Below are 225,059 nucleotides of genomic sequence, written 5' to 3'. Positions count from 1 at the left end.
TGAAGCTCGGCAACTGATCCGGCATCACGCTCGGCGAGCCCTGCGCGGAGGCCGCGTCAGCCATTGCCGCGCGGGCGGCCATCAACTCGGACTCGGCGGCGAGCACCGTCATCGTCGTCTCTGGGCTTTCCGTCGTCGTGCGCTCGCTCCGACGGCTGAACAGCGACCACCCGCGGCGCGGCTTGGCGGGTTTCTTCGTCGCTTGTCTTGCTGCTTCCTTGGCGGCCTTCCTCGCCGCGATCTTGGCCGACTTCGCGGCGCGCTTGGCGTCGGTGATCGTGTCTTCGTCCGCCGCCATCATCGAAGAGCTCGGCTCGAGTGACGGCTCCTGGCCTGGCGACAGCTCGCCCGCGCGCAACTGCGCCGCGGTCGCGGGACTCAGTGCGAGTGTCACGTCCGGACGCTCGTCGTCGTCGATCATCGGCGGCGGCAGCTCGTCCTCTTCGAAGCGCATGCCCTTCGGTTCGGGGAGATCCTCGCGGGGATCGGGAACGGCTGGCGCTTCGAGGAAGGGCTCGCGGCGCGCCTCGAACGAAGGCTCGTCGAAGCGCGATGTCGACGCCTGGAAGCGTGCGTCGACGACGTCATCCGTCGGCTCCTCGTCGGGCATGCGACGCGGCGGCGCGAAGGGGTTCAGCGACTCGTCGTCGGCGGCCATCCAGCCGCTGTCGCGCGGCGCTTGATGGTGGGACGGCGGCTCCGGTGCGAAGACCGGCGCGGGCGGCGGCAAGGGAGCGGGGCGGCTCGGTGCGAAGTCGCTCGGATGAGGCGCGTAGGACGGCGCAGGCGGCGTGGGGGCGGGCGGGGACGGGCGACGCTCGATCGGCGCGGGTTCGGCCGGTGCGCTCAGCGGCGGCCAGGGCGGCGGGCTGTCGCGCTCGAGGTCGAACAACTGCTCGCGCGCGTCGAACACCTCGGCGCAACGGCCGCAGCGGACCCAGCCCTCGGAGACGCGCAGCTGGTCCTGCACCACCCGGAAGATGGTGCCGCAGGTCGTGCAGCGGGTCGCGAGATTCATGGACGCGATGATGCCACGAAGCAGGGTCAGTCCTTGCCGCGAACACCCCCAGATTGACACTCGGTCACCGGGTGGGCGAAGGCGGAGAACCGGCTGTTCATCGGGGCTGGCGGGCGGCGGGTCGGCGGTGGATGGGGCGGTGGTGAGGCGGCGGGGGCTGGGTTGTCGTCGTCAGACCGCGCGTCGCGCGGTCATCAGGATCCAGCCGTCCTCGCTGTCCGCGACCTCGAGCTGGACATGCGGCGCGTAGGCCGTCTTCAACTCATCGGCCTGGCGCTCGAGGATGCCGGCCAGCACCAGGTGCGCGCCGGGGCGCAGGTGGTTGCACAGCAGCGGCGCCAGCAGCTTCAGCGGCGTCGCCAGGATGTTGGCGAGCACGACCGGGTACTCGCCCCGGGCGGCGTCCGGCATCGCGGCGTTCAGCGTCACGCCGTTGTCCTTGGCGTTCTGCGTCGAAGCGATCAACGCGGCCGGGTCGATGTCGACGGCGTCGATGGCCTTCGCGCCGAACAGACCGGCGGCGATCGCGAGGATCCCCGAGCCGCAGCCGTAGTCGAGCACGCGATCCCAACCGGCCGCCTCGGCGCCGTGGCGCGCGATCCAGCGCAGGCACATGCGCGTCGTCGGATGCGTGCCGGTGCCGAAGGCCAGGCCCGGATCGAGCCGCATCACCTGCTTCGCCTGCGCGGGCGCTTCGTGCCAGGACGGCACGATCCAGAACTCCGGCGTGATCTCGACCGGCGCGAACTGCGACTGCGTCAGCCGGACCCAGTCCTGCTGCGCGATCGTCTGGATCGATTGGACGTGCACGTCCTCCGCCCAGTCCTGCGCGAGCAGCAGCGTCGCGGCCTCGGTCGCCTCCTCTTCGGTGGCGAACAGTGCCTTCACGACCGAACGATCCCAACCCGCGCGCGGCGCCGGCATGCCGGGTTCGCCGAACAGCGCGCGTTCGGCGGGCGTGTCGGCGTCGGCGTCCTCGACCGACACGGCCAGCGAGTCCACCTCCATCAGCGCGTCGCTGACGGTCTCGACGTCCTCTTCGCGGCAGATGAGCACGAGCTCGTGCAGCAGGGGATCGTTGGCGTGGTCTTCGCTCATGGCGGCTCCGGGACTTCGGTGGACTTCTGAAATGGAGAAGCCCTCAAGGCGGACTCGCGTCCACGCCTGAGGGCCTCGGTATTGTCGCTCAACGATCCGTGCCAGCTTCGCTTGGGTGTGGACCCGGCGGAGCCCGTGGAACTGGCTTTTCCAGGCCACCGGGCTCGCCCCTTGAGGGGCCGGCGAAGCCGGTCGGGGTGGTCAACGTTTATGCGCCGCCATCCATTGTTCGAGGTAATGGATGTCGGTGCCACCCTCGATGAACTTCGCATCGGCCATCAGCTCGCGGTGCAGCGGGATGTTGGTCTGGATGCCTTCGATGACGGTCTCCGACAGCGCGATCCGCATGCGGGCCAGGGCCTGCTCGCGGGTGTCGCCGTGGACGATGATCTTGCCGATCATCGAGTCGTAGTTCGGCGGCACGAAGTAGTTGGTGTACGCATGCGAGTCCACGCGCACGCCCGGGCCGCCCGGCGGGTGCCACATCGTGATGCGGCCCGGCGACGGGATGAACTTGACCGGATCTTCCGCGTTGATGCGGCACTCGATCGAGTGGCCGCGCATCGTGATGTTGCGCTGCGTGAAGGGGAGCTTCTCGCCGGCGGCGATGCGGATCTGCATCTGCACGATGTCGATGCCGGTCACCAGCTCCGTCACGGGGTGCTCGACCTGCACGCGGGTGTTCATCTCGATGAAGTAGAACTCGCCGTCCTCGTACAGGAACTCGAAGGTGCCCGCGCCGCGGTAGCCCATCTTCTTGCACGCGGCGGCGCAGCGGTCGCCCACGCGCTCGATCAGGCGGCGCGGGATGCCGGGCGCCGGCGCTTCCTCGATGATCTTCTGGTGGCGGCGCTGCATCGAGCAGTCGCGTTCGCCCAGCCAGACGGCGTTCTTCTGCCCGTCGGCCAGCACCTGGATCTCCACGTGGCGCGGATGCTCCAGGAACTTCTCCATGTAGACCTGCGGATTGCCGAAGGCCGCGGCCGCTTCGGCCTTGGTCATCTGCACCGCGTTGACCAGGGCGGCCTCGGTGTGGACGACGCGCATGCCGCGTCCGCCGCCGCCGCCGGCCGCCTTGATGATGACCGGATAGCCGATCGCGCGGGCGATGCGGACGATCTCCTTCGGGTCATCCGGCAGGGCGCCCTCGGAGCCGGGCACGCAGGGCACGCCGGCCTTGATCATGGCCTGCTTGGCCGAGACCTTGTCGCCCATGGTCCGGATGTTCTCCGGGGTCGGGCCGATGAAGGTGAAGCCGCTGCGTTCGACGCGTTCGGCGAAGTCGGCGTTCTCGGACAGGAAGCCGTAACCGGGGTGGATCGCCTCGGCGTCGGTGACTTCGGCCGTCGCGATGATGGCCGGCATCGACAGGTAGCTCTGCGCGGACGGCGCGGGGCCGATGCAGACGGCCTCGTCGGCCAGCTTCACGTACTTCGCGTCGCGGTCCGCTTCCGAATACACGACGACCGACTTCACGCCCAGCTCGCGACACGCGCGCTGGATGCGCAACGCAATTTCGCCTCGATTGGCGATCAGGATCTTTTTAAACATCTGCGCCTCGGCTCAACTGCGTTGCCGCGCTGCGCGCGGACTGCGCTGTGGCTTCGCCGCAAGGCCTGCGGCCTTGTCCCCGCGATTCGCGATGAGGATCTTCTTGAACATCTCGGACCGCCTTACTCGATGACGATCAGCGACTGGCCGTATTCCACCGGCTGGCCGTTCTCGGCCAGGATCTTGACGATCGTGCCGGACTTGTCGGCCTCGATCTCGTTCATGATCTTCATCGCCTCGATGATGCAGATGGCGTCGCCTTCCTTGACCTGCTGGCCGATTTCGGCGAACGGCTTGGCATTCGGGCTGGACGCGCGGTAGAAGGTGCCGACCATCGGCGACTTCACGATGTGACCGGTCTCGACGGCCGGCGCCGGAGCGGCGACGGGCGCCGCGGCGGCGGCCGGCTGGGCCGCGACCGGTTGGGCGGCCACCTGCGGCGCGGCCTGCATCACGGGCATGGCGGCCACGAGGGGCTGGCCATCGGACTTGACGATGCGCACCTTGCCATCGGCCTCGGTGATTTCAAGTTCAGAAATGTTCGACTCGGACACGAGGTCGATCAGGGTCTTGAGCTTGCGCAAATCCATAAGAACTCTCCAACGGGGATCGGTGATCGGTGGTGATCTTCGGTGATGTCTTCCGGTCCGCGACGGGGATCGACGGACCGCGGCGCTCAGGTGGACGAGGCTGGCCGGCTCAACTGCTGGATCGCGAACTGCAGCGCCAGCCGGTAACCGGTCGGGCCCAGGCCGCAGATGACGCCCTCCGCGAGCGCCGACAGGTAGCTGTGATGCCTGAACGGCTCGCGCTTGTGGATATTGGACAGGTGCACCTCGACGAACGGCAGCGCCACCGCCGCCAGCGCATCGCGGATCGCGACGCTGGTGTGGGTGTAGGCCGCCGGATTGATCAGGATGAAGCGCGTTCCATCGCGACCCGCCGCCTGAATGCGGTCTACCAGCGCACCTTCATGGTTGCTCTGATAGCTCTCCAGAGCTACGCCGGCTTCCTGCGCGATCTGGCGAAGATCTGTATCGATCTCCGCCAAAGTGGTCGCGCCATACACCCCAGGCTCGCGGGTGCCGAGCAGATTGAGGTTGGGGCCGTGTAGTACCAGGACTTGCATTCAGCGACCGGTCCCGCCAATTAGAGCGAAGACACTAGAAGCGTAAAAGGGTGGACTTTACGCGTTTTGAGACCAGATCCCGGCAGCAGCCCAAAAATAAAGAGCTTGACCGGCCCTGGGGCGGTCGCTATGGCTGCGGACCGCCGCTTCTAGGGGTTGACCCGGGGTCAGACTTTGCTGGCGCGCGCCATCGCGCGCAGTTCCTCAAGATTCGTCGCACCCAGTTTGCGCCAGATCGGTTCCCCTTGGATACCGAAGGCGACGGTAAATGGCAGACCGCCCTTGGCGTTGCCCAAGGTCTTCGAGAGATCAGTGCCAGTGAATCCCGCCAGCGCCACGGGGAACTTCAGCGGGATCTTCTCCAGGAATCCTCGCACCGGCGTCGGCGCGTCGACGGCCAGACCGAGCACCTGCCAACCCTGCGCGCTGAACTCGTCGTGGAATTGGTTGATCTCAGGCAGCTCCTTGACGCAGGGCGCGCACCACGTTGCCCAGAAATTCAGCAGCAGCGGCTTGCCGCGCAAATGCGCGGCCGGCTGATAGGTCTGCTGATCGAGGGTGTCGAAGCTGGCATTCCAGAACGCCGCAGCTTCCGCCGACAACGGGCCGGACGGCGCGCCGCCTCCCGGGCCGCCTTCCGCCGCCTGCTTTTCATGATGCAGGGCGAGATACGTGCCCGCGCCTGCCGCCACCAGGCCAGCGGCGCCCAATCCCAGAACAGCGCGTCGTTGCATTCAGTCGTCCTTCGAATTCATCAGTTGGCGCAGCGCACCGAGGTCACCGCGTTCGGTCCGGCCACGGGCATCGGGCTTGAGCCCGCCGCGCAGATCGTCATGGTCCAGGATGGTCAGGGCGATCGCGACGCGTTCGTTCAGCGCGCGACAGGGCGCGTCGAGGATCAGCTGGTCCACCGTCTCGCCCTTCGCATTGCGCGACTGGCCGACGTCGAAATCGATGCCCTGGTTCAGCAGCGCGATCTCCGCCGATTTGCTGTCATCGCAATACAGCTGCAGGTGGATGTGGGACAGCCGCGTCGCCGTGCCGCGCCAGACGGCGCCGGTCAGGTGCGGCCGGAACTCCGCCAAGCGCTCCATCCAGACGGCGGCCAGTTCTCGTAGCGCCTGCAACTCGGCGGGCTGGGTATCGGCGCAGAAGATGTCCAGATACTCGCGGACCTGGTCCTCGAGCTCATCGTTGTTGGGCAGCGCGGTCCGGGGCGGCAGCCCCAGCACCTTCAGCGCGCGGGACTTGGCGGGGCCGTATTCCAGGCCTTCCTCCACCACCAGCCGGGCGGCGGTGGCGGCAATCTCAATCGTCAGTTCGGATGTCATGGCGGTCTCCCGGCCCGGGGTGGGCGGTCCGGAGGGCGCGAACAAAAGCGCCTGAAAAGCGGTCAGGGTACCTCGACCGCGTTCATCCGGGCCTCGATGGTGCCAGCACGGCCGAGCACGTAGGGCGAACCTGGGCGTTTCTCGAACCGCTTCGGCGCCGGCAGCATCACCGCCAACCGGGCGGCCTGGTTCGGCCCGAGTCGGGACGCGTCGATGCGGTAGTAGTGACGCGCCGCCGCCTGGGCGCCGAACACGCCTTCGCCCCACTCGACGTTGTTCAGGTAGATCTCCAGGATGCGCTGCTTGCTGAGCATCGCCTCCAGCATCAGCGTCAGCAGCAGTTCCTGGCCCTTGCGCGCCAGGTTGCGCTCAGAATTCAGGAAGAGGTTCTTGGCCAGCTGCTGCGAGATCGTCGACCCGCCGATGATCTTGGGAACGGGCGGCGGCTTGGCGGGATTGATCCTGGCGAGCCGTGCGGCGCGCTTGTCGGCCTGCTCCTGCGCACGCTGGTTCTTGTCCCAGGCCTTCTCGAGCGCGTCCCAGTCGACGCCGCCGTGTTCGTTGAAGCCGGCGTCCTCGCTGGCGATCACGGCGCGCTTGAGGTTGCGGCTGATCAGGGCGTCGTCGACCCACTGCTGGGACCAGAGGATCTGATGCTTCTCGCGCAGCAGCCGCATCGCTTCTGAGCGCTGGAAGGTCGTCGACTGCGGCGACACGACCGCCATCAGCGCGATGCGCGCCGCGAAGAAGAGCTGCAGGCAGAGGACGCTGACCAGCAGCATCCCGGCGAAGCGCCAGAACTGTTTCATGCCTCGAGGCCTCAGTGGGCGACCAGCCGCTGGCGGAGGTCCGCGAGCACGGTCGCGCTGTCGGGGCGCACGCCGCGCCAGAGGAGGAAGGCTTCGGCAGCCTGCTCGACCAGCATGCCCAGGCCGTCGCGCGTCGCGCCGCCGGGGCCGGCTTGATCGGCCGCCCAATTCAGGAACGGCATCGCGGACGGGCCATACATCATGTCGACAGCCAGACCGCCGCGCGCGAGCACCAACGCCTCCGGATCGGGCAGCGGGAGGCCGGCGCCGCTGAGCGAGGCGCTGGTGCCATTGATCAGCACGTCGTGCCGGCCGTCGGGCGCGGCCTCGTCGAGGCCCCCGGCGCTCAGGCGCACGCCGTGCTCGGCGGCCCAGGCGCGATGGCTGTCGGCGAGCGCCAGAGCCTTGTCGGCGTTGCGGTTGATGATGCGGATCACCGCCGGTCGCCCGGTGATCAGACTGCCGAGCACGCCCGCCGACGCGCCGCCGGCGCCGATCAGCAGCACGCGCTGACCCTGCAGCGGACGCGCGGCATTGCGCTCGATGTCGGCGAGGAGACCGGCGCCGTCGGTGTTGTCGCCGAGCCAGCCGCCCGCCGACGCATCGTCGAAGCGGAAGGTGTTGACCGCGCCGGCCAGTTGCGCGCGCGGCGTCCTGCGTGCGGCCAACCGGAAGGCTTCGAACTTGAACGGCACGGTGACATTGCAGCCGCGACCGCCGGCGGCGACGAACGCACGGATCGACGCCTCGAAACCCTCGAGCGGGCAGAGCAGCCGCTCATAGACCAGCGACTGGCCGGTCTGCGCGGCGAAGGTGGCATGGATCTCGGGGGAACGGCTGTGCGCCACCGGATTGCCGGCGACCACGTAGCGGTCGACGCCGGCGCTCTCAGGGGAAGTCGGCTTGGAGGCCGGGCCGGAAGTCGATGCGGATGGATCAACGCTCATGACAGTTCCATGGAAACAGGACGACCGACGTGTTGACGCTCAGGACGGTCGGGAGCTGAGCGTCGTCTCCACGCTTTCATCGCGGTTGAACCGGAAGCGGAAGGTCATCACGAGGACCTCCGCGCCGCGCCGCATCTCCGACGTGAACTGCCCGAACGGCCCGCTCGCCCGCACGATGGCGACGGCGCGGCGGTCCAGCACCGCGTTGCCCGAGCCCTGGACGATCTCCGTCTCGACGACGCGGCCGCGGTAGTCGACCTGGATGTTCATCGTGAGCTCGCCGTAGAGCTTGCGGCCCTGGTAGCTGGGGAAGTCGCGCGTGCCGCGCGCCTCGATCCGACGACGCAGCTGGTCGTAATAGAGCGCATGCACGGTCTCGCGCGTGGCGGGACTCACATAGCGCTTCTTCGGCCGCGCGTTCTCGGTGTTCACGCGCTTCTCGATCTCGGCCAGCGTCTGGACAAGCTGCCGGCGGTGTTCGGCGATCTGGCGGCCCTCGGCGGTGCTCTTCTCCCGCGCGGGATCCGGCGGCGGCAGCATGGCCAGCTGCCGGCGCAGCACGGTCAGCAGCTGTTCCTGCGCCTGCTGCAACTGCTGGATCTGGCTCTTCTGGAGCTCGATGCTGTCGCCGGTCTCCTCGATCGGCGAGGGCGCCAGCGGCGAGGTCGCCCGCACGTTGGCGGACATTTCGCCGCCGCCGGCCAGGTTGGCCTGCGCGAGCGCCTGGGCCTTGGACGGCGCTTCCTGGCCGCGCGCGTTGACGAGGATCACCTCGAGCGGCTCGTCCTGGAAGATCCGGTCGAACTGCTCCGGCGCGACCAGCTTCAACGTTCCCAGGCCCAGGTGCACCCCGGCCGAGGCGATCAGCGCGTAGTGCAAAAGGCTGAGCTTGGGCATCTTGAAATGGAAGGATCAGGAAGCGGCGGGCGCGGCCGCGGACGAGGTCGGCGCCGCGCCGTCGCCGCTCTTCGCGGTGTCGGAGCCGTCGTCGTTGACGTCGATCGCCAGCGTCAGCACGCCGCTGGGTTCCTCGTCCTCGTCGGCGCCTTCGTCGGCCTGGGCCGGGGCGGCCTCGGCGTCGAGGCGTTCGACCAGGTTGGCATGCAGATCCAGCGTCAGCTCATCGAGTCCCGTGATGCGCACCTTCACGTGCGCGTTGCGCGGCAGGCTTTCGCAGCCGAGCGCGCGGAACACCAGCGGCAGTTCGTCGGCGCGGACCAGGCCGTCCTTCAGCACGGACGCGGTCAGTTCGGTGATGCCCTGCTGCTGCAGATAACGCAGCGTCCAGTAGCGCTCGATGCCGGACTGGAAACCGTTGTACGCGCTGTACGCCGCGTCGAAGCCCGAGATGACCGAGAACAGCTGCGCGTCCTTCGGCTTGAACGGTGCGGCCAGCGCGGCCGTCTTGCCGTGGCGGGCGCACGCGATGATCTGCCACTGGTTCACCAGGTCGACATAACGGCGCAGCGGCGACGTCGCCCAGGTGTACTGCGCGACGCCCATGCCGGCGTGCGGCGCGGGCTTGGTGCCCATGCGGACCTTGATGCCGGGGGCGAGGCTGGCCTGGCTGCGGTAGATGCCGGGCACGCCGCACTCGGCGAGGAAGCCGCCCCAGCTGGAGTTGGCCAGGATCATCGCCTCGGCCACGATCAGGTCCAGCGCGGTGCCGCGCTTGCGCGTCGTGATGCTGACCTGCTCGGCGCCGGCGGGTTCGATCCCCTCGTTGTCGAGACGGAAGTTGTAGTCGGGCCGGTTGAAGGTCTCGGGCTTGCCGCGCACGACCTCGCGCTTGGCCTTGAGGTCCTTGGCGAGCCGGTAGGCGAAGGCCAGTTCCGGCGCGAAGTCGTAGTCGGCCGGCGCGTCGCCGGTCAGCGTCGCGTCGGTGATGACGTCGTCGAGCTTGTCGTGGCGCAGGTTGGCCGCGATGGGCACGCGGTCGAGCCTGGTCTCACGCGCGGTGATCTCCAGCGTCGCCTCGTCCATCGTCAGGTAGATGCTGACGGCGGGGCAGTCACGGCCCTCGATCAGCGTGTAAGCCTGGACAACGTCGTCCGGCAGCATCGTCAGCTTCCAGCCCGGCATGTAGACGGTGGAGAAGCGCTCGCGGGCGACCTTGTCGACCGGCGAATCCGGCTGGATGGCAAGACCGGGCGCGGCGATGTGCACGCCGAAGATCACCGTGCCGGTGCCCAGGCCCTGGACGGACAGCGCGTCGTCGATCTCGGTCGTGGCCGAGTCGTCGATCGAGAAGGCGCGGACCGGAGCGAGCGGCAGCGTGTCCTTGATCTCGGGCGCGGACAGCGCAGGGAAGTTCGTGCCCTTCGGGAAATGCTCGAAGAGGAAGCGCTTCCAGTGGAACTGGTAGGGGCTGGCGATCGCGCCGGCGTCCTTGAGCAGGTCCAGCGGGGCCTTGTGGCTGCGCTTGGCGGCCTCGACGACGGCCTTGTACTCCGGGCCGTTCTTGTCGGGGCGGAACAGGATCTTGTAGATCTGGTCGGCGATCGGCGCCGGGCACTGGCCCTCGGCCAGTTCGGCGGCCCACTGCTCGATCTGCGCGGCGATCTGCTTCTTGCGCTCGATGCCGAGCAGGGCGGCCTTGACGGTCTCGGCCGGCGCCTTCTTGAACTGGCCCTTGCCCATGCGGCGGAAGTAGTGCGGCGCCTCGAACAGCCGGAACAGCGCGCCGGCCTGCTGGGCGAGCGTGGACTTGGCGTCGAAGTAGTCGCGGGCGAGGTCGGCGAAACCGAACTCGCCTTCCGGCGCGAACTCCCAGGCCAGATCGAGGTCGATCTCCTCGGCCAGACGCTGTCCGTCCGCGATCAGTTCGGCCGGGGAGGGCTTGTCGAACTTGAGCAGGACATGGGCGGTCTTCACTTTGACGCGCTTTCCGGATTCGAGCTCGATCTGCATCGAGGAATCGGCTTCGGACAGGATGCGGCCGGCGAGGAATTTTCCGGCGTCTTCGAACAGGGCAAACATAGAGGGCGGATTGTCGCTGATCGTGGAGGGGGTGCCGGGTGGGTGCGCGTGGGGGGCGTGTCAATTCGTTGTCAACACGCGGTCACGCCACTGACGCAGACTCGCCGCGCACTCCGCGCGCCCATGCCCCCACGCTTCCACACCCTCATCGCCGCCCAGTTCTTTTCCGCCCTGGCCGACAACGCGCTCCTGATCGTCGGCATCGCGCTGCTGCGCGAGATGGGGCAGCCGGTCTGGTGGGCGCCGCTGCTGAAGCTGTGCTTCACGCTGGCCTACGTGGGGCTGGCGCCGGTGGTCGGGCTGATCGCGGACGCCTGGCCCAAGGTCGCGCTGATGACCTGCATGAATGGCCTGAAGGCGATCGGCGTCGGCGCGATGGCGGCGGGGCTGGATCCGCTGCTCGCGTTCGGGATCGTCGGCACCGCCGCCGCCTGCTACGCGCCGGCGAAGTACGGATTGATCACCGAGATCGTGCCGCCGACGCGGCTGGTGGCGGCGAACGGTTGGATCGAGGTCTCGGTCGTGTGCTCCGTGCTGCTGGGCACGATGGTGGGCGGGCTGCTGGTCAGTCCGTGGTGGATGGCGGCGATCGGGGAACTGGGCGTCGCCCGGCCGCTGACGGCGTCGCTCTGCGCGCTTCTCGGGGTCTATGCGCTGGCCGCGGTGCTGCAGCTGCGGGTGCCGGAGAGCGGCATCGTCTATCCGAAGCCGCCACGCCGCCTGCGCGAGATCCTGCGTGATTTCCGGACCTCGAACCGGGCCTTGTGGCGCGATCGCTTGGGCGGGCGGCTGTCGCTGTCGATGACGACGCTGTTCTGGGGCGCGGGTGCGACTCTGCAGCTGGCGGTCCTCCAATGGGCGCAGGACGTGCTGGGCTTGCGGCTCAACCAGGGCGCCTACCTGCAGGCGACGGTGGCGATCGGCGTCGTCGCGGGGGCAGGTCTTGCGGGACGATGGATCGCGCTGCACCACTCGTTGCGAGTCATGCCGCTCGGTCTGATGCTGGGCGCGCTGATGCTGGCGACGCCGTGGGTGACTTCCTTGGGTTGGGCCTTGCCGGCGATGGTGATGGTCGGCGCGGTCGGGGGAGCCATGGTCGTGCCGATGAATGCACTGCTGCAGCACCGTGGCGTGCAGATCCTGAGCGCCGGCCGGTCGATCGCCGTGCAGGGGTTCAACGAGAACCTGAGCATCCTCCTGATGCTCGGCGTCTACGCACTGCTGCAGGCCATGGGCGTACCGCTGGTCTGGCTGATGAGCGGACTCGGCGTCGTCGTGTTCACGGGCGTGCTGATCTTGATGATCCGCCGTCGTGCGCGGCGTGAAACCCCGTCCGACGACGTTGTGGAAGGTGGGATCGCCGGTTGAGTCGGTGGAGCGGGACGAAGAGCGCCCGGGGCCGGCGGCGTCGTCCGCCTTGGGGCGCCAACTCGCGACGCTCACCTGCGGTTCGCTCTGCTCAAACAGACGGCGCCCAGTCAGATGGGGAAGGCGGACAACGCCGCCGGCCCCGGGCGCCCTTCGTCAGCAGCGAGCGGTTCAGTGCGCGCGGGCTTCGAGACCAGAGAGGTGGGAGCCGGCGCGCAGCGCCACGGAAGTGCCGTCGATCGCGGAGGCGTAGACCTGCTCGATGCCCTGAACGATGCCGTCCCAGTCGAGCGATTCCGCGCTGCCACGTGCCGCGAGGCTCATGGCGCGGAGCCTTGGCAGGTCGTCCAGCAGTGCCAGCGTGCGCGTCTGGAAGCTCGTGGGATCGTTGAACGGCGCAAGCCCGCCGTTGATGCCGTCGCGCACGAGCAATGCCGCCGCGGCGTACTGGTAGGCCATCACCGGCAGGCCGCTGGCCAGCGCCTCTGGCGTGACGTTGCCGTAGGTCTCGGTGATGCTGGGGAAGGCGAACAGGTCGCCGCTGGCGTAGCAGGCGGCGAGGTCCTCACCGTGTTTCATGCCGGCGAAGACGACGTTGGACGACGGCGGCAGGAGTTGCTGGAAGTCGGCTCGCGCCGGTCCGTCGCCGACCAGCACGAGCCGCGCGCGCGGATGGCGCTGACGGACTGCCGGCCAGAGATCGACGAGCAACTGGAGATTCTTCTCCGCGGCGAGCCGGCCGACGTGCAGCACCACGGGATCGCCGGGCGCTGCGCCCCAGCTGTCGCGCAGCGCGTCGCTGCGGCGCGAGGGGTGGAAGAGCTGCGTGTTGACGCCGCGCGCGATGACGCTGACGTGGCGGAAGCCTTGCGCCATCAGTTCGCCGGCGAGGGCGGCGTTGGGCACCATCGTCGAGTGGCAGCGGTTGTGGAACTTGCGCAGATAGGCGAGCAGCGGCCGGCGCAGCCAGCCGATGCCGTAGTGCTGGGCGTAGGCGTGGAAGTTGGTGCGGAACTCCGACACCACGGGCAGCTTGAGCTGCCGCGCGGCCTGGAGCGCGGACCAGCCCATCGGACCTTCGGTCGCGATGTGGACGATGTCGGGGCGCTTGCTGGCCCACAGGTTGACCAGCGTGCGCTTGGATACGACGCCCATGCGAAGGTGCGGGTAGCGCGGCACGGCCAGGCCGCGCATCAGCACCTCGTCGACGGGCGCGTCGGGCACCGGCGGCGTGCCGGCGGGCGCCTGTCGGGGGCGCAGCAGCTGCACCGCGTGGTCGCGGGCCTGGAGGCCCTGGACGACGCAGGCGATGCTGCGCGCCACGCCGTTGACCTCGGGCGGATAGGTCTCCGTCACGACCGCGACGCGGAAATACCGCTGACGCGTGGGGAGCTCGTCGACTTCGAGTTCGATCGGCGGTGTCGTCATGGCGCGGATGATGGGTCGCGAACGCAACAGTTCTGTGACGGTCCTGTCCGTCACGCGCCTGACACGGCCGATCGACACAGTCGCCACGCGTCCGTCATCGATGCATCACCGGGCCATCACGGCACTGACATCGACCGGCGTCACGCTCACCGCTCATTTCAAGGACGAGGCCCCCATGAAGGACTTTCTGGCACTTCTGAATGAACAGCGCTGGGACGACCACCGCTACTACCACCATTGCCGCATCAACCAGTCGCTGCATCTGCTGAGCGCCTGCTGCTTCGTGGTCGCCTACGGGCTGTTGCTGGTCGATCCCGCGTGGTCGGCGCTGCTGGCGTGGGGCGTGTCGATGACCAGCCGCCAGGCCGGCCATTTCTTCTTCGAGCCCAAGGGCTACGACCACGTCAACCAGGCGACGCACGAGCACAAGGAAGAGATCAAGATCGGCTACAACCTGCGCCGCAAGGTCGTGCTGATGGCGCTGTGGGCCGCCTCGCCGGTCGCGCTGTGGCTGCAGCCGGGCCTGTTCGGCCTGTTCGCGCCGGCCGCCAGCTTCACCGAGTACCTGCATCAGCTCGGCCTCGTGTGGTTCTGGCTGGGCGTCGGCGGTCTGGTGTTCCGCGTCCTGCAGCTGGCGGTGATCCGCGACCTGCGCACCGGGCTGGCCTGGGCGACGAAGATCATCACGGACCCCTTCCACGACATCCAGCTCTATCACCGGGCACCGTTGCAACTGTTGCGCGGTGAGCGGCTGGATCCGGCGTTGTGGCCGCGCGACGATGGGCACAATGCCGGGAACGGCGAACAGGCGGCCTGATCCACCAGGGATGACACGTGCCGCGATCCTCCTCGCGGGGATCGCGCACAGATGCGGGACCGGCCGGTTCGCCGGAAGAAGGAGTTCCCGCATGTCTGGAGTTGAACGGCGCCTTCGGGCGCCGATGTCGTTGGCGGTGGTCCTTGCGACCGCGGCCGCCGTGCTGGCCGGTTGCGCCAGTCCGATGCCGAACACCGGCAACCAGCGGGTCACGGGCGGTCCGATCGTCTTCACGAAGGTGGGTCACGGCGAGCCGACGGTCGTCCTGCAATCGGGTCTCGGCGATGGTCGTGATCCGTGGGCGACGGTGCTGAACGAGCTGCGTGCCGACCACAGCGTGTTCGCCTACGACCGCCCCGGCTACGGCGACAGCACGGCCACGCCGCCGGTGCCGCGCAATCCCTGCGGGATCGCGACCGAACTGCACGGACTGCTGCAGAGCGCCGGCATCAAGCCGCCGTACGTGCTGGTCGGCCATTCGATCGGCGGGCTGTACCAGTACGCGTTCTCGCGGTTGTATCCGGACGAGGTGGCGGGCATCGTGCTCGTCGATGCGACGCATCCGCTGCACTTGCGACGCATGCAGGTCGAGGTACCGGTGATGGCCAACATGCTGGACAGCATGAGCCGGCGGGTGTTCCGGGGCATGATGCAGGCGGAGTTTCTGCAGCAGCAGGACTGCATCGACACGCTGTGGCAGAAGCCGCGGCCGAACGTGCCGGTGCGGGTGTTGACGCGCACGGTCTATTCGCCGACGGAAATGGCGAGCGGGTTCGAGACGATGGTGCACAACCTGGAGCCGAACTGGCTGCCGCTGGTCGGCGGCAAGGAACTTCAGCCGGTCGAGGGATCGGGTCACTACATCCAGCGGGACAAGCCGGAGGTCGTCGTGAAGGCGATCGAGGAGGTGGTCAAGGAGGCGCGGGAGCGCGCTCGTCCTTCCCCGGAAACAGCCCTCGGATCACTCCCAGGAACGCCGCCAGCACGCTGACGGTGACGCCGGTGGTGATGGCGATGAGGACCTGGTCGGACCACATCTCGATGCCAGTCACTGTCTTGACGACGCCTTGCGCGGACAGCAGCAAAGACCACATGCAGAGACAGCCTGTCGCAAGGCCATAGGCCCGGCCCGCGTAGCGACGCCGCAGTTGCCGATTCGCCTTCATGTCGGCGGTGATCTGGGCGGGCATGCCGTCGCCGCCGTCGTCATCATCGTCGATCGAAGGGGCGGGCTCCATGTGGTCGAGATCGGACTGCTCAGACATTGAACTCTCCCGACAGGGTCGGATCGTTCCGGATCATGGCGTTCGAGATGGGGCTGCCGTCCGCTCCCCCGTGCGACCAGGCCGAACCGGGCAGATGAGTGAGATCGGACAGGGCTTGAGCGGAGCGACCGCCATACAGACCAGTGATCTGGTCGATGAAGTGGTGCGCGTCCACGTGTTTCGATGGCAGTGTCGGCGTGCACCAGTTGTCCCGATCGTTGTCTCCGGAGAGTGCCCGGATCGTTTGGGTGATCGGTCGTGTCCCATAGGCCTTCACCTGGTGCAGGATCGAAGGCAGCATCGGACCAAATCGCCCACGCGTGAAGGTGTCTTCGAACAACGGGCGTCCCCAGCGTTTGAGGTGGTGCGCTTGCGCGAAGTACATCAGCTTCTGCAGCTTCATGGATGACAGATCCGGAATGCGGCGAGCGAGCGCGCGTTCGATGAAAGCATTGGCAATCGAATAGGCGGAATACATGTGACAACTCCCAATGGCATACGCAAATGCGCATGCAAGGCGGAGCAGTCTAGGAATCGCGCGGCGCCCAGGACAACGGGGCGCTCTGACATTCGTCAATGAATGTCGAGGCGCCCCGCTTTGTGGGGAGTCATTGGGGAGTCATGGGGGATTCGCGGGGGATGCCTGCCGCCCCTGGTCGATGGCTGACTCGCCGTGATCGTCAGCTGTGCAGCCCGAGCGTCTCCATCAGCAGCCGGCGCTTGATCGCCTTGTTGGTCGGCAGCGCCGGGTTGCTCCACCAGCCGCCGCCGCGCATCGCACGGGCCGCGGCGACGATGCGGCGCTGGACTTCGTCGAAGTCCGCGTCGCTGAAGTCCAGGCTGAAGATGAGCCGGCCCGTGCCGACCCAGCTCAGTGCCAGGCCTTGCTCGCGCAGGAAGTACTGCAGCATCCAGTTGTAGCGCGACGGCTCCGTGTAATAGAGCGTCCAGATCGACGACATGTTGGCCGCGCGCAGCGGCAGCTGTTCTGCCTCGAGCGCCGCGTTCAAGCGCGCGCGCCGGCCATCCTGCTGCTCGTCCTGTTCATCGAGCTGACGCAGGCGGTCGGGGTCCTCCAGCGCGTCGAGGAACACCGACATCGCGCCCATCACGTACGGATGCGTGTTGAAGGTGCCGCGCGCGAAGCAGACATCGGCGGGACGTTCGTCGCGGAAGCGCTTCATCCAAGCCGCGCGGCCGCAGACCACGCCGACCGGCAGGCCGCCGCCCAGCGTCTTGCCGTAGGTCACCAGGTCCGCCTGCACGCCGAAGTAGGCCTGCGCGCCACCCGCGCCGAGGCGGAAGCCCATGAACACCTCGTCGAAGATGAGCGCGATGCCGCGCTCGGTGCAGACCTGCCGCAGCTCGCGCAGCCAGGCGGCATAGGCGGCCTTGTCGTAGGACGCGCGGCGGGAGCTGTCGACCAGCGAGCCGTCGCCCGGCGCCGGCTTGTTGGGATGCAGCGCCTGCAGCGGATTCACCAGCACGCAGGCGATGTCGCGCCGCGTGCGCAGCACCTGCAGGCTGCGTTCATGCATGTCGCGCAGCGTGTAGGTGCGCTCGGCGGGCAAGGGATTGCCGGGGCCCGGCTGCGCCTCGTCCCACCAGCCGTGGTACGCGCCGCAGAAGCGCACCAGGTGCGTTTTCCCCGTGTGGTACCGCGCCAGCCGCACCGCCTGCATCACCGCCTCGGTGCCGGACATGTGGAAGGAGAGCTGGTCCATCCGCGCGTGCGACAGGATGCGGCGCACGTTGTCCTCGACCAGCGGGTGATAGACGCCGAGCACCGGTCCCAGCGCGTCCACGCGCGCCGCGCCCTCGGCGATGCAGCGCTGATAGAACGCGTAGCCGAACAGGTTCACGCCGTAGCTCCCGGCCAGGTCGATGAAGCGCTCGCCGTCGAAGTCGGTCAGCCAGTGGCCGTCGCTGGCGACCATCACCGGCCCCAGCGGCAGCTCGCGCTGCACGAGCGGGCTGAACGACGGCGGTACCCGGTAGCTGCTGGTGAACTGCAGGTCGGGGAGCGACGGCTTCATCGACTGCGTCGCGGCGATGCTGCGCGCGTGGCGCGTCTTCAGCGTGTGCGACAGCGCGGCGAAGCTGGACCGCCGCGTCGCGACGATGTCGGCCGGCGCGTCGTCGGCGTTGAAGAAGTGCGCGTCGTCGAAGCGCTGCGTCGGCATCAGGCGGGCCAGCCGCACCGCCATGCGCGAGTGACCCGCCAGCGATGGATGCTTCGCGCGGGAGAGCTGCAGGCGTCGCCAGCCGGTCGGCGCGTAGTACAGCGCCAACAGTCCCGCCGCCGCCGCGGCGACGGGCAACAGGTCAAAGGTGAAGAACGTCGTCGACATGGGCATGGGCCTCCGGAGCCTCGTTCAGCTGTCACACAGCGTTGGCAAATTACCGGGGTGTATCCGACGGAATTGACATGTCAATGAAACTGGCCCGCTTTCGCGACCGTCTGACCCAGCAGGAGTCCCTCAACTTCCTCCTCACCAACCGGGTGCCCCGCCTGGCGCTGACCCGCTTCATGGGCCGGTACGCCCGGATCGACAGCCCGGCGCTGACGCGTTTCAGCGTCGCGGTCTGGCGGATGTTCACCGACCTCGACCTGAGCGAGGCCGAGCCGCCCGCCCACGGCTACCGCTCGCTGCGGGACGTGTTCACGCGCCGGCTGAAGCCGGGACGGCGGCCGGTCGACCCGGCGCCGGCCACGATCGTGAGCCCCTGTGACGCCATCGTCGGGGCGCACGGTCCGGTCACGCGCGGGATGGCGCTGCAGGCCAAGGGCATGGATTACCGCATCGCCGACCTGTTCGGCGATGCCACGCGCGCCGCGCCCTATCTCAACGGCACCTATGTGACGCTGCGGCTGACCTCGGCGATGTACCACCGCTTTCACGCGCCGGCCGACCTGCGCATCCATCGCGTCACGCACATCGCGGGCGATACCTGGAACGTCAATCCGATCGCGCTCAAGCGCGTGGAGCGGCTGTTCTGCCGCAACGTCCGTGCCGCCGTCGAATGCACGCTGCCCGACGGCACGCCGATCGCGCTGGTGCCGGTGGCGGCGATCCTGGTGGCCAGCCTGCGGCTGCATGCGCTGGACCTGACCTTGCGCCCGGACCACCCCGGTCCGCATCGCTTCGAGGTGGGCCACGATCACGCGCGCGGCGAGGAGATGGGCTGGTTCGAGCAGGGCTCGACGATCATCGTGTTCCTGCCGCCGGGCGTGAACCTGTCGGCCGGCTTGCAGACCGGGCAGCGGGTCCGCATGGGAGAGGCGATCGCGCGTCTACCATCCGCCGATGGCGATGAATGACACGACGCAGCTCCCGGGGGGATTGACCGGTCCCTATGCCGGCCCGTATGGCGGAGACGAGCACGGCCTGATCTGCGGCTTCTGGATCCATCCGGACCGGCCGACCGAGGCGCTGCCGACGCTGGCGCAGGCCCAGGCCCGGCTCTCCCAGCCGGACGGCGGCTATCTCTGGCTGCACCTGAACCTGGCGCATGCGGGCGCGCTGCCCTGGCTGCGCCGCAATGCCGCGCTGGCGGAGAGCTTCGACGAGGCGCAGCAGCAGGGCTCGCGCTCATCGCGGATCGAGCGCGTCGGCGACCACCTGTTCGCCGTGCTCAACGACGTGACCTTCGATTTCGCCTTCGACGTGGGCGATGTCTCGACGCTGTGGATGCAGGTCAGCGAGCACCTGGTACTGAGCGTGCGGCGCGCGCCGCTTCGCTCGGTGGATCGGCTGCGGATGGCGATCAAGCGAGGCGACCGGCCGCGGTCCAGCGTCGCGCTGCTCGACCACCTGCTGCGCGACCAGGCCGATGAGCTCCAGCGCATCGTGCGCCAGGCCACCGAGCGGGTCGACGACATCGAGGATGCGCTGCTCGCCGGGCGTCATGCCGGCCACGGTTCCGAGGTCGCCGCGCTGCGGCGGCTGATGGTGCGCTTGCAGCGGTTGCTGGCGCCGGAGCCGAGCGCGCTGCTGCGCATGCTGTCGAATCCGCCGGAGTGGGTCGCCGAGCGCGACAAGCAGCAGCTGCAGCAGGCCAGCGAGGAATTCGCGCTGGTGCTGCGCGATATCCAGGCGCTGCAGGAGCGGATCCGCGCGGTGCAGGACGAGACCTCCGCACGTGTCGCGCAGGAGAACAACCAGACGCTGTATGTGCTGACGATGGTCACCGTGCTGGCGCTGCCGATCAACCTGATCAGCGGCCTGTTCGGCATGAACGTCGGCGGGCTGCCGCTGCTGGCGCATCCGCACGGGTTCTGGGTCGTCGTCGGATTGATCGTGCTGCTCACCGGCCTGGTGACCTTGCTGCTCCTGAAGGCGACGGGCCGGAGGAAGTAGCGGCGACGGCATGTCCCGCCGGGACGTGTGCGCGGGCGAGACCGGCGATAGCCGCCGGGAATGACCGTCCCGCCGATTGGCATGACCGATGGTCCCGGGGCGCTCCCACAATGCGCGCGACTTCACGCCGCCGCGCCGCCATGACCTTCCCGCCGCTTCGATGCCTTGTCCACGCCGTGCTCGCGACGGCAACGGCGTTCGTTCCCGCGCTCGCCGCCGCGCAGTCGTGCGAGGCCCCCGGCGCGGCCCCCGACGTCGGCGCGCGCATCGCGTCGATCGCGATGCAGGAGTACCAGCGCTTCAACGGCCATCGCATCGATGCACGCGGACATCTGTGGAAGTTCGGCTCGGTGGAGACGGAGACCGAACCGCTGCGCGCCGCCGATGGCGATGTCGCGCCGCCCGCCGATCGCTACGCATGGCGACGTGTGTGGCACTACTGGCAGACGCTGGACCAGCATCGGCCCGGCCTCCTCGGCCAGCGCGACCTCAAGTGGGCGCCGGACCTGCTCGACGATCCGGTGTCGGCCGGCAGGAGCCGCGTCGACGCATTGGGCCCGCTGCTCGCCGCCGTGCCGGCAGACGCGCCGCAGGCGGAGCAGATGCGCGAGGCGCTCGTGCGGACCGCCATCTCCGATTCGCCATGGTCAGGCGCGTTCATCTCGTTCGTGATGCACGAGGCGGGGCTGAGCGACCAGGCCTTCCACTTCTCCGGCGCCCACGCCGTCTACATCGGCGGCGCGCTGCGCGAGACGCCGGGCTACGCCTTCCGCGCCTGCGACATCCGGCGCACCGCGCCGCGCGTCGGCGACCTGATCTGCTACTCGCGCGGCCGGCCGGTGCTCGATACCTTCGCGGATTGGCAGGCCCTGGCCGATCGCATCGACAACCGCACCAAGTCGCACTGCGATGTCGTGGTGTCGGTCGACCGCCGCGCGCTGAAGATCGAATCGATCGGCGGCAACGTGCTGCAGGCCGTGACCCGTCGCCAGCTGATGGTCAACGAGGCGGGCCTGCTGTCCCGTCGCCACTACGCGAGCGCCCCGACGAACCGGCCGCGTCCCGGCAGCCCGTGCGCCGAGGACGTCACCTGCGAGAAGTCCGATCTCAACCAGCAGCACTGGAGCGTCCTGCTGCAGCTGCGCTGAAGCACTTCCAATCGCCGGTCAGAGGCCGAGGAAGGCGGTCAGTTCGTCCAGGTAGTCGTCGAAGTCGGCCAGGCCATGGTCGCTGCCTTCGAGCAGCTTGATCCGGCAGGACGCGTAGCGCGCGTGCATCTCGCGCCAGTCGAGCACCTCGTCGCCCTTGGCGATCACCGCGAGCATCCGGTCGGGATGCGCCAGCGCGCCTGCATTCAGCGCGACGAGTTCGTCGACGAACTCGGGCCGGAAGAAGAAGCGCTCCTCCGGGTTCTGCCAGCAGGTCTGTTCGCCGATGTAGTGGGCGAGGTCCCGGGCCGGATCCACAGCCGGATTCAGCAGCACGGTCCGCGCGCCGGTGTGCTGCGCGACCCAGGTGGCATAGAACCCGCCGAGCGAACTTCCCATCACGGCCATCGTGTCGCGCGGCCAGTCGCGGATCAGCGTGTCGACGAGCGCCATCGCCTCGCGCGGCGACGGCGGCAGCTGCGGGCACACGAAGACCAGGTCCGGACGGTGTTCCGCCGTCCATCGCGCCATCCGCAAGGCCTTCGCCGAACGCGGCGACGAGCGGAACCCGTGCAGGTAGAGGAGGTGGGTGCGACGGGCGACGGCGGGCTCGGTGGGGGAGGGCTGCGCGGCCGGAGCGGAGGAGGGGGGACTCATGGCGGGGCAGTGTAGGCGGCACCCCCCGCGCCGGGTGGCCGGGTCACTTCCGGCACGGGTGGGCGGACGTCGACGTGGGCGATCATCGCCAAGCGCGCGATTCGCAGGGGCTGCGCGCTCGTTAGTGCGCATTGACGCGAGGGCCCCGGCCCCGCACATTGCCCGCTTCACCGGGGCCCATGCGGCGCAACGACCGCAACGCCCGCTTTCTCAACTCGGTCCGGCCCCTCCAGGACGGACCCACGACCACATCGATCCATGATCCACAGGGACACGATCCAGCTGACGGCCATCGCCGCCGCGGCGCTGCTGCTCACCGCCTGCGCCACGACCGGCCCGGCCGGCACCTCCACCACCGCGCCGACTGCGCAGGCGGCGCAGCCGCCGGCCAGCGCCGCCTCGGGGGCACCGGGCCAGCCGGGCGCTTCGTCGCCGATGACGGCGCCGCGTCCCGCCGCCGATCCGACCGCGCCGAAGCCCTTCGCCGAAGTCAGCCGCGACACCAAGCGCGACGACGGCCTCTTCCCGATCCTGCGCAAGGACGAGAAGGTCTGGCTCGAGATCCCGCGGGCGATGCTGAACAAGCCCTTCCTGTTCACCATCAACATCACGAGCTCGATCGGCGAGCGCGGCTTCTACGCCAGCCAGATGGGCCCGGAGATCCTGGCCGAGTGGCGCCGCGTCGGCAATTCGATCCAGCTGATCGCGCTGAACACGGCGTTCCGCGCCGAGGGCGGCGGCAAGCGCGCCGGCGAGGAGGCGTTCTCGCCCAGCCTGATCGCGGCCGGTCCGGTCGCCAGCGCGGACCACCCCGAGCGCAAGGCCTTCCTGGTCGACGCCGGCCTGCTGCTGAGCGACATCCCCGGCATGTCCACGCGCCTGGAAATGGCCTACCGGCTGCCTTACAACGTCGACCGCGGCAACTCGTACTTCGAGCACACCCGCGCCGACGCGCAGCTCACGACGCTGAACGCCAAGGTCCACTACTTCACGCCGCGCATCCCCGCGCCGCCGCTGGTGGCTCCGCCGGTCCCGATGCCGACGCCGCCGCAGGCGCTGCCGGATCCGCGCTCGATGTTCATGGGCTTCGTCTACAACTTCCGCGCGCTGCCGGAAGAGAAGATGGCCACGCGCCGCGCCGACGGCCGCCTGGGTCACTTCACCGAGTCCTTCACCGACCTGAGCGACGACGCCAAGCCCAATCCGCGCGTCCACTACATCGCGCGCTGGCGCCTGGAGAAGAAGGACCCGGCGGCGGCCTTGTCCGAGCCGGTGCAGCCCATCACCTACTGGATGGACAAGAACATCCCGCCGAAGTACCGCCCCGCGGTCGAGGCCGGCATCCTGGAATGGAACAAGGCCTTCGAGAAGATCGGCTTCAAGAACGCGGTCGTGGCCAAGCAGCAGCCCGATGACGCGGACTGGGACAACATGGACGCGTCGCACGCGTCGATCCGCTGGTTCGTCGGCTCCGACGTGGGCTTCGCGATCGGCCCGAGCCATCTGGACCCGCGCACCGGCGAGATCCTGGACGCCGACATCGGCATGAGCGACGTGTTCGCCCGCGGCGGCCGCGCCTTCATCGCGGAAGACGCGCCGCGCGGCATGGCCGGCGGTCAGGTGTCGACGCTGGCGGAAGAGGCGCAGGCGCTGGCCGCGCTGAACCAGGGCTGGCGCGAGGGTCGCAACGCGACCTACTGCACCTACGCGCACGACGCGGCGGCGGAGATGGACTTCGCGCTGGACGTGCTCGAGGCTCGCGGCGACATCGCGCCGGACAGCCCCGAAGCCGACGCCTTCATCCAGGCCCGGATCAAGGACGTGATCATGCATGAGGTGGGTCACACGCTCGGCCTGAAGCACAACTTCAAGGCCTCGACGCAGGTGACGCAGGCGCAGCTCAAGGACAAGGCCTGGACCGACGCCAACGGCCTGTCGGCCTCGGTGATGGACTACAACGCCTACAACATCCCGCTGGAGGGCGAGGCGCCGACCACCTACAACAACACGACGCTGGGCACCTACGACTACTGGGCGATCGAGTACGCCTACAAGCAGGTGCCCAAGGAGCAGGAAGAGGCGGAGCTCAAGCGCGTCGCCGCGCAGAACACGCTGCCGGGTCATGCGTACGCGGACGACACCGACGCCGGCGGCTTCGGTCCGTTCGACGGCATGGATCCGACGATCAACCGCTTCGACCTCGGCGACGACCCGATGGCCTACTTCCGCAAGCGCCTGAAGCTGACGCAGGAGCTGTGGACGCGCGTGCAGAACCGGACGCCAGAAGCGGGCGACGATCCGCTGCGCCAGCGCCGGCAACTGGCCAGCGGCTTCAACCAGCTGGCGCGCGCGTCGGACCTGGTGGGCAAGTACGTCGGCGGCATGTACACGCACCGCGACGTGCCGGGCGCGTCGGTCGCGGCGATGCGGCCGGTCGATCCGGCCAAGCAGCGCGAGGCGCTGCGCTTCCTGGCGCAGGGCATCTTCAGCGCCGACAGCTTCCGCTTCAAGCCGGAGTTCCTGACCTCGATCACGACCGACTATGTCGAGTTCATGCGCGCGGGCTTCGTGAACATCCCGGCGGCGGTGGCGCGGGTGCAGCTGGGGTCGCTGGACCGGCTGCTGCAGGCGCAGACGGCGATCCGCCTGATGGAGCTGCCGGCCTACGTGCCGGTGTCGCAGCGCAAGGGCCTGATCACGATCGGCGAGGTCTACGGCACGCTGCAGGCCTCGATCTGGAGCGAGCTCAAGACCGGCGCGGAGATCGATCCGCTGCGCCGCAACCTGCAGCGCGAGTACCTGCGTCGCATCCAGGCCAACCTGACCAAGAGCGGCGCGGCCTCAGGCCAGTTCGCCGATGCCTACGCGGTGCTGCGCCTGCACGCCGTGCAGCTGCAGAGCGACCTGCGCGCCGCGCAGGGCAAGGGCTCGATCGAGACCCGCGCGCACCTGGCGGAAAGCCTGGACTTCCTCAGCAGCGTGCTGAAGGCGACGATGACGCGGACGTGATGCCAGGCGAGCGGCCTCGCGGTCGCACGCCCAGCAACGCAAAGGCCGGCGAAAGCCGGCCTTATTCGTTGGTGCGGGCGCTGGCCGGTCAGTGGTTGTCCCCGACCGGATAGCGCCGTTCGGCCGCGACGATGTCCCAGACCGCGATGAACATCGCCGCGATCAGCGGGCCGATGACGAAGCCGTTGATGCCGAACACCGCCATCCCGCCCAGCGTCGACAGCAGCACCACGTAGTCCGGCATCTTGGTGTCCTTGCCGACCAGCAGCGGCCGCAGCAGGTTGTCCACCAGGCCGATGACCACGGTGCCGAAGACGATCAGGCCGATGCCGGAGCCGACGTGCCCGGTCGACAGCAGGTAGATCGCCACCGGCGCCCACACCAGCGCCGCGCCGACCGCGGGCAGCAGCGACAGGAAGGCCATCAGCACCGCCCACAGCACCGGCGCGTGAATGCCCAGCACCCAGAACGCGATACCGCCCAGCGCGCCCTGGATCGCCGCCACGGCGATGTTGCCCTTGACCGTCGCGCGGATCACCGTCCGGAACTTCTCGCCCAGCTGGCGCTTGTACGAGTCCTGCAGCGGCAGCGCATCGCGGATGCGCGTCGAGAGCTGCTCGCCGTCGCGCAGCAGGAAGTAGAGCAGGTAGAGCATCACGAAGAAACTCACCAGGAAATCGAAGGTGTCCTGCCCGAAACCCAGCGCCTTCGTCGCCATGAACTGGCTGCCCTGGTTCAGCGCGCTGCCCAGCTTCTCCTGCAGGTTCGCCAGGTTGTGCAGGCCCAGCCGCTCCAGCACGTCGAGCAGCCACGACGGCAGCGCCGCGTAGATCTGCGCCACATAGGTGTTGAAGTTGAACTGGCCGGACTTGACCATCTCGAAGACGACCGCCGCCTCCCGCACCAGCGCGCCCATCACGTAGGTCATCGGCAGCACGACCAGCAGCAGGATCACGAGGATCGTCAGCCCCGCCGACGGCCCGGGCCGCTTCGTCTTGCGCAGCAGCTTGCGATACAGCGGCTGGAACACGATGGCCAGCGCCACGCCCCACAGGATCGCGCTCATCATCGGCCACACGATCCAGCCGAACGCCACCGTCACCAGCGCCAGCAGGCACAGGAAGGACCGGTTCTGCAGCGCAGGCACCAGCTTGCCAGGACCACTCATCGTGAAGTCGCTCCTCGGGAATCTTGAAGGATCTTGCAGGGGGCGGGGATCGCCGGATCGGCACGCGGCGTGCCCATCCGCCGCCGATGCAAACCGGGCCGGCGGCGCAGGATCGCCGGTTTACTTCAGCGCGTCCAGCAGCTTTTCGTGGATGCCGCCGAAGCCGCCGTTGCTCATGCACAGCACATGATCGCCGGGCTTGGCCGCGCGCTTGACCATCGCCACCAGGTCGTCGACGTTCGCGCCCACCAGGCCCTGCTCGCCGAGCGGGGCCAGTGCCTCGCGTGCGTCCCAGGTCAGGCCGTCCTGGTTGCAGAAGCTCAGGTCGGCTTCCTCCAGCGCCCAGGGGAGTTGCGCCTTCATCGTGCCCAGCTTCATCGTGTTCGAACGCGGCTCGAAGACCGCCAGGATGCGTTCCTGCGGCGCGATCCGGCGGCGCAGGCCGTCGACGGTCGTGTGGATGGCCGTCGGGTGGTGCGCGAAGTCGTCGTAGACCTTGATGCCGCGCACCTCGCCGCGCAGTTCCAGCCGCCGGCGCACGTTCTTGAAGCTGTCCAGCGATGCCGCTGCCTGCCCGGCATCGACGCCGACGTGCTCCGCCGCGGCGATCGCCGCCAGCGCGTTGAGCTGGTTGTGCTCGCCAAGCAGCTCCCAGTTGACGTGGCCGACCTTCAGGCTGCCGCGCAGCACGTCGAAGGACTGAGGCTCGCCGCGCGCGCGCAGCGCGCCGGGCTCCTCCTTGCGGGCGCCGAAGCGTTGCACCTCGCTCCAGCAGCCGCGCGACAGCACGCGCTGCAGCGCTTCCTCGCGCGCGTTGACGACCAGCCGCCCCGATGCGGGCACCGTTCGCACCAAGTGGTGGAACTGGGTCTCGATCGCGGTCAGGTCCGGGAAGATGTCGGCGTGGTCGTGCTCGAGGTTGTTCAGGATCGCCGTGCGCGGGCGGTAGTGGACGAACTTGCTGCGCTTGTCGAAGAAGGCGGTGTCGTACTCGTCGGCCTCGATGACGAAGAAGCTGCCGCCGCCCAGGCGCGCCGAGACACCGAAGTTCTGCGGCACGCCGCCGATCAGGAAACCCGGCGCCAGGCCCGCCGATTCCAGGATCCAGGTCAGCATCGAGCTCGTCGAGGTCTTGCCGTGCGTGCCGGCGACCGCCAGCACGTGCCTGCCCTGGAGCACGTGCTCCGCGAGCCATTGCGGTCCGCTGGTGTAGGGCAGGCCGGCGTCGAGGATGGCCTCCATCAGCGGGAAGCGTCCCTCGGACGAGCGCGTCACCACGTTGCCGATCACGAACAGATCGGGCTTGAGGGCCAGCTGTTCCGCGCCGAAGCCCTGGATCAGCTCGATGCCGAGGGCCTCGAGCTGCGTCGACATCGGCGGATAGACGTTGGCATCGCAACCGGTCACCGTGTGGCCGGCTTCACGGGCGAGGGCCGCCAGGCCGCCCATGAAGGTGCCGCAGATGCCAAGGATGTGGATATGCATGTCTGTCTCTCAGCTGCTGTACCAATCGGTAAGCAAGCGTAATGCCTGTCGCGGTTTGAAAGGATCGCGACAGGGCTGGCTCAGTGTTTGCCGAGGCCAGGCTTTCCCGAACCGGCAACCGGGCCGCCCGCCCGGTCTGCCGACGCGCTCAGCGCAGTGCGGCGCGGGCTGCTTCCAGCGTGGCGTCGATGTCCGCATCGGTGTGCGCGGCGGACACGAAGCCGGCCTCGTAGAGCGCCGGCGCCAGGTACACGCCGGCGTCCAGCATCGCGTGGAAGAAGCGGTTGAAGCGCTCCTTGTCCGTCGTCATGACGGTCGTGTAGTTCTGCGGCAGCTCCGGCATCAGGAAGAAGCCGAACATGCCGCCTTCGCTGTCGGCGCTGAACGGCACGCCGTTCTCGGCCGCCACGGTCTTCAGGCCGTCGACCAGACGGCGCGTGCGCGCCGACAGGGCATCGAAGAATCCGGGCTTCTTGATCTCGCGCAGCGTCGCCAGGCCGCAGGCGGTCGCCACCGGGTTGCCCGACAGCGTGCCCGCCTGGTAGACACCGCCCAGCGGGGCCAGGTGGCGCATGATCTCGCGGCTCGCGCCGAAGGCCGCCAGCGGCATGCCGCCGCCGATGACCTTGCCGAACACGCTGATGTCCGGCACGAAACCGGGGATCAGGTCGGCGTACACGCCCTGCGCGCTGCGCAGGCCGACGCGGAAACCGGTCATCACCTCGTCCAGCACCAGCAGGGCGCCGTGCTCGCGGCACAGCTCGCGCATCCGGGTCATGAAGGGCACGCTGGCGCGCACGAAGTTCATGTTGCCGGCGATCGGCTCGACGATCACGCAGGCCAGTTCCGGGCCGTGCAGGGCGAAGGCCTCTTCCAGCTGGGCGACGTTGTTGTACTCCAGCACGATGGTGTGCTGCGCCGTCGCCTCTGGCACGCCGGCCGAGGTCGGGTGACCGAAGGTCGCCAGGCCCGAGCCTGCCTTCACCAGCAGCGCGTCGGTGTGGCCGTGGTAGCAGCCCTCGAACTTGATGAACTTGTTGCGCTGCGTCGCGCCGCGGGCCAGCCGGATCGCGCTCATCGTCGCCTCGGTGCCGGAGCTGACCAGGCGGACCTGCTCGCAGCTGGGGACCAGCGCCAGGATCTCCTCGGCCAGTTCGACCTCGCGCTCGGTCGGCGCGCCGAAGGAGAAGCCCTCCAGCACGGCCTTCTGGACCGCCTCGACGACCGCCGGATGGCCGTGGCCCAGGATCATCGGGCCCCAGGAGCCGATGTAGTCGATGTAGCGCTTGCCGTCGGCGTCGACGATGTAGGCGCCTTCGCCGCGCGTGATGAAGCGCGGTGTGCCGCCGACCGCGCGGAAGGCGCGCACCGGCGAATTCACGCCGCCGGGAATGACGCGCTGGGCGCGGGCGAACAGGGTCTCGTTCTGGCTCATGGGGAAATCCGGTGCTGCGTGGCGCTCGGCCAACTCAAGGCGGAAAAGGACAAGGGCGCCGCGCGGGCGCCCTCGGCGGTCTCAATGGATGCGGCGAGGGCCGCGGCTGGGCGGCTCGTCGATCGGCATCTCGTCGGTGGCCGGCGCGGTCTCGGCGCCTTCCTCCCCCTCCTCGCCGGGCGGCAGCGCCCAGAAGAAGCGGTCCGGCACGACGTTGCCCATGCCGGGGCGGAAGCCCGCCTCCAGCGACTGGTCGAGGAAGGCGAGCGCCTCGCCGACGGCGTCGTGCGGCTCCGAGCCGACCGACAGCAGCGCCGCCAGCGCCGCCGACAGCGTGTCGCCCGAGCCGACGAAGCTGGCCTCGAAACGCTCGAATTTCTCCCCGGTGATCGCGCCCTGGGAGTTGGCCAGCACGTTGTCGATGTACTGGTTGGGCAATTGGATGCCGGTCACCAGGACGTTGGCGGCGCCGTGTTGCTGCGCGGCGACGGCCAGCTCGCGCGGGGACGCCGGGCGGTCCGCGTCCCAGTCGGGCAGCAGGCAGTCGCTCAGCGTCTTCTGGTTGCCGACCAGCACCAGCGTCTGCGGCAGCACCAGCTCCCGGAACGCGTCGAGGTAGCTCTGCTGCTGTTCCTCGTCCAGCCAGGAGATGCTAGGCAGGTAGGCCACCAGCGGCACGTCGGGATAGTCGGACAGGACCTCGGCGACCGAGGAGACGCCTTCGGCGCTGCCCAGGAAGCCGACCTTCCAGGCGGCGACCGGGACGTCCTCGAGGATGGAGCGCGCCTGCTCGACGATGCAGTCGCCGTCCAGGGTCTGGTGGTCGAAGACCTCGGCGGTGTCGCGCATGACGATGGCGGTGACGACCGGCAGGGCGTGCGCGCCCATGGCGGCGATGGTGGCGACGTCGCCCGCGCTGCCGCCCGCACCGCTGGGGTCGGACGCGTTGAAGCTCATCACGCAGGCCGGGGGCGGCGAGTCCTGGTCATCGATCGCGGCGGCGTCCTGGGGATCTTGTTGGTGCGGGTCTGGGCGGCTCATGAATGGTTCGGCGATAAGCCGTGAACTGGTGCGCATAACGTGAAGAAGCACCGCAACCGACTGTTGTTTCATCGGTACTTCCGCCCCCCGGGCCTGACCGGGGGCATGGCTACAATCTTTCGATCATTGTAGTGATGCAAAGTCAACCCATCGTGAGCGAAGCAAGGACCTGGATGTGCCTGATCTGCGGCTGGATGTACGACGAGGCCGTGGGCGACCCTGAACACGGCATCGCTGCCGGCACGCGCTGGGAAGATGTCGACATGAACTGGACCTGTCCTGAATGCGGCGCCCGCAAGGAAGACTTCGAAATGGTCCAGATCTGACCCTCGCATCGAGCTTTCGGCCAGGTGCCGGTCCTCGATCATCCGGCGTTCCTTCCAGTGCTCGGCGCCTGTCGCGAGCCTGAAATCTCTTTGACAACCATTGTCTGAACAATACGGAGAAGAGCTTGGATTCCAGCGCAAGCCCCCGCACGGCGACCAAGGTGCTGGTCATCGATGACAGCAACACGATCCGCCGCAGCGCCGAGATCTTCCTGAAGCAGGGCGGCCATGAGGTCGTCCTGGCCGAAGACGGTTTCGACGCGCTGGCCAAGCTGAGCGATTACCAGCCGGACCTCGTGTTCTGCGACATCCTGATGCCGCGCCTGGATGGTTACCAGACCTGCGCCATCATCAAGCGCAACCCGCAGTTCGCGTCGGTGCCCGTGATCATGCTGTCGTCCAAGGACGGCCTGTTCGACAAGGCCCGCGGCCGGATGGTCGGCTCACAGGACTACCTGACCAAGCCCTTCACGAAGGACCAACTGCTGCAGGCGGTCCGACAGCATTGCCAGGTGGGCTGACCGGCTCGACGGACAGCCCGCTTTCAACGACCTCATCCACGACATCCAACGACGCTCACGCCTGGCTCGAACGACGAATCCACCGACGCGAATCGACACGAGCCAAGACAGAGGGAGATCCCATGCCCATCCACAAGATCCTGCTGGTCGACGATTCGAAGACCGAGCTGCACGCGCTGAGCGACCTGCTGACCAAACGCGGCTTCACCGTGCGCACCGCCGAGAACGGCGAAGAGGCGATGAAGCGCCTGGCCGAGGAAAAGCCCGACCTCATCCTGATGGACGTGGTCATGCCCGGTCAGAACGGCTTCCAACTGACCCGCGCCATCACCCGTGACGAGCGTTATGCCGACGTCCCGGTGATCATGTGCACGAGCAAGAACCAGGAAACCGACAAGGTCTGGGGCATGCGCCAGGGCGCGCGCGACTACGTCGTCAAGCCGGTCAAGGCCGACGAGCTGCTGGCCAAGATCAAGGCGCTGGGCTGACATCATGGCCAACAAGCAAGCGCTGCGCGAACTTCAACAACGGCTGGCGCAGCGCATGCAGGCGGCGCGTGAGGCGCCGCAGGCCGCGAGTTGGCTGGCGGTCGAATGCGCGGGCCTCGGCCTGCTGCTTCCGCTCAAGCAATCCGGCGAAATTTTCACGCCGGTGCCGCTTCAGGCGGTCCCGTACACGCAACCTTGGATGCTGGGCGTGGCCAACTTGCGGGGCGGTCTGCATACGGTCGTGGATCTGTCGGCCTTCCTGGGCCTGCGGGGCCCGGCCCCGCTGACATCGGCCCACCGGCTGGTGTCGATCAATCCGGAACTGGGCATCAACTGCGCGCTGCTGGTGGACCAGCTGCTGGGCTTGCGCGGCGATGAACAGCTCCAGGCCGAGCCCGATGCGGGCGGCCATCCCGATTTCGCTCCTGCCCGCATGCGCGACGGGCAGGGCCGGCGCTGGCAAGTGCTGGACCTGGATGCGCTGACGCAGCATCCGCAATTCCTGCGCATTGTTTTGAACTGATAGCCAGACGACGGTCCCGTCACAGGCGCCGATTCGACGAACGAGATCAAACGAGGGTGAGATGAGCTTCCTGGACAAGATCAAGAACAAGGGCAAGAACGAGGGCAACGACGACTTCGACGCCGGTCCGCAGACCGACGCGGGCTCGGCGCCGGAGGACACGCAAGACTTCCAGCCCTCGATCATCACCACGGCGCAGCCCACGCCGGAGTTCCAGGACACGTCCGCGGGCTATCAGCCCTCGGCGTCCGCCCCGGAATCGCCGACGCCGATGCCGGCCGTGGCCCGCCAGCCCGAGCAGCGCCGCACCGGCCTGCTGACGGCGCTGGTGGCCGCCGGTCTGATCGGCACGACGCTGACGGTGTCCTGGTCGCTGATCAGTTCGAACCGCTCCGCGGCGCAGGTGCGCGGCGCGGGTCAGGCAGCGACGCAGTCGCAGCGTCTGGCGAAGGCGGTCTCGACCGCGCTGCTGGGCAACAAGAACGCGTTCCCGGAAATGAAGGAAGCGTCGGAGATCCTGACCGGCGTGATCGGCTCGCTGCGCGACGGCAGCGGTGAGCTGGCCAAGGCGCCGGGCTCGGTCGATCCGCTGCTCGAGAAGATCGCCCCGATGGTGGCGCGCGCCGACAAGAACACCAAGGTCATGCTGGCGCAGGAAAAGGTGTTGACGCAGGTCGGCGCCGCGCTGCGCGCGATCAACCGGCAGTCGTCGGACCTGCTGGAGAGCGCCGAGGCCGTGGCCTCGCTGTCGCTGCAGAGCTCGGCGCCGACGGGCGAAGTCGCCGCGGTCGGTCAGCTGGTGATGCTGACCCAGCGGATCGGCAAGTCCGCCAACGAATTCCTGACGCAGGAAGGCGTGAGCCCGGAGGCTGTGTTCCTGCTCGGCAAGGACTTGAACGCGTTCCGCGAGATCGCCCAGGCGCTGCTGAACGGCAACCCCGAGCTGCGCCTGAACGGCGCCAAGGACGCGCAGGTGCGCGAACGTCTGAAGGTGCTGCTGTCGCAGTACGACCAGACCCGCTCGCAGGCCACTGCCATCCTGTCGAACCTGCAGGGCCTGGTGTCTGCGCGGGAAGCGCAGACGGCGATGCTCAATGACTCGGAATTGCTTCGCAAGGACCTGGACGACCTGGGCGTCGGCCTGGAATCCGCCGGCGGTCTGAATCCGGCGGTGCTGATCGCCATGCTGGCCTCGCTGGCGGTGCTGGTGATCGGTTCGGTCGGCTTCCTGCGGCTGTACGTGTCCGACCAGTCGCGTCGTGCCCAGATGGCGGAAGAACAGCGTCGTGAAGCCGAGGCGCAGGAGCAGGAAGCCAAGCGCGTCAACGACGCGAACCAGGCCGCGATTCTGCGACTGATGAACGAACTGCAGACGGTGGCGGAAGGCGACCTGACGCACCAGGCGACCGTGACCGAGGACATCACGGGCGCGATCGCCGACTCGGTGAACTACACCGTGGAAGAACTGCGCTCGCTGGTGCATCAGGTGCAGACGACGGCGGTCCGGGTGACGGACACGACCGCGCAGGTCGACCAGACCTCGACCGAACTGCTGGCCGCGTCGACCGAACAGCTGCACGAGATCCGCGCCACCGGCGAGGCCGTGCTGCAGATGGCGCACCGGATCAACCAGGTGTCCGCGCAGGCCCAGCAGACCGCCGACGTGGCCCGCCAGTCGCGGGAAGCGGCCGAGCAGGGTCTGGAGGCGATGCAGAACAACATCGGCGGTATGAACCAGATCCGCGACCACATCCAGGAGACGTCCAAGCGCATCAAGCGGCTGGGCGAGTCCTCGCAGGAAATTGGCGAGATCACCGAGCTGATCTCGGACATTACCGAGCAGACCAACGTGCTGGCGCTGAACGCGGCCATCCAGGCGGCGTCGGCCGGCGAAGCGGGTCGCGGCTTCTCGGTCGTGGCGGAAGAAGTGCAGCGTCTGGCGGAACGTTCCGCCGACGCGACGCGCCGGATCGCGGCGCTGGTCAAGACCATTCAGACGGACACGCACGATGCGGTGGCCGCCATGGAGCGCTCCACGCTGGGGGTGGTCGAGGGGACGAAGCTGTCCGACGCGGCCGGTCGCGCGCTGGAAGACATCGACTCGGTGTCGCGTCGCCTGGACGACCTGATCGGCCAGATCTCGACGGTCGCGCAGAACGAAGCGCGCGCCGCCAACGAGGTCGGCGCCAACATCCAGCACATCTTCGCGGTGACCGAGCAGACCTCCGACGGTACGCGTTCCACCGCCCAGATGGTGCATGAGCTGTCGCGGTCGGCGGAAGCGCTGAAGCAATCGGTGGCCCGGTTCAAGGTCACGTCCTGATCGGACGGGCCCCGCCACGCGGCCACACCGGTAGAACAGGGATCACCCCGCACCGCGTCGACAATTAGAAGAGAACAAGAGCGAGCATGGACCTTACGCGCGAATCCGAGTTCCCCGCCGACCTGAGCCCCTTGGCCTGGGTCCAGGAGGAGCTGCGCCGCACGCTGGAATCGGTGCACAAGGCCCTTCGCCGCGTGCTGCGCGATGCCGATGCGCGGTCGACGACGCTGGGCGGCGACGGCCAGCCCAGTCCCGCCCTGCAAGGCGCGGCCCAGCAGATGCACCAGGCCGCCGGCGTGCTGGCGGTCGTCAGCCTGCCCGCCGCGGCGCATCTGCTTCGAGCCGCCGAGGCGACGCTGTTCCGTCTGGCCGAAAACCCGGCCGCCGTGAGCATCGCCGAGGTCGAGGCGGTCGAGCGCGCGGACTTCGCGGTGCTCGCCTTCATTGCCAAGACACTGGCTGGCGGACAGCCGAGCTCGCTCGCGCTGTTCCCCGCCTACCAGACGCTGCAGGAGCTCAACGGCGCCGGTCGGATCCACCCGGCCGACCTGTGGACCGAGGAATTCCGCTGGCGCGAACTGCCGCTGGACCGTGGCGTGCGCGCGCTGACGTCCGAGCAGATGCGCACCCCGTTCGAGGCGCTGCTGCTCAAGCAGATGCGCGCGCCGGCGCCGGGACAAGGGCAGCTGCTGAGCGATCTGTGCGCCGGTCTGGCGCTGACGCAGACCCAGGCCAACGCGCGGACGCTGTGGATGCTGGCCGCGGGCCAGTTCGAAGCTCAATCGCGCGGCCTGCTGCCGGTGGACACGCTGGTCAAGCGGCTCGGTTCGCGCCTGCTCGCGCAACTGCGCGCCGGCAGCGACGCGGCGCCTTCCGAGCGCCTGGCCAAGGACCTGCTGTTCTTTGCCGCCGCCGCCAAGCATGCGCAGCCCGGCTCCGCGCCGCGCCTGAGCGCGGTGCAGCAGGCCTATGGCCTGGTCGAGGCCGACACCGTCGACTACCGTGACGACGCGCTGGGCCGCATCGATCCGAACTGGGTCGCTGCCGCGAAGCGTCGCGTGGTCGCGGCGAAGGAATCCTGGGCCTCTGCCGCCGAAGGCGAGACCCACCGGCTGGGTGGCCTGGACGAGCAGTTCGCCAACGTCGCCGAGTCGCTGCAGAAGTTGTTCCCGAGTGGTGAAGTGCTGGGCGACACGCTGCGCCGCGCCGTCGTCACGACCCTGCGTTCGGGCCGCGCGCCCGAGCCGGCGCTGGCGATGGAGATCGCCACGTCGATGCTTTATCTGGAGGCCGCGCTCGAGGACGAAGCCTTCGACCAGCCTGAACAGGGCGAGCGCGTGAAGAGCCTGGCCCGCCGCATCGAGTCGGTGGGTCACGGCGAGGCCCCGCTGGCGCTCGAGAGCTGGATGGAGGAGCTCTATCGCCGCGTCGCCGACCGGCAGACGCTGGGCTCCGTCGTCCATGAACTGCGCGCGAGCCTGTCCGAGGTCGAGCGCCAGTGCGATGAGTATTTCCGCGACCCCAGCAAGCGCGACCTGCTGATCCCGGTGCCGGGACAGCTGCAGGCGATGCGGGGCGTGTTCAGCGTGCTGGGCCTGTCGCAGGCCGCGCAAGCCACGCTGAAGATGCGCGACCAGGTCGATGAACTGGCCAACACCGAGGTCGATCCGACGCTGTCGGGGCCGCGCGCGCAATTCGACCGGCTCGCCCACAACCTGGGCGCGTTGGGTTTCCTGATCGACATGCTGAGCGTGCAGCCGCAACTGGCCAAGCGCATGTTCCGCTTCGAAGAAGACACCGGACTGCTGCAGTCGCTGGTGGGCCGCGAAAGCGAACTGCAGGCGGACGGGGAGGAACTGGCCGCTGCGGAAGCTGCGGCACAGCCCCAGCTGATCGATCAGTTGCAGGCCACGGCGCAAGCGGTTGCGCAGGGCGATCGCTCGACTGAGGATCTGGCCCGCGATCTGGAGCGGATCTCTCACGAAGCCCGCGCCGCCGACGACCTCGGCATGGCGCAGGCGGCTCAGCAGGCGCAGCAGCAGCTGTTGTCGGCCGGCGGCGACGCCGCAGGCAGCCATGCGGCCGAGTCGTTGCAGCAGTTCATCGAGGCCGCCGCCCCCGCGGCCCCGCCGGCGCAGGCGCCGAGCGCGCCGATCCCGCAGGCCGAGGAAGCCATCGACGAGGAGATGCTGGGCATCTTCCTGGAGGAGGCGGCCGAGGTCGTGACGACAGCTCGCGAGGCGATGACTGCGCTCGCCCGCAACGGCAGCGACAAGGAACAGCTGACGACCGCGCGTCGCGCCTTCCACACGCTGAAGGGCAGCTCGCGCATGGTCGGGCTGAACGAGTTCGGCGAAGCAGGCTGGGCCTGCGAGCAGCTGTACAACCAGCGCCTGTCGGAGCATCCGCAGGCCGATTCGGACCTGCTGCGCTTCAGCAACGAAGCGCTGGACGCCTTCCAGGCCTGGGCCGCCGCGATCGCCGAAGGGCGTCCGCACGGTTTCCACAGCGCGCCATTCCGCGCTTCCGCCGACGCGCTGCGCCTGGAAAACCGCTACGTGCCGCTGCAGGTGTCGGCCGAGCCGGTCGCCCCCGCAGCCGCGCCGGTCGCCGCCCTGCCTGACGCCATCGAGGTGGTGGAAGTGGTCGAGGTCGGCTCGGTCCCTGACGTGATCGAGGTCGCCGAGGTGGCTGAAGTCGTCGAGGTTCCCACCGTCGACGAAGTCCATGACATCGATCTGTCCGGTCTGCCGGAGCTGTCGCTCGCCGACGAGGTCGCGGCGCCTGCGCAGCCGGCCACGTCCGAACCTGCATCCGACGAACGGGCCGCGCTGGACCTGCTCGCCAGCCTGGACGCGGAACCGGTTCCGACGGGCTCGGTCCTGCCGTCGCTGGATCTGCCGGCATTGGATCTTCCCGGCCTGGACGTGCCGGCGCTGCCGGTGGCCGACCTGGGCATCGTCACCGCCGTCGAGCCCGCAACGCCTCACGCCGATTTCTCCCTGGACTTCCCGGGCGAGCTGCCCGAATTGACCCGGGCGGTGCCGGAACTGCGTTCCTCGATCGACCTGGACGCGCTGTCCGCGGCCGACCTGCCCGCGCTCGACACGACGATGTCGCTGCCGACCGTGGCTGACGTGATCGAGCCGTCGTCGCTGCCGACACCGTCGACAGCCGAGTCGCCACTTGCCGTCGAGCCGCCGGTCTTCCACGACGAGCCGACTCAGGCCCTGGAGCCGACGCTGACGTCCGTCGAAGAAACGGATGTGACGATGGACCTGCCGGCAGGCTGGCCGGAAGATGCGGCGATGGTCGAGATCGAGGCCACGACACCGATGCCGCTGGACGAGCTGCCGGTCGCGTCCGTGGTCGACGAGCCTGCGTTGGACCTGCTGGATCTGTCCGACCTGAATACCGAACCGGTGACCGCGATCGATGCGGCGTCTGCGCCGGATCTGTCGCTGACGCTGGACCTGGGGCAGGAGCTGGTCGACACGCCGCCGGAAGGCCTGTCGCCGCGTACCTTGTCCGATCTGGACCTGCCGGACCTCGACCTGGACACGCCGCCCGTGCCCGCGACGCACGCGCCGGCGCTGAGCCTGGTGGGCGGAACGGCGGTCACTCCGCCGGCCGCCGAGGCACCGATCGAGACGCTCGACGAGGATGTCGACGCCGAGGACAGCGACGAAGGTGTCAAGGTCATCGGCCCGCTGCGCATCAGCATCGCGCTGTTCAACATCTTCCTGAACGAAGCCGACGAGCGTTCGCGCCGTCTGCAGGTGGAATTGACCGAGTGGTCGCTGCTCCCGCAGTCCCCGCTGCCGCAGGACGCGGAAGCGCTGGCACACGGCCTGGCCGGCAGCGCGGCGACGGTCGGCTTCGACGACCTGTCGACGCTTGCCCGCTGCCTGGAACATGCCCTGGGCCGCGCCCAGGGTCATGAGGTCGGCGACCCGACGCTCTTCCAACGCGCCTCGGACGAGATCCGCCGCCTGCTGCATCAGTTCGCCGCCGGATTCCTGAAGGAAGCCGATCCGGCGCTGCTGGTCGAACTGCAGGCCTTCGAGCCGGGCTCGGTGCTGCCCGACGGTCATGCCGACAGCGACGAGGGCCTGCTGGCCATGTCGCTGGAGGAAGTGTCCACCGCCTCGCTGCCGGCCAGCCTGCTGAGCGTTCCGGTGACGCCGGTCGTTCCGGACGAGCCTGAATTCCCCACCTCGCAGGCCGCGTTCCATCGGGCCGCCGAGGCGACCGACGACGATTTCGACTTCAACCAGCCCGACCAGATCGAGCCGGAACTGATGCCGATCTTCGAGGAGGAAGCCGAAGACCTGCTGGGTGAGTTGCACGGCGCGTTGCGCGAGTGGGCGGCCCAGCCGGCGGACACCAGTCGTGCGGCGGCCTGCATGCGTGTGCTGCACACCTTCAAGGGCGGCGCCCGCTTGTCCGGCGCGATGCGTCTCGGCGAGGAAGCGCACCGCTTGGAATCGCAGATCGAGCACCTCCTGGCCGACGGCGAACCCCGCTTCGAGCAATTGCTCGCGTTGCAGGACGCCGGCGACAGCCTGGAACATACCTTCAAGACGCTCCAGCGGACCTGGCGCAATCCGACGCCGGTGGTGCCCGCACCGATGGCGCCGGCCGCGCCGATCGCCGAGCTTCCCGCGTCCGTCCAGGCCGTGGAGACCGTCGAATCGCCCGCCGAGGGTTCGGATGCGATCCCGGCCCCAGTCGGTGACGTGATTGCCGAACCGGAGATCCCGGCCGCGGAGATTGCGGAGTTGGTCGAACCGACTGTGCCGGTTGAAGAACCTGCGGCCGCACCGGGGATCGAACCCATCGCCGAACCCATTGCCGAACCCCTCGTCGAGCCTGTTGCCGCGATCGCTGAGCCGGTCGCCGAGGTGCCGACGGTCGAAGAGGCGCCGGTTCCCGCACCCGTCGTGGCGGCACCCTTGGCCGACATCGAGATCGACTGGGCTCACTTCAGCGAGGTCGCTGATCTTGGCCAGCCGCTGGAAAGCGCGCCGGTCGCTCCGGCCGCGCAAGTGCGCGTCCGTGGCGCGCTGCTGGAACGCATGGCCGCGCTCTCCGGCGAAGTGTCCATCCGTCGTGCCCGTCTGGAATCCGAGCTGGGCCAGATGCGCACGTCGTTGTCCGACCTGGACGACAACCTGGAGCGCCTGCGCACGCAGTTGCGTGAGCTGGAGTTGCAGGCCGAGGCCCGCATCGCCGCTCGACAGGAAGCCGCGCAGGCCACCGGCAAGGACTTCGACCCGCTGGAGTTCGATCGCTACACCCGCTTCCAGGAACTGACCCGGATGCTGGCCGAGTCCGTCAACGACGTGGCGACGGTCCAGCGCGGCCTGCAGCGCAACGTCGCGGCGGGCGAAGACGAACTGGCCGGACAGTCCCGTTTGACGCGCGAGCTGCAGGACGACCTGCTGCGCACGCGCATGGTGGAGTTCGACAGCAGTCTGGGCGAGCGTCTGCATCGTGTCGTCCGGCAGGCTTCCCGCGAAAGCGGCAAGCAGGCGCAACTCGAGATTCGCGGCGGCGGCGTCGAACTGGACCGCGCCGTGCTGGAGCGTCTGACGGGCGCCTTCGAGCATCTGCTGCGCAACAGCGTGGTGCACGGCATCGAGACGCCGGACGTCCGCCAGCAGGCCGGCAAGGCCCCGGTGGGCCGCATCGTGCTGAACCTGCATCAGGAAGGCAACGAGATCCAGGTTCGCTTCAGCGATGACGGCGCCGGCCTGAATCTGGCGCGGATCCGCGCCCGCGGCGAGAGCCAGGGCCTGATCCAGCCGGGCCAGGACGTCAGCGATTCGCAGTTGATGGACCTCATCTACGAGCCGGGCTTCTCCACCGCCGATGCGCTGACCGAAATGGCTGGGCGCGGCGTCGGCATGGACGTGGTCCGCTCCGAAGTGAACACGCTGGGCGGCTACGTGCTGACGCAGTCGACCGCGGGGCAGGGCGCGAGCTTCGAGCTGCGCGTGCCGCTGACGACGGCGCTGACGCAGGTCGTCGTGCTGCGTTACGGCGATCGCAAGGTCGCGGTGCCGGCGGCGCTGATGCTGTCGGTGCAGCGTCTGCCGGTCGAGACGGTGGAGCAGGCTTACGTCGACGGCTCGCTGATGGCGGCCGGCGAGCGCATGCCCTTCTATTGGCTCGGCGGCCTGATGCGCCACAGCGACCGCGGCTTCGCCCATGGCAAGACGCTGCCCGTGGCACTGGTGCACAGCGCGCAGCAGCGTCTGGCGCTGCACTGCGACGAAGTCCTGGGCAACCAGGAAGTCGTGATCAAGAACCTGGGCCCGCAGCTGATGCAGGTGCCGGGTCTGGCGGGCATCAGCCTGCTGGCGTCGGGCGACGTGGCGCTGATCTACAACCCGGTGGCGCTGGCCAACCGCTACGGCCACGCTGCGCAGCAGCGCGTGCACGACGCCGAAGCGGCGGCGCGCCAGGTCGTGGTCGAGGAAGCCAAGGTCCAGCTCGCACCGCTGGTGATGGTGGTCGACGACTCGCTGACCGTCCGCCGCGTCACGCAGCGCCTGCTGGAGCGCGAGGGCTACCGCGTGCTCCTGGCCAAGGACGGCCTGGATGCGATGGAGCGCCTGGGCGGTGACGAGTTGCCCACGGTCGTGCTGTCGGACATCGAGATGCCCCGCATGGACGGCTTCGATCTGGTCCGCAACCTGCGTGCCGACGCGCGTCTGGCGGGACTGCCCGTGATCATGATCACGTCGCGGATCGCTCAGAAACACCGCGAGTATGCACAACGGCTCGGAGTCAACGATTACCTGGGCAAGCCCTATGACGAAGAGCACCTGTTGGGCCTGATCGCCCGATACACTTCGCATCTGTCCGCCGGCCAGCCGGCGAGGGCGTAGCGTCCGGCCTCCCGGACATCGGAAAGCCGGCGCCAGGATCCTCCCTCCACGCTGCAAACACCATGTCCGGGGTAGTCGACCATCTTGCCGAACTGACGGGCTTCCGTGACCGCGATGTCATGGACGTCACGCTCGTCACCGCCCTGCGGGATCTGCTCAACGGCCCGGTGGCCGCGGTGGCGATCTACCGCTGCGTCGGCGAGCCCGGCCAGCAACGCTGGCTGACCCGAGCACGGCTGCGCTCGGGCGACTCGGTCGCAACGGCCGACTCGCTGTGGGTCGATCCCGAATCATTGCCCAGACTGGCCGAGCACGCGCGTCGCCTCGAATGCCTGACGCAGCGCAGCGTGCTGCAGCAGCGCGAGGGCGACGAGTGGGTGACGCTGTTCCCGCTCGCCACCGAGCGCGAGGTCGTCGGCGTGCTGGAACTGCACACCGCGCGCCGCCTCAAGGCCGAGGCGCAGCGCATGGTCTCCAGCGTGCTGCGGATCTATCACAACTTCCAGGGGCTGCTGGACTACAGCGAGCGCGATACCCTGACCGGCCTGCTCAACCGCAAGACCTTCGATGAGAGCTTCCTGAAGGCCGTCTCGGAACTGCCGATGCGCGCGCTGGGCGAGGCCGCCGCGCAGGATGAGACGGGCGAGGATCGCCGGCATGCCGCCGTGCATCCGCGCTACTGGCTGGGCGTCATCGACATCGACCTGTTCAAGTCGATCAATGATCGTTTCGGCCATCTGATCGGCGATGAGGTCCTGCTGTTGCTGTCGCGGCTGATGCGCAGCAGCTTCCGTTTCAACGACCTGCTCTACCGCTTCGGCGGCGAGGAGTTCGTCGTGCTGATGCGATGCGAGGACGAGCCCGACGCGGCCCATGCCTTCGAGCGATTCCGCAACAACACCGCGCAGTACGCGTTCCCGCAGGTCGGCCGCATCACGGTCAGCATCGGCTTCACGCAGATCCGCGGCGGCGATTCGCCGGCTGCGGCTTTCGAGCGCGCCGACAAGGCCGTCTATCACGCCAAGGGCGCGGGACGGAACCAGGTGCAAAGCCACGCCACGCTGGTCGCGCAAGGCGCGATGTCCGAGGCGAAGCACCTGAGCGACGTCGAACTCTTCTGACATCGTGACCAGGACGTGGCGCTGGACTGCGCTCGCCGCCTCGGCGGTCGCAGCGTTCACGGCGCTGCTCATCGGCTGCGCCTCTCCCTCGCCTGCGAGCGGGCCTGACCTGCCGGCGCAGCCCGGGGCGCAACTGGCCGACGACGGCAGCCACCACTGGCAGGACTTCGACTGGACCGATCCCGCTCGCCATCGCGCGGTCCCCGTGCGCGTCTATTGGCCCAGCGGCGCCGCCCCGGCCGGTGGCTGGCCGGTGGTGGTGTTCTCGCATGGCATGGGCGGCTCGCGCCGAGGCTACAGCTATCTTGGCAGCTACTGGGCCGCCCACGGCGTGGTCGCGATGCACGTCCAGCACATCGGCAGCGATCGCCGGCTGTGGACGGGCGGCTTCGGCTGGTCCAACTCGCTGAATCTGGTCCTGCGGCTGCAGCATGCGGCCCAGCCGGAAGAAGCTGTCGACCGCACGCAGGACGTGCGCTTCGCGCTGGACCAACTGCTCGCCGGGCCGTTGGGTCCTCAGCTCGACCCGGCACGGCTCGCGATCGCCGGGCATTCCTACGGCGCCAACACCAGCCTTCTGCTTGCCGGCGCCAAGGTGTCGGCGTCCACGGGGATGCTGGGGGGCGCCGCGTCGATGCCCGCCCTGGCCGATCCGCGCTTCAAGGCGGCGATCCTGATCTCCGCGCCACCGTTCTACGGTGAAGGCGACCCCGTGCCCATCCTGGGCGGCATCGCCATCCCCACGCTGCACATCAGCGCCACCGACGACGAGATCACCATCCCTGGCTACTACAGCGGCCCGGCGGACCGTGTGGCGCTGTTCGACGCGACCGGCGGTCCGCACAAGGCGCTGGCGATGTTCAGCGGCGGCTCGCACAGTATCTTCACCGACCGGATGAACACCGGTGGCTTCGACCTCAATCCCAAGGTCAAGGCGGCCACGCGTGAACTGAGCCTGGCCTATCTCCGTCTGGTCCTGGACGGTGAGGACGCGCCGCTGCGTGACTGGCAACGGCGCCACGGCGCGTTGCTCGCACGCTGGCAAGCCCCTTGATCCGAGCCTGAACAGGACGTGCGACCGGGTCAAGTCCTGACCCCGCGATCGAGTACGTCGTGTATTGAGCGCGGACTCCGGCGGGTCGACGTGGCTTCCGCGGAACGCGGCACGTGAGCAGGGACTTGCTTTTCCGGCGCTACCCCTCTAGCGTTAGGCCCATGTGAACGGTCTCCGCAGAGAGACGCGACACCGGCCCCGGATGCGAGGGGCCGTAGAGAGGCGCGACGACATGTCGCGAGCCACAGAAGCACTGGGGTGGATGTCGGCGCGGATGTCATCGCTGTGATGCCGTCGTCCACAGGGTTGTACCAACACGGGCGCGCAAGCCCGGACCTTTGATGCGCATGCTGACCTTTCCGGTGGCTGCGGGCCTGTTGCTGGCCGGCTGCGTTGCTTTCGTGGCCACCGCCTACGGCGAGTACCGCAGTCTTGGCGAATTGACGCGTCAGGAGAACGTGCGCGCCCACGCGTTGCGCACACAGCAGCTCATTTCCGACCTCAATGCGCTGCTGATCGATCTCGAGACCGGCACACGCGGTTTCCTGATCACCGGCGACGCCGCGTTTCTGCAGCCGTACGAGCACGCCCAACGCGACCTCGATGCCCACTATGCCGAGCTCAAGACCGCGCTCGCGCGTTCGGGCGACCGCCAGGAAGCGGCGTTCGTGCGCCTGGACCGCTTCATCGCCGAGCGCCGCCAGCAGGTCGAACGCCAGGTCGAGAGCCGCTGGAAAGAGGGCGAATCGGTGCTGAAGGACCGTCAGGCCTACGTGGCGGGGAAGCAGCTGATGGACGAGATCCGCGGCGAACTCGGCCGCTTGAAGTCCGTGCAGCAACAGCGGATCGACGGGATCGAATCGGCTGTCGCGATCCAGACGAAGGAGACGACGCTGCTGGCGCAGGTGCTGCCCTTGGCCGGCGGCGTGATGGTGGCTGCGGCGATGGCGGCGCTGTGGATGGAACGCGAGCGGCGTGACCAGGCCGAGCGCGCCTTGCGCGACAGTCACGCGCAACTGGAAGGCGCCGTGGTCGAACGCACCCGCGAATTGACCGAGGCGCTCGGCCAGATCCAGAGCTTTGCGGCGGAGCTGGATCGCAGCGTGGAGGCGGAGCGGCGCCGTCTGGCGCGAGAGGTTCACGATCAGCTGGGCCAGCTCGGCACGGCGGCCAAGATGCTGGCGCTGTCCCTGGCGCGCAAGATCGCGCCGGCCAAGGAACCGATGCATGAGGAGATGCTGACCATCGCCGACGAAGTCATCGGCGCGGCGCGGCGCATCGCCAACACGCTGCGTCCGCCGCTGCTGGACGACTTCGGCTTCGCCGCGGCCGTGCAGCACTACGTGCAGGGGCTGCAGCGGCAGAGCGATCTCATCGTCGATGTCGACCTCGCGTCCGACGAGGCGCTGACGCCCGAGCAGCACAACCAGCTGTTCCGCCTGCTCCAGGAGGCCGCGACCAATGTGCTGCGGCATGCGCAGGCGCAGCAATTGACGATCGAGTCGCGCCTCGAGGACGGCGAGTACCGATTGAGGATCGAGGACGACGGGGTGGGCCCCGGCCATGTGCGGGTGGACGCGTCAGGTTTACGGAACATGCGGGAACGCGCCGTGCTCGCAGGCGGGGACATGATGTTCGGGCCGGCGCCCCAGCGCGGCACGCGGATCGACGTCCGGGTGCCGCTGGACGCCGGCGCAGACGATGCGGGGGGCGCGGACGGCATCACCGGTGGTGCCGTCGCGAGGCGGGAGAACGAGGAGGGTTGGGATGAGATTTCTGATCGTTGACGACCATCCGATCATGCGACTCGGGGTCAAGCAGTTGATCCAGGGTTACTGGCCGCAGGCGGTGATCGACGAAGCGTCGACCATCGCCGAGGGGCTGCAACTCGGCCAGGCGAACAAGCCCGACGCGCTGGTGCTGGACCTGTCGTTGCCCGACGCGAGCGGGACCGAGGGTGCCAGCCGCATGCTGCGCGCGATCAAGGGCGTGCCCGTGCTGGTGCTGAGCCTCAATGCGGAGTCCGCCTACGCGGCGCGGCTGCTGCAGATGGGCGTCTCCGGCTACCTCCCGAAGGACAAGGCGACCGACGAGCTCGTCGTCGCCTTGCAGCGCCTGCTGCAAGGCGGGCGCTATGTCACGGCGGCGATGGCGGATCACCTGCTGGGGCTGCTGAGCGGCGCGACGCCAGGGCAACTGCCGCATGAGCAGTTGTCGGCGCAGGAGCACCGCGTGATGCTGCTGATCGCCGCCGGCAAGACGCCGGCCGAGATCGCCGACACCATGCACCTGTCGGCCAAGACGGTCGGCACCTACCGTGCGCGCATCCTCGAAAAGACGGGCTGGCGCAACAACACCGAGCTGACGAAGTACTGCGTCCAGCACGGTCTCACGGACATCCAGTGATCGGGCGCAAGACGTAGGTGATTGCCCGACAAACCCTGCGGAGGCAACCCGACACCAGCTTGGGCGCGGTGCTGCTGCTGCGGTCGCAAGGGCGCGCGCAAGATGCCGGGCAGGCGGTGACAACCAGTCGCCGCGTCGATCCGGAGCACCCCTTCATGGATATCTTTCTCGTCGAGGACTCGTCGGCCATCCGCCGGCTCCTGGCACGCCGGCTTGAAGACTTGCCCGGCGCGCGCGTCGTGGGCGAGGCGGACTCCGCGCCGCAGGCGATCGCGCTGATCGACTGGCTGCAACCGGACACGGTGCTGCTGGACATGACCCTGCTGGTGGGAACCGGGATCGACGTGCTGCGCAGGCTGCGCGGCAAGGGCTATCGCGGGCGCATCCTGATGCTCACGCATCACGCGATGGACGCCTACCGAGACATGTGCATGAAGGCCGGCGCCGATGGTTTCTACGACAAGGGGAGCGGGCTGGAGACGCTCTTCGGTGATCTCGATGAACTGCTGCAGAGCGAGCTGGTGGTCGGGCGGCAGCAGCGGCCGTCGCCGTTGCTGCGCGATGCCGCGACCGGCCTGCTCGGACAGGTCGCCTTGCTCGAGCGGCTCGACCAGGTGTTGCGCATGGTCCATGCCGAGGCCGGTAAGGTGGCCGTCTCGGTGGTCGTGCTGAAGGGGCTGGAGGCGCTGCTGCGCAGCCAGGGCGTGTCGGCGGCGGCACCGGTGCTGGTCGAGATTGGCCGGAGGATGTCGGGCTGCGCCGGCCCGGCCGACCTTCTGGCGCGGCATGCCAACGAACAGTTCGCGCTGGTCGTCTCCCGCTGCGGATCGGCGCAGGAGGCGGAAGCGTTGACAGACCGCATCCGCGAATCGCTGGCCGACCCCTTCGATCTGGGCGGCCATGAGGTCAGGCTGGACAGCCATGTCGGCCTCGCCGTCTATCCGCGCGATGCGGTCTCCGCACGCGGACTGCTCATCCTGGCGGAGGCCCGCGCCCACGGCACGCGGCTGCCCGAAAGCGGCAGCGCCGTGGTGCACTGACGGGACACCGATGCCCTCAGCATGACGCTCACATGCCCGTGACGTTCATTCCCCGGAGAACCCCCGGTCCTTGACCACGGCATAGCGCGCCATCGTCGCCATCCGTGCCGTCTCATGCCGCACGACCGGCTCCGGATAGTCGCGCCCGAGCACGACGCCGCAGGCCGCGAGTTCTGCCGGCTTCGCCAGCCACGGTGCGTGGATCAGCTTGGCCGGCAGCTTCGCGAGTTGCGGCAGGTAGCGCTTGATGAACTTGCCGTCGGGGTCGAACTTCTCGCTCTGGTTGACCGGATTGAAGATGCGGAAGTAGGGCTGCGCATCGCAGCCGCTGGATGAGGCCCATTGCCAGCCGCCGTTGTTGGCGGCGAGGTCGAAGTCGATCAGCTTTTCGGCGAAGTAGGCCTCGCCGCGGCGCCAGTCGATGCCGAGGTCCTTGATGAGGAAGCTGGCCGTGACCATGCGCAGCCGGTTGTGCATGTAGCCGGTCTCGTTGATCTGGTGCATCGCCGCGTCGACCAGCGGATAGCCGGTGCGGCCCTGGCACCAGGCCTCGAAGTCGGCATCCGCATCGGGGCCGCCGGCCCAGGCGATGCGGTCGTATTCAGGGCGGAACGCACCCCCCACGACATGCGGATGGTGATGCAGGACCTGGTGGTAGAAGTCCCGCCAGATCAGTTCGGACAGCCAGGTCTGCGCGCCCGCGCTGACGTTCTTGCCGGCCTGCGGCGCATGGCCGCGCTGCCAGGCTTCGCGTGCCAGGCGGCGGATCGAGATCGTCCCGAAACGCAGATGCGTGCTGAGATAGCTGGGACCCTTCGCGGCGGGAAAGTCGCGTGTCTCGGTGTAGCGGTCGATGCGTTCAAGGAACTCTTCGAACAGGCGCTGCGCGCCCGCGCTGCCGCCGGTCAACGCCGCGGGGAGACCGGCTGGCTCGAATCCGATGTCGCCCAGCGACGGCACGCCGCGCTGGGGCGCCTCCGCCAGATGGGACGCATAGCGCTCGACCGGATAGCTGCTCAGGAAGAACGGATTGATCTCCCGCAGCCACGCGTTCTTGTAGGGCGTGAAGACGCCGTAAGGCTTGCGTGAGCCCGTCAGGATCTCCGAGCGCTCGAAGACGACGTGGTCCTTGCAGCTCTCCACCTGCACGCCCCGTGCGAGCAGCGTGTCGCCGACATCGGCATCGCGGCGCAGCGCGTCCGGCTCGTCGTCGTGGTTGAAATAGAGCGCGCCGATGTCCAGCGCCGCCGCCAGGGCCGGGATCTGCTCCCTCGCGCTGCCGTGCCGCACGATCAGTCCGGCGCCGGGCGCCAGCGCCGCCAGATCCGCATCCAGCACGCGCAGGGCGTCGACGATGAACTCCACGCGGCGGTCCGCGCGCGGCAGCGCGTCCAGGATGTCCGTGTCCAGCACGAAGGCGCAGAACACGCGCGGGTGGCGCTTGAGGGCGTGGAACAGGGCGGCATGATCGTCCGCGCGCAAATCGCGCCGGAACCAGACAAGGGCGTTCATGGAGAGGGAGTGTCGGTGAAATAGAATCCGTCCCTATGTCCAAGGAACGCATCGACCTGACCAACCAGTTCCTGATCGCCATGCCCGGCATGGTGGACGAGACCTTTGCCGGCTCCGTCATCTACCTGTGCGAGCACAACGAGAAGGGCGCGCTGGGCCTGGTCATCAACAAGCCGATCTCGCTGACCCTGGGCAACCTGTTCGAGAAGGTCGAGCTGGAGCTGTCCGATGTGGACATGGCCGCGCGGCCGGTGTTCTTCGGCGGCCCGGTCCAGACGGAGCGCGGCTTCGTGCTGCATGAGGCGCTGGACGAGCAGGGCAACCACTACAGCGCGACGCTGGCCGTGCCCGGCGGGCTGGAGATGACCACCAGCCGTGACGTGCTCGAAGCCCTGTCCAACGGCGCCGGTCCCAAGCGCGTGCTGGTCACGCTGGGCTACAGCGGCTGGGCCGCCGGTCAGCTCGAGGAGGAACTGGGCCGCAACGGCTGGATCACCGTCGACGCCACGCCCGAGATCATCTTCGACACGCCGATCGAGGAGCGCTACGACAAGGCGCTCGCGCTGCTCGGCATCGACCCGCGCATGCTCAGCCAGGAGGCCGGGCACGCATGAACCCCGGAAGCGCCATGAGCCTCGCTTCCCCGTCCTCCTTCGTCGCTCCCCTCGCGTTTGATTTCGGTATCAAGCGTCTCGGCGTGGCCACCGGCAACCGGATGTTGGGGAGCGCGCGCGGGCTGCGGACCGTGACCGAACAGGGCGACGCCCGCTGGGCCGCGATCGCGGCGCTGATCCAGGAGTGGCAGCCCGATGCGCTGGTCATCGGCGTGCCGCGCCATCCCGATGGCGCGCCGCACGAGATGACCGCCCGCGCGCTCAAGTTCGCCGGGCAACTGCGCGGCCGCTATCGGCTGCCGGTGGTCGAAGTCGATGAACGCTATACCAGCGCGGAAGCCCAGTCGCAGGGCGCGCGCGATCTCGATGCCGCGAGCGCGGCATTGATCCTCGAACAATTCTTCCGGGAACATCCATGAGCACATTGCACCTCGATGCGGAAGCGCTCTACGCCGACCTCGTGCGCGGCGTCCAGCGCCTGCTGCAACCCGACTGCGCGCTGGTCGGCATCTGGTCGGGCGGCGCCTGGCTCGCCGAGCGCCTCCAGCAGGACCTGAAGCTCGCCGGCCAGCACGGCGTGATCTCCAGCGCGCTGCACCGCGACGACTTCGGCAGCAAGGGCATGAACGCCAGCGCCGATCACACGAAGCTGCCCTTCGAGGTCGAGGGCCGCCACATCCTGCTGATCGACGACGTCCTCTACACCGGCCGCACGACGCGCGCCGTGATCAACGAACTGTTCGACTTCGGCCGCCCCGCGAGCGTCACGCTGGCGGTGCTGGTCGACCGCGGCGGCCGCGAGCTGCCGATCGAACCGGTGTTCTCCGCCGCCCGCGTCGCGGTCGCGCCGAACCAGCGCCTGAGCCTGGTCAAGGGTGACGGCGGCCGCTTCAGCTTCGACGTGAAGGAGGACTGACCCCATGCTGAGCAAACGCAATCCGCAGCTGAACAAGCATGGCGAGCTGATCCACCTGCTGTCCACCGAAGGTCTGCCCAAGGCCGTGCTGCACCAGATCCTGGACACGGCCGGGACCTTCCTCTCGGTCAACGACCGCGAGGTGAAGAAGGTGCCGCTGCTGCGCGGCAAATCGGTGTTCAACCTGTTCTTCGAGAACAGCACCCGCACCCGCACCACCTTCGAGATCGCCGCCAAGCGCCTGTCCGCCGACGTCATCAACCTCGACATCGCGCGCTCCAGCACGGCCAAGGGCGAGACGCTGCTCGACACCGTGGCCAACCTGTCGGCGATGCACGCGGACATGTTCGTGGTGCGCCACAGCGAGTCCGGCGCACCCTACCTGATCGCGCAGCACTGCGCGCCGCATGTCCACGTGGTCAACGCCGGCGACGGCCGCCACGCGCATCCGACGCAGGGCCTGCTCGACATGTACACGATCCGGCACTACAAGAAGGACTTCTCCAACCTGACGGTGGCGATCGTCGGCGACATCGTGCACTCGCGCGTCGCGCGCAGCGACATCCACGCGCTCACGACGCTGGGCGTGCCGGAGATCCGCGCGGTCGGCCCGAAGACGCTGGTGCCGGGGGATCTCAAGGACATGGGCGTGCGCGTGTGCCACGACATGGCCGAGGGCGTCCGCGGTGCCGACGTCATCATCATGCTGCGCCTGCAGAACGAGCGCATGAGCGGCGCGATGCTGCCCAGCGCTGGCGAGTACTTCAAGAGTTTCGGCCTGACGCCCGAGAAGCTGGCGCTGGCCAAGCCCGATGCGATCGTGATGCATCCGGGCCCGATCAACCGCGGCGTGGAGATCTCGTCCACCGTCGCCGACGGCCAGCACAGCGTCATCCTGCCGCAGGTCACCTTCGGCATCGCGGTGCGCATGGCTGTCATGTCCATCCTGGCGGGGAACGAAGCATGATTGACGCCGGGCCGTCCCAAGACAATCAACCCTCCCTCGGGGAGGCGGTGCGCAGCACCTGGAGGGCACAATGAAAATCCTGATCCAGAACGGTCGCCTGCTCGATCCGGCCTCGGGCCTCGACCAGGTCGGCGACCTCGCCATCGCCTCGGGCCGCATCGTCGGCCTTGGCAGCGTCGGCGACTTCAACGCCGATCGCGTCATCGACGCGACCGGACTCGTGGTCGCGCCGGGTCTTGTCGACCTCGCCGCCCGCCTGCGCGAGCCGGGCCACGAGCACGAAGGCATGCTGGAGAGCGAACTCGCCGCGGCTGCCGCCGGCGGCGTCACCAGCCTCGTCTGCCCGCCCGACACCGATCCGACGCTCGACGAGCCCGGCCTGGTCGACATGCTCAAGTTCCGCGCCCGCAAGCTCAGCCGGTGCCGGCTGTTCCCGCTGGGCGCGCTGACGCGCGGCCTCGCCGGCGAGTCGCTCACCGAGATGGCCGAGCTGACCGAGTCCGGCTGCGTCGGTTTCTCGCAGGCCTACGTGCCCATCCGCAACACGCTGACCGTGCAGCGCGCGATGCAGTACGCGGCGAGCTTCGGCTACACGCTGTGGCTGCATGCGCAGGATCCGTGGCTGAGCGGCGGTGTCGCGGCCAGTGGCGCGGTGGCGACGCGACTGGGCCTGTCCGGCGAGCCGGTCGCGGCCGAGACCATCGCGCTGCACACGATCCTGGAACTGGTCCGCGTCACCGGCTGCCGCGTCCACCTGTGCCGAATCAGCAGCGCTGCCGGCGTGGAGCTCCTGCGCCAGGCCAATAAGGACGGACTGCCGATCACGGCGGATGTCTCGATCAACTCGCTGCATCTGACCGACGTCGACATCGGCTACTTCAACTCCTCGATGCGCCTGCAGCCGCCGCTGCGCCAGCAGCGCGACCGCGACGCGCTGCGCGCCGCGCTGGCCGACGGCACCATCGACGCGCTGGTCAGCGACCACAACCCGGTCGCCGCCGACGAGAAGACCTTGCCCTTTGCCGAAGCCACGCCCGGCGCGACCGGCCTGGAGCTGCTGCTGAGCCTCGCGCTGCGCTGGGGTCAGGACGAAGGACTGTCGCTGGCGCAGTCGCTCGACACGATCACCGCTCGTCCGGTCAAGGTGCTGGGCAGCGCGCTCGGCTCGTTGGCGGCGAGCGCGGGCCGCCTGGTCGAGGGCGGCGTCGGCGACGTCGTCGTCTTCGATGCCGAAGCCACCGGTGCCGTGACGCCGGAGCGTCTTGTCAGCCAGGGCAAGCACACGCCGTTCGCGTTCGACATCACCGGCTTCGAGCTGCCGGGCCGCGTGCGCTACACGCTGGTGGCCGGCACGGTCGCCTACGAAGCGCTGGTCACCGAAGCCGAGCGGATCGCCTGATGCGGACGCTGGTCGGCGTGTGGCGTGCGCTGCGGATGCTGGCGCACATCGTGCACGGCGTCTACATCGTGCAGGTGCGCTGGCGCGGTTTCGACACGCCGACCAAGCATCGCCATGTCGGCTGGTGGTCCGCCGAGCTGCTACGGGTGCTGGGCGTGCGACTGGAGGCGCCTGGTCCGCAGGCGCCGTCGCCGCGGCTGATCACGGCGAACCACATCTCCTGGCTGGACATTGCCGCGATGCACGCGGTGATGCCGGAGGCGCGTTTCGTCTCGAAGGCCGACATCGCGACCTGGCCGCTGGTGGGCGCGCTGGCGACGGCGGTCGGCACGCTCTACATCGAGCGCGCGAGCAAGCGCGACGCGCTGCGTGTCGTGCACAAGACGGCGGAGGCGCTGGCTGCTGGCGAGACGGTGGCTGTCTTCCCCGAGGGCACGACAGGCGCCGGCTATCCGCTGCTGCCTTTGCACGGCAATCTGCTGCAGGCCGCGATCAGCACGCACACGCCGCTGCAACCGGTGGTGCTGCGCTGGCACCAGCCGAACGTGCCGTACAGCGCCGCCGCGCAGTACATCGGTCAGATGTCCTTGATGGAGAGCCTGTGGCGCATCCTGACCGCGAAGGACCTGTCGGTCGAAGTGCGTTCCTTGCCGGCGATGCCCACGGAGGGTCTTGATCGCCGCCATCTGGCGGGGGCTCTCTCGGACCGAATCAACAACGCACTCCCCAGGCCCTGAGTCCTGGGTTGATCAGGGACGCCCCAACCACCGGGCTCATTTCGCCCAGCCCGGGTATGCCGGATGCCCTCCGGGTCCCGATTGGTGCGAGGATTCGCCGATGCTGCTTTGTTTCGAAGATGAACAGGAGTTGGCCACGCGTCTGGCGCGTGAGTTGGGCCGTCCGCTGGGCGTGATCACGCGCCACCGTTTTCCGGACGGGGAACTGCGCCTGGTCCTGCCCAAGCCGTTGCCGGTCGACATCATCGTGCTGCGTGGATTGCAGCATCAGCCGAACGATCGCCTGGTCGAGCTGCTGATCGCCGCGCCTGCCGCGCGCGGTTGGGGTGTCCGGCATCTGATGCTGGTGGCGCCGTATCTCGCCTATATGCGACAGGACATGGAGTTCACCCCCGGCGAGGCCGTGAGCCAACGGCACATCGCCGCGCTGCTGTCGACGCAATTCGACCGCGTGGTGACGGTAGACCCACATCTGCACCGCATCGCGAGCCTGGACGAAGTCATGCCCAAAGGGCGGGGCGTCGCGCTGTCGGCGGCGTCGTTGCTCGGGCGTTTCATCGCGACGCAGGTCCCCGGTGCGGTGCTGGTCGGGCCGGATGAAGAGTCCGGCCAGTGGGTCGCGGAGGCGGCGCGTGCCGCCAAGCTCGAACATGCGATTGGCCGCAAGGTGCGTTTCGGCGATACCCAGGTGCAGCTCGCGTTCCCGGATCTGGACGTGCGCGGTCGCGCGGTGGTGCTGCTCGACGACATGGCGTCGACGGGTCGCACGCTGATCGGCTCGGCGCGCGAGGCGTTGGAACGCGGCGCGGCCAGCGTCGACGTCGCGGTGACGCACGCGCTCTTCAACGGCGACGCGTTGCCGGCGTTGCGGGCGGCCGGCGTGCGCCACGTCTGGAGCAGCAACGCGGTGCCGCACGAGAGCAACGCGGTCTGCATCGCGGAACTGCTGGCGACGGCGTTGCGCCGCAAGTAGGGCGCATCCGCGCAGCGCGGCGCCTCGCGCGCCATCAACGAAAAAGCCCGGCACTGCCGGGCTTTCGTTCTTCTGCGTCAGTCCCTGTGCGCCACCGAGCGCGGCGCACGAGGACGTCGCCTGACCCTCAGGCCTTGCCCTGGTTCGCCACCGCTGCGGCAGCCTTCGCGGCGGCTTCGGCATCGCCCAGGTAATAGCTCTTGATGGGCTTCAGGTCCTTGTCCAGTTCGTAGACCAGCGGGATCCCATTGGGAATATTCACGCCAACGATGGCTTCGTCGGCGATGCCGTCCAAATACTTCACGAGGGCACGGATCGAGTTGCCGTGGGCCGCGATCAGCACGCGTTGGCCCGACAGAATCGCGGGTGCGATCTGTTCGTTCCAATAGGGCAGCACGCGGGCCACGGTGTCCTTGAGGCACTCGGTCAGCGGAACGTCCGACGGCTGCAGTCCGGCATAGCGGATGTCGCCGCGCTCGCTGCGCGGGTCCGACGCTTCCAGCGCCGGCGGCGGGGTGTCATAGCTCCGGCGCCAGACGAGCACCTGCTCGTCGCCGTACTGCTTGGCCATGTCCGCCTTGTTCAGACCCTGAAGGCCGCCGTAGTGGCGTTCGTTCAGGCGCCAGCTGTGCTTCACCGGCAGCCACTGGCGATCCATCTGATCGAGGCAATGCCACAGGGTCCAGATGGCGCGCTTGAGCACCGAAGTGTGGGCCACGTCGAAGTCGACGCCGGCTTCCTTCAGCAGACGGCCCGCCTGCTTGGCCTGCTCCACCCCGGTGGGCGTCAGATCCACGTCGGTCCAGCCGGTGAAGCGGTTCTCGAGATTCCAGGTCGATTCGCCATGGCGAATCAGCACGAGCTTGTACATGGGTCTTGGGTGGGTTCGTGAGGTTTGGCCGGGTTCCGGCAGGCCCGGCGGATTCTAGAGGCAGCCCTCCAGGGCGCCCGCCTCAAGAAGGCTTCCGCAGGGCCGACAACTGCTTTCGTGCCGGGCGAAAGGCGCACCTGCGCCCCAGTTTGGTTCGTCAAAAGAACATGCCCACGTTGGGCATTCACGCTGTACAGGAGTACTTGCAATGATGGTGGTGAAGAACTTGCGCATGACGCCGCTGGCGCTGGCGTTGGTGGTTTTCGGCGCGCAGGCGCAGGGCCAATCGGACTCGATGTTCTCGTTCTCCGGCTTCGGCACGGTCGGCCTGACCGGCACGACCAAGGATGGCGCCGAGTACGTGATCCCCGGCCAGGTCCACGGCGCGGACAAGACGGTCAGCGGTGAAGTCGACAGCAAGCTTGGTCTGCAGGGCACGGCGAAGTTCAACGCGCAGTTCTCGGCCACCGTGCAGGTGCTGACCAAGCAGACCGGCAAGGGCGACTGGACGCCGCAGGTCGAATGGGCCTTCGCCAAGTGGCAGGCCACGCCGGGTCTGGCGATCCGCGCCGGCCGCATCGGCGCGCCGTTCTTCGCGGTCTCCGATTTCCGTGACGTGGGTTATGCCAACACCTGGCTGCGTCCGCCGATCGACGTCTACGGCCAGGTGCCGGTGAGCCACTTCGACGGCGCCGACGTGAACTGGACGACGCAGGTCGCCGGCAAGAGCGTTTCGCTGCAGGCTTTCGGCGGCGAGGCCTCGTCGTACGTGCGCCAGACCAAGCTCGAGATCAAGAAGATGATTGGCGTGAACGCCACCGTCGAACTGGCCGACGGCCTGAACCTGCGCGTCGGCCATGCGCAGGGCAAGCTGACCGCGCACAGCGCCACTGTCGCCTCGCTGGTCGGCGCGTTGCGCCAGACGCCGTTCGCCTCGGTCGGCAACGAGATCGACCCGACCGACAAGGACGCGAGCTTCTCCGGCGTCGGCCTGACCTACGACGAAGGCCAGTGGGTCGTCGCCGCCGAGTACACCAAGCGCCGCAACGACTCGTTCGTGCCGGACACCACCGGCTGGTACACGACCGTCGGTTATCGCGTCGGCAAGTTCACGCCGTACGCGACGCTGTCGCAGCAGAAGACCGACAGCAGCAACGTCAACAACACGATCCCGGGCACGGTCGTCGTGGGTGGCCTGCCGCTGCGCGCCGTCGTGGACGCGGTCACCGCCGCGCAGAGCACGCCGCAGAAGACCATCGGCCTCGGCGTGCGCTGGGATGCCTGGCGCAACATCGCCGTCAAGGCCCAGTACGACAGCATCAAGACCACCGGCGCCGGCCAGTTCTACAACGTCCAGCCGGGCTTCAACAACGAGCGCGTCGGCGTCTACAGCGTCGCCGTCGACTTCGTGTTCTAAGCATCAGAAGAAGAGGCCCCCATGCAGTTCAACATGATCAAGCCCGTGATCGGCGCGGCGCTGTTCGCCGCCGCCGTGGCCGCGCAGGCGCAAGTCGCCGTCGTGGTCAATCCGAAGAGCCCCGTCGCCAGCATGACCGCCGACCAGGTCGCGAGCATCTTCCTGGGCAAGTCCAACCAGTTGCCCAACGGCAGCGCCGCGCAGGCGGTGGATCTGCCCGACAGCGCCGCGGCGCGCGAGCAGTTCTATTCGAAGGCCACCGGCAAATCGTCCGCGCAGGTGAAGGCCGCGTGGTCGCGCCTGGTGTTCTCGGGCAAGGGCACGCCGCCCAAGGAACTGGGCAGCGCGGCCGACGTGAAGAAGTTCGTCGCCGCGAATGCCGATGCCATCGGCTACATCGAGAAGTCGGCGGTCGACGGCTCGGTGAAGGTGGTGCTCAGCGTCGATTGACGCCGCCACCGGAGCGGCGCTTGCCGCTCCCGCATCGGCCGAGGAGTCCGCGCAGACGGACCGGCGGCTGGTGCCGGGGTGCCTCGCAGGATGCGGGCGCCTTCGACCTCGGGGAGGTCGTTGGGACAAAAGATGGACTGGAGTCAGGCATGAACTTGAAGACCCGTATCGCGATGCTGCCGGTGCTGGCGGCGATCGTTTTCGCGGTGGGCATCGCGGTGGTGCTGTTCTTTTCGTCGCGGACCTCGGGCGCGATCCACGCGCTGGGCGAGGCGGACTATCCGTACCTCGTGGCCACCAACCAGGTGGCCGCGCAGCTTGAGGCGTTGGGCGGGACGATCCAGTCCGCCGTCGCCGAGGGCGAGAAGAAGCGCCTGGACGAGGCCGCCGAGCGCGCGACCGCGATGCGCAAGGTGATCGCGTCGATCAAGGCGATCCCGGGTCGCGCCGATGCCGGTGCGAAGCTGGAGAGCGGCTTCGAGGCCTACTACGCCGCCTCGGTCGAGACGGCGCAGCTGTTCCTCGGCATCAAGCAGGGCGATCAGGCGGGCTCGATCCCGAAGATGCAGGCGGCGCAGAAGGCGCTGGAGCAGACGCTCGGCGACGCGCGCGCCGACGCGAAGACCACCTTCGACGCGACGCTGTCGAGCGCCGAGAAGGGCGTCGGCGCCGGCCTGTGGGCGACGGTGCTGAGCGGGTTGATCGTCGTCGTGTGCCTGGGCGCCGGCTCGTGGCTGCTGATCACCAGCGTGTGGCGCCAACTGGGCGGCGAGCCGGAGTACGCCCGCGACGTGATGCGGCAGATGGCCGAGGGCGACCTCTCGCAGGCCATCCGCGTCGCGCCGGGCGCCGAGGCGAGCCTGCTGGCGGCGGTGCGCGACATGTCGCAGGGCCTGTCGGCCATCGTCGGCAATGTGCGCAGCGGCACCGACTCGATGACGGTGGCCTCGCGCGAGATCGCCGCGGGCAACCAGGACCTGTCGGTGCGGACCGAGAAGCAGGCGGGTTCGCTGGAGCAGACGGCGTCCAACATGCAGCAGCTGACCGAGACCGTGCGCCAGAGCGCCGACGCGGCCAGCCAGGCGAACCAGTTGGCCGGCAGCGCGGCGACCGTCGCGAAGAAGGGCGGCGAGGTCGTGGGGCAGGTCGTCTCGACGATGGACGAGATCAGCGCGAGCTCGCGTCGGATCGGCGACATCATCGGCACCATCGACGGCATCGCGTTCCAGACCAACATCCTGGCGCTGAATGCGGCGGTCGAAGCGGCCCGCGCGGGCGAGCAGGGCCGCGGTTTCGCCGTGGTCGCGAGCGAGGTCCGTTCGCTGGCCCAGCGCAGCGCCGAAGCGGCCAAGGAGATCAAGACGCTGATCGGCGCGAGCGTGACGCGCGTCGAAGCCGGTTCGCGCCTGGTGCAGGACGCGGGCGCGACGATGGAGGAGATCGTGGCCAGCGTGCAGCGTGTCTCCGACATCATCAGCGAGATCACCGCGGCGTCCGCCGAACAGAGCCAGGGCATCGGCCATGTCAACGAGTCGGTGGTGCAGCTCGACCAGATGACGCAGCAGAACGCCGCGCTGGTCGAGGAGGCCGCCGCTGCCGCCAACAGCCTCGAGCAGCAGGCCCGCGCGTTGCAGTCCGCAGTCTCCACCTTCAAGCTCAGCTGACGCGGGCATGGACCGAAGTGCTCGGTCCGAGCTGGCGCAAGCCGGGGCGGGGTCGACGATTTGTGGAGCCTGCGAGACGTATGAGGAGACCCCGCCCCGGCTTGAGCCGGCGAGCGGTGTCCGCGGACCCAAGCCGGCTTCCTATAATCCTCGGCTTTTGCATCCAACCGAACGGGCCCCGCCTTGAAGTTCCTGATTGAAAACTGGTATCTCGTGCTGTCGGCCCTGGTGTCGGGCGGTCTGCTGCTGTGGACGTCGATGCGCGGCAAGGCGGGCGGCGTGCCGACGGCCGAGGCGGTGCGCCTGGTCAACCGCGAGAAGGGTGTTCTGGTCGACGTGAGCGAGCCGGAGGAGTTTGCCGCCGCCCACGCGAAGGGCGCCCGCAGCGTGCCGCTGTCGACGTTGACTGGCACGGACCTTCCGGTCAAGCAACTGCCCAGCAACAAGGCCCTGCCGGTGGTGCTGATGTGCAAGACCGGCGCACGCGCGCAGCGCGCTGCTGGCATCCTGCAGAAACAGGGCTACGCGAACGCGGTCGCTGTCCAGGGCGGTCTGACCGCCTGGCGCGAGGCGAGTTTGCCTGTCGAGACGTCCGCGGCCTGACCGCCCTGGCGACCGAGCCGGCACCTCGATTGCCGGAAGAGGACGCTCGACACGATTCTTGGAGAACTGGCGATGGCCGCCGTGAAGATGTATACGACCCTGGTCTGCCCGTACTGTGTGCGGGCGAAGCACCTGCTCAACCAGCGGGGTGTCAGCCAGATCGAGGAGGTCCGCGTGGACCTGGATCCGTCGCAACGCGACGCGATGATCCAGCAGACCGGTCGCCGCACCGTGCCGCAGATCTTCATCGGCGAGACCCATGTCGGCGGTTGCGACGACCTCATCGCGCTGGACCAGCGCGGCGGTCTGCAACCGTTGTTGCAGGCCTGACACCGCGGCGCCCGAAGTCCTCGCCATTCTCCGGAAACCCCTCACCGGACTGTCGCGAACGCTCGGTCATAATGCCCGCCACGGCTCGCCGCTGGCGGGCTTTTTCATTTGGATGACCCCATGGCCGACGACAACAACGCTCCCGTGTTCCAGATCCAGCGCATGTACCTGAAGGACCTGTCGCTGGAGCAGCCCAACGCCCCGGCGATCCTGCTGGAGCAGGCCCAGCCGCAGGTCGACATCAAGCTCTCGCTGGCCGCCGAACCGGTCGCCGAGGGTCTGTTCGAAGTCAGCGTCACCGCCACCGTCACGACGACGGTGCAGGACAAGACCCTGTTCCTGATCGAAGCCAAGCAGGCCGGCATCTTCGAGATCCGCAACCTGCCGCAGGATCAGCTCGAAGGCATCCTGGCGATCGTCTGCCCGCAGATGATCTACCCGTACCTGCGCGCGATCGTCTCCGACGTCTGCACGCGCGCCGGCTTCCCGCCGGTGATGCTGACGGAAGTGAACTTCCAGGCGATGTTCGAAGCCCAGCAGGCGCAACTGGCCGCCAACGGCCAGGGCAACGGCGAAGCCATCCCGAACTGAGCTTCGGCCCCATGAGCGCGCCGGCCTCGCGGACCTGTCCGCTGGCCGGCGTGTTTCATTGCGAGATTCATTTCACCGATCCTCCGAACAGACCATGACTGCTCCGCGCATGAAGATCAGCGTGCTCGGCGCCGGTGCCTGGGGCACGGCGCTGGCGATCGCCGCGAGCGCGCGCCATGAGGTGACGCTGTGGGCGCGCGACGCCGGCGCGATCGCCGCGATGCGCGCCGACCGTTGCAACGTCCGCTACCTGCCTGATTCGCCGCTGCCGGCCGCCCTGGCCTTGACCGACGACCTCGAGGGCGCGCTCGCGCACGGCCGCGACGGGCTGATCGTCATCGCGACGCCGATGTCGGGCCTGCGCGGCATGCTCGCCCGTTTGCCGGCGGGCGCACGGGCGCAGTGGCTGTGCAAGGGCTTCGAGGCCGGCACCGGTCTGCTGGGCCATGAGATCGCCCGCGAGGTCGCGCCGCAACTGGCCACCGGCATCCTGTCGGGCCCGAGCTTCGCGCAGGAAGTGGCCGCCGGCCAGCCGACCGCGCTCGTGTCCGCGTCCGGCGACGCGGCGCTCGCGCAACTGGGCGTGTCGGCCTTCCACAGCGAGCGTCTGCGCGTGTATTCGTCGGCCGATCCGGTCGGGGTCGAAGTCGGCGGCGCGGTGAAGAACGTGATGGCGATCGCCGTCGGCATCGCCGACGGCTTGCGGCTCGTCGCCGAGGCGAAGGGCGTGAAAGGCCCCGGCCTCAACGCCCGCGCCGCGTTGATCACGCGCGGACTGGCGGAGATGCAGCGGCTCGCGCTCGCGCTCGGCGCGCAGCAGGAGACGCTGCTCGGGCTCGCGGGCCTGGGTGACCTGGTGCTCACCGCCACCGGCGACCTGTCGCGCAACCGCCGCGTCGGCCTGCTGCTCGCCGAGGGCCTGGACCTGCCGGGCATCCTCGTGAAGCTGGGCCACGTCGCCGAAGGCGTCTACAGCGCGCCGACGGTGCTGGCGCGCGCGCAGCGTGCCGGCGTCGACATGCCGATCACCGCCGCGGTCGTCGAGGTCCTGGAGGGACGCATGACCACGCACGAAGCCCTGGATGCGCTGATGGGGCGCCAGGCCAAGTCCGAGTGGTGAAGCGCCGCGCGCTGATCGCCGCGACCGCGCTCGGCGCGCTGCCGCTGTCCGGTCGCGCGGCAACGCCGTGGCCATCGCGGCCGATCCGCCTCGTCGTGCCGTTCCCCGGCGGCAGTTCTCCGGACCTGATCGCGCGTGATCTCGCCGAGCCGCTCGCGCAAGCACTCGGCCAGCCGATCGTCATTGACAACAAGCCCGGCGCCGGCGGCAACATCGGTACCGGCGCGGTCGCGAAAGCCGCGTCGGACGGACACACGCTGCTGTTCACGATCCAGGGACCGCTGATCACCGCGCCGCTGCTGGCGAAGGCCTTGCCCTACGACCCGCAGCGCGAGCTGCGCGCGGTCAGCTTCATCGCGAGCTCACCGAACGTGCTCGTCGTGCCACCGTCGCTCGGTGTGGACACGCTCGCGCAGTTCGTCGCGCTGGCGAAGCAGCGCACGGGAGCGCTGAACTACGGCAGCATCGGCAATGGCAGTGCCGCGCATCTGGCGATGGAATCCTTCATCGCGCGCGCCGGGTTGAAGCTGGTCCACGTGCCGTATGCCGGCTTCCCGCAGGTCGTGAACGCGATGCTGGCCGGACAGATCCACGCCGGCTTCATGGTGCCGGCGATCGCGATGCCGCAGGTCAAGGCCGGCAAGTTGAAGGCGCTGGCCGTGACCAGCGCCGGACGCTTCGGCGCGCTCGCGGAACTGCCGACCGTGGCGGAATCCGGCTATCCCGGCTTCGAGGCCACGTCGTGGCAGGCGCTGCTGGCGCCGGCCGGCACGCCGGAAGTGATCGTGCGTCGCCTGGCCGACGAGGTCATCCGCATCGTCCGCGGCGACGCCTTCCGGCGCCAGCTGCTGCCGCTGTACTTCAGCGCGGCAGGCACCTCGCCCGAAGGGCTGGACAGCCTCATGAGCGACGAACGCAAGCGCTGGGGCGCGCTGATCCGGCAGCTCAAGCTGGAACGCGAATAGGCGGCCTTTGACGGCCAGCAGCGGTGGAAGTGCCGTCGTGGGGCGTCGGCGATCAGACGCCGTCGGCGTAGCCGTTCTGCCGCCACGCTTCGAAGACCGCCACGGCCACCGCATTGCTGAGGTTCAAGCTGCGCTGCCCGTCTCGCATCGGCAGCCGCACGCGCTGCTCGAGCGGGAAGCTGTCGCGCAAGTCCGTCGGCAGTCCCGCCGTCTCACAACCGAAGACCAGCCAGTCGCCGGGCTTGAGCGCGACCGACGGCAGCAGCCGGCTGCCGCGCGTGGTGAACGCGAACATCCGCGTCGCATCCGGCTGCTCCGCGGCGATGAAGCGTTCCCAGTCCGCGTGCCTCAGCACCGGCGCGTACTCGTGATAGTCGAGGCCGGCGCGCTGCAGCAGCTTGTCCTCCATCGAGAACCCCAGCGGTTCGATCAGGTGCAGCCGGCAGCCGGTGTTGGCCGCCAGCCGGATCACATTGCCGGTGTTGGGCGGAATCTCCGGATGGACCAGCACGATGTTGAACATGGGGCGAAGCTCTTTCGACAAGGATCAAGGCGTGCGCGCGGCCACCCAGGCCTGCACGTCGCGGGCGCCCGCGCGGCGCAAGGCCAGCGCGGCCTCGTGCAACGTGGCGCCGCTGGTCATGACGTCGTCGACGATCGCGACACTCAAGCCGTGCACCGGCTTCACGACGGCGAACGCTCCGCGCAGATTGCCGCGGCGCTCGTCGAGCGGCAACTGCGCCTGCTGGTCGGTGTTCCGCAAGCGCATCAGCGTCAGCGCGCAAAGCCGGGATTGTCGCTCGGCCTCCGGCGGCAGCACGAGGCGGCGCGCGATCTCGTGCGCCTGGTTGTAGCCGCGCTCGCGCAGGCGCTGCGCCGACAGCGGAATCGGCACGATGAGGTCGGGCGGCTCGACCTCCGCGAGCGTCAGCGCGCGCGACAACCGCGCCGCGAGCAGCGGCGCATGTTCGAGCCGCTCGCCGAACTTCAGGCCCAGCAACAGTCGGTCCCACGGGAACAGGTAATCCATCGCCGCGATGCATCGCGACAACGGCATCGGATGCGACGCGCATCGTCCGCAGCGCATCGCGTCCGTGGCGCGCTCGCCCGTCGGCAGTCGAAGGGCGCAGAGCGCGCAGCGCGGCCCCGCGTCGACCGGATGCCCGGCCTCGCAGTCCGCGCACAGCGGTCCCTGGCACCAGCATCGGCAGAACGCGCACTGCCCTGGCCAGAACCGCGCGAGGCCGCTTGCCATCGAGGATCGCGCCAATGACCGGCGCCGGAACAGGTCAAGCATGGCCGCCTACAATCCCGCCCCATGACTGGAGATGAGGCCTTGCCGCCAAGCACACAGCAGATCGATGCGGGCGCGGCGCGGCGGCAGCGCCGTCGCCTGGCCGCGTCGGACCAGGCCCCGTGGCTGCATCAGGAAGTGGCCACGCGCATGCTGGACCGACTGCCGGTGATCCGGCTGCAGCCGACGGCCGTGCTGCAGAGCCGCCCGTCGATCGGCGGCGGCGACGAAGGCCTGCGCCAGCACTACCCGCAAGCGACCCAGCTGTGGCTCGAACCCGACGCCGATGTTCGCGCGCTGCTCGCGCAACGCCTCAAGCGCGGCTTCATGCAATCGATGGTGGACAAGCTGCGTGGCAGCGCGCCGACCGAGCTCGTCACCGAGCCGCCGGCCGGCGCCGCGCAACTGGCGTGGTCCAACATGGAACTGCACGCCGAGGCCGACAAGCCCGAACTCGTGAAGCGCTGGCACGCGGGCCTCGCGGTCGAAGGCTGCCTGATGTTCTCGTGCCTCGGGCCGGACAGCTTCATCGAACTGCGCCCGATCTTCGCCCGCGAGGGCTGGGGCCCGCCGGCGCCGGACTGGGTCGACATGCACGACCTCGGCGACCTGCTCGTGCACGCGGGCTTCGCCGACCCGGTGATGGACCAGGAACATCTGCGCCTCACCTGGAGCTCGCCGCAGGACCTGCTGCGCGATCTGCGCGCACTCGGCGGCAACCTTGCGCCGGCGCGTCTGCGCGGTCTGCGCACGAAAGCCTGGCGCGAGCGGCTCATGCACGCGCTCGAGTCCTTGCGCGGCGCGGACGGCCGCCTGTCGCTGAGCATCGAACTGGTCTACGGCCATGCGTTCAAGCCTCAACCGAAGGTGAAGGTGGCGGCCACGACCGAGGTCTCGCTGGATCAGATGCGGGCGATGGTGCGCGGCGCGGGCAAACACTGACCCCCGTCGTTCGCGGGCTCGGCTAGCCCCGCGTTTCCAGAGGGCGAGAGCGCACCATTCTGCGGGTAATCCTGGGCGGTTTGGCGCGCTGCGCCCAGTCATAGTGCGTCAGGGGGGTGGGCTAGAATCCGCCCCCGACTGGAGTACGTCTGCTGGCCCCGTAGGTTTCCGCCATCGCTTGGCGCCGGAGCCCGCGCTACGAGCGGGCTCGAGCACCGAAGCCGCCTGGAAGAGACCTGGGTGACAAGAGCTTGAGAAAGACTGGATAAAGAGACGACCATGACGATTGAACACAGTTGTGTGCAACTGGGGCGCCGCTGCAGCCAGCTCGCGTTCGGCCTGTCGGCCGCGCTGGCCAGCCAGGTCGCCTTGGCGGTCAATGACCTCCCCGGAGGTCCGGCCGTCAACCAGCTGAATCTGCACCCGCCGGTCACCAAGATCGCGCATGAGCAGATGTGGCTGCACAACATGATGCTGATCCTCTGCCTGGCGATCTTCATCGCCGTGTTCGGAGTCATGTTCTATTCGATCTTCAAGCACCGGAAGTCCAAGGGCGCGGTGCCGGCGAACTTCCACGAGAGCGTGAAGGTCGAGATCGCGTGGACCATCGTGCCCTTCATCATCGTCATCCTGATGGCGCTGCCCGCGACCAAGGTCGTCGTGGCGATGAAGGACACCACCAACTCCGACATCACGATCAAGGCCACCGGCTACCAGTGGAAGTGGGGCTACGACTACCTGAAGGGCGAGGGCGAGGGCATCGGCTTCGTCTCGACGCTGGACGCCTCGCACCGCGCGCTGTCGGACTCCGGCCACCCCGGCCAGGTCGACAACTACCTGCTCAAGGTCGACAACCCGCTGGTGGTGCCGGTCGACAAGAAGATCCGCATCATCACGACCGCCGACGACGTCATCCACGCCTGGATGGTGCCGGCCTTCGGCGTCAAGCAGGACGCGATCCCGGGCTACGTGCGCGACACCTGGTTCAAGGCCGAGCAGGTCGGCGACTTCTACGGCCAGTGCGCCGAGCTCTGCGGCAAGGAGCACGCCTACATGCCGATCCACGTCAAGGTGCTCAGCGCCAAGGACTACAGCGCCTGGGTCGGCGAGGAACAGAAGAAGATCGCCGCCAAGGCGGACGATCCGAGCAAGGTCTGGACGATGGACGAGCTGCAGGCCCGCGGCCAGAAGCTGTTCGACGCCAACTGCGCGGTCTGCCACAAGGCCGACGGCAAGGGCACGGGCCAGTTCCCGGCGCTGGACGGCTCGGCGATCGTGAAGGCCGACGACCACACCCAGCAGCTCCACCTGGTGCTCAACGGCAAGGGCCAGATGCCGGCCTGGAAGACGGTGCTCAAGGACAGCGAGATCGCCGCCATCGTGACGTACACGAAGAACGCCTGGTCCAACAAGACCGGCCAGATCGTGCAGCCGTCGGAAGTCGTGGCGGAGCGCGCCAAGTGACCCCGGTCACGCGCGCATGACCTGACCCCCGACCCGCTCCCGCTTCGACTGAACGATTGAACGCCAGATCGCCACGGCGACTAGCCACCGAGGATTTGACATGAGTGCAGTGCTCGACCACCCGACCGGTCATGCCCATGGCCATGACGATCACCACGACCACCACGCCCCGACGGGCTGGCGGCGCTGGGTCTTCGCGACGAACCACAAGGACATCGGCACGATGTACCTGCTGTTCAGCTTCACGATGCTGATGGTCGGCGGCATCCTGGCGCTGTGCATCCGTGCCGAGCTGTTCCATCCGGGCCTGCAGTTCTTCAATCCTGAGCTGTTCAACCAGTTCACGACGATGCACGGCCTGATCATGGTGTTCGGCGCGATCATGCCGGCCTTCGTCGGCTTCGCGAACTGGATGATCCCGCTGCAGATCGGCGCGGGGGACATGGCCTTCGCGCGGATGAACAACTTCAGCTTCTGGCTGATGATCCCGGCGGCGCTGATGCTGGTGGGTTCGTTCTTCATGCCCGGCGGCGCGCCGGCGGCCGGCTGGACGCTCTATGCGCCGCTGACGCTGCAGATGGGCCCGTCGATGGACGCCGGCATCTTCGCGATGCACATCCTGGGCGCGTCCTCGATCATGGGCTCGATCAACATCATCGTGACCATCCTCAACATGCGCGCGCCCGGCATGACGCTGATGAAGATGCCGATGTTCGCGTGGACCTGGCTGATCACCGCCTACCTGCTGATCGCGGTGATGCCGGTGCTGGCCGGCGCGATCACGATGACGCTGACGGACCGCCACTTCGGCACCAGCTTCTTCACGCCCTCGGGCGGCGGCGACCCGGTGATGTACCAGCACATCTTCTGGTTCTTCGGCCACCCCGAGGTCTACATCATGATCCTGCCGGCGTTCGGCATCGTGAGCCAGATCGTCCCGGCCTTCGCCCGCAAGCGCCTGTTCGGCTACGCCTCGATGGTGTACGCGACGGCCTCGATCGCGATCCTGTCCTTCATTGTGTGGGCGCACCACATGTTCGCCACCGGCATGCCGGTCACGGGCCAGCTGTTCTTCATGTACGCGACGATGCTGATCGCGGTGCCCACCGGCGTGAAGATCTTCAACTGGCTGGCGACGATGTGGCGCGGCTCGATGACCTTCGAGACCCCGATGCTGTGGGCCGTCGGCTTCATCTTCGTGTTCACGATGGGCGGCTTCACGGGCCTCATCCTGGCGGTCGCACCGGTCGACATCCAGCTCCAGGACACCTACTACGTGGTGGCCCACTTCCACTACGTGCTGGTGGCCGGCTCGCTGTACGCGCTGTTTGCCGGCGTTTACTACTGGGGTCCGAAGTGGAGCGGCGTCATGTACTCGGAGACGCGCGGAAAGATCCACTTCTGGGGCTCGCTGATCTTCTTCAACCTGACCTTCTTCCCGATGCACTTCCTCGGCCTGGCCGGCATGCCGCGACGCTACGCCGACTACCCGATGCAGTTCGCCGACTTCAACGCGGTGGCCTCGATCGGCGCCTTCGGCTTCGGTCTGATGCAGGTCTACTTCTTCCTCGCCGTGGCCATCCCGATGATGCGCGGCAAGGGCGAGAAGGCCCCGCAGAAGCCGTGGGAAGCCGCCGAAGGCCTGGAATGGGAAGTGCCGTCGCCGGCGCCGTTCCACACCTTCGAGACGCCGCCCAAGCTGGACGTGACGGCCACGAAGATCATCGCCTGACCGAAATCGCCACCGCAGCGGAACCCGAGGACCGATCGATGTCGCCGACACCCGAGCAACGCAAGAGCAACCTGCGCCTGGCCCTCATCCTGGCCAGCGTGGCGGCGATCTTCGGGATCGGCTTCGTGGTCAAGATCGCGTTCCTCGGGGCGTCATGACCGAACCCACCAAGCGCGCCACCTGGATCCGCCGGGAGAACCTGCGGATGACCGGCAAGCTGCTGGTCGTGGTGGCGGTGATGTCGTGCTTCGGCTACGCGCTGGTGCCGATGTACCGCGCGATCTGCACGGCGCTGGGCATCAACGTGCTGTCGCTGTCGGAGCGCCAGCACGCGGTGCGCGCCGAGGACGTGAAGAACACGCAGATCGACTACAGCCGGACGATCTCGATCGAGTTCGACGCCAACGCCCGCGGCCCATGGGACTTCAAGCCGGCCAAGCGCCACCTGACGGTCCATCCGGGCGAGCTGACGACGGTGATGTACACCTTCCAGAACATCCAGACGCGGACCATGTCCGCGCAGGCGATCCCGAGTTACGCGCCCAAGCAGGCGACGCCGTATTTCAACAAGCTCGAGTGCTTCTGCTTCAACGAGTACACGCTGAAGCCGGGCGAGCAGAAGGAGTGGCCGGTGGTGTTCGTCATCGACCCGAAGATCCCGAAGGACGTGCGCACGATCACGCTGTCGTACACCTTCTTCGAGGTTGCGGGGAAGGGCAAGGCGCAGGCGAACCTGTCGGCGCCGACCACGGTGAAGACGCCCGCGGGCGAAGTGAAGATCCAGCCCGGCGCCTGAGCGCGGCGGGCTGAGCAGAACGACGATAGCGACGATGTCCGATGACCTGAAGCCGGGCGAGGATCTCAAGCAGGCGATGCAGCGCAAGGGCTCCTTCTGGGCCACGCTGCGCGCGGTGGCCTGGTCCTTCTTCGGCGTGCGCAAGGGATCGGACTACGAGAAGGATGTATCGCAGCTCAATCCGCTGCACGTGATCGTGGCGGGCGTCATCGCCGCGGCGCTGTTCGTGGTCGGATTGATCCTGCTGGTCCGCTGGGTGGTGAGCAGCGGTGCGGCAATGAACTGAGAACCGAGTTCGAGGAGAAGAACGCATGTCGGCAACGACGACTCATGGCAACACGCCTTATTACTTCGTGCCTGGCCCTTCGCGGCATCCGGCGATGGCCGCGTTCGGCCTGTTCTGGGTGATCCTGGGCGCGGGCCAGTGGATCAACGGCCATGACTGGGGCAAGTGGTCGCTGCTGTTCGGGCTGCTGTGGTGGGCGTTCACGCTCAAGCAGTGGTTCGGCGACGCGATCCGCGAGAGCGAAAGCGGCCAGTACAGCGACCGCATCGACCTCTCGTTCCGCTGGAGCATGGGCTGGTTCATCTTCTCGGAGGTGATGTTCTTCGCGGCCTTCTTCGGCGCGCTGTTCTGGTCGCGCGGCTACAGCATCCCGACGCTGGGCAGCCTGGACAACGCGCTGCTGTGGCCCGACTTCAACGGCCTGTGGCCCAGCGTCGCGGCGGGCGCGACGGCCTCGCCGGCGGGCACCGTGGACGCGTTCGCGACGATGGGCCCGTGGCCGATCCCGACGATCAACACCGCGCTGCTGCTGACCTCGGGCATCACGCTGACCATCGCGCACCATGCGCTGATCGCCGGCCACCGCGCCAAGACGATCGCCTGGATGTGGATCACCGTGATCCTGGGCGTGACCTTCCTGGGCTTCCAGGGCTACGAGTACTTCCACGCGTACCACGAGCTCAACCTGAAGCTGAACTCGGGCATCTTCGGCTCGACCTTCTTCATGCTGACGGGCTTCCACGGCTTCCACGTGTTCGTCGGCATGCTGATGCTGCTGTTCATCACGCTGCGGCTGATGAAGGGGCACTTCACGCCCGACCGCCACTTCGGCTTCGAGGGCGCGGCCTGGTACTGGCACTTCGTGGACGTGGTGTGGCTGGGCCTCTACGTCATCGTCTACTGGATGTGACCGCGCCGCGCGGCGCGATCCCCTGAACGACAAAGCGCCGCTCGATGCGGCGCTTTTCTTTTGCGGCGGTCCGGTCGGCGACCGGAAGGGGCGGTCGGATCAGGCGATGATCGACCGCCGGTCAGGGGCTCACTTCCCGATCGGCAGGCCCGTGGGATGGATCCATCCCATCCAGGCGCTGAAGAGGATGAACAGGAACAGCGCCACCGACAGCCCGACGCGCACCGCCAGCGCGCGGGCCATGGTGGCCTTGCCCTTCTGCTTGCGCAGCATCAGGATGCCGGCCGAGAAGAGCGCGGCCAGGATGCCGATGAACGCGATGAGGACGATGACTTTCATGGCGGACGATTATTCCCACCCGGCCCCGTCGGGGCCATCGGGCCGGGCCCGAAGGCGTCACGCCGTCGTGGTGATCGCGACGATCGCCGGCGTGGCGGCGACGCTGTCGCTCGGGACCTGGCAACTCGATCGGGCCGATCAGAAAAAGACGATGCAGCGGGCGATCGACGAACGCGGTCAGGAAGCGCCGCTCGCGACGGCCACGCTGCCGCGGGCGGACCAGGCGCCGCCGCCCACGCTCGAGCACCGCCGTGCGACGCTCACCGGCCAGTGGGACACGGCGCACACGATCTACCTCGACAACCGCGTGATGGACGGCCACACCGGCTTCTACGTGGTGACGCCGCTGAAGCTCGCGGGTCGCAGCGACGCGATCCTCGTGCAGCGCGGCTGGGGTCCGCGCAATGCGGCGCAGCGCGAGGCGCTGCCGCCGGTGTCGACCCCGACGGGCGAGGTGCGGATCGAAGGCCGCCTGGCGGCCTCCGTGTCGAAGGCCTATGCGCTGGGCCGGGACGCGGAGACCGGGCCGATCCGGCAGAATGTCGACCTCGCGGCCTTGCAGGCCGAGACCGGTCTGCGGCTGCTGCCGCTGGTGCTGCTCCAGACGGAGCCGGACCGGGTGGCGCCGCCGGACCGCGCGGCCCCCGCGACGCCAGCCGCCGACGGTCTGCAACGACACTGGCCACCGCCCGCGGTCGATGTCCACAAGCATTACGGGTACGCGTTTCAATGGTTTGCGCTCGCGGCGCTGATCCTGGGTCTTTATGTCTGGTTCCAAGTCCTCGCTCCCTACCGCGCTGGCCGAGCCGCCCGTGCCACCAAGGTCTCCGATGAACAGCGTGATGCGTGACGAGCACGACCACGGCGGCGATGCCGCCCCGGCGCCCATCGACACGCCGCTGCCGCCGGACGGTCCGGTGACGATGGCCGTCCATTCGGTGCCGATGCCCGACCTCGATCCTCCGAAGCGCACGCGCTGGACGCTGTGGCTGGTGCTGCTGGTCTGCGCGGCGCCGGTGATCGCGTCGTACTTCAGCTTCTACGTGCTGGACCTGCGCGGTCGCGCCTACAGCGACCTGATCACGCCGACGCGCGATCTGCCGGCCGCGATGCCGCTGACGACGCTGCAGGGCGCGCCGGTGGCGGCCGAATCGCTCAAGGGCCAATGGCTGCTGACCTATGTGCCGGACCGCGCCTGCGACGAGGCCTGCGAGCGCATGCTCTTCATGCAGCGCCAGCTGCGCGAGATGCTCGGCAAGGACCGCGACAAGCTCGACAAGCTGGTGCTGCTGCCCGACGACGTCACGCTGACGTCCGCGCAGATCGACGCGTTGACCGGCCACGGCGCGCCGGCGACGGTGCTGCGCGCGCCGCGTGCCGCGATCGAAGGCTGGCTGATGGCTGCACCAGGGCGTCGGATGGGCGAGCACCTGTTCCTGGTCGATCCGATGGGGCGCTGGATGCTGCGCTCGCCGGCGACGCCGGAGCCCTCGCCGCTGAAGAAGGACCTCGAGCGCCTGATGCGCGCCAACGCCGGCTGGGACAAGCCGGGCCGGTGATGAAGAGGACGGCCCGCGCATGAACGGATTGGCGATCGGTTTCGATTTCGAGCCGCTGCTGGAGCTGCTGGCGATGGCTGCGCTCGTCGGCGCGGTGCCGCTGGTCTGGTGGCAGTGGCGACATCGCGGCGACGCCGCGGCGAAGCGGCTGCGCGCGCTGACGGTGCTCGCGACCTTCCTGACCTTCGACCTGATTTTGATCGGCGCGCTGACGCGGCTGACCGATTCCGGCCTCGGCTGCCCGGACTGGCCGGGCTGCTACGGCAGCGCCTCGCCGATCGGCGCGAGCGCCGAGATCCTCGCCGCGCAGACGGCGATGCCGACCGGGCCGGTGACGCATGGCAAGGCATGGATGGAGATGCTGCATCGCTACATGGCGGGTGGCGTCGGTTTCCTGCTCGTGGTGCTGGCGGTCCTGAGCTGGGGGGTGTGGCGGCGAGGCCGCCGCACCGGCGAGGCAACGCCGTCGCCGTGGTGGGCGACGCTGTCGCTCGTCTGGGTCGTGGTGCAGGGCTTCTTCGGCGCCTGGACGGTGACGATGAAGCTCTTCCCCGCGATCGTGACGACGCATCTGCTGCTGGCGCTCGGATTGCTGATGCTGCTGGCCTGGCAGGCCGAGTCCTACGCGCCGAAGCCGCTGGCCTGGTCCACCGGCCTGAGACGTGCATTCATGGCATTCACGGCGCTGGCGATCGCGCAGGTGGCGCTGGGCGGCTGGGTCAGCACGAACTACGCGGTGCTGGCCTGCCAGGACTTTCCGACCTGCCAGGGACAATGGCTGCCGCCGACCGACTTCGAACACGGCTTCACGCTGTGGCGCGAGCTGGGCCGCGGCGCCCACGGCGGCTGGTTGCCGTTCGAGGCGCTGACGGCGATCCACCTGGCGCATCGCGGTGGCGCGATGATCGTGTTCGCCGCGCTGCTGGCGCTGGCCTGGGCCTTGTGGCGCCAGGGCGGCACCGGCACCGGCGCCGGCGGTGATGGCCTCGAAGCCCGACGCTGGGCGCGCCGCCTGCTGGCGGTCGGCGCGTGGCAACTGGCCTCCGGCCTTTCCAACGTGGTGCTGGGGTGGCCGCTGGTGGCCGCGCTGGCCCATACCGGCGGCGCCGCGGCGCTGCTGCTGATGTGTGCGATCGTGCTGGCGCGGCTGCGTGCCGGCACGACCCGCAATGTGATCGAGCCGGCGCCCGTGCGCGCCGGCATCCTGACGATGGGTTCGAAATGAGTTCCGCGACGCAGGCCGCCATGCCCTCCCGCTGGTGGCAGTTCTACCAACTGACCAAGCCCAAGGTCGTGCAGCTGATCGTGTTCTGCGCGGTCATCGGCATGGCGCTGGCCATCCCCGGCCTGCCGCAGGGCGAGGAATGGGTGCGCCTGATCGCCGCCACTGGCGGCATCTGGCTGGTGGCGGGCGCGGCGGCGGCGTTCAACTGCCTGATCGAGCAGCACATCGACGCCAAGATGAAACGCACCGCGTGGCGTCCCACGGCGCGCGGCGAACTCAGCCGCAACCAGACGCTGCTGTTCTCGGGCGGGCTGTGCGCGCTGGGGTCGGCGATCCTGTACGCGCTGGTGAACCCGCTGACGATGTGGCTCACCTTCGCGACCTTCGTCGGCTACGCGATCATCTACACGGTGATCCTGAAGCCGATGACGCCGCAGAACATCGTGATCGGCGGCGCCTCCGGGGCGATGCCGCCGGTGTTGGGCTGGGCGGCGATGCGCGGCGAGCTCGGCGCCGAAGCCTGGCTGATGTGCCTGATCATCTTCCTGTGGACGCCGCCGCACTTCTGGGCGCTGGCGCTGTACCGCAGCGAGGACTACCGCAAGGCCGGGCTGCCGATGCTGCCGGTGACGCACGGCAACGAGTTCACGCGGCTGCAGATCTTCCTCTACACCTGGGTGCTGTTCGCGGCGACGCTGCTGCCCTTCCTGACGGGCATGAGCGGCTGGATCTACCTGGCCGCGGCCATCGTGCTGGGGCTGATGTTCTGCCATCACGCGTTCAAGCTGTGGAAGGCCTATTCGGAAGCGCTGGCGCGCAAGACCTTCCTGTTCTCGATCCTGCATCTGTCGCTGCTCTTCGGCGCGCTGCTGCTCGATCACTACGTCAGTCCCTGGATCAGTTGAGCCGCCTCGGCGCTCGAAACCTTCTTTCGGATCGGATGTGCTGATGATCTCGCGACGTTTTCTGGGCCTCGGCGCCTTGGGGGCCCTGGGTGCGGCGACGCTGCTGGCGGGCTGCGACAAGCTGGGCTTCTCTTCCGCGCCGAAGGCGAGCTTCCAGGGCGTGGACCTGACCGGCGCGGCGTATGCGCGCGGCTTCAGCCTGCCCGACCAGAACGGGAAGACCCGCACTCTGGAAGACTTCAAGGGCAAGGTCGTGGTCGTGTTCTTCGGCTTCACGCAGTGTCCCGACGTCTGCCCGACCACGCTGGCCGAACTGGCGCAGGTCAAGAAGGCCCTCGGGCCAGAGGGCGACAAGGTCCAGGGCGTGTTCATCACCGTGGATCCGGAACGCGACAAGCCCGAACTGCTGAAGGCCTACCTCGAAAGCTTCGACCCCGGCTTCGTCGCGCTGCGCGGCTCGCCGGAGCAGCTCAAGGAAACGGCCAAGGAGTTCAAGATCTACTACGCCAAGGTGCCTGGGAAGACACCGGACAGCTACACGATGGACCACACGGCGGCGAGCTTCCTGTTCGATCCGCAAGGGCGCGTGCGGGTGTTCTCGCGCTATGGCGCGGGAGCGTCGGCGTTGATGGGCGACATCAAGGCGCTGATCGCCGGGCAATGAACGAGCGCTCGGCCTGCGGGGCCAGGGGGTTGGCCCTCATACGTCTCGCAGGCTCCACAAATCGGGCCAACCCCCTGGCCCCGCAGGCCTCAGGGACGAGGCGTTGACATCCGAAAGACGAAGGCCCCGCAGTGCGGGGCCTTCTTCATGGGGCATCGATCAGGGGATCGAGCGGCTTTCCGATCAAGCGGCTTCCGCCACCATCGCCTTGCGCATCTTCTTCATCGCGGCGACTTCGATCTGCCGGATGCGTTCCGCAGACACGTTGTACTCGGCCGCCAGCTCGTGCAGCGTCATGCCGCCGGACCCGTCGTCGTTGACGTTCAGGTAGCGCTCCGTGACCACGCGGCGGCTGCGGTCGTCGAGCTGCTCCAGCGCCTTCTGCAGGCCGTCGGTGGCCAGCCGGTCGCGTGACTTGGACTCGATCACCCGCGTCGGTTCCTGCGTGTCGTCCGCCAGGTAGGCGATCGGCGCGAAGGTCTCGCCGTCGTCGTCGGTCTGCGGCTCCAGCGCCACGTCACCGCCGGACAGGCGCGTCTCCATCTCGACCACGTCCTCGGGCTTGACGTTGAGCTCTTCCGCCACCAGGGCGATCTCGGCTTCCGTCAGCGAGGTGCGCTGCTGGTTCGCGGCGTGTTCCTTGAGCGCGTGCTTCTTCGAGCGCAGGTTGAAGAACAGCTTGCGCTGCGCCTTGGTCGTCGCGACCTTGACCATGCGCCAGTTCTTCAGGATGTACTCGTGGATCTCGGCCTTGATCCAGTGCATCGCGTACGACACCAGTCGCACGTTCTGCTCCGGATCGAAGCGCTTGACCGCCTTCATCAGGCCGACATTGCCTTCCTGGATCAGGTCGCCCTGCGGCAGGCCGTAGCCCAGGTACTGGCGCGAGATCGACACCACCAGCCGCAGGTGCGACAGCACCAGCCGGCCCGCGGCGTCCACGTCGCCATGCGTCTTCAGACGCGTGGCGTAATCCTTCTCTTCTTCCGGCGTCAGCAGAGGAATGTGGTTGATCGCCGTGATGTACGCATCCAGGTTCCCGAGCGATGGCACCAGGGACCAGGGATCGCGGACCTTCAATGCAAGGGTGTTGGACATGTGTTCGTTGCTCCTGTATCGGGCCGGTCCTCCGGCTCGACGCTGAGAATATTAGCACTCATGGACGATGAGTGCTAAGGCTCCGGAAATCGGACGCGTCACGGGAGGGCTACCCCTGAAACCGAGTGTGTGCCTGCCGTCTTAGGATCCACTTAAGTCATTGATCTACCGAAGAAATCGGCAGCTCAAAGCTGAACGTCGCCCCCTCGCCGGCGGTGCTGGCGACCCGCAACTGGCTGCCCATCAGCGCCAGCAGCCGCTGGGTGATCACCAGCCCGATCCCCGTGCCTTCGATGCCGCCGACCTCCCGGCCCAGGCGGTTGAACGGCTGGAACAGCTGCGCCTTCTGCGCCTCGGTCAGCCCCGGCCCGGAGTCGGTGACGCTCAGTTCAACCTGCGAATCCCCGACCCGTCGCGCCCGGAGCCAGACGCGTCCGCCGTCGTGGTTGTACTTGACGGCGTTGCTGAGCAGGTTGGTCAGCACCTGCTTGAGGCGGGTCGCGTCGGCGCGCACCCGGCCGACCTCGGGGGCCAGTTCGACCTCGATGCTCACCCCGCGTCGCTGGCGCTGGGTCTCGATCATGGCGAGGCTGTCCGACGCGATCGGCGCCAGGTCCTGGTCGTCGATCTGCACGCGCAGGCCGCCGGCGTCCAGCCGCGAGAGGTCCAGGGTGTCGTTGATCATCTCCAGCAGGTGCCAGCCCGACTGCTGGATCTGCGCCAGCCAGCCGCGCTGCCGGGCGCTGAGCGTCGACCCGAGGTCCGACTCCAGCAGTTGCGAGAAGCCGAGCATCGCGTTCAGCGGCGTGCGCAGCTCGTGGCTCATCCGGGACAGGAACTCGTTCTTGGCGCGGTTGGCGGCCAATTCGGCCTCATGGATGCGCTCCAGCTCGGCCAGCCGGAGCTGTTCGCCGATGTCCTCGACGACGCCCAGCAGTCGTGACGGCCGGCCCTGCGCGTCGCGCAGCAGGCTGACGGTGGCCCGGACCGTGATCACCTGACCCTGGCCGCCGATGTAGCGCTTGATGCGGCTGTAGCGGCCGAGTTCGCCCCGGATCAGCGCCATGCCCAGCCGGCTGTCCTCGGCCCGGTCCTCGGGGTGGGTGATCGCCATGATCGAGCGCGCCTGCAACTGCTCGACGCTCATGCCCAGCAGCTGGCAGAAATAGGGGTTGATCTCCTGCGGCCGCGCGTTGAGGTCGCAGGAGACGACGCCGATCGGCGCGTGCTCGACGATGGTCCGGAAACGCTCCTCGCTGGCGCGCAGGCGCTGGGTGGCTTCCTCGACCCGGCGCGCCACCCGCGCGGTGCTGCCGGTGACCGAGAGCAGCAGCAGGCCCAGCAGCGCGGTGCCGGCCAGCCCCGCGATCGCGAAGGGCAGGGCGGCGCTGCCGTCCAGGGTCGGCAGTCCGGACGGGTTGTAGACGATCAGGCGCCAGGCCCGGCCGGCGAAATCGAAGTCTCGGGATCGGCTGGGGAGCGCGGCGGGCAGGTGCAGGCAACGCTCGTCGCCGGCCAGCAGCGGACGGCGGCTTCCGGACGTGGCGTCGATGAGGCAGTAATCGAGCCGGCCTGCGCGAGCCGGCAGCGCATCGTGCAGCAGCGCCTCCGGGCGCAGCGTCGCGAAAGCCACGCCGGTGGGTTTGCGGGCGCGGCCGGCGGCGTCGCGCGGATCGGTGGAGCCGCCCTCGTAGAGCGCGCGGTAGACCACGACGCCCATCAGCGTCACGCCGGCGTCCTGCGACAGCGGGAAGCTTTCGCTGGCCGACGGCTCGCCGGTGGCCATCGCGCGCTCCTGCGCGGCGCGGGCCTGCGGGATGTTGCGGATGTTGGCGCCCATCGCCGGCCGGTTGCGCGCGAACGGCGCGATGAGGCGGATCGGCAGCCTGTCCTCGGCCGGGTCGGGGGTCAGGTCGCCGGGCCGGCGTCGTTCGTAGACGCGATAACCGACGTAGCCGTCGGCCTGGGCCGCCCGTTCGAACGTGGGCACCTCCTGCGGACGCACGAGCGGCGCCCAGCCCACCGCGTACACGGCGCCGCCCGCGCGGGCGCGCTCGGCATGGGCGCGTTCGAAGTCTCCGCGGCTGATGTCCGGCGCGACCAGCAGCAGGCTGTGGTTGGCCTCGAGCGCGGTCAACGGCATCGACAGCTTGTCGGACAGCGAGTTCAGTGCATTCACCGCTTCGAGTTCGAAGGCATGGCGCCGGCGTCCATCCTCGTTGCGCGCGACATGCAGCGTGGCGCCGAACAGCAAGGCGCACGCGACCAGCATCGGCAGGGCGACGCTCAGTCGTCGCGGCGCCCAGTGCTTGCGCGGCAGGCCGAACAGCGCCAGCGCCACCGGCGCGCCGATCAGCACGCCGATCGCGTCGCCGACCCACCACGCGAGCCAATGCGGCAGGACCTGCGACGGCCCGATCGCACCGGTGATCCACAGCGCCGCGACGCCGAAGCTCGGTGCGACGAGGCAGGCGATGCCGGCGGTCGCGGCGAGGAAGCGCATGAGTTCGGCGGGTTCGCACAGCGGCGGGTTCGCGCCGATCCAGCGTCGCGCGAGCCACGCGCCCAGCCACGCCTGCAGCGCGCCGCCAAGGCCGACCATCAAGGGCTGCAGCGGTTGAAGATGCGCGCGCTCGACGCCGATCGCCAGGCTGACCGCCGCGCCCCCGATCGCGATGCCCGGCAGCGCGCCGGGGCCCCAACGCAAGGCAGCGGCGACGGCGAGGCCGGCGGCGGGATAGATGGGGGAGACGAAGTCGGGCGGCAGGATCAGCTTGAGCGCCAGCACGCCGAGCGCGGCGTAGGCCACCGCAAGAGCGAAGTTCAGCAGCACCAGCCGGACGGTCCCGCCCGGCGCGCCCGGTGGCGGATCCCCGCTGCCCTGATCGAGCGCGAGCGCGATGGAGGCGGACGTGGCGGGCGCAGCGCCCGCGGCGTTCGTGGCGGCCGGAGCGGGGGAGGACGCGTCGGTCATGAACGCCAGCCTACCCTTGCAACGACGCGCCCGATATGCCGGAATGCCCCCCGGATCGGGCGCTTGTCCTGGGAAACCAACGAGGCGCCCCGCCGCCGGCGTCGCGGCGGCCGAGGCCCGATCGCGCCAAGGTCGGCGGTGGCGGCCTCAGGCCGGCAGGTCCCAGCCCAGGCCCAGGCTCTTCTGCAGCGCGACGAAGTCCTTCAGCAACGCGGACTCGCCGTCCAGCGCCTTGAGTCGCGCGTCGATGTCGCGGCGCTGCGCGTCGAGCAGGTCGATCTGGCTCGCGACGCCGGCCTGGCGGCGTTGCCCTGTCAGATCGAGTGTCCGCGCCGTCGAGCCCCGCTGCGCGAGCAGATGCTGCACCGACTGACGCTGCCGGCCGAAGCGCGCCAGCGAGGTGTTGGCGTCCTGCAGCGCGCCGAGCACGGCGGACTGGTAGTTGGCGACGGCCTCGTCGCGGCCCGCCTCGGCCTCGCGCACGGCGGCGGCGGTGCGGCCGAAGTCGAGGACGTTCCAGCTCAGGTACGGCACGGCGGCGAGGGCCAGGTTGTCCGTCCGCAGCAACTTGCCGGGCTCGGTGCCGGCGACGCCGATGTTGCCCAGCAGGCTGAGCTTGGGGAAGTACTTCGCCGTCTCCTGGCCGATCTGCGCCGTGCGGCCGGCCAGGCGGCGCTCGGCCGCGCGGATGTCCGGACGGCGCTGCAGCAGCGCGGCGGGATCGCCGATGGCGACGCGGTCCGGCGCGTGCGGCAGCGCGGGCGTGGCGGCGGCCAGCGCGTCATCGAGCGTGCCCGGCGCCTGTCCCGTCAGCAGCGCGAGTCGGTCGAGCGAGGCGGCGATCTCCGCGGCCACGTCGGCCAGCGAAGCCTGCGTCGCCTCGGCCTGCTGGGCGCGTTGCTCGACATCGTCGGCGGTGGCGACGCCCTGGTCGCGCCGCTGGCGGACCAGCGTCAGCGCCTGCGCGTCGACCGCGGCCGTGTCGCGCAGCAGCGCCTGCCGGGCTTGCTGGGCGCGCAGGCCGACGTAGGTGGACGCGACTTCGGCCGTCAGCGACACCTGCGCATCGGCCAGGTCCGCCTGCACCGCCTGCGCCTGCGCCGAGGCGGACTCGACCGCGCGGCGCGTGCCGCCGAAGAGATCCACTTCCCAGGTCGCATCGAAACCGACGCTGTAGAGATGAAGCGAAGTCTCGTGGTCGGTGCCCGGGCCTTGCCAGACGCCGGCGCCGAGCGCCGACGCCGAGCCCTTCGGGCGGCCGTTGGCCTCCTGCGCGTTGAAAGCGGCACGCGCCGAACGCAGGCGTGCCTCGGCGGCCTGCAGCGTGGGGCTCTGCCTCAGCGCCTGCACGACGAGGGCGTCGAGCGTGCTGTCGTCGAGCGCACGCCACCAGCGCGACGCGACGGGCGCAGAGGCGTCGGTGGATGCGCCGGCAGACGCGCCTGCGGTCGCGCTGATGGACGCGCCGCTGGTCGCGTCATCGCGTTTGAAGCGCGTCTGCCGGAGCGCGTCGCTCGCGACGGCGGGCGCGCTTTGGTAGTCGGGACCGACCGTGGTGCAGCCGGCGAGCAGCAGCATGGCCGCGGCGGCGGCCACGGCCGACAGCGTCGTGACCGTGGTGAGCCCGACGCGGAGCGGGCTGGGCCATCGCACGCGGGGCAGGAGGGAGACGTGTGGGAAGTGGGTCATGAGGATCTCAATGGGCGTCGTTGGACGCCGGTGCCTGGCCGGGCTGCCTTGGCGTCCTGAGCGTCAGCGCGAGCGGCACGCAGAGCAGCAGCGCGGCCGCGAGCACGTAGAAGGTTTCGGAGAAGGTCATCACGCTGGCCTGCTGATGGACGGTGAGCACCAGTTCCTTCATCGCCTGCAGTTGCGCGTAGGCGAGGTCGCCCCCCTGCGCGAAGTGGCTGGCCGCGCTGCCGGCGAGCCGTTCCTGGACCAGCGTCGAATTCGCGTTGAGCGTCTCGCCCAGCCGATCGATGTGCAGGCTGTTGCGTCGGTCGATGAAGGTGCCGATGACGGCGAGTCCCACCGAGCCGCCCAGGTTGCGCGCCATGTTGTAGATGCCGGCGGCGTCGCCCGATTCCTCGCGCGTGACCGTCGCCATCGAGGCCTGGTTGAGCGGCATCATGCAGAGCATCTGCCCGACGCCGCGCAGCAGCTGCGAGCCGACGAAGTCGTGGCCGACGCTCTGGGCGGTGAGGCTGATGTCGAGCAGGCAGCTCGCGGCGAAGGCCGTGAGTCCGAGGATCACCATCACGCGCAGGTCCACGCGCGAGATCAGCCGCGGCAGGATGGGCATCATCAGGAAGGCAGGCACGCCGGCCAGCAGCATGATCGCGCCCGACTGCTGCGCGTTGTAGCCGGCGATCAACGCGAGGAACTGCGGCACCAGGTAGGAGATGCAGTACAGCCCCGCGCCGACGGTGAACACGATGACGATGACGCTGGCGTAGTGCCAGTTGCGCATCAGTTTCAAGCGCAGGATGGGCCTGGACGCGTAGCGCTGCGAGAGCGCGATCATCGCCATGCCGATCGCCGAGACCAGGCTCAGCGACACGATCAGCGAGGACTCGAACCAGCGTTCGCGCTGGCCTTCCTCGAGCACGACGGTCAGCGTCGACAGGCCGACCGCGAGGCCCACGATGCCGAGCCAGTCGGCGCGGATGAACTCCTCCAGGTGCATGCGCTGCGCGGGCAGTCCCAGCAGCAGCAGCGTCAGCAGCGCGGCGCAGACCGGCACGTTGATGAAGAAGCACCAGTGCCAGCTGGCGTTCTCGGTCAGCCAGCCGCCGAGCACCGGGCCCAGCAGCGGCCCGAGCAGCACGATCAACCCGAACAGCGTCATGCCGACGGGAAGCTGATGGCGCGGCAGCCGCGTGCGGATGATGGTCTGCGCGGTGGGGATCATCGCGCCGCCGGTGAAGCCCTGACCGATGCGGGCGAGGATCAGCATCGGCAGGCTGCCCGAGAGGCCGCACAGCACCGAGAAGAAGGTGAACAGCGCCGCGTTGCCGACCAGGAAGTTGCGCAGCCCGAAGACGCGCGTGAGCCACGCGGCCAGCGGGATCATGACGATCTCCGACATCAGATAGCCGGTGGAGATCCAGGTGCCCTCGGTGCCGGTCGCGCCGATCGCGCCCTGAATCTGCGGCAGCGCCGAGTTGGTGATGGAGATGTCCAGCGTCGCCATCAGCGCGCCGAGCGCGCCGGCCGCGACGGCGATCCAGTCGCCCGTGCCGGCGTTGGGCTCGGCGTGCGGTGTCGCGCCGGCCGCGCGCGGCGGACCTTGCGTGCTTGGTGCACCCATTGCACCCGGCGCGGCCGACGATGCGGCCTCAGCCATGGCGGGCTCCGCGGGTGTCCACGTCGGTCGTCACGGAGAGTCCGGGCAGCAGGCGGTCGCGCAGCGTCGGGTCCGCCTTCGGATCGAGCTGCACGCGGATGCGCACCGGCACGCGCTGGACGATCTTCGTGAAGTTGCCGGTGGCGTTCTCCGAGGGCAGCAGCGCGAACTGCGCGCCGGTGCCGGGCGAGAAGCTCTCGACGGTGCCGTGCAGGTCCAGGTCGGGCAGGGCGTCGACGTGCAGCGTCACCGGCTGGCCGGCGCGCATGCGGCCGATCTGCGTCTCCTTGAAGTTGGCGACGAGGTAGACGTCCTGCGTCGGCACGACGGTCATCATCCGCGTGCCCGGCTGCACGAACTGCCCGACGCGCACGGTGGTGTCGCCGATGCGGCCGTCGATGGCGGCACGCACGACGGTGTCGTCGACGTCGAGGTGGTTCTGGCGCAGCGCGGCCTCGGCGGCCTCGACCTGCGCCTTCGACTGCGCGACCTGCGCCTCGCTCGACTTCAACCGGCCATCGGCGGCCTTCACCGCGGCGTCGGCGGCGGCCAGGCTGGCGACGGCCTGGTCGCGCGTGTTGCGCAGCTCGGCCAGACGTTCGGCGGTCGTGGCGCCGGTGGCGGCCAGCGGCGTGTGGCGCGTGACCTCGTCCTGCGCATGCACCAGCGCCAGGCGCGAGGCCTCGGCCTGGGCGCGGGTCTGCGCGAGCTGGCCCTGCTGCTGGAGGATGTCCGCCTCGAAGCGGCGGATGTCCGCCTTGCGGCCGTCGATGGTCGCCTGCGACTGGTCGGCGGCGGCCTGGTACTGGCGGGCGTCCAGCTTCACGAGCGGATCGCCGCGCTTCACCGCCTGGTTGGCGACGACATAGACCTGCGTCACGTAGCCGCCGACCTTGGGCGCGGCGGTGACGCTGTCGGCCTTCAGGTAGGCGTCGTCGGTGGTCTCGATGAAGCGGCCGGTGGTCCACCAGTGCACGCCGTAGGCGCCGGCGGCGAGGAGCGCCGCGGCGGCGATCACCAGCAGCACGGGCTTGCGGCCGGAGAGGGACTTCGGCCCGTTCGGGCCGGCAGGGGTCTGGGACGACATGGGCGGGGCCGGGCAGACCGGCTCGAAGAATTATTCCGACCGATATCTTTTTCCAGTTGGAAGATTTCTGTCAACTGCTATATTTTTGACTTCAGCTTCCTTTACACATGACCGAACGCCCTGTCCGAGCTCCCCGACACCGCGCCGATGCCGCCTATGCACGCGGCGAGGAGACCCGTCGCCGCATCATCGACGTCGCGCTGCGGCTGTTCAGCGAGCGCGGTTTCGAAGGCGCGTCGACGCGGGAGATCGCCAAGGCGGCGGGGGTGAACGCGCCGGCGCTGCAGTACTACTTCGACAACAAGGAAGGCGTGTACCGGGCTTGCGCGCAGTACATCGCGGACAGCTCGGCGGCGCATTTCGGACCGGTGGTCGCGCAGACGAAGGCGGTACTCGCCGACCCGGCGGCGACGCCGGACCAGCTCTTCGAGGCCTTCGGCGTGATGCTGGACGCGCTGACCGATTTCCAGCTGCTGCCCGACGACGCCGAGTACCGCCGCCTGTTCATCGCGCACGAGCAGATCGGGCATGCGCCCGGCGTGCTGTTCGAGATCTTCGACAAGACGATCCGCCCGCAGATGGGTGAGCTGTCGGCGCGCGTGGTCGCGCGCTACTGCGGCATGCCGGAGAAGGACCCGCTGCTGGCGATGCGCGTGATGATGCTGTGCGGGCAGGTGATGGTGTTCTCGCTGGGGCGACGGACCATGCTGACCAAGCTCGGCTGGGAGCGCTTCGGGCCCGAGGAGGTCGCGACGATCAAGCGGTCCTCGCGCGAGCACAGCCGCGTGCTGATGGACAGCTGGCGCGAGGAGTCGCGCAAGAGCGCCGCCGGCCGCTGACGAAGGACGGTGTCCGCGCCTACGCTTATCGCGGCTCGCTACCGGGATCTGTCAGCAGACCCTGCTGCCACTCGCCTGCCATGCGTCTTCCTACATTGAACGGACCGGTCGCGACGGGCGTCGCCATGCAACGCGGCGCAGCGCGATCGGGCTTGTTCAACGATCCCAGGAACGACCATGGCACTGACCGTCACCACGCACCTCAACTTCCGCGCCCAGGCCCGCGAGGCACTCAACTTCTATCACCGCATCTTCGGCGGTGACCTGATGGCCGTGACCTACGGCGAGGCGCATGCCGCGCGATCCGAAGCCGATATCGCGCTGCTGCTGTTCGGGCAAGTCCTGGCACCGAGCGGTTTCCGCGTCATGGCCTACGACGTGCCGACCGAGCTGAGCTGGGACCGCGGCGACCGCTCGTTCTTCGTCTCCATCCAGAGCGGCGAGGCCGAGGAGATCTCGGGCTTCTGGCGGCAGTTGGCCGAGGGCGCCTCGATCCTGCAGGATCTCGCGCCCTCGGCCTGGTCGCCGCTCTACGGCATGCTCACCGACAAGTTCGGCGTGACCTGGGTACTCAACGTCGCCACGTCCTGACCGAAGCGCCGCTCGGCGACCCGAGGCGGGCGTCAGGCCTCCTGCCGCAGCAGTTCCACCTGGCGGCCACTCAGCAGCGGCAGGATGTGTTGCACCACCAGTTCCTTGTAGTGGGCCGAGGCGCGATGCGCCTCGATGGCGGCGTGGTCGGCGTAGCGCTCCAGCAGGAGCAGTTCGCCCGGGACGCCGACGCTCTGGAACGCCTCGTAGCCTTGGCATCCGGGCTCGGCCAGCGATTGCTCGCGCAGGCGGGCCACCAGCGCGAGGACCTCCGGTACCGTCTCCGGCGCCATGCGCCAGCGGGCGATGACCACGATCGGACCGCCGGCCCTCATGCCGCGTCCTTGTTCAAGGCGGCCACGATCTCCTTGGCCAGCGGGGCGCCGGACGCCGGGTTCTGACCCGTCATCAGGCGGCCGTCGACGACGACCTTGGGCTGCCACAAGTCGGCCTTCTCGTAGGTCGCGCCTTGCTCGACCAGCGCGCTCTCCAGCAGGAAGGGCACGTCGGCGATGGCATACCCTTCCTCTTCGGCGTTCGAGAACGCGGTGACGCGTCGACCCTTCAGGAAAGGCGTGCCGTCATCCAGTGTCGCGCCAGCGAAGGCGACCGGGCCGTGGCACACGGCGGAGACGATCTTGCCGCCGTTCCAGGCGCGGATCACCGCCTGCTTCACGTCGGGATCGGTCGCGATGTCGGCCATCGGGCCGAGGCCGCCGGGGAAGAAGATCGCGTCGTAGTCGAGCACGTCGACCTCCGACAGCTTGCGGCTGCGCGACATGCGGCGGAACGCCGCGCTCTCGCGGAAGGCGCGCTGCGCCGGGTCGCTCTCGTCATACGCGTCCGAGGGCGGCGTGCCGCCGAGCGGCGACACGAAATCGACGGCCACGCCGGCGTGGTCGAATACCTCGAACGGATGCGCCACCTCGGCGAAGAAGTAGCCGGTTGGGCGATGGTTCGGGCCGATCTGAGCGGTGTTGGTCAGAACGAAGAGGACATTCTTGACAGTCATGATGAGCTCCTTGGCGGTGCCCGCGTGGCGGGCGATTTGAGGGTCGTCGCTCCCCTGGGGGAGATGAATTTCGACGTCGCCAGGGAATGATGGGCGTTCGACTTCAATTCATGAAATTTATTCGATGGATATCAGTCATTCACAGCGGAGCATGACTCCGGGATTCGTCTGGCTCAGCGAAGCCGCGCGCGTGTTGACCTTCCGCGCGCCGCGCTGGGAGCGGCTCGACGGCGGGCCGTGGACGCTGGTCGTGCTGGTGCTGCTGTCGCTGGCGGTCGGGCTCGGCCTGCAGCGCGAGGCGATCGACGGCGCCGCCACCTTCGAGTGGCGCAGCATCTTCAAGAGCTGGAGTGCGACGGTCGTGTCGGTGTGGATCTGCTGGCTGCTGATCGCGTCGCCCAGGCGCCTCGAGCCGGGGCCCGCCAACGTCGGCACGCTGGTGTCGCTGCTCGTCGCCGTCACGGTGCTGCTGAACATCGCCGACGGTCTTGCCGCCAAGCTCGCGCCCGCGGTGTTCGGCCCGGCCGACGCCTGGCCCGATTGGGGCCGGTGGGTCGCGTGGCTGTTTCCGATGGTCTGGGAGGGCCTCGCGAGCCTGCGCCTGTGGTGGCGGCTCACGGCCTCCGGCATGGTGCGCGTGATCGCGCTGCTGCTCACGCCGCTGCCCATCGCGATCAGCGGCTGCCTCGATCCGATGTACTTCTGGTGGCCGGCCCGTTCCGCCGAAGCGCGCGAGGAGTACTCGGGCCTTTCGCTGAGCGAGGACGTCCTCGACACGCAGTCGCAGCTCATCGCCAACGCCCTGCGCGCGTTGCCGCCGTCTCAACCCGGCGTGGTGAATGTCTACGCTGCGACCTACGCGCCGTATGCGTCCGAAGACGTGTTCATGCATGAGAGCGCCGTCGTCGCGAAGACGATGAGCGAGCGCTTCGGCACGTCGGGACGCACCGTCGAGCTGGTGACGAACGCGAAGTCGCAGAACACGCTCCCGTGGGCGACGCGGCCAAACCTCCACAAGACCATCGCGCGCATCGGCGCCGTCATGGACCGCGAGAAGGACGTGCTGTTCCTGCATCTCACTTCGCACGGCGGACGCGACGGGCTGCTCGCCACCGACTCGTATCCGCTGGAGAGCGAGCCGATGACGCCCGCGCTGCTCAAGCAATGGCTCGACGAGGCGGGCGTCCGCTGGCGGGTGATCTCGATCTCGGCGTGTTTCTCCGGCAGCTGGATCGAGCCGCTGGCCGACGACGGCACCTTGGTAATGACGGCGGCCGACGCGACGCACACGTCCTATGGCTGCGGCTCGCGCTCGCCGCTGACCTTCTTCGGGCAGGCGATGTATGTCGACGCGCTGAAGGCAACGTGGTCCTTCCAGCAGGCGCATGCGCAGGCGCGCCAGCTGATCGAGGTCCGCGAGAAGGAAGCGGGGAAGACCGATGGCTATTCGAATCCGCAGATCCGCGAAGGCGCGGCGATCGGCGAGGTGCTGAAGCGGCTGGAGGCGCAGCAGAGCGCGCAGACGCGTCGTTGACGGCACCATGAAGAAGACCGCCCAAGGGCGGTCTTCCTTCTTCGCGTCGTCATGTCAGCGCAGGTAGTTGAACACCGTGATCATCACGGCCAGCATCCCGCTGCTACCGAAGACCGACGCCACGACGAAGCGCTGCAGGTCGGACATCCGTTGGATCAGGTCGCCCCGCAAGTCGGCCAGATCGGTCTTGGTGGCCATGTCCTTTGTCGCATCGCGAACTTCACTTCGCACGCCCTGTTGAATCGCCTCTGCCGCGGATCGCGCGTCGGCTTCAGACACACCGGCGCCCTTCAGCGCCTGGAAGATCGCGATTTCCATTCATCACCTCACTTTCAGCGAGTCATTGCGGAGAGAGAAATCTACGCCCGCAGGCCAGACTTGGCACTGACTGGTTCTGAGGTTTCTCGTCGCGATCCGACGCGAATGAGTAGTGGTCCTTCGCAGCAATGAGTGACTGCGGCTCGCGCTGTCGAGTGACCGCAACACCTGACCCTGAATCGGGTGCGGTCATCGCGGCGGCCCATTGCGCGGCCGCATCGATTCGCTCAAAATCACGTCCATCATGAAGACCTCCCAAGTGATCAAGGCGACTTTCGCCACCTGACGCGCCCTCCGATCGCATTCGGAAGGCGTGCGCGCCTTCCGGTCTTCCACAGAACCCCGGCAGGCCCAGCGCCCTCCGGGGTTTTCTGTTTTCCGAGTCCACCCATGCGCACCCGCACCTACGACAAGCTGATCGCGACGATTCCCGCCCGCCGGAGTCGCGTCCGCACGCGCCTGCGCCCAAGCCCACGCTTGCGCCCGCGCACCGCGCTGCACTCCGGCAGTCAGCCGCTTCTCTCTCGACGCTAGCCCCATCAGGTGAATCCGCCTGAGGGCCGCGTCTTGCCCTCAGATTTCGAAAGAAGGATTCACCATGAACCCGGTCCACAAGCCTCTGCGCAACCTCGGCGTCATCGCCCACGTCGACGCCGGCAAGACCACCACCACCGAACGCATCCTGTTCTACACGGGCGAGAGCCATCGCATCGGCGACGTCAACGACGGCACGACCCGCATGGACTTCGATCCGCAGGAGCGTCGCCGCGGCATCACGATCAACAGCGCCGCCGTGTCCGTCCAATGGAAGGGCACGCAGCTCAACCTGATCGACACGCCCGGGCACATCGACTTCAACATCGAGGTCAACCGCTCGCTGCGCGTGCTCGACGGCGCGGTCGTGGTGTTCGACGGCGTCGCCGGCGTGGAGCCGCAGACCGAGACCAACTGGCGTCTCGCGGACAAGTACCGCGTGCCGCGCATCGCCTTCATCAACAAGCTGGATCGCGTCGGCGCGGACTTCCTGCGCGTCGTGGCCATGATGGAGGACCGTCTCGGTGCGACCGTGCTGCCGCTGCAGCTGCCGATCGGCGCGGAGGGCGACTTCCGCGGCGTCGTGGACCTGATCGCGATGAAGGCGCTGGTCTGGGAACGCGACGACGCGACCGCGCCGTTCGTCGAATCGGACGTGCCCGCCGCGATGCTCGACCAGGCGCGCGCCCATCGCGCCCGCCTGATCGAGATCGTGGTCGAGCAGGACGATGCCGCGCTCGTCGCCTATCTGGACGGTCAGCCGATCGATGACGCCACGCTGCGCCGCTGCGTGCGACGCGGCGTGCTGTCGGGCGCGTTCGTGCCGGCGCTGGCGGGCTCGGCCTTCCGCAATCGTGGCGTGGAGCCCTTGCTGGACGCGGTCGTCGACTACCTGCCGGCACCGGAGGACATCCGCCGCGCCGACATCGACGACGCGGCGGGGTCGCCTTCCGATCCGGATGGCCCCTTCGCCGCGCTCGCCTTCAAGGTGGCGGCGGACGGTCACGGGACGATGGTCTTCGTGCGTGTCTATCGGGGACGTCTGCGCCGCGGCGATGCGGTGCTCGACGTCAACACCGGCCGCATGGAACGCGTCGGGCGGCTCTACGAGATCCACGCGGACGACCGCGTCGAGCGTGACGAGTTGCGCGCCGGCGACATCGCGGCGGTGATCGGCCTGAAGGAGACGCTGACTGGTCACACGCTGTGCGACCCGGCGAGTCCGCTGCATCTCGAGGAGATCAGCGTCCCCGAGCCGGTGATCGACGTGGCGATCGAGGCGAAGACGCGCGACGACGTGGCCCAGCTGTCGAAGGCGCTGCAATCGATGCTGCGCGAGGACCCGAGCCTGCGGATGCGGTTTGACGCCGAGACCGGGCAGACCATCCTCTCCGGCATGGGCGAGCTGCAGCTGGAGGTCTCGATCGAGAAGCTGCGCGCGCGTCATGGCGTCGAGGTGCAGGTCGGCCGACCGCAGGTGGCGTATCGCGAGACGCTCGGCCGGTCGGTGGACGTGCATCACGTCCACAAGAAGCAGAGCGGCGGCCCCGGGCAGTTCGCGGAGGTCGTGCTGCGCTTCGAGCCGCTGTCGCGCGGCGAGGGCGTGCGCTTCGAGAGCCGCATCGTCGGCGGCGCGATTCCCCGCGAGTTCATTCCCGCGGTGGAGGCGGGCATCCGGCGCGCGGCGCTCAGCGGCGTGATCGCGGGCTTCCCGTGCGTGGACTTCCAGGCCACGCTGCTCGACGGCGGCTTCCACGAGCGCGACTCGTCGGCGATGGCGTTCGAGCTCGCGGCGGCGAATGCGGCGCGCGAAGCCTTTGCGAAGGCCGATGCGCAGCTGCTGGAACCGGTGATGGCGGTGGAAGTCGTCACGCCGGCCGAGTCGCTCGGCGACTGCATCGGCGACCTGAATCGCCGGCGCGGTCTGGTGCGCGGCCAGGCGCTGCGTGGCACCGCGATCGTCGTCGACGCCCAGGTGCCGCTCAGCGAGATGTTCGGCTACATCGGCAGCCTGCGTGCGCTCTCGTCGGGACGCGCGTCGTTCTCGATGCAGTTCGAGCGTCACGAACTGGCGCCGCGGAAGGTCCGCGACGCCGTGGTCCAGTGATCGTCTGAAAGCGATGGTCTGACTGCCGCCTCATGAGGCGGCCCCAAGGAGCCCGCGACTGCGGGCTCCTTTTTTTCGTCAGTGCGACGTCTTGCGACGTCGCGTCGTGAACCCCAACGCGCCGAGACCCAGCGCCGCCAGCAGAGCGGAGGTCGGCTCCGGCACCGCAGACACCGCGAGATTGAGCGACGCGTTGAGCGGCTGCACATCGCTCCACAGGTAGCTGAGCCCGTGGTTCAGATTGCCCGCGTCAGTGATCAGGCTGATCTGCGCGAGACCGCCCTGCAGCGCGTCGAAGTGCAGCGTGCCGAGCAGCAGCGAACCCTGACCGCCGTTGGCGACGCCGGGGAAGCTCGATCCGCCGAAAGTGCCCGCGCCCAGCCACGGGCTGTCGTCGTCCCAGCCGGCGGCAGCGGTGAAGCTGCCGAAGGAGAGCTTCGTCGTGTCGTAGCTGAGGCGGAAGCCGAAGGACAGCAGTTCCTCATCGGAAGGCAGGCCGCCGAACGGATCGACGAGGCTGATGAGCAGGTCCACGCCTTCACCGACCTTCGCCGGACCGGCGGCGGTCAGCGAGACCGTGGCGGCATGAGCGGTCGTGGCGGCCAGCGAGGCGAGCGCCAGCGCAGCGGCGGCGAGCAGGGGCTTGAAGTTCATGAGGGTTCTCACAGGGTGCTGAAGAGCTGGTACCAGACGCGGTAGTCCGCTTGCGTGATGCACTTGTCGCCGTCCATGTCGGCCAGCGGCTCGAAGCGCGCATCGCCGGCGCAGCTGCCGATGGCGTTGCGCAGCGTGTCGCGGTCGGCGGCGGTGACGGCGCCGTCGGCGTTCACGTCGCCGTTCTTGCGGATGCGGACCGACAGGCGCGGCGCGGCTTCGCCGTAGCCGTCATTGAGGAACAGGCCGAAGAAGTAGTCCCCTTCCGGCTGACCGGCCAGTGAGAACACCTGCGATCCCGACGGGCTCGCCACGTAGTTCCACTTCAGCGAGCCGGGGCCGCCCGGCGTCATGCCGACGCGGTAGAGGCCGATCCAGTTCGTCGTGCTCGACGGCAGCCCGGTCCAGCTCAGCGACACGCCGCCGCCGATGCGCACGCGATCGACGTCGGCCTTGAACGTGGCCGTCGGCGTGCTCGGCGGCAGCACCGGCGGCGCGTTCCACGTGACCTGCGCGAGGCCGTTCAGCACCGGGTCGGTGAAGTCCAGGCCGGCGCCTTCGACGTGACCCGCCAGGCGGCGCAGGAAGGCGTTGTCGCCGTCGACGGTCACGACCAGGTCGTACCAGCCGTAGCTGGCCGTGACCGCGCGGACATGGTCGCGGCTCGAGCCGGCCGGCACATCGACCGTGACGACGGTCTTGTCACCGTAGGCGTTGTCGACGATGCGGAAGCGCATGGCCTGCGTGCTCGCGTTGCGCAGCGTCAGCGTGACGCTCGCGGTCGCGGGCTGTTCCTTCAGGCTGGTCGCGGCCAGACGGCCGATGCCGTCAAAGCTCATGCGGAACTCGCGCAGGAAGCCGTTGTCGCCGTGCACGGCGAGCTGCATCGGCGCGCTGCTCCAGTTCCAGACTTCCTGGTCGATGCGCTTGCCCGGCTCGACGGTGTAGTGCCACGGGCCGTCGGTGCGCAGCGTCGAATAGACGATGAACGCCGCCGTGACGCTGCCCTCGTTGGCGAAGCTCAGCGCGAACTGGCGCGCGTTGGTCGCGGCGATGCCGTCGACGGTCGAGCGGTACGGCAGCGGCGCCGCGCGGCGCGGGATGCCGCTGGCGGCCTTCTCCTGGCGCGGCAGGCTCTGGTTGGCCGGCGGCAGCGCGTCCTTCGTGCCCCAGCCCTTGAAGTACACGGCGTTGGCCGGCACGCTGGACGGGAACTCGGCGCCGCCGGACTTGAAGTCGAAGGCGCTGGTCATGTCGCCGCAGACCGCGCGGCGCCACGGCGAGATGCCGTTGCACTGCACGCTGCTGCGCGGGTGGCCGAGGGCCACGAGCCATTCCTCGGTGAAGCGGATCAGCGAGGTGTGGTCGAACAGCTGCGAGCAGACGCGGCCGCCCTTGCTCCACGGCGAGATCACCATCGTCGGCACGCGGGGGCCGAGGCCGATCGGCTGGCTGTTGGCGATCTCGCCCTGCGTGGCGTTGGTCATCGTCGTGCGGCCGCGGTCGGTGTTCAGCGGCGCCATCACCGACGGCATGTGGTCGAAGAAGCCGTCGTTCTCGTCATAAGTCAGGATCAGCGCGGTCCTGGACCAGACCTCGGGCGTCTGCACCAGTGCCTGCAGCAGGCGCGCGGTGAAGTTCTCACCGGCGTTGGGCGTGTCGTCGGGGTGCTCGCAGTACTCGGTCGGTGCGCAGATGTAGGACACGCGCGGCAGGTTGCCGCTGCGGACGTCGGCGGCGAACTGGTCGATCAGCCACTGGCCGGTCGTGCCCGGCGCGTTGGCCTGGGTCGATCCCGCGGCCAGCGCGCGGCCCTGGCGATACAGCGGCGAGGCGCTGGTCAGCTTCTGCCCGTTCGCGTCGGTGCGGAAATTCTTGAAGTACTGGAGGTAGTTGTCGCCGTAGTTGTCCCACTCCTGGTAGACCTTCCAGCTCACGCCGGCGGTCTCCAGGGTCTCGGCGTAGGTCAGCCACTCGTTGCCCTTGGCGGCGGCGTTGTCGTTGGCGATGTCGCCGTTGTAGGTGCCGTTGGTGACGTTGTAGAGCCGGGAATCGGAGATCCCGGTCACGACCGCGTTGCTGTGGCCGGTGAGGGCGTAGAAGCGGTTGGGATCGGTCGGTCCGAAGATCGAGCAGTGGTACGCGTCGCAGACGGTGAACGCGTCGGCGAGGGCGTAGTAGAAGGGCAAATCGCTGCGGTCGAAGTAGCCCATCGTGCGGGGCGACTTCTTCGACACCCAGACGTTCCAGTCCTTCCAGGTGGCCTCGGTGCCCTTCCAGCTGTGGTCCAGGCCGACGCGCAGCGCGTTGGTGTTGCGGATGTCGAAGTGGTAGGGCAGGACCTGCGAGCCCAGGGCGGTGCCGGGCTGCATCCACACGGGCTGGCCGGAGGGCAGGGCGATGGGGCGCGGATCGCTGTAGCCGCGCACGCCGGCCAGCGTGCCGAAGTAGTGGTCGAAGGAGCGGTTCTCCTGCATCAGGATGACCACGTGCTCCACGTCGGCGAGGGTGCCGGTGGCGTTGTTGGCCGGCGTGGCGAGCGCCTTGCGGAGGGTCTGCGCGAACGAATGGCTGCTGGCCATGCCGGCGACCGCGGCGGTCAGGAAGGACCGGCGGGATGTCGTGCTCATGAAGCTTCACCTGGGAGGTCGTGAAGCGCGTGATTTTTTTCGCGGAGGAAGTCAGCAGCGTGAAGGGATGAAGTAGCGCGTGCGATGGGGGGCGCACGTTGACGTCAGAAGCTGTGCCGCAGGCCGGCCTCGCACCCCTTCGAGTCGCCGCCCGCGGGCAGACCCGGAGGGCCGCCGGGAACCACCGCGGCCGCCCGACCCTTGTTGCTGATCCAGGACGCGGTGGTGTAGAGGGCCGTGCGCTTGGAGAGGCTGTGCACATAGCCCATGGCGAGCTGGGTCGACGCGTTGCCGTCGATGCTCGTCGCGCCGACCCGCCCGTCGAACTTCGCCCGGTTGATCGAGAACTTGAGCTCGCCGGCCACGCCCAGCGGGACGACGGCGCCCAGCAGCATGAGCAGCTGCTTGGCATCGGCGTACTTGAACACGCGCAGCGCGCCGGAGAACTTCGCCCCGGCGAGGCTGACGGTGCCGCCGATGCCTGAGTCCTTCAGCTTTCCGGCCGTCGTCAGGTCATTCTCGATCTGCGCATGCGCCACGGAGATCTCGAAGGTCGGTGCCGTGTAGCCCAGGCGGGCGCTCGTCAGCTTGTGCTGTGCATTGGCCGAGAGACCGCCTTCGCCCGCCGCCACCATGACGACGCCCTCCACGCCGCCGAGCTCGCCAGGCAACACGTATTGCACCGCGTTGCTGGATCGGACGGTGGGGGCGAGTCCGGTGCCGAACGCCGACCGCACAGGCCCCACCGCGGTGGTGTTGATGAAGTTGCCGGCGCTGGCGGCGCCCGTGTATCCGAACGGGTCGAACCGCGCCCAGTTGGTGAAGTTGGGTGTGTAGTCGCGGCCGAGGCGAACTTCACCGAGCCGCTTGTCGGCGATGGCGACAATCGCGCGGCGGTCCCAGAACTGCGACGCGGACGCCTGCGTCCCCGAATCGACGAGCACGCCGTGCTCCAGGTTGAAGGAGGCCGTGAGGCCCCCGCCCAGGTCTTCGACGCCGCGTACGCCCAGGCGGCTGGTCATGCCGCTGCCGCTCACGAGCGACTTGATCGAGCCGACGGCGTCGTTGTGGACGTAGCGCATGGCGGAGTCGAGGATCCCGTAGAGCGTGACGGTGCCCTGCGCGTGCGCCGGTGTCGCGATCAGGGGCAGCGTGGCGGCGAAGGCACCCAGGAAGGGGACCAGGGAGGACGGTGGCTTCTGCATGATGCTCTTTCTCCAATGCGCCGTGGCGCTCACGATCGTTGACGGGTTGAGGACTCGGACAACTGGGACCAGGCATGGCTCCGCCCATGGCGGAGGCATCCGCCATACGCTGGGTCGGTCAAGGGAGGGCTGGCGGAGCGCGAGTGGGACACGAGGCCCGCGGCCTCGATGACCTGGCCCAGGTCATCGATCCGGCGGTGTGGAACCGTGCCAGCCCTTCAGGCGTGGAAGTCGAGGGCTCAGCGCCGGTGGCGTCGAAGCGATCCGGGGCAGCGAGGCTTCTGCGGTCGGGCCGGAGCGGGCGTGTCAGGCGCGCCGAGGCTGATCGTGATCGCCGCGGCCAAGGCGCTGCCGGCCCAGCGTTCGATCTGAAGCTGCTGCATGTTTGTCTCCAACGTTTTCTTATCGTGGGGCGTACTCTAGGGAGCGCTGAGCTACTCGGGAATTCGAAAGATAAGATCAACCTATCTGGAATGCCGATCAATCCCGCCACTGAGCCAGCGACTCCTCACGCCGTTGACGCCATGTCCGCAGTCTCCGACCTGCTCGCCGCTTACGACGCGCAACTCCGCTCGGAGGCCGAGACGCCGAGCGCGATTGCGGTCGCGCTGTCGGGGCCGCTGCGGCTGGTGACCTTCGCGCGTGGGCGCGGCTTCGTGACCTACCGGGATCTCGGCGGCGCCGATGCGACGGAGATCCGGCGACTCGTCGGAGCCGCGCTGCGGCACTACCAGGCCGATCCGGCCATCACGCACGTCGAATGGAAGTCGCGGGGGCATGACCTGGCACCGGGGCTGCATGAGGCGCTCATCGAGCACGGTTTCGAGCCCGATCCGCCGGAGTCGATCATGGTCGGCGAGGCGCGGCTGCTGGTCGCCGACGTGCCCTTGCCCGCGGGGGTGACGATCCGCACCATCCGCGAACCGCGGGAGGTCGCGCGCATGTGCGCGATGCAGGCCGAGGTCTTCGGCGACCTCGATCCGGAGCCGATGACCCTGTCGCTGCTGGAACGGCTGACGCGCAACGACGGCATGTCCTTGTGGATCGCCGAAGCCGACGGCGAGCTCATCACCGCCGGGCGCCTGGAGCCCGTCGCGGGCACGGCCTTCGCCGGCATCTGGGGCGGCGCCACGCGCCCGGCCTGGCGCGGGCGAGGCGTCTATCGCGCGCTGACGGCCGCGCGTGCGCGCGCCGCGCTGGCGCTGGGGAAGACGCTGATCCACAGCGATTCCACCGACTTCTCGCGACCCATCCTCGAGGCCTCAGGTCTGGTGAAGGTGTCGACGACGACGCCGTACAACTGGGAGCGGTAGGCGCTGGCCGGCGTACGCCATCCGGCTTATTTCATCGAGGTGACAGTCCGTTCAACATGCGCTCCACGGCACGGCCTCGGGGTGCATGTGCCGTGCCTTGGCCTCACCCCTGGCGGAATCTCCCATGCTCATCGGGCACCTTTCCGATCCTCACGTCCGCCCGCGCGGCCAGCTCTACCAGGGCGTCGTCGATTCGAATCAGGCGTTGCGTGAGGCGATCGACCATCTGCTGCGCATGGACCGCCAGCCGGATTTGATCCTCGTCACCGGTGATCTGGTCGACGAGGGACGGCCCGACGAATACGAGGTCGCTCGTGAGCTGCTCGACACGCTCGGCCTGCCGTATCTGGTGATTCCGGGGAATCACGACCATCGCGAGCAGTTCCGCGCCGCGTTCGCCGATCTCGGCTATCTGCCCGGCGAAGGGCCGTTGCACTACTGCATGGACGACTATCCCGTCCGCATCATCGGTCTCGACTCCTGCGTCCCTGGCGCGCATCACGGCCATATCGACGAGGCAGGACTGCGGTGGTTGACGGAGACCCTCGCGAGCGATCGATCCAAGCCCACCCTCGTCATGCTGCACCACCCGCCTTTCGCCTGCGGGATTCCCTACATGGACGAGTACCGCTACCTCGACCCGGGTCCGTTGGCGTCCGTGCTGGATCGATGCGCGAATGTCGAGCTCGTCCTCTGCGGTCACGTTCATCGCCCGATGCTGCGGCGCTGGGCCGGCACCGTGGTGTGCACCTGCCCCAGCACCGTGACCGAGATCGACCTGCAACTGCATCCTGCGGCCGCGCCCAGCAGTCATGCAGGTCCGCGCGGCGTGATGCTTCACCTGTGGGAGCCGAACCTCGGCATGGTCAGCCACTTGTCGCAGATCGGCGCATTCGCCGGGCCCTATCCCTTCGCGTGACGACCGGCCGCGCCTCGATCAGACACCCGGAATTTCCCGCCGTCGCAGGATGACGTGCGACAGCGCGAGGGCGACGCCGGTGGAGGCGAGGAAGCCGGGCGTCGTCCAATCGACCGGGGACGCGTCCCCGAGTCCACAGGCGCCGAGGAGGACGCCCGCTCCGAAGAAGGAGGTCACGGAAAACAGCAGCAGTGGCCTGAGCCTCGCAATGAAGGCGACGGTGCCGCCGGCACCCAGGCGCTGGTCGATGAGGCTCGCGAGCCACGGCGACATGAACGGGGACCGCTTCGTCCAGAAGGACCCGACGCCGATGACCAGCACGGGCATCACCAGCATGAACAGCCGCATCTCCGGCGGTATCGGCATCGGCGTCGGCAACGAGCAGAACAAGCGATCTGGTCCGCTCGTGAGGCTCAGTACGTTGAGCCCGATGAAGGCGATCCAGAGGCCGATGATCAGCGCGGTCGACTTCCAGTCGGAGCCAGTGACGGCGCCAGGAGCGGTCGTCGATCCGCGCGGCACCGGCACCGGCATCGGCGCCGCCACGGGCGGCGGATCTCCCTGCAGCAGATCCCGTCGCCGGAGCGCGATGAACCGCCAGGTCACCAGGCCGCCGAAGGAGAGGACGGCCCAGATGCGAGCGAAGAAGCCGAAGCTCCGTTGCTGGAGCCGGTCGTATTCCGCCTCCGTGATCTCACGCGCCTCCCCGCGATTGATGCGTTCGAAGTAGCGGTCGCCGCTGGCGTGCCATTGACGACTGGTCACGGCACTGCCGTCCGGCGCCTGCCCCAGACCCCACCAGGGTGATGGCCCCCAGTTCGGGACCGCGACGGCGGCGGACACCAGCGCAAGGACCAGCACCCAGGGTGCAAGAAGCTCACCCAGCCGTGGCGAGACGCGCCCCGCGGGTGCGGCTCCCAGACGGCGCGCCGCCCATCCGCTCGCGCCGACCACGATCATGACCGCGATGTGGTTCCACATCAGGAACACGACCAGGTGTGCCCACTCGGGCACCGCGCTGGCAATGATCGCGATCAGGCTGACGACCAGCAGGACGGCTGACAGGCCCATCATCCGACGGGCGCGGCGCAGTTGTTTCTCGGTGGTGGGTTTCTGTTCCTGAGGGGCGGTCATGCGCTTTCAATCCTGGTCGTGGAACGGGGTCGGAGTGACATGCTCACCGCAGCGTCTGCAGCACCGCCCCCAAGACCAGCGCAGCGATCGCCGCGGCCACCGCCGGGACCAGGAGCCGCTTCTTCGGATAGTGGCTGCCATACGTCTTGATCAAGGCACGGCTCTGCTTCTGCCCCGCGATGACGTACCAGATGACGTTGACGGCACAGAGCAGGAGGCTGGCCTCGAAGACCACGAACGGTCCGTCGGCGTTCTCATGCAGCGCATAGATCCCGACGAGCGAGAGGGCGCTCAGCAGGATGAAGCTGAGCCATGCGTCGGCGCTGAGCCGTCCATCCCGGATGGCCCGGGCGTTCGCGAGCTGGATCCCCGCGCCGAATGCCGGCGTCAGCAGGAAACCGAGCAGCACGGCGCGGTCCGGACTGAACAGCGGGACCGCCAACGGGATCGTCGCAGGCGCGGCGCTCTCTTCGCCTTCGAGCTGGAACGCGCCAGCGTCGAACTCGGCAATCGCTTCCCGCGCCGCGGGGGCCTGCGAACCAGGGACCAGCACCCGGACGCCACCGACCGCGTGCGCGATCAACGAGTAGCTCTGGACCATCTGGTCGTCCGCCACATGCGGCGTGAGGCCGGCGGCCTCGAGCACACCCCTCAGCAGATGCGCTTCGGTCGGCGTGGTCCGCGTCGCGACGCAGACGAAGTCATCGGATGTCGGCTCGTTGTGTTCTGGCATGGATCCTCCCAGCCGCGAAGCTTAAATCGCTTTGCGGCCGGGGCGACCCGTCTGGATGCATGGCGATCACACAGGCACCGCCGCCCTCGGCGCGACCGCCGCCGGCGCATACCGCGTCACATACTGCTGATGCCCCGGCATCTGCGCCACGGTCTTGTCGATGCGCGCGGTGATACCGCCGAGGAAGCCGGCGAGCTCGCGATCCCCCATCAGGTCCGCCGACGGATGATGCTGCTCCGGCACCAGCCCCTGGCCGAGCATCACCTGCACCCACGAGTTCTCGGTGAACAGCTCGTTGGGCACGCGGAACACGCGCCCCGTCTCGCGGAACAGGTCCAGCCGGTGCTGCAGCGAGGCCGGCACCGGCATCTCCCGCATGGCCTGCCACATCGGTGAATCCGTCCGCTGCTGCACGTGGTAATGCAGCACGATGAAGTCGCGGATGTGCTCCAGCTCGTAGCGCATCTGCGCGTTGTACTCGTCGATGTCGGACTGGCGGATCCCGTCCTTCGGGAACATCTGCAGCAGCCGGATCGCCGTGCGCTGGATCAGGTGGATGCTGGTCGATTCCAGCGGCTCCAGGAAACCGCTCGACAAGCCCGCGCCGACGCAATTGCGCTTCCACACCACCTCGCGCTGGCCCGGCTTGAAGCGGATCACGCGATGCGGCGTCAGCACCTCGCCGGCGATGTTGCCGAGCAGCGCGGCGCGCGCCGTCTCGTCGTCGGTGTAGCGGCTGCTGAAGACCACGCCGTTGCCGACGCGATGCTGCAGCGGGATCTGCCACTGCCAGCCCCACGGATGCGCAATGGCGCGCGTGTACGGCACGGCGTCGCGCACCGACGCCGTCTGCAGCGCGATCGCGCTGTCGCAGGGCAGCCAGTGTGACCAGTCCTCGTAGCCGACCCCCAGCGCCTGGCCCAGCAGCACCGAGCGCATCCCCGTGCAGTCGACGAAGAGGTCGCCCTCGATCTCCGTCCCGTCCTGCAGCTTCAGCGAGCGGATGTCGCCGTCGGGCTGCATCAGCACCTCGGCGATCTTGCCCTCGAGGCGCTTCACGCCGTAGCCCTCGCTGAACCGGCGCAGGAACTGGCCGTACAGCGTCGCGTCCAGGTGGTACGCGTAGTTGATGCCCTCGTCGGGCAGGTGCGCGAACTTGTTCTCCTTCGCCGCGCGCAGCTCCAGGCAGTAGTCGCCGTAGTCCGACGCGAGGCCGCGCTCGCGGCCCTTCAGCCAGAAGTGCTGGAAGCCCGCCGTCCAGTGGTCGACGCCGGTGCTGCCGAACGCGTGGATGTAGCTGGCGCCCAGGTCGCGCCATCCTTCGAACTGGATGCCCAGCTTGATCGTCGCCTGCGTCGCGGCCATGAACTCGCGCTCGTCGAGCCCGAGCAGCTGGTGGAAGGTCAGCATCGTCGGGATCGTCGCCTCGCCGACGCCCACGGTGCCGATCTCGTCGGACTCGACCAGCCGGATGTCCAGCTGCTTGCCCAGGTGCTTGGAAATGCAGGCCGCCATCATCCAGCCTGCGGTGCCGCCGCCGGCGATGACGACGCGCTTCACCGGACGGCGCGGGGTGGGGGGCTCTGGCGAGGTGAAGGTCATGGCGTCTCCTCCATGGGGGTGGGGGTGTTCAGCGTTGCTTGAGCCGCTGAATCAGATGTCCGCGCAGGTGGCCGGCGCCTTCCGCCGTCAGCGGGGCGAGCGCATGCCGCGCGTGCTCGGGGATGTGGGCCGCCGTGTCGGCGTCCGCGTTGAACACGTAGTGATCGAAGATCCCGCGCCACGCCGCGCGTTGCGGCGCGGGCAGGTCGCGCATCGACAGCAGCGCCTGCATCAGCGCGAACAGCGGCGGGTCCATGTGCGCCGGCGACTGCCGCCACCAGTAGTTGATCAGGACGTTGAACGCATCGAGCGCCTCGACCTGATGCCACCACATGCTCGGGATGTAGAGCGCGTCGCCGGGACCGAGTTCGGCGACCTGCGCCTGCTCCAGCGCCTGCGCGAAGCGCGGGAATCGCTCGAAGTCCGGGTGCTTCAGATCGACCAGGCTCACCGGCTGACCGGCGGGCGTGAAGTCGATCGGCCCGACGTAGAGATTGGCCAGCTGCTCCGGCGGGAACAGCGTGAAGCGCCGATGCCCCGCCGCGACGCAGGCGATGTTGTCCGGCAGGTCGTAGTGCGGCGCGATGCGGCTGCGATTGCCGAGCCACACGCTGGCCAGCGCGTCCTGCGCCGTGCCTTCGCCGGTCGCCAGCGGTGAGAGATCCAGGTCGTTCGCGGCCCGGAAGCCCGGCAGGCAGGTGTCCACCGTCGTCGAGCCGACGTAGTAGCAGGGCGGACGTTCGACGTCGGCCAGCTTGAGCAGCTCCTCCATCAGCGCCGGCAGCGGCGCGTCGGCACGACCGAAGTTCATGCCGGTGAGGTCGTCGTTGTAGAAGATGCGGCCGTCGATCTCCGGCGGCCCCGTCATGATGGCCACCGGCGCGCCGCGCCAGCAGCCGTGCAGGTAGTCGACCGCCGCGCGGTCGGAGCGCCGCGCCTCCCGCACCATCGGCCAATGCGACACGAGGCCGCGCAGCACCACCGGCTGCGCGGCCTCGAGCAGGTTCGACGGAAGCCGACCCGGGACCAGGTCCTTGATTTCCAGGATCGGCTTCATGCGGGCAGGGGCCCTCGCGGGCTCAGAACTTGTAGCGGAGTCCCAGCATATAGCGGCGACCTGTCTGCGTGACCGAGTAGACCTCCTCCGTCGTCCGACCGTGCTGGCGCAGGATCGAATCGCCGACGTTGATCACCTCGGCCTGCAGGCTCAGCTTCTCGCTGAAGTTGTAGCCCAGGCTGATGTCCACCTGCGAGTACGGCTCCGTGAAGATCGGCGCCGAGCGGCCCAGCTGGTTGCCGTCGTTGACCGCGGCCAGGAACTTGTCGCGCCAGTTGTAGGCCACGCGCACGCTGAACCTCGCGTCCTCGTAGAAGCCCACCAGGTTGGCGGAGTCGCTCAGGCCCACCAGCGCGTACTGCTGCGCGAAGCTCGAGTTGTCGTACTTCAGTCCCGACTTGACCTTCGTGTAGTTGGCCGCGACGCCGAAGCCCGAGTTCCCGAACGCGTGCTGCACGTTCAGCTCGAAGCCCTTCAGGCTGTTGGACTGCGTGTTGGCCGGCACCGTGATCTGGAAGTTGGCGATCGGATCGCCCGGCTGCCCGACGATCGTCCCCAGCGCATGCCCGTTGCTGTCGCCGGTCTTGGTCACGCCCGGCTGGCCGTTGTAGCGGTTGAGGATGTAGTCGCGGATGCAGGTGATGTCGCTGCCGCAACCGCCGGTGGTCGACGCCTCGTTGTAGTACGCGCCGCCGATCGGCGTGTGCAGGTTGAACGGGGTCGCGTTCTCCAGCGTCGAGCCGATGTAGTTGCTGATGTTCTTGCGGAACACACCCGCCGCCACGTAGCTCGACCGGGCGTAGTAGTACTCCAGCGAGAAGTCGAAGTTCTTCGACTTCAGCGGCTTCAGCCCCGGGTTGCCCTGCGAGCCGGTACCGCCGCTCAGGCGCGCCAGGTCGTTCAGCGTCTGCCCGCCCTGGATGGCGTCCCAGCCCGGACGGCCGATGGTCGTGCCGAAGCTGGCGCGCAGCTTCAGCTTGTCGGTGAGGTCGGCCTCCCAGTCGATGTTGGGCAGCCAGTAGCTGTACTTGCCGTCCAGCGTCGTGAAGCCCGGATCGCCCTTCAGCACCGTCAGCTCGTTGTTGGAGCCCCAGGTGATGCCCGTGGCGATCGGCACGAGCGCGCTGGAGGTGACCTTGGTCTTCTCGTAGCGCATGCCGACCGTGGCGCTCATCGGCACGCCCAGTTCCCACTCGCGGGTGTACTCGGCGTAGGCGCTGCTGGACTTCTCCGTCGTGCGGCGGTCGGTCGAGAAGACGTTGGACGCGAGGTACTTCGACGGATCGCTCCAGGACTTCGCCGCCAGGTCGCGGATGGTGCCGAAGTCGAAGGTGTAGAACTGCGTGAACAGGCGCGGGTCGCCGACGCCGCCGATCTTGCCGAAGAAGTCGCGCAGGTCCTGCGGGATCCACACGTTGTCCGGATAGTTGGCCGGGCCGTTGGCCACGCCGCCCCAGTTGTCCAGCTGGACGTTGGAGTAGGCCGAGCGGTTCTTCGCCTTGGTCAGGCCGACGCCGAAGTCCAGCTTCGATTCGTCGGAGATGTTCCAGCTGCCGCGAATCTGCTGCTGGTCGACTTCCGCCTTCATGTAGCTGTTGCGGAAGGACGAGCCCGTCACCTGCTGCAGCGCCGCGTTGCGCGTCGTCGTCGGCATCATCAGGATCGGCAGGTCCTGGCTGAAGTCGACGCCGGTCTGGCCGCGGTTGAAGCTGGCCGTGCCGATCACGTTGTTGCTGCCCCAGGGGCTGTCGGCGCCCGACTTGGCGGTGGACTTGTGCGCGTCGAATTCGAAGCGCAGCTTGTCGGTCGCCTTCCAGTCGAGGTTGAAGCCCAGCGACTTGTTGTCGTTCTTGGTGGCGAAGTCCGCGCCGCCCATGGACAGGTCGGCGTCGCCGCCCGCGATCAGCTCGGTGTAGTTGAGCGGGCCGGACACCGGGCCGCCGGTCCACGAGCTCGACGACGGGCCGAAGCTGAACCACGCCGACAGGTCGTTGCGGCGCGTGTGCACCTTGTTCTGCGAGGCCGTGTAGTCCAGCGTCGTCGTCAGCGACTTGGTCGGCGCGAACTGGAAGGTCACCTGCCCGTTCGTGCGCTCACGGCGGATGCCGTTCATGTTGTAGTTGACGTTCTGCGGCAGCGAGTAGACGTCATTGGGACCGGGACGGTTGGTGATGCGCTCCGACCCCGGCGCGCCCGGCAGCGGGATCGCGCCGTTGCCCGTCTCGTCGCCCTTGAACGGCAGCCAGCCGTTGGGCACGCCGGCGCTGTTGTAGCCGGCGTCGCGCTTCTGGTAGCTGCCGGAGACGGACACGCCGAACATGCCCTCGCCGAAGGTCGTGCTGTAGATGCCCGACACCTCGGGCGTCACGCTGTCGCCCTTGATGTTGTCCGGCAGGCGCGAGTTGCCGCCGTCATGCACGGCCTTGACGCCGATGCTGGCGATGGTCTTCTTCGTGTCCAGCGGACGGGCGGTCTTGATGTTGATCGTCGCGCCGATGCCGCCGGTCGGGGCGCTGGCGCGGCTGGTCTTGTAGACCTCCAGCGCGGCGATCGATTCCGTGGCCAGGTTGGCGAAGTCGAAGGCGCGCGAGTTCGACGGACCCGTGTCCGCCAGCGTCGACGCCGGCATCTGGCGGCCGTTGAGCAGCACCAGGTTGAAGTCGGGGCCGACGCCGCGCACGGTGACCTTGGAGCCTTCGCCCATCGAGCGGTCGATCGACACGCCCGAGATGCGCTGCATCGATTCGGCCAGGTTGGTGTCGGGGAACTTGCCGATGTCCTCCGCGACGATGCCGTCGACCACGCCGCGCTGCTGGCGCTTGAGGTTCAGCGAGGTGTCCAGCGACTGCCGGATGCCGGTGACGACGACGGTGTCGATCGTCGCGTCGGCCTTGCGCTGCGCCTCGGAGGCGGCCGCCTCGGGCGCCGCCGGCGCCTGCTGCGCATGGGCCGCGGCGGCGATGAACAACAGGGCGCAGGCGGCCGCCACGGGCTGGCGCCGCGGTCCGCGGACCTGCCGCAGTCGGGTGGGGTGGACGTGCTTCATCTTGTCTCCTTGTTATCTCTCAGTCTTGACCATGACCCCCATGCGATGGCGGGCCCGATTGTCTGCAGGGCAAGCTGGATCCGTGTATTCGGCGGTAACTTTGAAAGCGCTTTCAGAATTTATCTGCTTCAGCCACGGGACCTCTACTGACTTTCCCTAGCGAGGGGTTCGCGCCACACGGGCGCGGGGGTACTGCGGGGATCGGGGCCGGCCTCCGCGCAGGGAGGCGGGCCGGGGCAGTCCCGCATCGGGACTGCCGGGAGCGTGGCGGCTCAGGCCGCGGCCGGCACCGGAACGCGCGGCTCGAGGGCCCGCGCCTCGGCGTCGAAAGCCAGTGCGTGGTCGGCGGTGGCGATCAGGCGGACGGTGTCGCCGTCATGCAGCGACGCCGCGCCCGCGGGGAGCTTGGCGGTGAGCAGGTCGGCGATGCCGTCGACGCGCAGGTGCAGGATCGAGGTGTCGCCCAGGTGCTCGGCGAGCACGACGGTCGCGGGCACGGCGCCCTCGTCGTTGCTTGTCCCCAGAAGCAGGTGCTCGGGCCGCAGCCCCAGGCGCTGCGCCGCGGGTCGCGACGCGCCGCCGAGCGAATCCCACAGGCGTCGTGCCGCGCCGGGCGCGTTGGCCGTCGGGCGTTCGATGAAGTTGATCTTCGGCGCGCCGAGGAAGCCGGCGACGAACTCGTTGGCCGGACGGCGGTAAAGGTCCATCGGCGCGCCGAGCTGCTCGATGCGGCCCTTGTTGAACACGGCGATGCGGTCGCCCATCGTCATCGCCTCGACTTGGTCGTGGGTGACGTAGATCATGGTCGTGCCGAGCTGCTGGTGCAGCCGCGTCAGCTCGATGCGCATGTCCACGCGCAGCGCGGCGTCGAGGTTGGACAAGGGCTCGTCGAACAGGAAGACCTTGGGCTTGCGCACGATCGCGCGGCCGATGGCCACGCGCTGGCGCTGGCCGCCGGACAGCTGCTTGGGCGTGCGCTGCAGCAGGTCGGTGATGCGCAGGATCTCGGCGGTGCGGCGCACCTGCTCGTCGCGCTCGGCGCGGCCGACGCCGGCCATCTTCAGCGCGAAGCCCATGTTCTCCGCGACCGTCATGTGCGGGTAGAGCGCATAGCTCTGGAACACCATCGCCGCGCCGCGGTCGGCGGGGCGCAGGTCATTGGCGCGGTTCCCGTCGATCAGCAGGTCGCCGGCGCTGATGTCTTCCAGGCCCGCGATCATGCGCAGCGTCGTGCTCTTGCCGCAGCCCGACGGGCCGACGAAGACCATGAACTCGCCGTCCCGGACGTCGAGATCGATGCCCTGGATCACCTCGTGATCACCGTAGCGCTTGCGGATGCCGCGCAGCGTGACTTGTCCCATGACGGTCTCCCGATCAGCCCTGGCGCGCGGCGCGCCGTTGCAAAACAAAATCGCGGTAGGCGAGCGCGCTGTCCTTCGGGGTGCGCTGCTGCGTCGCGTAGTCGACGTGCACGATGCCGAATCGTTTCGCGTAGCCGGACGCCCATTCGAAGTTGTCCAGCAGGCTCCACACCATGTAGCCGCCCATCGGCACGCCCTGCGCGATCGCGTCGCCGACGGCGGCGATGTGCGTGTCGAGGTAGCGGGTGCGGTCGGCGTCATGCACCTGGCCGTCGACGCCGACCGGATCGGGGAAGGCGCCGCCGTTCTCCGTCACGTACAGGCGCCGGGCGCCGGGGTAGTCGCGCTTGATCGACACCAGCAGGTCGGTCAGCCCCTGCGGATAGACCTCCCAGCCCATGTCGGTCAGCTCCAGGCCGCTGGTCTTGCTGTCGACCGGACCGGCCGCGCTGATCAGACCGCGCGAGTAGTAGTTGATGCCCACGAAGTCGATGGGCACCTGGATCTTTGCCATGTCGCCGGCCTCGATGTAAGGCGCGTCGTGGCCGAGGTGGTCCAGCACGTCCTGCGGATACCGGCCCTCGAAGAGCGGGTCCATGTACCAGCGGCGCAGCTTGCCGTCTTCCAGTCGGGCCGCGATCCGGTCCGCGTCCGACTCGGTGGCCGGGTACATCGGCGCCATGTTCAGCACGATGCCGAGCGCGGCCTTCACGTTGAGGGCTCGCATCGCGGTGACCGCGAGGCCGTGACTGAGCAGCAGGTGATGCGAGACCTGCGCGGCGATCTTGCGGTCCTTCAGGCCGGGCGCGAAGACGCCGGACTCATGGCCCAGCTGCGCGACGACCCAGGGCTCGTTGTGCGTGGCGATGGAGACGACCTTGTCGCCGAGCCGCTTCGCGATGCCGACGGCGTACTCGACGAAACGCTCGACGGTGACGCGGTTGCCCCAGCCGCCGATGTCCTGCAGCGCCTGCGGCAGGTCCCAGTGGTTGAGCGTCAGGTAGGGCTTCATGCCGCGGGCGAGCAGGCCGTCGACGAGCTTCTCGTAGAACGCGAGGCCGGCCTCGTTCCAGTCGCCTTGCCCGGTGGGCATCACGCGCGGCCAGGACACCGAGAAGCGGTAGGCATCGACGCCCAGGCGCTGGATCAGGTCCAGGTCCTCTTCCCAGCGCGTGTAGTGCTCGCAGGCGACGTCGCCGTTGCTGCCGTCGGCGATCACGCCGGGCTGGCGGCAGAAGGTGTCCCAGATCGACGGCCCCTTGCCGTCGGCGTCGTGCGCGCCCTCGATCTGGAAGGCGCTCGTGGCGACGCCCCAGACGAAGTCGGCGGGGAAGTCCTTGGCGGCGGCCGTCGGCAGCGCGGACGAGGCGGCGGTCGGCACTGCAGTCGACCCTGCGGTCGATGCGGCGGACGAGACGGGAGTGGCAGATGACATCGATGCAGGCTTTGTGATGCGTTGGAGGAGAGGCGCAGGCGTCGGGCGTCACTTCACCGCGCCGACGGTCAGGCCCGAGATGAGCTGCCGCGAGCACAGGACGAAGAGCACGATCAACGGCAGCGTCGCGATGGCGGATCCGGCCATCAGCGCGCCCCATTCGGTGTCCACCGGGCTCTGCAGCGATCGCAGCGCCAGCGGCAGCGTGTACATGTCGGGCGAGCGCATGACGACCAGCGGCCCGATGAAGTTGTTCCAGGAGGAGATGAAGGTGATCAGCCCCAGCGTGCCCAGCGCCGGCTTGAGCAGCGGCAGCACGATGCGGGCGTAGATGCCCAGCTCCCCGCAGCCGTCCATGCGCGCGGCCTCGACCAGCTCGCGCGGCACGGCGGAGCCGATGAACTGGCGCATCAGGAAGATGCCGAAGGCGCTGGCCGCGCCGGGGATGTAGAGCGCGCGCGGCTGATCGATCCAGCCGAGCAGGTCCATGATCATGAAGCTCGGGATCATGTTCATGAAGCTGGGCAGCAGCATCGTGCCCATGACCAGCCCGAAGAGCGCCTTCTTGAAGCGGAACTCGTACATCGCGAAGGCGTAGCCGCCCATCGAGCAGAACAGCAGCGTCAGGCCGGTGTTGCAGATGCCCACGTACAGGCTCAGGCCCAGGTTGCGCCAGAAGGGCAGGCGCTTGGTGAGGATGTCGACGTTGGCGAGGAAGTCGTCGCCGAACCACATCGGCGGCGGCAGGCTGAAGATCTCGGTGCGCGAGTGCGTCGCGAAGACGAACATGAAATAGAACGGCGCCAGCATGATCAGCGCGCCGGCGCCCACCAGCAGGTAGGCGGCCCAGGCGGTCATGCGCGGCGGCTGCGCGGCGTGGGGCGCGGCGGCGTCGAGGGGGGCGTGCATCGTGGTGCTCATGGCGTTTGCTCCGGTCGGCCCTCAGTCGTCCTTGCGCCGGAACGCACGGTTGGTGAGCCACGTCAGCGCCGCCACGACGAGGAACAGCAACCACGACATCGCGCTGGCGGCGCCGAAGTCGTTGAAGTCGAACGCGTTGCGGTAGAGGTAGACGGCCGCACTCATGCCGGCCTGGTCGGAGCCGCCCTTGCCGCCGGTGAGGATGAAGGGCTCCTCGAACAGCTGCAGCCCGCCGATGACGCTCAGCGTCACGCCGAAGAAGATCATCGGCCGCAGGCTGGGCAGCGTGATGTGGAAGAACTGCTGCAGGCGGCTGGCGCCGTCCATGGTCGCGGCCTCGTAGAGATCGGGCGGGATGGTCTGCAGCGCGGCCAGGTAGAGCACGACGTTGAAGCCGACGTAGCGCCAGAACACGATCATCGAGATCGCGGGCTTGAGCGCGTCGGGGTCGTTGAGCCAGTCGACGGCGGCCTGCGGCACCAGATGGCCGAGCAGCGGGACCTCGCGCAGCGTCGCGATGGCGAGGTTGATCAGGCCGTAGTCGGTCGAGAACAACGAGCTGAACAGGATCGCGATCGCGACCGACGAGGTGATGTACGGCAGGAAGTACGCGCCGACCATCGGGTTGCGCCAGCGCTTGAAGGCCAGGTGCAGGAAGGTGGCGAGCGGGATCGCGACCAGATGCTGCGGCACGCCCGAGGCGATCGCGAGCCAGCCGGTGTTGCGCAGCGACTTCCAGAACCATTCGTCCTGCAGCGCGAAGGCGAAGTTGTCGAGACCGACCCAGTGCATCGCGCCCAGGCCGCTGGTCGGTTCCCAGCTGTGGAATGCGAGGTACAGCGAGAACAGCAGCGGGAACAGCCCGAAGACCACGAACAGCAGCAGGAACGGCGCCAGCAGCGCGTAGGGCGCGTAGCGGGGCGAGAGGCGCAGGGTTTGTGGAAGGCGGAAGCTCATCGTCGTCGTTCCGGGTCAGCGGTGCGCGCGCAGTTGCAGCAGGCGCTGCGCGTCGGCCAGGGCGGTCGGGATGTCCTTGCCGCGGTCGAGCACCTTGTCGAGTTCGGTGTCGATCACTTCCTTGGCGAAGTTGTCCTGCTTGTGCACGGGGAAGGCGCGGATGTGGTCGGCGGCCTCGCGCCAGTCGCGGCGGGCCCGCTGGCCGCCGAGGAAGGGCAGCGGCAGGTCGTAGAAGGGATCGGTCTGTGCGTCGATCAGCGCGGGGAAGGCGTCCTGGGCCTTGAAGGCCGCGAGCTGCTGCGTGCGGTTCATCGTCATGAAGCGGATGAACTCGTAGGCCATCGGCTTGCGGGCCGCGTCGCCGTGGCGCGCGATGGCGAAGAAGGTGCCGCCGTAGGCCGCGAAGGCGCCCTCGGGCAGTTGCGCCGAGCGCCACTTGCCGCGGGTGCTGGGCGCGAGCCACGTGTTCAGGTGACCGGCCAGCCAGGCGCCGGACATCTGCGTGGCGATGCCGCCGCGCTTGAAGCCTTCGGACCAGTCGGAGGACCAGGCGATGACCTTGGCGTCGAGCTGCTGGCGGCGCACGGCGCGGGCGAGCTCGAAGGCGCGGACGAAGCGCGGCGTGTTCACCAGCGGGCGCGAGTCCTTGTCGAAGAACAGGCCCTCGCCGGGCTCCAGGCCGGTGCGGATCAGGATGTCCTTCATGTCGCGGGCATGGGCCATCAGGTAGGCGCCGGTCGCGGCCTTGATCTTCACGCCGGCGGCGACGTAACCTTCCCAGCTCGTGGTCAGGTCGGACTCCTTGAGCCCGGCCTTGGCCAGCAGGTCGGTGCGGTAGAGCAAGGCGCCCGGGCCGATGTCCGTGGGGACCGCGAGCACCGCGCCCTTGGGCGTCGTCGCCTGGTCGAAGGCATAGGCGACGAAGCGCGCCTTGTCGCGGTTCAGGTCGTAGGGCGGGCCGGAGAGGTCCTCGAGGCCGGTGCCCTGCGCGAAGCGGCCGAGGTAGCCGATCTCCAGCGCCATCACGTCCGGCAGACCCTTGGCGGTCGACAGCGCCGTCGTCATCGCGGTGTGGTGGTCGTTGAGCTCGCGGCTCACGATCTTCACCTCGACGTCGGGATGCAGCTCCCTCCAGGCGGGAAGCGCGCTGCGGACGATCTCGTCGATGGCGGGGAAGGCGGCGACGGTCAGCGTGGTCGTGGTCGTCGTGGACGTCGCCGTCGTCGCGGGCGCAACGGGCGAGGACGTCTGCGCGGCAACGCCTGACCCCGCCTGGGCCACGCCCAAGGTCAAAGCCAATGCCGATAGCCACCGGGCCCACTGCCGCATGCTGTCCGTCTCCGAGTTCGTTCTGTTTATGAAAGCGCTTTCATGATATCCAACGAGACAGCGTGACCGTACCAGGGTTATCGCTAGGGAGGGGCCTTGACTGCCTGGGACAGAGCGTTGGCCGCCATTGCATGGGGCCGCAGCCGGCAAGCGGCTGAACCCCAAGCAATGCCGTCCCCCATCACTGCCGTCCTTCGACCGTTTTGCCACCGAGGACTGCGGGGAGGCGGGGAAGGCTCTGGCGTCAGAGGGAGCGGGTGGACGATCGGATGATCAGCCGCGGCTCGGGGAGCTGGGCGGTGGGGTTCTTGTTGCCGAGCAGATCGAGCAGCGCCTGGGCGGCGCAGCGGCCGAGCTCAAGCCCGGCCTGGTGGATCGTGGTGAGCGGCGGGATGCAGTGCGCGGCGCCGGCCAGATCGTCGAAGCCGACGATGGAGACGTCCTCGGGCACGCGCAGGCCGCGGCGGTACAGCGCCAGCGACGCGCCGAACGCCATCTGGTCGTTGGCCGCGAAGATCGCGGTGAAGGGCTCGCGGCTGTCGATCAGGCGTTCGACCGCCATCACGCCGCTGTCTTCGTGGAAGAGACCCGGCAGCACCAGCGCCGGCTTGTATTTCACGCCGGCCGCTTCGAGCGCGGCGCGGTAGCCCTTCAGGCGTTCCTGCGCATCGGGGTGGACCGGGTCGCCGGTGATGAACGCGATCTTGCGGTGGCCCTGCGTCAGCAGGTGATGCGTGGCGAGGCGCGCGCCCTCGAAGTCGTTGAAGTTCAGGGAGTACAGGCTGGTCGCCTTCAGCGTCCGGCCGGTGACGACGACTGGAAGCTCCTTCGCGAGCTTGCGCAGCGACTCGTCGCTGAGCCGGCCGGTGAGCACGATGATCCCGTCGACGCGGCGCGCGCGCAGCGTGTCGATGCAGCGCTGCTCTTCCTTGGCGTTCCAGTGGCCGCTGGCGAAGAGGGGCACGTAGCCGGCGGCGTCGAGGACTTCCTCGATGCCCCGCAGCGCGACGCCGTAGTACGGGCTGTCGATGGCCTGCGTCACCACGCCCACGCTCAGCGAGCGTCCGCCGGCCAGCACGCGGGCGATCGGGTTCGGAACGAAGCCGAGGTCCGCGATCGCGCGGTCGACGGCGTCCTTCTTTTCCTGGCTGACGACGGCGGTGCCGTTGAGGATGCGCGAGACGGTGCTCGGCGAGACCCCGCTGACTTCGGCAACCATGCCCAGCGTCACCTTGGCGGGCGTGCGGGCGGACTTGGTGCTCTTCATGAGGGGGATCGCGTTGTCGGTGGGCGCGGGCGAGTGTAAGGGACGGTTGCAGGACGTTGGCAAGCGGGACGGTGACCGGGTGATGTCAGGGGCGAAGGCCGGTGCCTTGGTGGGGGCACGGATTGATAAGGCGGCGTGAAGACGGTAACGTCGCGCCCCGGCGCATGGCGGGAGCCCTGCGGACACGACCTCGACAACGGGGCGATGTCGAAAAACATAAGAGATTCACTGAGGGAGTGGAACCATGAAGAAGCTGGCAAGGCTGATGGCCTTCGTCATGGCAGCGGTGCTGCCGGTGCAGGTGTTCGCGGCGTTCGAGTGCGATGCGAAGGTCCAGCGACTGATCGTCTATTCCAACGGTGATGTCAATCTCTGGCACTCCGCCCGGAATCAATACACCGTGGTCTGCAACCTGAACGGGACCCACAAAGGGGTGTCGACGACGACCTGCGCGATGTGGACGGCCATGCTGCAGTCGGCGAAGAAGCGCGACGTGATGATGAACTTCTATTACGGCGAGGCGACGGGCAACTGCGCAACCCTGCCGCTCTATGGCGAGGCGCCGGTTCCGGGTTACATCGGCGAGATCCAGTAAGACGGATCGCGGTTCCGGCGGGCGGCTGCGATTCGACAACTGAAGAGCGCCCGCTGGAACGCGCTCACGAGGGAAGACACCAATGATTCGATTCAGAAGCATCGTTGTGGCATGCATGGCCGTGTTGTCGACTGGCAGCTGGGCTGTCGAGAAGGTGACGACGATCGCCGCCGGCGCGCCACTGCAGTTGCGCGCGCACTCGAGCACCCATGTCACTGTCGGCGCACGCAAGATGCAGATGCTCTATGCGCCGGGCCTGGAGAGCGGCTGCACCAGCGTCTACCTGTACGCGGACAACGATGCGGTGCTCTTCAAGACGCTGGCGGCCGCCGTGATGATGAAGAGCGCCATTACGCTCATCTATGACATCGACACCGACAAGCGTGGTCCGTGGGGCGATCCCCTGTCGTGCCCGTTGACGTCGGTGACGGTGCAGCCGTGATGTCCGTGTGCGACTTTCCACATAGAGGGGTCCTCATGCCAACGAGCTGGCTTGCGCGTGCGCGCTTGATCCTAGGCGCGGCGGTCGTCGCAATGACGCTTGCGAATCCGGCCGTTGCGGTCGAAGCGACGGTCACCGGACAGGTCGATCTCATGCGCACACACGACGCGGCGTCGATCCCGGGCTGGCCATCGCCGATCTTCTGGTTCACGCTGAAGAACGTCACGGCGGTCGAGAACTGCGGGAAGTTCTCGAACGGCCAGGTGCTCTTCGTCGGGCGTGACATCCAGATGATGGCCTTCGTGATGTCGGCGTTGGGCAAAGGGATGAACGTCACCGTCAACATCGATCCGCTGGAAACCGCCAACGGCTTCTGCGTGGCGCGGCATGTTACGTTGAGCAAACCCACCTGACGAGGGAGAACGCAATGAAAGTCATCGGACGAATGGGCCGCGCCATCGCGACGGCAATGGTGATGTCGACGTTGGCTGGTGCGTCAGCGCAGGCGGCGGACGGCTACATAGGGCCGGTGTACCTGGATTCGGTCTCCGTGCAGCAAAAGCCTGGATCGACGGGGCACTTGCCTGGGAATCTGGAGGTGAAGGTCCGAGGGGGCTTCACGCCTCCTGCCGGAGTGACATGCGAGAGCCCGTACCTCGCGACCTTGAAGGAAACGGATAGCGATCTGCGCGTGTTCGCCTTGCTGACGGCGGCGCATCTCAAAGGCAAGGCGGTACGCCCGATGCTCAGCGACGATCCGTCGCTCCGTGCGTTTCCAGGCCGCTGCAGCCTGTTGTGGGTGGAAGTGCTGTCCTGATCCATGGGAGTGAAAAGATGAAATCGAGCTGGAGTTTTGGCCGTCCCGCATTCGCTGCGAGGCTCTTGGCTCTGATGTCGCTGGCCGGAACTGCGCAAGCGGCCGAGGGTGACACCGGCCCCGTCTTCCTCGACAACGTCGGCGTGCTGGAAGTCGCCGGCGGCGGGCATCTGGCCGGCAACATGGAAATCAAGATCCGCGGCGGCTTCACGCTGCCGACGGGCATGACCTGCAGCAACGAATACATCACCACGCTCAAGTCCACGGACGCGAGCCAGCGGATGTTCACGTTGCTGACGATCGCGCACGTGAAGGGGAAGGCCGTGCGTCTGCGCATCACGGATGACCCGGCATTGCGGGCGTTCAGCGGGCGGTGCAGCTTGATGTGGGTGGGGTTGGAACCATGAGGAACAGAGGCGGAATTCAATGTCCATCAAATTGATCAAGGCTGCATCGGGAGCCACCTTGCTGGCAGTCGGCGGCCTGAGCTCGCTCGCCCACGCCGCCATGATCCAGATCACCTCCGACCCTGTCACCTGGCGCGTCGAGAACTACGAGAACGATCTGGTGGTGATCTGGTACGCCACGTCCGAGGCCGAGTGCCCGGGCCGTCAGATGGTCTTCGCGCCCAGCTTTACGAAGTCCGACATGAATCGCTTCTGGGCGACGTATTCGATGGCGCGAACAGGCGCGGCAAAGATGCTGCTGTACTACCAGACCGTCGGACAGCCGGTGCGCTGCGAGATCAAGAGCTTCGGTTTCGAAGCCGGCCGATGAAATTTTGAGGGAGCCCACGACCATGAACTTCAAACACCTCGCCGGCGCCTTGCTCGTCGCCCTGCTGCCCCTGAGCAGCCACGCCTACACCGAATGCCCGCCCGTCAAATTGACGAAGGTCTGGAGCGACATCAACGGCAACTTCTTCATTGGTACGGTCTCCGACCTCAACGGCACCATTGATGCGGTGACCAATCCGCCGTTGGCCAAGCCGGCGATCGCAGTGGCGATTGCTGCGTACACGGCCAATCGGAAAGTGGTCATCCGCTACGCACGCGACAACGTCAACTGCGCAGCGCCGAGTTGGAGCGAGTTGATCGGCTCCATCGGCATGGCCGGCGACTGACGCTCACTGGATCCTGGAACATGAAGAGCCACCTCCGACTCCTTGCCACCGGCCTGCTGGCCGCATCCACCTCCTGTGCCTTCGCCGCCGGCGGCAACCTGCCGCAGACCGTGGTGAGCGTCGGCATGCACGACACCGGCCACGCGATGGTCGAGTACGCCGCGGTCGGTCATTCCGACGGCTGCGCGACCGCCGGTCACGAGAAGCTCGTGCTCATCGAGAAGACCAACCCGAGTTTCAAGTACATGTATGCGACCGCGCTGGCCGCCGCCGCGTCGGGCAAGAAGCTCAATGGCTGGGTCGACGGCTGCGTCGATCTGTGGGGCGACGGGCGGGTCCGCATTCCCAAGGCGCTGACGCTCGGGATCATGGGGCAGTGAGGACACATGAAGGCTAAAGCCATCAAGGTGTTCGCGTCGATCGCAACGCTGGCATTCGCAGGCTTCACGATCTCCGCCCATGCAGTGAGCAACAACGGGCTCTACGACGTCCTCTCGATCAACCTCCACGACACCGGCCATGCCATCGTGAACCTGAGTGGCGCCGACAACACCGAAGGCTGCTCGACGCCGGGCAACCGGACGCAGATCCTGATCGACAAGGCCGATCCGCGATTCAAGACCATGTATGCCACGCTGCTCTTCGCGATGGGCAGCGGGAAGAAGGTGTCGACGTGGGTATCGGGCTGCCAGGACGTCTGGGGCGATGGCTCGATGAAGATTCCCTACGTCCGGACGCTCAGCGTCGAGCGCTGAGTCCTTCCGGCAGGCGCCATCCGTTCCTTCTTTCTGAAAGCTCGTCATGACTTCGATCCGCTCCGTGTTCTCGACGGCGCTCGTCGCACTCGGGCTCTTCTCCGCCGTCTCCGCGCATGCGGGCGAGTGGCTCACGCTGAGGCCGCAAGACCTGGCGCAATACGAGCTCGCGCAGGCCAACACCTTCAACAACGCGGCCGAGGGGCTCTACATCAAGCACGTCGGCGTGTTCCAGACGACCATGACCTGCGCCCGCAAGGACTTCGTCATGATCGGTGGCGATGCCCGCGTCGTGAACCGGGCGCTGGCCACCTTGATGTTCGCCATGGCCAACAACAAGACCATCCAGTTCTGGGCGACCAACTGCAGCACCGACTACATCGAGGCGAAGAACCTCATGTTGATCAACCAGTGACCCCGAGCGACCGGCGGCGGCTCTTCAAGCCGGTGTGCCCGACCTAGGGCAATCTCTAGCCTCCATCGCGCCCGCCGGAAATCCAACCGACACGCCGACACGGTAAAGTCGCGCCCTGGCCGCAAGAAGAGTCAGGCCGCGCGGCGCGCCCAGCACCGCGGATCAGGGAGGGTCACATGAAGTTTTCTGTCGTGCGCGTATCGGACGCGCAGCGGCGCGCTGCGCGTGTCGCGAAGCCGTTCGGCTAGCCCGGAACCCGTCATGCATTCGGCAGCAGTTCCGGCCGGATTCCTCCGTCCCGCCCCACCATCGATCTCGTCATGCGCCTGACCGCCATCGACTGGCGGGCGCTCACGGATCCCGCCACGCTCAAGCAACGCCTCTCCCGCGCGCCGACCGCCGTGTGGGTCGTCGTCGCGCTCGTGCCGCCGCTGATCGCTGGAGCGCTGCTCGTCGCCGCGCGCCAAGCCGAGCACCTCTCCCTCGCGCATGAGCAGGCCACCCGCACCGAACTCGCCGCGCTGCGCGGCAAGGCCGCTGCCGCGCCGGCCGCCGACGTCTCCCCGTTCGCCGCGCGCCTGCCGCTGACGCAGTCGTCCGCGCGCGCCGTCACGCACCTGCGCGAAGCGGCCGAGTCGCAGTCCGTCCTCGTCACCGCGATCTCCACCGCCCAGCAGGCGCCGACCGCCAGCACGCTCGGACGCATGAGCCTGGACGTCAACCTGCGCGGCAGCTACGCCGCGATCAAGACCGTGCTGGCCGAGCTGCTCACGCGCGATGCGCAGCAGGCCGTGCTGCAGCAGATCTCGATGCGGCGCGCGCCCGGTACCGCCCCCAATCCGGCGGGCGGCTTCGCGCCGATGAACACGATGAACGGCATGAACGCAGGGCGCCCCGCCGCCCCCGCCGGCGGCGACCTGGAAGCCCGCGTCGTTGCCACCTGGCTGAGCCGACCGCTGGCCGACCAGCCGTCCGCTGCCGCAGTCGTCTCGGCATCCACAGCGATTGCCGCCTCGTCGACCGCCGCGACCGCCGTGGCCGTTTCCGCTGCAGGCGCTGCTTCAGCCGCCACCGCCGCCACCGCCGCATCGAGCACCGCCGTCGTATCGAGCACCACCACCGCATCAAGCGCCAGCGCCGCATCGACCGTCAAGGCTGCTTCGCCGGCACGTCCCATTCCCGCTGCGAGCGCCGCTCCCACGACGGGCCGCTCGCCCGCTCCTTCCGCGTCATCGGCCTCCGCGCCGACGCCGCGTCGCTGAAAGCGCGCTGATGTTCAAGCGCACTCCCACCACCACCGCCGCGGCCGCCACCGGCGCGCCGGCCAAGGGCCTGCGTCCCGGCTTGCGCTGGGCGCTCGGCCTGAGCGCCGTGGCCAGCGCGTGGGCGATGCTCGCGCCGGCCGATCCACCGGTCGTCGCCGCCACCGCGCTCAACGAGGGCGAGACCGTGCAGCGCTGGACGCTGGTTCGCGCCGAGGCTGCCGGCGCGCGGCGCCAGGCGGTGATCCGGTCGACGTGGCCGTGAGGCCTGTGACAGAAATACTCAGGAGGACCTTGATATGAAGAAGACCTTGCTCGCTTTAGCGCTCATCGCGCATACCTTCACCGCTCACGCAAACATCGCCTGCACGGGCCAGATCAACTATCTGGGCTACGACCAGAACGGGGCTGTGGTGGTCGCCAACGGCGCCAACCTCCACACCATCTGCAGTTCCTCCGTCCAGGGGAACTTCCAGATCAATACGCTGGCGTGCAAGGGCTTCTACGCCACCTTGCTCGCGCACCGGATCGCCGGCAAGCCGGTCACGATCTTCTACAACGATCCCGCGCTGACCGCGTGCTCGCAGATCGGTGCCTGGACGAACCAGCCGAGCGCGTACTTCATCCAGATGGCGGATTGACGGAACCGAGGCCGTCGGCACGGAACCATTGGCGTTTTCGAACACAGCGCGCCGTCCGCAAGACTTCGAACGGACATCGCCCCGTGGGATGATCCTCGCCGCAGAAAAAATAGCTCCACAAGGAGTCAGGGAGGAATCAATGAACACTCGCGTCCATCGCGTCCATCGCGTCCATCGCGTCCTGGCCGGTCTGGCCGCCGCGGCCTTCGTCCTGAACCCGTTGGCCGCGCAGGCATTCGATTGTCAAGGCCCGGTGCGTCAACCTTCGGTCGAGGCCTCGACCGGCGATGTGCTCGCCCAGGGCATCGGCGACTTGCGCTGGCCACGCCTGTGCAACTTGCGCGCGACGTCGCCGCAGGGCATCACGCCCGAGACCTGCAAGGTGATCTACGCCACACTGATGACGGCGGCGCTCACCGGCAAGCATGTCCGCGTGGCGACGAAGACTGCGCCCTACGCCTCTTGCGGAGCCTATCCGGAATGGGTCTGGTTGCCGGACTTCTATTGGATGGTGCTGGTCACTGAGTGACCCGAGTCAGAAGGACTTCGACATGAAACGCTTCCTGGCCGTGATGGCCCTGGGCGCGCTCGCATTCTGCGCGAACGCACAACCGTGGGACGGCTCCGCCGTCGGCAAGGTGAGAACACTGGACGTGACGGCCTCCGAGAACTTCGGATTCCGCGTCTACCTGGAGGGGCAGGCCATGTGCACCGGCGGCCCGAGCTGGGCCTACGTGAACGGCTCCGACCCGAGCTACAAGAGCTACGTGTCCTTGCTGATGATGGCGAGAGCCATGGACAAGCCCGTACTCATCTATTCGCAGCGCACCGGGGACTACTGCAAGATCGGCTACGTGTCGATGCAGCCGTGAGCCGCGACGTTGTCTGATTGACGTTCCATCGTCGGGCGGCCTGCGCCCGACCGTGTCGATCGAGCGTTAAAAACCCCCGCTTCCCGGCAACCTGGCGGTCGGACTTCCGGGTTGTCCCGTAGCTGTAACGAAGCATTGCAAGACTCGCGGCGCCTCCCCAGCACCGGCCTCCCCAGGTCCCGCCGCATGTCTCTCAAACATCGTCTCGCCGTCGTCGCGCTCCTGTGCGGCGCCGTCTGCCTGCTGCCGACCGCGCAGCTGGGCTTCAACCTCCTCGACGCCCTGCGCACCGTCAAGGCGCAGCGCGCCGCGCTGCCCGCCAACCAGGCGTGGCAACGCGTGATCGCGGATCTCTCCGAACACCGGCTGGCCTCGGCCACCGCCTCCAGCCATCCCGAGCAGGCCGCCGCGCGCGACGCCGCCGCCACGAAGATCGAGAAGGACTTCGAGGCCGTGCTCGCCGAGCTCGACGACGTGCGGCATGGCGATGCGCTGGTCGACGAAGCGACGAAGGTCCGTGATCAGTTCAAGGCGCTCCACGCCAAGGGCGTGAGCCAGATGCTCCAGGTCCAGGCGCCGCAGTACCGGGCGCTGTTCGACGCAATCTTCGATGCCGTCGCGCAACTGAACGCGCGGTCCGGGCTGCTGATGCAACAGGACGGCGCGACCTACTTCAACGTCGTGGCCGGGCTGCAGGTCGCGCCGCAGTTGACGGACACGTTGGCCGAGCTCGGCGCGATCGGCGCCGCGGCTGCGGTGGACGACGTCGCGGCGGTCGGCAATGCCGCCGGGCGCTACCGCGCGGACCTGCGCCAGCTCAACGCGGCGCTGCGACAGGCGGCCGTCGCGGATGCGCCGCACGCGGCCGACTACGCCGAGACGCTGCAACGCGTCGCCCGGCAGCGCCAGGTGGTGCTGGATGCGCTCGATGCGTCGGCGAAGGACGTGAACTATCCGCTCGATCAACTGGTCGCCACGCTGAAGAAGGGCGCGGTGCTGCAGTCCGAGCTCTCCGCGCGCGTGATGGACACGCTGGCGCAGCGGCTCGACGACAGCGAGTCCGCCGTCGCGCGGCGTTTCCTGTTGACGACGATCGTCGTGATCGGCGGGCTCATCGCGATGGGCCTGGTGCTGTGGCGCACGCTGCTCGGCGTCTGGCGTCCGATCCATGAGGCGGAGACGCTCACCGAGCGCATCGCGCAAGGCGATCTCACCGCCGAGTCCTCGTGGCACACGAACGACGACCTGGGCCGGATGCTCGATGCGATCCGCTCGATGCGCGACCGGCTGCGCGGTCTGGTGACGCAGATGCAGGTCGCGTCGGGCGAGATCCACGGCGCCGCCGACGAGATCGCCTCCGGCAACCAGGACCTCAGCGTGCGCAGCGAACACGCGGCGGCACGCGTGCAGGAGGCGTCGAGCAACGTGCAGCGGCTGTCGGAGACGCTGGACGGCACGGCGCAGGCCTCGGTCCGCACGCGCGGGCTCGCCGATGAAGCCAGCGCGAGCGCCGCCGCCGGCGGCCGGATGGTGCAGGGCTTCGTGGAGACGATGAACTCGATCGGCGCGAGCTCCAGGCGCATGTCGGAGATCGTCTCGGTGATCGACATGATCGCGTTCCAGACCAACATCCTCGCCCTGAACGCGGCTGTGGAGGCGGCGCGGGCGGGCGAGCAGGGCCGCGGCTTCGCGGTCGTCGCCGCCGAGGTGCGCCAGCTGGCCAAGCGCAGCGCCGGTGCGGCCGGCGAGGTCAAGGTGCTGATCGGCGAATCGGTCGCGCGGGTGGAGCGCGGACAGTCCGAGGTGCAGGCGGCCGGCGCGGCCATCGCCGGCATCGAGCGCGGCATCGGCGCCGTCAGCGCCGAGATCGAGCGGATCGCCCACGAGGTGGCCGAGGAAGCCGTCAGCCTCCAGCAACTGCGCGGGACCTTCACCGATGTCGAGCGCATGGTTCAGCAGAACGCGGCGCTGGTCGAGGAAGCCGCCGCGTCGGCCGCCTCGCTCAACGATCAGGCGGAGCGGATGAACGAGCTGGCGTCGGCGTTCCGGCTGGGCTGATCGTCCGACCGATCGAGTGTCCCGCGCCGGCGACCAGCCGCGCGCGGGCTTCGTCGAGTACGTCCACGAGTTCGGACGATGCGACGTGAACCGCGAAGCTCGCTGGCGAGGTACCCCGATCGTCCGGCGCGTCGCTGCGATCGACGCGTTCGGCGTCGTGCAGCCACAGGGCGAGCCGGTAGGCGCGCTCCAGCAGCGCGGCCAGTTCGCAGCGCTCGTCGCGGGGCGGATCGATGCTCATAGCCCCCGCCACAGGTTCGCGACGCCGAGCACGATGAAGACGACGAACAGCGCGCGCTGGAACGTCGTCGCGCTGATCCTCGCCCGCACGGCGGCGCCGACGCCCAGGCCGGCGAAGGCCGCGGCGAGCGCCAGCAGCGAGGACACGGTCAACACCGATCCGCTCTCGAAGGAATGCAGCCGCGCGGCCAGCGACAGCGTCGCGACGGTGAAGGACAGGCCGAGCGCCTGGATCATCGTGTCCTTGTCCAGGCGGAGCGCCTGGAGGTAGGGCACCAGCGGCAACGCGAAGACGGCGGTCGAGGCGGTGACGAAGCCGGTCGCCAGTCCGGCGGCGAGGCCGATCCACCACGCGTGCGGCGAGACCTGCGGAACGACGGGTTTCCACAGTCCCCACAGGCCGTAGACGACGAGGATCACGCCCAGGGCGAGCCGCGCGTCGATGGGCGCAATCATGCTGAGGTCCGGTCCCCAGACGGTGGAGACGGCCATGCCCAGCCACACCGGCCACAACATCGTGACGATGCGGCGCCAGGCCGGGCCCTGGCACTGCGCGATGTTCGTGACGAGGGACGGCATCACTAGCAGCGCCGCGGCCTGCGCCGGGGCCATCCACAGGCCGAGCAGGCTCATGGCGACCGTCGGCAGTCCCATGCCGGTGACGCCCTTGACGCCGCCGGCCAGGATGAAGACGAACCCGATGCCGAGCCAGGGCGCGAGCGCCGCGAAGGAAGTGGAATCCATGCGGCGCATCTTCGAGGCGTGCCCGACGACTGTCGATCTCGATGTGCGGCGGATATCCTTCGCGTCCGCAAGAGGATTCGCGAGAGGATGGCCTTGATGACCGCAATGCGTTCCACCGCCCGCCCGATCGACTACCGCGTCGATCCCTTCGACCTGCAGCTGTTCGAGGCGGTCGTCGCGCATGGCTCGATCACGGCCGGCGCGGCGGCGATGAGCCTGTCGCTCGCGGCCGCGAGCGCGCGCCTGAAGGGGCTCGAGCACCGGGTCGGCGTGCGGCTGCTGGATCGTTCCAAGGCCGGCGTCGTCGCGACCGATGCGGGCAGGGCGCTCTCGCGCCAGGCCCGCCGGGTGCTGTCGGAGCTGGATTCGCTGCATGTCGAGATGTCGGCCTTCGGCCGCGGGCTGCGCGGCACGGTGCGCCTGCTCGGCAACACGGCCGCGGTGGTCGAGGCGCTGCCGCCCCGGCTCGGCCGCTTCCTCGCGGACCATCCGGACATCGACGTCGAACTGCAGGAGATGCCCAGCGACGCCGCGCTGCAGGCCTTGCGCGAGGGCATCGCCGACGTCGCGATCGTGACGAACCACGTCGACACGACGGGCCTCACCTCGCAGCCCTGGGTGGAGGACGAACTGGTCGCGCTGCTGCCCGCGGTGAAGCGGGGGCGGGCGCCGAAGAGCGTGCGTTTCATCGAGCTGCTGGATCAGCCCTTCGTCGGTCTCGGCGCCGACAGCGGCCTGAGCCGCTACCTGCTGGCGCAGGCCGCGCGCAGCGGCCGCGTGCCGCATCACCGCGTGCGCGTGTCGAGCTTCGAGGCGGTCGCGCGGCTGGTCGAAGCCGGCGCGGGCGTGGCCGTGATGTCGCGCAGCGCGGCGGAACGCGGGAAAACGGACGACGTCAGGATCGCCCGCCTCGACGAGCCGTGGGCGCGCCGCACGCTGATGCTCTGCCATTCGGGGCAGGCGTTGGAGCAGCCGGGGGTGATCGCGCTGATCGCGTCGCTGACGGACGACCTGGGTTGACCCCTTCAATTTCAAGCCGCTTCGATCTGCAAATCCGAAACTGCTTGCAGTAGGCGATTGGCTGAAATCGACGATTTGCAGTCATTGATGAATCGGACATAATTGTCCGAAAGTTCGTTGCATGACTGGCAACGACTTCATCAGGCGAATCAGGGCGCTTGGCCGCGCGCGCGGCGTGAGTGTCCAGTTGAATTCGAAGCGCGGAAAAGGGAGCCATCAACTGCTGCATTTCGGGGAGGCCTACACCGTTGTCCGCAACCCGAAAGACGAGTTGAAGACAGGAACGCTGCACGCGATGTGTACGCAACTCGGCATTCGCGTCACTGAGCTCTAAAGGAGAGAACCATGGAACGATTCGAGTACGCAGTGCATCTGGAGCCTGCCTCGGAAGGAGGGTTCGTCGTGACCTGCCGCGATCTGCCTGCGCTGATCACCCAAGGTGAAGACCTGGATCATGCGTTGAGCGAAGCGAGCGACGCCATGGATGAGGTCTTTGCGCTCTACATGTCAGACGGCATCGCGTTTCCGACACCCACACGAGCACGCCGACGAGAACATCTGGTGTCCCCGCCGCCGGAAACCGTGGCCAAAGCCGCCTTGCACGCGGCCATGCAGTCCGCGAGCGTTTCCAAGGTCCAACTGGCGCGCCGACTCGGTGTTGACGAAAAGGAGGTGCGGCGGTTGCTCGACCCGCATCACTCGTCCAAGTTGCCACGCATCGCAGAGGCGGTGCAGTTGCTCGGGCGCCGTCTGGTGATCGGGCTGGAGGATGTGGCCCTGCGGGGCGGCCGCTAGCCCTTCCGTGCAATTGACGGATGGGTATGCGCTCCGGAAATATCCGCAGTTCACCGATTCAATTTCATGAATCGCCGTTCAGCCTCTAGATTGGGAACAAGCCACTCTTCCCGAAAGGACTTCCCATGGCTCTGAAAGACCTGCTTCCCGGCAAGCTGGGATTCGGCACCGCCCCGCTGGGCAACATGTTCCGCGACATCCCCGAGGCCGAAGCCCGCGCCACCGTCGACGCCGCCTGGAACGACGGCATCCGCTACTTCGACAACGCACCGTTCTACGGCGCCGGCCTCGCCGAGATCCGCATGGGCGACGCGTTGGCCGGGCGCCCGCGCGACGAGTACGTCATCAGCACCAAGGTCGGCCGCCTGATCCTCGACGAGGTCGAGGACGTCAGCGCCCGCGACAACGGCGAGAAGGGCGACGTCTTCAAGTACGGCCGCCCCAACAGGATCGTCAACGACTACTCCGAGGACGCGACGCTGCGCTCGATCGAGGACAGCCTCAAGCGGCTGAAGACCGACCGCATCGAGATCGTCTGGGTGCACGACGTCGCGCAGGACTTCTATGGCGACGAATGGCTGGGCGTGTTCGAAGGCGCGCGCAAGGGCGCCTTCAAGGCGCTCGACCGGCTGCGCGACGAGGGCGTGATCAAGGCCTGGGGGCTGGGCGTCAACCGCGTCGAGCCGATCGAACTGGTCATGGCGCTCGACGGCGCGCGCCCCGACGGCTTCCTGCTTGCCGGCCGCTACACGCTGCTCGATCACGATCGCGCGTTGCAGCGCGTGATGCCGGAAGTCACCGCCCAGGGGCTGGGCATCGTCGTCGGCGGGCCGTATAGCTCGGGCGCGCTGGTCGGTGGTCCCAACTTCGAGTACGCGCCCGCGACGCCGGCCATCCTCGACAAGGTCGCCCGCATCAAGGCGATCGCCGACCGTCACGGCATCAGCATGAAGGCGGCGGGGTTGCAGTTCTCGCTCGCGAATCCGGCCGTCGCCGCCGTCATCCCGGGGGCGAGCCAGCCGAGCCGCCTCGCCGAGGATCGCGCCGCGCTGAATGAGAAAGTGCCGGCCGACTTCTGGCACGAACTGCGTCAGGCCAGGCTGGTGCATCCGGAAGCACCGCTGCCCGGCGGCGCATAAGAAACGCGGGGCATAGAACCCGTCACGGAGCGCGCACCGGGCAGCGAGGAGCAAGGAGCAAGGATCAGAGAGCAGGCGGGCGGGCAGGCAGGCGTCCGGCTTGCCGGGACGTTATCGTTCCAGCCTTCCGCCACGCCGCGCGTCTCCTTGCTCATGCCCATGTCCTTGCCGACCGATTCTCGTCCCCCGCCGCTCTTCGTCGTGTTCAACCGCGCCTCGGGCCGTGGCAACCGGGATGAAGTCGGCCCCGCCGTGGAGGCCGCCTGCCGCGCGGCCGGGCGCGAGGTGCACCTGCTGCCCATCGAGGCGCCCGGCAAGCTGGCCGAGACGGCCCGCGAAGCCGTGCGCCGAGCCCGGGAAGTCGACGGCGTCGTCGTCGCCGCCGGCGGTGATGGCACGATCAACGGCGTCGTCCAGGAAGTCCTCGGCAGCGGTTGCACCTTCGGCGTGCTGCCGCGCGGCACCTTCAACTACTTCGCCCGGACGCACGGGATCCCTGCCGACCTCGACGGCGCGCTGCGCGTGCTGCTCGAAGAGCAGGCTGCACCGGTGCAGGTGGGCCTGCTCAATGAGCGGGTCTTCAACGTGAACGCGAGCCTCGGGCTCTATTCGCAGTCGCTCGAGGACCGCGAGGTCTGGAAGCAGCAATTCGGCCGCAGCCGCCTGATCGCGGCCGGCGCGGTGCTGGCGACGATCCTGCGCGGCCATCGCAGCCTCGGCCTGACCATCGAGCTGCACGGGCAGCCCAGGCACGTGCGCACGCCGACGGTCTTTGTCGGCAACAACGCGCTCCAGATGGAGCAGGTCGGCCTGCCTGAGGCGCAGGCCATCGATCGCGGCGAACTGGCCGGCGTGATGCTCAAGCCCGTCGGACGCTGGGGCCTGCTGAAGCTGCTCGTGCGCGGGGCGATGGGAAAACTTGCCGAGGCGGACCAGATCGTCAACTTCCCCTTCAATCGCCTCACCGTCCGCAGCCGGCGCTTCGGCGCGCGCCGCGTGAAGGTCGCCACCGACGGCGAGGTGCTGTGGATGCGCCTGCCGGTGTGCTTCGAGGTGTCCCCGCATCCGCTGATGTTGATCCGCCCGGAGGGGCTGTCGGAAGAGCGGCGGCAAGCGCAGGCGGCCTTCGCTTCCGATGCCGCTTCCTCACACGCCTCCGCCCCCGCCCCAACGCCAGCTCCCACGTCAACACCGGTCTCCACGGAGCCGAGGACATGACCGTCGTGCTGCAGATGTCCGATCCGCACTTCGGCACCGAGCGGCCGATGGCGGTGGGCGCGCTGGAGCGTCTCTGCGGCGAGCTGAAGCCCGACCTGCTGCTGATCACCGGCGACATCACGCAGCGCGCGCGCCCGATCGAGTTCTCGCGCGCGAAGGCCTTCGTCGACAAACTGGGCGTGCCGGCGCGGCTGGTCATCCCGGGGAATCACGACATCCCGCTCTATGCGGTGACCACGCGGTTGCTGCATCCCTATCGGCGCTATGAGCGCGCGTTCGGGCCCGCCGAGGACGGCGAGTTCGAGAGCGACGACCTGCTCGTCATCGCGCTCAACACGACGCGCCGCTACCGCCACAAGAACGGCGAGGTGTCCGATCCGCAGATCGAGCGCACGGCGCAGCGGCTGGCGCGCGCCAGGCCCGGGCAGGTGCGGCTCGTGGCCGTGCATCAGCCGGTCGCGGTGACCAAGACGGCCGACCTCTCCAACCTGCTGCGCGGCCATGCGAAGGCGGTGCGGCGCTGGTCGGAGGCAGGGGTGGACGCCGTGGTCGGCGGTCACATCCACTTGCCCTATGTGCTGCCGTTGCATGAGCGCCGGACGGACCTGCCGCACCCGGTCTGGGCGGTGCAGGCGGGCACGGCGCTGAGCATCCGCGTGCGCGGCGGGATTCCGAATTCCGTGAACGTGATCCGGGCCGGTCCGGGGCGCGCGGCCGTCGTCGAACGGTGGGACGTCGACGAGACCGCCGGCCTCTTTCAGCGTGTGAGCTCGACCGCGCTGGCCTGACGCCCGACGCGTCTGCGGCGCGCCCAGCGCGCGAGTTCGATGCTGACGATGGAGACGGTCAGCCAGGCGGCGCCGGAAGCGAAGCCGGCCAGCACGTCGCTCGGGAAGTGCACGCGCAGGAAGATGCGGCTGGCGCCGACCGAGAACGCCAGCCCCGCCGCCGCGATCCAGGCCGCCACATGCCAGCGCCGCGGCAGCAGGCGCACGGCGAGGTAGGCGAGCATCCCCATCGCGATCACCGTGCCGGAGCTGTGGCCGCTGGGGAAGCTGAATCCCTCCTCGGTCAGCCAGCGGGTCGGATGCACGGGACGGGCGCGTTCGAAGATGTGCTTCAGCGTCGGATTGAGCGCGGCGTTGCCCAGCATCGCCAGCGCCCAGCCGAGCGCCAGCCCGCGGCGTCGCAGGAGCAGCAGCAGCACGGCCATCGCGATGCCGAGCGTGATCAGCGTCTCCCGGTTGCCGACGAACGTGATCAGGTAGAACGCCCGCAGCGCGAGATCGGGCACGTGATCGATCATCGCGACGATGAAGGCCTCGTCGAGCTGACCGAGTGTCTGCTCGGTGTGGAGCTCTTCCGCGATCTCGGCGAACAGCATCGCGCCGCCGACGATGAACGCGAAGCCCGCCGCGAAGCGCAGCAGCAGCGCGGCCGGGGAGAGCGGTTCAGGCGTGACGGCCTGCCCACCGCGGTCCGGCAGCAGCGCGCGCGCGGCGAGCCAGGTCGTGCCGGTCACCAGGACCAGCAGCGCGCCGTAGATCGCCAGCGCATGGGCGCCGGCGAAGCCGGCGGCGTCGAGGAGAGAGACGTGGGACATGCGTCGATTGTTAGCTCAACATCCACGGATATTTCTGCATCGACCTTCGATACAGCCATTCGAAAAGATCGACGGCCACGGACACGTCGTTGCGCTCGTACACGCCGAGCATCGCCACCACGTAGTCGCTCGCCTCGACGCCGCCGAAGCTCAGCGGCGCGCAGTGCCCCGCCAACAGCGGCATGTTGGCCGATAACCGACCCGTGCGCTTGTTGCCGTCCGCGAACGCCTGCAGGTAGGCGACGTGGATCCAGAGGAAGAACGCGGCTTCGACCGGATTGAGGATCGCTGCTGCCTTGATGGCGATCTGTTGAAGCAGTTCTTCGAGGAGCGCGGGGATCCGTCCCGGCTGATAGCCGGTTCCGCTCACATGGACATGGATGTCGCGCACCCGCCCGCATCGTTCGGGCGGTATCAGACCTTCCATCAGTCGGCCTTGCAAACCGAGGAGCAGGTTGACACTCACCCGGTGCGGGTGGGTCTCGAAGACCATCAACTCCAGTGCCCGTTTGTGATTCACGACGATCCGAGCTTCTTCGCTTCGTTTCGCAGCATCGGTCTGCAGCGATTCTTCCAGGTGAAGGAGGCAGCCGGTCTCGGCAAGCGTGAATCGGCAGCCTTCCAGCTTCGATGACGACCAGCAGAACTCCGTCAGGAATTCGGTCATGAGGGTCAGTGCGCCGTCGAAGTGATGGGGCCCGTTGTCCCATCGCGCGGTGCGATGCAGTTCATCGGCGAGGCTGGGAGGCAGCAGCGAATGGACGTTCGGCGCATACGAGTCCAGGAACTCGCGCCGGTACGGCACCTTGTCCCGGAACTCGACGGGGATGTCCATGAAGTCGAACATCTGGCGGGACCGTTCGGACCAGGTCGGCGGGTTGGGCCGCGGGGCGAAATAGGTCGAATCCGGTTCCGCTACCGCAGGGGACGGCAGTTCAAGCACCTCAGGCATGTATCGCATCACTCACCTTGTTCTCTCAACAACAAGGCATCGATGCTGCTCGGCGACGGGCTTGACCCCGGTCAAAACGCCGCGGGCGGGCTCAGCGGCGTGGCGGGATTTGACGGATCACGACTCGCGCACTCCCTCAAATCTGCAGGTCCGGCTGTCGTGTGGCACCCGATGTGCGGCTTCCACGCGACAAAGAAAAAAGCCGGACCTCGCGGCCCGGCTCTTCCTTGCAGGAGGGACGCTGGTCAGGCGTCCTGAAGAACTCGGCTCAGTACATCATCCAGCCGTTGCGGGCGACGCGGCGCAGCGAGAAGGCCAGGTCCGGGCGTTCGGCCGACTGCTCGGCGGCGGCTTGCAGGACGGCTTCGCGGGGGCGCAGCTCGACGGCGGCGTGGACGAATTCGACGACGGCGTGGCCGGCGCGCAGAGCCAGGCTCACCAGGCGCTCGCCGGCCACATTGGCGGTGCGAGCCCGGGCTGCGTCGGCAGCCATCACTTGGACATTCAGCGTGGCGGTGATCATGGCGGTTCCCTTCTGAGGTGATGTTGGGTGGCGCTTGCTTGGCGGGTGGCCGTGCGCCATGGACGAGATATTGCGGTTTTCACGTACGGCACGCCAATTGCGCTTGGGAATCGCGTCATCACCGCCGGAAATGACCCGTGACGGAATTAGCATCCGACGCATGAGCACCCCCCGCCCCGTCAACTTCCGGACGCTGGACCTGAACCTGCTGCGCGTCTTCGACGTGGTGATGGAAGAACGCCACGTCACCCGCGCCGCGCATCGGCTGTCCATCACCCAGCCGGCGGTCAGCAATGCGCTGCGGCGCCTGCGCGAGGCCACGCACGAGGAACTCTTCATCCCCAGCTCCACCGGCGTCGAGCCGACGCCGCACGCCCAGTCGCTCTGGCCGGTGGTCCGCCGCGCGCTGGCCGCGCTGCAGCAGGCGCTGGAGCCGCAGGTCTTCGACCCGCGCGCCGCCGGCAACACGGTCAGCTTCACGCTGGCGATGGCGGACGCGACCGCGGCGCTGGTCGTGCCGCAACTGAGCCGGCGCTTCCTGGAGGAGGGCATCCACGTCGGCCTGCGCGTCGTGCCGCTGACCACCCGCGACCCGCGCGAGCTGCTGGAGCAGGGCTGGGCCGATCTGGCGATCGGCTTCTTCCCCGACCTGACCGAGCAGTTGATGATCGAGGACGACAGCACCGCCTTCCGGCGCGAGGCGCTCTACGCGAGCCGCTACGTCTGCGTCATGCGCGCCGACCATCCGCTGGCCGAGCACGGCGCGTTGACGCTGGATGCCTACTGCGCCGCGCAGCACCTGCGCGTGAGCTTCGCGGGCCGCGCGCACGGCTTCGTCGACGACGCGCTGGCGACGATCGGCCGCAAGCGGCGGGTGGCGATGACGGTCAACAGCTTCTTCACCGGCACGATGGCCGTGCAGCAGTCCGACCTGATCACGGTGCTGCCGGACAGCTTCGTCCCGGCCACCGGCTTCGCCGGCCAGCTCGCCTGCCGGAACCTGCCCTTCGCGCTGCGCGGCATCGACATCAGCCAGGTCTGGCACATCCGTGCCGAGCCCGATCCGGCGCAGCGCTGGCTGCGGCAGATGATCGGGGAGATCTCGGACGTCATCGCCGCCGGGGCGCGGGCGTTGCCGCAAGCCACGGCGGCGGCCTGAAGACCGCCCGAGGCTGCGGTCCGGCGTCACCGCCGTCCGGGCCCCGGTTCTTCCTGTGGACCCTTGCAGCTTTTGTCTCCTTCCGCCGGGCGGACGGCGCGCCTACATTGCGCGTCTCTCCAGATGAGAGCCGTTCTCATCGACGGAGCTCGAAGTTTCCGGTCCGACTCCGTCCCCGGGGTCCCTCGTCCGTTCTGACGCCTGAGAAAGAGACAACACGATGCGCCGATCTGCCAAGTCCTTGCGTTCCAAGCTCCGCCCGATCGGCGCCACGGCGGCCATGGTGGTGTCTGCCATCGCGCTGGTGCCAGGTGTTGCGCAGGCCAACGTACCCGCCGGTGGTGAGCTGACGCTCTACACGACGCGCGAGGTCGCGCTCGTCCAGCCGCTGCTGTCCGCGTTCACCGCGAAGACGGGCACCAAGGTCAACACGGTGTTCGTGAAGGACGGGCTGCTGGAGCGCGTCAAGGCCGAGGGCGCCCGTTCGCCGGCCGACCTGCTGATGACGGTCGACGTCGGCAACCTGATCGACCTCGTCGAAGGCGGCGTGACGCAGCCGCTGAAGTCGGCCGAGATCGAGTCGGCCGTGCCGGCCAACCTCCGCGCGGCCGACGGCCAGTGGACCGCGCTGTCGCTGCGGGCCCGCGTGCTCTACGCCGATCCGTCCCTGAAGACTGGCGCGATCCGCTACGAGGACCTGGCCGATCCGAAGTGGAAGGGCAAGGTCTGCACGCGTTCGGGCCAGCACCCGTACAACACGGCCCTGGTCGCCGCCATGATCGCCCACGACGGCGAGGCGAAGACCGAGCAGTGGCTGCGCGGCCTGAAGGCCAACCTCGGCCGCAAGCCCACCGGCGGCGATCGCGACGTCGCGCGCGACATCCTGGGCGGCATCTGCGACGTGGGGCTGGCCAACTCGTACTACGTCGGCCAGATGAAGTCGGCCAAGCCCGGCAGCGACGCGCGCAAGTGGGGCGACGGCATCCAGGTGCTGAAGCCCGTCTTCGCGAAGGGCGCGGGCACGCACGTCAACATCAGCGGCGCCGCGGTGGCGAAACACGCGCCGAACAAGGCGGCCGCGCAGGCGCTGATGGAGTTCCTCGTGTCGGAGCCGGCGCAGCAGCTCTACGCGCAGACCAACTACGAGTACCCGGTGCGTGCCGGCGTCACGCTGGATCCGCTGATCCAGTCGGCGATCGGCCCGGTGAAGGCCGATGCGCTGCCGCTGACGGAGATCGCTCGCCACCGCAAGCAGGCCAGCCTGCTGATCGACAAGGTCGCCTTCGACCAGTGACGGCGTGAGGCGTCTCTTCGGCCGACCGCGCGCGGTCGGCCCGCTGTGGCACGCGACGGCCTCGGTCATCGCGCTCGTCGTGCTGGCGCCGCTGGGCGCGCTGGCGTGGACGGCGCTGGGCGCGGGGGCCGCGCATTGGGCCCACCTGTTCGAGCATGTGCTGCCGCGCGCCGCCGCGCAGACGGTGACGCTGCTGATCGGCGTCGGCCTGCTGACGGCGATCGTCGGCACCGGCTGCGCGTGGCTGGTGACGCGTGTCGACTTCCCGGGCCGCGCGGTGCTGCGCTGGGCGCTGCTGCTGCCACTGACGGTGCCGACCTACATCGCGGCCTACAGCTACGTCGACCTGCTGCATCCGATCGGACCGCTCCAAGGCGCCGTGCGGGCGCTGCTCGGGTTCGAGTCGCCGCGCCAGTTCCGGCTGCCCGACGCCCGCTCGATGGGCGGCGCGGTGCTGGTGCTGTCCGCCGTGCTCTATCCCTACGTCTACCTGAGCATGCGCGCGATGTTCTCGACGCAGCCCGCGCGCTTGATCGAGGCGGCGCGGCTGCTCGGCGAAGGGCCGTGGGGCGCGTTCCTGCGCGTCGCGCTGCCGATGGCGCGCCCGGCGCTCGCGGTGGGCGTCGGCCTGGTGCTGCTGGAAGTGCTGAACGACGTCGGCGCGTCCGAGTTCCTCGGCGTGACCACGCTGACCACGACAATCTACACGACCTGGGTGACGCGCTCCGACCTGGGCGCGGCCGCGCAGATCGCCTGCGCGATGCTGGCGATGGTGGCGTTGCTGGTCTGGCTGGAGCGGCAGGGACGCCGCCGTCAGCGCGCAGGCAGCGTGCGCGCGATGCGACCCGCCGCGCGGCGTCGGCTGCGCGGCGCCATGGCGTGGCTCGCGACCGCCGCCGCGGCCTTGCCCGTGCTGATCGGCTTCGTGCTGCCGGCGGGACATCTGGCGGTGCTGGCCTGGAAGCGGGCGGCGGAGGGGCACGGACTGTCCCCGGAGGTCCTGTCCGGCGCGATGCATTCGGCGGGGCTGGCGTTGAGCGTGACGGTGATCGCCGTGGCGGCGGGTTTGGTCGTCGCCTGGGCGTCCCGGTCGACGGGCGGCGCCGGACGTCCGCGCGCGTGGTGGCTGGGCAGTGCCGCGCTCGGCTATGCGGTGCCCGGCACGGTGCTGGCGATCGGCCTGCTGCCGCCGGCATTGGCCGTCGACGGCTGGATCGCGGCTCTGCTGGGCCTGCCCGGGCTGCCGCTGATGAGCGTCGGCGCAGTGCTCGTCGTGGCCGGCGCGATCCGCTTCCTGGCCCTGCCGATCGGCGGTGTCGAGGCGGGGCTGGCGCGCCTGCCGGCGCCGCTGGAGCAGGCCGCCCGCAGCCTCGGCGAAACGCCGCTCGGCACGCTGCGCCGCGTCCATCTGCCGCTGCTGCGGCCGGCGCTCATGGCGAGTGCGCTGCTGGTCTTCATCGACGTGATGAAGGAACTTCCCGCCTCGCTGCTGCTGCGGCCCGCCAACGTCGAGACACTGCCGACGCTGCTCTATGCCGAGGCCGCGCGCGGCAGCTACGAGCATGGCGCGCTCGCCGCGCTGCTGATCGTCGCAGTCGGCCTGCCGGCCGTTCTGCTGCTGAGCCGGGAACCCGCAGGGCGGACGCCTCCCGCGCCGCCCGTGCCGGATGCCAGGTCCGAGGCGGAGACATCCGCCGCGTTCGTGGCGATGAAGGGCACGACATGAAGGCATCGACATGAAGGCATCGGCATGAAGGCATCGGCATGAAGGCATCGGCATGAGCACGCTCACCCTTGAGAACCTCCATCTGCGCTACCCGGGCGGCGAATCCGCCGTCCTGAACGGGCTGTCGCTGACGCTGCCACTGGGCGGCATCGCCTGCCTGCTCGGGCCGTCGGGTTGCGGCAAGAGCACGGCGCTGCGCGCGATCGCCGGGTTCGAGCCGCTGAGCGCGGGGCGCGTACTGCTCGACGGACGGGAGCTGTCCGGCCCCGGTGTCCACGTCGAGCCGGAACACCGCGGCGTCGGCCTGCTGTTCCAGGAGATCGCCCTGTTCCCGCACCTGAATGCGGCGGCCAACGTCGGCTTCGGCCTGCGTCGCCGGGCGGCCGCCGAGCGCGACCGCCGCGTGCGCGAGCTGCTGTCGCTGGTGGGCCTCGACGACCTGGGCTCGCGCATGCCGCACGAGCTTTCCGGAGGCCAGCAGCAGCGGGTCGCGCTCGCACGGGCGCTGGCGCCTTCACCGCGACTGCTGCTGCTCGATGAGCCCTTCTCCAACCTCGACGCCGCGACGCGAGACCGGCTCGTCGTCGAAGTGCGCGACATCCTGCGCTCGGCGGGCCAGACCGCGTTGATGGTCACGCACGATGCCGATGAAGCCGAGGCGATGGCGGACTGGATCGGTGTGATGGCGGACGGGCGACTCGTCGAATGGCGACCTTCCCGCGTCACAGAGATCGAGTGAGCGACACGGACGGTGTGTGGAGCGGCAGGCCAGGGCATCCTGGTGTACACCGCTTATCTCCACCTGCTGAACCACGAAGAGACATGAGCTTCCTCCTCCGCCCCGCCGTTCCGTCCGACATCGCCGCCTGCATCGACCTGCGCGGCCGCACGCGCGAGAACGCCGTGCCGGCCGCCCGCCTGGCCGAGCTCGGCATCACGGAAGCGTCCTGGTCCGGCCAGGTCCGCGATGGCGCGTTGCCGGGCTTCGTTGCGGAGACGGGCGGCGTGATGGCCGGCTACTGCTTCGGCGATGCCGCCAGCGGCGAGATCGTCGTCCTCGCGCTGCTGCCCGAGCATGAGGGGCACGGCCTCGGAAGGACGCTGCTGGACCGCACCGTCGCGCATCTGCGCGGGCTGGGGCATCAGCGCCTGTTCCTCGGCTGCTCGGCCAACCCGGCGCATCGCTCGCACGGCTTCTATCGCCGGCTGGGCTGGCGGTCGACCGGCGAGCGCGATGGCTATGGCGATGAAGTGCTCGAGCTCCTACCGGTCTGACGCCGGCAGCCGACGAGATCGCCCGAAGCGCCGGCTCAGTTTGTCGTCGTCCCGGTCTGATAGATTTCTGCCGCTTGCCGCTTGCCGCTCCAGACTCGCATTCCAAGGACGCAGTGGCAATCCGTCCAGCCAGGACTCCAACATCTTCATCACCGCCATGTCCTTCGCCACCCTCGCACGTCGCGCGATCCCTGCACTGCTGATCGCGTCTTCCGCCATCATTCCGACCACCAGCTTCGCCGCCTTCCAGAGCGCGTCGGGTCCGATCACGCAGCCGCGCGTGGAAGGGGTCGTCGGCCTGTTCGTGCTCGCGCAGTTCAGCGGCTGTGGCAATCGCGCGTGGATGGACGTCTCGACGCCGGAAGGAAAGGCGCAGTACAGCACAGCGCTGCTGGCGTTCTCGATGGGTCGGAATGTCGCCGTGCGCGTTGACGACCAGGCCTTGCGGATGTTCGGCGAATGCAAGCTGTACGACATCGTGATCCTTTGAGCTCGGCCCCGGTTAGAGGGCTTGCGGGACTCTCTTGATGCCGTCTTGATTCCGTTCGGGCTACGCTAGCGTCAAGCAAGAACATCGAGACAAGCCATGCTCATCAACTGTGTCGCCTACCGCGACGGCCGCCGGCTGGCCGATATCCAGCCTGAAGCGATCAGCGACTACCTCAAGCTGCCCGACTGTTTCGTCTGGGTCGCCCTGCGCGACGCGTCGACCGAAGAGGTCCTCGCGATGAAGGAGGAGTTCGACCTGCACGAGCTCGCGGTCGAGGATGCGCTGCACGGCCAGCAGCGGCCCAAGGTGGAGGAGTACGGCGACACGTTGTTCGCCGTGATGCAGACCGTGCAGTTCACGCCGACGGACGAGCTGTGCACGGGCGAGGTGTCGATCTTCGTCGGCAACAACTTCGTGCTGTCGATCCGCAACCGTGTCGCGCAGAGCCTGCTGGGCGTGCGCGCCCGTGCGGAGAGGGAGCCGCACATGCTCAAGCGCGGCCCCGGCTTCGTGATGTACGCGATCATGGATGCGGTCGTGGACCGCTACTTCCCGGTCATCGAGGCGCTGGAGACGGAACTCGAAGCGATCGAGTCGCAGATCTTCGAGCCCGGCGTCACGCGCGAGAACATCCGCCGGGTGTACGAGCTCAAGCAGCGCGTCACCGTCGTCAAGCACGCGGTCTCACCGCTGCTGGATGCCGTCGGCAAGCTGGTGCGCGGCCGCGTGCCGCCGGTCTGCGAGGACACCCGCGAGTACTTCCGCGATGTCTACGACCACCTGGAGCGCATGCAGTCGGCGCTCGACTCGCTGCGTGACACCGCGACGACCGTCATCCAGGTCCACCTGTCGATGGCCGCCATCGAGGATTCGGAGACCACCAAGCGCCTCGCGGCTTGGGCCGGTATCTTCGCGGCGGCCACGGCGTTCGCGGGCATCTGGGGCATGAACTTCGAGGTCATGCCGGAGCTCAAGTGGCGCTTCGGGTATCCCGTGGCGCTCGGTGTCATCACCGCGACCTGCGGCGTGCTCTTCTGGAGATTCCGAAAGGCCGGCTGGTTGTAGCCAGCCCAGCGCTTCAGATCAACGCGGCGATGGCTTCGCCCATCTCCGTGGTGTTGGCCGTGCCACCCAGGTCGCCCGTCCGCGGTCCCGACGCGAGCGTCTGCTCGATCGCCTTCAGGATCGCGTCGTGCGCGGCCTGCTCGCCGAGGAACTGCAGCATCAGCGCGCCCGACCAGATCATCGCGACCGGGTTGGCGATGTTCTTGCCGTAGATGTCCGGCGCCGAGCCGTGCACCGGCTCGAACAGCGACGGGAAGTTGCGCTCCGGGTTCAGGTTGGCCGACGGCGCCAGGCCGATCGTGCCGGTCGTCGCGGGACCCAGGTCCGACAGGATGTCGCCGAACAGGTTGGACGCGACCACCACGTCGAAGCGGCCCGGCTGCAGCACGAAGCGCGCGCTCAGGATGTCGATGTGCTGCTTGTCCACGGTGACCGACGGATATCCGGTGCCGACCGCGTCCGCGCGGCCGTCCCACCACGGCATCGAGATCGCGATCCCGTTGCTCTTGGTCGCGACCGTCAGGTGCTTGCGCTCGCGGCTCTGCGCCAGATCGAACGCGTACTTCAGCACCCGGTCCGCGCCGAAGCGCGAATAGACCGACTCCTGGATCACGATCTCGCGGTCGGTGCCCGCGTACATGATGCCGCCGAGGTTGGTGTACTCGCCCTCGGTGTTCTCGCGCACGACGAAGTAGTCGATCTCGCCGGGCTTGCGGTTGGCCAGCGGGCAGGGCACGCCTTCGAAGAGCCGCACCGGGCGCAGGTTGATGTACTGGTCGAACTCGCGCCGGAACTTCAGCAGCGAGCCCCACAGCGACACGTGGTCCGGCACCGTCGCCGGCCAGCCCACCGCGCCGAAGAAGATCGCGTCCTGGCCTTCCAGCTGCGCCTTCCAGTCGTCCGGCATCATCTGGCCGGTCTCGCCGTAGTAGTCGCAGCTGGCCCACTCGATGTGGGTGAATTCGAACTGGATGCCGAAGCGCTTCGCGGCGGCTTCCAGCACGCGCAGCCCCTCGGGCATCACTTCCTTGCCGATGCCGTCGCCGGGGATGACGGCGATCTTGTACGTCTTGCTCATGGTCGTGCTTTCAACGGGTTCAGTAAGGCGAGCCGGTCGGGGCCGGCAGCGGCGGGGCCAGGTCGAAGTCTGCCGCAAGGCGCCGCGTGGCCTGTGCGAGCAGCGTGACGTCGATGCCGACGGCGACGAAGCTCGCGCCGAGCGACAGGTAGTGGCGGGCGAGCGTCGCGTCGCCCGTCAGCGTGCCGGCGGCCTTGCCGCTGGCGACGATGGTGCGGATCGCGCCGTCGATCGCCGCCTGCACCTCCGGATGCGACGGCTGGCCGCGATGGCCCATCGAGGCCGCGAGGTCCGCCGGCCCGATGAACACGCCGTCGACGCCGTCCACGGCGCAGATCGCCTCGAGGTTCCTCAGCGCCGTGGCGGTCTCGGCTTGGACGAGCACGCAGGCCTCGCCATCGGCTTCGTCCAGGTACTGGCGCCGCAGGCCCCAGCGCGACGCGCGCGCCACGGCGGCGCCGACGCCGCGCACGCCCAGCGGCGGATAACGCGTGGCCGCGACCACCGCCGCGGCCTGCTCCGCCGTGTCGATCATCGGCACCAGCAGCGTCTGCACGCCGATGTCGAGCAGCTGCTTGATGCCGTCCTTGTCCCCGTTGACCGCGCGCACGACCGGGTGGGCCGGGTAGGGCGCCACCGCCTGCAGCTGCTGCAGCGTGCTGGTCAGCTCGTTGGGCGCGTGCTCGCCGTCGATCAGCAGCCATTGGAAACCGGCGGTCGCGCAGACCTCCGCGCTGTAGGCCTGCGCCATCGACAGCCACAGGCCGACCTGCGGCCGGCGCTCGGCCAGGCCCTGCTTGAAGGTGTTGGAGAAGTTCATGGAAGCCTTCATGGATGGCGTCGCGGATGACGTCGTGGATGCATGCCTGGATGCCGCGTCGAGGGGCTCGGCGATGTTTTCGTCGATGTCCTCGTTGACGTCCTCGTTGACGTCCTCGTCGAGGCGCTCACGACAGCCCGCCCTGGCAAACGTACTTGATGTGGAGGTAGTCGTCGAGCCCGTGCGTGGAACCCTCGCGGCCGTAGCCGGATTCCTTGACGCCGCCGAAGGGCGCGGACTCGGCCGCGATCGCGCCTTCGTTGAGGCCGACGATGCCGCTCTCCAGCGCGTCCGCGACGCGCCAGGCGCGGGCGATGTCGCGGGTGTAGAAGTAGGCCGCCAGGCCGAAGGGCGTGTCGTTCGCGGCGGCGACGACCTCGTCCTCGGTCTCGAAGCGGAACACCGGCACAACGGGCCCGAAGGTCTCCTCGTGCCAGAGCAGCATCTCCGTCGTCGCGCCGGTCAACACGGTCGGAGCGAAGTAGTTGGGGCCGGCCGCGACCGCGTTGCGCACGCGCTCGCCACCGGTGATGACCAGGGCGCCGTGCGCGACGGCGTCGTCGACGTGGCGCTCGATCTTCTCGAGCGCGCGGGCGTTGATCATCGGACCGATCTGCGAGTCGGCGCGGCTGGCCGGCCCGACCTTCAACGCGGCGACACGCGCCGCGAGTTTCTCGACGAACAGGTCGTGGATGCCCGCCTGCGCGAACACGCGGTTCGGGCACACGCAGGTCTGGCCGCCGTTGCGGAACTTGGCCGCCATCAGCCCCTCGACCGCCGCGTCGACATCGGCGTCGTCGAAGACAATGAAGGGCGCGTTGCCGCCGAGTTCCAGCGACAGCTTCTTCAGCGTCGAGGCCGATTCGCGCGCCAGGTGCTTGCCGACGGGCGTCGAGCCGGTGAAGGTGATCTTGCGGACGCGCGCATCGGCCAGCCAGACGTCGACGACCTCCGGCGTGCGCTCACGCGACGCGCACACGATGTTGAGCACGCCCGGCGGCAGGCCGGCCTCCACCGCCAGTGCCACCAGCGCCAGCGAAGTCAGCGGCGTGTCCTCGGCCGGCTTGGCGACGACGGTGCAGCCGGCGGCCAGCGCCGGCGCGATCTTGCGCGCGATCATCGCGGCCGGGAAGTTCCACGGCGTGATCGCCGCGACGACGCCGACCGGCTCGCGCAGCGCGAGCATCCGACGACCTTGGACCGGCGCGGGGATGACCTCGCCGTTGGCGCGCGTCGCTTCTTCGGCGAACCACTCGACGTAGCTCGCCGCGTAGGCGACCTCGGCGCGGCCTTCCGCCAGCGGCTTGCCCTGCTCCTGCGAGATCAGCGCGCCGAGCCGGTCCTGGTCGCGCAGGATCAGGTCGTTCCAGCGCTTGAGGATCGCCGCGCGCTGTTTGGCCGGCACCATGCGCCAGCCGTCGAAGGCCGCGTGTGCGGCGTCCACCGCGGCGCGCGCGTCGTCGGCGCGACTGTCGGGCACCTCGGTGATGAGGCTGTCATCGGCGGGATCGACGACCGGAAAGCGGTCGCCGGCGGCCGCGTCGCACCAGCGACCGGCGATGTGGTTCTTCGTCTGCATGGAGGACCTCGGATTCAGGAAATTCAGCTCACGATGCCCAGATGCCAAGGCACGAACTCGTGGTCGCCGAGGCCGAGCAGCTCGCTCTTGGTCGGCTCGCCCGAGGCCGAACGCAGGATGTGTTCGAAGATCCGCTGCCCCATCTGCTCGATGGTCAGCGCGCCATCGATGACGAGGCCGCAGTTGATGTCCATGTCCTCTTCGAGGCGCGTGTACATCGGCGTGTTGCTGGCCAGCTTGATCGTCGGCGCCGGCTTGGAGCCGAACATCGAGCCGCGCCCGGTGGTGAAGCAGATCAGGTTGGCGCCGCTGGCGATCTGGCCGGTGACGGCGACCGGGTCGTAGCCCGGCGAGTCCATGAACACGAAGCCCGACTGCTCGATGGGCTCGGCGTATTCGTAGACCTGCTGCAGCGGCGTCGTGCCGCCCTTCATCGCGGAACCCAGCGACTTCTCGAAGATGTTGGCGAGCCCGCCGGCCTGGTTGCCCGGGCCGACCACGCCGTTGAACTGGCCGTTCTGGCCGCGGGTGTACGCCTCCCACCAGGCCAGCCGGTCCAGCAGCTTCTGGCCGACCTCGGGGCTGACCGCGCGACGGGTGAGCATGTACTCGACGCCGTGGATCTCCGGCGTCTCCGACAGGATGGCGGTGCCGCCGTGGCGCACGAGGATGTCCATCGCCGCGCCCAGCGCCGGATTCGCGCCGATGCCCGAGAAACCGTCCGAGCCGCCGCATTCCAGGCCGATCTTCAAGTGGGCGGCGCTCACCGGCTGCCGCGTCACGCGGTTGGCGATCGGCAGCATGGCCTCGACGGCGCGGATGCCGGCCTCGATCGTCGCGCGCGTGCCGCCGGTGTCCTGCATCACCAGCGTCTTCAGCGTCTCGCCGGGCACCAGGTGTTGCGACTCCATCAGGCCGGCGACCTGGTTGCGCTCGCAACCGAGGCCGACGATCAACGCACCGCCCAGGTTGGGGTGCTTGGCGTAGCCGGCGATCGTGCGGCGCAGCAGGTCGAAATGGGGGCTGGGCGAGGACATGCCGCAGCCGGTGGTCTGCGCGAAGGCGACCACGCCGTCGACGTTCGGATAGTCCTTCAGCCGCTCCGGCGTGAAGTGCTCGGCGATGCGGTTGATCGCGGTCGACGAGCAGTTCACCGAGGCCAGGATGCCGATGAAGTTGCGCGTCGCCACGCGGCCGTCGGCGCGCACGATGCCCATGAAGCTCGCGCGCTCGGACTCGGGCAGGTAGTCGACAGGCTTCACGTCGGCGCCGAAGGCCGGATCGCGGTCGAACTCGACCAGCGCGATGTTGTGGGCGTGGACGTAGTCGCCGGCCTCGATGTCGCGCGCGGCGACGCCGATGACGGCGTTGTACTTGCGGATCGGCTCGCCCGCGGCGATGCGCCGCGCCGCGATCTTGTGGCCGGCGGGGACCTGCGCCTTCAGGCGAAGTCCGAATTCCGGCAGGTCCTGCCCCAGCGTCAGCACCTGGCGCGCGATCAGGACGTTGTCGTCGCGATGCAGGCGCAGCAGCGGCGAGGACGTCGCCATCGCGGCCGACGCGGCGGCCACCGCGTCGGAGGTGGTCGCGCCGGCCGAGCTCACGGCGCCCGGGGCCGTCCCCGTCGCGTATGCCGTCGCGGTTCCCGTCGCGGTTCCCGGCGCAGTGCCCGGCGCAGTGCCCGTGGCGGTGCCGATGGCGGTCATGGTCAGCCCTTCGCCAGCAGCTCGCGCAGCTTCAGGCGCTCGATCAGCTGCGTGTCCTTGCGGTAGGTAGCCTGGATGTACTTCTCGTACTCCGGCTGGTCGAGGTACATCACCGGCGAGTCGATGCGATCGCAGGTGGCGATGAAGTCCGCATCCGCCGTGGCCTTGCGGAAGGCGTCGCGCAGCTTGGCGACGATCGCCGGGTCCATGCCCTTGGGCGCGCCGATGCCGTTGGGCGCGTCGACGACCAGGTCGTAGCCGGCTTCCTTCAGCGTCGGCACGTCGGCGAAGTCCTTGGTGCGCGTCGCGCCCCAGGTGACCAGCAGCCGCAGCTTGCCGGACTTGACGTGCGGTGCCCACGAGGTGGAATCGGCCACCGCGTCCACCTGACCGCCGAGCAGATCCTGCAGCGCCGGCGCGCCGCCCTTGTACGGGATGTGATTCAGCTGGATGCCGGCGAGGAGATTGAACTCCTCCATGCCGACGTGCGTCGCCCCGCCGATGCCGGCGCTGCCGTAGGTGATCAGGCCGGGCTTGGCCTTCGCGGCGGCGACGAATTCCGCCAGCGTCTTCCACGGCGAATCCGCGCGCACGACCAGACCGAAGGTCTGGCCGTTGACACGGGCGAGGTAGGTGAAGTCCTTGAGCGGGTCCAGCTGCACGGTGCGCAGCTGCGCGAATCGGGTCACCGAGATCGGCACCTGGCCGATCGTGTAGCCATCGGGCTTGGACGTCGACAGCACCTTGGTGCCGAGCATGCCGGAGGCACCGGCGCGGTTCTCGATGATGATGGTCTGGCCCAGGACCTTGCCCGCGGCCATGCACAGCGAGCGCATCGTCACGTCGGCGGTGCCGCCGGCGGGCCAGGGGCAGATGAAGGTGATGGCGCGCTCGGACGGATAGGCGGCGGCCTGAGCGAGGCGCGGCAGCCCGAGGGCGCTGGCGCCGAGGCCGGCGGCGCCGGCGAGCAGGACGCGGCGGCGGTCCATGCGGATGGTCATGTCTTGTCTCCTGGCTCGGGGTCGATGCGGGCATCGATCGATGTCGTGGGCGGGGACCTCGTCGGGCCATTGGGCAATGGTCGCGAGGTCTCTGTGCGATGCATTGTGGGCATCCGCTCCATGCAACTCAATTGAGGAACTGGACTGCCTTCATGTCATGAACGGCATGAAGGTCCGTCAAGCTCCTAAGATCGGCCCATGAGCCAGATCGACCGCGTCCTCCGTTCCAACCTGAAGCTGCGCCACCTGCAGATGCTGGTGGCGCTCGACCAGTTCCGCCATCTCGGCCGCGCGTCGGAGTTCCTGTCGCAGACGCAGCCGGCGGTGTCCAAGTCGCTGGCCGAGGTCGAGCGCATGTTCGGCCTGGACCTGTTCACGCGCTCCACGCGCGGCACCGAACCCACGCCCTTCGGTGAGGCGGTGGTGCGTTTCGCGCGGTCGGTGCTGTCGGACTTCTCGCGCACCCGCGACGAGATCGCCGCCGTGGCCAGCGGCGCGGCGGGCCGCGTCAGCGTCGGCGCGATGGTGGTGGCGACACCCGGGCTGGTGGCCGGCGCGGTCGAGCGGCTCAAGCGCCATTCGTCGCTGACGACGGTGCACATCGAGGAAGGCGACCTGACGCGCCTGCTGCCGCGGCTGCGCGTGGGCGAACTCGACGTGATCGTCGCGCGGCTGGAGCCGGGCTACGCGTCGCCGGACCTGGCGACCGAGCCGCTGGTCGAGGAGGCGATGCGCATCGTCGTGCGGCCGGATCACCCGCTGGCGACGGCGCGCAAGCCCAGGCAGCCGCCGTGGGCCGAGCTCGCCCGCATGCCGTGGGTGATGCCGCCGCCGTGGGCCTCGTCGCGGATCAAGCTCAACCAGATGTTCTATTCACAGCAGCTGGACCCGCCGAGTGACATCGTCGAGAGCGCGTCCTTCCTGGTCACGCTGACCTTCCTGCGTCAGCGCGGCGCGGCGGCCTTCGTGGCGGACAACGTCGCGCGCTACCTGGCCCGGGAAGGGCTTGCGAAGGCCCTGCCGATCGACGTGCCGATCGAACTCCCGCCGGTCGGCCTGCTGACGATGCGCGCCCGCCGGCAGTCGCCGGCCGCGGAGCAGTTCATGGCCTGCTGCCGCGAGGTGGCCGCCGCTCACCCGCCTCAGCGCCAACCTCAGCGCCACCCCAAGGCGGCATCGCGGAAGCTGTCCAGGGCGAGCTCGTAGTTCATCTCCCCGAGCAGGCCGACCAGCCGGTCGCGGTCTGCGTTCCACGCATCGACGACATGGCGCCAGGCGGGCGCGAGGGAGCGGGGCTCGGCTTCGTCCGGCGGGATCTCCGCGTCGATCGAGGCCGGCGGCAGGTCCGACGGCAGCATCAGGCGCGACGGCACGGCGGGCCGGTCCGCATCCTCGTCGTATTGCGTATCCGCGTCGCTGGCGTCCGTGCCGGGATCGATGCGCCATCGGCCGTCGTCCTGCACGGTGATGCGCGGGCGCAGCCACGGCTCATGGGCGCGCGGGTTCAGCAGGTGGCAGGTGCGATGGCGCGCATCGACGACCAGCAGGCTCAGCACCGAGCCCCGGCCGTTGGCGAGCTCCTCGACGTAGTCGGGGTGCTCCATCGGGCCGTCGACGTCGACGACGAAGTAGCGGTCGTCGATCCATTCGCCCGACCCGTTGACCGAGCAGCCGAAGGTCAGCTCCTGCGGATAGGGCAGCAGCCGGCCGTCGAGCCAGAGGGCGGCGCCGTAGGGCATCTCGAAGACGCGTCCGGCGTCGGGGTACTCGGGCAGGCGCCCGTCCTCCCACCAGACGACGGCCCGGTGCAGGCGGCCCGGTGCGTCGGCGATGCGGAAGCCGGCGGTCCGCCATTCGGGCCACGAACTCCAGACGCGGGCCTCGACGCGCTCGTCGAGTCCCATCGCGCGCAGGTCGCGGGTGCTGGCGTGCTGCAACAGATGCTGTGCGAAGTGCCGCCACATGGCGGGGCCCAGCGCGCGGGCGATGGGCTCGGCGTCGCGCAGCCAGTCCAGCAGCAGCGGCACGATGGGCGCCTGCCGGGACCACAGCGCATGCGCGGCGATGGACCGCGCCCAGCGGCGCTCGAGCGCCCGCTCGCCCGACGCGTCGGGCGTCGGGGGCGGTGTGGCGGGATCGGGGATCTCGTCGGACAGGGACCGTCCGACGGGCGTGGCGGGCATCCCGACCGAGGAGGGAGGGATGGGCGAAGGCGGAAGGTGGTACAGCGGCATCAGAGGGGGTGCACCGGGGTGAGGGAGGCGGTGGCGCTCGACCGGGGGCAGATGGGAGTCCCGGGGGAGGGGGCGCCCGTCACCGTCGTCGGGGACGTTCGAGGAAAGCGGTGTGGGGCCGGGTCTTGCCCGGCGGCGCGCGGCATCGGAAAAAGCTGCCGTGCGGGCGCCTGTCCCCTCCACGGGGGATGACAGTGCCGGCACCGCGCACCATCCTGACGCCTTGGGAGGCAGATGCGATGACCGATCCAGGGCCGAACCCGCAGGACGTACGCCAGGAGACCGAGGCGCGCGATGGTCGCGGGGAGGCGGACGCGACGGCGGCGCGGGGCGCGCGCGTGGCGGTTGTCGCCGTGCACGGGGTCGCGGATCAGGCGCCCGGTGCCACGGTGCATCAGCTGGCGGCGCTCCTGACGGTGCGGCCTCCCCGGGACGTGCACTACCGTGACGGGACTTGCGACTGCCTGCTGCTGCAGGTCCCGGTCCTGGAGGGCTGCGTGCCGGCGGCTCACGATCCCGACGCCCGGCCCACCGCGATGAAGGCCTTGCGGCAGTCGCTGAGATCGGACTTCCAACGGACCGGATGGATGGATGCCTCGGCCCGCGGCGTCGCGGAGGACCGGGTGAAGGCGCGGGACTACCAGTCGACCGTCCGGTCCGCGCACACGGCCAAGGGGGCGACGTCCCAGGCGCCGGGGGATCCGCTGAAGGGCGAGCCGGACCAGGGCATCGCCTTCACCGACTACCTGCTCTTCAAGGCGCAGCGCGGCAAGGCGGAAACCGAGTACGTCGAGGGCTACCGGATCCGCCTCACCCGCGAGGATGCGCGGGCGCGGACCACCCAGCAGGTGGACCTCCACGAGATGTACTGGGCCGACCTGTCGCGCTTGTCGAGCGCGTTGCCGACCATCCTGACGGAGCTGTTCACCATCCTGTTCCGGCTGTCCAAGCTCGCGCGCGACACGATCGACCAGGCGCGCCACGCGGCCGATGCCGCCGGAGCGCCCGCGGGGATCCGGCAGCGCTGGGCCCGGCTGTCCTGGCTGCAGACGGCGCTGGACTGGTCCTTCGCCCACCTGCTGTCCAACCTGTTCCTGCAGACGCTGCTGCTGGGGACTTTCATCGTGGTGATGTCGGCGCTGAACGGCGACCCCCGGGGCGGGATCGCGGAGAGTGTGCGGACCATGCTCGCCGTCGGGCTGCCGGCCCTGAGCTACTGGTGGCTGGTCTATCGCCATGTTCGCTCGGCGGTCGGGCGCGCGGTGCTGCTCCTGCTGGCGGTGGCCGCCGGGGTCGCGTTCAAGCTCTTCGCCGCGCCCTGGGTGCTGGGCATCGTGGTGCTGGCCGCGCTCGCGCTGCTGTGCGATGCCGGCCTGAAGCTCGCGGACCGGCGCTTCGTGTCGACGCGTCAGGTCGGCCTGGTCTTCCTGGCGCTGAGCCTGGGCACCATCGCGGTGGTGATGCTCTGGTTCTCCCCGCGGCAGGACCTCTGGACCTGGTGGACCGCCGCGGCGCTGCGCGCCTTCGAGCTGATGCTGATGGGCACCTACCTCTGGTGGATCATCGCCGCCGCGCTGCTGGTGCCGTGGACGTGGTACGGCGTCCGGCAGGCCGGGCTCGGCGACGCGGCGCGGGCCAGCGTGGCGACGGCGCGGCTGGGGCTGTTCGTGTCCGTGACCTCGTTCACCGCGGTGGGCATGGTGATCTGGGCCGCCGGCCACCAGGTCCTGGAGCGTGCGGGCGGCAAGTGGGGCTACCGGCCCTGGCTGTTCGACCTCCAGTTCGAGGTGAGCGCCGACGCCTGGGGCTTCCAGCACCGGGCCGCGGAGATGTACCGCGCGCTGCCGGCGGAGAGCTTCCTGACGCTGCGCTACGTCTACAGCACGGCGACCTTCTTCCTCGTGGCCATGCTGCTGCTGGCGCTGGTGGCCTACGTGCTGGTGTCGCTGCTGCCCAGCGTGCTGGCCGAGCTGCAGCGCGGCGTGGGGACGGCGGGCCACCTGGGGCGCTGGCTGACCGGCGGGTATGAGCGGCTGGAGGACTTCGTCGCGCTGCTCGCGATCGCGAGCGCGCTGGTCGCCACCTACATCGGCGGCGTCTACCTGCTGGACCTGCTCCGCCTGGTGTCCCCCTTCACGGCGGCGGACCTGAAGCAGGCCATCGCCGGCACCGGCTTCGGCTCCCAGCTGCTGCTGGCGCCCTTCGTGATCGGCTCGGTGTCGGCGATCGGCGCGTTGACGCTGTTCGGACGCACCCTGTCCAAGTACGCGCCGTGGCTGCGGGCGCCGCTGGACGCGATGCTGGACGTCGACAACTACCTGCGCGAGTTCCCGCGCAAGGCCATTCCGCGCGCCCGCATCTTCGCGCGCTACGTGGCGCTGCTGGAGCACCTGAAGCGGGACGGCGCCACGCGCGTCGTGATCGTGTCGCACAGCCAGGGCACGGTCATCACCGCGGACCTGCTGCGATACCTCACCTACCGCGCCATGCGCGATCCCGGCAGCCGGGCCGGTCAGCTGGGGCAGTGGCTGCAGGACATCGAGGTCCACCTCTTCACCGCCGGCAGCCCGCTGCGCCAGTTGTACGCGGCGCGTTTCCCCGACCTCTACCACTGGGTCCGCACCGGGCCCTTGCTGGATCAACTGGGCGTGGACAAGTGGACCAACGCCTTCGCCGCCGGGGATTACGTCGGGCGCTGGATCTGGGCGCCGTCGTCACCCGAGGCGCCGCATCAATCCGCGTTCTATGCGCCGGGCGCGGCGGCGCTGGATGTGCCGCCGCGCAAGGACCTCTGCGTCGGCGCTGGCGCGCACACGCACTACTTCGATGCCGACAGCGAACTGGTCGCGCAATGCGTGGATGAGTTGATCCGGTCCTGAGCCTGCATCAGCAGGCGGCTCAACGCCGCCGGCGCCACCACAGCCACGTGCCGGTGACGCCCATGCCGAACAGCACCAGTCCGAGTGCGCCGGTGATCACGCGGTTGGCGAGGCCGAAGAGCTCGCCCGCATGCAGCGGGTAGATCCACGCGGTGGAGCGCACGGCGAGGTCGAGGTCCTCCAGGCGCTGCTGGCTGAGCACGCGACCGTCCACCGGATGCGCCCAGATCGACGACAGCCCGTTCGGATGCGGATCGCCCGCCAGCTTGAAGCGCAGGCGCACCGGCCGCGTGTCCGCGGCGCCCAGCTGGATGAAGCCGAGCTGCGCGCCGGGCCAGCGCTTCCGCGCCTCGGCGACGACGAGGTCCAGCGGAACGCGCTCCCCGTGCGCCTTGTCGATCTTGGGCGGCTTCGGCGCGGTCTCGCCGACCAGCGTGTTGAGCCAGCCGCCGATGGGCCGGTAGGCCATCCATGCGCCGCTCGCGACGGCCACCGCGATCAGCAGGCCCAGGACGGCGCCGGCGAAGCGGTGCAGGTCGAACAGGCTGCGCGTTGTGCCCTTGTCCAGCTTCAGCTTGAAGGCGTGCTTCCACTGCGCCGCGTTCATCGGCCACCACAAGATCAGCCCGGTGATCAGCAGCAGGAGATACGCCAATGCGGTGAAGGCGAGCGTCGCCTTGCCGGTGTCGCCGAGCAGCAGCTCGCTGTGGAGCTCGAAGACGAAGTTGGCGACGCCTTCCGTCTCGCCGCGTCGACCGAGTTCGACGATGCTGACCGGGTCCAGGTACACGGTGCCCGCCCAGCTCGGCGAGCGGACCGCGACGCGCAGCGACTCGCCGTCCTCGCGCGGCGGACGGATCGTCATCGTCGCCTTCGGGCCGAATTCATCGGCCACGCGGCGTCGCAGCGTCTCGAACGGCGTGCTCGATGCGACGACGGCCGTCGCCGCGTCGTGAGCGGGCGCGCGGAAGAGCTCCGGATGCATGGCCTCGTCCAGCGGGCGCAGCACCGTCATCAGCGAACCGAGCAGCGCCGCCGCGGCGAGCAGCATCCCCAGCGTCAGCCCCATCCAGCGGTGCAGCCACATCCAGACGCGGCGCGCGGTCACCAGAGCCATGGTTCGTTGCTCCCGCGGTTCTGCGATCGGGCGATCAGAAGTCGACCTTGGCGGTCAGGCGCACCGTGCGCGGCGCGCCGACGCCCAGCAGGTTGTTGCCGGCCGTGCTCCAGTAATCCTTGTCGGTCAGGTTGTCGACGTTGGCCTGCAGGTTGACCGCCTTGTCCATCACGCGGAACTGGTAGCGCGCGCCGATCGACAGCGTCTCGTACGCACCGACCCAGCCCTGGTTGAGGTTGTTCACCGCGCGCTTGCCGAAGTGGTACACGCCGGCGTTCAGCGACAGGCCCGGCACGACCGGCACGCGGTATTCGCCGAACAGGCTCAGCGTGTTCTTCGGCGTGTTCTCCGGCGACTGGCCGAGCTCGCCTGCGTTGCTGGTGCCGACGCGGGTGATCTCGGCATCGAGCAGCAGCGCGGAGGCCACGAGCGCGAAGTCGCGCCCGATCTCGCCGCTGGCGGAGAACTCCAGGCCGCGATAACGCGCCTCGCCGCCGACCTGGAAGACGCGGTTGATCGTCGTCGTCAGCGCGCGGTCCGTCTGGAACACCGCCGTCTGCAGCAGCACCTCGCCCACGCGCGCCTTCACGCCCAGCTCGCGCTGCTTGCTCACGGCCGGCGCCAGCACCTGGCCGGCGTTGTCGGCGGTCAGCGGCGCGGTGCCGGTCTCCTCCAGGCCGCGCAGCAGGCTGCCGTAGACGCTCAGGTTCTTCATCGGCTTCCACATCACCGAGAAGTTGGGCGTGACCTTGTCGGCGCGATAGACGCTGACCGGCGCGGTGGGGCTGGTCGCCTCGCTGCGGTAGATCGTCTTGCGCAGGCCGGCCAGGAACTGCCACTGCTCGCCGACGGAGATGCGGTCGAAGGCGTACAGCCCGCGGTCGTTGATCTCGGATGGGAAGCCGGCCTGGCGCAGCGTCGGGGTCAGCTGCGCGATGTCGACCGGCGCGTACAGGTTCTGCGGCGCGGTCGCCGTGCCGCTCATCCAGCCGGCGGACTCGCGCCGGTTGTAGGTCGCGCCGAAGGTCAGCTCGTGGCCGATGCCGACCGTGTCGAAGCGGCCGATGGCCTCGACGCGGTGGTTCGTGTTGGTGTACTTCTGGCCCTTCAGCACGTTGACGCTGGCCGTGCCGGCGCCGGTCTGCGGGTTGTAGTTGATGAAGGTCGTGTTGTTGCGGTCGCGTTCGGTCTGAGCGCGGCCGGTCTCGATGCTCAGCACCCAGTCGTCGCTCAGCGCGAAGTCGCCGCGCAGCAGCACGTTGTCGGCCTGCGCGTCGTAGCGGGCCCATTCGGGCGCGAGGTTGGTCTTGTTGTCCGGCACGCGCGGCAGCGTGATCACGCCGTTCACCGCGGCGGGCAGCTGGATGGCGGCCTGCTCGCTGGTGTTCTTGCGGTAGTGCTCGACGTCGAGCTTGAAGTTGGCCCAGGACGTCGCGCGCCAGTCCGCGGCCAGGGTCAGCACGTCGCGATCGCCTTTGTAGCGGTCGATGCCGGTCTCTTCCTTGCTGGTCGCGGCGTTGACGCGGATGCCCACGCTGTCGTCCTCGCCGAAGCGCCGGCCGATGTCCATGTGGACCTTCGCGCCGCCGTGGTCGTTGACGGTGGTCGTGATCGACGTCACCGGCGTCGGGCCGGCGCGCTTGGTCACGAAGTTGACGATGCCCGACGGCGGCACCATGCCGTAGTACATCGACGAGGCGCCCTTCAGCACCTCGACCTGCTCCTTGTTCTCGAGCGGGATGTCGATCAGGTTGACGACGGGCAGGTTGCCGTTGAGGCGGTAGTTGCTGCGGTTCTCGACAATGATCCCGCGGATGGAGAGGTTGTCGTAGGTGGAGCCGCTGACCTGGGAGCGGGTCACGCCGGCGGTGTTCTTCAGCGCGTCGAACAGGCCCTGCGCGGCCTGCGCGTCCAGCAGGTCGCGCGACATGACGTTGTTGGTCAACGGCACGTCCAGCGGATCCTGGTCGCGGAAGGCGCCGACGCGCACGGTGGTCGGCGCGAAGGTCTTCTTGCGCACGCCGGTGACGACGACCTCGTCCAGCAGCTTCTTCGCCGTGCCGTCGCCGGGGCTCGGGGATGCGGCCTCAACGGCCGATGCATCGGCTGGCGCGGCCTGCGCGTGGCCCGCGAGCGGCGTCAGCAGCGCCATCACGGAGAGGGAGATGAGGGACAGGCGCGGCGCGGAGGCTTGGAGGGACATGGAGTGGGGACCGGGGGCGGGAACTGGGAAGCCGACATTCAGCGTAACGCGACACGTTATCAAATGCGAATGGTTCGCAACATTGTGGTTGGGGCTGAGGGTGCGCAGGCCGCGCGATCTGCCCCCGTTCGGAGCGGAATGCCGGAAAACCGTGGCGTCGTCGCCACCCTTTTGGAGGTAAAGGGGGGAGATGGGGCGCCACGGGCGCGACGGAGGAACAGGTCCGATTGCTGCCAGACGGCGGCAGCAGCGCGGCCTAGCATCCGTCTGTCCCACCGAGGAAGCCGCCATGAGCACCGTGTCGACCCCCGACGAACCCACCTCCGAGACCCAAGCCGCGAAGGCCGCCGCGCTGCGTGCCTTGCACGAAAGACCTGACCCCTTCGTGATCGCGAACGCGTGGGACATCGCCTCGGCGCGCATGTTGGAAGCGGCGGGCTTCGCCGCGCTGGCGACGTCGAGCGCCGCGGCGGCCGAGGCCGTCGGACGCCGCGACGGCCAACTCACGCGCGAGGAGACGCTCGCGCACATCCGGCTGCTCGCGGGCGCCACGCCCTTGCCGCTGAGCGCCGACCTGGGCAACGGCTTCGGACATCGCCCCGAGGATTGCGCGCTGACGATCCGCCTCGCCGCGGAGGCGGGCGCGGTCGGCGGTTCCATCGAGGATTCGTCCAGCGAGGGCGGGGCGCCTATCCTCGACTTCGATCTCGCCGTCGAGCGGGTGGCCGCCGCGGTCGAGGCGGCGCGCGCGTTGCCGTTCCCCTTCCTGGTCACGGCGCGCTCGGAGAACTTCCTCCACGGCATCAACGACCTCGACGACACGATCCGCCGCCTGCAGGCTTTCGAACGTGCCGGCGCCGACGTGCTGTTCGCGCCGCTGCTGCCGGACCTCGACGCGGTGCGCCGGGTCTGCGCGTCGGTGACCAAGCCGGTCAACTTCATGGCCGGCATCCCGGGGCGATCGTTCACGGTGCGCGAGCTCGGCGAGGCCGGCGTGAAGCGCGTGAGCCTGGCGATGTCGCTCTTCCGGCATGCGATGAAGGCGGCGCGACTGGCCGCGGAGGAGATCCGCGATCACGGCAGCTTCGGCTATCTCGATCAGCGTTGAAGCCCCTGAGGGCTGCACGCGGGGAGAGAGGGAACGACACTTGCTCGCTTCGGCGCGCCGTTCCGTCGCCACTGGAGTTCCCCGTGATGAAGATGTTGTCCGCCGCCGCGCTCGCGGCATTCGCCCTCTGCACGCTCAGCGCGCAGGCGCAAAGCGCCCCGCCCACGAAGACCGCGCCGTCGGCGCAGGACGCGCCCGCCTACGGGGCGCGCCTGGAGGGCTTCGACTACCCGCATCCGCAGCAGCGCTTCAAGCTGACGTCGCAGCGGCAGGCGCTGGAGATGGTCTACATGGACGTCGCCCCGACCGGCCAGCCCAACGGCCGGACCGCGGTGCTGCTGCACGGCAAGAACTTCTGCGGCGCGACCTGGGAGCAGACGATCACCGTGCTCACCGGCGCGGGCTATCGCGTCATCGTGCCGGACCAGATCGGTTTCTGCGCGTCGAGCAAACCCGGCGGCTACCAGTTCAGCTTCAACCAATTGGCGGCCAACACGCAGGCGCTGCTGCAGTCGCTGGGCATCGCGAAGGCGACGGTGATCGGGCACTCGATGGGCGGGATGCTCGCGATGCGCTTCGCGCTCGCGTACCCGACGCAGGTCGAGCAACTGGTCGTCGTGAACCCGCTGGGTCTCGAGGACTGGCAAGCCGCGGGCGTGCCTTACGCGACCATCGATCAGCTCTACGCGCAGGAACTGAAGACGACGGCGGAGACCATCAAGGCCTACCAGCTGCGCTTCTATTACAACGGCCAGTGGAAGCCGGAGTACGACCGCTGGGTGCGCATGTCCGCCGGCCAGTACGCGGGGCCGGGCCGCGAGCAGGTCGCGTGGAACCAGGCGCAGACGTCGGAGATGATCTTCACGCAGCCGGTGGTGCAGGAGCTGCCGCGGCTGCAGGTGCGCACGCTGCTGATGATCGGCGGCAAGGACCGCACCGCGCCCGGCGCGGTCCGCGCGCCCAAGGAGATCGCGGAGAAGCTCGGCGACTACGCGACGCTCGGCCGCTCGACGGCGAAGATGATTCCGGGCGCGTCGTTGATCGAGTTTCCCGCGCTCGGGCACTCGCCGCAGGTCGAGTCGCCGAAGGAGTTCCATGAGGCGCTGCTGAAGGGGTTAAGCGCGCGGTGAGTGCGTGTTGAGTGCGTGTTGTGTGCGTGTTGAGCGCGCGCTGTGCGCCTGGTCTCCGGGCATTCGTGTCCGCAGTTCAACAGGCTGTTGATCGCGGCGCGTCTACTGGCGCGTCGCCTCTCTGCCTAGCATCGGGGAACCCCATCCGACCTCGGAGTTCCCATGCGTCTGCTCCTCTCCACGCTGGTCCTTGCGGCCACGCTTTCGTCCAACGCCGGCGCGGCCGACATCAAGTCGGTCTCGCGGCTCGCCGCAGGGCCGGGCAACGTGCTGTTCCTCGCCGACTGGAAGGATGCGAAGGTCCACGCGCTCACCTTGTCGGACGCGCCGGCCAAGGCGGCCGGCACGGCCTTCAACATCCTCGACCTGGAGCCGTTGCTGTCCGCGCAGGTCGGCGGCGCCAAGGTCGTGGTCGAGGACATGGTCGCCCGGCCCGGTACTGCCGAGGTCTACATCGCCGTCAGCTACGGCCCCGCGAAGTCGCCGGCTCTGCTCGTCGTGACCAGTGACCGGCATGCGCGGCGCATCGACCTGAAGAAGGCCAAGACCACCACTGTCGCGCTGCGCGACGCGCCGGCGTCGTCCGGCGTGATCTGGCGGGACCTGCCCGAGCGCAGCTTCACCGTGACGGACATGAAGTGGCGCGAGGGCGAGCTGTTCATCGCCGGCTTGTCCAACCAGGACTTCTCCTCGAGCCTGCGGCGCGTGAAGTACCCGTTCGACGCGACGCAGGCGATGGCGTCGATCGAGATCTATCACACCGGGCACAACCTCGTGGAGACGCGGGCGCCGATCCGCGCGATGAGCTTCGCCACGCTGGCGGGACGCCCGTACCTGATCGCCGCCTACACCTGCACGCCGATCGTCACGATCCCGCTGGACGACATCCGCGACGGCGCGCACCTGCGCGGCAAGACGATCGCGGAGCTTGGCTATGGGAATACGCCGGCGGACCTGATCTCGTATTCGAAGACCGAGGACGGGCAGACGCGCGACTACCTGATGCTGCTCAACTTCGAGCGCGGCGCCAGCGCGATCCCGCTGTCGCAGGTGGAGGCCGCCAACGCGAAGCCCGGCATCGAGCAGGTCGTGCAGTTCGGCCAACTGAGCGGGCTGGAGCCGACGACGGCGCCGCTGGCCGGCGCGATCCGCATCGACAACCTCGACGATCAGTCCTTCATCGTCGTGCGCCGCCGCCTGGAGCAGGACCGCCTGCAACTGGTGACCATCGGCAAGGAGCTGTCCTTCCGGTTGACCGACTTCGTCTCGGAATACGCCTTCCCGAAGTACAGCTTCAAAGGCGACGGATTCCAGCTGAAGTACATCAAGCCGCGTCAGGACATGCTGCTGGAGCAGGAAGGTTTCGCCGACCACATCAAGCCGAATCAGTGATGCCATGCGGCGGGAGCGATTGATCGGGGCGGCGCCGTCACACGCGAGGGGCCATGCGATGGGCCTCGCGAGGGCGATGGCGTTCGCATGGACACTCGCATTGGCCATGGCGGTTCTGCTCGTCGGCATGGAAGCCCGGGCGGCGAATCGCGCCGCGAGTGACGAGCTGCCCGAGATCGTCGGCGTGGGGCCTTCAGGCCCCGCCATTCCCGAGAACCTGCTCCGGATCTCGATCCGCTTTGCGTCCGCCCCCGACGGACCTGTGCTGCGTCGTCTGGCGCTCATCGGCCACGACGATCGACCATTGTTCGAGCCGTTCCTCGATCAGGAACTGTGGTCGCCCGATGGCAAGGTGCTGACCGTGCTCTTTCACCCGGGCCGGGTGAAGACGGGACTGATCGCCCATGACGAGCTCGGCGGTGTCCTGGTCCAAGGCGAGTCGATCCGTCTCACCCTCGACGGCCGCGAACTGCAGCGCTGGCAAGTCCTGGCACGGGACGAGACGGGGCCGCGTGCCGACACCTGGGCGCTGTCTCCGGTGGCGGTCGGTCGTCGCGATCCGCTGCTGGTCCGGCTCGATGCCCCGGTCGACGCGCTGGAGGCCGGCTACCTGGCCGTGCTCGACGCGCGAGGTCGGCGCGTCCCCGGACGCGGCGAGTTCCTCGACGGCGAGACCACCTGGCGCTTTTCGCCGGCGCGTGCCTGGACGGGCGGACCGTTCCGGTTGGTCGTGCGAGGCACGCTCGAAGACCCCGCAGGCAATCGCCTCAATGGCCGGTTCGAGGTCGCCGCCGGGGAGGTCCCTCCGCCTGCGCGCGATGTCGTGCTGCCGCTGACGCTCTGTTCGAGCAAGGCGGCCTGCCCAAGTCGCTGAAGGCGTTCCAACCTTCACCCCACCGCCAGATTGCTCGGCACCGTCTTCAACGCCGGCGCATGCGCCTTCTTCCGGAACAGCTGCGCGGGCCGGTGGCTGCCGCCGCTGGTGAACGCGCCGGGGATCTCCTCGATCACGTCGAGCTCCTCGATGCGGCGGCGGAAGCCGCGCTTGTCGAGCTCGGCACCCAGCACCTGCTCGTAGGTGCGCTGCAGCTCGCCGAGCGTGAACTCGGCCGGCATCAGGTGCACCGGCAGCGATGAGTACAGCGTCTTCGACCGCACGCGCTCGACCGCCGTGCGCAGGATCTGCGCGTGGTCGAAGGGCAGGGAACGCAGGCTGTCGACGGCGGCCCAGCGGAAGCGTTCGTCGGCGCTGGCGTCGGCGTCAACCGTTGCCCGTGTGTCGACATCAACCGGCACGACCGCGTAGTAGCTCACCGACAGCGACCACCCGCGCGAGTCGCGATGCATGCCCGAGAAGGTCCGGAGCTGCTCCAGATACGGAGACACGAGACCGGCCTTCTCGCGCAGGATCCGGGCGGCCGCATCATCGGCGTCCTGGTCCGTGTCCGTGTGTACCCAGCCGCCAGGCAGCGTCCACGCGCCGAGCGCCGGCGCCTTGTCGCGCTGCGCGAGACCCGCATGCAGCGCACCGTCGCGCAGCGTCAGCAGCACGATGTCGACGGTGACGATGGGGCGTTCGAAGTCCACGGCGTTCTTCTTCTTAGTGCGGAAAAGCACGAATTATGGGCGGCAACGATTCAAGACGTCAAACCGCCGCCTTGCACGCATCCTGGAATCAATCGCACACCGCGCTACACCTCGTTGCACCGTGGGACGTGTCATGTCGATTCACTTAGTGCAAACAAGCACGAAGTGAGATATGCTGGCGCCACGACATGACAAAGACGGAATCGGAACTCTCATGACCCAGCGCCTCCAGCAACCCCTGCAACTGCTGATCGTCGACCCGCAGAACGACTTCTGCGACATCCCCGGCGCGACGCTGCCGGTGACCGGCGCCGACGCGGACATGAAGCGCCTGGCCGCGCTGGTGGACCAGGCCGGCGGCGCGATCGCGGACATCGTCGTGACGCTGGACTCGCACCCGGTTTACGCGATCGAGCGGCCGGCGTTCTGGCAACAACCCGGCGCCAATGGCGCTGACGGCGCTGACGGCGCTGACGGCCCCGCCGGTGCGCCGCAGCCGGTCGCACCGTTCACGCAGATCAAGGCCGAGGACGTCCGCGCCGGCCGCTTCGCCCCGCGCGATGCCGCGTTGCGCGATCAGGTGCTGGCCTACCTCGATGCCCTCGAGGCCAGCCCGAAGAAGTACATCCTGATGGTCTGGCCGACGCACTGCGTCGTCGGCACCTGGGGCCACAACGTGCATGGCGATCTCGCCGCCGCGCTGGGCCGTTGGGAAGCCGCGCGGCTGCGCACCGTGGAGAAGGTCCTCAAAGGCCTGAACCCGATGACCGAGCAGTACAGCGCCGTGCGCGCCGAAGTGCCGATCGCTTCGGACCCACGCACGCAGACGAACCGCGCGCTGGTCGACCGCATCGTCGACTTCCCCGGCCTCACCTTCATCGCCGGGGAGGCCAGCAGCCACTGTGTCGCGGCGACGGCGGAAGACCTCTTCGCCGAGATGAGCGCCGAACGGCTTGCGCGCATCGTGCTGATCGAGGATGCGATGAGCCCCGTCGGCGGTTTCGAGGCCGGTGCGACGGCCTTCGTCGACCGCGCCCGCGCGCTTGGCGTGCGGACGATGACTGCGGCACAGGCGCTCGGCCTGCTGTCGGCCTGATCGGAGCGATGTCATGAACGACGCCCCTGTCATCCGCTCGCTGCTGGAGACCGACCTCTACAAGTTCACGATGTGGCAGACGCTGCTGCACGCCTTCCCCGCCAACGACGCCGAGTACCGCTTCGTCTGCCGCAACACGCCGGTCTTCCCGCTGAGCGAGCTCAGCGATGCAGTGAACCGCGAGCTGGACCACCTCTGCACGCTGAGCTTTAGCGATGAGGAACTCGCATACCTCGGCGGCCTGCGCTTCATGAAGTCGGACTTCATCGACTTCCTGCGGATCTTCCGCTTCCAGCGTCGCTTCATCGACGCGCGACCGGGCGAGGGCGCCGAGGCGGGCCAGTTGGTGATCGTCGCCAAGGGACCGCAGGTCCACGTGATGGCGTTCGAGATCTTCGTGCTGGCCATCGTGAACGAGCTGTACTTCCGCCGCCTCTGCGCCGGGCGCGAGCAGGAGGTGCTGGTCGAAGGCCGCGCCCGGCTCGCGGCAAAGACGGTCCGCCTGCGCGACTACGCGGCGGCCGTGCCGGGCACGCTGGGCGACGACGCCTATCCCTTCGAGTTCTTCGACTTCGGCCTGCGCCGCCGCTTTTCCGGCGACTGGCACGACGAGGTGGTCTCGACGCTGAAGCGCGAGATCCCGTCGGTCTTCAAGGGCACGTCCAACGTCGAGCTGGCGCGTCGCCACGGCCTGATTCCCATCGGCACGATGGCGCATGAATACCTGCAGACCTACCAGGCGGTGGGCGTGCAGCTGAGGCTGTCGCAGAAGGCGGCGTTGGAAGGCTGGGTGCAGGAGTTCCGCGGCGACCTCGGCATCGCGTTGACCGACGTGATCGGCATGGACGCGTTCCTCGCCGACTTCGACCTGTACTTCGCGAAGCTCTTCGACGGCCTGCGGCATGACAGCGGCGATCCGGTCGTGTGGGGCGAGAAGGCGCTGGCGCATTACGCGAAGCTGCGCATCGATGCGCGCACCAAGCGGCTGGTCTTCAGCGACGGCCTGAACTGCGACGAGGCCTTCCGCCTGCACACGCACTTCGCGCGGCGCGTGCCGGTGGGCTTCGGCATCGGTACGTACCTCAGTAACGATCTCGGCCCGAAGCCGCTGAACATCGTCATGAAGCTGGTCCGCTGCAACGGCCAGTCGGTCGCCAAGCTCTCGGATGCGCCCGGCAAGACGCTGTGCGACGACCAGACCTTCCTCGATTACCTGCGGCAGGTGTTCAAGGTGAAGCAGGTCGGATGACCGCAGCCCTCACCCCCACCCTCTCCCGCAAGCGGGAGAGGGAGTCCGACCGGCGCCCTGCTTACCCCCTCTCCCGCTTGCGGGAGAGGGCAGGGGTGAGGGCCAGCGGCGGATGAAGTACTGAAACCCTCAAGGAGCGAAGTCATGCTCAAGATCACCCTGGCCCAGATCAACCCGACGATCGGCGACCTCGACGGCAACCTCGCGCTGCACCTGGATGCGGCCCGGCAGGCGCGCCACGACGGCGCGGACCTGGTCGTCTTTCCCGAGCTCTCGCTGACCGGCTACTACCCCGCCGACCTGCTCGACGACGAGGACTTCCGCCAGCGCCTCGACCGCGCGATGACCGCGCTGCTGGCCGCGACGCGCGAGGTCGGCTCGCTGCACTGGGTCGTCGGCGCGCCGACGCGCAATCCCGGCGCGGGCAAGGCTTTCCGCAACTCGCTGCTGGTGATCCGCGACGGCGAGGTGCTGCTCGAGTGCCACAAGCAGCTGCTGCCGACCTACAACGTCTTCGACGAACGCCGCCACTTCGAGCCGGGCCCGGACGTCGCGCGCGTGCTGCGGATCGGCGGCACGCAGGTCGGCTTCATGATCTGCGAGGACGGTTGGAACGACGATGGCAAGGACTATGCCGTCAACCCTTTCCAGCGTCTGGCCGATGCGGCGCCGGACCTGATCGTCTCGATCAACGCGAGCCCGAGCAACGTCGGCAAGCGCGAGCAGCGCCACGCGGTGTTCCGCGCCGCCTGCTGGCGGCATCGCCTGCCGCTGGTGTTCGTGAACCAAGTGGGCGGTCATGATCAGCTGGTCTACGACGGCGCGTCCTTCGCGATCGAACCGGAACCGGGCGTGGTCTTCGAGGCCGAGCGCTTCGAATCGCACATCGTCACGCTGCGCTTCGAGACGGACCGCGGCCTCTTCTCCTCGCGCGATGGCGGTGCGCTGCCACCAGCCAGCGCCGGGCTCGACACGATGGCGTTCTACCGCAGGCAGATCGTGCTCGGCCTGCGCGACTACGCGCGGCGCTGCGGCTTCGATCGCGTCGTCGTCGGTTCATCCGGTGGCATCGACTCGGCGCTGACGCTGGCGCTCGCGGTGGAGGCGCTCGGCGCGGACAAGGTCGCGGCGATCACGATGCCGTCGAGGTTCTCGTCGTCGGGCAGCGTCGACGACTCGAAGGCCTTGTGCGACGCGCTCGGCATCCCGCTGGACGTCTGCCCGATCGAGGACATCGTCCGGCAGGTCGGCGACACCATGGCGGGCAGCACGCTGGGACTTCGGCCCTCTGGACTCGCGCTGGAGAACCTGCAGGCGCGCGTGCGCGGCATGCTGCTGATGACCGTGTCCAACGCGCAGGGCCATCTGCTGCTGACGACCGGCAACAAGAGCGAGATCGCGGTCGGCTACTGCACGCTCTACGGCGACACCAACGGCGGGCTGGGGCTGATCGGCGATCTCTACAAGACGGAGGTCTTCGCGCTGAGCCGGCACCTCAACGAGACGGCCGGCCGGGAGATCATCCCGACGGCGATCCTCGACAAGCCGCCCAGCGCCGAACTGGCGCCGGACCAGCGCGACACCGACAGCCTGCCGCCCTACGAGGTGCTGGACGAGGTGCTGAAGGTGCTGATCGAAGGCGAACGGCTCGCCGAGGACGAACGCACCGCCGCCGAGGTCGCGGTCGCCGCGCTGCGCGGACGCGACGAAGGTCAGGCGCTGATCGCCCGGATCAAGGGCATGATCGCCCGCAACGAATACAAGCGCCGTCAGGCGCCGCCGATCGTGCGGCTGCGTGCGCGGGCCTTCGGCAGCGGCCGGCAGTTGCCGATCGCGGCGAAGCACTATTGAGAACAGGAAGGACCTTCATGACTCGCAAGACCGTCGCTGTCGTCGTCGGCCGCTGGCAGTTGGTGCACCTCGGGCAGGAGGCGCTGTTCCAGGCGGCCTTCGGCCTCGCGGACGAGGTGATCGCGGTGCTGGGTTCGTCGTACAAGGCGCGCGATCCGCGCAACCCGTTCGTCCATGAGGAGCGCCGGCAGATGCTGCTGGCCAACCTGACGCCGGAACAGCAGCAGCGGCTGCACGTGCTGCCGGTGCGCGACTACTTCGACGACCAGCGCTGGAACGCCGCCGTGATGATGGGCGTGCGCGCCATCGCCGGAGAGGACGCGGACATCGTGCTGGTCGGCCACCAGAAGGACCACACGAGCTACTACCTCAACAACTTCCCGCGCTGGCGGCAGCAGCTGGTGGAGCGGCTCGCCGACGTCGACGCGACGGCGATGCGCCAGGTCTTCTTCGAGGCCGACGATCCCGACGCCGCGCTGACGGTGATGACGCCTTACGTCAGCGCGCCGGTGCGGGCGTGGCTGCAGGCCTGGAGCCGCCTGCCGGAGTACCGCAGGCGCAAGGCCGAGCATGCGGCCATCGCCAGCTATCGGAAGAAGTACACGGCGGTCGCCTACATGACCGGCGACGCGGTGGTGACGGTCGGCGACCACGTGCTGCTGGTGCGGCGCAAGGGGCCGTTCGGCGAGGACCTCTGGGCGGTGCCCGGCGGCCACCTCGACCGCGGCGAGAAGCTGGTCGCCTGCGCGATCCGCGAGCTGATCGAGGAGACGCGCTTCCCGCTGCTGCCGGCTTCGATCCTGGCGGCGCTGCACGGCGTCGAGACCTTCGAGGATCCGCTGCGCAGCGCGCGGGGCCGGCTGATCACGATGGCGCACCACTTCAAGTTCGGCGAGATGGGCACGCTGCCCGAAGTCGTCGGCAGCGACGACGTCAAGGAAGCGCGCTGGTTCCACCGCGACGAGCTGGCCGCGATGGAATCGCAGCTGTTCGAGGACCACTTCGTGATTCTCGACCACTTCCTCAACATCATCGTCGGCTACAGCGGCAGGCCGACGTAGTTCTCGGCGAGCGCTCGCTGCGCGGCTTCGGATCCGAGTACGTAGTCCAACTCTGCGGCCTGCAATTTCGCCTGGAAGGCGGGCTCCTGGTCGAAGTTGTGCATCAGGCTGGTCAGCCACCAGGAGAAGCGCTCGGCCTTCCACACGCGGGCGAGGCAACGCGCGGAGTAGTGATCAAGGCCGGCATCGCTGCGCTCGCGGTAGTGCTCGATCAGCGCCTGCGACAGGTAGCGCACGTCGGACGCCGCGAGGTTGAGCCCCTTCGCGCCGGTCGGCGGCACGATGTGCGCCGCGTCGCCCGCGAGGAACAGCCGGCCGAAGCGCATCGGCTCCGCCACGAAGCTGCGCAGCGGCGCGATGCTCTTCTCCAGCGAGGGGCCGGTGACCAGCGACTCCGCCGCTTCGGGATCGAGCCGCCCGCGCAGTTCGTCCCAGAAGCGGGCGTCGCTCCAATCCTCGACGCGCTCCGTGAGCGGCACCTGCAGGTAGTAGCGGCTGCGCGTCGCCGAGCGCATGCTGCACAGGCTGAAGCCGCGCGCGTGGCGGCTGTAGATCAGTTCCGCCGACACCGGCGGCGTGTCGCTCAGCAGGCCGAGCCAGCCGAAGGGGTAGACCTTCTCGTAGAGCTGGATCGCGCCCGTCGGGACACTCGCGCGGCAGACGCCATGGAAGCCGTCGCAGCCGGCGATGAAGTCGGCGGTGATCTCGACCGGCTCGCCGTGGATCGAGCAGAACGCGCGCGGTGTCGATGAGTCGAAACCTTCGATGCGGACCTCAGCGGCCTCGTAGAGCGTGGTCAGACCCGCTTCGGCACGCGCTTCCATGAGATCGCGGGTGACCTCGGTCTGCCCGTAGACCAGCACGGTCCGTCCGCCGGTGAGCGCGCGCAGGTCGATGCGATGGCGCACGCCGTCGACGGCCAGCTCGAAACCGTCATGCACCAGCCCCTGCGCATGCATCCGCGCGCCGACGCCGGCCTCGTCCATCAGGTCGGCGGTGCCTTGTTCGAGCACCCCGGCGCGGATCCGCGACAGCACATGGTCGCCGCGCTGTCGTTCGACGATGACGGTGTCGATGCCGGCCCGGTGCAGCAACTGGCCGAGCAATAGCCCGGAGGGCCCGGCGCCGACGATGAGCACCTGCGTGCGTAAGGTCTTCATGGGATCGAGGCGCTGAGCCGAAAGCCTTCTTGCGAGGCATTGCGGCGAGGCCGTGGTGTTGTCTCCGATGAGTCGGAGCCTACGGGGCGACCGCAGGACGGTGAATGGACGAGTGCGACCTTGGCTTGCACAATCCGAACCATGGTCATCGACAGCAAGCCGCGCCGGTCTTCCCGTCGACAGGGGACGATGCCCGTGTATTCGCTCTACGGCGAGGAAGGACGATCGTCGGCGCTGGACGGGTTGCACCTGGAGTCGATCGCCGATCGCAGCCGCTTGCACAATTGGGAAATCCAGCCGCATCGCCATGGCGCGCTGGTGCAGCTGCTGCTGGTCGAACGCGGCCGCGTGACCGTCCGCATGGACGAGGAGGAACGCGTCCTGCGCGCGCCGGCGCTGGTGTGGGTGCCGGCGCTGGCCGTGCACGGCTTCCGCTTCGCGCCGGAGACGGAAGGGCTGGTGGTCACGCTGGACCAGAGCCGCCTGCGGGACCTGCTCGACCACCTGCCCGAACTGCTGGACAGCCTGTCCGAGCCGCGACTGGTCGCGCTTGATCGCGGCGCGACCGTGACGCGCGCGCTGTTCGCGGTCGGCCACGGCTTGCGCGAGGACTACGCGGGCGCCGGCGCCTGGCGCGGTCCGTCGCTGGACCATGCGGTCGCGCTGCTGGCGACCCAGGCGGCGCGCTTCGATGCCGCCCAAGGGACGCACCACGCGGCCGGTGAAGGCCGTGCGTTGCAACACCTGACCCGCTACCGCGACCAGGTCGAGCGCCACTACCGCCGTCAGCCCGCGGTGGCGGAACTGGCCGAGCCGCTGGGCATCACGCCCACGCAGCTGAACCGGTTGTGCCGCCGGCACCTGCAGTGCTCGGCGCTCGCGGTGCTGCACCAGCGCGTGCTGCTCGAAGCCAAGCGCGAGCTCGGTTATACGAACCTGATGGTCCGGCAGATCGCCGATGGACTCGGCTTCGCCGACGCGGCCTACTTCACGCGCTTCTTCCTGCGCCACACAGGGCGCTCGCCCAGTGCGTGGCGGGAAGAGGTCGGCGGACGCTGAGCGACCTCAAAGGCCCAGTTCAGTCAGCCCGGGATGGTCGTCCGGACGCCGTCCCTGGGGCCAGAAGAACTTCCGGTCCTCGGCCTTGATCGGCTGGTCGTTGATGCTCGCGTGGCGATGCGTCATCAGGCCTTGCGCGTCGAACTCCCAGTTCTCATTGCCATGGCTGCGGAACCAGTTGCCGGCGTCGTCATGCCATTCGTAGACGAAGCGCACGGCGATGCGGTTGCCGTCGAAGGCCCACAGCTCCTTGATCAGGCGGTAGTCCAGCTCGCGCGCCCACTTGCGTTCCAGCAAGGCCTGCGCCTCGGCGCGGCCGCGCGGGAACTCCGCCCGGTTGCGCCATTGCGTGTCCGGGCTGTAGGCCAGCACGATGCGCGCCGGGTCGCGGCTGTTCCAGCCGTCCTCGGCCAGGCGGATCTTCTGGATCGCGGTCTCGCGCGTGAACGGGGGCAGGGGCGGGCGGGTGTCCATGGTCTAGGTCCTCTCGTCGATGGATGGAAAGTCTGTGCGACTCATGTAGACAGGTCTGTCTACTCGTCCCGATTCTGGCGGATGTAGACAGGTCTGTCTACAATGACCGGATGAACGACACCGAACGCAGCGTGGATATCGGCGAGCTGCCCGCCCGCGAGCGCATCCTGCGCACCGCGCACGACCTGTTCTATGCCGAGGGCATCCGCGCGACCGGCATCGACCGCGTGATCGCGGCGTCGGGCGTCACGAAGGTCACCTTCTATCGCCACTTCCCAAGCAAGAACGACCTGATCCTGGCCTACCTCGAGCTGCGACACGGGCGATGGATGGGCTGGTTCACCGGCGCGCTGGAACGCCACGGCGGCGCGACCAAGGGCGCGGCGGCGCTGGTGCCGACGATGTCGGAGTGGTTCGGCGGACAAGCGCTCGGCGAGTTCCGCGGCTGCGCCTTCCTGAACGGCGTCGGCGAGATGGGACCGAGCCTGCCGGAGGTGGTCGACGTGACCCGTCGCCACAAGCAGGACATGACCGATGCGATCGCGGCGCTGCTGCCCGCGTCGCGACAGCGGAAGAAGATCGCCGCGGCGCTGTCCATGGCGGTCGATGGCGCGATCGTGCAGGCGCAGTACGCGGAGGATCCCGCGCCGGTGCTGAAGAGCCTGCAGATGATCGTGGACTTCGCCGCCGGCAGCGCCGTCTGAGCTGGCGAACGGCGTCGCTCTGACGCCCGACCGGCGCCCGGGCGACAGCCGACGGCAGGCGTCGCGACAGCGGGTGACACCGGCGTGCGGGTCTCGCCCCCGGCGTCCGACTTCGAGGGGAAACGCGGAAGCGTCGACGGGGACCGACGCCTACGCTCCATCGGCCGCGGCTGTCCGCCAGGGGCGGGCCGCGGCGGAGCACTCAACCTCGAAGGAGACCGCGATGGACCGACGTTCCCTGCTCAACACCTCGGCGGCGATGGCTGCCGGCGCCGTCGCTGGCTGCGCGCTGCCCGGCCAGGCCGATCCAGCGTCCGCGACGGCGAAGACGCCGTTCGACGTGCCGCAGACCACGATCCCCATCGTCGGCAGCGACCAGCGCTTCCCGGTGCGCCGCATCTACTGCATCGGCCGCAACTACGCGGCGCACGCGCGCGAGATGGGCAGCGACCCGACCCGTGAGCCGCCGTTCTTCTTCCAGAAGCCCACCGATGCGATCCAGAACGTCGCACCCGGCACCGTCGCCGATCACCCGTATCCGACGCTGACGAAGAACTATCACTACGAATGCGAACTGGTCGCCGCGCTGAACAAGGGCGGCCGCGACATCACGACGGAGCAGGCGCTCGACTGCGTCTTCGGCTACGCCATCGGGCTCGACATGACGCGCCGCGACCTGCAGCGCGGCATGGGCGACCAGAAGAAGCCGTGGGAGATCGGCAAGAGCTTCGACCGCTCGGCGCCGATCGGTCCCATCCACCCGGTGGCCCGGCTCGGTGGTCACCCGTCCAAGGGCGCGATCTGGCTCAAGGTCAACGGCCAGACCAAGCAGGATGCGGATCTGAGCCAGATGATCTGGAGCGTCGCGGAACAGATCTCTCAGCTGTCGCGTGCCTTCGAACTCAAGCCCGGCGACATCATCTACAGCGGCACCCCCGAGAACGTCGGCCCGGTCGTGAAGGGCGATGTCATCGACTGCCACATCGACGGCCTGCCGAACCTGGGCATCCGGATCGTGTAGCCACCCTCCAGCGCCAAGTTCCCCACGCCTCCCACGCACCTCCAGCGCATCCCAAGGCCCGCGACCAGCGAGCCTTGCTGGGGCCGGAATGAGGCTGGGGGTTCCCGGAGGGATGCCCCCTGCCTCGTGGAGTGCCCGCGCTTGGCCCCCCGCATGAACGAGCGCTGCCTCATTCCGCAGCATTGCAAGCAATTCCCTGCCACGACAAGCACTTGCAGCATCCTTGCCCGGGCAGCCAACAGACTTGTCCACAGAGGCCGTGGACAGTCTGGCGGCCCGGTGCACAACCGGTGGGCACTGTGAGCAACTGCGGCGAGGGAACGAAGTTTGCCTACCCTGCCGGCTGGTCGAGTCAAGCGCTGATGGTCACCAACCGCCCCGGCCTCCGTGCTGCCTCGTTTTGGAGCACGGAAAGCTTTTCCCTTGTACAACAACGGCTTACGTCGCCCCTGCAGAGGCAGCCAACAGACTTGTCCACAGTTCGCAGGGACAGTCTGGCGGCGGGCAAAGCTCGCTTCGGATGGCTCGTCCGGATCACTGCCTCATTTCGCGGCATTGCAATGAATTCCGTGACGAATCAACGGCTTGCAGCATCCCTGCCCGTTGAGCCAACAGAGTTGTCCACAGAAGCCGTGGACAGTGTCAAGGCAGTGAGGCCGGGAGGGTGAGGCGGGCTTCGAGCCCCCCGCCGGTCCGGTTGTGGAGGGACAAGCTCCCTCCCATGGCGGTGGCGAGTTGCAGCGCGATCGCGAGGCCGAGGCCGGTGCCGCCGGTGTCGCGATTGCGTGAAGTCTCCAGCCGGTGGAAGGGTTTGAACACCGCCTGCAACTGGTCTTCGGGAATCCCGGGGCCCCGGTCCAGCACCGCGATCGTCAGGCGAGGGGTCGGGTCTTGCGCGGCGCTGCGCGTGACCTGGATCTCGGCCTGTCCGCCGAACGCCAGCGCGTTGTCCAGCAGGTTGACCAGGATGCGCTTGAGCGCCTGCGGCTGCGCCATGATCGGCGTCCCGGCCTCGCCGCTGAGCGTCACCGCTTCGCCGGCGTCCTCGTAGTCGCCGACGATGCTTGCGAGCAGCGCGTCCGCGTCCAGGCGCGCGGGCACTTCGGAGGTGCCGTGCAGCGTGCGCGCATAGGTCACGCCTTCGCGGACCAGCAGGTGCATCGCGTTCAGGTCATGGCGGAACTTGTCGCGCAGTTCCTCGTCGTTCATCAGGTCCGCGCGCAGCCGCATCCGCGTGATCGGCGTCTGCAGGTCATGCGAGATCGCGGCCAGGATCTCCACCCGTTCCGCCGTGTAGCCGGCGATGCGCTGCTGCATCGCGTTGAAGGCACGCGCGGCGTGCGCGACTTCGGCGGGGCCTTCCTCCGGGATCAGCCGCGGCGACAGGTCCGGACCGAGGTCGTCCGCCGCCGAAGCGAGCGTCTTGAGCGGACGCGTCACCAGCCGCACCACCATCCAGCTGCACACCGCCAGCACGATGAGCTGCGCGCCCAGCACCCACATCACCCACTCGGGAACGGGCATGTCGACGCGGCGCGCGTGCACGGTCACCGCCGATCCGTCGTTGAGTCTCACCAGCAGTTGATAGCGTCTGGCGCCGAGCTGCACGACGCGCTCGATGCGGAAGGGTTGCATCGCCTGCGTCAACGCGTCGACGAAGGGCCCGTTGAAGTCGGTCCGCTCCACGGGGCCGGCTTGCGGGTCGATCTCGTCGGCGAGGGCGAAGCGGTAGTTCGGGCGCTCGAGCCGGTCCAGCCAGGCGCCGCGTTCGGCCGCGGGCAGGCGGTCCAGCACGGCGACGCCGGTGGCGATGTCGCGTTCGACGCCGGACATCATCAGCGCCCGCAGCGCCATCGAACGCTCCTGGCGGATCGCGACGTAGGCCATGGCCTGCGCGATCGCGATGCCGAGCACCATCAGCCAGAAGACGCGCGCGAAGAGCGTGCGCGGGCCGAAGCGGCGCTTCGGCGCCGGCGTGGAGGTCGGCTCGGGCGCTGACGCGCGTGTCGAAGCGGGCACGGTGCTCATGCGCGGTCGGCCGCCAGCGCGCGCTCGACGAAGTCCAGGCGGTCCTGGCCCCAGAACAGCTCGCCGTCGATGACATAGCTCGGCGCGCCGAACAGGCTGGCGTCGATGGCGCGCTGCGTGTTGGCGTCGTACTGCGCGCCGATGTCGTCCTCGGCGGAGCGCGTCAACCGCTCGGCCGGCAGACCCTGCTCCGCGAGGATGGCCGTCAGCGTCGCGTCGTCGGCGATGTCGCGCTGCTGCTCCCAGACCGCGCGCAGCAGCGCGCCGGTCACGCGCATCGCGGCGTCCGCGCCGTCGGCCTGGTCGACCGCGATGATCAGCCGCGCGGCCTTGTGCGGCGCGACCGGGAAGCAGGCCGGCTCGACGTTCATCGGCATGCCGAGGTGCTGCGAGAAGCGTCGCAGCTCCAGCAGGCGATAGGCCTGGCGTTGCGCGGGACGCTGCGACAGCGGCAGTCCGCCGGAGACGGCGAACAGCTTGAGCAGGTCGATCGGTATCAGCCGCACGGTGGCGCCGGCGTCGCGCGCGATGGCCGAGAAACGCTCGTGGCCGAGGTAGGTCCAGGGGCTGATCGGGGCGAAGAAGTAGTCGATGACGCGGCTCACGAGGATCTCCAAAACATTGGGCGGACGACGTTCACCAGGATCTCCGAAGCGTTGGAGAAACGGCGAAGGCAAGAGGCCCTTCTTGCTCCCTCTCCCGCTTGCGGGAGAGGGCGGGGGTGAGGGCCAGCGGCGATGAAAGTGCTGAATCCCGCAGGCAGGGTTATAGGCGCGGGCGGCGCGCTTGTGGGCGCCTTTGTATTGGCGTGTATCCGTGTCCCGCACCGGAGACACAACATTGCCCGCGCGTACCACCGGCGCCCTCGGGCCCGGTACATTGCAGCTCATCCCGTTCGATGCCTTTTGCCCAAGCCCGGGCCGAATCCCCATGCAGACGTCCGCCCCCACCCAGGATCATGTGTTGATCGTCGACGACGACCGCGAGATCCGCGAGTTGCTCACCACCTACCTGACCCGCAACGGCCTGAAGGTGACGGCCGTGCCGACCGGCCGGCACATGCGCATCGCGATGGAGACCGGCACGCCGGTGGACCTGGTGATCCTGGACCTGATGCTGCCGGGCGAGGACGGTCTGTCGCTGTGCCGCGACCTGCGCGCGGGCAAGCACAAGGCGACGCCGGTCATCATGCTGACCGCGCGCGGCGACGAGGCGGACCGGATCCTCGGACTGGAGATGGGCGCCGACGACTATCTCGCCAAGCCCTTCGCGGCGCGCGAGCTGCTGGCGCGGATCAAGTCGGTGCTGCGGCGCGCGCGGATGCTGCCGCCCAACATGCGCTCCACGGACGAGTCGCCGCGGCTGGCCTTCGGCGAGTGGGTGCTCGACACGATCGAGCGTCACCTGATCGACCAGCAGGGCACGGTGGTGCCGCTCAGCGGCGCGGAGTACCGGCTGCTGCGCGTCTTCCTCGACCATCCGCAGCGGGTGCTGAGCCGCGATCAGCTGTTGAGCCTCACGCAGGGGCGCGAGGCGGAGCTCTTCGAACGCTCGATCGATCTGCTCGTGAGCCGCATCCGGCAGCGGCTGCGCGACGATGCGCGCGAGCCGAAGTACCTCAAGACCGTCCGCAGCGAAGGCTACGTCCTGTCCATGGCGGTTGAGGGTCGCGACTGAACGTCGCGCCCTCCCGATCATTCAAGCCTGCTCGCTCAACCCTGCTGCTTCAGCAAGGCCTGGATCTGTGCCTCGGTCTGCTGGTACTGGCCCTCGCCGAAGTGGGAGTAGACGATCTTCCCCTGCTTGTCGATGAGGTAGATCGCCGGCCAGTAGCGGTTGCCGTAGCTCTTCCACGTCTTGAAGTCGTTGTCCTGCGCGACGGCGTGGCGGATGCCCAGGCGCGCGATCGCGTCCTTGAGGCCGGCGGTGGAGCGCTCTTCGTCGTACTCCGGCGAATGCACGCCGACGACCACCAGGCCCTGGTCCTTGTACTTCTCGTGCCAGGCCTTCACGTAGGGCAGCTGGTTCAGGCAGTTGATGCAGGTGTAGGTCCAGAAGTCCACCAGCACGACCTTGCCGCGCAGTTCGTCGATCTTCAGCGGCGGGCTGTTGATCCAGTTGTCGATGCCGGTGAAGGCGGGCGCGGGTTTGCCGGCCATGCCGGTGCTGCCGAAGAGCGACGCCGCCGCCGCGTCGGAGGTCATCGGCGGCAGCGAGAAGGCCACCGCCGCCACGGCGGAAGCGCCGGCGAGCAGCAGCGGGAACAGGGAACGACGAAGGGGGGAGCGTCGGGTGGTCGGTCGCATGGGGAATCCTTTCCAGGCTGGCAGCGGAATGCTGCGATGGAGCGGATTCTTCGGGGACCCGTCGATCCGCGATACGGCTTTCGTATGCCTGTGTATCCCGCCCGGGAAGGAAAGACGATCCGATGCTCAGCGCAACAAATGCAGCGTGATGCCCGTGAGCTCGCGCTTGAAACGCGCCGGGTCATCCGGCAGCGTCGACACGGCGCGCATCACATGCGCGTAGGCCACCGTCTTGCTGATGCCGTTCATCAGCACCGAGAACAGCAGCGCCGGCTCGCAGCGGTGCAGTTCGCCGGCGTCCATCGCGTCGCTGAACAGCGGCAGGCAGACATCGTGGAAGGGCCGCACGATCGTGTCGACGAGCACGTTGAGCCGCTCGCCTTCCTCGGTCGCGGCGGTGGAGAAAAAGATGCCGATGTCGGGATGTTCGAACACGCGGTCGATGAACGACAGCATGCAGTGCTCGACGCGTTGCCGCGGCCCCAGCGCGACATCGCTGCGCAGGTCCGCGGCCGTCTGCAGCATCGGGTCCATCAGCACCCTGATCTGCTCGACGACCGCCAGCCACAGCGCCTCCTTCGACCCGAAGTGATGCGCGATCAGCGCCGGGTCCACATCGGCCTGGCGCGCGATCTCGCGCACGCTGGCGGCCTCGTACCCCCGCAGCGCGAAGATCCGCCGCGCCGTGCGCAGCAGGTTGTCCGCGCCTTGCGCACAGTCCGCGCTCGGCCGCCCGCGGCGCCGTGGCGCCCTGGCCGCCTTCGGGGTCTTGTTCATCGGGAGGGCCGCCTTTGTTATATTCATCACGCGTTGAATTATTTCAGGCTTTCACGCCGGATTGTCGGCGGATGAGAAAGGCGGTGTCGCATGTACAGGGATCTCGCGAGCGATCCGTCCCGGGACGGTTGGCTGCGCACAGTGGCGTGGCTCGGCAACGGCGGCGTGCCCCATGCGCCGCAACCCGCAGTCGCTCGACACGTGAAGGCAGCCCCCACCATCCACGTGCTCGATCGGCCGACACCACGCACCGCCGCCATCTCCTGGTCCGATCCAGGCGCCTGCCATTACGGCTATCAGATCTGGGACATGGTGCCGTCCAAGCGCGACGGCATCTGCGTGCTCACCGGCTCCACCATCCGCATCGGCGAAATGATCTACACGCCGCGCGTTGATGAGCCTTCACCCATCAACGCGGGCGAGATGATCGCGGCAGCGTACGTGGACGCTTGAGACCGCGGCGGACGAGCTTGGCCGGAGCCGGCGGCTCACGCCTCGCTTGGCGCGCCAACTCGCTCCGCTCGCCTTCGGCTCTCTTCGCTCAGGCAGACGGCGCTCAAGTCAGTTCTGGAACGCTCGGCTTCGCCGCCGGCTCCGGCCAAGCTCTTCGAAACATCACAGCACCACGAAGAGGAACCAGACCACCACCGGGGCAATGACCGTCACCGCGGCACCGTAAAGCAGCAGCAGGCGGAAGAAGCGGTCGCGGTCCATGCCCTTGGCATTGGCCAGCACCAGGGCACCGTTCGTGGAGAACGGGCTCACGTCCACGATCGTCGAGGACACCGCCATCGCGGCGATGAAACCGATCGCCATCGTCGAGTTGTCGCCCGTCAGGAAGGGCACACCCAACGGAATCAGCGAGCCCAGCACCGCCGTCGACGACGCGAAAGCCGAAACCACTGCACCGACGAAACACAGCAGCAGCGCCGCCATCATCGGCGACGTCAGATTCGCGACGCTGTGGCCCACGTACTCGATCGTGCCCATCTTTTCCATCACGCCCACATACGTGCTCACGCCGACGATCAGCATGATCTCGGGCCACGACACCTGGCCCAGCGCACTCTTCTGCAGGCGCGGCTGCATCAGGCTCAGGACCAGACCGATCGTGATCGACACGAAACCGATGTCCAGCTTGTAGCCCAGCGTCAGCACCGCCAGCAGCAGCAGGCCCAGCGCCGTGATCACCTGGTGCGGACCGGTCGTCTTGAAGGTCTGCGTCTGGACCTGGCCCAGCATCGAGGACTTGCTCGACGCGACGCGGCGGCCTTCGCCGTAGGACGCCGCCTCCGCATCGCCGAAGACCTGCGGGCCCCCTTGGGCGCGCGCGACCGGCGGGATCGGCGCGAGTTCCCCGTCGTCCGCGACCCGGCCGCGCCGGATCAGCTGCAGCCCGCCGAGCGCGATGAAGAGCCCCAGCGACACCGCGAAGTTGACGCCGAAGCTCGCCAGCATCGTCGTGATCTCGCTCAGCGGCAGACCGGCCTTGGCGACGATCTTGTTGGTGATGCCGCCGTAGATGCTCATCGGCGAGAAACCGCCCGCCTGCGCGCCGTGGATCACCATCAGGCCCATCATCAGCGGATTGATGCCGTGGCGCGCGGCGAAGCCCAGGGCGATGGGCGCGATGATCGCGACCGCCGCCGGGCTCACCGCGCCGACCGAGGTCAGCAGCGCGGCAATCAGGAACATGATCCACGGGATCGCCGCGATGCGGCCCCGCACGGCCCGCACGGCAAGCCGCACCAGCCAGTCGATGGTGCCGTTGTTCTGCGCCAGCGCGAAGAGGTAGGTGATGCCCGCCAGCGTCAGGAACAGCTCCGCGGGGAAGCCGGCCATGATGGCCTTGGCGCTCATGCCGGCGACCAGCGTGCCGACGAGGAACGCGCCGACGAAGGCCAGCACCCCCATGTTGATGGGCAGGGCCGTGGCCACGATGAACATGGCCACGAGTGGAAGGATCGACATCCAGTGAATGCTCATCGCTGTCTCCTGTTGTGACGGTCCGGCAAGTCGGGCGCCGGCCGCATCGTTTCTCGATGAAGCGCACGGTATCGACCGTGCGACGGCGCTTCAATCAAGGTGGCGCGCGGACCGTTACGCGCGCCGCAACGATCGAGGGAGAACCCGCGCCGCGCGCCTCACGGCGCGGAACGCTCGATCCACGCGAGCACGCCGTCGAGCGTGCGGAACTCGTCGGCCGAGCGCGCGGGAATCAGCGGGTGCCGCTGCTGCCAGAGCCGCGCGAGCGCCTGGCCGCCGCCGATCTCCAGCACGCAGGACGGCCCGCGCGCGGCGAGCTGATCCATGACCTCGTCCCATCGCACCGTGTGGGCGATCTGGCGGGCGAGACCGGCGCGCGCCTGGTCGCCGGTCCAGACGCGGTTGGCGTCGCTGTCGAAGAGCGCGAGCGCGGGGGCGCGCATGGCGGCGCCGGAGAGTTCGGAGGAAAAGCCCTCCGCCGCGGCGCGCATCAGCGGCGTGTGCGAAGCAACGGCCACGGCGAGTCGCGTGCAGCGCGCGCCCCGCGATGCGAGCGAGGCTTCGACCGCATCAAGTGCCTCCGACTTGTCAAACATGTCGGACGCGTCGGACGCGTCGGACGCGTCGGATGCCTCGGGAGCCACGGCGCCAAGTGTCGGGCGGAGGAGCCCGCCGATCACGACGGAGTCCGCCCCATTGCGGATCGCGATGCTCACCGCGGTGCCGCGCAGGACGTCGTCGACGTCCGCGGACGCGAGACCGGTCACCCCGCAGAGACCGCCGGCATGCGCGCGGCCCGCCTCGTCCATGAGGGCGGCCCGTCGCGCCGCAAGCGCGATCGCGTCCGCGTGATCCAGCACGCCGGCCGCCGCGCATGCGGCGAGCTCGCCGACGCTGTAGCCGGCGACGCCATCGATCTCGATCGAAGCGGACACCAGGCGCGGCGCGATCTGTGACCACGCGGCCAACGCGGTCGTGGTGATCAGCACCTGGGCGTGCGCGTTCGTGCGCGCCCATGCGGGATCGGCGAGCGCCGCACGCCAATCCGCAACGTCCAAGGTCTCGCGCATGAGGGAAAGCAGTGCCGTGGTGGACGGCGATGCATCGTCGCCCAGCCACGGCAGCATCGCGGGATGCTGGTTGCCCTGTCCGCTGAAGACGATGGCGACGCTCACCCGATCCTCTCGATCCCTTCGATCGCACCGAGGCGCCGCATCCAGCACACGGCAGCCAGCATGTCGGCGGATCCGCCGGGCGAAAGCCGACGGGCTTCGAAATCGGCGGCGATTGCAGCGGCGCGCTCGCCCGCGTCCGGTGCCGAGGCGCCGCCCTGTTCGAGGAAACCGCGCGCGGCGCGCTGCGCGAAGCGCAGGCCTTCCAGCCCGCCGCGATGCGCGAGGTTGCTGTCGTCCAGCGTCGCCATCAGGTGGAAGAGCGTGTCGAGCAGTGCGCGCTCGCGCGGGAGGCCGCGCGCGACGGCGGACCGCATCGCGGGCACGGCGGTCTCGAATACTGCGGGAAAGCCGAGCGCGGCCTCCTCGGATGCGCTGCGCAGACCGAGCCGCCGCGCCGCAGTGCCGCCCGGCAAGGTCGAAGGCCGCAGCGCGCGCTGTGCCAGCGCTGCTCCCCATCGTTCGATCAGCGTCGTGCGGATCGACTCAGGCGTCAGTCGCCGATGACCGGCGACCACGGCGCCAGCGGACGCGCACAGCAGCCCCAGCTGGAAGATCGCGCCGCGGTGGGTGTTGATGCCGCCCGTCGCCTCGAGCATCCGGGCTTCGGCCTCGATGCCGGCGCGCTCGAGCGCCGGGAAGTCTGCGTCCATCGCCCCCAGGTGGGCGATGCGGACGAAGTACCGTCGCAGCGATGAGATGCTGCGCATGAAGGTCCGTGCATCCATGTCGCGATGGCTGCCGTTGCTTGTCAGCGTGACCAGGCCCGGCTTGGGCGAGAGCGCCAGTTCGTCATGCAGCGCGACCGCGGCGGCGCGCCCGATGTCGCTGGCGGTCAGTCCGCGCCCGGCGGACACGGGGTGACGGTCCGAACGCCACGCGCTGTGCCACGCGGAGTCGTGGGCCAGGACAGGCCTGTTCATCGTGTCCTCCTGGACTGGGCGGCCTTCATGTCGCGCTGCCATGTCCGACCTCACGCGGCTGCCTTGACGTCGCGGACGATCTCGCCGAGCGCCGTCGCGAGCCGGCTGCCGCCGATGGATTTCACCAGGATCGAGCGCACGCCGCCGGCGCGCCACGTGAGCCATTCGCGCCAGGACACGGCGTTGTCGCCGTCGAAGACCAGCTCGCCGTCGAGCCGCAGGCCCGGAACCTCCGCGTCCGCCAGCAGCGCGGCGACCTGGTCGGCCTGTTCGGCGTCGGTCACGGCCACCCACAGGTCCGCGTCGGAGTCGGCCCGCACATGGCCCATCGCCGACAGCGCCTGCCAGCCGAAGCTGCCGTAGACGCGCGGCTGCACACCGCAGGCGTGCGTCGCGCGGCACAGCCTGTCCCATGCGGCGCGCGCCGGCGCGGGCAGCAGCTTGGCGACGGCGCGGGCGGTGGGGAACTCGTCGAAGAACATCACCTCGCCGCGAGGGACGCTCACGCCGATGCGGCGCGATTCCCAGCGCAGCGGCGCCGACAGCCCCATGGCGATCCACGCCGGATCGGTCCCCGCGTCGCAGCGCTGCTGCGTCACCACCAGCGGCAGGCCGCGCGAGGCCCACAGCGTCAGGCATTCCCGCTCGGTGGCGTCGCGCGCGATCGCGCGCAGCCGCTCCCACGCGGCGGGCGTCAGGTGCACGAGTTGATGGCGGTGCAGGCGGGTCATGGCGGACTCAAGCGGGGTCAGGCGGCGTCGAGCACGCGTTGCATCACGCTGGCGGCCAGCCGTCGACCGCCGCGCTCGGCGCCGTCGACCGCGCGCCGGTCCTCGGTCGGCGCATCGGTCAGCGCCTGCCGCAGCGCGGCCCGCAGGTCGCCGGTCCACAAGCGGCGCACGCCGCCCATCGCCACGTAGTTGTCGACGCCCGGCGCGAAGACCGGGTTCGTCTCGGACAGCGCGGTGAGCATCTCTTCCGGCAGCTTCGTCACGCGCGACATCGCCGGAATGCGCATCACGCGGATCTCGGCCTCCGGCAGCGCGTCGCAGGCGTCGGCGATCAGGCCCGAGGTGATGAAGCCGCCCGACAGCGCCTGGTCGTAGACCAGCCCCAGCACGCGATGCCCGCGGCGGCGCGCCAGATCGATCGTCATGCCCAGGTGCGCCATCGCGCGGTTGATGCCGAGCAGCTCGTCGCGCCGCCGCAGCTGCTGGCCCTGCGTGTCGATCAGCAGCAGGATCGGCCGGCCGGGATGCCGGGTCAGCGTGTCCAGCACGACGCGCGTCTGCGCCAGCGCGAGCTTCACGCCGATCGCCGCATGCCCCGTCGTGCCCACGATGGTCAGCGGCTCGCCGTCGAGCTCGACGGTGCCGTGCAGGAAATCGCCGTCCAGGGTCAGGCCGCGGTCCGATCCGAACAGCGTCGTCGCCAAGGTGTTCCAGTCCATCTTCGAGTCTCCTACCGGGTTCGGTCGTTCAGCCGTTCAGCCGTTCAGCCGCTCAGGTGTCCGGGCGCTAGCGCCGCGGCCGCACGACATTTCAACGGGTCAACGGCCACGAGGCCGAGGGACGCAGCGGAATGACCTCGGCCACGTCCAGGTCCGGCACGCGCGCTGCCTCCTCGACACCGAGCCGTGTCCACAGCACCTGCGCGTCGTCGCCGTCGACGGCTTCGTCGAGCAGCGCCAGGCGGCGCGCCAGCAGGGCACGCTCCGCTTCCAGTGCGTCGAGCGTGACCGGGCGCGATGTCGGCAGCCGGTCCATCGCCGCGATCGCCGCCCGGCGGAAGGCGGCGACGTCGTCCTCGACGAGGGCGTCGCAGTCGCCGCTCAGCCAGCGGTGCTTGCCGCCGGTGGTGCGCCAGACCAGCGCGCGGTCGCGGGCGTCGAACTCCTCCACGCCGTTGGACGCCTCGATGACCTCCGGGCCGGACATCGCGAGCCGGCCCAGATCGCTCATGACGACGAAGTCCGTGCACCGCGCGACGATGCCCATGCCGCCGAAGCAGCCGTTGGCCGCGCCGATCAGCGTGATCACCGGGATGCCGGCGTCGCGCACGTCCAGCACCGCGCGCATGACCTCGGACACGGCGATCAGGCCGGCGTTGGCCTCGTGCAGCCGCACGCCGCCGGAATCGAGCAGCAGCAGCACGGCGGCGGGGCGGTCGCGCCGGGCGCGGCGCAGCAGGCCGACGAGCTTGGCGCCGTGGACCTCGCCGACGCCGCCGCCCATGAAGGCGCCTTCCTGCGCCGCCACGAAGATCGGCCGACCGTCGAGCACGGCCCGTCCGATCGCGACGCCGTCGTCGAAGGCCGAAGGCACGCCGAGCTGCGCGAGGTGCGGGCTCATCACCCGCTCCTGCGGCGGCAGCCATTCATGGAAGCTGCCCGCATCGAGCAGCAGCGCCAGCCGCTCGCGCGCCGAGCATTCGGCGTAGGAGAGGATCGTCATGGCTGCAACTCCTGGACCGCCTGATCGAGCCGCAGGCTGACGACCGCCGGCGTGGCGCCCATGTCGTTGATGGACACGCGCACGCCGGCCAGGTCGTGACGGCGGTGGAAGTTGTCCAGCACGGCCTGCCAGATCGGCGCGAAGCCACGCGCGGAGGTCTGGACGCGGACCGCGCAGTCGCCGCCGGGCTCCGGCTCGAGCATCACCTCGAGGTTGCCGGAGCCGACCACGCCGACCAGCACCGGCGCGAAGGTGGCGCTCTGGGCCTGGGAGCCGGCGAAGCGGAAGTCCAGGGTCTCGAGACCAGGGGGGACAGGCGTCATGGCATTGCTCTCGTGTTGTCTCTCACCAGTTGCGGAAGCGCTTCGGCGGGCGGTACAGACCGCCGGAGGCGCGCACCAGGTCGCGCATGCCGCGCGCGGCGAGCAGGTTGCGGGTGGCGTCGCGCGGATCGATGCCCAGGTCCTCGGGGCGCTTGATCACGCCGCGGTCGCGCAGGTTCTCCACGGCGCGGCGATCGCGCCCCAGGCCGACGGCCGTGTAGCCGGCGACGCCGCGGATCGCCTGCTCGCGTTCCTCGTCGCTGCGGCACAGCAGCAGGTTGGCGATGCCCTCTTCGGTGAGGACATGCGTCACGTCGTCGCCGTAGATCATGATCGGCGGCAGGTCCATGCCGGCCTGGCGCTGCAGCTCCCACGCGTCGAGGTGCTCGACGAAGGCGGGCTGCATGTGCTCGCGGAAGGTCTCGACCATCTGCACGACCAGCTTGCGTCCGCGCGGCGTCGCGGCGGCGCCGGTCAGATGGCCGCGCGCCTCCTCGCCGGCCTTCAGCCAGGCGGGGCTGGCGTGACGGCGGCCGCGCGCGTCGGCGCCCATGTTGGGCGCGCCGCCGAATCCGGCGATGCGGCCGAGCGTCGCCGTCGAGCTGTTGCCCATCAGGTCCATCTGCAGCGTCGAGCCGATGAACAGGTCGCAGGCGTAGTGGCCCGCCGCCTGGCTGAACGCGCGGTTGCTGCGCAGGCTGCCGTCGGGGCCGGTGAAGAAGATGTCGGAGCGGGCGCGGATGTAGTCCTCCATGCCGAGCTCGGAGCCGAACGAGTGGATGGACTCGACCCATCCCGCCTCGATCGCCGGGATCAGCGCCGGGTGCGGGTTCAGCGCCCAGTGGCGGCAGATCTTTCCCTTCAGCCCCAGCGACTCGCCGTAGGTCGGCAGCAGCAGCTCGATCGCTGCCGTGTCGAAGCCGATGCCGTGGTTGAGGCGCTGCACGCCGTATTCCGCGTAGATGCCCTTGATGGCCATCATGGCCATCAGCACCTGGATCTCGCTGATCTGCGCCGGGTCGCGGGTGAACAGCGGCTCGATGAAGTTGGGCGTCGGCGCACGCACGACGAAGTCGACCCAGTCCGCGGGCACGTCGACGCGGGGCAGGGTGGTGCCCTCGGGCAGCAGCTCGTTGACCTGCGCGATGACGATGCCGCCGGAGAACGCGGTCGCCTCGACGATCGCGGGCGTGTCCTCGGTGTTGGGGCCGGTGTAGAGGTTGCCCTGGGCGTCCGCGGCGTGCGCGGCGATCAGCGAGACCTTGGGCGTCAGGTCGACGAAGTAGCGGGCGAACAGCTCCAGGTAGGTGTGGATCGCGCCGATCTTCAGGCGTCCGGCGGACAGCAGCTTCGCGAGCCGCGCGCCCTGCGGCCCGGAGAAGCTGAAGTCGAGCAGGCTGGCGATGCCGCGTTCGAAGACGTCCAGATGCTCCGGCAGCGCGAGCACGGACTGGACCATGTGCAGGTCGTGGATGCGCGCCGGATCGAGCCGCACCAGCGCCTTGGCCAGGAAGTCGGCCTGCTTCTGGTTGTTGCCCTCGAGGCAGACGCGGTCGCCGGGCTTGAGCACGGCGTGGAGCAGGTCGACGATCGCGTCGGTGTCGGCGTGCCTGCCGGCCAGGCGCGAGCCGAGTGCTTCGCGGGCCGCGGCGAGCCGGGCGGCGCGGTCGCGGGCCTTGGTGTCCATGGGAATGCGGTCCATGGAGACGGAAGTTACGGGCGCCGATCCACCCGATCAATCAACCGGGGCGCGGGACGATTACGGGGAGCGGAACGGTTGCCGGCCGGGCGCCCCCCTGCTGGCGAACCGGCGGCGAGGGGATACCCGGAGATGTCCGGAGATCTCTGGACATCGCCGGACGAGGCGGGGGCGTCCGGCTCAGTGGCCGCCGAGCTTGAGCGTCCGGCTGGCGGCCAGCAGGGCCAGCAGGTTGGGGTCGCGCTCCCGGGTCCGCAGGAAACACAGCGCGATGGTCTGGCGCACGGCGGCGTAGCTTTCCTGGAGCGGGATCAGCCGCACGCTGGGCGGCAGCACGCCGCGCACGCGCCCGGGCAGCAGGGTGCAGCCGATGCCGCCGCCGACGAGGTTCATCAGCGAGAAGATGTCGTTGGTCTTCATCACGATCTGCGGCTCGAACCCGGCGATGCGGAAGGCGTCGACGAAGCGGCTGTAGGTGACGAAGCCTTCCTGCAGGCTGACGAACCGTTCCTCGGCGCAGTCGCGCAGGTCGATGCGCTCGAGGTCGGCGTAGGGGGACTTGGCGGGGGCGGCGAAGAAGACGTCGTCCTCGAAGAGGGCGTGGGTCTCGAACTCCGGCGCGGCCTCGGGCAGGCCCATGACGGCGGCGTCGATGGTGCCGTCGCGCAGGCGCTGGGTGAGGTCGGAGTTGGACCCGAGGATGAGCTCGGCCTGCACATCGGGCTTGCGTGCCTTGAGCGCCATGATCATCGACGGCACGGTGCCGCTGGTCAGCGAGTACAACGAGCCGATGCGGATGCGTTCGGCGCCGTAGCCGGCGATGGCGCGGGTGGCGTTGATGCCTTCGTCCATGCGCTGGAGGATCTCGCGGGCGACGTCGGCGAGCACGTGGGCGGCGTCGGTGGGCTGCAGGTTGCGGCCCTCGAGCCGGAACAGCGCGCAGCGCGTGCCGGCCTCCAGCGAATGCAGCGCGCGGTGCACGCTGACGGCGCTCGTGCCCAGCCGCTCCGCGGCGCGCGCGAGGCTGCCGCTCTCCAGGAACGTGATCAGGATCTCGAGCTTGCGGAAGGTGATCTCTTCGCTGATGCGGGGGAGCATGGGCGCGACGTTGGGAGTCGGAGGAAGCGTCCATTGTGCGGGCATCGAATGCGGGGCGCAGATTTGCGTGACGGCGGACGGCCCGCGATCGCCTGACGGCGATCAACAGTCTCGGCTGCGAACGCCGCAAAGGCCGTCATCGCCGACTGATTCCAGGGATCTGGCATCACTCAAATCACGCATCGATGCAGGCGTACCGACCTTCATCTGCCGTGGGTGTTGCACGCGCATCTACCAACGAATTGAGGATCGCGTTGCGCGGCAGAGCGCAGTGCAATGAGCGCATGCAACAACTCAATCTGAAGGGCCTGTCGACGCGGGTGGCCCTGGAGAGCTCGCTCAACCCGCCGCGCCTGTTGCTGAACCTGCACAAGCCGGAAGCTGGGTACCGGCACTGCTCCGCCTGGTCCCGTGCGATCCATCCTTTCGAGGTGCGTCAGGAGTGGTACCGCGACTACGTCCTTGAGCTGGGCGAGGACCCGCTTCCCTTCGTTGGAAGCATCACCGTGAATGGTGTGGAACGCATTGCAGCGTCCTCGATCGTGGCGTTCCTCGGTACGCGCGGAAGGACGACGTGCTGGCCCGAGCCTCGAAGCCATCTGTTCGATGTTGTCGTCGACATGGCGGAAGCGACCGGCATTCTTGTGATGACAAGTCCGTGGGTCGCCGATGCAGCGGTTGCCTCCCCTGATGGGAAGGAAGTACATGGCTTCACGCTCGCCGATGATCTGGCGCCGTTGATTGTCATCAACGAGCGGCAACCCAAGGACGAACAGCTTCTGACGCTCGCCAGGCACCTGGCCTTGTTGTGGCTCGGACAGTCGGGCATCAGCACCGCGGCTTCTCCAGTCAGCAGCGACGGCAGCCTGCCGAGCTTCTGTGACGTTGTCGCCAGGGAGGTGGTGGACAGGCTTCATCGGCATGTGGCCGCGAACAAGCTGGTCGTCCCATCGATGCCCGCCATCGATGGCTGGCTGGCCGTCGCCACCCGGTCGAGCCGCACCTTCACCCGGGCCCTGATCGGCAACACGGGGGGAACGTCGACGACCTTCCTCTCGGCATTCCGGATGCTCGGCATCCGATCCACCGACGTGTTCAACGCGATCGGCCGATCCCTTGATCTGGAGGTCTGAGATGGCTTATCTGCTGGATGCGAATGTGTTCCTGGAAGCCCGAAAAACGCATTACGGCATGGACTTCTGTCCCGCCTTCTGGCGATGGCTGACGGTCAGCCAAGCGGATGGCCAAGTGTTCAGCGTCACCCAGGTGCGCGATGAACTGACTGATGACGTCATCGTGCCCTGGGTTGCCGCGCAATCCCCAGGCTTCTTTCTTTCCGCGGATGACACTGTCGCCCTGGCGATTCACGCGGTCACGCAATGGGTCAACAGGCAGCCCCTGCTGGATCCCGTGATCCACGAGTTCATGGACTCCGCGGACATGTACCTCGTGGTGCATGGGCTCGCGCATGGTCACACGGTCGTGACATTGGAGAAGTCGGCCAAGGGGTCGAAGAAAAGGATCAAGATTCCGGACGTATGCGCCGCCCTCGGCGTGCGCTGCATCGAGCCGCACGTGATGCTGCGCGAGCTCCAGGCCCGCTTCGTGCTCGGCCCGATCCACGAGCCGTACGAAGGCGCGAATCTCGCGAAGATCTCGAAGGACGAACCGCCGAGACAAGCGGCTGCGGACGTTCAGGAAGCGCTGCTGCGCTCGGTGGCCACGGGCACGGATTGACTCGCGCAGGTCGCCAGCGCTTCATCCAGCCGCGCCTGCCAGACTGCGTTCCATGAACGCGGCGTGGCCTGGGAAAGCGCCTGCAGCGGCTCGACCAGACGCGGATCGGCAAGCGCCTCGGCCGCATCCAGTTCGTACATGTGGCACTCGGGCGTCAGCAGACCGATCAGCCGTTCGACGATCCCCTCGTCCCGCCGCCGCGCCAGCCCGACCAGCGCTTCGCCGCGCACATCGATGTCCGGATCGTCCAGGTTCCTGCGCAGCGCCGCGCGGATCGCGGGCGTGTCGTCCATGCGCAGCGAGCCCAGCCCGAACGTGGCCCAGTCGCGTACCTCGGCGGACGGATCCGTCGCGAGGCGGATCAGGCCCTCGATCGCCTCGGGCTCCTCGTAGGAACCGAGCGCCACCGCGACCTGCCATCGCATCTGGCTGTCCGGACTGGCCGAGAGTCGCAGCAGCGCCTCGACGCTCGCCGCATGCGGACGGTGCCCCAGACCGGCCACCGCCGCGCGCACCACGTCATGATGCGGATCGGACAGCCCGTGCAGCAGCAGCTGATGGGTCTCCGCCTCCGCGTACATCGCGAGCTGCCCCTGCACCTTGTGCATCAGCTGCCCGGCGATGGCCAGGCCGACCGCGCGCCGGCGAGCCCGCAGGCTCGTGCACAGCGCGGTGATCGTCGCCAGCAGCTGCGGCGACCCCCGCACGTGCAGTGCCTGCACCGCGCGCCAGCCATCGTCGGCATGCCAATGCCTCAGCGCATGACGCAGCAGGCGATCGACGCTGAAGGACTTCAACCGGTTGCGGGCAAGGCGTTTCATCGGCGCGAGTCTCGAAGACGAGATGTGCCGACTCTACTGGCAGTGCTGAAGCCTCTTTCAGCGCGTCGCCGTTTCCTCATCCCCCGTCGGCAACCGCAGCGCCCCGGTGTTGTAGTCGTACTCGAACACCTCGCCGTGCCGCGCCCAGGTCACCGCCGTCTGCAGCACCGCATCCGCCTCGGTGTCGTCGAGGTGCTCGCTCAGCAGTCTCAGCACCGGCTTGTCCGGCATCACGCCGCTGGGCTCCTGTTCCAGGCTGTGCCGGATGTGCGCGATCAGCGGCACATGGGCGAGCAGCTGCTGACCGAAGAGATCGCGCCGCAGCCCATGCGCACCTTCCACGTACCGCCGCCCCAGCGGCGTCAGCTGCAGGTCGCCGCTGTCGAGCTGCGCCAGCCCCAGCAGCGCCAGCGCGTGCGCGACCGGCAGCAACTCGGAGTCCGGCAGCCCCGCTTCCTCGCACAGCTGCGGCAGGTCCGCGCGGCCGTCGAAGGGCGGCTCGGCCAGCAGCTCCAGCAGGCCGTCCATCCGCGCCACGTCCGCCGCCGGCAGGCGCTCGGCCAGCGGCGCCGGCGCCGTGGCGGCGTCGACCGTGCCCGCCGCGCGCGACGGCCTCGCCGCGCCCGCGGTCATCAGCGCATAGACCTCGTCGATCAGCGCGCGCACGTCGGCGCTCTCCGGGTCGCGCGGCCGCGGCAGCTGCACCGACAGCTGGCAACGGATCCTTCCCGGATCGCTCGCGAAGATCAGCACGCGGTCGGCCATCATCACGGCCTCCTCGATGTTGTGCGACACGACCAGCATCGCCCGCGTCGGCATGTGACCGCCGTCCCAGAGCTCGAGGATGTCCTCGCGCAGGCGCTCGCCGGTCAGCACGTCCAGCGCCGAGAACGCCTCGTCCATCAGCAGCACGTCCGGCTCGGTCACCAGCGCCCGCGCGATGCCGACCCGCTGCCGCATCCCGCCCGACAGCTCGCGCGGCAGCGCGCCCTCGAAGCCGCTCAGGCCGATCAGCGCGATCGCCGCCTCGGCCTTGGCCTCGCGCGCGGCCTTGGCCACGCCGCGCGCCTCCAGCCCGATCTCGACGTTCTGCTGCACCGTCAGCCACGGGAACAGCGCGAAGGACTGGAACACCATGCTGATGCCGCGCGCCGGTCCCGACAGCGGCTGCCCGCGATATCGCACCTGGCCCGCGTCGGCCGGCACCAGCCCGGCCATGATCCGCAGCAGCGTGCTCTTGCCCGAGCCCGACTGCCCGAGCAGCGCGACGATCTCGCCTTCGCGAAGGTTGAAATCGACGTCCGCCAGCACGGGACGCGGATGGCCGTCGGCCGAGCGGAAGCGCTTGCCCACGCCGTGGAGTTCGATGATGGATGCGGTCATGCCGTGCTCCTCACAGATCGCAGTTCAAAGATCACCGTTCACAGGTGCATGCGGTCTTCGGCCAGCCGGTACAGGCGGCGCCAGACGAAATGGTTCAGGCCCATCACGAAGATGCACATCACGCCGATGCCCAGCGCGATCCGCGGGAAGTCGCCCTTGGCGGTCATCTCCGCGATGTAGCTTCCCAGGCCGTGCGCCTTGAGCGTGGTGTCGCCCCAGGAGACGTACTCGGCCACGATGCTCGCGTTCCAGGAGCCGCCGCTGGCGGTGATCGCGCCGGTGACGAAGCTCGGGAACACCGCCGGCAGCAGGTAGCGGCGCCATTTCAACCAGCCGCTCAGGCCCAGGTTGCGCGCCGCGTGGCGCAACTCGGCGGGGATGTTGGACGCGCCGGCGATCACGTTGAACAGCAGGTACCACTGCGTGCCGAAGATCATCAGCGGCGAGAGCCAGACGTCCGGGTTGAGCTTCCAGCGCACGATCAGCACGACGGCCACCGGGAACAGCAGGTTGGCCGGGAACGCCGCGAGGAATTGGGCCACCGCCTGCAGTCGCCCCGACCAGCGCGGATTCATGCCGATCCAGATGCCGACCGGCACCCAGACCAGCGCCGCCAGCGCGATCAGCACCAGCACGCGCACCAGCGTCAGCATGCCGAGTCCGAAGACGTGGCCGGCCTCGGACCAGCCGACCTCGGTGTGGACGAAGCGGACCAGGTGGTACAGCGCCACCATCACCGCCGCGGCCACGACCGCGTCCCAGGCGCGCGTCCAGGTCGCGCTGGCGATGCGCGGCCGGGCGCGGATCGAAGTGCCGTCGTGATGACGGCGGAACCAGATCAGGCTGCCTTCGAGCCGGTCCACCAGCCAGGCCGCCGAACGGCGCGTGAACGAGGTGCGGCGCAGCCAGTTCAGCATCCATGAGTTCGGCGCGGCGTCGGTGCCGCTGTCCTCGAAGCGGAACTTGTCCGCCCACGCGACCAGCGGCCGGAACACGAGCTGGTCGTAGAGCACGATGCCCACGAGCATCGCGACGATCGCCCAGCCGATCGCGCCGAGGTCGCGGGCCTCGATCGCCATCGCGATGTAGGACCCGACGCCGGGCAGCTTGATGCTCTGGTCGGAGACCGAGATCGCCTCCGACGCGACGACGAAGAACCAGCCGCCGGACATCGACATCATCATGTTCCACAGCAGGCCCGGCATCGCGTAAGGCAGCTCCAGCCGCCAGAAGCGCTGCCAGCCGGAGAGCTGGAACACGCGCGCCGCCTCGTCGAGTTCCGACGGCACCGTGCGCAGCGACTGGTACAGGCTGAAGGCCATGTTCCAGGCCTGCGAGGTGAAGATCGCGAAGATCGCCGCGCACTCGACGCCCAGCAGGTTGCCGGGGAAGAGGGCGATGAAGCCGGTCACCGTGATCGACAGGAAGCCCAGGATCGGGATCGACTGGAGGATGTCGAGCATCGGCACCAGCACCTTCTCGGCGGCACGGACCTTGGCCGCGAGCACCGCGAAGACCGCGCTGAAGAGCAGCGCCAGCACCATCGCCGCCAGCATCCGCAGGTTGGTGCGCAGCAGGTAGTAGGGCAGGTGGGACGGGTCCAGCGACAGCGGCAGCGGATCGCCGAGCGCGAACGGGCGCGCCATCTGCGCGGCCCCGTAGGCCAGCAGCACGAGCAGCGCCAGCACCAGCGGCAGCAGCGCCCAGTCCCAGCGGTTGGTGCCCGCCTCGACGACAGGGCGGGGGAAGAATTGGCGGCGGTCCATGAGCTTGCCTTTTTGTTCTGCATGGATTCCAGGGAACAGACGGCCTCCTGGGCCCCCCGCACGAAGGTGCGCAGGATGCCTGGGGTGGCCTTCAGAAACCTGTCCCGTTTCTGATGGGAGTCTGTCTGGGGGAGATCGCCCACCTGACTCGGGTGAGCGTTGGCCGCGAGGTCATGGGGCCCCTGCGGCAAGCGCGGGAACCCCACGACCTCCCGTCCCCCATCGTCGCCTTACTGCAGCGGATCTGCTACCGAGGACTCCGGGAGGTTCTTCAGGGCGGTGGCGGTGTCGAAGAATGAGTTCAGCAGGAGACTGTCCCGGCGTTCCTTGAGGCAGTAGATGTGCGTCTCGGTGAAGGCGGGATCGCCGTCGATGCGCACGGGGCGGAAACGGGCGTCGGGGATGAACTCCGCCTCGGAGACGACGCCGATGCCGATGCCGCGCGCGGCCGCTTCCCGCAGCGCCTCGCGGCTGCCGATCTCCATCGCGACGCGCGGCGCGATGCCGGCCTGCCGCAATGCCGTTTCGAGTGCGCGGCGCGTGCTCGATCCGTCCTCGCGCTGCAGCAGCGGCTGGTTTTCCAAGGCTTGCAACGGAACGCTCTCGTGCTTCGCGAAAGGGTGATCGAGATGCACGAACAGGATGATCGCGTGCCGCGCGTACGCCATCGTCTCGAAGCCCGGCGCGTCATGGAAACGCGCCAGCACGCCGACGTCGATCACGTAGTTCTCCAGGTCCCCGAAGACCTGCGCCGAGTTGCCCAGCCGGATCGACACGTCCACCTTCGGGTAGCGCTGGCGGTAGGCGTCCACCATCTCGATCACGTGGAACGGGCCCACCGCGCCGAGCTTGAGCTGACCCCGCGTGAGCTCGCCGCAGTCGTGCAGCAGGTTGTAGGCCTCGACCTCCAGGGCGGCCAGCTGCCGTGCGATCGGCAGCAGCTGATGGCCGACGCTGGTCAGCTCGATCCGGTGGCCGCGCCGGTGGAAGAGCTCCACCTTGTGCTGCTGCTCCAGCCCCTGCACCTGCGTCGTCAAGGTGGGCTGCGACAGGCCCAGCGCCCGCGCCGCGGCGCTGAAGCTGCCATGGCGGGCGACGGCGAGGAAGGCGCGGAGCTTGGCGGCCGACATGGGTATAGAGACTCTCGATGATTTCGTGCGGTTCGCGATATTGATTCGATCGAGTGACGGTCACGTGACGTTCCTACGCTGCGGGGGCTTTATTCCTCAACCCGCTCGTTCGAGCCTGGAGCCTTCATGACCCTGATCCTTTCCCTGAAACGCCAGGCGGCCGCGCTGCGCGCGCTGGGCGCCGCCCTGGCCCTGGCGGCGCTCGCGCCGGTCGCCGGCGCCCAGACCGCGCCGTCGCCGCTGACGTCGTTCACGCGCACGATCAACGCCGCGATCTCGGGCTACAACCGGGAGCACCTGACCGCCGTCACCCCGGAAGCCTGCGCCGCCGCGTGCCTGAACGACTCGCGCAAGTCCTGGTGTGTCAGCTTCGACTTCTACAAGAACGCCCAGCAGTGCGACCTCAGCGACAAGCGCGCCGCCGATGTCGGCGGCCTGAAGACCGACTACGCCGGCAATCCGTATGACCATTACTCGCTGATGCCCGGCCCGGGCGTGCCCAATCCCATCGTGGGCCCGAACGGTCGCAAGCATGTGCTCGTGGTCGGCATCGACGGGTTGCGCGGCGACGCGCTGTTCTGCGCCGGCTGCGTCGCGACGCCGGCGCTCAGTGCGCTCGCCGGTAGCGGCGCATTCCACGGCAACGTGCTCGCGGGCGGCTCGCAGGCCACGCTCAGCGGCCCCGGCTGGGGCACGTTGTTCACCGGCTTCTGGGCCGACCAGCACGGCGTCACGAGCAACGACATCGCGTTGCCGCTGAAGAAGCCGCACCTGTTCGACCGCATCAAGACGGCCTATCCGACGGCCACCGTGGCGGTCGTCGGCGACTGGGCCAACATCACCGGCAACCTGAAGCCCGCGGGTGCCGACTTCGTGGTGGCGAATGCGGCCAAGAACTCGCAGCAGGCCACCAACGCCGTCAAGGGCTGGCTGTCCTGGACGAATCCGCCGACGGCGATCTTCTACTACCTGCACAACGTGGACATCCACGCCGCCAGCTACGACCCGTTCAACGCGTACTACCAGTCCAAGATCGCGGGTGAGGACGCGCAGATCCAGCAGGTGCTGGACGCGCTCGCGGCGCGGCCGACCTACGCCGCGGAGGAGTGGCTGATCGTCGTCGTCTCCGACCACGGCGGAACGGGCAGCGGCCACGGCGGACAGAGCGCCGGCGAACGCGATGCGACGCTGATCCTCACCAACAGCTACCGCAATCCGACGAAGCCGGCCTACTGCCAGGGCGACCTGACCGGCACGACGCTGCCGCAGACCGGCGCGCTGACGCCGCACGTGCTCGACTTCCTGGGCCTGGCCAACGACACGGCGGGAACGAAGCACCCGGCCTGCGGCCAGCACTGACCCTTCGCCAAGCCTCCGTCGCATCCATAGATCACCTCAATGGTTTGATCATGAATTCAACATGGCATCGATGGATGTCCTGTCATGTTGGATTCATAGAGTGGCGGCATCCGCTCACCACTCCCTGGATGCCGCCATGCGCCACGTCCCCCACGCCCCCCATGCCCGCTCGTCCGCTCTCCGCCGCGCCCTCCTGGTCGCTGCCGTCGCCGTCGCGGCGGGGCTGCCGGCCGTTTCTTCCGCCCAGCAGCAGACGCTGACGATCGGCCTGATCCCGGCCGAGGACTCGCAGGCAATGATCGAATCCAGCCGCCAGGTGCTGGACGCGCTGCAGCAGCAACTCGGCATGACGGTGAAGCCCTTCGTCGCCACCGACTACAACGGCGTCATCGAGGCGCTGCGCTCGAAGAAGCTGGACGTGGCCTACCTCGGTCCGTTCTCGTACGTGCTGGCCAGCTCGGTCGCGAACGTCGAGGCCTTCTCGGTCGCGGTCACGAAGAAGACCGGCCAGAGCGCCTACAAGAGCGTGATCCTCGCCCGCAAGGACAGCGGCGTGCACACGGTCGCCGAGTTGAAGGGGAAGAACTTCGCCTTCGTCGATCCGAGCTCCGCCTCCGGCCATCTGTTCCCGAAGGCCGGCCTGCAGCAGGCGGGCTACGACCCGGACGCGCTGTTCGGCCGCGTGCTGTTCTCCGGCTCGCATGACGCCAGCATCCTGGCGGTCGCCAACAAGAAGGTTGACGCGGCCGCCGTCGCCGACCGCATCTTCGCCAGCGCCGTCGCCAAGGGCACGGTGAAGCAGGACGACTTCGTCGTGCTGTGGTCGTCCAAGCCCATCCCCGAATCGCCGATGGTCTGGCGCAAGGACCTCGATCCCGCGCTGAAGGACAAGCTCGCCAAGGCGCTGGCCAACCTGAAAGACGTGAAGTGGGGCGACCAGGGCGTGCTCAACGGCTTCCAGCCGACCAACGACGCCGCCTACGACGTCGTCCGCGACACGGCCAAGGTGCTCAAGCTCGACCTGCGGAGCATGAAGTGATCACGCTGCGCGGCGTCACCAAGCGCTTCGGCGACAACGCCGTGCTGCGCGGCGTGGACCTGGATGCGAAGGCCGGCGAGTTCCTCGTCGTGCTCGGCCCGTCGGGCGCGGGCAAGTCCACGCTGCTGCGCTGCATGAACCGGCTGGCGCAGCCGGACGCCGGCGCGATGACGATCGCGGGCCTGGACGCGATGTCCGGCTCGCGCGCGGCCGATCTGCGCGAACTGCGACGCCGCGTCGCGATGGTGTTCCAGCATCACCACGTGGTGCCGCGCCTGAGCGTGGTGAAGAACGTGCTGACGGGGCGGCTCGGCGCAGTGTCGACCTGGAGCTCGGTGCTGCAGCTGTTCCGCGCCGCGGACGTGACGCTGGCGTTGGAGTGCCTGGATCGCGTCGGCCTCGCGCACAAGGCGCAGGAGCGCACCGACTCGCTGTCCGGCGGGCAGATGCAGCGTGTGGGCATCGCCCGCGCGCTGGCGCAGCGCCCGCAGGTGATCCTTGCCGACGAGCCCGTCGCCAGCCTGGATCCGCACACCGCGCGCCAGGCGCTCGGCTATCTGAAGCAGGCGTGCCGCGAGCTCGGCATCACCGTCGTCTGCAACCTTCACCAGGTCGATTACGCAAAGGAATTCGGCGACCGCATCGTCGGGCTGTCCCAGGGTCGGGTCTTGTTCGACCGGTTGCCGGGCGAGCTGTCCGATGCGGAGCTTCATGAGCTCTACGCCGGTCGCGCCGGCCGCGCCGGTAACACCGGCCTGCAGCTCATCGAGCCCGTGGCGGTCGAAGAGGAAAGGAAAACCGCATGACGACGATGAATGCCGTCGACCGTGCCGCCGCCGACCGCTATCGCTGGCTGGTCGGCCTGCCCACGACGCCGGGCGGCTGGACGAAGCTGCTGGCCGCGATGGTGCTGGGCCTGTGGGCGCTGCAGTGGAGCGCCAGCGGCGCGCAGCTGAGTCCGTCGGAGCTCGCGAACGGCCTGCCGCAGATCGCCGACTTCCTGAGCCGCACGTGGCCGCCGGACTGGCGCATCCTCGACCGGCTCTGGGCGCCGGCGCTGGAGACGATCCAGATCGCGGTGTGGGGCACGCTGCTGGGCGCGGTCGCCGCGGTGCCGGTGTCCTTCCTCGCGGCGCGCAACCTGCAGGGGCCGCGCTGGCTGTACCAGCTCACGCGGCAGGGCCTGAACGTGACGCGCAGCATCAACGAGCTGATCCTGGCGCTGGTGTTCGTGTCGGCGGTGGGACTGGGGCCGTTCCCCGGCGTGCTGGCTTTGGCGGTGCACGGCGCGGGGATGCTCGGCAAGTTCTTCGCCGAGGCGATCGAGGAGATCGACCAGGGGCCGCTCGAGGCGCTGCGCGCCACCGGCGCCCGGCCGCTGCAGGTGATCGTCTTCGGCGTGCTGCCGCAGGTGGTGACCGCGTGGATCGCCGTCGTGCTGTACCGCTTCGAGGTCAACCTGCGCTCGGCGACGGTGCTGGGCATGGTCGGCGCGGGCGGGCTGGGTTTCGAGCTCGTGGGCAGCCTCAAGCTGTTCAAGTACCCCGAGACCGCGACCTGCATCATCGTGATCACCGTGATGGTGGTCGCCGCGGACTTCGTGTCGAGCCAGTTGCGCCGCGCGATCCAGGACAGCGGCCGGCATTGAGAACGAGGACAACGACGTGAACGTGTGGAAGTTTCACAACCCGGTCGACGTGCGGGCCGGCATCGGCGCGCTGGAACTGTTGCCCGACCTGGTCGGCGAGCGCGATGCGCTGCTGATCGCCTTTCCGGAGGCGGAGCCGCTGGGGCTGGTTGGTCGGGTGAGGGCGATGCTCGGCGACCGCCTGGTGGCGGTGGAGACCGACATCTCCCCGAACCCCGATGTCCGCTGGCTCGCGCCGCTGTACGAGCGCCTGTGGCGCGACCACGGCGGCGCGCGCTGCGTGATCGCGCTGGGCGGCGGCAGCAGCATCGACGCGGCGAAGGCGATGCTCACCGCCACACCGTCGGGCCGCTTCGACGAACTGCTCGACCATCTGGTCGATCCGAAGGCGGCACCGCTGACGGTGAACGGTCCGCATCGCGCGCTGATCGCGATCCCGACGACCGCGGGCACCGGCAGCGAGGTCACGCCCTGGGCCACGCTGTGGGACGCGGGGCGCTCGCGCAAGCATTCGCTGCACCTGCCGTGGACCTGGCCGGAAGCCGCCCTCGTCGACCCGTCGCTGATGGTCAGCCTGCCCGCGGGCGCCACGCTGGCCAGCGGCCTGGACGCGCTGTCGCATGCGCTGGAGTCGCTGTGGAACGTGCATCGCAACCCGGTGTCGTCCAGCCTCGCGGCGAGCGCCGCGCGCGCCATCGTTGCCACGCTGCCCGCGCTGCTGCGCGAGCCGCGCCGGCTCGACCTGCGCGAAGCGCTCGCGATCGCCGCACTGCAGGCGGGCATGGCCTTCTCCAACACGAAAACGGCGCTGGCGCACTCCTTGTCCTACGACATCACGTTGACGCGCGGCACCGTGCACGGCATCGCGTGCTCGTTCAGCCTGCCGCGCGTGATGCGGCTGGCCTTCGGGCGCGACGCGGCGCTGGATGCGCAACTGCTGGCGATCTTCGACGCGGCCGATGCCGACGGCGCGGTCGCCGCGCTGGAGCATTTCCTCGACGCGCTCGGCGTCTCCACCGATCCCGCCGACTACGGCATCGCGCCCGCCGACTGGGACGCGCGCGTCGAACAGGCGCTGCGCGGTCCGCGCGGTCGCAACTTCATCAAGGCCTACGCATGAACACGCTCTATCCCCATCTCCAGGCGGTCATCTTCGACTGGGCCGGCACGCTGGTCGACCATGGCTCGCTGGCGCCGACGCAGATCTTCGTCGACGCGTTCGCGACCTTCGGCATCACGCTGACGCTCGACGAGGCGCGCGGCCCGATGGGCCTGTCCAAGCGCGATCACATCCGCACGCTGCTCGAGGACGCGTCGCTGCAGGCGCAATGGCAGGCGCGCTTCGGCCGCCCGTCGACCGCCGCCGACATCGACGCGATCTACGAGCGCTTCATGCCGATGCAGATCGAGAAGGTCGGGCGCTACTCGCAGCCGATTCCCGGCGCGGTCGAGATGCTGGCCGCGCTGCGTCGTGCGGGGTTGAAGATCGGCTCCTGCTCGGGCTATCCGCGCCAGGTGCTGGACGTGCTGCTGCCGCAGGCGAAGGCCGACGGCATCGCGGCGGACCACGTCGTCGCCGGCGACGAGCTGGCCGCCGGTGGCCGGCCGGGCCCCTTCATGGCGCTGGCGAACGTGCTGGCGCTGGGCATCGGCGACGTGCGCGCCTGCGTGAAGGTCGACGACACGACGCCGGGCATCGAGGAAGGCCGCCGCGCCGGCATGTGGACCGTCGGCCTCAGCCTGTCGGGCAATGAGACGGGCCTGACCTTGGCGCAACTGCAGGCGCTGCCGGATGCCGAAGTCGTGGCGAAGCGCGCCGCCGCCACACAGCGCCTCACGGCGGCGGGCGCGCATCTGGTGATCGACTCGGTTGCCGACTTGCCGAAGGCGCTGGCTGAGATCGATGCGAGGATGGCGCGCGGATTGACGCCCTGAGGCGCTTCCCCTCCAATGCCTGCTTCCTTCTTCGGGACGCAAGACATGGCTTGGACTCTCTTCGGATCGGCCGCCTCCGGATCGACCGCGGTGGAAGCGGCGCTGACGCTGCTCGGCATTGATTTCGACCTGATCGAGGGCGCGACGTGGGAGGCCGAGGCCGCCCGGGTGCGCGTGGGCGCGGCCAATCCGATGCGGCAGATCCCGACGCTGGTCGATGCCGACGGCCGCGTGATGACCGAGAGCGCCGCGATCCTGATCCACCTCGCCGACACGCATCCGCAGGCGCGGCTCGCGCCGGCGATCGACGATCCGCGGCGCGCGGAGTTCCTGCGCTGGATGGTGTTCGTGTCGTCGGCGATCTATTCGCTGCACTGGATCAAGCCGGACGTGACCCGCATCGGCGCGCGGCCCGATCAGCGCGACCAGGTGGTCGACGCGGTGCATGACCGCATCGCGTTCTGCTGGGGCGTCATGGACGCGCAGATGACGCCGGGACGCTACCTGCTCGGGGACGAGCTGTCGGTGCTGGACTTGTACGTGACGGTGGTGTCGCGCTTCGGGCCGTGGCGGGAGCGCTTCTACGAAGTCGCGCCGACGATGTCCCCGATCGTCCGCCACGTCGACGCCGACCCGCGCCTGCAGGACTTCTGGGCGGCGCGTTTTCCGCTCGACGAGGATTGACCTTCACGGCGTGCGAAGCGCGTGCGCGCCCTGGCAGGCGCGCGCGATGGCGCTCCTATCATCGACGGCGAATTCCCTGACTCCATGAGGTCGCCGTGTCCGTCAACCCTTCGTCCGCCAGTCCCTCGTCCGGTTCCCCCCGTCGATTGCTCGTCCTGATGCCGACGGCGGAAGAACATCTGGCGCAGTTCCGCGCGCGCTACGACGTGATCTACGCGCCGACGGCCGAAGCGCGCGCGAAGGCGGTCGCCGAGCACGGCGCCGACATCGAGATCGTCCTGACCATCGGCGCTGTCGGCCTGCGCGCCGACGAGATCGCGGCGATGCCCAAGCTCCGCGCCGCCGCGGCGCAGGGGGCCGGTTACGAGGCGATCGACCTGGCCGCCGCCAAGGCGCGTGGCCTCACGTTGTGGAACGGTGCGGGCACCAACGATTCATGCGTGGCCGATCACGCGATGGCGCTGCTGCTGGCCTCCGTGCGCGCGCTGCCGCAGCAGGAGCAGGCCCTGCGCGCCGGACTGTGGCGCGACGCGCTGCCGCTGCGTCCGAGCGTCAACGGGCGCAAGCTCGGCATCCTCGGCATGGGCACGATCGGACTGCGCATCGCCAGGCGCGCGCTGGCCTTCGACATGGAGGTCGGTTATCACAACCGTCGCGAGCGCAACGACTCGCTGGGCTGCCAGTACTTCGGCTCGGCGCTCGAGCTGGCGCAGTGGGCGGACTTCCTGATCGTCGCCGCGCCGGGCGGCCCGACCACGAAGCACATCGTCAACGCCGAGGTGCTGAAGGCGCTCGGCCCTCAGGGGCACGTCGTCAACATCGCCCGCGGCAGCCTGGTCGACACGGCCGCGTTGGCTGCGGCCTTGGCGGCCGGCGAACTCGGCGGCGCGGCGCTCGACGTCTACGAATCGGAGCCGAAGCCGCCGGAGGCGCTGCTCGGTTTCCCGAACGTGATCCTCACGCCGCACATCGCGGGCTGGTCGCCGGAGTCGGTGCAAGCCACGGTCGACCTGTTCCTCGAGAACGCCCGGCGCTGGGAAGCCGGCGAGCCGGTGCTCACCCCGCTGTAGTCGACATCGCGTCCAGCCGCGCCACGGCGTCGGCGGGAAGCGTCAGCGAGGCCGCCTGCAGGTTCTGCCCCAGGTGATCGACCGACGAGGTGCCCGGGATGAGCACGAGGTTGGGCGAGCGCTGCAGCAGCCAGGCCAGCGCCACCTGCATCGGCGTCGCGCCGAGTTCGGCGGCGACGGCCGACAGCGTCTCCGACTGAAGCGGCGAGAAGCCCCCGAGCGGGAAGAACGGCACGAAGGCGATGCCTTGCCCCGCCAATTGATCGAGCAGCGCGTCGTCGTTGCGGTGCGCCAGGTTGTACTGGTTCTGGACGCAGACGATCTCGACGATCTTGCGGGCATCGGCGACCTGACGTGCCGTCGCGTTGCTCAGGCCGATGTGGCGGATCAGGCCTTGCCGCTGAAGCTCGGCCAGTGCGGTCAGCTGCGGCTCCAGCGAGCCTTCCGCCGGGCCGTGCACGTCGATCATGCTGCGCAGGTTGACGACGTCGAGCACGTCCAGGCCCAGGTTCCGGAGGTTGTCGTGGACCTGCTGCGTCAGGGCCTCGGCCGACTGCGCGGGTTGCCAGGAGGCGTCCTCGCCGCGCCGGGCGCCGACCTTGGTGACGATCGTCAGGCTGTCGCGATAGGGGTGGAGCGCCTCGCGAATGATCTGGTTGGTGACATGCGGGCCGTAGAAATCGCTGGTGTCGATGTGATCGACGCCGAGCGCGACGGCTTCTCGCAGCACGGCGACGGCGGCGGCGCGGTCCTTCGGCGGCCCGAAGACGCCGGGCCCGGCCAGTTGCATCGCGCCGTAGCCGACGCGCGTTACCGTGCGGGTGCCCAGCTTGAACGTGCCGGCCTGGTCGAGGAGGCGGGAAGGGGTGTTGCTCATGGGGGGAATCCTTCAATGCTTCGGAGGGAGTTCGGGAGAACGTCGAATGAACTTCGGGGGAGATCGGCGACGTCGTGGAAGGACTGTAGGCAGCGCGCGGTCGTACGATAAGGGGATCGAATCTGCACGGGCTGTGCGAAATCAAGGACAGTGAGATGGAACTGGGCGATCTGTCGGCCTTCCTCGCCGTGGCGCGATCGGGCGGCTTCCGGGAGGCTTCGCGGCAGTCGGGCATGAGTCCGTCAGGACTGAGCGAGGCGGTGCGTCGGCTGGAGACCAGGCTCGGCGTCCGGCTGCTGCATCGGAGCACCCGCAGCGTCGCGCCGACCGAAGCCGGTGCACGCCTGCTGGACCGACTCGGACCCGCACTGGGCGAGGTCGAGGCGGCACTCGACGTCGTCAACGGTTTCCGCGAGCGGCCGGCCGGCACGCTGCGGCTCAATGTGCCGGCGAGTGCCGCGCGGCTCGTGCTGCCCAAGATCGTCCCGGCATTCCTGAAGGCGTACCCGGACATCAAGCTCGACATCACCGTCGAGGAGAGCTTTGTCGACGTCCTCGCCGCCGGCTGCGATGCCGGCATCCGCTATGAGGAGCGGCTGGAGCAGGACATGATCGCAGTGCCTATCGGCCCGCGGACGCAACGCATGGTCACGGCGGCATCGCCGGCCTACCTCGCCGAGCACGGCCAGCCGGCACATCCGCGTGACCTGCTCGCCCACCGCTGCCTGCGAGGCCGCTTCCCGAGCGGAACGATGCCCGCCTACGAGTTCCAGCGCGAAGGCGAAGTCGTCACCGTCGATCCCGACGGTCCGATGATCGTGCGCCTGGGCGGCGGCCTGGACCTGGCGATCGACGTGGCGGTCGCGGGTGGCGGCGTCATCCAGACCTTCGAGGATTGGGTGCGACCGCACCTGGACAGCGGCGCGCTCGTGCCGGTACTCGAGGACTGGTGGGTGTCCTTCAGCGGTCCGTTCCTCTACTACCCGGGCCGGCGCTACCTGCCCGCGCCGTTGCGTGCCTTCGTCGACTTCGTGAAGGACGGACAGGCTGCACCGGATGGATGGGGCGGACAAAAAAAGTCCGCCGCTTGAGCAACGTCCAGGACCGGGGTCAGGCGTTGCTCAAGTCGAGCGGACGAAAGGTGTGAGAACTGAAAATGGCCCCTCGAAGCAGGGACCGTGGCTCCGCGAACGGAACGCTGGAGGCGAAGGGCTCGCCAGGCTGAGCTAGGATCTCAACCCAGCAGGCCCGTCGCCAGTCCGAGGCAGGACATGACGCCGATGCAGACCACCCAGGCATCCGCGTTGTTCAACGAAGACCAGACCGTTTGCTTGAGCATCTGCATGACCATCTCCTGCTGCAGCCGGGTTGGCTGCGATGGATGGAAATATACTGTATGCCCATACAGTATTCAACAGGGAAGCGCCGGATTGTGCGCGCCTTGCGACAGACGCCTCGGATTCAGCCGGCCCTTCAACGGTGGCGCTTCGCCCGGCACTCCGGGTTCGAGCACAGCCCGTACAGCGCGAGCGCATGCTCGACCAGCTCGTAGCCCCGCTCTTCGGCGATCTCGCGCTGACGCTGCTCGATGCCGGCGTCGTAGAACTCCTCCACCCGGCCGCAGGCCAGGCACACCATGTGGTCATGGTGCTGGGCGGAGTTGAGCTCGAACACCGCCTTGCCCGATTCGAAGTGCTGCCGCGCCAGCAGCCCCGCCTCGACGAACTGCATCAGCACCCGGTAGACGGTCGCCAGGCCGATGTCCGCGCCGTCGAGCAGCAGCGCGCGGTAGACGTCCTCGGCGCTGAGGTGGCGCTGGTCCGATTGCTCGAAGATCTGCAGCACCTTGATGCGCGGCAGGGTGGCCTTCAGGCCGCTGGATTGCAGGCTCTCGATCTGGTGCTTGGGGGAATCGGGCTTGTGCGAGTCAGGCATGTGCGGTGAGTGTGATCGTGCGGACTGGCGATCAGGCGGCCGCGGTTTCGGGATTCTTGGCGTCGTCCAGGTCGTCGGCGGTCGAGGCCGACGCGCCCTTCGCGCCCTTCTTGTCTGTCCTGGCGCCCTGCGGCTTGCGCACCCACAGGTAGAGGCCGCTGCCGAGCACGACGATGGTCGCCACGTCCAGCAGCGCCCACAGGATCTTCATCGGCATGCCGCCGTAGTCGCCGAAGTGCAGCGGCTGCGACACCAGCAGCGCCGTCAGGTACCACGGCAGCGCCGGTGCCGCCGTGAGCTGCGAGGTCTTCGCGTCGATCAGCAGCGGCTGCAGCAGCTTCGACGTCAACGGCGTCGTGCCCTTCAGAAAGAAGGTGTTGTGGTGCGGGCTCGAGAAGGCGGTGCCGGGGAACGCGATGAACGAGACCTTGCGCTGGGCGCCGACCTGCATCGCCGTGTCCAGCGACCCCTGCAGCGGCGCGCGCTCGGCAGCGGTGAGCAGCGGCTGGTCCTTGTACGGCGCCAGCAGCGCGGTGACCTTGTCGTACTGCCAGTACTGCACCAGCAGCTCCGCCCAGGTGTTGATCATCCCGGTCGCACCGACGACGAAGCACCACACCAGCGTCACGATGCCGACCAGGTTGTGCAGGTCCAGCCACTTCACGCGCGTCGAGCGGTTCTTGCGCACGGCGCCGAAGTCGAGCTTGCGCATGAACGGCGCGTAGAGCACCACGCCGCTGACCAGCGCGATCAGCAGCAGCAGGCCCATCAGGCCGAGGAAGAGCTTGCCCGGCAGACCCGCGAACAGGTCGACGTGCAGCCGGAACATCAGGTCCATGAAACCTTCGCCGATGCGGTACTCGCGCACCGCCAGGCCCGTTCGGGCATCGACGGCGACCGACTTGAACTGATCGGTCGGCGCCGGCGTCGGGGCCAGCGTGAACCACCACAGGCGCGGGTCGTCTTCGTTCTCGCCGGCGTACTGGATCACCATCGTCGGATGGACCGCGTTGGCCGCCTTGGCCATCACGTCCAGCGACACGCGCTGCTTGTCCATCGCGGCGGGCAGTTCGGGCGCCTCGATCTCGTCGCCGAGCAGGTGACCGATCTCGTGATGGAAGATCAGCGGCAGGCCGGTCAGGCACAGCAGCAGCATGAACAGCGTGCAGACCAGGCTCGTCCACTTGTGAAGCCAGGTCCAGACGCGGATGGCGCGCGAGCTCAGCATCGTCGTGTCCTCAGGCCTTGCGTTGGGAGCGCTGCGGCCGCCACGCGTACCAGGCGATGACCGCCACCGGCACGCCCAGACCGACCCAGGACCAGGCGTCGCCCCAGTCGTCCGACACCAGCGCGGTGAGCAGGCCGGAGGTGCTCAGCAGGCCCAGCGCGATCGGCCAGGCCCAGAGACGGCGGGATTCGGGAGACAGCATCGGACGGCGCCCAGTTTGCAAATAACAATTATTCGCATTCTATGGCGAAGCGCCGCTCCGGAAAGGGGGCGTCAGCGGGAATCGGCGGGGGGGCCCCGCCTGCCTCAGGCCGTCACGCGAGCCACGGCGGCAGGGCTGAGGCGCTCGGCGCGCGCCGCGTCCTGGCGGGCCAGGTACTGGTGGATGCTGGCGACGACCTGTGCGCCTTCGCCGATCGCGCCGCCGACGCGCTTCACCGAACCCGAACGCACGTCGCCGACCGCGAACACGCCGGGGATGCTGGATTCCAGCGGCTCCGGCTTGTACTCGGACAGCGGGCAGGCGCAGGCGCGGCCGGTGATGATGAAGCCGGCCTGGTCGAGCTCCAGGCCGCATTCGGCGATCAGGCCGGTCTCCGGCTCGGCGCCGATGAACATGAAGAGGTGCTGCAGCGCCAGTCTGCGTTCCTGGCCGTTGCGGCGGTCGCGCCAGCTCACGGCTTCCAGCGCGTCCCCGCCTTCGAGCTGGCAGAGCTCCTGGTGCGGCAGCAGTTCGATGTTGGCCGTGCCCTGGATGCGGTCGATCAGGTAGCGCGACATCGTCGCCGCCAGCCCCGGACCGCGGATCAGCATGATGACCTTCGCCGCGTGGTTGGCGAGGAACACCGCCGCCTGTCCCGCCGAGTTCCCGCCGCCGACAATGACCACCGTCTGCCGGCTGCAGATGCGGGCCTCGATCGGCGAGGCCCAGTACCAGACGCCGCGGCCCTCGAAGCGGGTCAACTCCTCGATATTGGGCCGCCGGTAGCGCGCGCCGGTGGCGATCACCGCGGTGCGGGCGCGCACCTTGCGGCCGTCCTCGAGCGACAGGTGGAGTTCGTCCTCCATGCCTTGCCGCTCGCAGCTCATCTGCATGACCTTCGCGGGGATCAGCATGTCCGCGCCGAACTTCTGGGCCTGGACGAAGGCCCGGCCCGCCAGCGCCTGGCCGGAGATGCCGGTCGGGAAGCCGAGGTAGTTCTCGATCCGCGAACTCGCGCCCGCCTGGCCGCCGAACGAGCGGCAGTCCAGCACCAGCACCGACAGCCCCTCGGACGCCGCGTACACGGCCGACGAGAGGCCCGCTGGGCCGGCGCCGATGATGGCGACGTCGTACAGCTCGGTCCGCTCGCGCATGTCGACGATGCCCATGCAGCGCGCGACTTCATCGTCCGTCGGATCGACCAGGACCTCGCCGCCGGGGCAGATGACCAGCATCTGCACGCCCTCGGTCATGTACTGGTCGGCGAGGGCCTTGGCGTCCTCGTTCTGGTCGGGCTCCAGCTGCTGGTGCGGGTAGCCGTTGCGGCCCAGGAAGCTGCGCAGCCGCATCACCGGCGCGGACTTGCCCCGGCCGATCAGCGTCGCACCGCTGGCGCCGGCCTCGATCAGCCCGACGCGGCGCAGGATGAAGGCGCGGGTCAGGCGCTCGCCCAGATCGGCCTCGCCGATCAGCAGCGCGCGCAGTTGCGGCGGGCTGACGTCGACGGCCTCGACCTCGGTCTCTGCGATCGCATCGATGAAGGAGGGCCGGCCGCTGAGCTGGCCGACCTCGCCGAGGAAACCGCCGGGCCCGTGCCGGTGGATCGGCGTCACGTGGCCGAGGCTGTCGCGCTGCGACACGGTGATCTCGCCGCTGAGGATCAGGATCATGCCCATGCCGGTGTCGCCGGCGCGGACGACCCACTCGCCTTGGGAATAACGCCGGAACCGGCCGAAACGCGCGACGCGCGCGATGTCGGCGACGCCGAGCGCGGGGAACATCTGGGCACCGCGCGTGTCGACGATGCTGGGCTGCTGGACCTGGACCATGGAACCTCCTGGCATCCACCCTAACCGACGCGCGTGTCAGCGGCAAGCGCCATAAGAGGGAACCTCGGGGCCCCAGGAGTCTGGCACCATGGCGGCCACTCCCTCACTCCCTGATCCGATGCCGGATCCCGCGCCATGGACCTGCCTTCCCATCAACTCACGATGACCGTGCTGATGACGCCGGACATGGCCAACTTCTCCGGCAACGTGCACGGCGGCACCATCCTGAAGCTGCTCGACCAGGTCGCGTACGCCTGCGCCAGCCGCTATGCGGGCCGCTACACGGTGACGCTGTCGGTGGACCAGGTGATGTTCCGCCAGCCGATCCATGTCGGCGAGCTGGTCAGCTTCCTGGCGACGGTGAACTACGCCGGCACCTCGTCGATGGAGATCGGCATCAAGGTCGTCACCGAGAACATCCGCGACCAGGTCGTGCGCCACGCCAACAGCTGCTTCTTCACGATGGTGGCGGTCGGCGAGGACGGGCGCCCCGTGCCGGTGCCCACGCGCACGCCGACGACCCCGGACGAGCAGCGCCGCTGGGACGCGGCGCTGGAGCGCAAGAAGCTGCGTCAGGAATTGCAGAAGCGCCACGACGAGCTGCGCAGCTCGTCGCTGCCGGGCTGAGCACCGGACCCGTCGCCTTTCGCGGGAACTTCAGTCCACGATGAAGAAGCGCCGGCCCAACTGGCGGTTCCGCTTCTCCATCGCCTTGAGCAACGCGTCCCGCCGTGACTCGGGCTGCAACTGCTCAAGCTCCGACCGACAGATGTGGATCTCCTTCACATCGCGGTCCAGCTTCAGCCGGCCATGGATCTGCGCCTCGATGTAGCCGTGTTTCTTGCCTTTGCCGTAGCGGGCCGGCACCTTGCCGACGATACCGGCGGCGGCGTCTTTCAATGTGGTCAGGCAGTTGTAGCCGACCTCGTTGTTCTGGGCGTGGACGATCAGGCGGGGAAAATGGTGCCAGGTGCAGACACGCTCCGGCTTCACCATTCTGCTCCTCGATGGCGACAGGTCGCGAGCGAATGAATCGACCGACGAAAACGTGCTGACGTGCTTCATGTGCTCGGCCAGAACGAGGTAGGACTTCCCGTAAGCCTGAGCCCCTCCGCGCGGTGACTTCAGGAAATCCACCGCGCAATAGAGTGGGCGGCTGGTCCACTGGAACGAAGGATTGCCGCCGTCTCCGCCGTTGGCGGAGCGGTATTGTCCAAAGTCGCGGTAGGCGCTCCTGGCCAGCGTCTCGTGCATGCCCAGGGCCTGCTCCTCGAGCTTCGCGCGTTGCGGAACGTAGTCGGGGCGCTTTTGTATCTGGCCTGAGCGGGCGAAGCAGTTGAGGTACTCGCCACCGGAGCCGGGCGCCATGAACTCGAGCAGCCGCTCGAGCGGCATGTTGATGGTGAGCCGCGCGTCTTGCAGCACCGCGGTCATCTTGTCCAGCAGCACCTGGGCCTGCGCTGGCGCCACGCCGGTCTGGCGAAGCCGGCGCAGCGCCGCATCCCGGTCCTGTTCAAGCGTGTGCTCGCAGTCGTCGAATACCTGCCGCAGGAAGTCCGCCCTGAAGAACTGTCCGAGGATCTCGCGATGCTCGTGGCCCAGTGTCTCCAGTAACCGTCGCTCGAACGGTGGTTCGCCCGGAGTCTGTTCGGGCTGCTGGATATCGCTGTCGTTGGAAGGGAAGCCGGAGCCTGATGCGCCAGGGAATTTGACCGGAGGCATGCGCTCTCCCGATGGGGGAAAGCGATGTCAGTTGACAGACGCGCCGATCAGTTCGCCTGTCGATCTGAATTCAGGAACGCCCCGCGGCGTGTGGCTCAACCGCGCAACTGCGCGGGATCGAGATACTGCTGACGGAAGGTCTCGAAGTCGACGGTGTCCGCCGCTTCGATCGCGGCCTGCGCCTCCAGCGAGGCGCGCGCCGACTGGTCGAAGCGCGCCATCAGGCCGTCGGGCAGCGGCGCCTCCAGCATCTGGCGGCGCGACGCCTCCGACTGCGCCGCGACGAAGGCCAGGTGCGAGGACTCGTACTTCGCGCGCATCGCCGCCAGCACGCGGGCCGACGGCAGTTGATCGGGATCGTCCCAGCGCTCGAGCGCCTGCGCGAGCGCCTCGCGGTACAGCGAGCCGCCCAGGGTCGCGTCCACCTTGGCTGCGATCGGCGCGAACTCGCCCAGGAGTTCGCGGCCCCAGTCGCGCAGCGACACCTCGCCGCCGCGGCGCTCCAGCTTCAGGCCGGGTTCACGGCCGGCCGAGGCGGTGCGGTGCTGGTTGCGCGCCAGCGCGCCGAGTTCCTCCGGCGTGTCGTTCGGGCTGTCCGTCAGCCAGCAGTGCAGCAGGAAGAGGTCCAGGAAACGCATCGTGCTCGCGGCGATGCCGACCGGCTCGAATGGGTCCAGGTCCATGCAGCGGACCTCGATGTATTCGACGCCGCGCTCGCGCAGCGCGTGCAGCGGGCGCTCGCCCGAGCGGATCGTGCGCTTGGGGCGGATCGTGCCGTAGAACTCGTTCTCGATCTGCAGCAGCGTCGTCGACAGCTGGTTGTACTCGCCACCCGGATTGACGACGCCGACCTTCTCGTAGGCCGCATACGGGCGCGTCAGCGCGTCCTGCAGCGAGGCGGCATAACCGTCGATGCTGTTGTAGCTCACCGCCAGCGAGGCCTGCGCGTCGCTCTGGTAGCCGAGGCGGCCCATGCGCAGCGAGGTGCCGTAAGGCATGTGCAGCGTGCCGTCGACCAGCGGCTGCAGGCCGTGCTCGCGGCCGGCGACGAAGCTCGCGCACAGCGCCGGCGACGCGCCGAACAGCGTCAGCAGCAGGAAGGAGTGGCGGCGGAAGTTGCGGATCAGCGCGAAGTGGTCCGCGTTGTCCAGGCCCGGCATCGACCAGTTGTAATGGATGCCGGAGATGGTCTGCATGCGCCGCCCGTAGCGGTGCCCCAATCCCATGCGGTAGACGCTCTTGGCACGCCCGATGTTGGAGGCGCCGTAGCGGCCGATGGGGATGGTCTCGTCGGCCGGGAGCTGGCAGGGCATGCTCGACGCCCACATCAGTTCGTTCCCGAGACAGCGGTAGACGGCCTGGTGGATTTCGGTCAGCTGGCGTTCGCAGTCCTCGGCGGACGCGTGCACCCCGGTGATCAGCTCGAGCTGCGATTCGCTGAAGTCGGTGGTGACGGTCTCGTGCGTCAGCGCGGAGCCGAGCGCCGTCGGGTGCGGCGTCAGTGCCAGGGAGGCGCCGCTCGGTTGCGCGCGCAGGCTTTCCTTCTCCACGCCGCGGCGCATGCCCGCCAGACGGGCCGGATCCAGGGCCTCCAGTCGCTTCAACCAATCGTTCAAATGCCGCTCCTCGTTCACTGTGGGCGCGCAAGTTACCAGAAGTGCACGAATCCCGCTTGACTTGGATTTATGTGAATTGTGCTAGCCCGGCGCAGGGCAAAAGACGGGCCGGCAAGGGTTCACCAGGATCCGGCCCCGAGGAAGTGATGCTAAGCCGGAGCGCCCATCCGGCGGCGGGTGCGACGGAGTTGCTGGTCCGAGCTGAAGCCGGCCGCGAGCGCCGCCTGCGCCGGTCGTACCCCGCGCTGGAGTTCGCGCCGGGCCAGTTCCAGCCGGATCGCGCGCAGGTAATCGAGCGGCGTCGTGCCGCCGTGCTGCGCGAACAGCCGGGTGAGGTGCCGGGGCGTGACGTGCGCCACCTCCGCCATGCGGGCGAGGCTCCAGTCGGCGCGCGGATCGCCGCAGACGGCGTCCTGCACGCGGTGCAGCGCCGGATGCAGATGGTGCCGGTGCGCGAGCATCGGCGACAGCTCCGGATCTTGCGCGCCGCGGCGCAGGTAGACGACCATCACCTGCGCCACCGACGCGGCGATCGCCTCGCCGCAGTGCTCGGCGATCAGCGCCAGCACCAGATCGATGCCGGCCGTGATGCCCGCGCTGCTGGCCAGCGGACCATCGAGCACGAACACCCGGTTCGCCTGCACGTCGGCACGGGGCGCGGCGTCGCGCAGCGCGTCCAACGCCTCGTGGTGGGTCGTGCAGCGGCGGCCGTCCAGCAGCCCGGCCCGCGCCGCCAGCAGCGCACCGGCGCAGATGCTCAGCAGCCGGCCCTGTCCGCCCGCCAGCAATGCGCTGCCTTCGCGATGCAGCCAGCGCTCGATGCGCAAGGCGTCTTCCCGGTCGGTGGTGTCGGTCGGCGGGTCGTCCGGATGCGGATGTCGCCGGCCGCTCAGGATCAGCCAATCCCGCTCGCCGAGCGCCGGCAGCGGTTCCAGCGCGGCGAGCGTCAGGCCGACCGACGTGGACGCCGATTCGCTCGCGGCGCAGTACCGCAGCCGGAACGCCTCCGGCTCGCCGCGACGGCGCAGGGCCTGGTTGGCGAGCCGCAGCGCCTCGGCGGCGCCGGCCAGGTCGAGCAGCAGCGTGTGGCGCTCGACCAGGATCCAGACGTCGACGAGGGCGGCGTCCCGAGTGGCGCCGGAAGCCGGATCGGGCGCCGAAACGGAATCTAAAAAGGACATCGCCGCAGTATGCGCTCAGACCGCGCGGGCCAGCGCCTGCTCGACGCTCACGATCTCGGCGAAGCGGCCCTGCAGGGCGACCTCGGTGCGCAGCTTGAGGTCGGCGACGCCGACCACGACACCGCTGGCGTGCGGGATCGGGAAGGTGTGCGTCGCCTCGGTCACGTAGTCGACGGTCCAGCCCTCGTCGCTGGCGTGGCGGGTGGTGGTCTCGCAGCACTGCTCGGTGCGGATGCCCGCGACGATCAGCCGGCGGATGCCATGCTCGGTCAGCCACACCGACAGCCCCGTGCCGACCAGCGCGCTGTGGCGGCGCTTGAGGAACTCGGCGGCGATGGGCACCTGGGCCAGCCCGTCCAGCGGGCGGACGTGGCCGCTGACCAGCGAGAAGGGGTTGTCCGCCGTCTCGGGGCCGTCGCTGTGGAGGATGCGGATGATCGGCAGGCCACGAGCCGCCGCGCCGTCGAGCAGGGCGTTGGTGCGTTCGAGATACGCGGGCCAGGTGGTCTCGTCCCAGTACGGGCGGTGGCGGAACGACTCCTGCACGTCAATCAGCAGGACGGCGGTCGTGGGGGTGGCGTGGGCGGCGGTGTTCGAGGCGGTGGTCATCAAGGACTCCATCGGGTGGTTGATAGGAGTCATCGTGCCGGCGACGGGTCGATCCGTCGCGCCGCCGGCGGACCAGTCGCGGTCAAATCAGGACATCAGGTCTGCCACGATCGCAGCCCTTGCCCAAGCCCTTTTTGCCCCCTCTCCCGCTTGCGGGAGAGGGGAGGGGTGAGGGCCAGCGGCCTCTCGGCGGGCTCAGTCCTCGCGCGTGATGCGCTGGGCCAGCGGCAGCTTCGCCTCGACGTCCAGCGCCTCCCAGCCCTTGCGGCCGATCCGGCGCAGCGTGTCGATGTTGGTCTCGTAGATCGCGTCGGTGTCGGGCATGGTCTCGACGGCGCGCTCGATGCTCTCCTCGCGCAGCAGGTGCAGCGTGGGGTAGGGCGAGCGGTTGCTGAGGTTGTCGACGTCGTCCGCGTCGGTGCCGTCGAACTGGTAGTCCGGGTGGAAGCTCGCGACCTGGAGCACGCCGTCCAGGTCCAGGTCCTCGACCAGCGCATCGGCGGCGCCGAGGAAGTCGTTGAAGTCCAGGAAGTCGTTCAGCACCCAGGGGTGGACCAGCAAGGTGGTCTCGGTCTCGTCCGGATCGGCGCGATTGAGCGCGAGCAGCTCGTGGGCCAGTTCCTTGAGCAGGTCCTCGGGCGTGCGGGCCGCGCTGACCACGGTGCGCAGCCGCTGGTTGACCTCCACGCTCTTGGCGAAGGGGCACAGGTTCAAGCCGATCACCGCCCGCTGCAGCCAGCGGTGGGTGTCGTCGAGGACGGTCTTTTCCTGGTCGTCGGTCATCGGTCGGAACCCGTCATCGGGCCTGCTTGAACCAGGCGTCCACCAGCCGGACCCACATCGAGCCGCCCAGCGGGATCAGCTCGTCGTTGAAGTCGTAGCTCGGGTTGTGCAGCATGCAGGGCCCCAGGCCATGACCGCCTTCGCGGTGGCTGCCGTCGCCGTTGCCGATCAGGAAGTAGCAGCCCGGCACTTCCTGGAGGTAGTAGCTGAAGTCCTCGGCGCCCATGGTGGGCTCGAAGGCCTGCACGTTGGATGCGCCCAGCATCTCGGTCAGCACGCCGCGGACGAACTCGGTCTCGGCGGCGTGGTTGATCGTCGGCGGATAGTTGCGGTGGAACGAGAACTCGCACTGGACCTCGAAGGCGTCCCCCGTGGCCTCGGTGATCTGCTTCATGCGGCGCTCGATCAGGTCCAGCGTCTCCAGCGTGAAGGTGCGGACGGTGCCCTGCAGTTCGCAGCTCTCGGGGATGACGTTGGTGGCCTCGCCGGCGTGGATCATCGTCACCGAGATCACGCCCGCGTCGATCGGCCGCTTGTTGCGGGTGATGATGGTCTGGTAGGCCTGCACCAGCTGCGCGGCCACGACCACGGGATCGGTCCCCAGGTGCGGCATCGCGCCGTGCGCGCCCTTGCCCTTGATGGTGACCTTGAACTCGTTGCTCGAGGCGAAGACCGGGCCGCTCTTCAACGCGAACTGGCCGGCGGCCATGCCCGGCCAGTTGTGGATGCCGAACATGGCTTCCATCGGGAACTTCGTGAACAGCCCGTCCTTGATCATCTCGCGGGCGCCGCCGCCGCCTTCCTCGGCCGGCTGGAACACGACGTAGACGGTGCCGTCGAAGTCGCGCTGCGACGCCAGGTGCTTGGCGCCGGCCAGCAGCATCGCGGTGTGGCCGTCGTGGCCGCACGCGTGCATCTTGCCGGGGTGCCTGCTGGCGTGGGCGAAGGTGTTGTGCTCGGTGATGGGGAGCGCGTCGATGTCGGCGCGCAGGCCCAGCGTGCGGCCGCTGGCGCCGCCGTCGCGGCCCTTGATGATGCCGACCACGCCGGTCTTGCCCAGGCCGCGGTGGATCTCGATGCCCCAGTCGGTCAGCGCCTGCGCGACCACGTCGGCGGTGCGTTCCTCGTGGAAGCAGAGTTCGGGATGCGCGTGCAGGTCACGTCGCAGCTTGGCGATGGCCGGGGCGTCGGCCAGGATGGGTTCGATCAGCTTCATGGGCGGGCACTCCGATGTCGTCGCGACAGCGCGTCGGGCTTGCCGCGGGCCAGAAAGGCCGCGGCGCCGCTCAGGGCGGCGCCGCTGTGGTCGGACCAGTGTACCCGCGGGTCCGGATCGTCGCCGCCAGCGGCGTGCGATCCGGCGTCCGGGTCTGCCCGGGGAGGGCAGGTCAGCGCTTGACGCGCCCGTCGTTGGTCAGCATCGTCATCTCGACGAAGCTCGATCCGACATGCTTGTTGGGCTTGAAGTTCACGTTGAAGCCGCCGACGTTGTAGTTCGCCAGGGTGTCGAGCGCCGCGACCAGGCCTTCGCGGGTCGGGCGGGTCATGCGGCGGATGCCTTCGCTGATGACCTTGGCGCCGATGTAGCCCTCGATGGCGGTGTAGTTGAACTTCTGGCCGGCCTTGGTGGCGGCCTGCTGGTACTCGTGGACCACGCCGACCTGCGAGCCGAACGGATAGGGCATGACCTGGCTGACGACCACGCCCATCGCGTCCTTGCCGAGCTCGTCCAGCAGCGACTGCGTGCCGACGAAGGACACGTTGTAGAACACGCCGCCGTAGCCGGCCTTGCGGGCGGCGCGGATGAAGGCGGCGCAGCTCTTGTAGGCGCTGATCATGACGATGGCCTCGGGCGGCGCGCCGTTCTGGATCAGGTCCTTGACGGCCTTGGTCACCTCGACGCTGTTGCGCTCGACGGTGGAGGTGGCCTGCGGCTGCAGCGCCAGCGGCTTCATCGCGCGCAGCACGCCGTCCAGGCCGGCCTTGCCGTAGGCGTCGTTCTGATGGAAGACCGAGATGCGCATCAGGCCCAGATGGGTCAGCTGCTTCACGATCAGCGCGGTCTCGTCGTAGTACGAGGCCCGCACATGGTAGACCCACGGGCTGAACGGGTCGCGCAGCGCCTCGGCGCCGGTGAAGGGGGCGACGAAGGGGATCTTGGCCTGGTTGACCAGCGGCAGCGCGGCCAGCGAGGTCGGCGTGCCGACGTAGCCGAACAGCGCGAACACGTCGTCGGCGATCAGCTTCTCGGTGTTGGCCTTGCAGCGGTCGGGCTCATAGCCGTCGTCCAGCGTGCGCAGCTCGATGGTCGTGCCGTTGATGCCGCCGGCGGCGTTCTGGGCGTCGAAGAACAGCTTCGCGCCGGCCTGCATCTGGATGCCCAGCTGGGCGGCGGCGCCCGTCAGCGGCACCGACTGACCCAACACCAGGCGTTTGCCTTGTGCGCGGACGGCCGTCGGGATGGGCAGGGTGGCGAGCGCGCCCAGGGCGCTGGCGGAGGCGAGAAGTTGGCGGCGATCCAAGGGGGACTCCCAGAGGGGTGCGAATTGATATTGTGGCGTCCGCCGGAGGGCAAGCGCGCCAGGAGGCTCGACACGACCTATTTCGGCCTCCTGGCGCGCGAGCTTAGCGGCTCGTGCGTCCAGCGTTGTCGCCGACTCCGGTAAGAAAACGCAAGGGTGTGGCGCCTGTGCAATAGTTGACGCATGTCGTCCGTCCTCTCTGAATCCGCCGTGAACCTCCCGCCACAGGCCGCCGATCGCGGCACGCGCATCGTCAAGGGAGCCTGCCCGCACGACTGTCCGGACACCTGCGCGTTGCGCATCACGGTCGAGGACGGCAAGGTCGTGAAGGTGCAGGGTCAACCCGAGCATCCGAGCACCCACGGTGCGCTGTGCACGAAGGTGTCGCGATATCCCGAGCGGACCTATCACGAGGAACGGGTGCTGCATCCGCTCAAGCGCGTCAGCGCGAAGCACGAGGCGCCGCGTTTCGAGCGCATCGGCTGGGACCAGGCGATCGCCGAGATCGCCGGCCGGCTGAAGGCCGTCGCGGCGCGCGATCCGCAGGCGATCCTGCCCTACAGCTACGCCGGCACGATGGGGATGCTGCAGGGCGAGGCGATGGCGGGGCGTTTCTTCAACCGGCTGGGCGCGTCCTGCCTGGACCGCACGATCTGCGCGTCGGCGGGCGGCGCGGGGCTGGCGGCGACCTATGGACACAAGGTCGGCATGCACCTGCCGCACTTCGCGGAATCGAAGCTGATCGTCATCTGGGGCAGCAACTCGATCGCGTCCAACCTGCATTTCTGGACCTTCGCGAACCAGGCCAAGCGCAACGGCGCGAAGCTGGTGTGCATCGATCCGCGCAAGACCGAGACCGCCGACAAGTGCCATCAACACCTGGCCCTGCTGCCGGGCACGGACGGCGCGCTGGCGCTGGGGCTGATGCACGAACTGATCGCCCACGACTGGCTCGATCACGACTACCTCGTCCGGTACGTTGACGGCTGGGACGAGTTGCGCGAGCGGGCGCTCGCGTGGCCGCCCGAACGCACCGCGGCCGAATGCGGGCTCACGCCGGACGAGGTCCGCGGCCTGGCCCGGGACTACGCGACGCTGACGCCGGCGGCCATCCGGCTGAACTACGGCATGCAGCGCGTGCGCGGCGGCGGGAACGCGGTGCGGCTGATCGCGCTGCTCCCCTGCCTGACCGGCGCGTGGCGCCATCGCGCGGGCGGGCTCCTGCTGTCGAGTTCCGGCTGGTTCGCGCCGTTCAAGAACCCGGCGCTGGAGCGTCCGGACCTGCGTGCCGGCCGCCCCTCGCGGACGATCAACATGAGCACGATCGGCGACGACCTGCTGCGCGAGGCGTCGCCCGCGTTCGGCCCGAAGGTGGAGGCGCTGATCGTCTACAACAGCAACCCGGTCGCGGTCGCGCCGGAGTCGCCGAAGGTCGTGGCGGGCTTCCAGCGCGAGGACCTGTTGACGGTGGTGCTGGAGCACTTCATGACGGACACCGCCGATCTGGCCGACTACGTGCTGCCGGCCACGACGCAGATGGAGCACCTGGACATCCACACCAGCTACGGCCACACCGACGTGCTGGTGAACGAGGCCGCGATCGCGCCGCTGGGCGAGGCCCGGCCGAACACCGCGATCTTCCGCGCACTGGCGGCGGCGATGGGCTTCGACGAGCCGGCCTTCCACGAAGACGACGAAACGCTGTTGCGCCAGGCGTTCCGCGACGACGTCGATCTGGCGCAGCTGCGCGAACGCGGCTGGTTCAAGCTGCCGCTGGCGGAGGCGCCGTTCGCGCAAGGCGGCTTCCCGTCGGCGAACGGGAAGGCCGATGCGCGTGGCGCGGACTACGTGCCCAACTACGAGAGCCGGGCGAGCGACCCGGCTCTCGCGGCGCGCTATCCGCTGGCGATGATCTCGCCGCCGGCGCGCAATCACCTGAACAGCACCTTCGTGAACGTGAAGAGCCTGCGCGACATCGAAGGCGAGCAGGTGCTGGAGATGAGCGCCGGCGACGCCGCGGCGCGCGGACTTGCCGATGGCCAGCTGGTGCGCGTGTTCAACGACCGCGGCAGCTATGCGTGCCGGCTGGACGTGAGCGCACGGGCCCGCGAGGGCGTCGTGCACGGGTTGGGCATCTGGTGGCGCAAGCTGGGCGCGGACGGCCGCAACGTCAACGAGGTCACGCACCAGCGGCTGACCGACCTCGGACGCGCGCCGTGCTTCTACGACTGCCTGGTCGAAGTGGCCGCGGCCTGAGCCGGGTGCAAGGCGCACCGAACGATGCCCGCAACGATGACGAAACGCGCGCGACGACTGCTGCTGCTGCTCCTGCTGGCCGCGCCTGTGCTGCTGGCGATGACGGCGCTCGGCGGCTGCGCACAGCTGTCGTACTACGGCCAGTCGTTGTCGGGGCACCTGTCGCTGGTGCGCTCGGCCAGGCCCGTCGACGAATGGCTGGGTCAGCAAGACCTGGACCCGGAGATCCGCCAGCAGCTCGAGCTGTCGAAATCGCTGCGCGATTACGCGTCCTCGGAACTCAAGCTGCCGGACAACGACAGCTACCGCCGCTACGCCGATCTCAAGCGCGGCGCGGCGGTGTGGAACGTCGTCGCGACCCCGGAGCTGAGCCTGCAGCTCAAGACCTGGTGCTACCCGATCATGGGCTGCGCCGGGTACCGCGGCTACTTCGATCCGCACGATGCGCGCGAGCTGGCGCAGGAGCTCCGCAAGGACGGCTTCGAACCCTACGTGTACGGCGTGCCGGCGTACTCGTCGCTGGGCTGGAGCAACTGGCTGGGCGGTGATCCGCTGCTGAACACCTTCATTCGCTATCCCGAGGCCCAGCTGGCGCGGATGATCTTCCACGAGCTGGCCCACCAGGTCGCGTATGCGGGCGACGACACCGCATTCAACGAGAGCTTCGCGACGGCGGTCGAGCAGATCGGCGTGGCGCGCTGGCTGAAGGATCGGCCCGAGGCGCTGCGCGACGACGAGCAGTCGAGACGCCGTCAGGACGAGATCCAGGCCTTGCTCAAGTCGACGCGGGAGCAGCTGCAGGACGTGTTCCGCAGCACAGCCAGCGACGATGAGAAACGCGCCGGCAAGGCCGCGGCCTTCGCGAAGCTGCGCGCGGACTACGAGGCGATCAAGCGCGACCGGTGGAACGGCGACACGCGTTTCGACCGCTGGGTGCTGGGCCTGAACACGCCGGCGCTGGCGATCCAGGGCAGCTACACGGACCTGGTGCCGGACTTCGTCCGGCTGTTCGAGCGGCAGGGCGCGGACTGGCCGCGCTTCTATGCCGAAGTGCAGCGGCTGGCGAAACTGCCGAAGGATGAGCGTAGGGCGGAGTTGGCGCGCTGAACCGCATCTGCCAGGGCGATGTCAAGTCGTTGGCGCCGCGACAACGCAACTTGGGCGGTTTGATTCCAGCATCGTTTGATCGCGATCAACCGTTCCCCAATCGACGCTATCTTCTGTCCGATGTGATTTCTAGACTGCGCACCTCCTTTGAAGTTGGAGTGCTCCTCATGTCGATGATTCACAGCGCCCGGTCACCGGGTTCCCGCGCGCCGATGCGCTGGCGGCGCAAGGCCGAGATCCAAGTCGTCCCCGCCGTCTGCCATGGCGTGGTGTCCCCGCCCCGCGGTAGTGGCATCACGTTGCATGGCGTGGCCGAACGGGGCATGCAATGGTGGCCGCACCGCCGGCAACGCCAGCTCTATGCGAAGTTGATGAACGGCACCTTGCCATTGCGCCTGCTTGTCAATGGCCGCGAAGCCGCTCGTTTCGGGCATGACTTCGTCATGGTCAGTCGCGCAGCCGATGGGTTGACGATTCAGGCGGTCTTCGACCGTTGGCCGGAATGGGAGGACTGACCGATGGTCCGACATGTCACCACACGGCCGCGGGAAGCGGCAGGTTTGCGGGGCAATCAGTTTCATCGCTGCCACCACTCGCGACTGCAGCTCGTGCAGGCGGCGAGCCAGTTGGAAACTCTGTTGTCGGCCGCTCCGGAAGAAGGCTTTCGTGAGCGACCTCTGCTGGAATGGTTCGGCGCGGCGACCGAACGAATGGCGTTGTTGGCGCACGCGGGCGGGCATGTCTATCCGACGCATGTGGCCAGGGAGTTGATGCTCGACGACATGCGTACGGACTTCGCGATACTCAGCGTTCCAGACTTCGAGGATGCAGCACCTCGACTGCTGCTCGTGGAATGCCAGGGCGCTCGCGCCAACACCCTTTTCGAGCAGAGGGGTCGACAGCTGAAGCATTGGGGACAGGACTTCCTGGACGGCTTCGGTCAACTGGTCGATTGGGATTGCTTCAGCGACGTGGCCGGACGCAACCAGCGCGTGGCGTCCTTGGTGGCTCACTGTCGTCGGCCTCTTGAAGTCAGCTATCTGCTGGTTGCTGGGCTCCGGAAGTTCTCAATGGACGCGCTGTCGGTCGAACGGCTTCACTTCTGGTCCAAGACGCTTCGGCTTGGCGCCCATTTCCAGATTCGCCGTTTCGATGACGTTGCCGTCGATGCGCAGAATTGGATTCAGCAGGCACTCTGGGTTGGGCCCACGGTCGAAGGCGTACGACCGGATACAGCGCATTTGCCAGGCATCGAACGTGCCTTCCCCTCGGTGGGAGGTCGTGGGTCGCTCAAGCTGCTCTGAAAAGCAAAAGCCACCCGGAGGTGGCTCTTGCACCTGTCCGGCGCGAGCGCCGGCACTTGAGGACTTACTTCAAGCCTTCGACCAGGTCGATGTAGTCCTGCATCGCCTCGTCGTTGGTCTTGCCTTCGAGGTTCTTCCAGGCGTCCCACTTGGCGCGGTTGACGAAGTCGGTCATGCCGGGGCGGTCGCCCTCGACATCGCCGGTGGTCGCCTGCTTGAACAGCGCGTACAGCTTCAGCAGCGTCTGGTTGTCCGGGCGCTCGGGCAGATTCTTGGAATCGGCGACGGCGGCGTCGAATTGGTCCTTCAGGCTCATGGTGTGTCTCCCGTGGCGGTGAGCAGGGCGTCCCGTTGGCGACAATCGGGACGGACGGCCGCGATGTTACCCACCCCACCCCCACGTGCGGACTGGGGCCGCCTCTCTAGATGACGGATGATCCGGGCGTCAGCGCCTCGTCCCTCGCCCCGTACTTCGCCCCGTCCGTCCAGGAGACCGCATTGCCCACCCCCGCCGCGTCGAGCCCGTCCCCCCGCCGGAGCGCCAAGTCCACCCCGTCGACGACCGCTCCCTCGAAGCGCGGCACCGCCGGCAAGACGCCGCTCAAGGCCTCCGGGAACGGGCGCGCCGGTCGCCCCGACGGCCTGCCGAAGGGCGCCGAGCCGATGTCCAAGGTCGACACCGCCTGGCTGCGCCTGGACACCGAAGCCAATCGGATGATCATCCACGGCGTGCTGCTGCTGAAGCCCGCCATCGCGCTTGAGGACCTGCGGGCGCGCGTCGCCGAACGGCTGCTGCGCTTCCCGCGTTTCCGGCAGCGCGTCGTGGAGGCGGGCGACCGCGCCTGGTGGGTCGAGGACGCCGAGGTCGACATCGCCCGGCACGTCGTTCCTGAGACCTTGAACCGCCGCCGGGGGCGTCCGCTCGAAGGCGCGCTGCAGGACCGTCTCGCCGACCTCGCCGCCGAGCCGCTCGATCCCGCGCGTCCGCTCTGGCAACTGCACCTGATCGAACATTACGACGGCAGCAGCGCGCTCATCGCGCGCGTGCATCACTGCATCGCCGACGGCATCGCGCTGATCGCGGTACTGCTGTCGATCACCGACGGCGGTGCCGTGCCGCCGGCGCTGCCGACTGCGAAGACAGGCAAGGCCGCCAAGGGAACGAAGGCCATCCCCGACGAGGCCGCCGAGCCCGAATGGCTCGCCGACGCGATGGTCAAGCCGATCAACGCCTGGACCGTCCGCGAGATCCAGGCGCACGCCGGGTCGGGGACGCCGGATGTCTCCCCGGCCGAGCGCCTGGGCAAGCAGGTCCTCAAGGACGCCGCGGCGCTCACCGAAGCGCCCGACGACGCGAAGACCCGTCTCAAGGGCAAGGCCGGACGAGCCAAGCGCGTCGCCTGGGGCGCGCCGCTGCCGCTGGACGCCGTCAAGGCGGTCGGCAAGTCGATGAACGTCTCGGTGAACGACGTGCTGCTGAACTGCGTCGCCGGGGCGATCGGGCTGTATCTGCGCGAACACGGCGACGACACGGACGGCCAGGAGATCCGCGCGCTGGTGCCGGTGAACCTGCGTCCGCTGGAGACGGCGTGGCAGTTGGGCAACCGCTTCGGCATGGTGCCGCTGCCGCTGCCCGTGGGCATCACGAATCCGGTCAAGCGGCTCTACGCGGTGCATGCGCAGACGCAGGCGCTCAAGAACAGCCTGCAGCCGGCCTTGTCGATGGGCCTGATGGCGACGTCGGGCTCGGTCGAGAAGGCCGCCCAGCGCGCGATGCTGAAGACGCTCTCGCGCAAGGCGACGGCGTTGATGACCAACGTGCCGGGGCCGGCGCAGGCCTTGCAGCTGTGCGGCTCGGCCGTCGAGCGGGTGATGTTCTGGGCCCCGCAGGCCGGCGACATGAGCCTGGGCATCAGCATCCTGACCTATGCCGGCCAGGTGCAGTTCGGCCTGATCGCCGACGCCGGCCTGTGCCCCGATCCGGAGCGCATCGTGGCCCACTTCGAGCCCGAGTTCCAGCAACTACTCACGCTGGCGCTGATGCTGCCGTGGGAGGTCAAGGCCTGACCCCGGGCGCCGGGTTCAGGCCCCGCCGCCATGAAAAACGCCGCCCGAGGGCGGCGTTCGTCGTTCCGGAGCCCGTCGTTCCGGACCCCGGCGTATCGAAGCCCGGGTTTCCATGTCCGGGTTCGAGGCCTGGTGTCGAAGACGGACCGATTACTTGGCGGTCTTCTTGGCCGGCTGCGGGCGGCCCGCGGCGGTCGGGTAGGCGGACATCACGCGGACCGGATCGGCGCTGGCCAGGTATTCGGCGTACTGCGTCTGGCCGCAGGCGACCGATTGACCGGCGGTGGCTTCGCCGCGGTATTCGCCGCGGTTGTAGACGAAGCGGTACTCGTTGGCGGCGGCGGCCTGCTCGAACTTCACCGCGTGCTGGCTGGCGCACTCGGCGCGCAGCGCCTTGGCATCGGCGTTCTCGGCGGTGGCGGCGTGGGCCATCGGGGCGATCAGGGCCAGCAGGGCGGCGGTGGTCAGGATGCGCTTCATGGAATCGGTCCCTTGATGTCGGTGAATGCGATATCCCTAATTTATAGGGTGTCGTTTTTCGCCGCCAACCGCGACCAGGGGGTCCGGCTTCGCACGAATCCAGGGTTTGTGCGGAGGACCGGCCCCGAGCTTGCTGCTAGCCGGGAGGCTCGTCATTCCCACGCGAAAGGGTCCATCGAGACTCGCAGGTCCGCCAGGTGAGCGCGCCCCAGATCACGCCGATGACGAGGTAGGTGGTCCCCAACGCGATCCATCGCACCAGGGAGACCGACACGCCCGAGAGGATCATCATGCCGACGATCGGCGCGGCCAACCATGGCGCGATGCGAAGCAGGCCGAATCGGACGACGAAGCCGAGCGGCCCAGTCCGCCTCCACCGCTCCCAGTCATTCAACAAGGACGACGGGCCCCAGGGCGTAATCCCGAACATGCTCGATGCTCCAGACAAGTCCGCGGCAATGTCGCCGCCCTTGCACCGTATTCATCAAGCGGCGGGCGCGCATGACTCAAGCCAGTCAATCCGACTGGCAGAGATGAGTCAAACGAAGAGGGGTTTGACAAGCATCAAGCCGACGTCGAGTCCCGATGGCGAGACTCGATCGTTCATGCTTGGGAGGCGCCGCCCGTTGGCGGCTGGTACTTCCCCACCAGCTGGAACAGGTGGTCGCGCGAGGCGGGTTCCAGGTACGGCAGCAGCAGTCCCAGCACATGGAAGGCGCCGCGCATCAGCGCCTCGCCGGCGCGCTCGGGCTCGAGCGCATTGCGCGGATCGCGCACGTATTCGTAGCTCAGCCAGTAGCTCAGCAGCACGACCATCGCGTTGGCCGTCGGCACCGCCTCGCGGACCTGCATCGTCAGCGCGCCGCTGGCCTGCAGGCCGCCCAACAGGCCGACCATCGCCTGCGTCTTCTGCTCCAGCACGTGCTGGAAATGGGTCTCCAGCTTGCGGTTCTTCGACAGCAGGTCGTTGAGGTCGCGGTACAGGAAGCGGTGCTGCCAGATCAGCTCGAACAGCATGTGGAAGAACAGCCAGGCGTCCTCCACGTTGCGCACGTTGCCCACCGCCCCCAGCAGCTCCGACAAGGCCTTGTCGTAGCGGTTGAAGAGCGCGTTGATCAGCTCGTCCTTGGCCGGGTAGTGGTAATACAGGTTGCCGGGCGAGATGCCGAGCTCCGCCGAAATCAGCGTGGTGGAGACGTTCGGCTCGCCGAAGCGGTTGAACAGGTCCAGCGTGACTTCGAGGATGCGTTCGGCGGTGCGGCGCGGCTTCTTGGTGGCCATGGGCCCGGGGGCGTTGAGGGGTGGGGGAGGTGGGCGCATTCTGTCATGACCCCAGGCCGGCGCGGGACGGACCCCCTGCCTACAATCGCCGCCCATGCCCGCAAGCCCCCCACAACAGTCGGCCGCCATGTCCGTGCCGGCCGGCGGTCCGCCCGCCCTGCGTTTCACCAATGTCAGTAAGACCTACCGCGACGGCCAGTTCCGTGCGCTGGACGGTGTCAGCTTCGACATCCAGCCCGGCGAGTTCTTCGGCCTGCTGGGCCCGAACGGCGCCGGCAAGACCAGCCTGATCAGCATCCTCGCCGGCCTGTCCCGCGCCAGCGGGGGGCAGGTCTCGGTGCTCGGCCATGACGTGGTCGACGACTACGCCGAAGCCCGCAAGAAGCTCGGCATCGTGCCGCAGGAGCTGGTCTTCGACCCGTTCTTCAGCGTGCGCGAGACGCTGCGCATCCAGTCCGGCTACTTCGGCGTGCGCAACAACGACGACTGGATCGACGAGCTGCTGCTCAACCTCGGTCTGGCGGACAAGGCCCACAACAACATGCGGCAGCTCTCGGGCGGCATGAAGCGCCGCGTGCTGGTCGCGCAGGCGCTGGTGCACCGCCCGCCGGTCATCGTGCTGGACGAGCCCACCGCCGGCGTCGACGTCGAACTGCGCCAGACGCTGTGGCAGTTCATCGCGCGACTGAACCGCGAAGGCCACACCGTCCTGCTGACCACGCATTACCTGGAAGAGGCCGAGGCGCTCTGCCATCGCATCGCGATGCTGAAGCAGGGCAGGGTCGTCGCGCTCAACCGCACGTCCGAACTGCTCGCGGGCACCGCGTCCACGATGCTGCAGTTCAAGACCGATTCGGCGCTGCCGCTGTCCTTGTCCGAACGCGCCCGCAGCACCGGTCGCATCGTCCAGATCACCGCGCATGACGCGGCGGAGGTCGAGCAGATCCTCGCCACGCTGCGCGAAGCCGCCGTGCCCATCGAAGACCTGGAGATCGGCCGCGCCGACCTCGAGGACGTCTTCCTCGAAATCATGCAAGGGGGCCGGGCATGAGCGCCAGCCATTTTCCGATCCGCCTCGAAGGCGCCCGCACGCTCTTCTACAAGGAAGTGCTGCGCTTCTGGAAGGTCGGCTTCCAGACCGTCGGCGCGCCGGTGCTGACCGCGGTGCTGTACCTGCTGGTCTTCGGCCATGTGCTGGAGGACCACGTCAAGGTCTACGGCACCGTCGGCTACACCAGCTTCCTCATCCCGGGCCTGGTGATGATGAGCGTGCTGCAGAACGCCTTCGCCAACAGCAGCTCCTCGCTGATCCAGAGCAAGATCACCGGCAACCTGGTGTTCCTGCTGGTCACGCCGCTGTCGCACTGGGCCTGGTTCCTGGCCTATGCCGGCGCGTCCATCCTGCGCGGCCTGATGGTGGGCGCGGGCGTGTTCATCGCCACCGTGTGGTTCGCGCCGCCGGGCATGGCCAATCCGCTGTGGGTGCTGGCCTTTGCCATCCTGGGCGCCGGACTGATGGGGTCGCTGGGCCTGATCGCCGGCCTGTGGGCGGAGAAGTTCGACCAGATGGCGGCCTTCCAGAACTTCATCGTCATGCCGATGACCTTCCTGTCGGGCGTCTTCTACTCGGTGCATTCGCTGCCGCCGTTCTGGCAGGGCGTCAGCCACCTGAACCCGTTCTTCTACATGATCGACGGCTTCCGCCACGGCTTCTTCGGCGTCAGCGACGTCTCGCCGTGGGTCAGCCTGGGCGTCGTCGCCATCGCGTTCGCGGCGGTCGCCGCCATCGCGCTGGAACTGCTGCGCCGCGGCTACAAGATCCGTCACTGAGCCCAGGTAGAATCCCGCTCCATCATGGCCGATCCGACCCCCGCAGAAGTCCAGAGCTACATCGCCCAGGGACTCGCTTGCAGCGAGCTCCAGGTCGAGGGCGACGGACGCCATTTCTTCGCGACGATCGTGTCGGCCGAGTTCGAGGGCCTGAGCCGGATCAAGCGCCACCAGCGCGTGTACCAGGCCCTGGGCGATCGCATGCGCGAGCAGATCCACGCGCTGTCGATGAAGACGCTGACCCCCGACGAGTTCGCGCAGCAAGGCACCGCGCACCACCATCACTGACAGCCACCCGGCCTGCAGGCGGGTGGCGGTGTGTCCCCGTCCGGTGAACCCGCTGCCGTCCCCCTGAACACCCGAGGCCACAGCCCGAGGCGCTTCTTCGCGAGGCGCGCGTTCACCGAGGACACCGCATGATCACCCTGGCACTTTCCAAGGGCCGCATCTTCGAAGAGACCCTGCCGCTGCTGGCCGCCGCCGGCATCCAGGTGCTGGAAGACCCGGACAGCTCCCGCAAGCTGATCCTCCCGACCAATCAGCGCGAGGTTCGCGTCGTGCTCGTGCGCGCGACCGACGTGCCGACCTATGTCGAGTACGGCGGCGCCGACATCGGCGTGGCCGGCCGCGACGTGCTGATCGAGCACGGCGGCGCGGGCCTGTACCAGCCGCTGGACCTGCGCATCGCGCAGTGCCGCATGAGCGTCGCGGTGCGCGACGACTTCGACTACGACAACGCCGTCCGCCAGGGTTCGCGGCTGCGCGTGGCGACCAAGTACACGACGATCGCGCGCCAGCATTTCGCCGACAAGGGCGTGCACGTGGACCTGATCAAGCTCTATGGCTCGATGGAACTGGCGCCGCTGACCGGCCTGGCCGATGCGATCGTCGACCTGGTCTCCACCGGCAGCACGCTGAAGGCGAACCGCCTGGTCGAGGTCGAACGGATCATGGACATCTCCTCGCGGCTGGTCGTGAACCAGGCGGCGCTCAAGCTCAAGCGCGAGGCGCTCAAGCCGCTGATCGACGCGATCGCTTCCGCCATTCCTGCCGCCTGATCCGCCGCCTGGAGCCTCGCCATGACGACGACCCTTCGCACCCTCAACACCGCCGATGCCGATTTCGAGACCCAGTTCCAGCGCGTGCTGCACTGGTCGGCGGAGACCGATGCCGCGATCGAGACGCGCGTCGCCGAGATCCTGGCCGACGTGCGCGCCCGCGGCGACGCGGCGGTGCTCGACTACACCGCGCGCTTCGACGGATTGCAGGCGGCGTCGCTGGCGTCGCTCGAGCTGACCCGCGAGGAACTGAAGGCGGCCTTCGACGGCCTGCCCGCCGACCAGGCGAAGGCGCTGACCCAGGCGGCCGAACGCGTGCGCAGCTACCACGTGCGCCAGAAGCAGGCCTGCGGCGAGAGCTGGAGCTATCGCGACGAGGACGGCACGCTGCTGGGCCAGAAGGTCACGCCGCTGGACCGCGTCGGCATCTACGTGCCGGGCGGCAAGGCCGCCTACCCGTCGAGCGTGCTGATGAACGCGATCCCCGCGCAGGTCGCGGGCGTGCCGGAGATCGTGATGGTCGTGCCGACGCCGCGCGGCGAGAAGAACCCGCTGGTGCTGGCCGCGGCCTACGTCGCCGGCGTGCACCGGGCGTTCACCATCGGCGGCGCGCAGGCGGTGGCCGCGCTGGCCTACGGCACCGCGACCGTGCCGCGCGTCGACAAGATCACCGGCCCGGGCAACGCCTATGTCGCCAGCGCCAAGAAGAACGTCTTCGGCCAGGTCGGCATCGACATGATCGCGGGTCCGAGCGAGATCCTCGTGCTGGCCGACGGCACCACGCCCCCGGACTGGGTCGCGATGGACCTGTTCAGCCAGGCCGAGCACGACGAGATGGCGCAGAGCATCCTGCTGTGCCCGGACGCCGGCTACATCGCCCAGGTCCGCGAGGCCATCGAGCGCCTGCTGCCCGGCATGCCGCGCAAGGACGTCATCCGGGCCTCGCTGGAAGGGCGGGGCGCGCTGATCCAGACGCGCTCGATGGAAGAGGCCTGCGAGATCAGCAACCGCATCGCGCCGGAGCACCTGGAAGTCTCCAGCGCAGACCCGCACCGCTGGGAGCCGCTGCTGCGCCACGCGGGCGCGATCTTCCTGGGCGCCTACACCAGCGAGTCGCTCGGCGACTACTGCGCCGGGCCGAACCACGTGCTGCCCACCTCGGGCACGGCGCGCTTCTCCTCGCCGCTGGGCGTCTACGACTTCCAGAAGCGCTCCAGCCTGATCGAGGTCAGCGAGGCCGGCGCGCAGGTGCTCGGACCGATCGCCGCGACGCTGGCCTATGGCGAGGGCCTGCAGGCGCACGCGCAGGCGGCGGAGTTCCGCCTCAAGCGCTGAGCGCGTCGGCGCGAGCCGACAACGCGGGCAACCCGGCCGTCGGCGGGGTCGCGCAGATTTCACGCGGCCACGCCGGGCAAACCCTGGATCGCGGATAAACCGCCACATTTCCTGGTGTTTCGCGGTTCGCCCTTTCGTGCGAAACGCCTAGCATGCGTCGACATCTTCATAACAGGACGTCGAAGCATGAAGGTCTCAGATCTGCGCGTCGGGGTACGCATCTCCCTGGGTTTCGCGGCCGTGCTGCTGGCCACCGTGCTGGTCGGCGTGGTGGCGATCAGCCGCATGCAGGTGATCCAGGGCAACGTGGAGGAAATGGGGGGCGACTGGATCCCCTCGATCAACGCCATCAACGCCTTGCGCGGCGACCTCAACGAGTTGCGCCGGGCCGAGATGGGGATGTGCCTGAAGGACGTCATCCTCGAGGTCGAGCAGGAGCAGGAGCGCATCAAGAACCTGCGCGAGAAGTCCCTGCCCGCGCTGGCCAAGGCCTACGAGGCCATGGTGTCCACCCCGGAGGAAGCCGAGCAGTGGAAGGATGCGAAGGCGAAATACGCCACCTTCATCGCCGTGCAGGACAAGCTGATCGCCGCGCGCAAGGCCGGCAACCGCGGCGAGTACCAGTCCACGGTCAACGGCGAATCCCAGCAGGCCTTCGTTGCCCTCATCGGCGCGGTGCAGAAGCTGGTCGACATCAACACGCAGGGCGCGGACGCCAGCGTCGAGGAATCGCGCAAGGCCTACAAGGCGGTGCTCACGACGATGGCGGTGTTGATCGTCGCCGCGCTGGCCGCCGGTGGCGTGCTCGCGTTCTATCTGACCCGCAGCACCGTCAGGCCGCTGAACGACATGGTGAGCGTCGCCAGCCGTGTCGCCGAAGGTGACCTGACCGTCGAGATCGACACCTCGCGTCGCGATGAACTGGGCCAGTTGGCCCAGGCGCTCTCGGCGATGCAGGGCGCGCTGAACCGCTCGCTGTCGGCGGTGCGCACCAGCGCCGAGAGCATCGCGATGTCCAGCGCCGAGGTCGCCGCCGGGAGCAGCGACCTGTCGGCGCGGACCGAGCAGATGGCCTCCAGCCTGGAGGAGACCTCCGCCACCATGCACGCGTTGACCGACACGGTCCGCCTGAATGCCGATTCCACGCGCCAGGCCAGCCAGTTGGCGCTCAATGCCAGCCAGGTCGCGGATCGCGGCGGCGTGGTGGTGTCCGAGGTGGTCAGCACCATGGACCAGATCAATGCGTCCTCGCGCAAGATCTCCGACATCATCGGCACGATCGACGGGATCGCTTTCCAGACCAACATCCTGGCGCTGAACGCCGCGGTGGAAGCGGCCCGAGCGGGCGAGCAGGGTCGCGGTTTCGCGGTGGTGGCAAGCGAGGTCCGTTCGCTGGCCCAGCGCAGCGCCGAGGCGGCCAAGGAGATCAAGACCTTGATCGGTGCCAGCGTCGAGCGCGTCGACGTGGGATCGAAGCTGGTCAGCGATGCCGGCGAGACGATGCGGGAGATCGTTGCCGCGGTGCAGCGGGTGACGGACATCATCCAGGAGATCTCCTCGGCCACGCAGGAGCAGAGCACCAGCCTGATGGAAGTGGGCCAGGCCGTGCACCGCCTGGACGAGGTCACCCAGCAGAACGCCGCGCTGGTCGAAGAGTCTTCGGCCGCTTCCGAGTCGCTGCGCGAGCAGGCTGGCAGCCTGCAGCACGTCGTCGCTCAGTTCCGCCTGCACCCCTGACCGACGCAGTCAAAAAAGAACCGAACGCCGTCAAAGAACCGGAGGCAGCGAGTCTCCGTGGGGCCGGAATGACTCTGGGGGTTCCCGGAGGGATGCCCCCTGAGTCGTGGAGTGCCCGCGCCCGGCCTCCCAAAGTCGGCCTTCACAGAACACGAAGTTCGTGCACCACGAACTTCGTGTTACTCTGAAGCCCTGATGAAGAATGTCACCGTGACCATGGAAGACAGCGTCGCCGAATGGGCGCGGCTGGAGGCGGCGCGACGCAACACCAGCGTCTCGCGGCTGGTCGGCGAGCTGCTGGCCGAGAAGATGCGCCACGACGACGCCTATGAGCGCGCCCTGCAGGACTGGCTGCACCGCGAGCGCACCTGGTCTTCCGACGGTCAGCCCTACCCGGGACGGGAGTTGCTGTGAGCGCCCCCGTCGAACTGACTGCGCCGGTCTTCGTCGACACCTCCGTGCTGATCCTCAGCGAGGATGGCGCCGATCCTGCCTCCCGCGCGCAGGCGATGGCCTGGCTGCGCTGCCTGTGGCAGCAGCGCCTGGGCCGGACGTCGAGCCAGGTGCTCAATGACTTCTACCGTTCGGTGACGACGCGCATCTCGCCCGCGATGCCGAACGGCGATGCGCGGGCCGAGGTCCGCCGCTACCAACGCTGGGCGCCGTGGTCGACCGACCACGCGACCGTCGAATCGGCCTGGTCGATCGAGAGCCGCTTCTCACTGCCATACGCTGACGCGTTGATCGTCGCGGCCGCGAAGGCGCAGGGCTGCGAGATCGTGCTGAGCCGGGCGCTGCCGCACGGGCAGCTCTACGACAGCGTCCTGATCGTCGATCCGCTGCGCGCGCTGCCGGCGGGTGTTTCCCCTTCCGACTTGCTGCCCGCCGCGGCGCTTGCCCCATGAACGCTGCCCTCGATCGAGCCCTCGGTGTCCTGCGCGAGGACGTCCGCGCGACGCATGCCTACCAGGTGCATCCGTCCGCCGGCCTGATCAAGCTGGACGCGATGGAGAACCCGTTCCGGCTGCCGCCCGACCTCCAGCGCGCGCTGGGCGAGCGCCTCGGCGCCGTCGCGATCAACCGCTACCCGGGCGAGCGCACCCAGGCGTTGGCGCAGGCGCTGGCCGTGCACGCCAAGCTGCCGGAGGGTCAGGCGCTGATGCTGGGCAACGGCTCGGATGAATTGATCTCGCTGCTGGCGATGGCCGTCTGCCAGCCGGGCGAGCGCGTCGTCGTGCTGGCGCCGGTGCCGGGCTTCGTCATGTACGAGCTGTCGTCGAGGTACCAGCACCTGGACTTCGTGGGCGTGCCGCTGACGGCGGATTTCGAGCTTGACGAGGCCGCGATGCTCGCCGCGATCGCCGAGCACCGTCCCGCGATCGTCTACCTGGCCTATCCGAACAATCCGACGGCCAACCTCTGGGACGACGCCGTCATCGAACGCATCGCCCAGGCCGCGCCGGGGCTGGTCGTCATGGACGAGGCCTACCAGCCCTTCGCCGCGCGCGACTCGATGGCGCTGATGGCGCGGCATCCCCAGATGCTGGTCATGCGCACGATGAGCAAGTTCGGCCTGGCCGGCGTGCGCATCGGCTACATGATGGGCAACGCCGAGCTGATCGGCCACATCGACAAGCTGCGTCCGCCGTACAACGTCAGCGTGCTGAATGCGGAAGCGGGGCTCTTCGCGCTGGACCACGCCGAGGTCTATGAGCGACAGGCCGCCGAGCTGCGTGCCGAGCGCGAGAAGCTGCAGACCGCGCTCGCCGCCCTGGCAAAAACCGCGGACGTGCATGCCTATCCGAGCGAAGGCAACATGATCCTCGTGCGTGTCCCCGACGCCAACCGCCTGCATGCGGACCTGAAGGCCCGCGGCGTGCTGGTCAAGAACGTCTCCGGCATGCATCCGCTGCTGGCGCGCTGCCTGCGCCTGACGGTCGGCACGCCGGACGAGAACGCGGCGATGCTGGCGGCGATCGACGCCGGTTTGAAGCAGACCTGAACGTCCACCGTCCCTCCTTGATCCTTCCTGATCTCCCTG

At 68.7% G+C, this 225,059-nt stretch carries 216 protein-coding genes (1 of these 216 cut by a window edge); 121 read left to right on the top strand and 95 right to left on the bottom strand.

Annotation, left to right across the window (positions count from 1 at the left end):
- From AC07PR_RS18245 to AC07PR_RS18195, 11 genes are all read right to left on the bottom strand, one after another.
- Positions 1–1,018: the 5' portion of a zinc-ribbon and DUF3426 domain-containing protein gene (locus tag AC07PR_RS18245; RefSeq protein ID WP_495136123.1), read on the bottom strand. Its footprint begins 500 nt before the window's first position; only the first 1,018 of its 1,518 coding nucleotides appear in the window; it begins with the start codon at positions 1,016–1,018; its stop codon lies beyond the left edge, outside the window.
- A 171-nt stretch (positions 1,019–1,189) separates the two neighbouring features.
- Positions 1,190–2,086 (bottom strand): 50S ribosomal protein L11 methyltransferase, encoded by an 897-nt coding sequence (gene prmA, locus AC07PR_RS18240; RefSeq protein WP_377161730.1) that lies wholly within the window; start codon positions 2,084–2,086, stop codon positions 1,190–1,192.
- Positions 2,087–2,317: 231 nt separating this feature from the next.
- Positions 2,318–3,667, bottom strand: coding sequence for an acetyl-CoA carboxylase biotin carboxylase subunit (gene accC, locus AC07PR_RS18235; RefSeq protein ID WP_088406404.1), 1,350 nt, complete (start codon positions 3,665–3,667; stop codon positions 2,318–2,320).
- A 122-nt stretch (positions 3,668–3,789) separates the two neighbouring features.
- The gene (accB, locus tag AC07PR_RS18230; protein ID WP_377160211.1) at positions 3,790–4,257 is read right to left on the bottom strand and encodes an acetyl-CoA carboxylase biotin carboxyl carrier protein; all 468 of its coding nucleotides are present in this window, start codon (positions 4,255–4,257) and stop codon (positions 3,790–3,792) included.
- An 86-nt stretch (positions 4,258–4,343) separates the two neighbouring features.
- Positions 4,344–4,796 carry a type II 3-dehydroquinate dehydratase gene (gene aroQ, locus AC07PR_RS18225; protein WP_377160213.1) on the bottom strand — a complete coding sequence of 151 codons (453 nt, stop codon included), beginning with the start codon at positions 4,794–4,796 and terminating at the stop codon, positions 4,344–4,346.
- Between the two features lie 167 nt (positions 4,797–4,963).
- Positions 4,964–5,530, bottom strand: a complete 567-nt coding sequence (locus AC07PR_RS18220) for a TlpA family protein disulfide reductase (protein ID WP_495136122.1) — start codon at positions 5,528–5,530, stop codon at positions 4,964–4,966.
- Positions 5,531–6,127: a hypothetical protein gene (locus AC07PR_RS18215; RefSeq protein WP_377160217.1), complete on the bottom strand. Its 597-nt coding sequence runs from the start codon at positions 6,125–6,127 to the stop codon at positions 5,531–5,533.
- Between the two features lie 62 nt (positions 6,128–6,189).
- Positions 6,190–6,936 (bottom strand): transglycosylase domain-containing protein, encoded by a 747-nt coding sequence (locus AC07PR_RS18210; protein WP_495136121.1) that lies wholly within the window; start codon positions 6,934–6,936, stop codon positions 6,190–6,192.
- Between the two features lie 11 nt (positions 6,937–6,947).
- On the bottom strand, positions 6,948–7,883 hold the full coding sequence (aroE, locus tag AC07PR_RS18205; protein WP_495136120.1) for a shikimate dehydrogenase: 936 nt from the start codon (positions 7,881–7,883) through the stop codon (positions 6,948–6,950).
- 39 nt (positions 7,884–7,922) lie between these two features.
- The gene (locus AC07PR_RS18200; protein ID WP_495136119.1) at positions 7,923–8,780 is read right to left on the bottom strand and encodes an energy transducer TonB; all 858 of its coding nucleotides are present in this window, start codon (positions 8,778–8,780) and stop codon (positions 7,923–7,925) included.
- 15 nt (positions 8,781–8,795) lie between these two features.
- Positions 8,796–10,862, bottom strand: a complete 2,067-nt coding sequence (locus tag AC07PR_RS18195; RefSeq protein ID WP_483107828.1) for a ribonuclease catalytic domain-containing protein — start codon at positions 10,860–10,862, stop codon at positions 8,796–8,798.
- Between the two features lie 123 nt (positions 10,863–10,985).
- Here AC07PR_RS18195 and lplT point away from each other — a divergent pair, with 123 nt between their 5' ends.
- Positions 10,986–12,230: a lysophospholipid transporter LplT gene (lplT, locus tag AC07PR_RS18190; RefSeq protein ID WP_377160223.1), complete on the top strand. Its 1,245-nt coding sequence runs from the start codon at positions 10,986–10,988 to the stop codon at positions 12,228–12,230.
- A 171-nt stretch (positions 12,231–12,401) separates the two neighbouring features.
- Here the strand turns inward: lplT and AC07PR_RS18185 are convergent, their stop codons facing one another.
- A complete protein-coding gene (locus tag AC07PR_RS18185; RefSeq protein WP_495136118.1) occupies positions 12,402–13,658 on the bottom strand; it encodes a glycosyltransferase family 4 protein in 1,257 nt (418 codons plus the stop codon).
- Positions 13,659–13,833: 175 nt separating this feature from the next.
- Between AC07PR_RS18185 and AC07PR_RS18180 the strand changes: the two genes are divergently transcribed.
- Both AC07PR_RS18180 and AC07PR_RS18175 read left to right on the top strand, forming a co-directional pair.
- Positions 13,834–14,475, top strand: coding sequence for a hypothetical protein (locus AC07PR_RS18180; RefSeq protein ID WP_377160227.1), 642 nt, complete (start codon positions 13,834–13,836; stop codon positions 14,473–14,475).
- A 91-nt stretch (positions 14,476–14,566) separates the two neighbouring features.
- The gene (locus tag AC07PR_RS18175; RefSeq protein WP_495136117.1) at positions 14,567–15,466 is read left to right on the top strand and encodes an alpha/beta fold hydrolase; all 900 of its coding nucleotides are present in this window, start codon (positions 14,567–14,569) and stop codon (positions 15,464–15,466) included.
- Here AC07PR_RS18175 and AC07PR_RS18170 read toward each other — a convergent pair.
- The 3 genes from AC07PR_RS18170 to AC07PR_RS18160 all read right to left on the bottom strand — a co-directional run bounded on the left by AC07PR_RS18170 (position 15,387) and on the right by AC07PR_RS18160 (position 18,091).
- Positions 15,387–15,740 (bottom strand): hypothetical protein, encoded by a 354-nt coding sequence (locus AC07PR_RS18170; protein ID WP_495136116.1) that lies wholly within the window; start codon positions 15,738–15,740, stop codon positions 15,387–15,389. The two genes, AC07PR_RS18175 and AC07PR_RS18170, sit on opposite strands and share 80 nt — an antisense overlap.
- A complete protein-coding gene (locus AC07PR_RS18165) occupies positions 15,733–16,218 on the bottom strand; it encodes a Panacea domain-containing protein (RefSeq protein ID WP_495136115.1) in 486 nt (161 codons plus the stop codon). The genes AC07PR_RS18170 and AC07PR_RS18165 overlap by 8 nt, the downstream gene beginning before the upstream one ends.
- Before the next feature lie 202 nt (positions 16,219–16,420).
- Positions 16,421–18,091, bottom strand: coding sequence for an aminotransferase class III-fold pyridoxal phosphate-dependent enzyme (locus AC07PR_RS18160; protein ID WP_495136114.1), 1,671 nt, complete (start codon positions 18,089–18,091; stop codon positions 16,421–16,423).
- Between the two features lie 77 nt (positions 18,092–18,168).
- On the opposite strand from AC07PR_RS18160, the gene asd reads away from it, so the two are divergent.
- The 3 genes from asd (at position 18,169) to AC07PR_RS18145 (ending at position 21,249) form a co-directional block, all read left to right on the top strand.
- Complete coding sequence (gene asd / locus AC07PR_RS18155) at positions 18,169–19,062, top strand: archaetidylserine decarboxylase (protein WP_495136113.1); 894 nt, start codon at positions 18,169–18,171, stop codon at positions 19,060–19,062.
- Positions 19,049–20,101 carry a transporter gene (locus tag AC07PR_RS18150; RefSeq protein ID WP_483107823.1) on the top strand — a complete coding sequence of 351 codons (1,053 nt, stop codon included), beginning with the start codon at positions 19,049–19,051 and terminating at the stop codon, positions 20,099–20,101. The genes asd and AC07PR_RS18150 overlap by 14 nt, the downstream gene beginning before the upstream one ends.
- Positions 20,102–20,241: 140 nt before the next feature.
- Positions 20,242–21,249: a DUF2272 domain-containing protein gene (locus AC07PR_RS18145; RefSeq protein WP_495136112.1), complete on the top strand. Its 1,008-nt coding sequence runs from the start codon at positions 20,242–20,244 to the stop codon at positions 21,247–21,249.
- Between the two features lie 18 nt (positions 21,250–21,267).
- Here AC07PR_RS18145 and AC07PR_RS18140 read toward each other — a convergent pair whose 3' ends face one another.
- Positions 21,268–21,906 carry a YqiA/YcfP family alpha/beta fold hydrolase gene (locus tag AC07PR_RS18140; RefSeq protein WP_495136111.1) on the bottom strand — a complete coding sequence of 213 codons (639 nt, stop codon included), beginning with the start codon at positions 21,904–21,906 and terminating at the stop codon, positions 21,268–21,270.
- A 258-nt stretch (positions 21,907–22,164) separates the two neighbouring features.
- On the opposite strand from AC07PR_RS18140, the gene AC07PR_RS18135 reads away from it, so the two are divergent.
- Entirely contained in the window at positions 22,165–24,915 is a 2,751-nt protein-coding gene (locus AC07PR_RS18135) for a zinc-dependent metalloprotease (RefSeq protein ID WP_495136110.1), read from the top strand.
- A gap of 88 nt (positions 24,916–25,003) precedes the next feature.
- Here the strand turns inward: AC07PR_RS18135 and AC07PR_RS18130 are convergent, their stop codons facing one another.
- From AC07PR_RS18130 to thiD, 4 genes are all read right to left on the bottom strand, one after another.
- Positions 25,004–26,083, bottom strand: a complete 1,080-nt coding sequence (locus AC07PR_RS18130) for an AI-2E family transporter (RefSeq protein WP_377160240.1) — start codon at positions 26,081–26,083, stop codon at positions 25,004–25,006.
- Positions 26,084–26,203: 120 nt separating this feature from the next.
- The gene (gene mpl / locus AC07PR_RS18125) at positions 26,204–27,568 is read right to left on the bottom strand and encodes a UDP-N-acetylmuramate:L-alanyl-gamma-D-glutamyl-meso-diaminopimelate ligase (RefSeq protein ID WP_431100153.1); all 1,365 of its coding nucleotides are present in this window, start codon (positions 27,566–27,568) and stop codon (positions 26,204–26,206) included.
- Positions 27,569–27,716: 148 nt separating this feature from the next.
- Complete coding sequence (gene hemL, locus AC07PR_RS18120; protein ID WP_495136109.1) at positions 27,717–29,003, bottom strand: glutamate-1-semialdehyde 2,1-aminomutase; 1,287 nt, start codon at positions 29,001–29,003, stop codon at positions 27,717–27,719.
- Positions 29,004–29,084: 81 nt separating this feature from the next.
- Positions 29,085–30,044, bottom strand: a complete 960-nt coding sequence (thiD, locus tag AC07PR_RS18115) for a bifunctional hydroxymethylpyrimidine kinase/phosphomethylpyrimidine kinase (RefSeq protein ID WP_377160246.1) — start codon at positions 30,042–30,044, stop codon at positions 29,085–29,087.
- Positions 30,045–30,178: 134 nt separating this feature from the next.
- On the opposite strand from thiD, the gene AC07PR_RS18110 reads away from it, so the two are divergent.
- From AC07PR_RS18110 to AC07PR_RS18060, 11 genes are all read left to right on the top strand, one after another.
- Positions 30,179–30,370 carry a rubredoxin gene (locus tag AC07PR_RS18110; RefSeq protein ID WP_088406382.1) on the top strand — a complete coding sequence of 64 codons (192 nt, stop codon included), beginning with the start codon at positions 30,179–30,181 and terminating at the stop codon, positions 30,368–30,370.
- 125 nt (positions 30,371–30,495) lie between these two features.
- Positions 30,496–30,891: a response regulator gene (locus AC07PR_RS18105; RefSeq protein ID WP_331615093.1), complete on the top strand. Its 396-nt coding sequence runs from the start codon at positions 30,496–30,498 to the stop codon at positions 30,889–30,891.
- A 122-nt stretch (positions 30,892–31,013) separates the two neighbouring features.
- Positions 31,014–31,379, top strand: coding sequence for a response regulator transcription factor (locus tag AC07PR_RS18100; RefSeq protein WP_088406380.1), 366 nt, complete (start codon positions 31,014–31,016; stop codon positions 31,377–31,379).
- Between the two features lie 4 nt (positions 31,380–31,383).
- Positions 31,384–31,902: a chemotaxis protein CheW gene (locus tag AC07PR_RS18095; protein ID WP_377160250.1), complete on the top strand. Its 519-nt coding sequence runs from the start codon at positions 31,384–31,386 to the stop codon at positions 31,900–31,902.
- A gap of 61 nt (positions 31,903–31,963) precedes the next feature.
- Positions 31,964–34,225 (top strand): methyl-accepting chemotaxis protein, encoded by a 2,262-nt coding sequence (locus AC07PR_RS18090; protein WP_377160252.1) that lies wholly within the window; start codon positions 31,964–31,966, stop codon positions 34,223–34,225.
- 86 nt (positions 34,226–34,311) lie between these two features.
- Positions 34,312–41,121: a hybrid sensor histidine kinase/response regulator gene (locus AC07PR_RS18085; RefSeq protein WP_495136108.1), complete on the top strand. Its 6,810-nt coding sequence runs from the start codon at positions 34,312–34,314 to the stop codon at positions 41,119–41,121.
- Between the two features lie 62 nt (positions 41,122–41,183).
- Positions 41,184–42,242, top strand: a complete 1,059-nt coding sequence (locus tag AC07PR_RS18080; protein WP_377160256.1) for a GGDEF domain-containing protein — start codon at positions 41,184–41,186, stop codon at positions 42,240–42,242.
- A 4-nt stretch (positions 42,243–42,246) separates the two neighbouring features.
- Entirely contained in the window at positions 42,247–43,296 is a 1,050-nt protein-coding gene (locus tag AC07PR_RS18075; RefSeq protein ID WP_495136107.1) for an alpha/beta hydrolase family protein, read from the top strand.
- 341 nt (positions 43,297–43,637) lie between these two features.
- Entirely contained in the window at positions 43,638–45,083 is a 1,446-nt protein-coding gene (locus AC07PR_RS18070; RefSeq protein ID WP_495136106.1) for a CHASE3 domain-containing protein, read from the top strand.
- Positions 45,064–45,702 carry a response regulator gene (locus tag AC07PR_RS18065; RefSeq protein WP_377160262.1) on the top strand — a complete coding sequence of 213 codons (639 nt, stop codon included), beginning with the start codon at positions 45,064–45,066 and terminating at the stop codon, positions 45,700–45,702. The genes AC07PR_RS18070 and AC07PR_RS18065 overlap by 20 nt, the downstream gene beginning before the upstream one ends.
- Before the next feature lie 68 nt (positions 45,703–45,770).
- Positions 45,771–46,742 (top strand): response regulator, encoded by a 972-nt coding sequence (locus AC07PR_RS18060; protein WP_495136270.1) that lies wholly within the window; start codon positions 45,771–45,773, stop codon positions 46,740–46,742.
- A 45-nt stretch (positions 46,743–46,787) separates the two neighbouring features.
- Here AC07PR_RS18060 and AC07PR_RS18055 read toward each other — a convergent pair whose 3' ends face one another.
- Positions 46,788–48,254, bottom strand: coding sequence for a cryptochrome/photolyase family protein (locus AC07PR_RS18055; RefSeq protein WP_495136105.1), 1,467 nt, complete (start codon positions 48,252–48,254; stop codon positions 46,788–46,790).
- Positions 48,255–48,289: 35 nt separating this feature from the next.
- Here AC07PR_RS18055 and AC07PR_RS18050 point away from each other — a divergent pair, with 35 nt between their 5' ends.
- From AC07PR_RS18050 to AC07PR_RS18020, 7 genes are all read left to right on the top strand, one after another.
- Complete coding sequence (locus AC07PR_RS18050; RefSeq protein WP_377160266.1) at positions 48,290–48,868, top strand: YqgE/AlgH family protein; 579 nt, start codon at positions 48,290–48,292, stop codon at positions 48,866–48,868.
- 14 nt (positions 48,869–48,882) lie between these two features.
- Positions 48,883–49,287 carry a Holliday junction resolvase RuvX gene (gene ruvX, locus AC07PR_RS18045; protein WP_495136104.1) on the top strand — a complete coding sequence of 135 codons (405 nt, stop codon included), beginning with the start codon at positions 48,883–48,885 and terminating at the stop codon, positions 49,285–49,287.
- Positions 49,284–49,784 (top strand): bifunctional pyr operon transcriptional regulator/uracil phosphoribosyltransferase PyrR, encoded by a 501-nt coding sequence (gene pyrR / locus AC07PR_RS18040; protein WP_495136103.1) that lies wholly within the window; start codon positions 49,284–49,286, stop codon positions 49,782–49,784. The genes ruvX and pyrR overlap by 4 nt, the downstream gene beginning before the upstream one ends.
- Positions 49,785–49,788: 4 nt before the next feature.
- Complete coding sequence (locus AC07PR_RS18035) at positions 49,789–50,751, top strand: aspartate carbamoyltransferase catalytic subunit (protein WP_377160272.1); 963 nt, start codon at positions 49,789–49,791, stop codon at positions 50,749–50,751.
- 70 nt (positions 50,752–50,821) lie between these two features.
- On the top strand, positions 50,822–52,150 hold the full coding sequence (locus AC07PR_RS18030) for a dihydroorotase (RefSeq protein WP_495136102.1): 1,329 nt from the start codon (positions 50,822–50,824) through the stop codon (positions 52,148–52,150).
- On the top strand, positions 52,150–52,887 hold the full coding sequence (locus AC07PR_RS18025) for a lysophospholipid acyltransferase family protein (protein WP_377160276.1): 738 nt from the start codon (positions 52,150–52,152) through the stop codon (positions 52,885–52,887). Before AC07PR_RS18030 ends, AC07PR_RS18025 begins: the two co-directional genes overlap by 1 nt.
- A gap of 100 nt (positions 52,888–52,987) precedes the next feature.
- Positions 52,988–53,860, top strand: coding sequence for a ribose-phosphate diphosphokinase (locus AC07PR_RS18020; protein WP_377160278.1), 873 nt, complete (start codon positions 52,988–52,990; stop codon positions 53,858–53,860).
- A 127-nt stretch (positions 53,861–53,987) separates the two neighbouring features.
- Here AC07PR_RS18020 and gpmA read toward each other — a convergent pair whose 3' ends face one another.
- Positions 53,988–54,731, bottom strand: coding sequence for a 2,3-diphosphoglycerate-dependent phosphoglycerate mutase (gpmA, locus tag AC07PR_RS18015; RefSeq protein ID WP_088406360.1), 744 nt, complete (start codon positions 54,729–54,731; stop codon positions 53,988–53,990).
- Between the two features lie 211 nt (positions 54,732–54,942).
- Here gpmA and AC07PR_RS18010 point away from each other — a divergent pair, with 211 nt between their 5' ends.
- From AC07PR_RS18010 to AC07PR_RS17975, 8 genes are all read left to right on the top strand, one after another.
- Positions 54,943–56,148, top strand: a complete 1,206-nt coding sequence (locus tag AC07PR_RS18010) for a porin (RefSeq protein WP_483107812.1) — start codon at positions 54,943–54,945, stop codon at positions 56,146–56,148.
- Between the two features lie 21 nt (positions 56,149–56,169).
- Positions 56,170–56,598 (top strand): type 2 periplasmic-binding domain-containing protein, encoded by a 429-nt coding sequence (locus AC07PR_RS18005; RefSeq protein ID WP_331615564.1) that lies wholly within the window; start codon positions 56,170–56,172, stop codon positions 56,596–56,598.
- 149 nt (positions 56,599–56,747) lie between these two features.
- Complete coding sequence (locus tag AC07PR_RS18000; protein WP_377160285.1) at positions 56,748–58,262, top strand: methyl-accepting chemotaxis protein; 1,515 nt, start codon at positions 56,748–56,750, stop codon at positions 58,260–58,262.
- 183 nt (positions 58,263–58,445) lie between these two features.
- Positions 58,446–58,865 carry a rhodanese-like domain-containing protein gene (locus AC07PR_RS17995; RefSeq protein WP_377160287.1) on the top strand — a complete coding sequence of 140 codons (420 nt, stop codon included), beginning with the start codon at positions 58,446–58,448 and terminating at the stop codon, positions 58,863–58,865.
- Positions 58,866–58,937: 72 nt separating this feature from the next.
- Positions 58,938–59,195, top strand: coding sequence for a glutaredoxin 3 (grxC, locus tag AC07PR_RS17990; RefSeq protein WP_377160289.1), 258 nt, complete (start codon positions 58,938–58,940; stop codon positions 59,193–59,195).
- A gap of 120 nt (positions 59,196–59,315) precedes the next feature.
- Entirely contained in the window at positions 59,316–59,786 is a 471-nt protein-coding gene (gene secB, locus AC07PR_RS17985) for a protein-export chaperone SecB (RefSeq protein ID WP_377160291.1), read from the top strand.
- 109 nt (positions 59,787–59,895) lie between these two features.
- A complete protein-coding gene (locus tag AC07PR_RS17980; RefSeq protein WP_495136269.1) occupies positions 59,896–60,906 on the top strand; it encodes an NAD(P)H-dependent glycerol-3-phosphate dehydrogenase in 1,011 nt (336 codons plus the stop codon).
- Positions 60,900–61,871, top strand: coding sequence for a Bug family tripartite tricarboxylate transporter substrate binding protein (locus AC07PR_RS17975; protein WP_495136101.1), 972 nt, complete (start codon positions 60,900–60,902; stop codon positions 61,869–61,871). Before AC07PR_RS17980 ends, AC07PR_RS17975 begins: the two co-directional genes overlap by 7 nt.
- Before the next feature lie 52 nt (positions 61,872–61,923).
- Here the strand turns inward: AC07PR_RS17975 and trmL are convergent, their stop codons facing one another.
- The gene (gene trmL / locus AC07PR_RS17970; protein ID WP_495136100.1) at positions 61,924–62,394 is read right to left on the bottom strand and encodes a tRNA (uridine(34)/cytosine(34)/5-carboxymethylaminomethyluridine(34)-2'-O)-methyltransferase TrmL; all 471 of its coding nucleotides are present in this window, start codon (positions 62,392–62,394) and stop codon (positions 61,924–61,926) included.
- A 24-nt stretch (positions 62,395–62,418) separates the two neighbouring features.
- Positions 62,419–63,126 carry a ComF family protein gene (locus tag AC07PR_RS17965; protein ID WP_495136099.1) on the bottom strand — a complete coding sequence of 236 codons (708 nt, stop codon included), beginning with the start codon at positions 63,124–63,126 and terminating at the stop codon, positions 62,419–62,421.
- Between the two features lie 81 nt (positions 63,127–63,207).
- Between AC07PR_RS17965 and AC07PR_RS17960 the strand changes: the two genes are divergently transcribed.
- From AC07PR_RS17960 to AC07PR_RS17930, 7 genes are all read left to right on the top strand, one after another.
- Positions 63,208–64,107, top strand: a complete 900-nt coding sequence (locus AC07PR_RS17960) for a biotin synthase (RefSeq protein ID WP_495136098.1) — start codon at positions 63,208–63,210, stop codon at positions 64,105–64,107.
- Between the two features lie 279 nt (positions 64,108–64,386).
- Positions 64,387–65,571, top strand: coding sequence for a cytochrome c oxidase subunit II (gene coxB / locus AC07PR_RS17955; RefSeq protein WP_495136097.1), 1,185 nt, complete (start codon positions 64,387–64,389; stop codon positions 65,569–65,571).
- Between the two features lie 100 nt (positions 65,572–65,671).
- Positions 65,672–67,303, top strand: a complete 1,632-nt coding sequence (ctaD, locus tag AC07PR_RS17950; protein WP_495136096.1) for a cytochrome c oxidase subunit I — start codon at positions 65,672–65,674, stop codon at positions 67,301–67,303.
- Positions 67,304–67,341: 38 nt separating this feature from the next.
- The gene (locus tag AC07PR_RS17945) at positions 67,342–67,461 is read left to right on the top strand and encodes a cytochrome oxidase small assembly protein (protein WP_331614812.1); all 120 of its coding nucleotides are present in this window, start codon (positions 67,342–67,344) and stop codon (positions 67,459–67,461) included.
- Positions 67,458–68,099, top strand: coding sequence for a cytochrome c oxidase assembly protein (locus AC07PR_RS17940; protein ID WP_377160305.1), 642 nt, complete (start codon positions 67,458–67,460; stop codon positions 68,097–68,099). Before AC07PR_RS17945 ends, AC07PR_RS17940 begins: the two co-directional genes overlap by 4 nt.
- A 34-nt stretch (positions 68,100–68,133) precedes the next feature.
- Positions 68,134–68,385, top strand: a complete 252-nt coding sequence (locus AC07PR_RS17935) for a DUF2970 domain-containing protein (protein ID WP_377160307.1) — start codon at positions 68,134–68,136, stop codon at positions 68,383–68,385.
- 25 nt (positions 68,386–68,410) lie between these two features.
- Positions 68,411–69,295 carry a cytochrome c oxidase subunit 3 gene (locus AC07PR_RS17930; RefSeq protein WP_495136095.1) on the top strand — a complete coding sequence of 295 codons (885 nt, stop codon included), beginning with the start codon at positions 68,411–68,413 and terminating at the stop codon, positions 69,293–69,295.
- Between the two features lie 129 nt (positions 69,296–69,424).
- On the opposite strand, the gene AC07PR_RS17925 is transcribed toward AC07PR_RS17930, so the two are convergent.
- The gene (locus tag AC07PR_RS17925) at positions 69,425–69,634 is read right to left on the bottom strand and encodes a DUF2909 domain-containing protein (RefSeq protein WP_297529916.1); all 210 of its coding nucleotides are present in this window, start codon (positions 69,632–69,634) and stop codon (positions 69,425–69,427) included.
- 67 nt (positions 69,635–69,701) lie between these two features.
- Here AC07PR_RS17925 and AC07PR_RS17920 point away from each other — a divergent pair, with 67 nt between their 5' ends.
- Genes AC07PR_RS17920 through AC07PR_RS17900 form a run of 5 tightly spaced genes read left to right on the top strand, consistent with a single transcriptional unit; the run spans position 69,702 to position 73,987 of the window.
- Positions 69,702–70,484, top strand: coding sequence for an SURF1 family protein (locus AC07PR_RS17920; RefSeq protein ID WP_495136094.1), 783 nt, complete (start codon positions 69,702–69,704; stop codon positions 70,482–70,484).
- Positions 70,465–71,193, top strand: coding sequence for an SCO family protein (locus AC07PR_RS17915; RefSeq protein ID WP_495136093.1), 729 nt, complete (start codon positions 70,465–70,467; stop codon positions 71,191–71,193). Before AC07PR_RS17920 ends, AC07PR_RS17915 begins: the two co-directional genes overlap by 20 nt.
- A gap of 19 nt (positions 71,194–71,212) precedes the next feature.
- Positions 71,213–72,418, top strand: coding sequence for a COX15/CtaA family protein (locus AC07PR_RS17910; protein ID WP_495136092.1), 1,206 nt, complete (start codon positions 71,213–71,215; stop codon positions 72,416–72,418).
- Entirely contained in the window at positions 72,415–73,323 is a 909-nt protein-coding gene (gene cyoE / locus AC07PR_RS17905; RefSeq protein ID WP_431100122.1) for a heme o synthase, read from the top strand. Before AC07PR_RS17910 ends, cyoE begins: the two co-directional genes overlap by 4 nt.
- Before the next feature lie 43 nt (positions 73,324–73,366).
- Complete coding sequence (locus AC07PR_RS17900) at positions 73,367–73,987, top strand: SCO family protein (protein WP_483107799.1); 621 nt, start codon at positions 73,367–73,369, stop codon at positions 73,985–73,987.
- 183 nt (positions 73,988–74,170) lie between these two features.
- Here the strand turns inward: AC07PR_RS17900 and rpoH are convergent, their stop codons facing one another.
- The 5 genes from rpoH to AC07PR_RS17875 form a co-directional block, all read right to left on the bottom strand.
- Positions 74,171–75,085, bottom strand: a complete 915-nt coding sequence (gene rpoH, locus AC07PR_RS17895; protein ID WP_377160321.1) for an RNA polymerase sigma factor RpoH — start codon at positions 75,083–75,085, stop codon at positions 74,171–74,173.
- A 157-nt stretch (positions 75,086–75,242) separates the two neighbouring features.
- Positions 75,243–78,059: a CHASE domain-containing protein gene (locus tag AC07PR_RS17890; protein ID WP_495136091.1), complete on the bottom strand. Its 2,817-nt coding sequence runs from the start codon at positions 78,057–78,059 to the stop codon at positions 75,243–75,245.
- Positions 78,060–78,206: 147 nt separating this feature from the next.
- Positions 78,207–79,637, bottom strand: a complete 1,431-nt coding sequence (locus tag AC07PR_RS17885) for an efflux transporter outer membrane subunit (protein ID WP_495136268.1) — start codon at positions 79,635–79,637, stop codon at positions 78,207–78,209.
- A gap of 118 nt (positions 79,638–79,755) precedes the next feature.
- Positions 79,756–81,369 (bottom strand): MDR family MFS transporter, encoded by a 1,614-nt coding sequence (locus AC07PR_RS17880; RefSeq protein WP_377161740.1) that lies wholly within the window; start codon positions 81,367–81,369, stop codon positions 79,756–79,758.
- A 28-nt stretch (positions 81,370–81,397) separates the two neighbouring features.
- Positions 81,398–82,492, bottom strand: coding sequence for an HlyD family secretion protein (locus AC07PR_RS17875; RefSeq protein WP_495136090.1), 1,095 nt, complete (start codon positions 82,490–82,492; stop codon positions 81,398–81,400).
- 107 nt (positions 82,493–82,599) lie between these two features.
- On the opposite strand from AC07PR_RS17875, the gene AC07PR_RS17870 reads away from it, so the two are divergent.
- Together AC07PR_RS17870 and AC07PR_RS17865 are read left to right on the top strand one after the other, a co-directional pair.
- Positions 82,600–83,331, top strand: coding sequence for a CerR family C-terminal domain-containing protein (locus AC07PR_RS17870; RefSeq protein ID WP_377160327.1), 732 nt, complete (start codon positions 82,600–82,602; stop codon positions 83,329–83,331).
- Between the two features lie 177 nt (positions 83,332–83,508).
- A complete protein-coding gene (locus AC07PR_RS17865; RefSeq protein ID WP_495136089.1) occupies positions 83,509–83,922 on the top strand; it encodes a VOC family protein in 414 nt (137 codons plus the stop codon).
- Positions 83,923–83,954: 32 nt separating this feature from the next.
- Here AC07PR_RS17865 and AC07PR_RS17860 read toward each other — a convergent pair whose 3' ends face one another.
- Both AC07PR_RS17860 and AC07PR_RS17855 read right to left on the bottom strand, forming a co-directional pair.
- Positions 83,955–84,257 (bottom strand): putative quinol monooxygenase, encoded by a 303-nt coding sequence (locus tag AC07PR_RS17860; RefSeq protein ID WP_495136088.1) that lies wholly within the window; start codon positions 84,255–84,257, stop codon positions 83,955–83,957.
- Positions 84,254–84,934 (bottom strand): type 1 glutamine amidotransferase domain-containing protein, encoded by a 681-nt coding sequence (locus AC07PR_RS17855; RefSeq protein ID WP_495136087.1) that lies wholly within the window; start codon positions 84,932–84,934, stop codon positions 84,254–84,256. Before AC07PR_RS17855 ends, AC07PR_RS17860 begins: the two co-directional genes overlap by 4 nt.
- A gap of 151 nt (positions 84,935–85,085) precedes the next feature.
- On the opposite strand from AC07PR_RS17855, the gene AC07PR_RS17850 reads away from it, so the two are divergent.
- The gene (locus tag AC07PR_RS17850; RefSeq protein ID WP_495136086.1) at positions 85,086–86,468 is read left to right on the top strand and encodes a C13 family peptidase; all 1,383 of its coding nucleotides are present in this window, start codon (positions 85,086–85,088) and stop codon (positions 86,466–86,468) included.
- 54 nt (positions 86,469–86,522) lie between these two features.
- Here AC07PR_RS17850 and AC07PR_RS17845 read toward each other — a convergent pair whose 3' ends face one another.
- Positions 86,523–86,786, bottom strand: coding sequence for a hypothetical protein (locus AC07PR_RS17845; RefSeq protein WP_495136085.1), 264 nt, complete (start codon positions 86,784–86,786; stop codon positions 86,523–86,525).
- A 598-nt stretch (positions 86,787–87,384) separates the two neighbouring features.
- Here AC07PR_RS17845 and fusA point away from each other — a divergent pair.
- On the top strand, positions 87,385–89,427 hold the full coding sequence (gene fusA / locus AC07PR_RS17840; RefSeq protein WP_495136084.1) for an elongation factor G: 2,043 nt from the start codon (positions 87,385–87,387) through the stop codon (positions 89,425–89,427).
- Between the two features lie 78 nt (positions 89,428–89,505).
- On the opposite strand, the gene AC07PR_RS17835 is transcribed toward fusA, so the two are convergent.
- The 3 genes from AC07PR_RS17835 to AC07PR_RS17825 all read right to left on the bottom strand — a co-directional run bounded on the left by AC07PR_RS17835 (position 89,506) and on the right by AC07PR_RS17825 (position 93,916).
- Positions 89,506–90,081, bottom strand: a complete 576-nt coding sequence (locus AC07PR_RS17835) for a cohesin domain-containing protein (RefSeq protein ID WP_495136083.1) — start codon at positions 90,079–90,081, stop codon at positions 89,506–89,508.
- Between the two features lie 8 nt (positions 90,082–90,089).
- Complete coding sequence (locus tag AC07PR_RS17830; protein ID WP_495136082.1) at positions 90,090–92,711, bottom strand: phosphocholine-specific phospholipase C; 2,622 nt, start codon at positions 92,709–92,711, stop codon at positions 90,090–90,092.
- A 104-nt stretch (positions 92,712–92,815) separates the two neighbouring features.
- Positions 92,816–93,916: a porin gene (locus tag AC07PR_RS17825; RefSeq protein WP_495136081.1), complete on the bottom strand. Its 1,101-nt coding sequence runs from the start codon at positions 93,914–93,916 to the stop codon at positions 92,816–92,818.
- Between the two features lie 524 nt (positions 93,917–94,440).
- On the opposite strand from AC07PR_RS17825, the gene AC07PR_RS17820 reads away from it, so the two are divergent.
- Both AC07PR_RS17820 and AC07PR_RS17815 read left to right on the top strand, forming a co-directional pair.
- Positions 94,441–95,229, top strand: a complete 789-nt coding sequence (locus AC07PR_RS17820) for a GNAT family N-acetyltransferase (RefSeq protein ID WP_495136080.1) — start codon at positions 94,441–94,443, stop codon at positions 95,227–95,229.
- A 124-nt stretch (positions 95,230–95,353) separates the two neighbouring features.
- On the top strand, positions 95,354–96,148 hold the full coding sequence (locus AC07PR_RS17815; RefSeq protein ID WP_495136079.1) for a phosphodiesterase: 795 nt from the start codon (positions 95,354–95,356) through the stop codon (positions 96,146–96,148).
- Between the two features lie 18 nt (positions 96,149–96,166).
- On the opposite strand, the gene AC07PR_RS17810 is transcribed toward AC07PR_RS17815, so the two are convergent.
- The 11 genes from AC07PR_RS17810 to AC07PR_RS17760 form a co-directional block, all read right to left on the bottom strand.
- Entirely contained in the window at positions 96,167–97,282 is a 1,116-nt protein-coding gene (locus AC07PR_RS17810) for a hypothetical protein (protein WP_495136078.1), read from the bottom strand.
- A gap of 43 nt (positions 97,283–97,325) precedes the next feature.
- A complete protein-coding gene (locus tag AC07PR_RS17805; protein ID WP_495136077.1) occupies positions 97,326–98,015 on the bottom strand; it encodes a putative signal transducing protein in 690 nt (229 codons plus the stop codon).
- 66 nt (positions 98,016–98,081) lie between these two features.
- Positions 98,082–99,617 (bottom strand): tryptophan halogenase family protein, encoded by a 1,536-nt coding sequence (locus AC07PR_RS17800; protein ID WP_495136076.1) that lies wholly within the window; start codon positions 99,615–99,617, stop codon positions 98,082–98,084.
- Between the two features lie 28 nt (positions 99,618–99,645).
- Positions 99,646–100,674, bottom strand: coding sequence for a cupin-like domain-containing protein (locus tag AC07PR_RS17795; protein ID WP_377160361.1), 1,029 nt, complete (start codon positions 100,672–100,674; stop codon positions 99,646–99,648).
- Between the two features lie 22 nt (positions 100,675–100,696).
- On the bottom strand, positions 100,697–103,720 hold the full coding sequence (locus tag AC07PR_RS17790; protein ID WP_495136075.1) for a TonB-dependent receptor: 3,024 nt from the start codon (positions 103,718–103,720) through the stop codon (positions 100,697–100,699).
- A 272-nt stretch (positions 103,721–103,992) separates the two neighbouring features.
- The gene (locus AC07PR_RS17785) at positions 103,993–105,081 is read right to left on the bottom strand and encodes an ABC transporter ATP-binding protein (RefSeq protein WP_483107779.1); all 1,089 of its coding nucleotides are present in this window, start codon (positions 105,079–105,081) and stop codon (positions 103,993–103,995) included.
- Positions 105,082–105,094: 13 nt separating this feature from the next.
- Complete coding sequence (locus tag AC07PR_RS17780) at positions 105,095–106,516, bottom strand: GH1 family beta-glucosidase (RefSeq protein ID WP_495136074.1); 1,422 nt, start codon at positions 106,514–106,516, stop codon at positions 105,095–105,097.
- 48 nt (positions 106,517–106,564) lie between these two features.
- On the bottom strand, positions 106,565–107,437 hold the full coding sequence (locus AC07PR_RS17775) for a carbohydrate ABC transporter permease (RefSeq protein WP_431100098.1): 873 nt from the start codon (positions 107,435–107,437) through the stop codon (positions 106,565–106,567).
- Positions 107,438–107,458: 21 nt separating this feature from the next.
- Positions 107,459–108,394, bottom strand: a complete 936-nt coding sequence (locus AC07PR_RS17770; RefSeq protein ID WP_483107777.1) for a carbohydrate ABC transporter permease — start codon at positions 108,392–108,394, stop codon at positions 107,459–107,461.
- Positions 108,395–108,409: 15 nt separating this feature from the next.
- Positions 108,410–109,693 carry an extracellular solute-binding protein gene (locus AC07PR_RS17765; protein ID WP_495136073.1) on the bottom strand — a complete coding sequence of 428 codons (1,284 nt, stop codon included), beginning with the start codon at positions 109,691–109,693 and terminating at the stop codon, positions 108,410–108,412.
- Between the two features lie 274 nt (positions 109,694–109,967).
- A complete protein-coding gene (locus AC07PR_RS17760; protein WP_483107775.1) occupies positions 109,968–110,990 on the bottom strand; it encodes a LacI family DNA-binding transcriptional regulator in 1,023 nt (340 codons plus the stop codon).
- A gap of 244 nt (positions 110,991–111,234) precedes the next feature.
- Between AC07PR_RS17760 and AC07PR_RS17755 the strand changes: the two genes are divergently transcribed.
- From AC07PR_RS17755 to AC07PR_RS17680, 16 genes are all read left to right on the top strand, one after another.
- Positions 111,235–111,585: a hypothetical protein gene (locus tag AC07PR_RS17755; RefSeq protein ID WP_495136072.1), complete on the top strand. Its 351-nt coding sequence runs from the start codon at positions 111,235–111,237 to the stop codon at positions 111,583–111,585.
- Between the two features lie 115 nt (positions 111,586–111,700).
- Positions 111,701–112,027 carry a hypothetical protein gene (locus AC07PR_RS17750; RefSeq protein WP_495136071.1) on the top strand — a complete coding sequence of 109 codons (327 nt, stop codon included), beginning with the start codon at positions 111,701–111,703 and terminating at the stop codon, positions 112,025–112,027.
- 152 nt (positions 112,028–112,179) lie between these two features.
- Complete coding sequence (locus AC07PR_RS17745) at positions 112,180–112,440, top strand: hypothetical protein (protein ID WP_495136070.1); 261 nt, start codon at positions 112,180–112,182, stop codon at positions 112,438–112,440.
- A 14-nt stretch (positions 112,441–112,454) separates the two neighbouring features.
- Positions 112,455–112,844 (top strand): hypothetical protein, encoded by a 390-nt coding sequence (locus AC07PR_RS17740; protein WP_495136069.1) that lies wholly within the window; start codon positions 112,455–112,457, stop codon positions 112,842–112,844.
- Positions 112,845–112,861: 17 nt separating this feature from the next.
- Positions 112,862–113,251, top strand: coding sequence for a hypothetical protein (locus AC07PR_RS17735; RefSeq protein ID WP_377160382.1), 390 nt, complete (start codon positions 112,862–112,864; stop codon positions 113,249–113,251).
- 19 nt (positions 113,252–113,270) lie between these two features.
- Positions 113,271–113,621 (top strand): hypothetical protein, encoded by a 351-nt coding sequence (locus AC07PR_RS17730; RefSeq protein WP_495136068.1) that lies wholly within the window; start codon positions 113,271–113,273, stop codon positions 113,619–113,621.
- 22 nt (positions 113,622–113,643) lie between these two features.
- Entirely contained in the window at positions 113,644–113,967 is a 324-nt protein-coding gene (locus AC07PR_RS17725) for a hypothetical protein (RefSeq protein WP_495136067.1), read from the top strand.
- A 20-nt stretch (positions 113,968–113,987) separates the two neighbouring features.
- On the top strand, positions 113,988–114,347 hold the full coding sequence (locus tag AC07PR_RS17720) for a hypothetical protein (protein ID WP_495136066.1): 360 nt from the start codon (positions 113,988–113,990) through the stop codon (positions 114,345–114,347).
- Positions 114,348–114,353: 6 nt separating this feature from the next.
- Positions 114,354–114,722 carry a hypothetical protein gene (locus AC07PR_RS17715; RefSeq protein ID WP_495136065.1) on the top strand — a complete coding sequence of 123 codons (369 nt, stop codon included), beginning with the start codon at positions 114,354–114,356 and terminating at the stop codon, positions 114,720–114,722.
- A gap of 46 nt (positions 114,723–114,768) precedes the next feature.
- Positions 114,769–115,137 (top strand): hypothetical protein, encoded by a 369-nt coding sequence (locus AC07PR_RS17710; RefSeq protein WP_495136064.1) that lies wholly within the window; start codon positions 114,769–114,771, stop codon positions 115,135–115,137.
- Between the two features lie 320 nt (positions 115,138–115,457).
- Complete coding sequence (locus AC07PR_RS17705) at positions 115,458–116,399, top strand: hypothetical protein (RefSeq protein WP_495136063.1); 942 nt, start codon at positions 115,458–115,460, stop codon at positions 116,397–116,399.
- Between the two features lie 10 nt (positions 116,400–116,409).
- Entirely contained in the window at positions 116,410–116,664 is a 255-nt protein-coding gene (locus AC07PR_RS17700) for a hypothetical protein (RefSeq protein WP_495136062.1), read from the top strand.
- A gap of 34 nt (positions 116,665–116,698) precedes the next feature.
- Complete coding sequence (locus AC07PR_RS17695) at positions 116,699–117,040, top strand: hypothetical protein (protein WP_495136061.1); 342 nt, start codon at positions 116,699–116,701, stop codon at positions 117,038–117,040.
- 139 nt (positions 117,041–117,179) lie between these two features.
- A complete protein-coding gene (locus AC07PR_RS17690; protein ID WP_377160417.1) occupies positions 117,180–117,569 on the top strand; it encodes a hypothetical protein in 390 nt (129 codons plus the stop codon).
- A gap of 22 nt (positions 117,570–117,591) precedes the next feature.
- Positions 117,592–117,912: a hypothetical protein gene (locus tag AC07PR_RS17685; RefSeq protein ID WP_377160419.1), complete on the top strand. Its 321-nt coding sequence runs from the start codon at positions 117,592–117,594 to the stop codon at positions 117,910–117,912.
- 186 nt (positions 117,913–118,098) lie between these two features.
- Positions 118,099–119,970, top strand: a complete 1,872-nt coding sequence (locus AC07PR_RS17680) for a methyl-accepting chemotaxis protein (protein WP_495136060.1) — start codon at positions 118,099–118,101, stop codon at positions 119,968–119,970.
- Here AC07PR_RS17680 and AC07PR_RS17675 read toward each other — a convergent pair.
- Positions 119,915–120,211: a hypothetical protein gene (locus tag AC07PR_RS17675; protein ID WP_495136059.1), complete on the bottom strand. Its 297-nt coding sequence runs from the start codon at positions 120,209–120,211 to the stop codon at positions 119,915–119,917. The genes AC07PR_RS17680 and AC07PR_RS17675 overlap by 56 nt on opposite strands.
- Positions 120,208–120,954 carry a sulfite exporter TauE/SafE family protein gene (locus AC07PR_RS17670; protein ID WP_495136058.1) on the bottom strand — a complete coding sequence of 249 codons (747 nt, stop codon included), beginning with the start codon at positions 120,952–120,954 and terminating at the stop codon, positions 120,208–120,210. Before AC07PR_RS17670 ends, AC07PR_RS17675 begins: the two co-directional genes overlap by 4 nt.
- Positions 120,955–121,050: 96 nt before the next feature.
- On the opposite strand from AC07PR_RS17670, the gene AC07PR_RS17665 reads away from it, so the two are divergent.
- The 6 genes from AC07PR_RS17665 (at position 121,051) to AC07PR_RS17640 (ending at position 125,914) form a co-directional block, all read left to right on the top strand.
- Entirely contained in the window at positions 121,051–121,974 is a 924-nt protein-coding gene (locus AC07PR_RS17665; protein WP_495136057.1) for a LysR substrate-binding domain-containing protein, read from the top strand.
- Between the two features lie 121 nt (positions 121,975–122,095).
- The gene (locus tag AC07PR_RS17660; RefSeq protein WP_495136056.1) at positions 122,096–122,308 is read left to right on the top strand and encodes a type II toxin-antitoxin system HicA family toxin; all 213 of its coding nucleotides are present in this window, start codon (positions 122,096–122,098) and stop codon (positions 122,306–122,308) included.
- Between the two features lie 11 nt (positions 122,309–122,319).
- Positions 122,320–122,769 (top strand): type II toxin-antitoxin system HicB family antitoxin, encoded by a 450-nt coding sequence (locus AC07PR_RS17655; RefSeq protein ID WP_495136055.1) that lies wholly within the window; start codon positions 122,320–122,322, stop codon positions 122,767–122,769.
- A gap of 125 nt (positions 122,770–122,894) precedes the next feature.
- Complete coding sequence (locus AC07PR_RS17650; RefSeq protein ID WP_495136054.1) at positions 122,895–123,908, top strand: aldo/keto reductase; 1,014 nt, start codon at positions 122,895–122,897, stop codon at positions 123,906–123,908.
- A 159-nt stretch (positions 123,909–124,067) separates the two neighbouring features.
- On the top strand, positions 124,068–125,126 hold the full coding sequence (locus tag AC07PR_RS17645; RefSeq protein ID WP_495136053.1) for a diacylglycerol/lipid kinase family protein: 1,059 nt from the start codon (positions 124,068–124,070) through the stop codon (positions 125,124–125,126).
- Entirely contained in the window at positions 125,123–125,914 is a 792-nt protein-coding gene (locus AC07PR_RS17640) for a metallophosphoesterase family protein (RefSeq protein ID WP_495136052.1), read from the top strand. Before AC07PR_RS17645 ends, AC07PR_RS17640 begins: the two co-directional genes overlap by 4 nt.
- Here the strand turns inward: AC07PR_RS17640 and AC07PR_RS17635 are convergent.
- From AC07PR_RS17635 to AC07PR_RS17625, 3 genes are all read right to left on the bottom strand, one after another.
- Entirely contained in the window at positions 125,884–126,729 is an 846-nt protein-coding gene (locus tag AC07PR_RS17635) for a phosphatase PAP2 family protein (RefSeq protein ID WP_495136051.1), read from the bottom strand. The two genes, AC07PR_RS17640 and AC07PR_RS17635, sit on opposite strands and share 31 nt — an antisense overlap.
- A 10-nt stretch (positions 126,730–126,739) precedes the next feature.
- The gene (locus tag AC07PR_RS17630; RefSeq protein WP_495136050.1) at positions 126,740–127,690 is read right to left on the bottom strand and encodes a Fic family protein; all 951 of its coding nucleotides are present in this window, start codon (positions 127,688–127,690) and stop codon (positions 126,740–126,742) included.
- Between the two features lie 259 nt (positions 127,691–127,949).
- A complete protein-coding gene (locus AC07PR_RS17625) occupies positions 127,950–128,204 on the bottom strand; it encodes a hypothetical protein (RefSeq protein ID WP_377160445.1) in 255 nt (84 codons plus the stop codon).
- 160 nt (positions 128,205–128,364) lie between these two features.
- Here AC07PR_RS17625 and AC07PR_RS17620 point away from each other — a divergent pair, with 160 nt between their 5' ends.
- The 7 genes from AC07PR_RS17620 to corA all read left to right on the top strand — a co-directional run bounded on the left by AC07PR_RS17620 (position 128,365) and on the right by corA (position 135,213).
- Positions 128,365–129,363, top strand: a complete 999-nt coding sequence (locus AC07PR_RS17620) for a LysR family transcriptional regulator (RefSeq protein ID WP_495136049.1) — start codon at positions 128,365–128,367, stop codon at positions 129,361–129,363.
- A 220-nt stretch (positions 129,364–129,583) separates the two neighbouring features.
- Positions 129,584–130,657, top strand: coding sequence for an extracellular solute-binding protein (locus tag AC07PR_RS17615; RefSeq protein ID WP_377160449.1), 1,074 nt, complete (start codon positions 129,584–129,586; stop codon positions 130,655–130,657).
- A 4-nt stretch (positions 130,658–130,661) separates the two neighbouring features.
- Entirely contained in the window at positions 130,662–132,383 is a 1,722-nt protein-coding gene (locus AC07PR_RS17610; RefSeq protein WP_495136048.1) for an ABC transporter permease, read from the top strand.
- A gap of 52 nt (positions 132,384–132,435) precedes the next feature.
- Entirely contained in the window at positions 132,436–133,122 is a 687-nt protein-coding gene (locus tag AC07PR_RS17605) for an ABC transporter ATP-binding protein (RefSeq protein WP_495136047.1), read from the top strand.
- Between the two features lie 83 nt (positions 133,123–133,205).
- Positions 133,206–133,658 (top strand): GNAT family N-acetyltransferase, encoded by a 453-nt coding sequence (locus tag AC07PR_RS17600; protein WP_495136046.1) that lies wholly within the window; start codon positions 133,206–133,208, stop codon positions 133,656–133,658.
- A gap of 157 nt (positions 133,659–133,815) precedes the next feature.
- Positions 133,816–134,148: a hypothetical protein gene (locus AC07PR_RS17595; RefSeq protein ID WP_495136045.1), complete on the top strand. Its 333-nt coding sequence runs from the start codon at positions 133,816–133,818 to the stop codon at positions 134,146–134,148.
- Between the two features lie 96 nt (positions 134,149–134,244).
- Positions 134,245–135,213, top strand: coding sequence for a magnesium/cobalt transporter CorA (gene corA / locus AC07PR_RS17590; protein ID WP_483107740.1), 969 nt, complete (start codon positions 134,245–134,247; stop codon positions 135,211–135,213).
- 13 nt (positions 135,214–135,226) lie between these two features.
- Here the strand turns inward: corA and AC07PR_RS17585 are convergent, their stop codons facing one another.
- The 5 genes from AC07PR_RS17585 to AC07PR_RS17565 all read right to left on the bottom strand — a co-directional run bounded on the left by AC07PR_RS17585 (position 135,227) and on the right by AC07PR_RS17565 (position 141,397).
- The gene (locus AC07PR_RS17585) at positions 135,227–136,291 is read right to left on the bottom strand and encodes a tartrate dehydrogenase (RefSeq protein ID WP_495136044.1); all 1,065 of its coding nucleotides are present in this window, start codon (positions 136,289–136,291) and stop codon (positions 135,227–135,229) included.
- A gap of 19 nt (positions 136,292–136,310) precedes the next feature.
- Entirely contained in the window at positions 136,311–137,111 is an 801-nt protein-coding gene (gene hpaI / locus AC07PR_RS17580) for a 4-hydroxy-2-oxoheptanedioate aldolase (protein ID WP_495136043.1), read from the bottom strand.
- A gap of 127 nt (positions 137,112–137,238) precedes the next feature.
- Complete coding sequence (locus AC07PR_RS17575) at positions 137,239–138,690, bottom strand: NAD-dependent succinate-semialdehyde dehydrogenase (protein ID WP_495136042.1); 1,452 nt, start codon at positions 138,688–138,690, stop codon at positions 137,239–137,241.
- 23 nt (positions 138,691–138,713) lie between these two features.
- On the bottom strand, positions 138,714–140,240 hold the full coding sequence (locus AC07PR_RS17570; RefSeq protein ID WP_483109296.1) for a UxaA family hydrolase: 1,527 nt from the start codon (positions 140,238–140,240) through the stop codon (positions 138,714–138,716).
- Positions 140,241–140,398: 158 nt separating this feature from the next.
- Positions 140,399–141,397, bottom strand: coding sequence for a tripartite tricarboxylate transporter substrate binding protein (locus AC07PR_RS17565; protein WP_483107732.1), 999 nt, complete (start codon positions 141,395–141,397; stop codon positions 140,399–140,401).
- 198 nt (positions 141,398–141,595) lie between these two features.
- Here AC07PR_RS17565 and AC07PR_RS17560 point away from each other — a divergent pair, with 198 nt between their 5' ends.
- Positions 141,596–142,603 carry a LysR substrate-binding domain-containing protein gene (locus AC07PR_RS17560; RefSeq protein ID WP_495136041.1) on the top strand — a complete coding sequence of 336 codons (1,008 nt, stop codon included), beginning with the start codon at positions 141,596–141,598 and terminating at the stop codon, positions 142,601–142,603.
- Here the strand turns inward: AC07PR_RS17560 and AC07PR_RS17555 are convergent.
- Positions 142,552–143,580, bottom strand: a complete 1,029-nt coding sequence (locus AC07PR_RS17555) for a hypothetical protein (protein ID WP_495136040.1) — start codon at positions 143,578–143,580, stop codon at positions 142,552–142,554. The two genes, AC07PR_RS17560 and AC07PR_RS17555, sit on opposite strands and share 52 nt — an antisense overlap.
- A gap of 290 nt (positions 143,581–143,870) precedes the next feature.
- Between AC07PR_RS17555 and AC07PR_RS17550 the strand changes: the two genes are divergently transcribed.
- Complete coding sequence (locus AC07PR_RS17550) at positions 143,871–146,510, top strand: hypothetical protein (RefSeq protein ID WP_495136039.1); 2,640 nt, start codon at positions 143,871–143,873, stop codon at positions 146,508–146,510.
- Positions 146,511–146,529: 19 nt separating this feature from the next.
- Here AC07PR_RS17550 and AC07PR_RS17545 read toward each other — a convergent pair whose 3' ends face one another.
- Positions 146,530–147,627 (bottom strand): PepSY-associated TM helix domain-containing protein, encoded by a 1,098-nt coding sequence (locus AC07PR_RS17545; protein WP_495136038.1) that lies wholly within the window; start codon positions 147,625–147,627, stop codon positions 146,530–146,532.
- Positions 147,628–147,661: 34 nt separating this feature from the next.
- Positions 147,662–149,830: a TonB-dependent siderophore receptor gene (locus tag AC07PR_RS17540; protein ID WP_495136037.1), complete on the bottom strand. Its 2,169-nt coding sequence runs from the start codon at positions 149,828–149,830 to the stop codon at positions 147,662–147,664.
- Between the two features lie 289 nt (positions 149,831–150,119).
- On the opposite strand from AC07PR_RS17540, the gene AC07PR_RS17535 reads away from it, so the two are divergent.
- The 4 genes from AC07PR_RS17535 to AC07PR_RS17520 all read left to right on the top strand — a co-directional run bounded on the left by AC07PR_RS17535 (position 150,120) and on the right by AC07PR_RS17520 (position 154,334).
- Positions 150,120–150,938, top strand: a complete 819-nt coding sequence (locus AC07PR_RS17535) for an isocitrate lyase/PEP mutase family protein (RefSeq protein ID WP_495136036.1) — start codon at positions 150,120–150,122, stop codon at positions 150,936–150,938.
- Between the two features lie 92 nt (positions 150,939–151,030).
- On the top strand, positions 151,031–152,068 hold the full coding sequence (locus AC07PR_RS17530) for an alpha/beta fold hydrolase (RefSeq protein ID WP_495136267.1): 1,038 nt from the start codon (positions 151,031–151,033) through the stop codon (positions 152,066–152,068).
- Positions 152,069–152,230: 162 nt separating this feature from the next.
- Positions 152,231–153,460 (top strand): hypothetical protein, encoded by a 1,230-nt coding sequence (locus tag AC07PR_RS17525; RefSeq protein ID WP_495136035.1) that lies wholly within the window; start codon positions 152,231–152,233, stop codon positions 153,458–153,460.
- A 106-nt stretch (positions 153,461–153,566) separates the two neighbouring features.
- Positions 153,567–154,334 (top strand): hypothetical protein, encoded by a 768-nt coding sequence (locus AC07PR_RS17520; RefSeq protein WP_495136034.1) that lies wholly within the window; start codon positions 153,567–153,569, stop codon positions 154,332–154,334.
- Positions 154,335–154,348: 14 nt separating this feature from the next.
- Here the strand turns inward: AC07PR_RS17520 and AC07PR_RS17515 are convergent, their stop codons facing one another.
- Positions 154,349–155,047, bottom strand: a complete 699-nt coding sequence (locus tag AC07PR_RS17515; RefSeq protein ID WP_495136033.1) for an NUDIX hydrolase — start codon at positions 155,045–155,047, stop codon at positions 154,349–154,351.
- A gap of 214 nt (positions 155,048–155,261) precedes the next feature.
- On the opposite strand from AC07PR_RS17515, the gene AC07PR_RS17510 reads away from it, so the two are divergent.
- From AC07PR_RS17510 to AC07PR_RS17495, 4 genes are all read left to right on the top strand, one after another.
- On the top strand, positions 155,262–156,143 hold the full coding sequence (locus AC07PR_RS17510) for a cysteine hydrolase family protein (RefSeq protein WP_495136032.1): 882 nt from the start codon (positions 155,262–155,264) through the stop codon (positions 156,141–156,143).
- 13 nt (positions 156,144–156,156) lie between these two features.
- Positions 156,157–157,392, top strand: coding sequence for a nicotinate phosphoribosyltransferase (gene pncB / locus AC07PR_RS17505; protein WP_495136031.1), 1,236 nt, complete (start codon positions 156,157–156,159; stop codon positions 157,390–157,392).
- A 144-nt stretch (positions 157,393–157,536) separates the two neighbouring features.
- Positions 157,537–159,243, top strand: coding sequence for an NAD+ synthase (locus tag AC07PR_RS17500; protein ID WP_495136030.1), 1,707 nt, complete (start codon positions 157,537–157,539; stop codon positions 159,241–159,243).
- 17 nt (positions 159,244–159,260) lie between these two features.
- Positions 159,261–160,304, top strand: coding sequence for an NUDIX domain-containing protein (locus tag AC07PR_RS17495; RefSeq protein WP_495136029.1), 1,044 nt, complete (start codon positions 159,261–159,263; stop codon positions 160,302–160,304).
- On the opposite strand, the gene pobA is transcribed toward AC07PR_RS17495, so the two are convergent.
- A complete protein-coding gene (pobA, locus tag AC07PR_RS17490; protein ID WP_495136028.1) occupies positions 160,283–161,464 on the bottom strand; it encodes a 4-hydroxybenzoate 3-monooxygenase in 1,182 nt (393 codons plus the stop codon). The two genes, AC07PR_RS17495 and pobA, sit on opposite strands and share 22 nt — an antisense overlap.
- A gap of 141 nt (positions 161,465–161,605) precedes the next feature.
- On the opposite strand from pobA, the gene AC07PR_RS17485 reads away from it, so the two are divergent.
- The gene (locus tag AC07PR_RS17485) at positions 161,606–162,523 is read left to right on the top strand and encodes a helix-turn-helix domain-containing protein (RefSeq protein WP_495136027.1); all 918 of its coding nucleotides are present in this window, start codon (positions 161,606–161,608) and stop codon (positions 162,521–162,523) included.
- Between the two features lie 6 nt (positions 162,524–162,529).
- Here AC07PR_RS17485 and AC07PR_RS17480 read toward each other — a convergent pair whose 3' ends face one another.
- Positions 162,530–162,997: a nuclear transport factor 2 family protein gene (locus tag AC07PR_RS17480; RefSeq protein ID WP_377160502.1), complete on the bottom strand. Its 468-nt coding sequence runs from the start codon at positions 162,995–162,997 to the stop codon at positions 162,530–162,532.
- 110 nt (positions 162,998–163,107) lie between these two features.
- On the opposite strand from AC07PR_RS17480, the gene AC07PR_RS17475 reads away from it, so the two are divergent.
- Both AC07PR_RS17475 and AC07PR_RS17470 read left to right on the top strand, forming a co-directional pair.
- Entirely contained in the window at positions 163,108–163,701 is a 594-nt protein-coding gene (locus AC07PR_RS17475) for a TetR/AcrR family transcriptional regulator (protein WP_377160504.1), read from the top strand.
- A 223-nt stretch (positions 163,702–163,924) separates the two neighbouring features.
- On the top strand, positions 163,925–164,722 hold the full coding sequence (locus AC07PR_RS17470; protein ID WP_377160506.1) for a fumarylacetoacetate hydrolase family protein: 798 nt from the start codon (positions 163,925–163,927) through the stop codon (positions 164,720–164,722).
- Between the two features lie 642 nt (positions 164,723–165,364).
- Here AC07PR_RS17470 and AC07PR_RS17465 read toward each other — a convergent pair.
- Positions 165,365–166,750, bottom strand: a complete 1,386-nt coding sequence (locus AC07PR_RS17465) for an ATP-binding protein (protein WP_495136026.1) — start codon at positions 166,748–166,750, stop codon at positions 165,365–165,367.
- The gene (locus tag AC07PR_RS17460; protein WP_495136025.1) at positions 166,747–167,355 is read right to left on the bottom strand and encodes a 2-hydroxychromene-2-carboxylate isomerase; all 609 of its coding nucleotides are present in this window, start codon (positions 167,353–167,355) and stop codon (positions 166,747–166,749) included. Before AC07PR_RS17460 ends, AC07PR_RS17465 begins: the two co-directional genes overlap by 4 nt.
- A gap of 325 nt (positions 167,356–167,680) precedes the next feature.
- Between AC07PR_RS17460 and AC07PR_RS17455 the strand changes: the two genes are divergently transcribed.
- Entirely contained in the window at positions 167,681–168,427 is a 747-nt protein-coding gene (locus AC07PR_RS17455; RefSeq protein WP_377160512.1) for a response regulator, read from the top strand.
- Positions 168,428–168,462: 35 nt separating this feature from the next.
- On the opposite strand, the gene AC07PR_RS17450 is transcribed toward AC07PR_RS17455, so the two are convergent.
- On the bottom strand, positions 168,463–168,954 hold the full coding sequence (locus AC07PR_RS17450) for a thioredoxin family protein (RefSeq protein WP_495136266.1): 492 nt from the start codon (positions 168,952–168,954) through the stop codon (positions 168,463–168,465).
- 228 nt (positions 168,955–169,182) lie between these two features.
- Positions 169,183–169,833, bottom strand: coding sequence for a TetR/AcrR family transcriptional regulator (locus AC07PR_RS17445; protein WP_495136024.1), 651 nt, complete (start codon positions 169,831–169,833; stop codon positions 169,183–169,185).
- A gap of 90 nt (positions 169,834–169,923) precedes the next feature.
- Here AC07PR_RS17445 and AC07PR_RS17440 point away from each other — a divergent pair, with 90 nt between their 5' ends.
- A complete protein-coding gene (locus AC07PR_RS17440; RefSeq protein ID WP_431100052.1) occupies positions 169,924–170,286 on the top strand; it encodes a DUF3331 domain-containing protein in 363 nt (120 codons plus the stop codon).
- A gap of 162 nt (positions 170,287–170,448) precedes the next feature.
- On the opposite strand, the gene AC07PR_RS17435 is transcribed toward AC07PR_RS17440, so the two are convergent.
- From AC07PR_RS17435 to AC07PR_RS17395, 9 genes are all read right to left on the bottom strand, one after another.
- Entirely contained in the window at positions 170,449–171,819 is a 1,371-nt protein-coding gene (locus tag AC07PR_RS17435) for an SLC13 family permease (RefSeq protein WP_377160518.1), read from the bottom strand.
- A 158-nt stretch (positions 171,820–171,977) separates the two neighbouring features.
- Positions 171,978–172,946 (bottom strand): ACP S-malonyltransferase, encoded by a 969-nt coding sequence (locus tag AC07PR_RS17430; protein WP_495136023.1) that lies wholly within the window; start codon positions 172,944–172,946, stop codon positions 171,978–171,980.
- 44 nt (positions 172,947–172,990) lie between these two features.
- A complete protein-coding gene (mdcB, locus tag AC07PR_RS17425; RefSeq protein WP_495136022.1) occupies positions 172,991–173,914 on the bottom strand; it encodes a triphosphoribosyl-dephospho-CoA synthase MdcB in 924 nt (307 codons plus the stop codon).
- 50 nt (positions 173,915–173,964) lie between these two features.
- Complete coding sequence (mdcG, locus tag AC07PR_RS17420) at positions 173,965–174,645, bottom strand: malonate decarboxylase holo-[acyl-carrier-protein] synthase (protein WP_483107713.1); 681 nt, start codon at positions 174,643–174,645, stop codon at positions 173,965–173,967.
- A gap of 17 nt (positions 174,646–174,662) precedes the next feature.
- Positions 174,663–175,364, bottom strand: a complete 702-nt coding sequence (locus AC07PR_RS17415; protein ID WP_377160526.1) for a biotin-independent malonate decarboxylase subunit gamma — start codon at positions 175,362–175,364, stop codon at positions 174,663–174,665.
- A gap of 91 nt (positions 175,365–175,455) precedes the next feature.
- The gene (locus AC07PR_RS17410; protein WP_495136265.1) at positions 175,456–176,361 is read right to left on the bottom strand and encodes a biotin-independent malonate decarboxylase subunit beta; all 906 of its coding nucleotides are present in this window, start codon (positions 176,359–176,361) and stop codon (positions 175,456–175,458) included.
- Positions 176,362–176,363: 2 nt separating this feature from the next.
- Positions 176,364–176,690: a malonate decarboxylase acyl carrier protein gene (mdcC, locus tag AC07PR_RS17405; RefSeq protein WP_495136021.1), complete on the bottom strand. Its 327-nt coding sequence runs from the start codon at positions 176,688–176,690 to the stop codon at positions 176,364–176,366.
- A 22-nt stretch (positions 176,691–176,712) separates the two neighbouring features.
- A complete protein-coding gene (mdcA, locus tag AC07PR_RS17400; RefSeq protein WP_495136020.1) occupies positions 176,713–178,392 on the bottom strand; it encodes a malonate decarboxylase subunit alpha in 1,680 nt (559 codons plus the stop codon).
- A gap of 177 nt (positions 178,393–178,569) precedes the next feature.
- Complete coding sequence (locus AC07PR_RS17395; RefSeq protein WP_495136019.1) at positions 178,570–179,487, bottom strand: LysR substrate-binding domain-containing protein; 918 nt, start codon at positions 179,485–179,487, stop codon at positions 178,570–178,572.
- Positions 179,488–179,771: 284 nt separating this feature from the next.
- Between AC07PR_RS17395 and AC07PR_RS17390 the strand changes: the two genes are divergently transcribed.
- Entirely contained in the window at positions 179,772–180,620 is an 849-nt protein-coding gene (locus AC07PR_RS17390; RefSeq protein ID WP_483107709.1) for a M78 family metallopeptidase domain-containing protein, read from the top strand.
- A gap of 1 nt (position 180,621) precedes the next feature.
- A complete protein-coding gene (locus AC07PR_RS17385; protein ID WP_377160538.1) occupies positions 180,622–181,224 on the top strand; it encodes a DUF4411 family protein in 603 nt (200 codons plus the stop codon).
- On the opposite strand, the gene AC07PR_RS17380 is transcribed toward AC07PR_RS17385, so the two are convergent.
- From AC07PR_RS17380 to AC07PR_RS17365, 4 genes are all read right to left on the bottom strand, one after another.
- Entirely contained in the window at positions 181,182–182,045 is an 864-nt protein-coding gene (locus tag AC07PR_RS17380) for a HEAT repeat domain-containing protein (protein WP_377160540.1), read from the bottom strand. The two genes, AC07PR_RS17385 and AC07PR_RS17380, sit on opposite strands and share 43 nt — an antisense overlap.
- A gap of 57 nt (positions 182,046–182,102) precedes the next feature.
- Positions 182,103–183,428: an ABC transporter ATP-binding protein gene (locus AC07PR_RS17375; RefSeq protein WP_377160542.1), complete on the bottom strand. Its 1,326-nt coding sequence runs from the start codon at positions 183,426–183,428 to the stop codon at positions 182,103–182,105.
- Positions 183,429–183,466: 38 nt separating this feature from the next.
- Positions 183,467–185,194 (bottom strand): ABC transporter permease, encoded by a 1,728-nt coding sequence (locus tag AC07PR_RS17370; protein WP_483107708.1) that lies wholly within the window; start codon positions 185,192–185,194, stop codon positions 183,467–183,469.
- 230 nt (positions 185,195–185,424) lie between these two features.
- Positions 185,425–186,324, bottom strand: coding sequence for a LysR substrate-binding domain-containing protein (locus tag AC07PR_RS17365; protein ID WP_495136018.1), 900 nt, complete (start codon positions 186,322–186,324; stop codon positions 185,425–185,427).
- Between the two features lie 126 nt (positions 186,325–186,450).
- Between AC07PR_RS17365 and AC07PR_RS17360 the strand changes: the two genes are divergently transcribed.
- From AC07PR_RS17360 to AC07PR_RS17325, 8 genes are all read left to right on the top strand, one after another.
- The gene (locus tag AC07PR_RS17360; protein ID WP_495136017.1) at positions 186,451–187,683 is read left to right on the top strand and encodes an alkaline phosphatase family protein; all 1,233 of its coding nucleotides are present in this window, start codon (positions 186,451–186,453) and stop codon (positions 187,681–187,683) included.
- A 136-nt stretch (positions 187,684–187,819) separates the two neighbouring features.
- Positions 187,820–188,722: a phosphonate ABC transporter substrate-binding protein gene (gene phnD / locus AC07PR_RS17355; RefSeq protein WP_495136016.1), complete on the top strand. Its 903-nt coding sequence runs from the start codon at positions 187,820–187,822 to the stop codon at positions 188,720–188,722.
- Positions 188,719–189,528: a phosphonate ABC transporter ATP-binding protein gene (gene phnC, locus AC07PR_RS17350; protein ID WP_495136015.1), complete on the top strand. Its 810-nt coding sequence runs from the start codon at positions 188,719–188,721 to the stop codon at positions 189,526–189,528. The genes phnD and phnC overlap by 4 nt, the downstream gene beginning before the upstream one ends.
- Positions 189,529–189,533: 5 nt before the next feature.
- Positions 189,534–190,370 (top strand): phosphonate ABC transporter, permease protein PhnE, encoded by an 837-nt coding sequence (phnE, locus tag AC07PR_RS17345; RefSeq protein WP_495136264.1) that lies wholly within the window; start codon positions 189,534–189,536, stop codon positions 190,368–190,370.
- Positions 190,371–190,392: 22 nt separating this feature from the next.
- Positions 190,393–191,490, top strand: coding sequence for an iron-containing alcohol dehydrogenase PsrA (gene psrA / locus AC07PR_RS17340; protein WP_495136014.1), 1,098 nt, complete (start codon positions 190,393–190,395; stop codon positions 191,488–191,490).
- Entirely contained in the window at positions 191,487–192,305 is an 819-nt protein-coding gene (gene phnX / locus AC07PR_RS17335; RefSeq protein ID WP_483107702.1) for a phosphonoacetaldehyde hydrolase, read from the top strand. The genes psrA and phnX overlap by 4 nt, the downstream gene beginning before the upstream one ends.
- Before the next feature lie 45 nt (positions 192,306–192,350).
- On the top strand, positions 192,351–192,989 hold the full coding sequence (locus AC07PR_RS17330) for a glutathione S-transferase family protein (protein ID WP_495136013.1): 639 nt from the start codon (positions 192,351–192,353) through the stop codon (positions 192,987–192,989).
- Between the two features lie 158 nt (positions 192,990–193,147).
- Entirely contained in the window at positions 193,148–194,059 is a 912-nt protein-coding gene (locus AC07PR_RS17325; protein WP_377161758.1) for an NAD(P)-dependent oxidoreductase, read from the top strand.
- On the opposite strand, the gene AC07PR_RS17320 is transcribed toward AC07PR_RS17325, so the two are convergent.
- A complete protein-coding gene (locus AC07PR_RS17320) occupies positions 194,046–194,936 on the bottom strand; it encodes an aldo/keto reductase family oxidoreductase (protein ID WP_495136012.1) in 891 nt (296 codons plus the stop codon). The two genes, AC07PR_RS17325 and AC07PR_RS17320, sit on opposite strands and share 14 nt — an antisense overlap.
- A 155-nt stretch (positions 194,937–195,091) precedes the next feature.
- Between AC07PR_RS17320 and AC07PR_RS17315 the strand changes: the two genes are divergently transcribed.
- A complete protein-coding gene (locus tag AC07PR_RS17315) occupies positions 195,092–196,027 on the top strand; it encodes a LysR family transcriptional regulator (protein ID WP_377160560.1) in 936 nt (311 codons plus the stop codon).
- Positions 196,028–196,409: 382 nt separating this feature from the next.
- Here the strand turns inward: AC07PR_RS17315 and fur are convergent, their stop codons facing one another.
- The 4 genes from fur to AC07PR_RS17295 form a co-directional block, all read right to left on the bottom strand.
- Positions 196,410–196,871, bottom strand: coding sequence for a ferric iron uptake transcriptional regulator (gene fur / locus AC07PR_RS17310; protein ID WP_377160562.1), 462 nt, complete (start codon positions 196,869–196,871; stop codon positions 196,410–196,412).
- A gap of 31 nt (positions 196,872–196,902) precedes the next feature.
- Positions 196,903–198,096: a PepSY-associated TM helix domain-containing protein gene (locus tag AC07PR_RS17305; protein WP_495136263.1), complete on the bottom strand. Its 1,194-nt coding sequence runs from the start codon at positions 198,094–198,096 to the stop codon at positions 196,903–196,905.
- 13 nt (positions 198,097–198,109) lie between these two features.
- Positions 198,110–198,301: a hypothetical protein gene (locus AC07PR_RS17300; protein ID WP_377160564.1), complete on the bottom strand. Its 192-nt coding sequence runs from the start codon at positions 198,299–198,301 to the stop codon at positions 198,110–198,112.
- A gap of 104 nt (positions 198,302–198,405) precedes the next feature.
- Positions 198,406–200,130 carry an FAD-dependent oxidoreductase gene (locus AC07PR_RS17295; RefSeq protein WP_377160566.1) on the bottom strand — a complete coding sequence of 575 codons (1,725 nt, stop codon included), beginning with the start codon at positions 200,128–200,130 and terminating at the stop codon, positions 198,406–198,408.
- 135 nt (positions 200,131–200,265) lie between these two features.
- Here AC07PR_RS17295 and AC07PR_RS17290 point away from each other — a divergent pair, with 135 nt between their 5' ends.
- Positions 200,266–200,757 carry an acyl-CoA thioesterase gene (locus tag AC07PR_RS17290; RefSeq protein ID WP_377160568.1) on the top strand — a complete coding sequence of 164 codons (492 nt, stop codon included), beginning with the start codon at positions 200,266–200,268 and terminating at the stop codon, positions 200,755–200,757.
- A 30-nt stretch (positions 200,758–200,787) separates the two neighbouring features.
- Here the strand turns inward: AC07PR_RS17290 and AC07PR_RS17285 are convergent, their stop codons facing one another.
- The 7 genes from AC07PR_RS17285 to AC07PR_RS17255 all read right to left on the bottom strand — a co-directional run bounded on the left by AC07PR_RS17285 (position 200,788) and on the right by AC07PR_RS17255 (position 208,563).
- On the bottom strand, positions 200,788–201,852 hold the full coding sequence (locus tag AC07PR_RS17285; RefSeq protein ID WP_495136011.1) for a DUF3626 domain-containing protein: 1,065 nt from the start codon (positions 201,850–201,852) through the stop codon (positions 200,788–200,790).
- Positions 201,853–201,947: 95 nt separating this feature from the next.
- Positions 201,948–203,414 carry a glutamate--cysteine ligase gene (gshA, locus tag AC07PR_RS17280; protein WP_483109289.1) on the bottom strand — a complete coding sequence of 489 codons (1,467 nt, stop codon included), beginning with the start codon at positions 203,412–203,414 and terminating at the stop codon, positions 201,948–201,950.
- A gap of 203 nt (positions 203,415–203,617) precedes the next feature.
- The gene (locus AC07PR_RS17275) at positions 203,618–204,649 is read right to left on the bottom strand and encodes a GlxA family transcriptional regulator (RefSeq protein WP_495136010.1); all 1,032 of its coding nucleotides are present in this window, start codon (positions 204,647–204,649) and stop codon (positions 203,618–203,620) included.
- 15 nt (positions 204,650–204,664) lie between these two features.
- On the bottom strand, positions 204,665–205,258 hold the full coding sequence (locus AC07PR_RS17270) for a cysteine hydrolase family protein (protein ID WP_495136009.1): 594 nt from the start codon (positions 205,256–205,258) through the stop codon (positions 204,665–204,667).
- 195 nt (positions 205,259–205,453) lie between these two features.
- Complete coding sequence (locus tag AC07PR_RS17265; protein WP_495136008.1) at positions 205,454–206,041, bottom strand: DUF1415 domain-containing protein; 588 nt, start codon at positions 206,039–206,041, stop codon at positions 205,454–205,456.
- Between the two features lie 13 nt (positions 206,042–206,054).
- The gene (locus tag AC07PR_RS17260) at positions 206,055–207,257 is read right to left on the bottom strand and encodes a M20 aminoacylase family protein (RefSeq protein ID WP_495136007.1); all 1,203 of its coding nucleotides are present in this window, start codon (positions 207,255–207,257) and stop codon (positions 206,055–206,057) included.
- 172 nt (positions 207,258–207,429) lie between these two features.
- On the bottom strand, positions 207,430–208,563 hold the full coding sequence (locus tag AC07PR_RS17255; RefSeq protein WP_377160580.1) for an ABC transporter substrate-binding protein: 1,134 nt from the start codon (positions 208,561–208,563) through the stop codon (positions 207,430–207,432).
- A 183-nt stretch (positions 208,564–208,746) separates the two neighbouring features.
- Between AC07PR_RS17255 and AC07PR_RS17250 the strand changes: the two genes are divergently transcribed.
- The 4 genes from AC07PR_RS17250 (at position 208,747) to AC07PR_RS17235 (ending at position 213,230) form a co-directional block, all read left to right on the top strand.
- A complete protein-coding gene (locus AC07PR_RS17250) occupies positions 208,747–210,819 on the top strand; it encodes a molybdopterin-containing oxidoreductase family protein (protein WP_495136006.1) in 2,073 nt (690 codons plus the stop codon).
- Between the two features lie 36 nt (positions 210,820–210,855).
- Positions 210,856–211,926, top strand: coding sequence for an aminopeptidase (locus AC07PR_RS17245; protein ID WP_495136005.1), 1,071 nt, complete (start codon positions 210,856–210,858; stop codon positions 211,924–211,926).
- Positions 211,927–212,093: 167 nt separating this feature from the next.
- Positions 212,094–212,441 (top strand): hypothetical protein, encoded by a 348-nt coding sequence (locus AC07PR_RS17240; RefSeq protein WP_377160584.1) that lies wholly within the window; start codon positions 212,094–212,096, stop codon positions 212,439–212,441.
- Between the two features lie 3 nt (positions 212,442–212,444).
- Positions 212,445–213,230 carry a hypothetical protein gene (locus AC07PR_RS17235; RefSeq protein ID WP_377160586.1) on the top strand — a complete coding sequence of 262 codons (786 nt, stop codon included), beginning with the start codon at positions 212,445–212,447 and terminating at the stop codon, positions 213,228–213,230.
- A 64-nt stretch (positions 213,231–213,294) separates the two neighbouring features.
- On the opposite strand, the gene AC07PR_RS17230 is transcribed toward AC07PR_RS17235, so the two are convergent.
- Positions 213,295–213,546: an acyl-CoA-binding protein gene (locus AC07PR_RS17230; protein ID WP_495136004.1), complete on the bottom strand. Its 252-nt coding sequence runs from the start codon at positions 213,544–213,546 to the stop codon at positions 213,295–213,297.
- A 110-nt stretch (positions 213,547–213,656) separates the two neighbouring features.
- Here AC07PR_RS17230 and AC07PR_RS17225 point away from each other — a divergent pair, with 110 nt between their 5' ends.
- Positions 213,657–215,297, top strand: a complete 1,641-nt coding sequence (locus tag AC07PR_RS17225; protein WP_495136003.1) for a wax ester/triacylglycerol synthase family O-acyltransferase — start codon at positions 213,657–213,659, stop codon at positions 215,295–215,297.
- 150 nt (positions 215,298–215,447) lie between these two features.
- Here AC07PR_RS17225 and AC07PR_RS17220 read toward each other — a convergent pair whose 3' ends face one another.
- On the bottom strand, positions 215,448–215,777 hold the full coding sequence (locus AC07PR_RS17220) for a hypothetical protein (RefSeq protein WP_377160592.1): 330 nt from the start codon (positions 215,775–215,777) through the stop codon (positions 215,448–215,450).
- Positions 215,778–216,380: 603 nt separating this feature from the next.
- Positions 216,381–217,058 (bottom strand): TetR/AcrR family transcriptional regulator, encoded by a 678-nt coding sequence (locus AC07PR_RS17215; RefSeq protein WP_495136002.1) that lies wholly within the window; start codon positions 217,056–217,058, stop codon positions 216,381–216,383.
- Positions 217,059–217,152: 94 nt separating this feature from the next.
- Between AC07PR_RS17215 and AC07PR_RS17210 the strand changes: the two genes are divergently transcribed.
- From AC07PR_RS17210 to hisC, 9 genes are all read left to right on the top strand, one after another.
- Entirely contained in the window at positions 217,153–218,109 is a 957-nt protein-coding gene (locus AC07PR_RS17210) for an ABC transporter ATP-binding protein (RefSeq protein WP_495136001.1), read from the top strand.
- Positions 218,106–218,888 carry an ABC transporter permease gene (locus AC07PR_RS17205; protein ID WP_331616653.1) on the top strand — a complete coding sequence of 261 codons (783 nt, stop codon included), beginning with the start codon at positions 218,106–218,108 and terminating at the stop codon, positions 218,886–218,888. Before AC07PR_RS17210 ends, AC07PR_RS17205 begins: the two co-directional genes overlap by 4 nt.
- A gap of 24 nt (positions 218,889–218,912) precedes the next feature.
- Complete coding sequence (locus AC07PR_RS17200; protein WP_088408428.1) at positions 218,913–219,176, top strand: BolA family protein; 264 nt, start codon at positions 218,913–218,915, stop codon at positions 219,174–219,176.
- A 128-nt stretch (positions 219,177–219,304) separates the two neighbouring features.
- Positions 219,305–219,946, top strand: a complete 642-nt coding sequence (hisG, locus tag AC07PR_RS17195; protein ID WP_377160597.1) for an ATP phosphoribosyltransferase — start codon at positions 219,305–219,307, stop codon at positions 219,944–219,946.
- A 21-nt stretch (positions 219,947–219,967) separates the two neighbouring features.
- Entirely contained in the window at positions 219,968–221,281 is a 1,314-nt protein-coding gene (hisD, locus tag AC07PR_RS17190; RefSeq protein ID WP_495136000.1) for a histidinol dehydrogenase, read from the top strand.
- A gap of 186 nt (positions 221,282–221,467) precedes the next feature.
- Positions 221,468–223,018 carry a methyl-accepting chemotaxis protein gene (locus tag AC07PR_RS17185; protein ID WP_377160601.1) on the top strand — a complete coding sequence of 517 codons (1,551 nt, stop codon included), beginning with the start codon at positions 221,468–221,470 and terminating at the stop codon, positions 223,016–223,018.
- Positions 223,019–223,213: 195 nt separating this feature from the next.
- Positions 223,214–223,432, top strand: coding sequence for a CopG family transcriptional regulator (locus AC07PR_RS17180; protein ID WP_088408424.1), 219 nt, complete (start codon positions 223,214–223,216; stop codon positions 223,430–223,432).
- Positions 223,429–223,923, top strand: a complete 495-nt coding sequence (locus AC07PR_RS17175) for a PIN domain-containing protein (RefSeq protein ID WP_495135999.1) — start codon at positions 223,429–223,431, stop codon at positions 223,921–223,923. The genes AC07PR_RS17180 and AC07PR_RS17175 overlap by 4 nt, the downstream gene beginning before the upstream one ends.
- The gene (gene hisC / locus AC07PR_RS17170; protein WP_495135998.1) at positions 223,920–225,020 is read left to right on the top strand and encodes a histidinol-phosphate transaminase; all 1,101 of its coding nucleotides are present in this window, start codon (positions 223,920–223,922) and stop codon (positions 225,018–225,020) included. The genes AC07PR_RS17175 and hisC overlap by 4 nt, the downstream gene beginning before the upstream one ends.
- Positions 225,021–225,059 lie beyond the last annotated feature (39 nt).

It is taken from the genome of Roseateles sp. GW821-FHT09H11, assembly GCF_059415845.1.
The sequence above is the reverse complement of the archived record's forward strand: the minus strand, read 5'-3'. Positions and strand labels throughout refer to the sequence as shown.

Coding starts and splice junctions, on each gene's coding strand:
- AC07PR_RS17675 (WP_495136059.1), bottom strand. CDS start 120,211: ATGAGCATCGATCCGCCCCGCGACGAGCGCTGCGAACTGGCCGCGCTG.
- AC07PR_RS17855 (WP_495136087.1), bottom strand. CDS start 84,934: ATGACTGTCAAGAATGTCCTCTTCGTTCTGACCAACACCGCTCAGATC.
- AC07PR_RS17900 (WP_483107799.1), top strand. CDS start 73,367: ATGATCTCGCGACGTTTTCTGGGCCTCGGCGCCTTGGGGGCCCTGGGT.
- AC07PR_RS18210 (WP_495136121.1), bottom strand. CDS start 6,936: ATGAAACAGTTCTGGCGCTTCGCCGGGATGCTGCTGGTCAGCGTCCTC.
- ctaD (WP_495136096.1), top strand. CDS start 65,672: ATGAGTGCAGTGCTCGACCACCCGACCGGTCATGCCCATGGCCATGAC.
- AC07PR_RS17180 (WP_088408424.1), top strand. CDS start 223,214: ATGAAGAATGTCACCGTGACCATGGAAGACAGCGTCGCCGAATGGGCG.
- AC07PR_RS17445 (WP_495136024.1), bottom strand. CDS start 169,833: ATGAACAAGACCCCGAAGGCGGCCAGGGCGCCACGGCGCCGCGGGCGG.
- AC07PR_RS17680 (WP_495136060.1), top strand. CDS start 118,099: ATGTCTCTCAAACATCGTCTCGCCGTCGTCGCGCTCCTGTGCGGCGCC.
- grxC (WP_377160289.1), top strand. CDS start 58,938: ATGGCCGCCGTGAAGATGTATACGACCCTGGTCTGCCCGTACTGTGTG.
- AC07PR_RS17370 (WP_483107708.1), bottom strand. CDS start 185,194: ATGGACCGCCGCCAATTCTTCCCCCGCCCTGTCGTCGAGGCGGGCACC.
- hisD (WP_495136000.1), top strand. CDS start 219,968: ATGACGACGACCCTTCGCACCCTCAACACCGCCGATGCCGATTTCGAG.
- AC07PR_RS17880 (WP_377161740.1), bottom strand. CDS start 81,369: ATGGGTGCACCAAGCACGCAAGGTCCGCCGCGCGCGGCCGGCGCGACA.
- pyrR (WP_495136103.1), top strand. CDS start 49,284: ATGAGCACATTGCACCTCGATGCGGAAGCGCTCTACGCCGACCTCGTG.
- AC07PR_RS18175 (WP_495136117.1), top strand. CDS start 14,567: ATGTCTGGAGTTGAACGGCGCCTTCGGGCGCCGATGTCGTTGGCGGTG.
- AC07PR_RS17710 (WP_495136064.1), top strand. CDS start 114,769: ATGACTTCGATCCGCTCCGTGTTCTCGACGGCGCTCGTCGCACTCGGG.
- AC07PR_RS17720 (WP_495136066.1), top strand. CDS start 113,988: ATGAAGAGCCACCTCCGACTCCTTGCCACCGGCCTGCTGGCCGCATCC.
- AC07PR_RS18095 (WP_377160250.1), top strand. CDS start 31,384: ATGGCCAACAAGCAAGCGCTGCGCGAACTTCAACAACGGCTGGCGCAG.
- mdcA (WP_495136020.1), bottom strand. CDS start 178,392: ATGGACCGCATTCCCATGGACACCAAGGCCCGCGACCGCGCCGCCCGG.
- AC07PR_RS17470 (WP_377160506.1), top strand. CDS start 163,925: ATGGACCGACGTTCCCTGCTCAACACCTCGGCGGCGATGGCTGCCGGC.
- AC07PR_RS18065 (WP_377160262.1), top strand. CDS start 45,064: ATGAGATTTCTGATCGTTGACGACCATCCGATCATGCGACTCGGGGTC.
- fusA (WP_495136084.1), top strand. CDS start 87,385: ATGAACCCGGTCCACAAGCCTCTGCGCAACCTCGGCGTCATCGCCCAC.
- AC07PR_RS18090 (WP_377160252.1), top strand. CDS start 31,964: ATGAGCTTCCTGGACAAGATCAAGAACAAGGGCAAGAACGAGGGCAAC.
- AC07PR_RS17260 (WP_495136007.1), bottom strand. CDS start 207,257: ATGAAGCTGATCGAACCCATCCTGGCCGACGCCCCGGCCATCGCCAAG.
- hpaI (WP_495136043.1), bottom strand. CDS start 137,111: ATGAACTTCTCCAACACCTTCAAGCAGGGCCTGGCCGAGCGCCGGCCG.
- AC07PR_RS17930 (WP_495136095.1), top strand. CDS start 68,411: ATGTCGGCAACGACGACTCATGGCAACACGCCTTATTACTTCGTGCCT.
- AC07PR_RS17865 (WP_495136089.1), top strand. CDS start 83,509: ATGGCACTGACCGTCACCACGCACCTCAACTTCCGCGCCCAGGCCCGC.
- AC07PR_RS18135 (WP_495136110.1), top strand. CDS start 22,165: ATGATCCACAGGGACACGATCCAGCTGACGGCCATCGCCGCCGCGGCG.
- AC07PR_RS17235 (WP_377160586.1), top strand. CDS start 212,445: ATGGTCCGACATGTCACCACACGGCCGCGGGAAGCGGCAGGTTTGCGG.
- AC07PR_RS18070 (WP_495136106.1), top strand. CDS start 43,638: ATGCGCATGCTGACCTTTCCGGTGGCTGCGGGCCTGTTGCTGGCCGGC.
- AC07PR_RS17510 (WP_495136032.1), top strand. CDS start 155,262: ATGACCCAGCGCCTCCAGCAACCCCTGCAACTGCTGATCGTCGACCCG.
- AC07PR_RS17850 (WP_495136086.1), top strand. CDS start 85,086: ATGACTCCGGGATTCGTCTGGCTCAGCGAAGCCGCGCGCGTGTTGACC.
- AC07PR_RS17555 (WP_495136040.1), bottom strand. CDS start 143,580: ATGCCCGCCACGCCCGTCGGACGGTCCCTGTCCGACGAGATCCCCGAT.
- mdcC (WP_495136021.1), bottom strand. CDS start 176,690: ATGACGCCTGTCCCCCCTGGTCTCGAGACCCTGGACTTCCGCTTCGCC.
- AC07PR_RS17185 (WP_377160601.1), top strand. CDS start 221,468: ATGAAGGTCTCAGATCTGCGCGTCGGGGTACGCATCTCCCTGGGTTTC.
- AC07PR_RS18085 (WP_495136108.1), top strand. CDS start 34,312: ATGGACCTTACGCGCGAATCCGAGTTCCCCGCCGACCTGAGCCCCTTG.
- AC07PR_RS17480 (WP_377160502.1), bottom strand. CDS start 162,997: ATGGACACCCGCCCGCCCCTGCCCCCGTTCACGCGCGAGACCGCGATC.
- gpmA (WP_088406360.1), bottom strand. CDS start 54,731: ATGTACAAGCTCGTGCTGATTCGCCATGGCGAATCGACCTGGAATCTC.
- AC07PR_RS17215 (WP_495136002.1), bottom strand. CDS start 217,058: ATGGCCACCAAGAAGCCGCGCCGCACCGCCGAACGCATCCTCGAAGTC.
- coxB (WP_495136097.1), top strand. CDS start 64,387: ATGACGATTGAACACAGTTGTGTGCAACTGGGGCGCCGCTGCAGCCAG.
- AC07PR_RS17845 (WP_495136085.1), bottom strand. CDS start 86,786: ATGGAAATCGCGATCTTCCAGGCGCTGAAGGGCGCCGGTGTGTCTGAA.
- AC07PR_RS18055 (WP_495136105.1), bottom strand. CDS start 48,254: ATGAACGCCCTTGTCTGGTTCCGGCGCGATTTGCGCGCGGACGATCAT.
- AC07PR_RS17875 (WP_495136090.1), bottom strand. CDS start 82,492: ATGTCGTCCCAGACCCCTGCCGGCCCGAACGGGCCGAAGTCCCTCTCC.
- AC07PR_RS17385 (WP_377160538.1), top strand. CDS start 180,622: ATGGCTTATCTGCTGGATGCGAATGTGTTCCTGGAAGCCCGAAAAACG.
- AC07PR_RS17465 (WP_495136026.1), bottom strand. CDS start 166,750: ATGAGCACCGTGCCCGCTTCGACACGCGCGTCAGCGCCCGAGCCGACC.
- AC07PR_RS17825 (WP_495136081.1), bottom strand. CDS start 93,916: ATGCAGAAGCCACCGTCCTCCCTGGTCCCCTTCCTGGGTGCCTTCGCC.
- AC07PR_RS17390 (WP_483107709.1), top strand. CDS start 179,772: ATGCAACAACTCAATCTGAAGGGCCTGTCGACGCGGGTGGCCCTGGAG.
- AC07PR_RS17270 (WP_495136009.1), bottom strand. CDS start 205,258: ATGACCACCGCCTCGAACACCGCCGCCCACGCCACCCCCACGACCGCC.
- AC07PR_RS17785 (WP_483107779.1), bottom strand. CDS start 105,081: ATGGGACAAGTCACGCTGCGCGGCATCCGCAAGCGCTACGGTGATCAC.
- AC07PR_RS17810 (WP_495136078.1), bottom strand. CDS start 97,282: ATGACCGCCCCTCAGGAACAGAAACCCACCACCGAGAAACAACTGCGC.
- corA (WP_483107740.1), top strand. CDS start 134,245: ATGCTCATCAACTGTGTCGCCTACCGCGACGGCCGCCGGCTGGCCGAT.
- AC07PR_RS17300 (WP_377160564.1), bottom strand. CDS start 198,301: ATGCTGTCTCCCGAATCCCGCCGTCTCTGGGCCTGGCCGATCGCGCTG.
- AC07PR_RS17640 (WP_495136052.1), top strand. CDS start 125,123: ATGACCGTCGTGCTGCAGATGTCCGATCCGCACTTCGGCACCGAGCGG.
- mdcG (WP_483107713.1), bottom strand. CDS start 174,645: ATGACCCGCCTGCACCGCCATCAACTCGTGCACCTGACGCCCGCCGCG.
- AC07PR_RS17200 (WP_088408428.1), top strand. CDS start 218,913: ATGGCCGATCCGACCCCCGCAGAAGTCCAGAGCTACATCGCCCAGGGA.
- rpoH (WP_377160321.1), bottom strand. CDS start 75,085: ATGTCCAACACCCTTGCATTGAAGGTCCGCGATCCCTGGTCCCTGGTG.
- AC07PR_RS18165 (WP_495136115.1), bottom strand. CDS start 16,218: ATGTATTCCGCCTATTCGATTGCCAATGCTTTCATCGAACGCGCGCTC.
- hisG (WP_377160597.1), top strand. CDS start 219,305: ATGATCACCCTGGCACTTTCCAAGGGCCGCATCTTCGAAGAGACCCTG.
- AC07PR_RS17210 (WP_495136001.1), top strand. CDS start 217,153: ATGCCCGCAAGCCCCCCACAACAGTCGGCCGCCATGTCCGTGCCGGCC.
- hemL (WP_495136109.1), bottom strand. CDS start 29,003: ATGAGCCAGAACGAGACCCTGTTCGCCCGCGCCCAGCGCGTCATTCCC.
- AC07PR_RS17835 (WP_495136083.1), bottom strand. CDS start 90,081: ATGAACTTCAAGCCCCTGCTCGCCGCCGCTGCGCTGGCGCTCGCCTCG.
- AC07PR_RS18100 (WP_088406380.1), top strand. CDS start 31,014: ATGCCCATCCACAAGATCCTGCTGGTCGACGATTCGAAGACCGAGCTG.
- AC07PR_RS17755 (WP_495136072.1), top strand. CDS start 111,235: ATGAAGAAGCTGGCAAGGCTGATGGCCTTCGTCATGGCAGCGGTGCTG.
- AC07PR_RS17740 (WP_495136069.1), top strand. CDS start 112,455: ATGAAAGTCATCGGACGAATGGGCCGCGCCATCGCGACGGCAATGGTG.
- AC07PR_RS17910 (WP_495136092.1), top strand. CDS start 71,213: ATGAACGGATTGGCGATCGGTTTCGATTTCGAGCCGCTGCTGGAGCTG.
- AC07PR_RS17695 (WP_495136061.1), top strand. CDS start 116,699: ATGAAGAAGACCTTGCTCGCTTTAGCGCTCATCGCGCATACCTTCACC.
- AC07PR_RS17805 (WP_495136077.1), bottom strand. CDS start 98,015: ATGCCAGAACACAACGAGCCGACATCCGATGACTTCGTCTGCGTCGCG.
- AC07PR_RS18180 (WP_377160227.1), top strand. CDS start 13,834: ATGAAGGACTTTCTGGCACTTCTGAATGAACAGCGCTGGGACGACCAC.
- mdcB (WP_495136022.1), bottom strand. CDS start 173,914: ATGAACAGGCCTGTCCTGGCCCACGACTCCGCGTGGCACAGCGCGTGG.
- AC07PR_RS17690 (WP_377160417.1), top strand. CDS start 117,180: ATGAACACTCGCGTCCATCGCGTCCATCGCGTCCATCGCGTCCTGGCC.
- AC07PR_RS17700 (WP_495136062.1), top strand. CDS start 116,410: ATGTTCAAGCGCACTCCCACCACCACCGCCGCGGCCGCCACCGGCGCG.
- AC07PR_RS18200 (WP_495136119.1), bottom strand. CDS start 8,780: ATGCCCAAGCTCAGCCTTTTGCACTACGCGCTGATCGCCTCGGCCGGG.
- AC07PR_RS17790 (WP_495136075.1), bottom strand. CDS start 103,720: ATGAAGCACGTCCACCCCACCCGACTGCGGCAGGTCCGCGGACCGCGG.
- AC07PR_RS17245 (WP_495136005.1), top strand. CDS start 210,856: ATGACGAAACGCGCGCGACGACTGCTGCTGCTGCTCCTGCTGGCCGCG.
- AC07PR_RS17705 (WP_495136063.1), top strand. CDS start 115,458: ATGCGCCTGACCGCCATCGACTGGCGGGCGCTCACGGATCCCGCCACG.
- AC07PR_RS17360 (WP_495136017.1), top strand. CDS start 186,451: ATGACCCTGATCCTTTCCCTGAAACGCCAGGCGGCCGCGCTGCGCGCG.
- AC07PR_RS17575 (WP_495136042.1), bottom strand. CDS start 138,690: ATGCAGACGAAGAACCACATCGCCGGTCGCTGGTGCGACGCGGCCGCC.
- AC07PR_RS17440 (WP_431100052.1), top strand. CDS start 169,924: ATGTACAGGGATCTCGCGAGCGATCCGTCCCGGGACGGTTGGCTGCGC.
- AC07PR_RS17430 (WP_495136023.1), bottom strand. CDS start 172,946: ATGCTGCCGTGGCTGGGCGACGATGCATCGCCGTCCACCACGGCACTG.
- AC07PR_RS17665 (WP_495136057.1), top strand. CDS start 121,051: ATGACCGCAATGCGTTCCACCGCCCGCCCGATCGACTACCGCGTCGAT.
- AC07PR_RS17570 (WP_483109296.1), bottom strand. CDS start 140,240: ATGGCGACGTCCTCGCCGCTGCTGCGCCTGCATCGCGACGACAACGTC.
- AC07PR_RS18000 (WP_377160285.1), top strand. CDS start 56,748: ATGAACTTGAAGACCCGTATCGCGATGCTGCCGGTGCTGGCGGCGATC.
- AC07PR_RS17890 (WP_495136091.1), bottom strand. CDS start 78,059: ATGACCGACGCGTCCTCCCCCGCTCCGGCCGCCACGAACGCCGCGGGC.
- AC07PR_RS17265 (WP_495136008.1), bottom strand. CDS start 206,041: ATGACCGACGACCAGGAAAAGACCGTCCTCGACGACACCCACCGCTGG.
- AC07PR_RS17290 (WP_377160568.1), top strand. CDS start 200,266: ATGGACCTGCCTTCCCATCAACTCACGATGACCGTGCTGATGACGCCG.
- AC07PR_RS18050 (WP_377160266.1), top strand. CDS start 48,290: ATGTCCAAGGAACGCATCGACCTGACCAACCAGTTCCTGATCGCCATG.
- AC07PR_RS18160 (WP_495136114.1), bottom strand. CDS start 18,091: ATGTCGACGACGTTCTTCACCTTTGACCTGTTGCCCGTCGCCGCGGCG.
- AC07PR_RS17375 (WP_377160542.1), bottom strand. CDS start 183,428: ATGACCGCATCCATCATCGAACTCCACGGCGTGGGCAAGCGCTTCCGC.
- AC07PR_RS17540 (WP_495136037.1), bottom strand. CDS start 149,830: ATGTCCCTCCAAGCCTCCGCGCCGCGCCTGTCCCTCATCTCCCTCTCC.
- AC07PR_RS17530 (WP_495136267.1), top strand. CDS start 151,031: ATGTTGTCCGCCGCCGCGCTCGCGGCATTCGCCCTCTGCACGCTCAGC.
- AC07PR_RS17550 (WP_495136039.1), top strand. CDS start 143,871: ATGACCGATCCAGGGCCGAACCCGCAGGACGTACGCCAGGAGACCGAG.
- AC07PR_RS18195 (WP_483107828.1), bottom strand. CDS start 10,862: ATGTTTGCCCTGTTCGAAGACGCCGGAAAATTCCTCGCCGGCCGCATC.
- AC07PR_RS17225 (WP_495136003.1), top strand. CDS start 213,657: ATGACGGATGATCCGGGCGTCAGCGCCTCGTCCCTCGCCCCGTACTTC.
- pobA (WP_495136028.1), bottom strand. CDS start 161,464: ATGAAGACCTTACGCACGCAGGTGCTCATCGTCGGCGCCGGGCCCTCC.
- AC07PR_RS17735 (WP_377160382.1), top strand. CDS start 112,862: ATGAAATCGAGCTGGAGTTTTGGCCGTCCCGCATTCGCTGCGAGGCTC.
- AC07PR_RS17475 (WP_377160504.1), top strand. CDS start 163,108: ATGAACGACACCGAACGCAGCGTGGATATCGGCGAGCTGCCCGCCCGC.
- AC07PR_RS17625 (WP_377160445.1), bottom strand. CDS start 128,204: ATGATCACCGCCACGCTGAATGTCCAAGTGATGGCTGCCGACGCAGCC.
- AC07PR_RS17275 (WP_495136010.1), bottom strand. CDS start 204,649: ATGTCCTTTTTAGATTCCGTTTCGGCGCCCGATCCGGCTTCCGGCGCC.
- AC07PR_RS18025 (WP_377160276.1), top strand. CDS start 52,150: ATGCGGACGCTGGTCGGCGTGTGGCGTGCGCTGCGGATGCTGGCGCAC.
- AC07PR_RS17635 (WP_495136051.1), bottom strand. CDS start 126,729: ATGTCCCACGTCTCTCTCCTCGACGCCGCCGGCTTCGCCGGCGCCCAT.
- AC07PR_RS17940 (WP_377160305.1), top strand. CDS start 67,458: ATGACCGAACCCACCAAGCGCGCCACCTGGATCCGCCGGGAGAACCTG.
- AC07PR_RS17325 (WP_377161758.1), top strand. CDS start 193,148: ATGCCGACGGCGGAAGAACATCTGGCGCAGTTCCGCGCGCGCTACGAC.
- AC07PR_RS17670 (WP_495136058.1), bottom strand. CDS start 120,954: ATGGATTCCACTTCCTTCGCGGCGCTCGCGCCCTGGCTCGGCATCGGG.
- cyoE (WP_431100122.1), top strand. CDS start 72,415: ATGAGTTCCGCGACGCAGGCCGCCATGCCCTCCCGCTGGTGGCAGTTC.
- AC07PR_RS17660 (WP_495136056.1), top strand. CDS start 122,096: ATGACTGGCAACGACTTCATCAGGCGAATCAGGGCGCTTGGCCGCGCG.
- AC07PR_RS17600 (WP_495136046.1), top strand. CDS start 133,206: ATGAGCTTCCTCCTCCGCCCCGCCGTTCCGTCCGACATCGCCGCCTGC.
- AC07PR_RS18185 (WP_495136118.1), bottom strand. CDS start 13,658: ATGACGACACCGCCGATCGAACTCGAAGTCGACGAGCTCCCCACGCGT.
- ruvX (WP_495136104.1), top strand. CDS start 48,883: ATGAGCCTCGCTTCCCCGTCCTCCTTCGTCGCTCCCCTCGCGTTTGAT.
- AC07PR_RS17770 (WP_483107777.1), bottom strand. CDS start 108,394: ATGAGCTTCCGCCTTCCACAAACCCTGCGCCTCTCGCCCCGCTACGCG.
- AC07PR_RS18145 (WP_495136112.1), top strand. CDS start 20,242: ATGACCTTCCCGCCGCTTCGATGCCTTGTCCACGCCGTGCTCGCGACG.
- gshA (WP_483109289.1), bottom strand. CDS start 203,414: ATGCGCCGCGGCGTGGAGAAGGAAAGCCTGCGCGCGCAACCGAGCGGC.
- AC07PR_RS17220 (WP_377160592.1), bottom strand. CDS start 215,777: ATGAAGCGCATCCTGACCACCGCCGCCCTGCTGGCCCTGATCGCCCCG.
- AC07PR_RS17935 (WP_377160307.1), top strand. CDS start 68,134: ATGTCCGATGACCTGAAGCCGGGCGAGGATCTCAAGCAGGCGATGCAG.
- AC07PR_RS17380 (WP_377160540.1), bottom strand. CDS start 182,045: ATGAAACGCCTTGCCCGCAACCGGTTGAAGTCCTTCAGCGTCGATCGC.
- aroE (WP_495136120.1), bottom strand. CDS start 7,883: ATGAGCGTTGATCCATCCGCATCGACTTCCGGCCCGGCCTCCAAGCCG.
- AC07PR_RS17330 (WP_495136013.1), top strand. CDS start 192,351: ATGGCTTGGACTCTCTTCGGATCGGCCGCCTCCGGATCGACCGCGGTG.
- AC07PR_RS17525 (WP_495136035.1), top strand. CDS start 152,231: ATGCGTCTGCTCCTCTCCACGCTGGTCCTTGCGGCCACGCTTTCGTCC.
- AC07PR_RS17655 (WP_495136055.1), top strand. CDS start 122,320: ATGGAACGATTCGAGTACGCAGTGCATCTGGAGCCTGCCTCGGAAGGA.
- AC07PR_RS17455 (WP_377160512.1), top strand. CDS start 167,681: ATGCAGACGTCCGCCCCCACCCAGGATCATGTGTTGATCGTCGACGAC.
- accB (WP_377160211.1), bottom strand. CDS start 4,257: ATGGATTTGCGCAAGCTCAAGACCCTGATCGACCTCGTGTCCGAGTCG.
- AC07PR_RS17650 (WP_495136054.1), top strand. CDS start 122,895: ATGGCTCTGAAAGACCTGCTTCCCGGCAAGCTGGGATTCGGCACCGCC.
- AC07PR_RS17240 (WP_377160584.1), top strand. CDS start 212,094: ATGTCGATGATTCACAGCGCCCGGTCACCGGGTTCCCGCGCGCCGATG.
- AC07PR_RS18035 (WP_377160272.1), top strand. CDS start 49,789: ATGCTGAGCAAACGCAATCCGCAGCTGAACAAGCATGGCGAGCTGATC.
- AC07PR_RS18150 (WP_483107823.1), top strand. CDS start 19,049: ATGGCGATGAATGACACGACGCAGCTCCCGGGGGGATTGACCGGTCCC.
- AC07PR_RS18215 (WP_377160217.1), bottom strand. CDS start 6,127: ATGACATCCGAACTGACGATTGAGATTGCCGCCACCGCCGCCCGGCTG.
- AC07PR_RS17520 (WP_495136034.1), top strand. CDS start 153,567: ATGGCGGTTCTGCTCGTCGGCATGGAAGCCCGGGCGGCGAATCGCGCC.
- AC07PR_RS17885 (WP_495136268.1), bottom strand. CDS start 79,637: ATGCTGCTGCTCGCCGGCTGCACCACGGTCGGTCCCGACTACCAAAGC.
- AC07PR_RS17815 (WP_495136079.1), top strand. CDS start 95,354: ATGCTCATCGGGCACCTTTCCGATCCTCACGTCCGCCCGCGCGGCCAG.
- AC07PR_RS17620 (WP_495136049.1), top strand. CDS start 128,365: ATGAGCACCCCCCGCCCCGTCAACTTCCGGACGCTGGACCTGAACCTG.
- AC07PR_RS18020 (WP_377160278.1), top strand. CDS start 52,988: ATGCTGCTTTGTTTCGAAGATGAACAGGAGTTGGCCACGCGTCTGGCG.
- accC (WP_088406404.1), bottom strand. CDS start 3,667: ATGTTTAAAAAGATCCTGATCGCCAATCGAGGCGAAATTGCGTTGCGC.
- AC07PR_RS18080 (WP_377160256.1), top strand. CDS start 41,184: ATGTCCGGGGTAGTCGACCATCTTGCCGAACTGACGGGCTTCCGTGAC.
- AC07PR_RS17780 (WP_495136074.1), bottom strand. CDS start 106,516: ATGTCATCTGCCACTCCCGTCTCGTCCGCCGCATCGACCGCAGGGTCG.
- AC07PR_RS17285 (WP_495136011.1), bottom strand. CDS start 201,852: ATGCCTCCGGTCAAATTCCCTGGCGCATCAGGCTCCGGCTTCCCTTCC.
- AC07PR_RS17730 (WP_495136068.1), top strand. CDS start 113,271: ATGTCCATCAAATTGATCAAGGCTGCATCGGGAGCCACCTTGCTGGCA.
- AC07PR_RS17760 (WP_483107775.1), bottom strand. CDS start 110,990: ATGAAGAGCACCAAGTCCGCCCGCACGCCCGCCAAGGTGACGCTGGGC.
- AC07PR_RS17725 (WP_495136067.1), top strand. CDS start 113,644: ATGAACTTCAAACACCTCGCCGGCGCCTTGCTCGTCGCCCTGCTGCCC.
- AC07PR_RS18130 (WP_377160240.1), bottom strand. CDS start 26,083: ATGAGTGGTCCTGGCAAGCTGGTGCCTGCGCTGCAGAACCGGTCCTTC.
- fur (WP_377160562.1), bottom strand. CDS start 196,871: ATGCCTGACTCGCACAAGCCCGATTCCCCCAAGCACCAGATCGAGAGC.
- AC07PR_RS18220 (WP_495136122.1), bottom strand. CDS start 5,530: ATGCAACGACGCGCTGTTCTGGGATTGGGCGCCGCTGGCCTGGTGGCG.
- AC07PR_RS17415 (WP_377160526.1), bottom strand. CDS start 175,364: ATGGACTGGAACACCTTGGCGACGACGCTGTTCGGATCGGACCGCGGC.
- AC07PR_RS17230 (WP_495136004.1), bottom strand. CDS start 213,546: ATGAGCCTGAAGGACCAATTCGACGCCGCCGTCGCCGATTCCAAGAAT.
- AC07PR_RS17775 (WP_431100098.1), bottom strand. CDS start 107,437: ATGAGCACCACGATGCACGCCCCCCTCGACGCCGCCGCGCCCCACGCC.
- phnE (WP_495136264.1), top strand. CDS start 189,534: ATGAATGCCGTCGACCGTGCCGCCGCCGACCGCTATCGCTGGCTGGTC.
- AC07PR_RS17595 (WP_495136045.1), top strand. CDS start 133,816: ATGTCCTTCGCCACCCTCGCACGTCGCGCGATCCCTGCACTGCTGATC.
- hisC (WP_495135998.1), top strand. CDS start 223,920: ATGAACGCTGCCCTCGATCGAGCCCTCGGTGTCCTGCGCGAGGACGTC.
- AC07PR_RS17830 (WP_495136082.1), bottom strand. CDS start 92,711: ATGAGCACGACATCCCGCCGGTCCTTCCTGACCGCCGCGGTCGCCGGC.
- AC07PR_RS17800 (WP_495136076.1), bottom strand. CDS start 99,617: ATGACCTTCACCTCGCCAGAGCCCCCCACCCCGCGCCGTCCGGTGAAG.
- AC07PR_RS17745 (WP_495136070.1), top strand. CDS start 112,180: ATGCGCACACACGACGCGGCGTCGATCCCGGGCTGGCCATCGCCGATC.
- AC07PR_RS17535 (WP_495136036.1), top strand. CDS start 150,120: ATGAGCACCGTGTCGACCCCCGACGAACCCACCTCCGAGACCCAAGCC.
- phnX (WP_483107702.1), top strand. CDS start 191,487: ATGAACACGCTCTATCCCCATCTCCAGGCGGTCATCTTCGACTGGGCC.
- AC07PR_RS17915 (WP_495136093.1), top strand. CDS start 70,465: ATGAACAGCGTGATGCGTGACGAGCACGACCACGGCGGCGATGCCGCC.
- AC07PR_RS17645 (WP_495136053.1), top strand. CDS start 124,068: ATGTCCTTGCCGACCGATTCTCGTCCCCCGCCGCTCTTCGTCGTGTTC.
- AC07PR_RS17320 (WP_495136012.1), bottom strand. CDS start 194,936: ATGAGCAACACCCCTTCCCGCCTCCTCGACCAGGCCGGCACGTTCAAG.
- pncB (WP_495136031.1), top strand. CDS start 156,157: ATGAACGACGCCCCTGTCATCCGCTCGCTGCTGGAGACCGACCTCTAC.
- AC07PR_RS17450 (WP_495136266.1), bottom strand. CDS start 168,954: ATGACCTCCGACGCGGCGGCGGCGTCGCTCTTCGGCAGCACCGGCATG.
- AC07PR_RS18010 (WP_483107812.1), top strand. CDS start 54,943: ATGGTGGTGAAGAACTTGCGCATGACGCCGCTGGCGCTGGCGTTGGTG.
- AC07PR_RS18110 (WP_088406382.1), top strand. CDS start 30,179: ATGCAAAGTCAACCCATCGTGAGCGAAGCAAGGACCTGGATGTGCCTG.
- asd (WP_495136113.1), top strand. CDS start 18,169: ATGTCAATGAAACTGGCCCGCTTTCGCGACCGTCTGACCCAGCAGGAG.
- AC07PR_RS17250 (WP_495136006.1), top strand. CDS start 208,747: ATGTCGTCCGTCCTCTCTGAATCCGCCGTGAACCTCCCGCCACAGGCC.
- AC07PR_RS17870 (WP_377160327.1), top strand. CDS start 82,600: ATGACCGAACGCCCTGTCCGAGCTCCCCGACACCGCGCCGATGCCGCC.
- AC07PR_RS18030 (WP_495136102.1), top strand. CDS start 50,822: ATGAAAATCCTGATCCAGAACGGTCGCCTGCTCGATCCGGCCTCGGGC.
- phnD (WP_495136016.1), top strand. CDS start 187,820: ATGCGCCACGTCCCCCACGCCCCCCATGCCCGCTCGTCCGCTCTCCGC.
- trmL (WP_495136100.1), bottom strand. CDS start 62,394: ATGTTCAACATCGTGCTGGTCCATCCGGAGATTCCGCCCAACACCGGC.
- AC07PR_RS17945 (WP_331614812.1), top strand. CDS start 67,342: ATGTCGCCGACACCCGAGCAACGCAAGAGCAACCTGCGCCTGGCCCTC.
- aroQ (WP_377160213.1), bottom strand. CDS start 4,796: ATGCAAGTCCTGGTACTACACGGCCCCAACCTCAATCTGCTCGGCACC.
- AC07PR_RS17395 (WP_495136019.1), bottom strand. CDS start 179,487: ATGCTCCCCCGCATCAGCGAAGAGATCACCTTCCGCAAGCTCGAGATC.
- AC07PR_RS17750 (WP_495136071.1), top strand. CDS start 111,701: ATGGCCGTGTTGTCGACTGGCAGCTGGGCTGTCGAGAAGGTGACGACG.
- AC07PR_RS17565 (WP_483107732.1), bottom strand. CDS start 141,397: ATGACCATCCGCATGGACCGCCGCCGCGTCCTGCTCGCCGGCGCCGCC.
- AC07PR_RS17605 (WP_495136047.1), top strand. CDS start 132,436: ATGAGCACGCTCACCCTTGAGAACCTCCATCTGCGCTACCCGGGCGGC.
- AC07PR_RS17545 (WP_495136038.1), bottom strand. CDS start 147,627: ATGGCTCTGGTGACCGCGCGCCGCGTCTGGATGTGGCTGCACCGCTGG.
- AC07PR_RS17685 (WP_377160419.1), top strand. CDS start 117,592: ATGAAACGCTTCCTGGCCGTGATGGCCCTGGGCGCGCTCGCATTCTGC.
- AC07PR_RS17435 (WP_377160518.1), bottom strand. CDS start 171,819: ATGAGCATTCACTGGATGTCGATCCTTCCACTCGTGGCCATGTTCATC.
- AC07PR_RS17485 (WP_495136027.1), top strand. CDS start 161,606: ATGGTCATCGACAGCAAGCCGCGCCGGTCTTCCCGTCGACAGGGGACG.
- AC07PR_RS17295 (WP_377160566.1), bottom strand. CDS start 200,130: ATGGTCCAGGTCCAGCAGCCCAGCATCGTCGACACGCGCGGTGCCCAG.
- AC07PR_RS18140 (WP_495136111.1), bottom strand. CDS start 21,906: ATGAGTCCCCCCTCCTCCGCTCCGGCCGCGCAGCCCTCCCCCACCGAG.
- AC07PR_RS17365 (WP_495136018.1), bottom strand. CDS start 186,324: ATGTCGGCCGCCAAGCTCCGCGCCTTCCTCGCCGTCGCCCGCCATGGC.
- lplT (WP_377160223.1), top strand. CDS start 10,986: ATGCCCCCACGCTTCCACACCCTCATCGCCGCCCAGTTCTTTTCCGCC.
- AC07PR_RS17715 (WP_495136065.1), top strand. CDS start 114,354: ATGAAGGCTAAAGCCATCAAGGTGTTCGCGTCGATCGCAACGCTGGCA.
- AC07PR_RS17560 (WP_495136041.1), top strand. CDS start 141,596: ATGAGCCAGATCGACCGCGTCCTCCGTTCCAACCTGAAGCTGCGCCAC.
- AC07PR_RS17630 (WP_495136050.1), bottom strand. CDS start 127,690: ATGCGATACATGCCTGAGGTGCTTGAACTGCCGTCCCCTGCGGTAGCG.
- AC07PR_RS18005 (WP_331615564.1), top strand. CDS start 56,170: ATGCAGTTCAACATGATCAAGCCCGTGATCGGCGCGGCGCTGTTCGCC.
- AC07PR_RS17315 (WP_377160560.1), top strand. CDS start 195,092: ATGGAACTGGGCGATCTGTCGGCCTTCCTCGCCGTGGCGCGATCGGGC.
- AC07PR_RS17820 (WP_495136080.1), top strand. CDS start 94,441: ATGTCCGCAGTCTCCGACCTGCTCGCCGCTTACGACGCGCAACTCCGC.
- AC07PR_RS17205 (WP_331616653.1), top strand. CDS start 218,106: ATGAGCGCCAGCCATTTTCCGATCCGCCTCGAAGGCGCCCGCACGCTC.
- AC07PR_RS17615 (WP_377160449.1), top strand. CDS start 129,584: ATGCGCCGATCTGCCAAGTCCTTGCGTTCCAAGCTCCGCCCGATCGGC.
- AC07PR_RS18170 (WP_495136116.1), bottom strand. CDS start 15,740: ATGTCTGAGCAGTCCGATCTCGACCACATGGAGCCCGCCCCTTCGATC.
- AC07PR_RS17965 (WP_495136099.1), bottom strand. CDS start 63,126: ATGGCAAGCGGCCTCGCGCGGTTCTGGCCAGGGCAGTGCGCGTTCTGC.
- AC07PR_RS17795 (WP_377160361.1), bottom strand. CDS start 100,674: ATGAAGCCGATCCTGGAAATCAAGGACCTGGTCCCGGGTCGGCTTCCG.
- AC07PR_RS17500 (WP_495136030.1), top strand. CDS start 157,537: ATGCTCAAGATCACCCTGGCCCAGATCAACCCGACGATCGGCGACCTC.
- mpl (WP_431100153.1), bottom strand. CDS start 27,568: ATGCATATCCACATCCTTGGCATCTGCGGCACCTTCATGGGCGGCCTG.
- AC07PR_RS17925 (WP_297529916.1), bottom strand. CDS start 69,634: ATGAAAGTCATCGTCCTCATCGCGTTCATCGGCATCCTGGCCGCGCTC.
- AC07PR_RS17980 (WP_495136269.1), top strand. CDS start 59,896: ATGAAGATCAGCGTGCTCGGCGCCGGTGCCTGGGGCACGGCGCTGGCG.
- thiD (WP_377160246.1), bottom strand. CDS start 30,044: ATGAGCCGCCCAGACCCGCACCAACAAGATCCCCAGGACGCCGCCGCG.
- AC07PR_RS17495 (WP_495136029.1), top strand. CDS start 159,261: ATGACTCGCAAGACCGTCGCTGTCGTCGTCGGCCGCTGGCAGTTGGTG.
- secB (WP_377160291.1), top strand. CDS start 59,316: ATGGCCGACGACAACAACGCTCCCGTGTTCCAGATCCAGCGCATGTAC.
- AC07PR_RS17585 (WP_495136044.1), bottom strand. CDS start 136,291: ATGAGCAAGACGTACAAGATCGCCGTCATCCCCGGCGACGGCATCGGC.
- AC07PR_RS17860 (WP_495136088.1), bottom strand. CDS start 84,257: ATGAGGGCCGGCGGTCCGATCGTGGTCATCGCCCGCTGGCGCATGGCG.